We start from the raw sequence: 230,686 nt of genomic DNA, 5'->3' as shown, positions 1-230,686 counted from the left end.
TTCATCAAACGCTTCATGGAGACGATTGTCTTGCCGAACATCACCAGCGAGGCAGATCGGGTAAGGGCAGTGGATGAACTTCCGCAAAGTGCAGCGGGCAAAACCATTATGACAACTGAGCCGAAGTTTGTACCGAACAACGCGGTGCAGATCAAGGTTGCGGAAGGGCTGGAAGTGAATGTCCGGCTGGTCGACTGTGTAGGATACGCTGTGGAGGGTGCAAAAGGGTATGAGGATGAGAACGGCCCTCGCATGATCTCCACTCCTTGGTTTGAGGAACCGATTCCTTTCCAGGAAGCGGCGGAAATTGGCACGCGTAAGGTGATTCAGGAGCATTCCACGCTGGGTGTAGTTGTGACTACAGACGGCACGATTGCTGAAATCCCGCGGAACTCTTATATTGATTCCGAAGAGCGGGTCATTGCGGAGCTGAAGGAAGTAGGCAAGCCGTTTGTGCTTGTGATCAACTCCACCCGGCCGCGCAGTGAAGAGGCACAGCAGCTGCGCAGTGAGCTGGCCCTTAAATATGATATTCCCGTTATGACGCTTAGTGCCGCGAATATGACGGAAGACGATGTGACCGGTGTGCTGCGTGAAGTGCTGTATGAATTCCCGGTCCATGAGGTGAATGTGAACCTGCCTAGCTGGGTGATGGTGCTGGGAGAAAACCACTGGCTGCGCAGCAGCTATGAGAATTCCGTCCGCGATACCGTGAAAGACATCCGCCGCCTGCGTGATGTTGACCGGCTGGTCTCCCAGTTTACGGAATATGATTTCATCGATAAAGCAGGGCTTAGCGGAATGAACATGGGCCAAGGTGTGGCCGAGATTGACCTGTATGCGCCGGAAGAACTGTATGATCAGGTTCTGATGGAAGTGGTAGGGGTTGAAATCCGCGGAAAAGATCATCTGCTGCAGCTGATGCAGGACTTCTCCCATGCCAAACGCGAGTATGACCGCTTCTCCGAAGCACTGGAAATGGTCAAAACAACCGGCTACGGGATAGCCGCCCCTTCACTCGCGGAAATGGCTCTAGATGAGCCAGAGCTGATCCGCCAGGGCTCGCGTTTCGGGGTTCGCCTGAAGGCGACAGCACCTTCGATTCATATGATCCGCGTGGATGTGGAATCGGAGTTCTCGCCGATCATCGGCACGGAGAAACAGAGCGAAGAGCTGGTGCGCTATCTGATGCAGGACTTTGAGAATGACCCGATCAAGATTTGGGAGTCGGATATTTTTGGCCGCTCGCTGCATTCGATTGTGCGCGAAGGGATTCAGGGCAAAATTGCCATGATGCCGGATAATGCCCGCTACAAGCTGCAGGAAACACTTGGACGGATCATCAACGAGGGTTCAGGCGGCCTGATCGCCATCATTTTGTAAGGCATATTTCATAACAAAAAGAGAGCAGGAATTTCCGGCTCTCTTTTTGTTGTGCCGGAGTGGGGGCAGATGACATCCGATGAATTCCCCTCCGTACTCTTTTTACACGGAAATGCTTCTCTACTTTATGGTTAATAGGAATTTCTGCCATTAATAGTCTCTCATTTTCGGCCTAATTAAGGGTTTAGTAGATACTTTCTGCTCCTTTTTTGAGGAACGCCTTGAAATTATGGATGGGCTGTATTACTATAAGTTTGTTGCGCTTCTAGGAAGAAGGGCGCCAGTATCTAGCAATAAACGGGATTATCACGTATATTTTGCGTTGAAACGGAAACAGTGTATGATACCGGAAATTTACCCAGGGAGGTGAGAAGACATGAATAAATCAGATTTGATCAACGTAGTAACAGAAGCAACTGAACTTCCCAAGAAAGATGCTACTAAAGCGGTAGATGCCGTTTTCGAAGCGATCACAGGTGCTCTGCAAAGCGGCGATAAAGTACAACTGGTTGGATTCGGAAACTTTGAAGTGCGCGAACGTTCCGCACGTAAAGGCCGCAACCCGCAAACTGGTGAAGAAATCGAAATTCCTTCAAGCAAAGTACCGGCATTCAAACCCGGTAAGGCGCTTAAAGACGGAATCAAATAGAGATTTCTACATATCGATCCTATAGTCTTCCGAGTTACAACTATGCCGCCCTCCAAGGCGGCATTTGTTTTTGCAATCTTTATCCGCAATTGCTTAGAGAAAGCGTATACTCACACAAAATTAAGCGAACGCTTCCGAAGCCAGTTTTGTACGAAGAGATTTCTAGGAAGTAAATGCTCACAAAACTTAAGCGAATGCTTCCGAAGCTAGTTTTGTACGAAGAAATTTCAAGGAAGCAGATGCTCACAAAACTTTTAGGAGGATCAAAGATGACCGAGAAGAATAATGGCGTTAGCCCTGCACCGTCAGGCAGCGAGTACATCGTGGTGAAGGCCAAAGAGAACGGCGTTCAGGTAATCGGGCTTACCAGAGGACTGGATACGCGCTTTCACCACACGGAGAAGCTGGACAAAGGCGAGGTGCTGATCGCTCAATTCACCGATCATACCTCAGCTATGAAAATCCGCGGCAAGGCGGAAATATGGAGCAAACACGGACAACTGGAGAGCGAAAGCTGAAAAGCAGGCATAGCCTGCTTTTTTTCAAAATATAACTAAGTATAGGCAAGTCTGCAGGATCGTATAAACGCACGGCAAGGCGGAAATTATGGATAAGGGGGCAGGTCATGAACCGGGGCTGGCTAATCGGAACTGTATTGCTCGTGACCACGGCTTCTGCCGTAATTCTGCCGAAGCTGGCGGAGCTCGAACCTTCCTTGCAAAGGCAGCAGGGAGTAGTGGAAACCTTCAGCGGTGCGAATACGATTCTCGATAATGATAATCTTGTAGATATACTGAACGGGATCCCCTTTACCCTGTCCATCGATAGCGTTGACTTTGAACAGAGTGTCTTATCACTGGATCTGAAGGTAACCGGCAATAACCACGAGCCCCAAGAACTGTATCAGAATATGGCTCAGGCGATCTCCTTTGCTTTCCAAGACACGGAGAATGTCGATCAGCTGCTCCTGCGCATCGTTGCCGAGGACAAATGGCTGGACACCCGCCGTCTATTGCTTGCCGGGGATATCAGACGCATGGAGTGGTCGCTTCAACTGCAGCAGAAGCTGGAGGCGTCCGGGAATGATCCGCTGCCAGATGCGCTCAAGAAAGGCTTCCGTATTCGTGAAAGCGAGCTGTGGAAAAGGCAGTTCATTTATCCCTAATGTGGGTAAATGAAACTAGAACGCCCCAGAGTGCGTGACAAAAAAACATGTGATATAATAGACAAGATTGTGAACAAAGATATTGTCATAACGTCAATGGCTTCGGAGGCTGAAATGAAACCGTACCGCATACCACAACTTGCTAAACCCTACACCGACTACGATATGATTCAGCGGCATACGGAATTACCGCCGTTTTCCGATGGGCGTGGTCATTTGTTATATATTTTTCTGAATCACGGCACCCCGGACGGTGCGCAAAACGGTGAGCTGTATACTCTGGTAACAGCACTTGTGCAGCTAGGCCTTGATACGCATGAGAACATCGATATATCCCTTGAAGAACCAGGGGGAGACCAGATGCGTTCCCGTCAGCTCAAGGTGCTGGCCGGCGATTACTTCAGCAGCTGGTTTTACCATTTGCTTGCGAAACGTGAACAGATCGAGATGGTGGGCATCTTAAGTACGGCCATTGCCGACTTTAACGTGATGAAAGCCCATCTTTACGGCAAAATGAAGGGGATGCTGCTCTCCGCTGAACAATACCTGCGGCACACGGTACAGCTCAATATGCGGCTGTTCCTTTCTTTTACACCGATGATTGAGGAGTCGCTCACACAGTTGTGGGAGAAGCTGCTGGCTGAATTCAGCCACTGCGAGACCTTATGTCTGGAACTGCGGCGGTCTGGTAATCCGGCAAGTGCCCGGGAAGGCTATTGTTACTGGAAGGTGATGGAATTAGCCACAGAAGAAGAGCGGCAGCTGCTGGATGAGCAGAATCTCGATCTGAAGGATTGGAAGAAGCTCAAGCTGAAATATAAATGCGATTCCCTGCTGACCGACAAGCTGCATGGGTCGCTCCAGTCCATACAGGGACTGCTGAAAGACATTAAGGACGAGCACCTGATCAGCGAGCTTAGCTCCGCGCTTGACCACTTTCTCCTGCAGACGAAAATTTCCGGACAAGCGGCCGTGGAGGGGTAGAGAATGACTATAGAGAAAACATCAGCTTTGGGTGACCAGGGCGTCAAACCGAAGGAACAATTTGTACACTCCGTATTTGAGAGCATTGCCGGAAAATATGACCTGATGAATGATATTCTAAGCTTCCGCCGCCATAAAGCGTGGCGAAAGTTCACGATGCGCAAGATGGGCATGAAGCGCGGTGATTCCGCTGTAGACTTGTGCTGCGGCACCTGTGACTGGAGTATTGCCTTGGCTGATGCCAGCCAGACCGGAAGTGTTATCGGGCTTGATTTCAGTGCAGGCATGCTGGAGGTAGGCCGCCGCAAGGTGGAAGAGCGCAAACTGCAGGACCGCATTTCACTGGTCCAGGGCAATGCGATGGACCTGCCTTTCGGTGACAACAGCTTTGATTATGCGACGATAGGCTTCGGACTTCGCAATGTGCCTGATCTCGTTCAAGTGTTGAACGAAATGAAGCGTGTAGTGAAGCCGGGAGGAATGGTTGTCTGCCTCGAGCTTTCCAAGCCGATGAAACAGCCGTTCAAAGGCATTTATTATTTTTATTTTCAGCGTGTACTTCCGCTCCTTGGGAAACTGTTTGCCAAAAGATACGAGCAATATAAATGGCTTCCCGAATCATTGGCCCTATTTCCGGACAGAGAGCAGCTTGCGGTGATTTTCCGTGAAACCGGTCTTGAGCAAGTGGAATCCTATCCCTTGACCGGCGGCATCGCAGCATTACATATTGGGCTCAAGGAGAACTGTAATGTTTAAAAAAGTCGGCGTTTTTCTGCAAATGATCAAGTTTGAACATACTGTTTTTGCATTACCCTTCGCATTTATGGGCGCATTGCTCGGTTCAGTTGTCATGTTCGGCACACTCCCTTCCTGGGCCCAGATCGGCTGGGTTGTTATCGCCATGTTTGGCGCCCGCAGCGCGGCCATGGGCCTGAACCGGCTGATTGACCGGATCAGTGACGCCAAGAATCCGCGGACCGCAGGAAGAGCGATTCCCGCAGGGTTGCTGAAGGTTGGAGAAGTAATAATCTTTATTGCGATCTCATTCTTTTTACTATTCTGGGCTGCTTTCAAGCTTAATCCCTTGTCGGCGAAATTGCTGCCGATCGCTGTTTTTCTCCTTGTTTTTTATTCCTTCACGAAGCGATTCACCTGGGCCTGCCATCTGATACTCGGGCTAACCATCGCCTTGGCTCCGCTTGGGGGCTGGGTTGCCGTCACAGGCACTGTGGACTGGACAGCCATGATCTTTTATTTCACAATTGTGTTTTGGACTGCGGGTTTTGATATTATCTATTCCTGCCAGGATGTTGAATTTGATACGAAGGAAGGCCTTTACTCCATTCCAGTCCGCTTTGGTGTTCCGCGGGCGCTGGACATTGCGAAGGTATTTCACTTTCTTACGGGCATCGGATTCGTTTCGCTCCTATTTATCACCGATTTAAGCTGGTGGTATGTAGCAGGGATGCTGATTGCTTACATCATTCTTTTTTATGAGCATCACATTGTGTCTCCGAGTGACTTAAGCCGCTTGCAGACTGCGTTCTTTACCATGAACGGGGTGCTAAGCATCGTGGTGTTCTCATTTACTTTGATTGACCTGGTGGTGCAGTTTTACAAATGACAGAGCAGAAGCCTAAAAATTTCGTTGTAGGAATTACCGGAGCGAGCGGAGGTATTTACGGCGTTCGTCTGACGGAAACCCTGCTTTCATTGGGGTATACGGTCCATCTCGTTGTGAGCAATGCGGGCTGGCGTGTTTTTAAAGAGGAGCTTGGCTTTGCCGCCTCCGACCGGGAAGGCTTTCTGAACGAAAAGTTCAGCGGCTATCCCGGTTCTCTGCTTTATCATAAAGTACAGGACATCGGGGCATCGATCGCCAGCGGCTCCTTCCGCACGGAAGGGATGATTATTATGCCTTGCTCCATGGGTACACTGTCTGCTGTGGCGCATGGCAGCTCCGATAATTTGATGACAAGGGCTGCCGATGTCATGCTGAAGGAAGGGCGCCCCTTGGTCCTCGTCCCCCGGGAGACACCGCTGCATGCCATTCACCTGGAAAATATGCTGAAGCTGTCCCGGCTGGGCGTCAAGCTGATCCCGGCAATGCCGGCCTTTTATTTTGGCCCGGTCAGCATGGATGATCTGATTAACTTTATGGTGGGCAAGGTGCTGGACAGCTTTAACATTGAGCACACTTTATTTCGCAGATGGGGGGAATGAGGGATGGTCAATTCGCAGCATACCGTTATCGGTAAAATCAGCTATACCAACTCATGGCCGGTATTTCACAATTTCCACCCCTCTTCGTTAAGTTATCCTGCAGAGATGGTGAGTGAAGTGCCTGCCATTCTTAATCAGGGCATGGCTGAGGGCACCATCCACGTAGGTGCATTGTCTTCCTTTGCCTATGCAGCAGCCAGTGACCGTCTGCTGCTGCTTCCGGATCTATCCGTCAGTTCGGAGGGACCGGTCAAATCAATTCTGCTGTTCTCTCGGATGCCTGTTCAGCAGCTTGGAAACGCCAGGATTGCCGTAACTAATACCTCCGCAACATCGGTGAATCTGCTGAAGATTCTGATGGAGAAGGCCGTTCATGGCAAACCGGAATATATCAGTGCAGAGCCTGATCTGGATCACATGATGGATCAGGCGGATGCCTGTCTCTTAATCGGCGACAATGCGATCAAAGCCTCGTGGCAGAATCAGGGCTACATCGTTACTGATCTGGGTGAACTGTGGAATGAGTGGACTGGACTCAGCATGACCTTTGCCGTCTGGGCGGTAAACCGGGAGGCAGCGAACAGTAAGCCTAAAGCGATTGCCGAGATTGCCGAGGCCTTTGCGGAAAGTAAAAGACGCGGAATCCGCGAACTCGCGCCAGTTATTCGGGAGGCGTGTATGGCTATCGGCGGAACGGCTGCTTACTGGGAAGGATATTTCCGTAATCTATGTTATGACTTTGGGGAAAGGCAGCAGGAAGGTCTGAACCTCTATTTCCGCTACGCCTATGAAATGGGCCTGCTGCCGCAGGAAGTGAAGATGGAGCTTTGGAGCCACAATCTGCTGACACGGGTGAAAGAATGAAACGAATGCAAATATTCGGTTTGCTGAACAAGGATATGGATCTGATCGAAAAAGAGCTGTACCGCAGCGTTCAAGGCGATGATGGTCTGCTGACAGAGACTTCCCTGCATCTGCTGAAGGCGGGCGGCAAACGTCTGCGTCCAGTATTTGTGCTGATGGGCGGCAAATTTGGCCAATATGATCTGGAGAAGCTGAAGCGTGTAGCTATCCCGCTTGAGCTCATACATAGTGCTTCGCTCGTTCACGATGATGTGATCGACGATGCAGAGCTGCGGCGTGGAGAGCTTACTGTCAAAGCGAAGTGGGGCGACAAGATCGCCATGTACACCGGGGACTATATTTATGCAAAAGCGCTCGTTATGACTTCGGAGCTGAAAAATCCCCGCATCCACCAAATCCTCTCCAAGGCGATGGTGGAAATGTCCATCGGAGAAATGGAGCAGATCCGTGATTTCTTCAACAGCGAGCAGAGTGTGCGCCATTATTTGCGGCGGATCCGCCGCAAGACAGCATTGCTCATCGCGATCAGCTGTCAGCTAGGCGCGCTGGCAGCTGACGCGGAGCCGGAGACAGCCCGGCTGCTCTATAATTACGGATACAACGTCGGTATGGCGTTTCAGATCCGTGATGATCTGCTCGATCTTTCCGGAACGGAGAAGCAAATCGGCAAACCTCCGGGCAGCGATATGCGCCAGGGGAACATTACACTTCCAGTGATCTACAGTCTTGAGGACGCCCGGCTTCGCGATTCGCTGCTGGAGGAACTGAAGCTTATCCGTGAAGGGCAGCGCAGTGTGGGCCGGGCCATTGATCTGATCCTGTCAGGAGAAGGTATTGCCCGCGCAGAAGAGCTGGCTTCACGCTATATAGCCAAAGCACTGGCGGCGCTGGATGAGCTTCCGAACAACAAAACAAAGCGCAATCTGCGGGATATTGCATTTTTTGTAACAGGCAGAGCCTATTAGACTTCGCTCCTCTTTGAAATATAAGCGTTCACAGATGACCGGGTTTCTGATAATATCAGAAAATATACCACTTGAATTCGCAGCGATGTACTAACCTATTCATAAAAATGGAGAGTGACTCTATGGAAAAAACGTATCTGATGATCAAGCCGGACGGAGTACAACGCGGATTGATCGGGCGTATTGTCGCCCGCCTGGAGGACAAAGGATTTAAGCTGATTGCCGCGAAGCTGATTACTGTCACAGAAGCACAGGCCAAGAAGCACTACGCAGAACACGAAGGTAAAGATTTCTTTCCTGAACTTGTGGGCTTTATCACCTCCGGTCCTGTGTTTGCCATGGTGTGGGAAGGCGATGATGTAGTGGCGCTGTCCCGTCTGCTGATAGGGAAGACCAAGGTAGGCGAAGCGTTGCCGGGTACAATCCGCGGCGATTTTGCCAGCCATACACCGCTTAACCTTATTCATGGATCGGATTCACCGGAAAGCGCTGAACGTGAAATTGCCAATTTCTTTGCTCCGAATGAACTGGCTCACTACAACAAAGACATCCAGGCATGGATGTAACAACAGGCGGGAGGCAGGAGAAGTCATATGGCAGAACGTGAACAGATTGAAGCAGCAGATCCGGATTACACCGGGTTTATCCATAACGTCAAGCAAAGTACCGGAATCGATCTCGCCCAGTACAAGGAAGCACAGATGAAACGGCGTTTAACTACGCTGCGGATGAAGAACGGCTATCATTCATTTCAAGATTTTTATGCCGCAATGATGAAGGACAAGGCTTTATTTTATGAATTTCTGGACCGGATGACGATTAATGTCTCGGAGTTCTGGCGCAATCCGAACCGCTGGGAAGTCCTGCGGGATGTCATTCTGCCTGATTTGCAGCGCTCGGGACGCCGGTTGAAGCTATGGAGTGCCGCCTGCTCCACCGGGGAAGAGCCATATACGCTGGCGATGATTTTATCCGACAAAAATCTTCTTTCCCAGACCGGTATTCTGGCTACTGACATCGATGATGGCGCTCTGGCCAAAGCAAAGCAGGGCCTTTACTTGGAACGATCCTTAAAGGACGTGCCAAAAGATGTAGCCGCCCGTTATTTCGCGCCGGAGGGACCGGTGTTCAAGGTCAGCGAGTCACTCAAAAAAAGTATTGATTTCCGCAAGCAGAACCTGCTGCTTGATAAGTTTGACGAAGGGTTTGACCTGATCATTTGCCGGAATGTGATGATCTATTTCACAGAAGAGGCTAAGAATAAGCTCTATCATAAGTTCTCGGACAGTCTGCGCCCGGGCGGATATTTGTTCGTGGGCAGTACGGAGCAAATCTTTACACCTGCGCAGTATGGCTTTGAATCGACGGAAACGTTCTTCTACCGGAAGAAATAGTGCTGCACCGCCCGATCTGGTAAACGTATACTTTCGCTTCTTTTCAGAGATACTGAATAGTAGATACCCGTACGCTATGTGAAAGGTCGTAAATCCAGATGGACAAAAGCAAGGTCATTGCCGCGTACAGACGCGGCTTCCTTACCGTCCGCGAATGCGGGCAGATTCTCGGCATTGAGGAGCTGCAGCTGCAAAGCCTGCTGCAGCTTGAGGAGAGCAAGACGACATTGCCTCCGTCAAACCGGAGGATCGGGGGCTGATCAGAGGCTCTTGACCCCGGACGCTCAGCAGCGCCGCTTTTACTCGGAAGAGTATGGCGGCGCTGTTCTTTTATGGATGAGGGGCACCTGATTAGAGGCCATCCCTTTCTTGTCAAAGCGGATTCCCTATACTATAATGAGCAAAGACATTTAAGATTTTAGCGGTTTACAGTTTAAAAGTGTGAAGGGGGAACGCAGCATGAGTTTACGCTATTTAACAGCGGGGGAAACGCACGGCCCCCAGCTTACAGCAATTATTGAGGGACTGCCCAGCAATTTGACACTTAATTTTGAAGAGCTCAATTTTCAATTGCAGCGGCGCCAGAAGGGCTACGGCCGTGGCCGCCGGATGCAAATCGAGAAAGATACCGCACAGATTGTCGGCGGTGTACGCCATGGCTCTACGACAGGAGCTCCTGTAGCGCTGGTAGTAGAGAACAAGGACTGGACACACTGGAAGAACATTATGAATATCGAACCGATTCCCGGCAGCGACGAAGAGAAGCGGCGGGTGAACCGGCCGCGTCCAGGGCATGCGGATTTGAACGGCGGACTGAAATATAATCTTACCGACCTGCGGAATGTGCTGGAACGCTCCAGCGCCCGTGAAACGGCAGCAAGAGTAGCCGTAGGCGCTGTGGCCCGGCAGCTGCTGGCCGCTTTCGGAGTGAAGATTGCCGGACAGGTTATCCGGATCGGCGAAATTGAAGCACCGGCCAACAATCTTCCGGTTGATGAACTGATCGAGCTGACCGAAGCCTCCTCTGTGAGAGTTGTTGATAAAGAGACCGAACAGAAGATGGAGGCTTACATAGACAAGATCAAGGAGGAAGGCGACTCCATCGGTGGAATCGTGGAATGCGTCGTTGAAGGATTGCCTACCGGTCTTGGAAGCTATGTGCAATACGACCGTAAGCTGGATGCAGCTATCGCCGGAGCGGTAATGTCGATCAATGCCTTCAAGGGTGTTGAGATCGGTATTGGTTTCGGGGCAGGCGAACTGCGCGGCTCACAGGTCCATGATGAAATTATGTATGAAGCCTCACGAGGTTACTACCGGGCAAGCAACCGGCTGGGCGGCTTTGAGGGTGGCATGACGAACGGAATGCCGGTTGTTGTCCGCGGAGTGATGAAGCCGATACCTACACTTTACAAACCGCTGCAAAGCGTTGATATTGATACCAAAGAGCCTTTCACCGCGCAGGTGGAGCGTTCGGATGCCTGCGCTGTTCCGGCAGCTTGTGTTGTGCTGGAGAATGTCGTGGCTTGGGAGATTGCGAAGGCATTCCTGGATAAATTCGGCGGCGATTCTCTGGAAGAAATCAGAGCCAACTATAATAATTACTTATCCCAACTGGAGAGCTACTGATTATGCGCAGTATTACTGTAGAATTGGGAGAACGTTCTTATCCGATCCATATCGGCAGCGGTTTACTTCAGGGTATCGGTGAACGCTGCCAGGAAGCCGGATTTCCACTGCGCAGTCCGCTGCTGGTTGTCAGTGACAGTGAAGTTGCCCCACATTTTCTGGCCACTGTGGAAAGCTCCTTGCAGGCTCAGGGGTATACGGTCGTAAGCCATATTATCCCTGCCGGGGAGGCTTCCAAATCTCTGGCTGTATATGAAGAGGTTATCACAACGGCCATTCAGGCCGGTCTGGACCGCAGCTCAGCGGTACTGGCACTCGGTGGCGGGGTGGTCGGTGATCTGGCGGGTTTTGTGGCCGCTTCTTATATGCGCGGTATCGGTTTCCTGCAGATTCCGACAACCATCCTTGCCCATGACAGCAGTGTCGGCGGGAAGGTGGCTGTTAATCATCCGCTAGCCAAAAATATGATCGGCGCCTTCTATCAGCCGTCTATGGTGCTGTACGATCTGGACACGCTCCGCACACTTCCGCCGCGCCAGATTTCTTCAGGGCTGGCCGAGGTTGTAAAACACGGCCTGATTCTGGACAGGGATTTTGCCTACTGGTGCCGTGATCATGCGGCAGAGCTGCTTGAGTTGAACGTAGAAGCGCTTGGTTATGCGCTGGAGCGGGGCTGTGCGATCAAAGCCGCCGTAATCGGCAATGATGAGCGTGAGCATGGGCAGCGGGCCATACTGAACCTCGGGCATACCATTGGGCATGCGATCGAGGCAGTGGGGGGCTACGGTGTATTCCTGCACGGGGAAGCGATTGCCATCGGAATGGCGGGATCGGCGCTTTTAGCGGCCAAACTGGGCAAAGATAAGTCCATTTATGAAGACACGGTATCTATGCTGTCGGCGCTCGCCTTGCCGGTAAGACTGCCGGCGCAATATGGTGAGGATGAACTGATGGCGGCGATGATGCATGATAAGAAATTCAAAGAAGGAAAAATGACCTTTATCGTGCCAGATGCCATTGGTTCGGTCAGTATTGTCAATGATGTGCAGCAATCATCTGTTCGTGAGGTTATAGCACAGCTTAAGAAGGAGGAAAGCCCATGGTAAACCGGGGGATACGCGGTGCAACAACCGTAACGAAAAACGAGGAAAACGAGATCCTGCGTGAAACGGTTGTACTGTTGCGGGAAATCGTCGAACGCAATGACGTGATTGCAGAGGATATTTGCAGCGTATGGATTACGATGACTGCTGATCTGGATGCTACCTTCCCGGCAAGGGCGATCCGTGAGATTGAAGGCTGGGAGATGGTACCGCTCATGTGTTCCGTCGAGATCCCGGTCAAGGGCAGCCTGCCACAGTGCATCCGCCTCATGGTGCAGGTCAACACCGATAAATCGCAGCGGGATATCCGCCATGTGTATCTGAACGAAGCCCAGAAGCTTCGCCCGGATCTATCACAGAGCAAGTAATAATTTGCAGATGCGGGGTTGTCAATGACCTCCATCATCATGTATAGTGGAGTTAGCCGAGTGAAGCAGAGTTTAGTTTAGATGAGATGAGTATAGCTGAGTTGAGTGCAGGGTTTAGTTCGTATAGGCAATCCATTTATTTTGTGATTCCCTTCTGGGATTATTTTGGTGTAGAGTTTCACAGCGCTACCCGTCTATTCCCACATAGGAGATATCCGTATATATGGATCATAATGCCGGTCCTGAGCGCTTTTTCACATACTTACACTTATACAAACCTCTACTTCGGTAGAGGTTTTTCTGTATTTCGGACATAATATCAGATCCCAAGGAGGTATTTCATATGACGCACCCAAGAGTCGAAGAAGTAGTGGCGTTGTCCCGGGAGTATAACTTAATTCCGGTCGTAAAGCGGCTGCTTGCCGACATGGAAACGCCGATCCGGCTGTTCCAGCGTTTTGCCGAACAGGATCGTGCTTTTTTGCTGGAAAGTGTAGAGGGCGGTATTCAATGGGCCCGATATTCCTTTATCGGCAGTGATCCGTTCCTCATGATCTCCGGCAAAAAAGGCGTCATTCACGTCGAAGTCGGCGGAGAGAAAAAACGGCTCTTGGGCAAGCCGGTCGAGGAGCTTAAAGCGCTGCTCCGCTCTTACCGCAGCCCGAAGCTGGAAGAAATGCCTCCCTTTACAGGCGGAGCCATCGGATTCTTCGGTTATGATCTGCTGCAGTATTACGAGAAACTGTCGGCACATGCCGTAGATGATCTGAATATGGACGACATCCGCTTTATGTTCTGCGACCGGATCATTGTCTTTGATCATGTGAAGCAGCAAATCCTGCTTGTCGGCAATCTGCACATCAAGGACGGAGATACGGACTCGGACATCCGCGCAGGCTATGAAGCGCTTAGCCGCAAGCTGGAGGTTATGGCCGAAGAGCTGCAGAAGGAAGGACCGAAGGAAAACGTCAACCGGCGCAGCATACCGCAGGATATCGAGCTGGGCCAGATCCACTCCAACCTGACGAAGGAGCAATATATCGGCAATGTGGAGCAGGCCAAGGAGTACATCCGGGCCGGGGATATTTTTCAGGTGGTGCTGTCACAGCGGCTGCACATAGAAACGGAAGTATCGCCACTCCATGTGTACCGGATGCTGCGCACATTGAACCCTTCGCCGTACATGTATTATCTGAAGATGGATGAAGAGATCATTGTCGGCACTTCTCCCGAAGCGCTGGTGAAGGTGGACGGTGACCGGGTCAAGACCCGCCCGATTGCCGGAACCCGTCCTAGGGGCGAGAATGAAGTACAGGACCGGGAGCTGGCTGAGGAACTGCTGCATGATGAGAAGGAACGGGCAGAACATCTGATGCTGGTCGATCTGGGGCGCAATGATTTGGGCCGGGTCTCAAAGTTCGGCACCGTCAAATGCGATTCCTTCATGGAAATTGAAAAATACTCCCATGTGATGCACATGGTTTCGAACGTATCTGGAACACTTGACGAGAACAAGGATTTCTTCGACGCCTTCCTGTCCTGCCTTCCTGCCGGCACCGTTTCCGGAGCACCGAAGCTGCGGGCTATGGAAATTATCTCGGAGCTGGAACGCGAAGCAAGAGGAGCGTATGCCGGAGCCATCGGTTATCTCGGGTTTTCCGGAAATATGGATTCCTGCATTACGATCCGCACCATTATCTTCCGCAAGGGCCGGGCTTATGTGCAGGCCGGGGCGGGCATTGTCTGGGACTCTGTTCCGGAGAAGGAATATGAGGAGACCCTCAACAAGGCAAAAGGGATGCTGAAGGCGATCCGCATGGCGGAAGCGATGTTCCCGGCTGAAGTGAAAGAAAAACAGGTAATCAACCAGGATTACATGTACGAATATACCCCTTAATCAGGGAATAGCAGAGATGAGCAGAGCAGAGAATGCTCCATAAAACTTAGCGAATGCTTACGAAGCGAGTTTTATTACGAAGATGAGCAGAGCAGAGAATGCTCCATAAAACTTTTAGCGTATGCTTCCGGTGTCAGTTTTGTTCGATGCGGGTTCAGGTTGCATATGCTCACAAAACTTTTAGGAGGAAAAGAACTATGGAAGCAAGTCAATTGATGCAATCAGGAATTGCCGGACTGATCGAGGGAAGGGATCTAACCCGCACACAGGCGCGTGAGCTTATGGGAACAATAATGGAGGGATCGGCATCACCGGCACAAATTGGCGCTTTGCTGACCGCATTACGGATCAAAGGGGAAACGGTGGAGGAAATTACCGGTTTCGCCGAAGCCATGCGCGGTTTCGGCACTCCTGTGCTTACGGAGCGCACCCGGCTGCTGGATACCTGCGGAACCGGCGGTTCCGGAATCCATAAATTCAACATTTCTACGGCCTCGGCGATCATATCCGCAGCCGCTTCGGTCCGGGTCGCCAAGCACGGCAACCGTTCTGCTTCCGGCAGAGCGGGCAGCGCCGATGTGCTGGAAGCGCTGGGCGTCAACATTCATCTGAATGCGGAGCAGGCCCGCCAGTGTCTGGACAGTATCGGCATCTGCTTCCTGTTCGCACAAATCTATCATCCATCCATGAAGCATGCCGCCGCACCCCGGCGTGAGCTAGGCGTCCGGACCGTATTTAACATGCTTGGACCGCTGACCAATCCAGCGGGAGCTGACCGGCAGCTGATGGGCATTTATGACCGCAGCAAGACGGAAACAGTCGCGAATGTACTGAAGGAGCTCGGCTCCAAGCGCGCGATGATTGTAAGCAGTCTGGATGGTCTCGATGAAATCAGCATTTCCGCACCTACACAGGTATCCGAGCTGAAAGACGGGGCTGTGTTTACCTATGAAGTGACTCCAGAGGAACTGGGCCTCAGCAGACATCCGCTGGAAGATGTGCTTGGCGGAGATGCAGCTGAAAATGCAGCGATTATCACCGCCGTGTTGGCCGGAGAAATTAATCCTTACCGCGATATTGTATTGGCCAATGCAGGTGCCTGTATCTATGTGGCCGGATTGGCGGATACATTGAGAGATGGCGTAGAGAAAGCAAGAGAAGTAGTAGATTCAGGCGCGGCACTGCTCAAGCTGGAGCAGCTGAAAGTCATGACGAAGGAGCTTGATTATGTATCTTGAACGGATTGTTGCCACCAAAATCAAAGAGGTAGAGGCGCTGGCCGCGACTTTTTCGCTGGCTCAGGCTGAGCTTGAAATTTCCGGGCTCCCGTCCACAAAAGGATTCCGTGATGCGCTCACGAAGCGGCGGAACAGAGAGATGGGGCTGATTGCGGAAGTGAAGAAGGCTTCCCCGTCCAAAGGTCTGATCCGGGCGGATTTTGATCCGGTTTCCATAGCACAAGGCTATGAGGCGGGAGGTGCCGACTGCTTGTCCGTTCTTACGGACAGCGAGTATTTTCAGGGCAGCGGTTTATACCTGCAGCAGGTTAGAAAGGCGGTAAGTCTTCCACTGCTGCGCAAGGATTTTATTATCGACGAGAAACAGATTTATGAGGCGCGTCTGCTGGGAGCGGATGCCATCCTGCTGATCGCGGCTATTCTGGACCCGAACCGGCTTGCTAACTTCACAGAGTTGGCTTCCTCACTGGGAATGGATGTACTCATTGAGATTCATGACCGCAATGAACTGGAAATGCTACTGGAGACCGGCAAAGCGGCACATCCGAATGTGCTGCTGGGAATCAACAACCGCAACCTGCATACCTTTGACACCTCGCTTGCGACTACGGCAGAGCTGGCCACGCTTGCACCTAAGCGAGTACCGGTAATCAGCGAGAGTGGGATTGCAGGGCCCCGTGATATAGACTATCTCAGCACAACCGGCGCCCTTGGCGTGTTGGTTGGAGAATATTTAATGCGTCAGCAGAACGTGGAGCAGGCGGTGAATGAGCTGCTGGGTCCGGTGCAGGCAGGGAAAGGCCGTGCCGTGCATGAGTGAGACAATGGTAAAAATCTGTGGACTTCAGGACGTTGAAGTGCTAAAATCTATGAAGCGATTACCACTGGATTATATCGGTTTTGTCTTTGCTCCCAGCCGCCGCAGAATAACCCCGGAGCAGGCAGCGGTGCTTACCGCACAGCTTGCGGACTGGCAGGCAGACAAGGCTCCGGAAGCCGCAGGTGTGTTTGTGAACCCGGAACTGGCAGAGCTTCGGGAAATCATGACGGCAGTTCCACTGGGTGTGATACAGCTGCATGGGCAGGAAAGTGCGGAATTCTGCCGTGAGGTTAAGCTGGCGTTTCCGCAGGTACAGGTCTGGAAAGCTCTTTCTGTCGTCAGCCGTGACACAGAACATGCTTCGGATAGCCATAGTAGCCTGGAAAGCTATGCAGGTGTGGTGGATGCGTTGCTGCTGGATACTTATGATCCGCAGGGCGGCGGTTCGGGCCGGACATTTGATTGGGAACGTATTCCTCACTTCCAGCAGGCGGCAGCGGCGTATGGGCTGCCTTTATTTATCGCCGGGGGGCTGGAGCCGGGCAATGTCAGTGAATTGCTGGCGGGCTACGCCCCGGATGGCGTGGATGTTTCCAGTGGAGTGGAGAGCGGCGGAATTAAGGATATCGTTAAAATGACAGCTTTTGTGGAAAGGGTGAAGCAATCATGATACAAGTACCGGACATCAATGGGCGTTTTGGTTCTTTTGGAGGCCGCTTCGTTCCTGAAACTTTAATGAATGCACTGATTGAGCTGGAGGAAGCCTACCGCAAGTATTCGGGGGAACCGGCTTTTCAGGAAGAAATAGATTATTTGCTGAAGCAGTATTCCGGACGGGAGACTCCGCTGTATTATGCGGAACGTTTCAGCAAGCATATCGGTGAGGCTAAGATCTATCTAAAGCGTGAAGACCTGAATCACACTGGAGCACATAAGATCAACAATGCGATCGGTCAGGGAATATTGGCCAAGATGATGGGCAAAACGAAGGTTATTGCCGAGACAGGTGCAGGCCAGCATGGCGTAGCTACGGCTACGGTGGCAGCGCTCCTTGGGATGGAATGCAAGGTGTTTATGGGGGAGGAGGATACACGCCGCCAAGCGCTTAACGTTTTCCGTATGAAGCTGCTGGGGGCAGAGGTTATACCGGTGACTTCCGGATCACGGACACTCAAGGATGCAGGGAATGAAGCGCTGCGCTACTGGGTCAGCAATGTTGAAGATACCTTTTATATCTTAGGCTCTGCGGTTGGGCCGCATCCTTATCCGATGATGGTCCGCAACTTCCAGCGGATTATCGGCGATGAGACCCGCCGCCAGATTCTGGAGGCCGAAGGCAGGCTGCCGGATCTGCTGGTTGCTGCCGTAGGCGGAGGAAGCAATGCGATCGGCATGTTCTATCCATTTATGGAGGATGAGAATGTCGGCATGATCGGAGTAGAGGCTGCAGGCAAGGGGATCGATACCCCTTTTCATGCTGCGACAATGAGCAAGGGAACCCATGGAGTATTTCAAGGCTCCCTGAGCTATCTGCTGCAGGATGAACATGGACAGGTTACAGAGGCGCATTCCATCTCTGCCGGATTGGATTATCCGGGAGTTGGCCCTGAGCATTCCTACCTCAAAGATATAGAGCGTGCCCGATACGTGCCGATTACGGATGAGGAAGCGCTTGAGGCTTTGAAGCTGCTGTGTATGACTGAAGGCATTATTCCAGCTCTGGAGTCGGCCCACGCCTTGGCGCATGTTGCTAAGATCGGACCCACGCTCACCAAGGATGATATTGTAGTCATCTGTTTGTCCGGGCGCGGCGACAAAGACGTGGAATCTATAATGGCCTATACGGAAGGAGCGGGTAAGCAATGACAACGGACACGACAAACCGGATGGATTTGACCTTCCGGCAGCTTAAAGAGGCCGGACGGACGGCCTTGATTCCTTTTCTAACGGTTGGCGATCCCGATCTGGAGACCACGCTTGATATCATTGCCGAACTGGAGGCGGCGGGTGCAGATATTCTGGAGCTGGGTGTTCCTTACTCCGACCCGCTCGCGGATGGTCCGGTGATCCAGCGGGCATCTGCTAGAGCGCTGCGAGGCAGCATTAACCTTCGAACCTGTATGGAAACGGCACTGAAGGCCCGACACGCGGGAAGCGAGCTTCCGTTCATTTTATTCACCTATTATAATCCGGTTATGCAGATGGGCCTGGACACCTTTTTTGCAGAGCTTGAGACCCACGAAATCAGCGGCCTGATCATTCCCGATCTGCCTGTGGAGGAGTCCGGGGAGATGCGCCTGCGCAGCCGTGAGGCCGGTGTGAATCTGATACCGCTTGTCGCACCGACCTCCAGTGAGCGGATTGCCAAAATTGTCTCCGGTGCCAGCGGTTTTGTCTATTGTGTCTCCTCCCTTGGTGTGACGGGCGAAAGATCGTCGTTTCATACCGGAGTGGATGACTTTATTGAATCCGTACGCCGGGCAACAGACTTGCCGGTAGCTGTTGGATTTGGCATCTCGACGGGCGAGCAGGTGGCACGGTTTGCCCGCATTTGCGACGGTGTGGTCGTAGGCAGTGCCATTGTCCGCAAGGTGGAGGATGTGATTCCGCTGCTGGACAATCCGGATACCCGCAGCCAAGGACTGTTGCAAATTCGTGAATTTGTGGCACAATTAAGACCATAACGGTCTGCTGACAGACCTGAGAGCAGCTATCTTACCCATGGAGAGCGAGGAACATAAATGAATCCGAAACCAAATATTATCAACCTCCCTGTCTACAAGCCAGGCAAACCTATTGATGAGGTTAAGAAAGAACTGGGCTTAAGTGAGGTCATTAAACTGGCGTCCAATGAGAACCCCTATGGTCCTTCGCCGAGCGCAAAAGCTGCTATTATTGCCGATCTGGACAATCTTTTTCTGTATCCTGATGGCGCGGCCGCTGATTTGACAAGCGCACTGGCAAGCCACCTTGGCGTGGAGAACGACAATATCATATTCGGCTGCGGCTCCGATGAAATCATCGCCTTGATTACACGTGCCTTTTTCCTGCCGGGTGACGAGACAATTATGGCGGATCAGACCTTCTCCGTATACAAGAGCAATGCCGATATAGAAGGTGCTGTTTCGATAGAAGTGCCTTTGGCAAATGGTACACATGATCTTGACGCGATGCTGGCTGCAGTGACGGAACGGACAAAGGTGATCTGGATCTGCAATCCCAATAATCCAACCGGTACGATTGTGCCTGAAGAGGCGCTGGTCACTTTCCTGAACGCGGTTCCTGCGAATGTAATGGTGGTGCTCGATGAAGCATACTCCGAATACGTAACAGACCTTTCCTATTCGGACGGAATTGAGCTGCTCGCTAAGTATCCGAATCTGGTGGTGCTGCGCACCTTCTCCAAGATTTATGGGTTGGCTGCGCTCCGCATCGGCTATGGTGTTGCAAGTCCGCAGATTATCAAGCTGATTAATCAGGTTCGGGAACCTTTCAACACTTCCCGTCTAGCCCAGGCTGGCGCCTTGGCTGCACTGGCTGACCAGGATTATGTGCAGGAATGCCGCCGTCTCAACAGCGCGGGCATCATTCAGCTTCAGGGAGAATTCAAACGCCTGAGCCTGGACTTTTTCCCGGCACACGGTAATTTCATTATGGTAGATGTACGCAAGCCTGCAACCGAAGTATTCGACGCCTTGCTGCGCCAAGGCATCATTGTAAGAGCTGGTCACAGGCTTTACCCGACTTATATCCGTGTTACTGTCGGGTCCACAGAGCAGAACAAGGCTTTTATCGCCGCTTTGGAGCGGGTGCTTAAAGATCAGAAGGTACAGGTGTAGCCTGTAACAGACAAGACGATACCTATAGAAGGCAGGTAGTACAAAGAACATGACGACAAAAATAGCCATTTTCGGTGTCGGTCTGATCGGAGGCTCACTGGCCCTTTGCTTCAAAGGCAAGGAGGGCCTGACCGTCGTAGGCCATGCCCACCGTCCTGAATCCGCAATTAAATATGTCAGCAGAGGTGTTGTCGATCAGGCGACACTTTCTGTTGAAGAAGCGGCGCTGGACGCCGATTTTATTTTTCTATGCGTACCTGTAGGCATGCTGGAGGATTATTTGCAGCAGTTAAGCAAGCTTCCGCTGAAACCCGGCTGCATCATTACGGATGTCGGCAGCACTAAGGCCAGCATTGCCGCCTGCGCGGTTTCACTCGACTTTCCCGATGTGCATTTCATAGGCGGGCATCCCATGGCCGGTTCCGAGCGCTCCGGTGTGGAAGCAGCCTCCTCACTGCTGTTTGAGAATGCTTATTATGTGCTGACACCTCCGCCGGGAGTGCCGGATGATGCGTATCATGCACTTGAAGCCTTGCTATTACATACCAAAGCGCAGATCGTCCGGCTCGATCCGGAACGCCACGATGAAATCGTCGGTGCGATCAGCCATCTGCCGCATATTATTGCCGTCGCGCTTGTGAATCAGATTCATGCCTATGATAATACGGATTCCCTGTACAGCACTTTGGCTGCAGGCGGATTCCGCGACATCACACGGATTGCTTCCAGTGATCCGATCATCTGGCGCGATATTCTGCTTAACAACCGTACGGTGATGCTGCGCTTGCTGAAGGATTGGAATCAGGAGGTATCTTCATTTATCGAATTGCTGGAGACGGCGGACGGAGAAGGCATTGAGGAGGCTTTCAGCGAAGCTAACGGCTTCCGCAGCCAGCTGCCGGAGCGCCGTAAAGGAATGATTACGCCATTGTTCGATCTCCATATTGATGTTCCCGATCATCCGGGTATTATCGGGCGAATCGCTACGGAGCTGGGGGATCAGGGTATCAACCTTAGCAATGTGCAGATTATTGAGAGCCGTGAAGACGTTCCCGGCATTATGCGGCTGTCTTTCCGTCAGGAGAATGACATGGAGCGGGCTAAGATTCTGCTGCAGCACAATGATTATACGGTATATGTGTAGAAGCCGGGGCGAATGCCCCGGCTTTTTTAAAAATATGGAATTTATATGCTTCACGCTATAAATTATCCTTCTATTTCTTGCTGAAACGGATATCGTCCTTTTAAGGACAGCGAAGCCGTTTCCACTTGGTTGTAAGTAATAAGTTATCGGACTCCCCGCAAAATACCTGAGTAAACTTCGAAGTCAAAGCCTTTTTTGGTTGGGGGTTACGGCGCACCTCAGCCTGAAAATGGACAAAAAAAGACCGCTTACAAAGTAAGCGGCTACAATTCACAATGAATTGGAATTGTGCAGTGTTTGGATAGGAGTGGAGAGAAACCATACTGTACTTTTATTATATGTATCCGTTTACATTTTGTCAACACTTTCTTTAAACTTTATTTTCCAAATCGCAGATCCGGCCATCCGGAACAGAAAAGAAAGAGCGTTTCGACTGACTTTTTGGGTGCGCAGATGGCAGGTTTAGGAATGAAGCAGGATTCGACTAAATATCCGTAATGTAAAATAATGTATTGTTGCCTCGAGTCTATTAATGTCATCCTGTTAGAATCTATGCTATACTGGGTTAAGTATGTTTATAGATTCCTTTCCGTAATCATCAAAAAAGAGCCGTGCGGGATGTAAGGAAACCTGTAAAGATGCGTATTTATTTCTGTATTTACATGTGGCATGCCTTATTTACCGGGTATTTGAATATACATAGGAAGTATTTCATAAAACGGTACAAATTTAGTGTAAAAGCGCAACTTTTTAAGCCCCGACCGGTATAAGTAGTTACAGACCGGCCGGGATTAAACGTGCAAGGGCGAGGAGGGCCGAACTCACCATGACGGATTCCCAGTTGATCCAGCTTATTAAGCAAGGAAACACAGAATTATACTCGGAACTGATGCGAAGATACCAACGTAAAATATTGGCTTTTGTCTATCATATGCTTAAGAATTCCCATATGGAGCTGATTGCCGAAGATCTCTGCTCGGAGACCTTTTATAAGGCGTTCCGCAGCTTGCATTCCTTCCGTGAAGTGGATGCTTCATTCTCGACATGGCTGTATACAATCGCCCGTAATACGGTGCTGAGTGAGCTTCGCAAGAATCGTGCAGGCAATGTATCTCTTGAAGAAAGCGGCTATACTCCTGTAGCTCCGCCAGAGGTAGCGCCGGAGCAAGCGGCACTTCGTAAAGAACGGATGATGCTGGTACGTGAAGCGATCAATAATCTACCGGAGAAGCAGCGTTCTGCACTCATTCTGCGTGAATATGATCAAATGGATTATCAGGAAATCGCCATTATTTTGGATCAGAGTGTCAGCTCCGTGAAATCATTATTGTTCCGTGCCAGGAGCAGTGTGAAGCTCCAGCTCGAGTCCTATTTCTATGAGCCTGAACTTGAAGAGCAGGCTGAGAGGGTGTAAGGCCAATGAACTGCAGGGAAGCGCAAGATTTCATTCCGCTATTGTGGGACGCTCCCCCCACCGACCCCAAGCGGATTGAACTTGAGAGGCATATTGCAAGTTGCCCGTACTGCGCCTCCGAGTGGGCATTGTGGCAGGAGAGCAGCGAGCTTATGCTTGAGACGAAGGTAGAAGTCAGCGAAGAACGTGCGGAAGCTATAAACCTCAGGGTTATGGAGCGGATTTATCTCGAGAGTCCCTGGCTGATGCCCGGGGACGGGAAATCTGCCGGAAATTCTACAGTTTTCCGCCGCCGGATAAGCCTTTGGATTGCCTGCTTTCTGGCAGTATTTCTATCGAGCTTCCTATATTTCACTATGTTTAAAACACCCCATAACACAACCACAGCGCAAAGCGGGATTGTGGATACGGGTGTGGCCGGCCTTTCACTAGGATGGTCGCCGGCTTATCCTGTTCTGGAATCAGAAGGCGGCATTATCGAGCCGCTTGTAGTGAGCATGGGGCCAACCCATCCACAATATTGGATGATGCTGTCCATGCTGGGGGTAGGCTTATCGATATTTTTGCTCATCCGGTTGAACCGTTACCGCAGACAATGAGGAGCTCCCTTTACTACCAAGTAAAGCGGGCTTTTTTTGTTGTGTTGTTTCCGTGCAGGAAAAGCGAAAAGGCATAATAATCTTTCAAAAAGAAGACATTTGTTTTCATTCATGATACATTATTAAGCAAACATAAAGGAAGGGAAGGGTGATGGCAATGCTTATCGGCTTAGTACGCCATGGGCTGACCGATTGGAATGCGGAAGGAAAGATACAGGGGCAAAGTGACATTCCGCTTAACGATGAGGGCCGGAGGCAGGCTGAGATGCTGGGAGACAGGCTTCTGCAGGAACCTTACCGCTGGGACTACTGCATTACCAGCAGTCTTTCCCGCGCAGCGGAGACAGGGAAGATCGTAGCTGCCAAGCTGGACATTCCCCTGCTTGAACCCGATCACCGGATCCGTGAGCGTGCCTATGGACAGGTGGAAGGCATGACTGCCATGCAGCGGGAGGAGAAGTGGGGCAAAGAGTGGAACCTGCTGTCACTGGGTCAAGAAACGGATGAACAGCTGCAGGTACGCGGTCTGGCTTTCCTGGAGGATCTATCGGCCCGTTATCCGCAGAGCAATGTGCTGGTTATTTCCCACGGCGGCTTTCTGGCTCAGCTGTACACCGCGCTTTATAAGGACAAGTACACAGAACGTCTTGGCAATCTGTCGCTGACCATCCTGGAGAAAAAGGAACTGGAATGGAGTCCGCTGTTATACAATTGTACACGTCATATCTTGCAAAATCAGCGTTAACCCGAAGCCTCGGGTTATTTTTTTTGCGTAATAAGGAATAAAAAGGGCTGTATTTCCCATAATGGTAGTAAAACGGTGAGGCGATAAAAGATGAATCTGGCGGATATGCTCACTTACGCAGACATTGGTCAGCTTACCGCCATTGCGGGGCGCTACCAGTGCGATTGCAAACGAAATTCTAAACATGATTTGATTCAGAGTATACTGATCACGCTGGGAAGCCGCGATTTCATGGAGACACATATCCGGAATTGCACCCCGGAGGAACTGCGGTTTCTCAACACGCTGTTGTTCGACGAACGCAGCAAATTCAGTCTTGAAGATTTGCTGGCTGCCGCGAGGCAGGCCTGCTTTGATGCACCTGCCGGCAAAACCGGCGGTTACCGTGAGATGGTCAGCCGGTTCAAAAGCGGCGGATGGCTCTTCAGCGGCGCCTCTCAGCAGAGCAGATACCTCTTTCAGGTGCCGGAGGATCTGAAGAACCGTTTCCGCGAGAGGATGGGACAGCATATCAAGGAACATGTGGTCCGGAGCAGCGAACCAGCGGTATACCGCGGGGAAGGTGATCTGCTGGCGGGCGATCTGCTGCTGTTCCTGCGTTATGTGATGGACAATGAGCTGGAGCTGAACCAGGAGGGTGCCCTCTATAAACGTTATCAGCAGGGCGTAATGAACGTGATCCAAGTTCCTGAGCCGCTGCTGGGCAAGGGGGGCTGGAGATTCGGTTACGGCAGAGCATGCGAGCATTATCCGCCAAGAATGGCGCTTCTGTATGATTATGCGAGGCACCGCCGCTATATTTCGGAAGAAGGTTACCGTTTGAAGCTGACTTTGGCAGGTGAGACGCTGCTTGCGGAAGGAAAATCGGAAAGACTGATGCAGTTATTCACCTTTTGGTTAAAACTCTATAAAGGTGCTGTTCCTAATCTTCCATCGCTCGTATACTGGATTAGCGTAAGTGCGGAAGAGTGGGTGAGCGTTTCTTCCTTGGTGGAGGGGTTGGGCTGGCTGATCAAACCGTTTTACTATGATGATGCCGCATCGATCCTGGAACAGCGTATTTTGCGGATGATGCTGCATCTTGGAATGATCCGGCTTGGGGAGACACCTGAAGGCCCGGTAGTCCAAATGACGCCATGGGGGACGGAAGCCGCCACTCCGAAGCGACTGCCGAAGTAAGGGGGAGGAAAATGCGGATTGCTTATGGGAATTACATACCGCAGCTCGATGAATCTGTTTACGTGGCAGAAGGGGCTAAGCTGGTAGGGAATGTGAGTGTAGGACAGCATTCAAGTATTTGGTTCAATGCGGTGCTTCGGGGCGATCTTGCTCCAGTCATTATTGGAAAAAGCTGCAACATTCAGGATGGGGTTGTAGGCCATGTGGCGGAAAATCTGCCGCTGATATTGGGGGATGACATATCGGTAGGGCACTCCGCAATCATTCATGGTTGCAGGATAGGCAGAGGCACATTAATCGGAATGGGTGCGATTATATTGAACGGAGCAGAGATTGGTGAATATGCTTTAATAGGAGCCGGATCTCTTGTAACCGAAAACAAAGTGATCCCGCCGTACACCCTTTCCTTGGGTACCCCCGCCAAAGTGGTCCGTGAATTGACCGAGCAGGACTTACTGAGAATGTCACGCACCAGCGAGAGTTATGTGAACAAGGCGAAGGAATATGGAAACTTCTAAACAGCGGAGGTGTATCGAATGGACAAAATGAAGGCTACCTATGAAGTGATGCTAGGGCTTGCGGCAGAAATGGTGTGGGATGAAGCGCTGCGAAAGCGTCGTACCGACATCTTGTACCGGGAGATTGACACAGCGCTGGCGGCCGGAGATAAAGCGGCTTTCCGGTATCTGACTGAAGAACTGAAAAGTTTGGCATAAGAGATGCGCTTGGCGCATTTCTTTTTTTGTTGTCCTGTAAAAGAGGGATTTAGCGGTATCTTCGAGAAAGCAAGGAGAAATGTTTGTCAAAAATGTTTGAACAATTCAGGTGAGGGGAATGAACAGTAATGAAATTTAGTGATTTTGACAAAAGCAGCTGGGAGGCAAACTGCAAATACTTCGATACCTGCCTGATTCCATTTACCGGCCTGAAGGGTACGGAGAGTCCGCCGGAGGCGGCAGAGGCACTTGAACGGCTGCGTGATTTGCTGGACTGTATTGAACAACCCTTTCAAGGGCGCATTGTAACCTACCCGGCAATTCAGTACAGCTCAGGTGATAATATTCAATACCTAAATGAGATTTGCCGAAAAGTCAAATCCAGTCACTTCCAATACATCATTGTAGCTTCATCCGATTTGGAGCTGTTGTCCAGCGAAATTGTTGAAAGCGATTTAGTCCTTTCCCTGACTGGATTTGACGCGTCCCGGATAATATCCTTTAAGAGTCAGATAGGGAGGAAAATCGAGCAGATGTGGCAAGAAGATAAATGAGCTAAATGTGACAGAAAATCAACAATTTATAAAAAAGCACCCCAATATGCCTGTCACAATTTAGACAATATTCTTGACGGGTTTTGGACCCTACGCTATGATTAGGTTGAACTTATATGTCGTGTGACTTATATCATTGTAAACGGATTATTTACAGGAAAAACCTCTGGATAACACTGCAGGTGCCTTCTCCAATTTCTGAATAGGGGGTTACACACAGTATGAGCAGCCATGAAGAAGAGCAGGAGCCGCATCCGCAAGGACCGCCCAGCCTAAAAGAGATGTCACGCAGACAGTTTCTAACCTATACCCTTGGCGGAGCTACCGCTTTTATGGGGGCCGGGGCAGTCCTGCCGATGATCCGTTTTGCCGTAGACCCGATATTACATAAAAAAGGCGAGGGTGAATTCATCAAAATTGCGGAAACCTCTAAAATTACCGATGAACCGCAGGAGTTTACGTTTGAGCTGAAACAGCAGGACGGATGGTATGCCAGTACAGCTACGCTGACGGCCTGGATCCGTAAAAATGAGAGCGGAGAAATTTATGCGCTTTCACCGATCTGTAAGCATCTGGGATGTACGGTCAGATGGAACAATAACAAGTCCTATCCGGATGAATACCATTGCCCATGTCATGGAGCGAGGTATACTAAAGTAGGCAAGAATCTAGAGGTCGCCCCGAAGCCGCTTGACCAGTACAAGACCAAGATTGATGGAGGCTGGGTCTATCTTGGCGATATCGTCCCCAACACCGAAGCTAAGAAGGAGGCGTAAATCTGATGTTTAAAAATGTCTACAACTGGATTGATGAACGTCTGGATATTACGCCGATTTGGAGAGATGTCGCCGATCATGAGGTACCTGAGCATGTCAATCCGGCACATCACTTTTCGGCATTTGTCTATTGCTTTGGCGGACTTACTTTCTTTATTACAGTCATTCAGATCTTATCGGGCATGTTTCTGACAATGTATTATGTTCCAGATATTATAAATGCCTATGCCAGTGTGGAATATTTGCAGACTAAGGTGGCCTTCGGGCAGATCGTCCGCGGTATGCATCACTGGGGCGCAAGTCTCGTCATCGTGATGATGTTCCTTCATACAATGCGCGTATTTTTCACCGGTTCCTACAAGGCACCGCGCGAAATGAACTGGATCGTCGGTATGCTTATCTTTTTCGTGATGCTGGGGCTTGGACTGACCGGATATTTGCTGCCTTGGGACAACAAAGCTTATTTTGCAACCAAGGTTACACTGGAAATTGCTAATTCTGTACCCGTTATGGGGCCTGTGCTGAAGGAATTGATGCAGGGCGGCACTATTGTCGGCGCAGAAACTTTAACCCGCTTTTTTGCACTGCATGTATTTTTCCTCCCGGCGGTCCTGCTTATTCTGCTCGTCGGACACTTTATTATGATCCGCAGACAGGGTATCTCCGGTCCGCTGTAAGTCAATTGACAGAAAGGGGGAACTGCAGATGGCACACAAAGACAAGGACAACACCAAAGAAAAGGTCGTATTTGTCGGTGATTCCCGTGTCCGCAAGGGTAACGGTTTCATTACACCGCCGGACTATACGGCATATCCGGGCAAATCGGAAGCGTTTATTCCCAACTTTCTATTGAAAGAATGGATGGTCGGTGTTGTTGTGCTAGTGGGCATCCTGGTGCTGACCATTTCAGAGCCGGCGCCGCTAGGCTTCCCTGCGAATGCCAGTGCAACCGTAATTCCGATACCAGACTGGTATTTCCTGTTCCTGTATCAATATTTGAAGCTGCCTTATGCCTCCGGCGACTATATTGTGCTTGGCACACTTGGCGTTACAGGTGTAGCCTTTGGGGCCCTCCTGCTGGCCCCCTTTCTGGATACGGGCCGGGAACGGCGGTTCTACCGCCGGCCGATCGCTTCCTCTCTAATGTTCCTCTCCCTCGCAGCGATCATTTATTTGACGAATACAGCCTGGACGGAATATAAGCATGAAATGGCATTAACGGATCAAATTCCTGAGGATGTGCAGCGTGAGGAAAAGGCGGCCGAGAACAGAGCCAAAGGTTTGCCGACCACAAGTGTTGTTGAAACGGAGGAAGTAGCCATCGTGGACAAGAGTGATCCGGCGATGGCGCTCTATAAGCAAGCTACCTGTGTCTCTTGTCATGCTGTCGATATGAAAGGCGGAGGTAGTGTGCCTGCGCTTCGTGGTGTTGGCGATACCCATGACAAAGATGCGATTCTCACGATCATTAAAGAGGGACAGGGGCAAATGCCTCCGATGTATGAAACGGCGGTGGCCGCAGGTCTGACAGAGCAGGATATTGACACTCTTGCCGGCTGGCTTGCCAAACAAAAAAGCGAACAGTAAAATAATGATAAGCGCAAACCTGATCGTGCATGCGGTCAGGTTTTTGGTTGTGTAAATGCAGAGGCTGCCATGATCTAGGAGGTAATGTGTCGATATGCCGTTTCATTGGTTCGAGAAGTTGTTTAAACACCGGGGAGTCATATGGCTGCTCTTTATTGTGAATTTCTTCGGTACGATTTACGGTTACATGTGGTACGGCAATCAACTGGAATATACAGCAGCCAATTATCCTGCCTGGCTGCTTCCGTTTGTTCCGGATAGTCCGACTGCGAGCCTGTTCTTTACGGCCGCTTTATTGCTCCTGCTGTATCCGCCAAAGAGTCTGAAAGGGACTCTGCTGCGTGAACTGATCGAAGCACTGGCGGTTCTCACCTCCGTGAAGTACGGTATCTGGGCGGTAAGCATTATTTTTGCCGGGGGATATCAGGGGGACGCTGTGGGCTGGAAGGACTGGATGCTGGTCGCATCGCATACCGGGATGGCGGTTGAAGCGCTGATCTATGCCCGGTTCTTCGCTTTCCGCAGAATGCTGCCATTGGCGCTGCTCTGGACCCTTGCCAACGACATGGTGGATTATTCGATTGGGATTTATCCGTGGCTGCCTTCTGTGCTGGAGGATGATGTAATAGGGGTGCAGTACTTCACTATTGGATTAACCTTGCTCAGCGCCTCCGCAGCCTGGATTTTCAGCAGAAGAACCAGGCCGCTGGAGAGCTTCAGCAATAGGCGCTGACAGGCTGTTCTATCTCTTGTCCTCCTGCCATACATTTAGGGTAGGAGGGATGTCTCATGCCGCGCAGGAGATATTATGTGCTGACAGGGTTAGTGTTGTGCTGGCTGCTTGCCGGAGGGAATAGTGGAAAGGTTATGGCAGATTCTAGTGCTGCCGCTGCAGGTTCCGGCCTTGGAAATTCGCTTAGTACCGGGCGTTCAGTAAGCGGAGAATCTCCGGCGCTTACCGGCAGGACTGGAGCACAGCGGCTGGAGCAGGCGGCAGAGGCTTTGTACAGCTATGTTCTGGAAGGGGATGTCGCCAAGGCAAGGCAGGAGAGCGAGGAGATTTCACAGATTGTTGTATCCTCATCCTTTGAAGGCCTGACCTCAGTGGAGGGAATAAATGCACTGTCGACAGTGGTTATGGATCTTAAGACTACAATGGCGGCTGCGCAAATCAATCCCCAGAAGTGGGAAGCTGCCGCTGCCAAGCTCAGGCTCGCTGCCAACAGCCTGAATCATCCAAAGCAACCGATGTGGCTGCAGTACTACAAGCTGATCCGCGAGGATCTGAACGATATGGAGCAAAGTGCTGTTGCCAATAATCTTAAGGATTGGAAAACGGCAGTAACAAGACTGCAAAGCAGATATGACAATATCCGTCCTGCAGTGGTCATCTCCCGCCAGCCGGAGGTGGTGAATGCCTTTGATTCCTGGTTATCTTACGCGGCGGGTATTCCATCCTCCTCTCAGCCGATCGAACGCACACGGCTGCTGGAGATCGTTTCTTACGGACAGGACGCAGTGCGGGTGATGTTTGGCAAAGAGAGGGATGAGCCGGCTTTATCTCTGCCGCTGTCTCCGCCGGAGTACGGAGGGTGGGGGCTGCTTGCCGGGGCATTCATTCTGGCAGCGCTGGCCTATACCGGATACCGCAAGTATCGCGGCGAGAATGAGGAGTGGAAGCCGGTATAGATCCGGCCATGAGGCAGGCGGCAGACCCCGTATGGTTAATAGTTCTGCCACGATACATTTTCTGCTGATTATAAGATGTAGCTAAAATAAAAGGCTCCCCCATCCATCGTGTGATGATGGCAGGGAAAGCCTTTTTTTGTCCACCCTATTAATGATGAATCACGCTGATTCATGGATTTAGGTTTGCCGGAAGCCTTCCCCCTGCACATCATGCACATCGCTGATGATCACAAACGCCGTGGGGTCGATGGATTTCACCAGCTGGCTGAGGCGGCGGATCTCCTGGCGGGAGACGACACAGTACACCATGTGCTTCGCCTGCTTGGAGTAAGCGCCGATAGCAGGGATAAGCGTTACGCCCCTGTCCATCTCTGCTGTGATAAGATCGGCAATTTGCGGGGCGTCATCGCTGATAATGGTGAAGGCTTTGGCGGCATACGCACCCTCCTGTATAAAATCAATGACCCGCGAAGAAATAAAGACGGCGACCAGGGTATACAATATTTTTTCCCGGGGTATGTAGAGCAGGGAGGCGCCAATGATGATAATGTCGACAGCCAGAATGATCTGTCCCATGCTCCAGCCGAACTTGCGGGCAAGAATTCTGGCTACGATATCGACACCGCCGGTGGTCCCGCCGTAACGGAAGACGATCCCAAGTCCCGCGCCAAGCGTCACCCCTGCATATAATGAAGCAAGAATGAAATCATGCTCGGTGTTGAACGGGATAAGCCAGCCGCCAGCAATCAGCCGTTCAAATACCCAGAGGAAAAAGGTCAACAAACCGATTCCTATACCTGTATAAAAAATCTGGTTTGAGCCGAGCACTTTCCAGCCGAGCAGGAACAGCGGAAGGTTAAGCAGTAATGTAGTCAGGAATATGGGAAGGTCAAAGGCGTAATTCAGCAGGATGGTAATCCCGGTTACCCCGCCTTCCATCAGTTGGTTGGGCACTATAAAATAGAGGAGCCCAAATGCATAGATTGCGGCACCGAGCATAATGGGAGCTACTGTTTTCCCGATCGCGAACAATTTGGATGATTTCATATAATCCCTCGCCTAAGCCTCTTAATGGGCAGTTTGTACTAACATTGCTTTCATGGGGTGAAGCTGTAAATTTAAAAAAGATTTGTCTTCAAAACGTCTTTACGATAACATAGGGGCAAACAGAAGGCAAGAACTCTCAGGGGGGCGAAGAAACAAATTATGGATAAAAGTCTTGGTGATTTGCAGCGTGAAGTCGACGCGTACATCTCACAATTTAAAGAAGGTTACTTCAGCCCGCTGTCTATGCTGGCCCGAATGTCCGAGGAAGTGGGTGAGTTGGCCCGTGAAGTAAACCATCAGTTCGGTGAGAAGCCGAAAAAATCCGACGAAGCGGAAAATTCCATTGAATTGGAGCTGGGCGATATTCTGTTCATTACGATCTGCTTCGCCAATTCGCTGGGCATCGATCTGACCGAAGCCCACAATAAAGTCATGCATAAGTTCAATACCCGCGATGCCGGGCGATGGACACTGAAAAACACCGATTAGGCTTCTATAACATATGCTGTACCAAACGAACGGGATTTAGCCGTTAGGATGGTGAGGATATGAATCATAACGATTTTGTAAAAGCGGCCTACCGCTCTATTCTGCGCAGCGATTTCGCCGAAGCGATACACTTCTTTGAGGCAGCTATAGCGGCCAGTCCGGATGATGCCGAGGTGAGATACCGCTGTTCCATTACCTATGCCCGCAGCGGGATGCTGGAGAAGGCGCTGGAGCATGCACTGGCAGCGCTCAAGCTTGATAACGGCAAGCCTGAATACCGGCTGCATCTTCAGCATCTGCAGGCGCTACAGCTTGTCCAGGAGGCTAAAAGGCTGCTTGAAGATGAATCAGCGGGGACGAATAATCCGTATCATCCGATCACGCTGCTGAAAGAAGCGATTACGCTGGATCCACTATACGGGGATGCATATGTATGGCTCGCCATTGCGCACAGCCGGATGAACGAGCACTTGCAGGCCATCGCCGCGATGAAAGAGGTCATTTCCCTGCATCCGGATGATTCCGGTCTGCGGCAGCTCATGAAGGACCTTCAGAAATCATTGCAAAAATATATCCAATAAACATGGAACCAGTGAAAGCGAGGAGGAAATAAGGGTGAGCGACAAGATCAGAGTAATTGTCTCCGGAGCAGGAGGCAGAATGGGCAAAGAGGTAATAAAGCTGGTGCTGCAGGATGATGAACTGGAATTGGCTGCGGCTGTAGATCGATCGGCAGGCAGTATCGATGCCGGTCGTCTCGCGGGACTGGAAGAATGCGGAGTTAATGTTACATCGGACTTTGAGGCCGCCCTTGCACATAGCAACGGGGATGTGTTAGTTGATTTTACGACTCCTCAATCAGCCTTTGCTAATACGACACTCGCAATCAAATATGGGGTACGTCCGGTGATTGGTACTACCGGATTTACTCCCGAACAAATTAAGGAACTGGACAAGCAATGCCAGGATCAGGGAATCGGCGGGCTGATCGCACCTAACTTCTCCATCGGGGCCATCCTGCTTATGAAGTTTGCCGCCCAAGCTGCCAAGTATTTTCCACATCTCGAAATTATCGAGTATCATGGAGATCAGAAGCTGGATGCTCCATCGGGCACGGCAATCAAGACAGCAGAAATGATTTCTGAAGCGCGTGAGGAGCTGCGTCAAGGCAATCCTCAAGAAGAAGAAATTATTGAGGGCTCGCGCGGCGGCTACTACAACGGCTTCCGCATTCATAGCGTTCGCCTCCCCGGTGTGTTTGCCCAGGAGGAAGTAGTCTTCGGCGGTTTTGGGCAATCGCTTAAAATACGTCATGATTCCTACGAACGGGCTGGATACATGCCTGGAGTCAAGCTGGGTATCCAGAAAGTGATGGAGTACACAGGAATGATCTATGGTTTTGAGCACTTTATAGAATAGACAGGAGAGAAGAACACATGTTGAAGATTGCATTTATCGCACATGACCGGAAAAAAGATGAGATGGTGAATTTTGTAACCGCTTATGAGCATGTATTTACTGGACTTGAGATGTACTCTACAGGGACGACCGGCCAGCGGATTATGGACGCAACCAACCTTCAGATCCACCGCTACATGTCCGGTCCGCTGGGCGGAGACCAGCAGATCGGTTCGCTGGTGGCGCAGGATGAGCTGGATCTGATTATTTTCCTGCGTGATCCTTTGATGGCACAACCTCATGAGCCTGACATTACTGCCCTTCTGCGTTTATGTGACGTGTATGGCATTCCGGTAGCAACAAATATTGCTACTGCGGAAATTCTGGTCAAGGCGATTGACCGGGGCGATTTCGGCTGGCGGGAGCTGGTACATAAGTACAAGCCGGGTGTGGACGAATAATGAAGCTGGATATCCTAGTATTCGGCGCTCATGCCGATGATGCCGAGATCGGCATGGCTGGAACCATCGCCAAACATACTGCTGCCGGCCTGAAAGTGGGCCTATGCGATTTGACCGCAGCGGAAATGTCCTCGAACGGAACCGTGGAACGGCGCAAGCTGGAAGCTCAGCAGGCCGCTGATCTGCTCGGTGCCTCACTCCGCACGAATCTGGGGCTCCCTGACCGGGGACTCTATTTGACAGAGGAGCATCTCTCAGCGGTGACCTCAGAAATTCGCAAATTCGCACCGGACATCGTATTTGCACCTTATTGGGAAGACCGCCATCCTGACCATATTGCTTGCAGCAAGCTGGTGGAAGAGGCTGTGTTTAATGCCAAGCTGCGCAAATATATGCCGGACAAGCCTGCGGTAGCGGCACCGCTGCTTTATTTTTACTTCATTAACGATCTCGGACGGTGTGATCTTATCGTAGATGTAACTGCACAATACAGCATTAAAGAGCAGGCGCTATCCAGCTACCGTTCGCAATTCGAGAAAGCACCGGGTGAGGATGTAGTTTCGACCCCGCTTAATGAAGGCTATATCGAACGTGTTCGTTCGCGGGATATGCTGCTCGGACAGCGCAGGTTTATTCCTTATGCGGAGGGCTTCGCCAGTAAAGTGCCGCATGCCGTTGAAATGTTCACCGCCGGAGGCCGTTAAACACACAAAGCTTTATTTCAGCCCGATGAACAACTATAATTAACTCATGTCATTACTAAAAGTACTAACATAACATAAGTTTATCGAAGGGGCGGAGCTATGGACCGGCTAAAAATAGGCATCACTTGTTATCCGTCTCTTGGCGGCTCGGGTGTAGTGGCAACTGAACTGGGCAAGCTGTTGGCCGAGAAAGGCCATGAAGTCCATTTTATTACACACAGTATCCCGTTCCGGCTTGGTACGTTTCAGAAAAATATATTTTACCACGAGGTAGAAGTTAACGATTATTATGTCTTCCGTTATCCCCCCTACGATCTGGCGCTGGCTACTAAGATGGCTCAGGTCGCCAAGATGCAGGGGCTGGATTTATTACATGTCCATTATGCGGTGCCGCATGCGGTCTGCGCGTTCCTTGCCAAGCAGATGTTAGGCAATGACATCAAAGTGGTAACGACACTGCATGGTACCGATATTACTGTACTTGGCCAGGATGAATCGCTTAAGGATTTGATCCGTCTCGCCATCAATGAGAGTGATGCGGTGACGGCGGTGTCGCTGGATCTGATCAACGAGACACGGCGTGTGCTGGATATTACCCGCGATATTGACCTGACTTATAACTTTGTCGATAAACGCGTGTATTATCCGCGTGACGTGTCCGATCTGCGGGGGGATTTTGCTTCACCGAATGAGAAAATCCTGATGCATATCAGCAATTTCCGTCCAGTCAAACGTGTCGGTGATGTGGTTGATATCTTTGCCAAGGTGAGCCGTGAATTGCCCGCCAAGCTGCTGCTGGTGGGTGAAGGGCCCGATCTGCCGAAGATTCAGGCAAAGATCAATGAGATGGGTCTGGAAGACAAGGTTCGCTTTCTCGGTAAGCAGGATGATATTGCCCAGGTCATTTCCTTGGCCGACCTCCTGCTGCTGCCTTCCGAGAAGGAAAGCTTTGGTCTTGTAGCCCTGGAAGCGATGGCATGCGGTGTGCCGACAATCGGCTCGCAGGCTGGCGGCATTCCCGAATTGATTCAGCATGGCAAAACCGGGTTCCTGGCTCCGATTGGTGATACGGCCGCCATGGCTAAATATGCCGTTCAGCTGCTCTCGAATGAGGACATGATAGAGCAATTCAGAAGAGCTTGTCTGGAGCGGTCCTGCAACGATTTCAGCAGAGACATGATTACGAATCAATATGAGGATATTTATTACCGTGTGCTTGGGCGCAAGGTGCTCGGACTGGATAAAGTCCGGGGGTAAGGGGTGCTTCATGGAATGGAAAATGGCACCATCCGGCATGGCAGAGGCGGCAGGCAAAGTGATTGCCACCCTGCTTGCAGACGGCCGTGAGGCTTATTTTGTCGGCGGCTGCATCCGTGATGAGCTGCTTGGCAGACCTGTGCATGATATGGATCTTACGACTTCGGCACTGCCGGAAGAAGTAATGGCCATGTTCACACGTTGTGTCCCGACCGGGCTTGCACACGGCACGGTTACTGTATTGCAGGATGGATATAGCTTTGAAGTAACAACGTACCGGACGGAGAGCGGCTATGCCGATCACCGCCGCCCGGAGCACGTCTTTTTTGTAAGCGATGTGCAGGAGGATCTGCGGCGGCGCGATTTTACGATCAATGCCATCTGCTGCGGCCTGGATGGGCAGCTGGTCGATCCTTTTGGCGGAGCTGCTGACCTGGAGCATCGCCTGATCCGCTGTGTGGGCACGGCGGAGGAACGCTTTGACGAGGACGCGCTGCGCATGCTGCGCTGCGTGCGGTTCGCGTCTGTGCTGGACTTCGCCATCGCCAAGAATACGTGGCGGGGGCTGCTGCGCCAGCGTGACAAGCTGGCGCATATTGCCGTGGAGCGTCTCCGCGCGGAGCTGGAGCGCATGATAGAGGGGCCGCATCCCGCGCGCGGCCTCGGTCTTCTCGCGCGTAGCGGCCTGCTGCCGCGCGGCAAAGCCCCGTTCCCCTGGACCGGCAGTGACATGGCGGCAGCCGCCGCCCTGCTAGCCGGGATCGGGGAACTGCCCGGCGCCCTCCTGCGGTGGGCGCTCCTGCTGCATGCCCTGAAGACGCCGGCCGCTGAGGCCGACGACCTGATGCGGGCATGGACGTTCCCGGGGGCGACGCGCAGCGCCGTCACCTCGGTGCTGCGTGTCCGCGAAGCCTGGACCGCAGCGCTTGCAGAGGTGCCGCCGGAATCTCCGGGCGGCACCGAGGCGCTTCGGCGGCGCTGGATCGCCGCCGTGCTGGCCTTGGGCACGTCAGCCGCCGAAGGGTGGCTGACGCTGCTGGAGGCGGTGCCGGAGGCCGCCTCCTATCAGCAGCGTCTTGGCCTGGCCAAATCCGGGCCCGGAGCAGCTGTGCAGCTGGATGTGGCCATGTCAGGGTTAGGCAGCCGCTTGGTCAAGCAGGATGATCAATCAGAGCCTAAGACGGATAACGCCGCTGTGCAGCCATCTGGAGCGCCGGCGCTCTCCACGGGTCTCCTGCGGTCCTGGAGCGCATCAATGCCGCTGCAGACCTTGGCAGAGCTTGCGGTGACAGGCAATGAGCTGGCCGAAGCTTTGCAGAAACGTCCCGGCCCCTGGCTGGGAGAGCTGCTGCATGCGCTGCTGCAGGCTGTAGCGGCTGGAGATATTGCCAACGATAAACAATCATTGCTTCAGGAAGCAAAAAGGATGGATAACGATGAATAGCGATGAAACGCCGGGGCTTTCCGGGCTGAACAGAGATACTTTTGTTTCGGGCTGGAACCGAAGTGTACAGCGGCTGGAAACGGTGGTGTCTACGCAGGAGGAAGCCAAGAGGCTCGCCGAAAACGGCGCTCCGGAAGGAACGGCTATTATCGCCGAGGAACAGACCGGCGGCCGCGGGCGGATGGGCAGAAAGTGGCATTCGCCGCGCGGCAAGGGCATTTGGATGAGTGTGGTGCTGCGCCCTAATCTTCCGCTGTCACTGACGCCGCAGCTGACGCTGCTGGCTGGCGTGGCCGTCTGCCGCGCCATTCGCGAGATCAGCGGCGTGCAGGCCGGCATCAAATGGCCAAATGATCTGCTGGCAGGCGGACGCAAAATTTGCGGAATCCTGCTGGAATCTTCGCTCCGGGAAGGCGGGCTTCATTATTGCATCGCCGGAATCGGCATTGCAGTGAACTTGACGGAGGACGACTATCCGGATGATCTGCATGGTGTCGGCACTTCGCTGCTGATCGAAGGGGGAGGCATTCCCGTTGACCGCCAGCAACTCACGGAAGCGGTGCTGGCCGAGCTGGAGTTTTTGTACACCCTTTACATAGAACGGGGCTTTAAGCCTGTTCGTGAGCTTTGGGAATCCATGTCGGTCACCTTGGGGCGCCAGGTGTACTTTAATACACCCGAGGGACGCAGCGAAGGCACTGCGGTCGGTTTGGATGACGGCGGCGGGCTGCTGCTGAGGGATGCTGCCGGGAATATTACCTGCATATTGTCAGGTGAAATAGAAATGATCCAGTGACAAGGGTTCCATGCCTTGTCACATTTTTTTGGTGTAATTAACTGCGGATTTTGTTATAATATGCTCAGAGACGGTATCGCAGGGTCGAGCTGTACTCATTCAAGCAAGCTATACAACAGCAATTTGCTTTTCGGATTCACCTTCATAACTGTATTTCCACGGTTACGTTGGATTCTGCTCTGAGCCGTAAGGACCGAGACAGAAGGGACGATCGCGAGTGACTCTTTTTTGCCCTTCGGACCTTTTTAGCGGACCATGCTAAAAGGTTTTTTTGTTTGCGCGTTTACGCGTATTTTAACTACGAAAAGGGGAATGGGAGCACATGGCAGACAAACATGCACTGAATATTGTGAAAATGAAAAAAATGAAAACGGACGGTGTGCCGCTGAGCATGCTGACCGCTTATGATTATCCTTCGGCCCTGCTGGCCGAAGAAGCGGGGATCGATCTGATTCTGGTCGGTGATTCGCTCGGGAATGTTGTACTGGGTTATGATACAACCCTTCCGGTAACGATTGACGATATGGTCTATCACACACGTTCCGTGGCGCGCGGTGCGCAGAATACGTTCATTGTGGCGGATATGCCGTTTATGACGTATCACGGCAGCATTGACGAGACGCTGCGCGGTGTGCGCAGACTGATGCAGGAAGGCCGGGCGCAAGCCGTTAAAATGGAAGGCGGGCTGGAAATCTGCGGGGCCGTATCTGCCGTTGTAGCGGCTGGTGTTCCGGTGCTCGGCCACATCGGTCTGACGCCGCAGTCGGTCAACATGATCGGCGGCTACCGGATTCAAGGCAAGGACGCGAAGGATGCGCAGCGGCTGATGGATGAGGCCAAAGGGCTTGAAGCTGCCGGGGCTTTCGGCATTGTGCTGGAACTGGTTACAGAAGAAGTAGCGGAGGCGATTTCTAAAGCGGTCAGCATTCCGACCATCGGGATCGGCGCAGGCCGTTACTGCGACGGACAAGTTTTGGTCTTCCACGATCTGCTGCAATATGCTTCACCTTACCGGGAGAAGCGCTTCGTCAAGACCTACGCTGATGTGGGCAGCCTGATCCGTGAGGGAATCGGCAGCTACGTACAGGAAGTGAAGAACCGTTCCTTCCCGGCGGAGAATCATGTATTTAATGCGGATGAAACTGTATTGGAATCTTTATACGGCGCTGCCGGAAAAGGAGCGAAATAAGATGAGAGTCGTTAGAACGATTGAACAGCTGCGTGAAGCGCTTGAATATATGCGTCAGGGCGGGCATACTCCCATCGGCTTTGTGCCGACCATGGGATACCTGCATGAGGGACATGCAAGCCTGCTGCGCCGGGCAGGGGAAATGAGCAGTACGGTAGTGATGAGCATTTTTGTTAATCCGCTGCAATTTGGGCCCAATGAGGACTTTTCCTCTTACCCGCGTGACGAGCAGCGTGATTTGGAACTTGCGGAGCGTGAAGGAGCCGACATCGTATTTATTCCCGGTGTGGAAGAGATGTACCCGCAGCCGATCCGCACCCAGGTATCGGTCTCTTCGCTGACCACGCAGCTGTGCGGGGCATCCCGCCCGGGGCATTTTGATGGAGTCACCACAGTCGTAAGCAAGCTGTTCAATATGGTACAGCCCGATTACGCCTTTTTCGGACTCAAGGATGCCCAGCAAGTGGCGGTTCTGCGCCGGATGGTAGCTGACCTGAATATGAATGTTGAAATCGTGGCCTGCCCGATCATCCGTGAAGGCGACGGACTCGCGCTTAGCTCACGCAATGTGTATTTAAGTGCAGAGGAACGCAGCCAGGCTCTGGTATTGTCCCGTTCGCTGCGTGAAGTTCGCCAAGCCATGGAAGAAGGTAAGGTCCGGACGGTTGAAGATGCCCGGAAACTGCTGGTGTCAGTCATTTCAGCTTCTCCGCTTGCCGTCATTGATTATGCGGAAATATTGACCTTCCCGGGCCTGGAGACGCTAGATGGTGCTTCATTGCTGAGTGATGCTGACGGCGAAATCATTATTGCACTTGCCGTGAAGTTTGGCAGAACCCGTCTGATTGACAATAATGTATTTAATCCCAAGGAGGTTGCGACCCTTGTTTAGACATATGATGAAATCCAAAATACACCGGGCAACGGTTACCGAAGCCAATTTGAATTATGTGGGCAGTATCACCATCGACGAGAACCTGATGGAAGCAGCAGATTTGCTCGAGAACGAAAAGGTACAGATTGTCGACAACAATAACGGCTCCCGGCTGGAAACCTACGTCATTCCGGGACCACGCGGCAGCGGCGTCATTTGTCTGAACGGAGCGGCGGCCCGGCTTGTTCAGCCGGGGGATACTGTCATCATCATCTCCTACGCGATGCTGTCCGCCGAAGAACTGGCAGGGCATAAACCAACTGTAGTTTTTGTCGATGGCGAGAACAAGCCGGTGAAGCTGGCCGATCATGAGATTCATGCTACGATTGCTTAATCACCGGACCTAAGCCATGTAATCAATGGCAGGGATGAAGAGCCCCCCACTTGCGAAAAATGAAGGCAGGCAAGCTTAGGCTGATTTCATTTTCAGTAAGGGGGGGATGTCCCATGTTTCAACAATTATTTGCTGAGATGAATAAGATGCTTCAGGAGATCGCCACGGATTACCCTACTTCGGAGGGTACCCGCCGGGATGATCTTTTATGCAAGTACAATATGCTTCACCGGCTTAGTGATGAGGTTATGGACGAGTGGCTCGCCTTTGCCGAGAAGCTGAGTCATTTCCGGGAACACGCGGAATTTCCGCCACAGCCGGACGAAGAGATACCGCAGCAGGAAGCGCCAGAGCTTGCCATGGATTCTTTTGTCAGAGGGCAGGGCTACTACAAGCTGTTGATGTACCGGAAGTGTATTGATCAATTTAAGGAAGTTATTGCGCAGCACCCCGACAGTCTGGCGGCCCGCCTGTATTTGGCCATGGCCTATCTGCAGGAGGGCGACGGGGAGACCGCATGGGGGCATCTGGATCATATGCTTGCGCTGATTCGCGAGAACAAGCTGAAGGCGATGATCTACAATGCGCTGGGGTGCATCAGAGCTTCCCAGGAACGCTTCAATGAGGCAAGGGAGCTGTTCAGCCTTTCTTTGCTTCATGACCCGGCACTCCCGGAACCGAATGTCAATCTGGAGGTCTGCCGCAGGCGGGGAGGAAAGCTGCAATTCGGAAATCAGCTTGTTTCGCTTTTGTAATCATAGCCCACTCATTTAAGCGATGCATCCACTTCAACAAGCGGTGTGCATCGCCTTTTTTCGTAACTTCTGTTATGCTGATAAAGAGTCTCAAGTGAAAGGGAATAGAACTTATAATGAAATTTGCCGTGCTTGATTTTGAAACTACGGGAACCCAATCTGTGGGTGAGATCATCCAGGTTGGCCTTGCCATTATAGAAGAAGACCGGTCCATCTCCCGGGTGTATGGTTCTTACGTCAAGCCCGGAACACCGATTCCTCCTTTTATTACGGGCTTGACCGGCATCACCGATGAAGATGTGAAGGATGCGCCAGAGCTGGATGAGATGATGATGGAGCTCGTCCCGCTGCTTGACGATGTAGTGCTTGTTGGACATAATGTTGCTTTTGATTTCCATTTTTTGCAGAATGCTTTAGACCGCTGCGGCTATTTGCCGTTTCAGGGACGGATTCTGGATACGATCGATTTCCTTAAAATATGCTTTCCGTCCCTTACGACCTATCAGCTGGGTGCGGTAAGTAACCATTTTGGCATCACGCATGACCGTCCGCACCAGGCGGATAGTGACGCAGAAGCTACAGCGATTGTGTTGCTTAAATGTCTGGAAGAGCTGTATAGTTTGCCTCTGCTGACCATTCAGCGGCTTAACGAGCTGTTTGCCGATGAAGACAGTGACTTGGCCTGGTATTTTGACGGCCTGCTGCGGGAGCGCGAGATGGAGACCTTCCAGCCGGAAGGAGAGCTGAATTTTCACCGTCAGCTTGCACTGGCTGTAGGCGACTGGACTGAGCTGGCGCCTCCAAGAGAAGAAGGTGTTGGCAATCCTGTGGAGAATGTATCCTTTGAGGATTATATGGCAGAGGTAACCAAACGGCTTAAGGATACGCTTCCGCAATATGAGAGCCGGGAAGCCCAGGAGATCATGATTGGCGAAGTGAATACGGCCCTTCAGGAGGACAAGCATCTGCTGATCGAGGCGGGCACGGGTACCGGCAAATCGCTCGGTTATCTGCTGCCGGCCATTTATCAGAGCGTTCGTACCGGACAGAAGGTTATGGTCAGCACCCATACTATCAACCTTCAGGATCAGCTGCGCGAACGCGATATCCCGCTTCTGACCAGTGTTGTGCCTTTCCCGTTTAAGGCTGCGATATTCAAGGGGAGAGGGCACTATTTGTGTCTGCGCAAGTTTGAACATAAAATAAATAAAAAGGACTTCGTAAGTCCCCGGGAAGAAGCGCTTACGGCAGCGCAAATGATCGTATGGCTGACCCAGACGGAATCGGGTGACGATGAGGAGCTGAATTTGAGCGGTCGCGGCGGGGATTTCTGGGAGACGGTAGCCAGTGATACCGATTCCTGTCTGGGCCGTTCCTGTCCGTGGTTCCGCAAATGCTACTACCACCGGGCCAAACATGAAGCAGGGATTGCCGATGTGGTCATTACCAATCACTCTAAGCTATTCGCAGACGTCAAGGCCGGGCACCAGCTGCTTCCGGCTTATGAGCATCTTGTCATTGACGAGGCCCATCATTTGGAGGATGTGGCCGGCAAGCATCTGGGTATGCAAATGAAGTATTTCACGGTAGCTCATACGCTTACAAGGCTGTATAAAGACAGCCGCAGCGGCCAGCTGCCGGCACTGCGCCAGACTCTGCAGTCCTCGGGCAGTGAGCAGGCTTCGGAGTGGAGCGGCGTAATCGATAAAATCTATCCCGATCTGCTTACCGTAAAGGAAACTTGGGATACACTGAGCGACAAGCTGTTCGGTCTATTGCCCGAACGAAGCGATGCAGCGGCAGGTGAAGCCGGCCAGCTGGTCACACGCCTGCTTCCCGGCAGCAAGCCCAAAGATTGGGAAGAGCTGGCGGCGCTGGAGAATACGCTGCACTTAGCCCTGAGCGACATCATCCGCAGAGGTGACAAAATGCTCAGCGAGATGCGCGATACGGAGAGTCAGTCGTCTTCAGACAGCCTGGTGACCGATATCGGAGGCTTGTTCAAGGATTTGGCATCCATCCGGGAACAAATCCGTTTCTTTATGGGTCTCAGTGACGATAATATCGTGTACTGGATGGAAGGGAGCGGCAACTACCGGGGCAAGTCGCTTCAGCTATACGCCGTGCCTGTCGATGTAAGCAGCCAGCTCAAGGATCTGTTCTTCGACAAGAAGAAGAGCATAGTGCTGACCTCGGCCACGTTATCGGTCGACAAGTCCTTTCAGTTCATGATTGACAACCTTGGTCTTTCTGAAGCCTCAGAGCAAGGGCGACTCATGACAGCGCTGCTGCCTTCACCGTTCAAGTACCGTGAACAGGCGCTACTTGTCATCCCGCGCGATTTCCCCAGTGTTAAGGGCAGCGTAGGCGATGCGCGTTTTGTAGACAAGCTGGTGCATTCGCTGGCTGAAGCGGCGGCGGCGACCAAGGGGCGGATGCTGGTGCTGTTCACCTCCTACAAAATGCTGCGCCAGGTTTATGATCCGCTGAAAGAGGCCTTGGCTTCCCAGGACATTACGGTTCTGGGCCAGGGTGTGGAAGGAGGCAGCCGCAGCAAGCTGATCCGGCGTTTTCAGGACAGCTCTGCATCGGTATTGCTTGGAACAAGCAGTTTCTGGGAAGGAGTCGACATCCCTGGCGAGGCGCTGACCTGTCTTGCGATTGTAAGGCTGCCGTTTCAGCCGCCGAATCATCCGCTGGCCGAGGCAAAGGCGGAGCTTCTGCAGGCCCAGAAGAAGAATCCTTTTATGAAAATGTCTGTTCCACAAGCAGTGATCCGGTTCAAACAGGGTTTTGGACGATTGGTCCGCACTGCGCAGGACCGGGGAATTGTTATTGTATATGATACCAGGGTCATCGAAGCTTATTACGGGAAGTACTTCCTGTATTCACTCCCTGGTCCGAAGATGGAGCACATGCTTACCGATCAGATGGTTCCGCGGATTGCGGAATGGCTTGAAGAGGGCGGCGTTTCCTAATCTGTCATTGTTTATGAATTTTTCCATCTCTTTGTACCATAGGCTGTGTCCCGTTCGCGGAGCGGGCACTGCACGTGGTTGTCATATGATATCGCGTCAGTGCAATTCTAAATTAGGAGGAGAAAACATGAAATCGGATAAAATATCGGAGGCCGTCGTACGCAGACTCCCAGTGTACCTGCGTTTCCTGAACGATCTCCAAAAGCGTGAAATCTCAACCGTTTCTTCTCAGGAACTCGGGCAGAAGCTGGACCTTAATCCGGCACAGATTCGTAAGGATCTGGCCTATTTTGGTGATTTCGGCAGAAAAGGCATTGGATATGACGTGTCTTATCTCATCGAAAAGATCCGTCACATTCTGAAACTGGATCAACAAATCAACGTGGCCCTGGTGGGTGCCGGTAACCTCGGTCATGCCTTGTCCAATTACAATGCTTATCTGAAGGATACTATGAAAATCACCGCTGTATTTGATTCTTACGCTCCCAAGATTGGACAAAAGATCAACTCTCTTACGGTACAGCCGATGGAAGAGCTGGGTCAGACCATCCGCGATCAGGGAATCCGGATCGGGATCATCACTGTACCGGACAGCGAAGCACAGAATGTGGCTGATATTCTGGTAGAATCGGGCATCGAGGCGATCCTGAATTTTGCACCGGTCATTCTGAAGACACCTGCAACCATCCGGATTCATGCTGCCGACTTTACGACTGACCTGCAAAGTCTGGCGTATTATTTACATGATGGAAAGGAAGGAATTACAGATGAGCAGCAATAAGATGGTAATTGCAAACGGACGTTTTCTGGTTCCCGGAAGCGAGAAGCCTGTCTTGAGCGGTTATATGACTATAGAAAATGATTTGATCACATACATAGGGGAAGAGAAGCCCGTTATTGAAGAAGGCACAGTGACGCTCGACGGCAGCCGGCTGCTGTTCATGCCGGGTCTGGTCAACACCCATGGCCATGCTGCGATGTCGCTGCTGCGCGGCTACGGGGATGATATGGTCCTTCAAGCCTGGCTGCAGGAGAAAATGTGGCCGATGGAGGAGAAGTTTACCGGAGATGATGTCTACTGGGGCACTTCCTTATCCGTTCTGGAGATGCTGAAAGGCGGCACAACCACCTTTTTGGATATGTATGATCATATGGACCGGGTGGCCGAGGTGGTCGAACATTCCGGTATCCGTGCGGTGCTGATGCGAGGTGTTATTGGTCTATGTCCTGAAGAGGTGCAGAACCAGAAGCTTGCGGAAGCTGTTGCGTTCGCCCGCAACTGGCACGGCAAGGCTGACGGCAGAATTACATCCATGATTTCACCGCATGCCCCGTATACTTGTCCTCCGGACTTTTTCATGCGGTTCGTGCAGGCGGCACATGACCTGGACCTGCCGATGCATACGCATATGTCGGAAACGCTGCGTGAAGTGGAGCAGAATGCCGCTGATTACGGCCTGCGTCCTGTAGCGCACCTGGAGAAGCTGGGGATGTTCACCCGCCCGTCCTTAATCGCCCATGGTGTCCACCTGAACGATGAGGAGATCGAAATCCTCGCCCGCCACAAGGTGGGTGTATCCCACAACCCGGGAAGTAACCTGAAGCTGGCCAGCGGGGTTGCACGGGTGCCTGAGCTGCTGAGAGCCGGAGTCAAAGTTTCGCTGGGTACGGACGGGGCGGCAAGCAACAATAATCTCGATATGTTCGAGGAAATGCGGCTTGCAGCACTGATCCATAAGGGAGTCAGCGGCGATCCTACCGCAGTTCCGGCACCGGAAGCGCTGCTGATGGCCACGCAATACGGGGCGGAATCGGTCTTCCTGAACCAGGTCGGACGTCTTGCAGCGGGGATGAAGGCTGATTTTATTGCAATTGATATCGACCAGCCTCATTTACTGCCGCATAGCGACTTGCTCTCCCACGCTGTGTATTCGGCCAGCGCCAAGGATGTAGAGCATGTCTGGGTGAACGGCAAGCAGGTTGTGAAGCATGGTCAGTGCCTGACGCTGGACGAGGAAAAAATCCGCCGCAAGGCGCAAGAAACTTTTGAAGGGCTGCTGAAGCGTTAATACGACTGCCGCCGCAGTTGAATTTATAACGTTTCATATATTAAGGAAAGGAAGCTGCATTTTGAGGAAAAGGAAAAAATGGCTTCTGCTGGGGATCGCTCTGTTTCTGCTCATTCTGTTCGGTCTAAGCCAATTTTATGCCTATATCATGAAGGACCAATGGAATGAACGCAGCGCGGCCAAAGAAGTTGCCAAGACCCGGGCGGGACTTACTGAGATATCCAAGGCGCAGAAATCGGTATGGGACGAAAATTCGGTGTACTGGGTGCTGACGGGGAAAAATAAAGCCGGTACGGATCTGATGGTGTGGGTACGGTTCACCGTGGACGGCAAGCCGGCCGGCGGCGATAACGGAGTTTATGCGGAAGAGCTGGCCAAAGGAACCTCGGAGAAGCAAATCCGCTCCATTATAGCCTCCCAGCTGCCCGGCATCGATATTAAACGGCTGCTTCCGGGTGTATATAATGGAGAATATGCCTGGCAGCTTTTTTACAAGCAGGAAGGACGTTATTATTACAAGTTCTTTCGTTTTGCGGATGGTACAGCAATCGGTGATGGATATACTTTGCCGAGTAAGTAGAGGCAGGCTTGCAATAACAAAAAAAGCGGACAAAGCGGACAGCGCTGGTCCGCTTTTTTTGCTTTAAGGCGGTTTTTTATAAAGGATAACTCTGACATTTTGTAAAATTTATATTATCATTGGAATGAAACAGTGATTCTGAGGATTAAATTACATGTTCCTTGAACAGGTGGAGAGATACGTTTGAAAACGATGATGAGGCTTTACCAGGAAGGCAGAACGGACTACCAATCTACCTTTTTTGATTTGATAAACGGGGATACGGAGACCAAACAAACGAAAGGGCTTGCCTACCTTTTTTCAAGGTATCCAAAGTTGATCCGGTTGCTGCTAAGAGAGTTAAACCGCCGGAACCCCGGGGACACTCCGGCTTTCAAAGAAGATTATGATTTTGTTCAGGTGGACGCAGAAATGCTTGCGGCAGGAGTACATAAAATAAGGCGCGATATTACGTTGTCCTTGTTCCAGGGAAACCGCAAAAAACTGGTTATTGTGATCGAAGCAAAGAGCGCAGGGCTGTATGCAAAAGCTCAGGAAGTGTGCAGCCAGCTTGCCGCCTATTTGGATCCGAACAATTTTCCCCATGATGCGGGTGTGCCAGTCTATGGCGTCACCTTAACTAAATACAAGCTGATATATGATACTGGTTATCAATTTTTAAGTCTGCAATGGACAGATATCGTCGAACTGATCAATGAGATGATTAGAAGTGAGAAAAAATCGGGCGAAGATACCATCATTGCCAAGCAATATATTGATTTTATTCATGGGGTGGCGAAGGGCATGAAGTATTATGAGGTAGAGGTATTATCCGTTTCGGCTGGTAAAACGCATGAGCTGACTTATAAACATTGTATTCACGCTTGTCCGAACAGTGCAAAAGGGTATATTTACAAAACACCATTGTTTATCACTTTTCGTTCCGGCGGGGGCGGAGAAATGCATTGCCTGTACAAAATTGATGATATCGTGGTTCTTGATCCATTCACTCCATCGCTGGATGCGGTTCTTGAGGGGATTCAGCATGAGCTGGCTGCCAGAATCAAGACTTACATAACGGAGAGAATTCAGGGGGGCTATGGATTTAATCATCCAGGAGAAATGTACCGATTCTATGATCTTAGCCGGACTGACCTTATTCTGCTGCAGCATCGTCCCAAACCGGAGAAGAACGCCATGGGTGCAAGATATTACACACTGGCTGAACTCTTGAAAGGCGAGAAAATTGTAAAAAATGTAACAAGCAGTAGATAATAATTAGTTGATGATGGGGGAAGGGCATGGATTCTTTAACGTTAACGGTGTATGTGGTTTCTCTAGCAGTTGGCTTGGCAGCTGTGAAATATGGGAGAAAGAACAAAAGGAGAAAGCTGGTGGTTCTTGGCTTTATTATCCTTTCCTTTGAAATAGTCTTGCCAGTCCTTTCATTTGCCGCCGGATTTATGGATGCTGTGGGTGTTTATTGATGATAAGGAGTACATAAAGAAGTATATACAAATAACAATATCGATGTCAGGAGAAATTAATACATCAGTAGAATAGAAAAGGGCCTGAATGGATTAATCATTCAGGCCCTTTTTGCCGATAAAGGAGCAAAAATAGATGGGAATGCCCAGAAATTAGTATCAAAAATTTTAAATATATTCACACTTTCGTGCGAAATCGTATATACACCTGTGATATACTTCTATTTGTATTAAGACATGCTTAAGAGCATGTCAGTCTCGGATGAGCGCTAGACACGCTATTTATTGCAATTCATATATTTAGGTTTGGTCAACTTGAGAGGAGGACGTTTCTTGAAATTGCATCTTGTGCCTGTACTGCTAACGTCTCTGTTGTCTGCTGCACTGCTCTTTGGCAGCTTTTATGCTTATCGTCAATTTGCGGTCCATGAGCCGCTTGATAAGATAGTATCGGCTTATGAAGGTGTTAATCATTCACATATTACTATTAACCGCAATGAGGTAACCTTGAAACTGGATTTGAAACCTGGTACGAAATTGCGCGAGCTGGTGCAATATGTGAACACTGAAGGCAAGTCCGCTATTAATGGACGGGCGCTTAAGCTGGATGTTGATCAGCACTCCAGTGAACTGCTGGACGAATATTGGGATAAAGCCATGTTCTCAGTCGCAGAAGCAATGGAAAGCAAAAAGTATACACTAATACCTGCTAAACTAGATGGATTGAAAGAGCAATTCCAGGAATACAAGAATGTAACAGCGACAACTGAAATTGATGACAACAACGTCTATGTGAGCCTGAGCAACGGTGAAGAGAGCAAGTTCATCATTTTACCGCGTGCAGCGGCAACGATGGGAGTGTGGAACAATGCCTAAGTGGTGGAAAGAGATTGTAGCCGGATTTGTTCCGGTCCTGCTGATATTTATGGCTTTTGTGGGCATTAACATTATTCCTGTAATCATTGCAGCCGGTATGGTTTGTGCACTCCTGGTGATCGCCCATTTGCGAGGCGGGTTGACAGTGAATGCGGGCGGGGACAAGAAACGTAAGAAGAATGGCCCTTCCAAACTAACCTTTGAAGAAATCGGCGGTCAGGATAACGCGAAGCAGGAGTTGCGGGAAGCGCTTGATTTCCTGATCCGGCATGAAGAAATCAGCAAGTTCGGGATTCGTCCGCTTAAAGGGATCTTGCTTACAGGCCCTCCGGGAACCGGTAAAACGCTGATGGCCAAGGCTGCGGCGCATTATACCAATTCTGTGTTCGTTGCCGCTTCAGGCAGTGAATTCGTGGAAATGTACGTCGGTGTCGGTGCCGGACGTGTCCGTGACTTGTTCAAGGATGCCCGGACCCGTGCAGTGAAAGAGAATAAACAAAGCGCCATTATCTTTATTGATGAAATTGATGTTATCGGCGGCAAACGCGAGGGCGGCCAGCAGCGTGAATACGATCAGACGCTTAATCAGCTGCTGACCGAGATGGACGGGATCTATAACAATGATACACCGCGCATTCTGCTTGTTGCGGCAACAAACCGCAAGGAAATGCTGGATTCAGCGCTGCTGCGTCCCGGCCGCTTTGACCGTCATATCCAGGTGGATATGCCTGACAAGAAGGGCCGCAAATCAATCCTCGATCTGCATGCCAAGAATAAGCCGCTGCATGCTGAGGTGAATTTAGACAAGATCGCCGAGGAAGCCTACGGTTTCTCCGGTGCACAGCTGGAGAGCGTCATGAACGAAGCGGCGATTTATATGATGCGCGAGAATCTGACCGAAGTCGAGCAGCGCCATCTGGCGATGGCGATCGACAAGGTGATGATGGGCGAGAAGACTGACCGTGAAACCAATCATGAAGAGAAACAGCGGGTGGCCATCCATGAGCTTGGACATGCTATTATGGCGGAGCTGCTGCGTCCGGGCAGCGTCAGCCAAGTTACCTTGACTCCGCGTGGACAAGCACTTGGTTATGTACGTCACAACCCGCAAACCGAGCAGTATTTGTATACCAAGGATTATCTGGAGAATCAGATTATGATCGCGCTTGGCGGAGCAGCTTCCGAGGAGATGTATTATGGGGGCCGCAGCACAGGTTCACGCGGCGATTTCGATCAGGCACTTAATATTGTCGAGACCATGATGAAGTCGGGACTCACGTCACTTGGGATCGCCAACTTGGAAATGGTAACTACAGAAGAGCTGATGAAGGAAAATAGCAAGATTCTGGATGAGCTCATGGTTCGTACCCGTGACCTGCTCCAGAAGCAAAGAAATGTATTTGATTACTCTCTTGACATTTTAATGAAGGAAGAAGTCCTCTCCGGAGAGCAATTTCGTTGTCAATTTCGTGACAGTGTCCTTTTACCGGCATAATTCTTTATGCCGGTTATTTTTTTTTACTTTTCAGACATGCTAAGATATTATTATATGTCGGGCTACATATTTTTTACGACAGACAAGGTACAATACAAAAGTATAGATACCTGAAAGGATGGAGACTTTTTTATGAATTTTAAAAAAATAGGTGTCATCGGCGGTGGCACAATGGGACAAGGGATTGCTGAAATGCTGGCAGCCAAGGGTCTTGATGTAATGCTGGTGGAGAAAAACACAGAAAGACTGGAATACTCCTACGAAATGATCGAGACAAGTCTTGATAAGCAATTGGAGAAATGGGCGATTACCCAAGCAGAAAAGAAACTGATTCTTAGCCGCATCCAAAAAGTGACACATTTCGCCGAGCTCAGCTCGTGTGATATGGTCATCGAAACAATTACGGAAGATCTGGAAGCTAAGCAAAAAGTATTTAATCAGCTCGACCAAGTGTGTCCGAGCCACATTATTCTTGCCAGCAACACGTCAACGCTCAGCTTGACGGAGCTTGCCAGCTCTACAATGTACCCGGAACGCGTAATCGGCATGCATTTTATACATCCGGTAGGTAAGGTGGATCTTGTGGAGATTGTACGTGGACTGAAGACATCTGACAGTACCTTTGAAGATACCAAAGCTTTTGTTGACGAAGTCGTTGAGAAAAAAGGCGTAATGATTTATGAATCCCCAGGATTTGTTACTTCGCGCCTCATTTGCTTGTTCATTAACGAAGCTATGCATGTTCTGCAGGAAGGTGTCGCTTCCCCAGAGGATATTGACGACGCAATGCGCATCGGTTATCAGTTCCAGTATGGACCGCTTGAAATGGCTGACCGTTTCGGTCTGGATTCGATTCTTGCCGCACTGGATAACATGTTCCGTGAGTATGGGGAACTGAAATACCGTCCATCGACTATTCTTAAGAAGATGGTGCGTGCGGGACAACTGGGCATGAAATCGGGCGAAGGCTTCTTCAAGTATGACAAGGATGGTGACCGTGTATGAACGTATTAGTAATTAACTCAGGAAGTTCTTCTTTGAAATATCAGCTGTATAATATGACAGATGAATCTGTATTGGCCAAAGGGCTGGTAGAACGCATCGGGATGGATTCTTCCATTCTGAACCATAAGCCAACAGGCAAACCGGAAGTCACTGAAGTCAGTGAAATTCTGGAACACAATACCGCCATCCGCAAGGTTCTGGCTTGCCTGACAGACAGCGAGCATGGCGTAATCAGTTCGATCGAAGAAATTAATGCCGTAGGCCACCGTGTAGTTCACGGGGGAGAATTCTTCAAGGAATCCTCATTGGTTGATGGCGATGCCAAGTCGAAGATCCGTCAATTGTTCGACCTTGCTCCACTGCACAACCCGGCTGCTGTGATGGGGATTACGGCTACAGAAAAGAATATGCCCGGCGTTCCGCAGGTTGTTGTGTTTGATACAGCCTTCCACCAAACGATGCCTGAGAAGGCTTATATGTACGCTATCCCAAGAGTGCTTTACAACAAATACAAAGTCCGCCGCTACGGGGCACACGGCACCTCGCATGATTTTGTCAGCAAAGCTGCAGCGGAATATCTTGACCGTCCGCTCGAGGATCTGAAGATTATTACTTGTCACATCGGTAATGGTGCCAGTGTTACTGCGGTTAAAGGCGGAGTCTCTATTGATACTTCCATGGGGATGACACCACTGGAAGGTCTGATGATGGGAACACGCAGCGGTGATCTTGACCCGGCAATCGTTCCTTATGTGATGAACAAGGAAGAGCTGTCCGTAGGCGAAGTGAATTCCATGCTCAACAAACATAGTGGATTGCTGGCTATTTCTGGCATCAGCAGTGACATGCGTGATATTATTGATGGTGCAGAAAAAGGCGAGCCTAACTCTACGCTTGCTTTTGAAATGTATGAATACCGTCTGCGCAAATACATCGGTTCTTACGCAGCAGCAATGAACGGTGTGGATGTTATCGTGTTCACTGCCGGCGTGGGTGAGAATGCATCCCTGTTGCGCGAAAAAGTGCTGAATCAGCTTACGTTCCTCGGAATCGAACTGGATACAGAAGCCAATAAGGTTCGTTCCGGTGATCCGCGCCGCATCTCTACAGTTGATTCCAAGGTGCAGGTGCTTATAGTACCGACGAACGAAGAGCTTGTTATTGCACGCGATACCTATCGTATTGTGCAAGGGGTTAACGGCTAAACTAGAGGAGAGATCGTAGGCATGGCAAAAAAGAGTGTAATTAAACGCGTTAATGAACATGTCGGAGAGAGTGTTGTTATCGGCTGTTGGGTAAACAACAAGCGCTCCAGCGGCAAAATTCAATTCCTGCAGCTCCGGGATGGTACAGGCTATATCCAGGGTGTTGTAGTAAAATCCGAAGTGCCTGAGCAGGTCTGGGATGATGCCAAAAGCCTTACCCAGGAAAGTTCCTTGTATGTGACCGGCATTATCCGCGAAGAGCCGCGCGCTCAATCGGGATATGAGATGACCGTAACGGGCATCGAGGTTCTGCATCTTACAGAGAACTACCCGATCACACCGAAGGAGCATGGCATCGATTTCCTGATGGATCATCGTCATCTCTGGCTCCGCTCCGCGAAGCAGCGGGCCGTATTGGTGATCCGTGCAGAGATTATCCGCGCTATTCAGCAGTTCTTTAATCAGAACGGGTTCACAAAGGTGGATCCGCCGATCCTGACACCGACATCGGCTGAGGGCACCACCAACCTGTTCCACACGAAATATTTTGATGAGGATGCCTATTTGACGCAGAGTGGCCAGCTTTACATGGAAGCTGCAGCAATGGCGCTGGGCCGCGTGTATTCCTTCGGTCCTACCTTCCGTGCTGAGAAATCAAAGACCCGCCGCCACTTGATCGAGTTCTGGATGATCGAGCCGGAGATGGCTTTCACGGATCACGAAGAAAGTCTGAAAGTTCAGGAAGAATTCATCAGCTTTATCGTACAATCGGTACTGACCAACTGTCGTGCTGAGCTGGAAGCGGTAGGCCGCGATGTCTCCAAGCTGGAGAATATCAAAGCGCCGTTCCCGCGTATTACTTATGATGATGCGATTAAGTTCCTGAACGATAATGGTCATGAAATTGCCTGGGGCGACGATTTTGGTGCGCCGCATGAAACTGCAATTGCTGAAGCCAATGACAAACCTGTCTTTATTACGCATTATCCGGCTTCGTTCAAGGCTTTCTACATGAAGCCGCATCCTGAGCGTCCTGAAGTTGTACTCTGTGCGGATATGATTGCTCCGGAAGGTTACGGGGAGATTATCGGCGGATCGCAGCGGATCGACGATCCGGCATTGCTGGAGGAACGTTTCAAAGAACATAATCTTTCGATGGATAGCTATAAATGGTACATGGATCTGCGCACCTACGGTTCAGTGCCGCACTCCGGCTTCGGTCTTGGACTCGAACGCACAGTGGCCTGGATTTGTGGTCTAGATCATGTGCGAGAAACGATACCGTTCCCTCGTACGCTGTACCGTCTCTACCCGTAAGGGCATAAAGGGGGCTGGTGCATGGACGGCAAAGGATGGAGTACATGGGGCGAAGGAATGGCTGCTGGTCTTCAGAACGGAATGGCCATCATTCCTTATGCACTCTTGAAGCATTACCGGAAGCTGAATCTCAGCGGCAGTGAGGCGATGCTGCTGATTCACCTTCTGTCGTTCCGGCAGGTAGAGGGGATCGACTTTCCTTCGCTGGAGGAACTGCAAGCTGTAACAGGCCGAAGTATCGCTGTCATAGCGGGAGAACTGCAGAAGCTCATGAAGGAAGGGTTTATCAGCATCGACGAAGATAATGATGAGCTGAGAGATATCCATTATGAGCGCTACAACTTCTCTGGAATGTATACAAAGCTTGGTGCTTATCTGGCTGAAGCTGCGAAAGAGGCTTCAGAGGATAAGAACGCTGGCACGGCTCCTTCACGGGAGGCAGCCCGCTTTACTACCGGTTTTCCCGTTCTGGACGGGGGATACGGCAGAACGGCTGTCGCTGTACCCGGCAAGGCCGCTGAGGAGAGCCGCAGTCTGTTCAGTATCTTCGAGAAGGAATTCGGCCGTCCACTCTCTCCGATGGAATGTGAAACAATCTCCGGCTGGGTGGATCAGGACCGGTACCCGGAAGAGCTGATTCTGCTTGCCTTAAAGGAATCGGTATTCGCCGGGAAGGTTCATTTCCGCTATATTGACCGCATCTTGCTGGAATGGGCCCGCAACCGGGTGAAAAACGCCGAGGATGTTAAGAACTATACACAGAAGTTCCGCAGTGGTGGAAGATAGCGGCACAAACGGAAGAACCCTGTTGCTGGGAGTAAAGCAGCAGGGTTCTTTTTTGTTGTTTGCAACAATCGAAGCGTGGATAAGTTTCGAAGAAGCTGAATAATAAGAAGCCCGCGCCATTTCCTTGAGGAAGTAGCGCGGGCTTCTGTGCAATCCTGAGTTGCACAGGCTGGAGTTTAGGACAGTTCCTTCTCCAGCGCAACACCCATCTCGCGTGAGCGTTCTGCGCAGCGGTTAACTGCGGCTATGACCGATTCGAAGAAATCGGCCTTTTCGAGCACCTCAATGGCTGCTTGCGTTGAGCCGTTTGGGGAAGTGACCTTCTTGCGCAGTGCTGCCGGTTCCTCACCCGTCTGCTGCACCATGCGCGCAGCGCCGAGGACAGTCTGCACGGTCAGCTCAGTGCTTTGCTGCGGTGGAAGTCCGCCGCGGATGCCGGCAGCGATCATCGCTTCCATCATGTAATAGATATAAGCCGGACCGCTGCCGGAAATTCCGGTTAAGGTTTCCATCCGTTCTTCCTCAATCACAGCCGTAATGCCAACGGATTCAAAGATGTTGAGCGCCGTACGGCGTCCTTCTTCATTAACTTCTTTGGAATACACAATTCCCGTCGCTCCAAGGCCAATGGAACTGGAAGTGTTGGGCATCGTACGCACAACAGGCTGAGGGGCGCCCAACAGGCCATGAATCGTGCGGACGGTCAAACCGGCAATTACGGAGATCACCAGCTGATCCGGTGAGAGCACAGGTCCTAATACGCGCAGCGCTTCGGCAGCGTCCTTGGGCTTCATTGCCAGGACAATGACTGGAGCTGTCCGCAGATGTTCCATTTTTTGTTCCGGATCATTGCAGCCAAGCACGCCGTAACGGCTGCGCAGCTCAGCCAAACGCTCGTTGCTGCTGCGGTTCAGCATAACGATATTGTTGGAATCAATGACATTGCGGGCAATCATGCCCCGTACAATTGCTTCTGACATTGAGCCTGCGCCATAAAAAACAATTTTATGATTGATTAGTGGAATTGCGGGTTGCTGACACATGGCTAAAAGTCCCCCTTGTTCTTTGTACTAACTCCGGATTTGGCCGGAGCCATATATTTTATATTTGCATGAAGTGAGCGCGGGCAGGCCCATCGGGCCGCGGGCGTGCAGCTTCTGGGTGCTAATTCCGATTTCGGCGCCGAATCCAAATTCAAAGCCGTCTGTGAAACGGGTCGAAGCATTATGGTATACAGCTGCTGCGTCCACTTCCTGCAGGAAGCGGGCTGCATGTTCAGTTTCTTCGGTTACAATACACTCGGAATGTTTGGTGCTGAACTCGGCGATATGCCGCAGCGCTTCATCCAGTCCGCTGACTATCCGGACGTTAAGAATATAATCATTGTATTCTGTCGCATAATCCTCCGCAGTAACCGGCAGTGCCCAAGGTACAAGGGCAACCGTTTCCGGACAACCGCGCAATTCTACAGAAGCAGTACGGAAGGATTCCGCGAGGGAAGGTAAATATTGTACGGCATAGTCGCGATGAACGAGCAGCGTCTCCATGGAATTGCATACGGACGGGCGCTGGGCTTTGGCGTTCAGGCTGATTTGCTCTGCCATATCAGGACGGGCGCTTGCGTCGAGATAAGTATGGCATATACCCGCACCTGTTTCAATTACCGGAACAGTAGCGTTGAGCACAACATTCTGGATCAATGAACTTCCGCCGCGCGGGATAATGACATCCAGCAGCCCGTTAAGTTTGAGCATCTCATCGACGGAGGAACGGTTCGGGTCCTCGATTAGCTGCAGTGCACCAGGCGGCACCGCGGTTTGGGCCAAGGCGGTATGCAGCACTTCAACGATTTTGCGGTTCGAGGACAGGGCGGAAGAGCCGCCCCGCAAAACTACGGCATTGCCTGTCTTAAGGCAGAGACCGGCCGCATCCACGGTAACATTGGGACGGGCTTCGTATATAATCCCGATCACGCCGAGAGGTACGCGGATTTTCTCAATGGAGAGACCGTTCGGACGGTTGATGGTTTCCAGCGTGTCGCCGATAGGATCGGGCAGCACGGCGATTTGCTGCAGACCTTCTGCGATGCTGTTGATCCGTCCGACATCAAGGGCCAGCCGGTCAAGCATGGACTCTGGAGTGCCGGCCAGCCGGCCGCGTTCCAGATCTTCGCCGTTAGCGGCAATTATGGCTTGAGCTTCGCGGCGGAGGGCCTCCGCCATTACAAGCAGCGCTTCATTTTTTTGACCGGTAGTCAGGCTTGCCAGTACACCGGTAGTTTCTTTGGCCAATGTGGCTTTATTCACGACTTCACTCATATCCGTTCCTCCTAAAGTTTTATTAGCCAAGCGTTCAGAAACGTCTTTTATTAAGTCTGAATCAACATATTGTTGACTTACTTAGGATCAATCATCAACCCGGACGTTACCGTAAAGTAATCCATTCATCACGGTGGATGACCTCAAGCCTGTGTACTTCGCCCAGCTTCGGCACAATCTCACGGCTGGGGAGCCCTTGAATGCTGCGGAGCTGGGCGTCATCATAATTCACAATGCCCCGTCCCAGCAGCTTGGCGTCTGGACCGAGTACTTCTACAACGTCGCCGGAGTGGAAGCTTCCTTCGATCCGCTTGACCCCTACGGGAAGCAGACTGTGGCCCCCGTGGAGCAGTGCTTCAACGGCTCCGTCGTCCACATAGAGGGAACCAAGTGGCGTGGACATGAAGCCGAGCCACTGTTTTTTGACGGGCAGAGAAGAGAGCGTGGTGGCAAAATACGTACCTTTGCCTTCGCCTGTTGCTGCCAGCTCCAGATCGCCGGGTTCGGTGGCTCTGCCGATAAATACCGGCACTCCGCCGCGGGTTGCAATCTTGGCGGCATCAATTTTTGAGCGCATGCCGCCTGTCCCTACACTTGAACCTGCACCGCCCGCGATAGCATAAATCTCCGGCGTAATTTCCTCCACTTGCCGGTAACGAACGGCATCAGGATGCTTGCGCGGGTCTCCACTGTATAATCCGTCCATATCCGTGAGGACGAGCAGACGCGTTGCCTTCAACAGGTTGGCAACCAGAGCGGAGAGAGTGTCGTTGTCGCCGAATTTCAGCTCGTCGACAGACACGGTGTCGTTCTCATTAAATACCGGTACGGCACCCTGGCGGAGCAGCTCTTCCACCGTCATTACGGCGTTGTTCATCGCCCGCCTGCTGCAGAAATCGGTGCGGGTCAGCAGGATCTGTGCAGTTGGTATTCCATGCTGCGCGAAGGCTTCCTGGTACGCCTGCATCAGCAGGACCTGTCCAACCGCCGCCGCTGCCTGCTTCTCGTGCAGAAGCTTCGGACGGGACAGGTAGCCGATGCCGCGGAATCCGGCCGCTACAGCGCCGGAGGTTACTAGCAGGACCTCGCAGCCACCCTGCCGGAGTGCGGCAATCTCGGCAGCAAAGAAGGCCACAGCGGAGCGGTTCAACCCGCCCTCAGGACCGGTAAGTGAGCTGCTGCCGATTTTGACTACGATTCGTGTCGTCATTTGTTCTTCACTTCCTTCACAAAATAATATAGATAACCCAGAAAACGACAAAAAGCCCCCATCCTAAGACTTAGCAAAGGACGAAAGCATTGATTACTTCCGCGGTACCACCTTCATTGATGAGGGTTCATCCGACTTCATTCTCATAACGGGAGTTTCCGTCCTGCAGGGGCAGGCCGCTCGGGGGTAGGATTCAGAAATGACAACCGCGGTAAATTCTCTCAGCCTGCCGGAATTTACTCTCTGCTCGCGGATAGAGACATTTTCTTACTGGTCCCGTCTGCACGTTTCACTATTTGACATTTAGAATACCACGGTAAAGTGCAGTTTGCAAAGGGAGAACGAACTAATATTTTTCGGGAATAGCTGGAGTTCCAAATATTATGTCCCGTATGACGGATGATCAGAACCGTCTGATAACCCAGCATAATTTGCGCAAATCGCGGGTGGCTCGTATTGAGCTGACTTGAAGATAGGATCTTATTCATACTTGAATACAAAAAATACCCTTTCGTTTCCTTTGCCGGAGCCGAAAGGGCATTTCTAATTAAAAGGGACACAAAATCATTTCGTTCTGTACTACTCATCCGCCAGACCGGCAACGGTTGCTTTGAAAGTGCCAATGAAGGCTTCTGCGGCTTTGGACAAATAGCGGCCCCTGCGGTACGCGATCACCAGGGTGCGGCTTGGCACAGGTTCGGCCAGCGGCAGATAGACGGGCACAAATTCGCTGCGCGGGGCACGGGCGATAAAGTGTGGCACGAGTGTAACGCCCATTCCGGTAGCTACGAGGGATTGAACCGTCTCCATATTGTTGCTTTCAAACACAATGCGCGGCTCAAATCCGGCTTCGCGGCATAGCTCCACCGTCATTTTGCGGAACCCCTGGCCTTCTTTAAGCACGATGAACGGCTCATCCTTTAATTCTTCGAGAGAGGTGCGTGTACCCTTTGTGCTTCGGGAAGCCAAAGGATGCTCCGGCGGTACGGCCAGATCAATCCGTTCTTCACCAAGCACCTCGTAAGCAAGAGTGGGGATTTCCAGCGGGAGCGAAAGCAGGCTGAGATCAGTCTGGCCGCTTGCAGTCAGTTTCTCAAGATTCATTGAAGAATCCTCAAGCAGTGTAATTTCCACATCGGCATATTTCCGCTTGAACACAGGGAGTACATGGGGCAGCAGATGTGCTCCGGTGATCGGCATGCTGCCTACCACCACGCTTCCCGTACGAAGCTGGGAAATATCAGACATTTCCTGGCGCAGCAGCTCCACGGCGTCGATAATCGCTCCTGCCTGCTCCACAAACTTGTGCCCGGCATGGGTAAGCTCTACCGAGCTAGTATTGCGCTGAAACAGCATGACCCCAAGCTCTTTCTCCAGCTTGGACAACTGCTGGCTGAGCGAGGGCTGGGCGATATGCAGTTTATCCGCAGCACGGGAGAAGTTCCGTTCCGCCGCGATTTGCAGTGCATACTGTAATTGTCTTAGTTCCATTAGTAAGCTCCTTGAATGAACATGATTGCTTATAAGTATAACCTATAGTAAGTCTGCTTAATATAGGTTGGGTGACCTGGCTAGAAGAAGGTGTATTCTACAATACTCCGCGAAAGTACATGCTGTGCTATTTACTTGTCCGGTCAAATCATTAGCTTATAGGCCTAACCTATCAGGATCATAGAATTAACTGAGTATCCTTACTCTATGGATAAACATGCACAAGCCACTGTAGCTAACGTCATGCTGCGTGACGAAAGAGATATACAAACTGAGCTGGAGCAAAGCAAGAACACCGTACAGAATCTTTTCAGCGGAGGTAGAATCCGGGCGGCTGCTTTTGAAGAGTTTGCACGGTTGGCTGTCCGTGATATCAATAACTCTAAAACAGAATTGATCTACCCACCAGAAGGCGGGATTTTGGCTCAGGACAAGACTAACCAATTACGCCAGGTGCGTTTAACATCAGCCGGTCTTGGAATCTCTACGGATGGCTGGCAGACCCTGAAAGCAGCAGTAACAGCAGACGGCGTGATGGGAGAACGTATTGTCGGACAGATCGGTAATTTCGATTCTCTGAGTATTGGCAGTGGGAATGAAATCATTCTACTGAACCATACAGGCCTTGCAGCCGGTAATGCCAACTTTAATGATTCACCATTTCGAGTAGACATGGAGGGAAACGTAGTAGCACGAAAGATTACTCTTACAGGCACGATTGGTAATAATCTGTATATGGGTTTGATTGGGGAAGAGAATGACAGACGGATCGAGTTCGTGAATTCCAGTGGTTATCAGGCATACATTTCATATGTGTCATCAGATAATAGCCATCTGTTAAAAATACGCGCTGGTAATGATATCCGTATTGACAGTGGTCTTTACCTGTCTCTTACAGGAATGGTCATAACCCTGAACGGTGATAGTTATATAGGATCGAACTTACCCGGAAATCGAATCGTAACAGCTTCAGAACTCGATGCCACATGGACGGCATTAGCAGGAAAAGCGAATGCAAGTCACTCCCATAGCGTAACATTGCCTGATCACATTCACGGAAATCCAGCAAATGCGAATAGCGGTGGTGGAACGTTTACGGGCTCATTATTTTTCTTTCATGTCGTGGGCCTCTTGGATATAATTAGGATAATCAATAATCTACAGAATCATTTAAGAGAACGGCAAGTGAGATCCTGCGCCTTAATGCCGAGAACGAAAAGTTGAAAGCTGAGATTGCAGAGTTAAAAGCTCAACTTGGTGAATAACATCAATAAACCGTAGTACTACAGTATATAAACAACTATATCCTTATAACTAAGAAGGTCTCTCCTATGGAGGGGCCTTTATTTTGTATTGTGGGAAATTGTCGTGCGTGATTGCAATTTAAAGATTTGGGGATATAGTGATTTGTAGTAAATCCGTAGCAGGGAAGCATCGAATCACATATAAGCTTAATAGTAGAAAGCCTTCGATAACTCGTGGGCTTATTTTTATGTCCAAAATTGAACGGAGGAACTAAAAATGAGTGAAAGTAGTATGTTTTTCTTTGAAGGGCAGCATGAAGTGATGATCCTCACGAAGGCTGACATTAATATTGAATTCAAAGGCGACTTCCTGATCCGTGCGAAAGATGTGGCTACTGTGCTTGAGTATCAAGGAGAGACCGCGACAAACAATGTGCTGAAGTTTTGTAAAGAAGTACACATTCATACCGTTAGAAATTCTAACATCCTGAATCAAGATGTTAGAAAACTGCATAACACAGGAGAAAAATTCATATCAAATCTTTCGCTTAACCGCGTTCTTGGACAGTCTGCCCAGCCCAAAGCAATGCCGTTGCAAGATTGGTTGTACAAAGACATTCTTCCACCGATTCAGAAACATGGAATCTACGCCACGGACAATGTAATCGACAACATATTGAATAACCCGGACTTCGGCATTGAACTGCTAACCAAACTCAAAGAAGAACGGGCCGCGCGAATACAAGCCGAACGTACAAATGCCATTCTGATGCATGTCAACAAAACTTATACTGCCACGGAGATTGCAAAGGAAATCGGATTTAAGTCCGCCAATGCCCTTAATAGAGATTTAGAAGACCGAGGTATCCAGTTCAAGCAGAATGACACATGGCTGATTAAAATATACGAAAAGCAAAACGGCATTGCGTAACCATTCATAACTGGATGGTTATTATTTTTGCCTGAAAGACCAGCTATAAGAAGTCAATAGGAAATATTAACTTTCGAGGTCTTTCTTCTCAATAAAGCTTACCGTATTTCCGTCGGGATCAAGGAACCAAAAAGAATAGGCGCCCCACGGTCTGCATTTAGGTGGAGAGGTAATGCCGATGTCGGGGATTCCTTTCATTAGACGGTCATATTCAGCCAAGACATCGTGGACATAAAACATAAGAGACATATTTTTGTCATTGACCACGTTCACATTGCCCGGATTGTAAACAGCAAGTTGAGCGCTGTCGAATCCATAATGCTGTCCGTCTACAACCGGAGACTCCTTGAGTACAATTTCATAAAAAGAAGCGAGGCGCGGCGCATTGTCGGTCAGGATGCATACCCCACAAAGTTTCATGTTAATTCCTCCTTCATTCTTTTGGGCGGCGTGGCTTCATACGGCCTGTTTTCTCTGAGAATCGTAAAAATAATGTTGCACATTTTACGAGAAACCGCGCCAACAGCGGTCAAATGATGCAGCGCTATACGCTATCCAGCTCATTCGCATCTAACCGTAAGGACAGAGGCGCAATTCTTTCGTTCGAGGCTATACCCCAAGGAGGAGTTACTGCGCCCTCTGTCTGTTACGCTCATAATCCCACATCCTTTGCAGGATAACAAGTTTTTCATACGGTGCTCTTGTCCAAAACACCGTAAATCTATTATACGAGGAGGCGAATGTCATTGGTGGTTGTAAAGAAGATGAACTTATCGAATCCATAATTTCGGTTCTAAGCTTTTTCCCAGGAAGACAGCAAGAAATCCTACAACAGGTTGATCATGCAGTCGGTGAAATGTTGGCCGCGATACAACCTAAAGAAGAACCGGAACCAAAAGAAAAGTTGAAAGAATCAACTTAGTGAGAAGCAAACCTGCACAGTGCCGATTTAAGGCGTTTTTATTTTGCCCCAGGAGATCATACGAGGATAGGTTTTTGACTAACATGAATTGTAATGAAGGTGAAACCCTATCAACTAATTGCAATGTCATACACAGTTAGAAGGAGTGAATTTTACAAATGAAAAAAATTGATAAAACTGATTGAGCAATTACCTATAATTAGGGTTTAAAATTAATTAAACGAATTACATCATATAAAAATGGAAATAATCATAATAGAAAAAATATGAAGGATGATATTATGATTTATATCTATAATGATTATGGTGGGACACATACAACAGCTTTGGCAGCAGCTTATCATTTAAAACAAATTACTCAGTCTGAGCGGAAATTAACTACTGAGGAAATATTGGATGTTAAATTTTTCAATAAGTTGACGAAAAATGATTTTGGTAAGATTATTTTTCACGGAATTGATGAACATGGAGACTCCGTTTATACAATCGGTAGGAAGTCATCGAAACTTGTAGTCCCAGCATTAAGAGACTTAAGCTTATTAATTGAAAGTAAACATCATTTTGAAGAAAAAATAATATTCTCTAATACTTCACCCACGGTGCCTATCCCGATGTCAATCGGAGGGTTCTTCTCAAGAGGATTAAAAATTGATTTTATTGGTGTTCCTTTATTAGTAATGGGTGCTAAGCAATGTTGTGATAATATTTTTCGATTGGTTGAAAATACGAAACAAATAGGGAAGTCCGCCAATGAGGAACAAGTTATTATTTTAGCAAATGAAAGCTATAAGTAATAATTTCCCAAAGTTCATAAGGACCATACTGCGCAGCAAAGGCACGTCTCAATAGGCGTGTCTTTTATTTTGCCCTCGGACGCTGACCGGGGGTTTTATGTTGAGGAAGGGAGCAGGGGGAATGCTCAATCATAGTAAAAATATCGTTACTACAGTCTACACGGCGGCCATAGGATCGAGCAACCGGGAGATTGTCGCAGGTGCAACCAGCGCAGGGGCCGGGCTATTGGCAATGGCTGCGGGCTGGTTGGGAGGGGATGTAAAGCCATTAGAATTTCTTGTTGTGCTCATGCTAGCTGATTACGTCAGTGGGGTTGCAGGAGCGTTTAAGACTAAGATAGTCAGCAGCGATATTATGTTTTGGGGCGGTGTGCGTAAAATCACCGTCCTTTTTGTTGTTGGTTTGGCTGCCTTGATTGACGATTGGGTTCAACCTGGAGCGCGATGGTGATGCTGACGGAATGGCAGACTGGTCAGAGGTGGTGCGAGAGGCCAAAGCACTCGGATTTGAGTGGGGACTTTGTCTCAATTAAGGATCTGGGTGTGCAAACGGTCGGGGTGATCTTTGGGGAGCAGCTGGCACCGGAAAAGTATGATCAAATTACGGCTGCGGTAAATGCAGTGTTAGGTATCCTGGTAGTGTTGGGCATTGTGAGCAACCCGGAAGTTGGCAAGGGTTACACGGATAAAGAGTAAATTCTTAAGTGTTTGGGAGACTTACGGAAGCTCTGCGTGTACCAAGCTTCCGTAAGTTTTTTTATTTAATTCGAGGCTGTGGTATACACGTCACCATCAGATGAACCTGTAATATCACCGATATTTACTATTTCGATAACATATGTTCCAGGCAAAACGTTTTTCCATGAATTTTGAGCAGGGTCCCCGTATTTGTCACCAGTATTATAATTAACGTCATAAGATCCAGCTGAATTTCCACTAACCGTTTTAAGAGTATATCTAAATTTTACATTCTCTTTCCCACTGGTAGGGTGTTGGTCTATGCTTATAGTGACTGTTGAACTTTTATCGAGTTTAAAAGATTTACTGTTAGCAGTCTTTCCTTTTGCTAAAGTAGTATTCCAACTTGATGATGTGGCAGCTGTCGCAAAGGATGGAAGGGAAAGTTGATACTGTGAATCGTAATTGGATTGCTGATTCTCAATTACTGACTCGGCCGATGCAGCAGGCGCTAAACTGGATAATAAGATTCCGGCAGAAAGAAGAGCTGATAATGACTTTTTCACCTTAAATACCTCCCTATAATTATAAAATATGTTTCATATTAACTTATTATAGAAATAAATAGAAAATCCTTGGACCAAAGTCTTTTTAATATGAATAATTTGTGTCGGATATTATATGAAGACTATTGCTAAGTGATGAAATACTAATCGGTAAATATATTACCCACTGGCTTAGGCTGGTGGACTTTTTTCTTTATGCCTGCCGGTGCTATACGGACGTTAGGAGAAAAAATTCAGTAGCTCCAAGTATCGAATCTTGAGTATTTTTATGAAATATTATATATAGCAAAACCTGACGCATTGTGACACAATAGAGAAAATGCTGAAAGGAGTTGTCTGCTATGGAACAAACAAACAATACTCTGGTTCTTGATCTATGGGATGTTCATAACATCCGAGTGAACGTCGAAGATAACAGGATGTCATTTGTTGAGGCAGTAGAAACAGCGGCACGTACTCAGGGCGTTCAAGTGTTAGATGTTAAGGATGTTGTTTTACCTGTGAAACACTTGTATTTAAAAGAAAACATCGTAGAGGCAATTAACAAAATGAAGCATTAGTGATGGTCGCTCAACGGAGTGGCTTTTTTTATGCGTAAAAATACGACGTGATACCTTTTGCCCACTGGCTTCGGCTGGTGGGCATTTTTTATTTTTTGGTTGTTAATTTGTCTGGTGAATGCCCCACATATGTAAAAAGAGATCACTTTATACAAAATGAAAATAATAATTCTGAATGGAACATATGGCCGGGAGGAATTTATGGTATTAATGTAGTATTTCTATAAAAATAGAAAAATTTGAGAGTTGTGTTTGAATGACAGCGGAGATTGGTGTACTTAACAAACAAGCTATTGCACTTGCAGCAGATAGTGCAGTAACGATAAGGGGGGCACATGGGCAAAAGATCTATAACCATGCTAACAAATTGTTTATGCTTTGTTGTTTCAGTAGCGCCTTTTATCTAAAGGCGCTATTTTATTTAAGATTGGTGATATAGAGTACATATCCACGATAAAAATCCACATATTTCCTCAATAACCCTTAAGTGTATTGTAAATTTCTGTCGATAAACAGACTGTTTGTTCGCCTTTATTTAGTGTAGGCTTGATGCATACATATTAAAGGAGTTGAAAGGTTTGAAGAAAAAGATTGCCGGTTTTTTGGTGATATGTACATTGTTGGTTATTCTTATTCCAGGAGTAACCAAAGCAGCAGAACAGCCCGTCGGGTTATTGGATGGAGTAACAATGTTAACTGGTACCAGTATTACAAATGTGCTTGGGTCAACATCAATGGCAACAGATAATGATGTTTCAACAGTCTTTAGTCTACCTTATGAAAGGTCTGGTCCTGTACAGGATACGATTTTTTATAATTTTCCAAAAGCCGTGACTATTAATGCATATAAAATGCATATTACTAATTATGATAATGGACCTGTTTTCTTGGCATATTGGAACAGTGCTGGTACATTGGTGTCACATATTCCATTAAGTCCAAATGCTGGAACAGAGCAAATATATTATTTGCCTGAAGCTATAACTGATGTAACGAGAATATCAGTTTACCAGACTAGCACAATTACATATAAAATTGCTGAGATGAACGTTTATAATATTTTACCAGAACCAACATCTGCACCCACTGCAGAGCCTACACCGGAAATTACTGCTACTCCAGAACCAACTGTAGAACCAACACCAACTGTATTGCCATCACCAACACCGGAAACTCCGGTGGGTAATCGTGCCATTCTGGTTGTAACGATGAATACTGGACTGGAAAAAGAATTTGATTTGAGCATGCAAGAAGTGAATGCTTTCATTGCATGGTACGAAAATAAGCAAGCCGGTTCAGGAACAGCATCTTATGCCATTGATAAGCACAACAATAACAAGGGCCCGTTTACAAGCCGCAAAGATTATGTGATCTTCGATAAGATTCTTACGTTCAGTGTAGATGAATATTCTGCTGAATAGTATTTACACATTGTTTCTAGTAACGACAAAAGAGTTGTAACGGAGGTATCGTGCCCTGCCTGTATTGGTGGGGTATTTTCTTTGAGTTAGGGAAAATTTTCCTTATCGTCACATACATAATGTTCCAGATGAGTTATATTTACATTTAGTTTGTATTTAAAATATTGAGGTGTAGGCAAAGCATGATTAATAAGTTGCTTAAGTATTATAAAGAGAACGTAAGTGTTGATGTATTAGTTGATTCTCATATGAAGAATGTGAGTGCTATCGTTAACTTTGCTTTTTGGAATTCATTTGTAGGCATAATCATATCAGTTATTACTGGTTTATATTTTATAGCGGTCACTATAGGATTGGTTCTCATTTTAAATAACATTAATCAACTGATTCATAACTGAATAAATAGGAGGAGAATAATTATGGCTGATTTAGGTTTAAAGGATAAAGTAGCGATAATAACGGGGGGAACTCGTGGACTCGGTCGTGCAATGGCGCAAAGATTGGCAGAAGAGAAGGCGAAAGTCGTTATAACGGGTACAAATGAAGAGTTAGCAAAACAGACTGCAAATGAAATAGCAAAGACTTATAGTATTGAGACTTTAGGATTAAAGCATGATGTATCTAGTGAGGAATCAACAAAAGAGGTAGTTAAAGCCGTGATAAAGACATTTAATAAAATAGATATTTTAGTTAATAATGCGGGTGTAATACGTGATGCTGGATTGTTAATGATGAAAAAGGAGGATTGGGATTTAGTATTGGGAATAAACCTGACAGGAGCATTTAACTGTATTAAATATGTTTCAAAACGTATGTTAAAGAACAAGTCGGGTAGAATCGTAAATATCGCTAGTGTAGTGGGACTTATGGGGAATGCTGGACAGGCAAACTATTCTGCTTCAAAAGCTGGTATGATAGGTCTTACAAAAACTGCTGCGAAAGAATTGGCTGAGAGGGGTATAACTGTAAATGCTATTGCCCCAGGATATATTTCTACTGATATGACTCATACACTTTCTGATGAAGTATCTAAAGAAATGTTGTCGAGGATTCCAGTCAAATCATATGGAACTCCTGATGATGTGGCTGACTGTGTCTTGTTTCTGGTTTCCGATAGGTCTAGATATATTACCGGTCAGGTTATAAATGTTGATGGTGGAATGTTGATGTAAGATTATTTTTTACGGATTGTATTTAAACTGGACAGTGAAAACTTCTACAGCTCTAAGAAGCCCGGCGAACGACCTAAAGCCACATCTGCCGCAAGGAGGGCAAAGACCAGGCCGAAGAACGAAAGAAGTGAAGGAGCGTTTCATAGCAACGGCCACTCAGGGAGAGATCCCGAATAACTGAAGTCAAACCCAGATGGTCGGAGCGTAGCATAAAGCCGATGACGAAAATGACAAACCACTCGAACGTAGCCTGTCTGGAAAAGCAGGAACGGAAGGGAAGTAACAGTTCATTTAATATTTTGAGTATAGGTATGGTCAATCGCTCGGAAATGAGGTACACATTTGTTCGTAACCCATTCAGTGGTCCTTCCTTTTAGTGTGAGAACTTAAGGATAACAGACCATCGCCGATTGGGTTATTTTTCTATGTTACGATTTTTCGACAAGAACTTTTGACTGTCCAGATCATAAGATAAAAGCATTTTTATTGGAGACTTTTATGATATAGAAAATTTGATGAGTTTACTTACGGAGGCCTTATATACGCTTAATGAGTAACAACGGAAAAGTTTAAAGGAATTATCAGTCTTCATGGGAGTGAACGTTATGGCGGCATTGTTGAGGGGGATTCACCAGAGACAATTAAGATTGCCGGTAGTTGATTTATGCGTGAACGATTTGAATTTAGAACATACATAAAATAACCCGCCGGGCTTAATGGTCGGCGGGCTTATAGCATTTATCCGGTAAAATTACCTGCGCCAGCTACTCCGCTAAAGTTTCTAGCTTGGATGTTATTTAATACATCTGTGGCAGCTGCGTTAGTGAAGATTTCAGCAGTATATTGAATTTGGCCTGTGGCTACATCTACTGCTGGCGGGTTATCAACTGCTGTAAAACCAAAAGCCTCATTTTCTCTACTGATGGCAACTCCAAATGTTGTTGTGAAAATAATAATGCCATTTCTTCGGACATTAATGGTGTTGGTGTTAAAGAGAGGATTGTTTTCGGTTTTTGCGTACCCAGCTAAAAGGACACGCACGTTACTTTGGTTCTCTACTGGAATACCTGCAGTTTGAATGCCGATATCTCCAAAAACAAAAGGTGTAGCTGCCAAAGGGATTGTTACTGGTGTTGCATCCGAACTCGCCGAGTTTGAAATTCTTAGATCTACAAATTGAATTGTCATAAGTATCACTCCTCCATTATGTTGTATGAAAGAAATGGGAGATGCTCTTGGACAATGAGGATTAATCTATATAATTGTATGATTGCCTTAAGAGTGTATGTTAAACAGGTCGTCCGAAAGCATCGGCAAAAGTAAAAGCCCAACCCTTAACTGGTTGATGGGCTTTTTTTGTTCATAGACGAAAACCCATATATTTCCTTAGTAACCCTTGAGTGTAATGTAAATAAATGTATAATAATAGACTGTTTGTTCGCCTTTTTTTAGTGTAGGCTTGATGTATACATATTATAAGGAGATGATTTTTTGAAGAGTTGGAAAAATACAGTATCAAAATTAGTTCTGGCTTTAATTGTTATGGTGTCGTTTTTTTCATTTCAATCAAGCACATATGCAGCAACTACCACTACCCAAATTACCCAAGTAGGACAACCATTACCTGCTCCTGACCCAGGTTGGAAGCGATATGAAGAAACTGCTTCTGGATTTGTTTTTGAAGGGCCGGCCTGGTTAGTGCCAACTTCAGGCAATTACTCAGGGAGTGAAAAATTCACAATGAATGCTTCACTACATTCAGTGAAATTTAGCTTCTTTGGTACTAGCCTAAGACTGACCAGTTATAGAGGAGGCGATAGACATTCGTTAGTAACAGTAAATATAGATGGAATAAATTATACATACTCAGCTAAAGGTGCGGCTCAGATAACAACACTTCTTTTTGAAAAAAATAACTTGGAAAACAAAGTACATACAGTAGTTGTAAGTGCTGTGAATTCTTCATCGTCAAACCTCTTTGAATTCGATGCTTTAGACATTAACGAAACTGGATATTTAGTGAGTTCACAAGTAATATCTCCTACAAATTTAACGGCAAACCCGGGAGATTCAAAAGTGAATTTGAGTTGGGAGGCGAGTTCTAATGCAACCAGTTATAATGTTAAACGAAGCACAACTGCCGGAGGACCATATGAAACAATAGTTACTAATGTAACTGGCACAGTTTATACTGACGCTACTGTAATTAATGCTACTACTTATTATTATGTGGTTACGGCATTAAACGCAAATGGACAAAGTAATTACTCTAATGAAGTATCTGCGAAACCTCAAGGTTTAGTAGTACCTGATCCAGAACCATCTGGTGATCGTGCTGTCCTTACCATCACTCTAACAACTGGTATCGAGAAGGAATTCGACCTCTCAATAGTAGAAGTGAATGCCTTTCTAAAATGGTATGATACTAAAGATGCCGGTTCAGGCCCAGCCAAGTTCGCGATTGATAAACATAGTAATAACAAAGGTCCATTTGCTAAGCGTACTGAATATGTGATCTTCGATAAGATATTAACCTTTGAAGTAAGCGAATATTCTACCAAGAAGTAGCATTTACACATTGTTCCAGTAGCGATAAGATAGTTGTAATGGAGTGTACCCTGCCAAGTTTTGGTGGGGTATTTTACATAAGGAGTGATTGTTTGGGGACTACCTATAAAGTGCTGGAGAGCGGTATAGAATTCTTCACGGTGGCCTTAACACAATCAAAGGTATCGGTCTGGTATCGGGAAGACCCGGACCCGATAGGTCACCTAATGGATTATGGCGGGTGGGTGGAGGGGTATTCCCCAGAGACAATCAAGATTGCCAGCAGTTGGTTTATGTGTGAACGATTTGAATTTAGAGCATATATAAAATAACCCGCCGGGCTTAAACCTGACGGGTTTGTTTTTATTTATTCTGCTGCTGTGTACTCACTTACTTCATAGGTAAGTATTTTATCAAATACTACATAGTCTTTACGCTTTTTAAAGGGGCCTTTGTTGTTGCTATGTTTATCAATTGCATGCATCCCAGGGCCTCTACCTGCATCACGGGCATCGTACCAGGTTAAGAATGTATCTACTTCAGCAATTGGTAGGTCGTATTCTTTTTCTGTTCCATTCACCAGAGTGATGGTAAGGATAGCCCGATCTCCTATTGGCTGCTCTGGAGTTGCTGTGGGCTTAGGAGTTGTTGTTGGTTTTGGAGTCACGATTGGCGTAGGTGTCGCTGTTGGAACTGGCGTGCTCGTAGCTGTAGCTGTTGGTTCAGTTGTTGCGGTTGCCGTAGGAGTTGGGCTAGGCGTCACCGTTGCTGTTGGAGCAGGTGTAGCTGTTGGTGTTGCAGATGGCGTAGGCTCCACAGTAGGAGTTGGTGTAGCAGAGTATACCTCGGCAGTATAAATCAAAGCCTGTCCACTTCCTTCAACCCTTATCTTAGCTACGTTTTCAATAGGTTTATTTAATATTATCATGTTCCCTTTCCTTGTATTTCCTCCTGTATAACCATAACCCACTAGCAACTTCCAATCCGAAGATCCTTGAAGTTGGTAATATAGATATGCACAGGCCCCATAGCTGTCTAATTGAGCATCGAGAATATAACTTGAAATGGTAAATACTGGTCTACAAATAACATAACATATATATAGGTGAGCTAAAAAATGGCGAGCTCGTAGCGGGTTCCCGCGACGGATTCCCGAAAATCCGGGAGTCCGTTTCGGCTGGTACCCATCCAGCCATCATCAGGCGGTCCAGCAAATCACCCTATAGGATAGGTGTGTTCGCAAGGAAATATCTGATCAAACGTGTTGTTTGTCAATTCCTAAAGCATCTTTCAATCCGCTTTGTAAAACTTGGGAGAAGTTCAAGCCAGCAGCATCCCGAAATGGTGGCATGAAGACTTCTACATAGACGATCCTATCCCCTGAGTCTTCCAGGGTGATTTGTTCCGGCTCTGAGGGATTGGGAAGAGGTGTACCGGATTCCTCCAACTCTTGGGCGAGGAAAGCCAACAATTCCTTTGCCAGTGCCAGACCTTCTGTCAATTCAATTGCCGTTACTGCCGTTCCCGGAAAGTCAGGGAAGTACATACTTAAATTCGTTTCTGTCTGCGCGGCAACAACCGGATAAACGTAATCTGTCTTCACAAGTTCACGCTCCTTTTACATTTTTAGGGGAGGGGATAGAGGAAACCCGGGGCTAAAACTCAACCCTGGAAGTCCGCTCCATATTCTTTAAAGTACCTTTGGTAACCACATCTCGGCTGCTATGTAGGCTGATGTCTACATACAGGGTAGGGTCCTCCTTGTGTATCCAGCGTTGATGGCTGGAATTACTTAAGCCCTTATGTAACAAGGGATATACCAACTCACCTCATCACAGCTTATAGACGCAGCCTATCAGTTCTATAGAAATCATATCTTGGAATTATAAACGGGGCGATGTTATATTTAGATCATTCAAGAGAGACTCCACACTCTCTTCCATTGAACGATTCTACTATATGAGGTGAAGACATGAGCAAGAAGACAATGTTTGAGAAAATTTGGGACAATCACGTAATCCATCAAGAGGAAGGTAAGCCTAGCATTATTTATATTGATCTGCATCTGGTGCACGAAGTTACCTCTCCACAGGCCTTCGAAGGTCTCCGTCTCAGCGGACGCCAAGTCCGCCGTCCCGGCCTTACTTTTGCTACCATGGATCATAACGTTCCTACGAAAGATCGTTACAACATTACAGATCCGATCTCCAAACAGCAGATTGACACGCTGTCGCAGAATTGCCGTGATTTTGGAGTCAGATTGTTCGACCTGAATGATATCGATCAAGGTGTCGTACATGTTATGGGCCCGGAAATCGGCCTGACACATCCCGGCAAAACCATTGTCTGCGGCGACAGCCACACTTCCACGCACGGAGCATTCGGCGCACTGGCTTTCGGTATTGGCACAAGTGAAGTTGAGCATGTTCTGGCTACCCAGTGCTTGCAGCAATCCAAAGCCAAAACGATGGAAGTCCGCTTCATCGGCAAACGTAATCCTGGAGTGACTGCCAAGGATATGATTCTCGGTGTCATTGCCAAATATGGCACTGATTTTGCAACAGGCTATGTTATTGAATACACGGGCGAATCCATCCGTGAGCTGTCGATGGAGGAACGCATGACCGTCTGCAATATGTCGATCGAAGGCGGGGCAAGAGCGGGTCTGATTGCTCCCGATGAAACTACCTTCAACTACCTGCGTGATCGCCAATATGTCCCTCAGGGTGCCGCTTATGATGCTGCCGTTGAAACTTGGAAAGGTCTTGTAAGCGATGAAGGTGCAGAATATGACACTATTGTTGAGTTTGATGTGGAATCTTTGATTCCGCAAGTGACCTGGGGAACTAGCCCGGGCATGGGCACAGACATCAATTCCAGTGTGCCGAACCCGGCTGATTTCTCGACTGAAAATGAACGTAAAGCCGCTGAAAAAGCGCTTGAATATATGGATCTGGCACCAGGTACACCTATTTCGGAAATTCCGATTGATTATGTCTTTATCGGTTCCTGCACGAATGGCCGGATTGAGGATTTGCGTGCTGCTGCCGAGGTAGCCAAAGGTCACAAGGTATCCGACAAGGTTACGGCAATTGTTGTTCCGGGCTCCGGACGCGTGAAGCTGCAGGCGGAGAAGGAAGGACTTGATGTAGTGTTTACGGAAGCTGGTTTTGAATGGCGCGAAGCAGGCTGCAGCATGTGCCTTGCGATGAACCCGGATGTACTTCAGCCTGGACAACGCTGTGCATCGACCTCGAACCGCAACTTTGAAGGACGCCAGGGACGCGGCGGACGTACACATCTCGTATCCCCGGCAATGGCCGCGGCGGCTGCAATCAAGGGGCGTTTCACCGACGTCCGCGACTGGAACTACAAGACGGAAGCCGTCAATTCATAGAAATCGTAGAGAGAGCGGGAGGATACAACAATGGAAGCTTTTAAGAAATTAACAGGAATCGTTGCCCCGGTTGACCGGGTAAATGTAGATACGGATGCTATTATTCCGAAGCAGTTTTTGAAACGGATTGAACGGACTGGATTTGGACAATTTCTTTTTTACGAATGGCGTTTTGACGAAGCGGGCAATGACAATGCCGCTTTTGAGATGAACAAACCGCGCTATAAAGGCGCATCTGTGTTGATTTCGCGGGCCAACTTCGGCTGCGGCTCCTCCCGGGAGCATGCGCCGTGGGCGATTATGGACTATGGCTTCAAAGTAGTGATTGCCCCATCTTACGCCGATATTTTTTATAACAACTGCTTCAAGAACGGGATTCTTCCGATCAAGCTGTCGGAATCGCAGGTCGATGAGCTGTTCAGCCGTACGGCAGCCCATGAAGGCTACAACCTGTCGGTTGACCTTGAGAACAACACGCTCAGCGATGAATACGGACTGTTGATCAGTTTTGAGCTGGATGAGCACCGCCGCCAGTTCCTGCTGCAGGGGCTCGATGATATCGGGCTGACACTTCAGCATGCGGATGAAATCGCCGCCTATGAGGAGCGCCACGCGGCAAAGCTGTTTTCGTAAGCGATGTAAGGCGAACGTTGGGTCATAGGGAAAACGGAGCTTTTTTCCTGAAGAATACGTAATCTTTACAAATTTTACACAAAACTTCTATTTCCGGGTGTCGGAAATAGAAGTTTTTTTGCTATAATCGATATATTCATTGCCGCAGAAGGCAACTTTTGGAGATTTCTGTCGTCTTAATCTTATCTATGTATCTATCATTTACCAGAAGGAGAGGAAAAGAAAGGATGAGAAGAGCCGGACAACGGGTGTTATTATTGCTGCTGCTGCCACTGTTACTGCTATCATTCGCCGGCCATGAAGCTGCCGCCGCCGGAAGCGGGACAGGCAAGATTATTATGGATAATCAGGAGCTGACAATGCCCAAAGGCGCCAAAATTGAATATGTCGATGGAAGCGTTATGATTCCTATTCGGGTAGTTGTGGAGAATCTGGGGTTCAAAGTCGACTGGGAGCCGAAGTCGCGTAAAGTAACCGTTCAACAGGATGGCAGAAGCGTTCTGCTGGCCGTAGGAAGCAAAACGGCTGAAGCCGATGGAACTACACTAGCTCTAAATGCGGCACCCAAGCAGAATAATGGAACTGTACTAGTGCCTATCCGATTTGTAAGTGAGCAATTTGGTCTTATAGTGGGCTGGGACAACAGCGACAAAACTGTCTATTTAAGCGGCGGTTCTACAAGCGGTACGGATATTTCTGCAACTCCAGCGCCGTCCGCCAGTTCAACACCGGTGCCCGCATTGAGTCCAAGTCCGACCCCTGTCCCGAATGAAACTGGATCAGAGGGAGAGATCGTGACAGGAACCGCAGGCCCAACACCAACGCCGATCCCCGGCAGCGGCGGTACGATAGTTACGTCGCCTCAGATCATGGGAGCAGTGTTCAGCGAAAATCGTTTGATCGTTTCCGCCACGGGTGGAGCCAAGCCTACTGTTACCAAGATGAGCGGTCCTGACCGGATTGTGGTTGATTTCCCCAATACCTCGTTTGCAGCGGATTTCGTTGGCAGTCTGCCTGGCACAGCCCCTAACGGCAGTCCGCAAGGTAAGCTGGATGTTACCGGTTACCCATTGATTTCGGAAGTCCGTTATGCGCTGTTCAGTTCTAATCCCTCTACCGTAAGGTTCGTTATTCAAACGATCGGAACACAGCCATATCAGGTAAGTACTGACGACAGCACCGGACTGGTTACAATTGATTTAAATGTAGTGGCTAATGGAGGCAGTACTACCGTAGGACCGGGAATCACAGGAAAACCGGTTGTCGTTCTCGACGCGGGACACGGCGGTAAACAATCTGGAGCCGTAAGCCTGACAGGGAAGCTGGAGAAAAATTTCAATCTCTCAGTTGTGAATAAGGTTGGAGCACTGCTTCTGCAGGAAGGTCTGGTCGACGTGGTGTTTACGCGTACGGATGACAGCACACTCGGTCTGCAGGATCGGGTCGTAATTGCTGAAGCAAATAAAGCGAACCTGTTTATTTCAGTGCATGGAAACTCGCTGGAGCTCACTTATCCCAACAGGGAAAAGATCAATGGCAGTGAGACTTACTATTCCCGTACTGAAAGTCTGCCGCTCGCCCAGGTTCTCCACAAGCATCTGGTCGCGGGAACAGGCTTCAAGGACAACGGAATCAGGAGCAAAAGTCTGCATGTTACAAGAGAAACTACAATGCCGGCAGTGCTGCTGGAGGTAGGTTATCTTACCAATCAGGGGAATGAGGCGGGCATGTATGATGGCCAGTTTCAAGACAGGCTGGCTAGGGAAATCGTAGCCGGAATTAAGGAATATTTGGGATTATAGATATTGAATCTTGTTAATAGGGCTCTGAATTACTAGCTTTTTAATGGGATTTATTCGCAACTTTTAGCGGATACCAGCGTCTAATCAATGTCGAGGGTTGTCAATGGCGAGATCATCATGAACGCCGTTCTCTGGCGGAATACTAGATTCTTAGAGGTGAAGAATGAAGAAATTTGCTTTTACGCTGTTGCTGCTGCTCTTTGTACTGGTATTGCCGGAGCATGGACATGCTGCTGCCGGGAATAAGATCTATCTGGATGGCCAGGAGCTGACAGCAGGGCAGGATGCGCCGGTCGAAAATGTAAAGAACTCAGTTATGGTGCCGCTAAGAATGATCGCCGAAAACCTTGGCTATAAGGTGGATTGGGATCAGAAGAGCAAGACAGTTACAATTGAACAGCAGGGCAAGACGATCAAGCTGATCGTGGATCAAACGGCGGCTTCCGTTGATGACAAAACCGTGATTCTCACGGCGGCGCCAGTAGCGCGCGCAGGTACTACACTCGTACCGATCCGGTTTGTCAGCGAGCAGTTTGGCCTTACTGTCACCTGGGATAACGCCCAGAAGACTGTAAACATTATTACCCCGGAAACTGGCGGTAATAACACCGGTTCAGAGGGAAGTTCTGGTGACGGTGGATCAACCGTCGTTGTTCCTCCGGCAGAGTCGACAAGCGGCCTGACAATGGTTAATGGCATCAGCTTCAGCCAGAACCGTCTGACCATTGCAATGGATGGAAGCTCCGCGCCGAATATAACGAAGATGACAGGGCCGGACCGGATTGTAGTCGACCTGCCAAATGCCACGTTCTCGGATGTGTTCGGAAGTGGACAAGAACTTGACCCCAACCTGAATGGCAAACTTGCTGTAACGGATTACCCGGATGTATCAGGTGTACGTTATTCTTTGTACAGTACAAGCCCTTATACCGTCCGCTTTGTAATTGATTTGAACACTTCCAAGAACTATAGTCTTGAAGTATCAGGTGATGCCTCTAAGCTGGTTGTGGTTGATCTGAATGCGCAAAGCACGGAAGATACGACGACACAGCCCGGCAATAACGGCCGGAAGCTGGTGGTGCTGGATGCCGGCCATGGCGCCAAGGATTCCGGAGCTGTAGGGGTTACCGGTAAATATGAAAAGAATTTTAATTTGGCCGTTGTTCTTAAAGCAGCAGAGCTGCTGAAACAGGAGAATAAAATCGATGTGGTGCTTACTCGCAGCGATGATACGTTCCTGGAATTAAAAGACCGTGCGGGTATGGCCAATAAACTTAAGGCTGATCTGTTTATTTCCGTCCATGCGAACAGCAGTGGTTCATCGGCTGCAAGTGGAACAGAAACTTATTATCAGCGGGAAGCGAGCAAGGAACTGGCGAAAGTGATGCATAAGTATCTTGTCAAGGCGACCGGGCTTAGCGACCGTGGTGTAAGATATGGCAATTTCCACGTCATTCGTGAGACGACAATGCCTGCTGTACTACTGGAAGTAGGTTACTTAAGCAATAAAGGCGATGAATCGCTGTTGTTCTCGGAAACATTGCAGAACAATGTGGCAGCATCCATGGTCAGCGGTATCAAGGAATATCTGGGAATGTAACAGCAGACTTAGCGGCAGATGAGAGCTGCGAAGCCAGCTTTCGGCCTGATCTGCAGGCGAAAGAGGCTTTGCAGTTCTGTCTGCCCGTATTCATCTAGAGGGGGTAAATGTTGATGAACAAAAAACTGACATATGCAGGGGTTGCAGCACTTCTTCTACTGGTGATATCAGGCTGCGGAGACAAGCCGGCTGCAGCACCGGCTGATGAAGCGGGACAAAATTCCCCTACAGTCGTTAGCGGAGCCGAAGGAAATAACGGAAATGGAGACAGCAAGAGTGACAGCAACAGCAATGCAGGAGGGCTCAACACACCCGCCACTGCCGAGCCGGTCAGCACCGATGCTCCTGTTGCAACGGACAAGCCTGTTGAAGTTGACAAACAAAGCCAGAGCATTTCCACGTACTACACGGATTCGCAGCAGATGGAGCTTGTGAAGGCTGCGGCAAAGATAAGCTTCGCGAACGATACGGAGAAATATACTGAAGCATTCAAAACGCTGCAAAACAGCGATAAGGCGGATATGATCCCGTTATGGAGTGGTATTGAGCTTAAATCACTTAAATTTACGGATGGACAGGTTGTGATGGACATCCATAAACCGGCTGAGGCTCAACTGGGCGCTGGCGGTGAATCCATGGCCATCAGTGCACTGGCCCAACTCTTCTTCCAGTTCGAAGAAGTGAAAAGCGTTGAGCTTCTGGTTGATGGTGAACAAGTGGAAAGTCTAATGGGGCATGTGGATTTAGAGCATCCAATAACCCGGGAGAACAGCGCTTTATAAACGTTTCACAGGAAATTTGGAAATGTTTGCCGAATTACTAGTATACCATTTACATGAAGCATAGAGAGGGGAATAACCTATTGTCCGGTCATAAAAGATCCAATCACTCTATTAAAGCTTATTCCACCAAAGCGGCATCTGCTGTTCTGGCCGGCGCTATGGTGCTTGGCAGTGCGGGGGCTGCGTTCGCTGAGAGCGCAGCTACTGCTGCCCCTAAAGCTACGACTGCGCCTGCAGCAACAGCAACACCAAAAGCTACGGCAACGCCTGCAGCAACAGCTACACCAAAAGCTACGGCAACGCCTGCAGCAACAGCAACACCGAAAGCTACGGCAACGCCTGCAGCAACAGCAACACCGAAAGCTACGGCAACGCCTGCAGCAACAGCAACACCAAAAGCTACGGCAACGCCTGCAGCAACAGCAATACCAAAAGCTACGGCAACGCCTGCAGCAACAGCTACGCCAAAAGCTACGGCAACGCCTGCAGCAACAGCTACACCAAAAGCTACAGCAACACCTGCAGCAACAGCTACGCCAGCAGCTACAACTGCACCTACAGCTACGCCACCTGCAGCTGCACCAGGATTGTTCAGCGATGTAAAAACAGGCTTCTGGGCAGAAAAACATATCTATAAGCTGGCAGCGCAAGGTCTTGTTGTCGGAAATAACGGATTATTCCGTGCGGGTGACTCTGTTACCCAGCAGGAAGCTGTGCTGATCGCACTTCGCTTCATGAAGCTTGAGGATAAAGTAAATGCCGGCACTGACGTAGTGCTTCCGACTAATTTCCAGGTGTCCAATTATTTCAAGCCGTTTGTTGTGCTGGCTTTCCAGCAGGGCCTTCTGGACAAGACGGTTGAAATGTCGGCGGATAATCTAAAGACATCCTGGGGTGACCGCAAGGCATCACGTGAATGGATTGCCGAATTGCTGGTCCGTGCTCTTGGCAAAAACTCCGAAGCGGCCGCAGTATCAGGCAAGCCGACTAGCTTCGCTGATGATGCCAAGGTTTCGGCGAATAAGCGGGGTTACGTGAACACTGCCGTGGAATTGGGACTGGCCAATGGTCTTGACGGCAACCGCTTTGATCCACAAGGAGCGGTAACCCGTGCACAAGTGGCAACTTTCTTCAGCCGCGCAGAAGCATTTAACACTATAGGGTATGACAACACAGTCAAAGGGAGCATCAGTGCCTTGAAGGACGGGAAAATGACCGTTTACAGCAACGGTTCACCGTCTGTCTTCAATTTGACTCCCGTAACTGCATACTACACTAGTACGGCGGACACAAGAATCAGTCTGAATGATGTTCAGCCGTATACCAAAGTAACCGTTATTGGTGCAACCTATAATGCAGCTTATGTTGAGGTGACAGATCCTGCCCAGCAGGTGGTAAGTGTCGAAGGGAACTTTGCCAAGATCACTCCAAGTACGATTTGGCTTGATTCTGCTACGGGATATGACCAGTACAGCTATGATACCGATACTTCTTTTGTAGATGTAAATGGAAGCACGATTAGTTCCGGAGCAATTACCGCAAACAGTAAAGTTACCTTGCTGCGTGAAACTTTCACAGGAACTAATAAGGTGGTAAAGGTTCAGGTGACCTCGGGCGTTGTGAACAAAACGACTACAGGGACAATTCAAAGTGTGGATCAGGCAGCAAAAAGCATCACGTTCAAAAATGCTTCCGGAATTGCGGAAACGTTCAAGTGGGAAGACGGGGTTACGCTGTTCAGTTCGCAAAACGCAGTTCTGCTGCCAGCCGACCTGAAGACCGGAGCCGCTGTGAAATATACGATAAATAGCAATGTCATCCGTTCGGTGGAAGTGACTTCGGGCACGGAGCGAACGGTAGAGGGATCGATTTATGAGCTTACAAGCTCAAGCATTATTTATAAAAAGTCTGACGGTGCGCGCGAAGTGAAGCTGTTGGCTACATCGCCGGCGCCGACAATTGTGATACCTAACGTTGCTAACCCGGTAATCGGTGATCTGCTTGCCGATGCGACCAGTGGAGACAATGTTCAGATTACCCTCAACAGCTCTGATCAGGTGACAAAGATTGAAGTGCTGAACCGCCAGCTGGATGAATTTATCGGTGCGACTGTAATTGCTTTTAATAGCAAGACAAAGCTGCTGACAGTTATGGACGGAAAAAGTAAAGCACATCTGGTACAGATTGATGACAAGACAAAACTTGCTTTTGACGAGGGCATTACCACATCATTGACTACTATGGGGATATATCTCTACGAAGGGCGCAGGGTGGATGTAAAAGCTGTCGGCCAGCGGGCCCTTTCGGTAGAAACCAGCACCAAATATACAGGAACCCTGTCCGAGATTAATACAACAACCAGAACGATTGTTCTAAAGCTCGCAGGGGGGCAAACTCTTACCCTGGGTTATCCACAGGTAATAGATATTCTTGGACGTACATCTTCTGCCATCACAGATATACCTCTTAACTCATCGGTAACCGCAGTGCTTACGAGCAATCAGGATGTCATCTCAGTGCTTAAAGTGAACTCATCAGTACAAGTTGAAATCACTACCCTTAATGCACCAATGAATAAGCTGGGTGTGAAATGGTCCGGAGGAACGCTTGAACTGAATACTTTGACTTTAGCAATGACCAATGAAGCAGGGCAAACCCTGAAAATTGGCGACTTGAAGGTCGGTGATTATGTGAATCTGACCGTAAGCGGCAGCACTCCAGTATCACTTCAGTACATCAAGCAGAATACTGGTGTTGTGTCGTCAGTAGATGCAGCTGCGGGTTCGTTCGTACTTAAGGATTATGCAGGCACCTCCCAGACGTTTGCAGTCAGCGGTGGCGTAAAAATTATCCGTGACGGTGTCACTACGACAGGTCTTGGCAGTCTTACTACAGCTGACCGGGTGGATGTCCGCAAAGATGCTGACGGATCAGCGATCGTCACTGTACTGAAGCAGCTTAGCCGCTCGGTTTCGCGCTACGACAGCCTAAATAACCAGATCGTAACCAAACGATCTTCTCTGAGCGATACGAATTATCAGTTCGCGATCACTTCGAGTGTATATATTCACCAGGGTGACACGACTTTATCCGTGCAATCTCTCAAAGAAAATGATAATATTATATTGTATTTCAAAAACGATGTCTTAGTTGAAGTCGTGAAACAATAGTGGCAATGGTGATTTTCCGTGAGAAACACCGTCTTGATCCAGGAGATTGTCTGGATCAAGACGTTTTTTTTGAAATATAAGCGGTTATACTTGTTTATATTTCTATACATCAGAGAAGATACGCTCGTCTGGTTTGTTGAGTGTAAATACTCCGTGGAGGGGACGCCGGTGAAAGTTGCAGAGGTCCGCCACATTCTGGATACGATTCGAGACATGTTTCCTGATGCGCATTGCGAACTGAATCACAGCAACGCTTTTGAGCTAACCATTGCGGTGCTGCTGTCAGCCCAATGTACGGACGCAACAGTGAACAAAGTGACCGAGGACCTGTTCCAAAAGTACAAAACCCCTCTTGACTATATTTCCGTGCCGCTGGAGGAATTGGAGAGGGATATCCGGCGTATCGGCTTGTATCGCAATAAGGCTAAGCATATTCAAAGCCTTTGTTCTATTCTCATAGAGCAATATGGCGGAGAAGTGCCACAGGCTCATGACTTGCTGGTAACATTGCCCGGGGTCGGCCGCAAGACCGCGAATGTCGTTGTGTCCAACGCTTTTGGCGTACCTGCGATTGCTGTGGATACCCATGTGGAACGGGTATCCAAGCGGCTCGCACTTGCGGGCTGGAAGGATTCCGTACTGGAAGTGGAGAAGAAGCTGATGAAGGCGGTGCCGCGTGAGGAATGGACACTTACACATCATCGACTGATCTTTTTTGGCCGCTATCACTGCAAAGCCCAGAATCCAAGTTGTCAGGTTTGCCCGCTCTTGGATGTATGCCGTGAGGGCAAGAAACGTATGAAAACAGCTGTAATCAGGAAAGATAATGATGTTTTAAAGGCAAGTAAAAAGTTAGAGATGAAGAAGAGGATGGGATAGAGATGAAATGCATTTCTGTATATACCAATAATTTTGAAGCTTTTTCCGATATTTTTGACCGAGTAGTGGAAAGTCCGTTGGAAGAAAATGAAGAGCAGGAAGTAGAAGGCATCACGATCAGCCATTCTGGCGATGTGCCTGAGCATTACCTGGAACGGATGTCCCAGAAGCCTGAAGTGGTTGTTATGAGAGACAAATCCCGTGGTCTGACCATTCTGCAGCACGGTAAAGTATTCGAAATTCTGCTTCCGGTACTGGAAACAGCGTAATAGGATTTACACACAAAGAGTCGGCCTTGGGGCCGGCTCTTTGTTCGTAGTGCGTTATTGAGAACGCGGGCATCTTTATGGAATGGTCTTAAGAGGAGAACTTCCTTAAACGCAAGGAGTATGCAATATAGACCATGGTGGAAGGTACGAATGCCATGACGCACAACACTAAGACTACGAGAGATGAGTACTCCAGAAGTGAACTGTTCCATACCTTTGTAGACAGGGACCTTAAAGCAATGCTTCCTAAGGTCAGCAACAGTGTTATGAAAGCTGATGTTTTGCTGCTTCGGGCAACCTTGGTATATTTGTCATATATAGTCGCTCGGTCAGTATGGATGGGAACAGTTCCCGGTTCTGCCGAGAAGATATGGAAGTCTCCGGCGGAGCAGACATAAGTCCAGCCGCTGTCCGCAAAAATATTATGGTACTCTGCCTCCTCTTCCTTTGGCAATTCACGTATATCCAGACAGTAAATCTGCTTATGCGGCGTTCCCCTGCGGATTACGTAACCAATTAAAGAGAAATGATCCAGGAACCAGCCTTTTTCTGATAGTGTGCTTAATTTGTCCATATCTGCTTCCTCGCTAATAGCGAGACCTTTCCATATCACATAACGTGTTTGTTTATCCTTCTTCATCAGATGATCCCTCCTTCGCAGTTTGTATTGCGGCATTCCCGTGTGCAGCCATTCTAAGTCTCCGTTCGATTTCAGCTGTAATAAGTAGCTCCCCACTCTGAGTAATCTGATAAGTCTTCCGCCGGTCATCGTCGTCCTCATTCAATAGGATGTAGCCTGATTTCTGCATTTTCTTGATTAAGGTGTAAAGTGTTGCGGGCCCGATTTTGACTTCTCCGGTCGTCAGTTCTTCGATATATTTCATGATCGCATAGCCGTGTTTCGGAGAGAGTAAGGCAAGCAGGATGTAGTAAGCCGAATCAGTCAACTGTTCGGTCTGCAGGGAATTTGCTCTGGACATTGGCGCACCTCCATTTTCTAAATTAATAGGTATATCTGATTTGGATATATCCATTATTGATATATCCGATATGGATATAATAATTCCATAATATTGCATTGTCAAGTCATGGATGCATAATTTTCCGTCAACTGAATTTTGTAAAGGTTTATAGGGGATTTTGTAATTCGTGAATATTTGATTTGTGGCAAACTGGTGATAAAATGTAATTATTCTAGTTATGTCATTTATTTTTACGTTAAGATATATTTATTTTAGATATCGCTTTATGAAGGGTACGTACATAGACTTCAAACAAAGTCGATTTTTTCTAGGATGCAGCGGAGGTGGAGATAGTGGCAGCAGAACAAACCAAGAATAAAACAGTGAATTTGACGGATTCGCCGCTTACTCTGCTGGGAGCACTGATGGAACGGTGGGGGGAGACGGAAACGCAGCGGGTACTCTCCGATTTGGAGAGTAAAGAGTGTGCCCGTGAGCTGACACTCGCCTTTTGCGGACATTTTTCGGCAGGGAAGTCGAGTATGATTAACAGGTTATGCGGCAGCAATGTACTGCCTTCCGGGCCCGTTCCGACCAGTGCCAATGTCGTGTCTATCCGTAGCGGAGCACCACTCGTACTGCTCTATCCCAAGGTGGAAGGACAAAATGAGACAAATTCCCCATGGGAGACCACACCGGAGAAATTGCAGGAATATTGCCGCAAGGGCGGTGATTATTCAGCGATTGAAGTCTGGGGGGATGTGCCTTTGCTTGGAGCACATGGTGTTCTGATGGACACCCCGGGGGTTGATTCCACGGATGACGGGCATCAAGCCGCGACGCGTTCCGCACTGCACTTGGCCGATGTGGTGTTTTATGTGATGGATTACAATCATGTGCAGTCGGAGAATAACCTGGCTTTTGCCAAAAACCTCAGTGATTGGGGCAAACCGCTGTATCTTATTATCAATCAGATTGACAAGCACCGTGAACAGGAAATTGCCATTGAAGCCTACCGGCAGCAATTGGAAAGCGCTTTCCACGAATGGGGAATTCAATCCGCAGGTATTTTGTTCACTTCACTTAAGGACATGGAGCATCCGCTAAATCAATGGGACGGTCTGCTTATACTGATTCGCCAGCTGCTGGATCATCGGGAGGAGCTGCTTGGCTACAGCTTGTCCCGCTCGGTACATCATGTGGCCGATGCGGTTGTGACAGAATACCGCGAGCAGCAGCAGGAGGAGCGCGAAACGCTGCTGGAAACATCAGGTGGTGCGGATAAGTACTCCGTGGAAAGAGCGCTTCAGGCTTGTAACGAAGAGCGTAAGGAGCTTGCAGAGCTGCCTGATCAGTCAATCCTAACGCTGCGCAATGCACTCGATGCGCTGCTGGGCAACAGCAATCTGATGCCTGCCGATGTAAGGGAAGCTGCGGGTGCTTATGCTGAAAGCCTGGCTCCCGGCTTCCGGCAAGGCCTGCTGTTTACGGCTGCGAAACGGGAGAAGGTGCAAGCAGAACGGCTAAAAGCCTGGCACGGACTGCAAACGCGGGAAATCACCGCCCAACTGGAATGGCATATTCTTCAGTTGGTCCGGGAATGGGCCGAAGGCCTTGGCGTGTGGGAGGAGGGGGCCGAGAATCTGCTCAAGCAAAGTTTTCCGGCGGTGAGCCAGGAGTGGCTGGCGGCTTCGGTGAAGCCGGGAACCGGGGCCTCGGGCGAGGCGTTGCTTAATTTCACCCGCGCGCTTGCGGCTGAAATTAAAGCCCAGTTCCGCCGGGCGGCCCTGTCTCTTGGCGATGAGCTGCTGGCGAAGCTGCCGCCGCTGCTGGAAGAGCGGCGCGCCGAGGTCTCGCGCCGCGAAGAAGCCCTGCAGCGGCAGGCGCGCGCGCTCGCCGCGCTGGGTGCCCTTGACCGCGCGGCGGATGCCCGCGCGGCAGAGCTCGCGGCGCTGCTGCTGCCGCGCCGGACCCTCACCCCCGGCACTCTGCCGGAGGTGAGGGTTGCCCCGCGGGCAGGCGCCAGCAGCGCCGCACCGCGGGAGGGCCGGCCGCTGCCGGGCACAGCGGCCGGAAGGCCTGCCGCCGCAGCCTGGGCGGCAGGGCCGGTTTCGCCGGCGGGCGGACGCCGCCGGCTCACGAAGGCCGCAGCGGCGCTGAGCGCTGCGGCAGAGCTGCTGCGCGGCGAACCGGCCATGGCCTCGGCGGCGCGCAGCCTTGCGGCACGGGCGGAGAGCATCGCCGCCGGCCGCTTTACGATGGCGCTGTTCGGAGCGTTCAGCGCCGGTAAATCCTCCTTCGCCAATGCGCTGCTGGGCGAAGAAGTGCTGCCTGTGTCTCCTCACCCCGCCACAGCAGCGGTGAACCGCATCCTGTCACCGGAAGGGGAGTTCCGCCATGCCAGCGCGGTGGTGACGATGAAGACCGCGGAGGATTTCTGGGAGGACATCCTCCATTCCTTCAGCGTACTGCAGCTTGCCCCGCCGCAGCGGCAAAGCTGGACCGCTGAGGTGGCAGGGCTGAAGGTCAGCGGACTGCATCCTTCCGCCCTGCCGCATGCCGGATTCCTGCGGGCGGCGGCTGCGGGATGGTCAGAAGCGGAGGGACTGCTGGGAACGGTGCGGACTGTTGATCTGCAGGAATACCGTGGACTGGTCGCCGAGGAGACCCGGGCCTGTTTTGTGCAGGGGATTGACCTGTATTATGACTGTCCCTTGACCGCGAGCGGCATTGTGCTCGTGGATACCCCTGGCGCGGATTCCCTGCATGCCCGTCATACCGGTGTAACCTTCGGTTACATGAAGAATGCGGACGCGATATGTTTTGTGACCTATTATAATCATGCCTTTTCCAAAGCGGACCGTGGTCTGCTGGCCCAACTGGGAAGAATTAAAGACAGCTTTGCGCTGGATAAAATGTTCTTTATCATCAACGCTTCTGATTTGGCCGCAGACGAAGCGGAGCTGGAAGAGGTGAAGGGGCATGTCGCGCAGAACCTGCGTGCCGGCGGCCTTACCTCGCCGCGGATATATACCTTGTCCAGCCTGCTGGCGCTGCAAGGCAAAACAGACCACAACCGGGAGGCTTATGAAAGCTCCCGTTTCCAGACCTTTGAAGAGGCGCTTGCGGAATTCGCGGGCGGAGAACTGCCGCGGTTGTCGCTTGCAGCCGCGCAAGAGAACATTGCCTCCGTGCGCATGCGGGCGGAAGAATGGCAGAAGCTGGCCGAGATGGAGGCAGGAAGGCGTGAAGCCGGACTGCTGGAGCTCCAGGAACGCCGCCGCACCGCAGAAGCACGGCTCACGGCGCTTTCCGCCGAGGAACGTCCGCTGCGCGACCTGCGCCGGGAAGGTGAAGAACTGCTCTATCATGTGCGGCAGCGGATCGGATTTGCTTTCGGCCGTTTCTTCCAGGAATCCTTCCATCCTTCCGTGCTGCGTGAGGATAGCGGAAATCTGAAAGATATCTTTACAGCCTGTGGCAGAGAGCTGGAACGCACCCTTGAGCGCGAGCTGGAACAGGAATTGTGGGCGACTACCTTGCGCCTGGAAGCGGCAGGTCAAAAACTCGTGCGGACGGCAGCTTCATCGGCCGCGTCGGAACTGTCGATTTCGGCTCAGGAGCTTCAGCTCATGGACAATGCCGAAGAAAACTGGCCTTCCCCGGATAAGCTGGAGTGCCGGTTATCCCCTCTGGATTGGGCAGCATTATGGGGCCGCTTCAAATCGCCGCGTCATTTCTTTGAGGGGCCGGGGCGTAACGAAGTCAGAGCATCAGCGGACCCTTGGCTGAAGGAAGCAGTTGCCGGAGCCGCCGGAACGCAGGAAGATTTATTATTGGATTTTTATACGGGTGTAGCGGAGCAGGCGTTGAAACGTTCGGCAGAAACACTCCGAGCAGCTCTGGCTGAGCGGGAGGAAGTGATGTCCGGTCTCTTGAAAGGGGGTGATTCTGCGGAACATTGGGGCCAACTTGGCCATCAATTAAATGTTCTGGAGAGAAGTTTCGACGATATCGTAGACGGCGATCTGTGAAGATTGTAGGAAAATGTCGAAGAAGGCTTGCAATCTGGTCGTTGATGGAAGAAAATAAAGAAGCCTGAAAATTTACAATGAAAACTGCGACATTTACAGAAAAAGAGAGTCAGCAGTCAAATTAGCCGAAAGAGGTTGGAGTCGACAATGTGGGGAGCTCCTTTTTCAGCTCAAAGCCGTAAGCTGCTGCTCTTGGGCAGCGGGGAATTGGGTAAGGAAGTCATTATCGAAGCTCAGCGCCTTGGCGTAGAGACCGTAGCTGTGGATCGTTATCAAGATGCCCCGGCGATGGGTGTAGCCCATCGCTCCTATGTAATTGATATGCTGGACGCGGACGCGCTTAAGGCGCTCATCCGTTCCGAGAAGCCTGACTTGATTGTGCCCGAGATTGAGGCTATTGCCACACATGCGCTGCTGGAGCTGGAGGCGGAAGGATTCTTCGTAGTCCCGACTGCACGTGCAGCCCGGCTGACCATGGACCGGGAGGGTATCCGGCGTTTAGCGGCTGAAGAGCTTGGCCTGCCGACTGCGGCATACCGCTTCGCGGACAGTCTGGACGAATTGCGCCAGGCAGTGGAGGAGCTTGGCACACCCTGTGTGATCAAGCCGATTATGAGCTCTTCCGGCAAAGGACAGAGCGTCTGCAAGAAACCAGGTGATGTGGAGGACTGCTGGAATACGGCTCTGGAAGGAGCACGGGCCAAAGGGACACGGGTCATCGTGGAGGCTTTCGTTACGTTTGAAAGTGAGATTACCTTGCTTACGGTCCGATCGGTAAGCGGAACTGTATTCTGTCCGCCGATCGGCCATATCCAGAAGGACGGCGACTATGTAGAGTCCTGGCAGCCGCATCAGATGAGTGAGCGCACGCTGGCAGAAGCTCAGAATATCGCCAAAGCGGTAACTGATCAGCTTGGAGGCCTTGGTATTTTTGGAGTGGAGCTGTTTCTTACAGAGCAGGGAGTATTGTTCAGTGAAGTATCGCCCAGACCGCATGATACCGGCATGGTTACAATGATTACGCAGGATTTATCGGAATTCGCTCTGCATGTCAGAGCCATTCTTGGATTTCCGCTGGACTCGGTTGCGCTTGTAACACCGGGCGCTTCAGCTACCCTGAAAGCAGAAAAAACCGGACAGGCTTTTGCCATATCCGGAATCGGCGAAGCGCTGGCGTTTCCCCGTACGCAGGTTAGGGTATTCGGCAAACCTGAAATCCGTCCTGGACGGCGGATGGCAGTAGCCCTCAGTGCAGCGGAAGATGTAGAAATCGCGCGGACTACCGCCAAACAGGCGGCGTCTATGCTAAAAGTGGAGGTATATGAGAATGAACAGTAGTACTCAGGAGCAAGTACTGCAAATTCGCAAATGCGGCATGAATGATCTGGAGAGAGTGACAGCCCTTCTGCGGGAATTCGGCTATCCGACAACACTTAGCGTGATGAAAGAGAGAATGGAAGGCATGGAGAATGATCCGTTCCATTGCACACTGGTCGCTGAACTGGACAATGAAGTTGTGGGAATGATTGGACTTCGGCAGGTGAAATCCTATTACAAACATGCGGACTGTATTACGGAAATCAACGCGCTGATTGTATCAGAGGAGCTTAGAGGCAACGGCCTCGGCAAAAGATTGGTAGCTGCAGCGGAAGAATGGGCCCGCGGGCAGGGTTGCTGCCAGCTGTTCCTTAGAAGCGGCAACCGTGTGGAACGTGCGCCTGCGCATGCTTTTTACCGTCATATGGGTTTCGAGCAGACTACCGGCTACCGCTTCAACAAAGCATTGCTGTAAATCTAATACGTACAATCATCCCCATCCCGGCAACCGGGATGGTTTTTTTTGCAGTTTCCTCAGTAACCCCCGTTTTATCGAGGCTGTTTAGAAATTCAATCTTATGCCGTCTATTCTTCGTAGAGGTAAACCCGACCGTTCTGCGCAGGAGAATATCATTCCCTCAATTTGCTTATGTATACCCGTCCATTGCCACTGTATAATGAATTTGCTGAACCGGGGGAATAGCCATTCAGTTTCTTTTGCCCCTTACTTAAGTTAAACATAGATAGAGTTGATCGAATCAGCTAGAATAGTTTTATAATTACCTAAACATAAATTATAAGAGGGATGAAGCATGTATAAATTGATTCTTGCCGAAGACGAAGAGGACGTAAGAGAAGGGATTGTCGCACAGATCGACTGGGGCAGCTATGGTTTTGAGGTTGTAGATCAGGCGGAGAATGGCCGTGAGGCTGCGGAATCAATCGACCGCCTGCTGCCGGATGTGGTCGTGACCGACATCCAGATGCCATTCATGAACGGACTGCAGCTGTCCGAGTGGATCCGCAGCCGTCATCCCAATACAAAGATCATAATTCTCACCGGCTACGATGAATTTGAGTATGCCCAGAAAGCGATTAAACTGCAAATTGACGAGTATATTCTGAAACCGTTTTCTTCTCAGGAATTGATCGACACACTGCTCAAGGTTAGAAAAACCATAGAGGCGGAAATCGCTGAGAAAGAAAATGTATTTGTGCTGAGCGAGCATTACCGGAAGAGTCTGCCTGTGCTTCGTGAACAATTCCTCTCCTCGCTTGTTTCCCGCAGGCTGCGGCCGGCGGAAATCGCCGAGAAAAGTGCTGAATACGGCATCAACCTCTCTGGTGAGAGCTTTCAGTCTTCGGTAATCAGCATAGATTATATCCGCTCGGAGAAGGGGGCAGGAGTTCCCCAGAGTCTGCCCGTATCCCTGCGTGACACCGGCGACCGCAATTTGCAGCTGTTCGCGGTGCTTAATATCGCTGAGGAAATTTGTCTGAAGCACGGTTTCGGGAAAGTATTTATACACCGGGATGATGTCGTGCTGCTCTCGGTCAGCATGGAGAAGGATGAGGCGGAGATTACCGGCAAAACCTTCGAGATCTTGGAGGAAATCCGGCAAAATGTACAGCGGTTTCTAAAGCTGACAGTGACCTCAGGAGCCGGAACAGTATGCCATACTGCCTCCATGCTGTTCAATTCATTCGGGGATGCGCTGCAAGCGCTTGATTACCGCCTCATTCTCGGCAACAACAAAGTGATCTGGATCGAAGATGTGGAGTCAAGATCCAATCAAATGCTGGCTTATGACGAGCTGACCCAACAATCGCTGATCCGCACGATCAAGCTGGGCACGGTACAGGAGCTGAAGGAGGTTGTCGACGAATTGTTCGGGGGACTGGACACCGCACAGGTTTCGACGCAGGACTATCAGGTGTTTCTGCTGGAGATCATCACCTCGATTCTACGGGTGGCCAAGGAGTCAGGCAGTGAGACCACGGATTACATCGGATCAGGGCTGTCTTCGCTGACGGAAATCCATAAATTCAACAATATGGGCGAAGCTAAGCAGTGGATTATCAATGTGTGCAGCCGGCTGATGGATTCCATCGCTTCGGAGCGGCAGTCGAGCTACAAACAGCTGATTGACCAAGCCAAGGAATATATCCGGGGTCATTATGAGGAGTCCGACATCTCGATCGGCAAAGTCTGCCAGCATTTGCATATCAGTACGGGATATTTCAGCAGCATTTTCAAGAAAGAGATGAAGATGACCTTTGTCAGCTATCTGCTGCAGATCCGTCTGGAAGCTGCCAAGGAACTGCTGCGCTCAACAGAGCTGAAGGCTTTTGAAATTGCCGAAAAAATCGGCTTTGCCGACCCGAATTATTTCAGCTTCTGCTTCCGCAAGAAATATGGACAATCTCCCAAAGAGTATAAGAACAGCTCCCGGGGAGGATAGCCATGAACAGGCCGAAGGCTTATTTTTTTCCGCTGCGCCCGCAGCAAGACGGACGCGGCAAAACAAGGATATCCTCCAAACTGCGGAGTATTCAGCTTATCATTACGGTGTCGTTCACAGCGGTTACTGTGCTGGTTGCGGTGATCGTCAGCTTCATGCTGTACAACAAGTTTGCGAAGACAGCCGAGGAGAATGCCAATCTGAATATGCAGCAGATAATAGAGCAGGTGAATTATAATCTGGAGCTGTATGTCAAAGGAATGAGCAATATTTTTGAGACGGCAGAGGAACAGGTCACAACCAATGCCTCTATTGACTCCCCGCTGCTGTACGAACGGATGGATACGCTGATGAACAGCAGAGAAGATTTGGTGTCGGTCGCCGTGTTTACGCTGCAGGGGAAATATGTGGTGGGGACCCCGGGCCAGAACATGCGCCTGAATACACAGCTGGAGAGTCAGAGCTGGTTCACCACTGCCAAAAAAAGCTCGGAGATTTCCTATTCCGCACCGCATATCCAAAATTTATTCAAGGGGCGGTATACCTGGGTTGTCTCCATCAGCAAAATGATTCAATACAGAGAAAACGGAGAACTGAAAACCGGCATCCTGCTGATCGACTTCAACTTCCGGACGATTGATGAGCTGAGCCGGCAGGTCAAGCTTGGCAAAAGAGGATACGCTTACATTTTGGACTCGCTGGGCAACATTGTTTATCACCCGCAGCAGCAGCTCATTTATGCCGGCCTAAAGTATGAGAATGTGGAACCGGTGCTGGAGTATGCTTACCGCAGCTATCTGGATGAATCGACAGGAGAGAAACGTTTTATTACCGTACGCACGCTGGCCGAAACCGGCTGGAAAATCGTCGGTGTCGCTTATTACGATGAAATTGTGACTACGAAACGGGATCTGAATCATTTTCTGGTCTGGTTTCTGGCTGCTGTTATTCTTGGCGTCATTGCTGTCTCCGTCTTCCTGTCCTGGCTCATTGCCAGTCCCATCCGCAAGCTGGAGCGGACCGTCAAGCAGGTAGGTGAGGGTGACCTGAATACTCCGATCAATGTCAGCGGCGCTTATGAGGTTGAACAGCTGTCACGGCGCTTTAACCTGATGCTCCAGCGGATCCGCCAGCTGATGGACCAGATTATTTATGAGCAGGAGACCAAACGCAAAGGTGAGCTTGAAGTACTGCAGTCGCAGATCAACCCGCACTTTTTGTACAACACGCTGAACTCTGTCATCCGGCTTGCCGAACGGGGCAAAAACGAGGAAGTGGTCACGATGATCCAATCGTTGTCGAAGTTTTTCCGGATCAGCCTGAGCAAGGGTAATAATATTATTACCGTGCAGGAAGAGCTGGACCATATCCGCCATTATCTTGTCATCCAGAGCTTCCGCTTCAAGAATAAATTCCGCTTTGAAATCAAGGCGCAGGATGAAGTGCTCCAGTACCAGACGATTAAGCTGATTCTGCAGCCGATTGTAGAAAATGCGCTGTATCACGGGATTGAAATGCTGCCGGACGAAGGTTTGATCTCCATTAGTGCGGAGCTTCAGCATGGCTTAATTGTTATCACAATCAGCGATAACGGGCTAGGAATGCCGAGAGAAATGCTGAATATGATCTTGAGCGGCGGGACCAAAAGCGGCAGCGGCTCTGGTGTAGGCGTGCGGAATGTGAATGAGCGGATCAGACTTTATTACGGACGCGAATTCGGTCTTGCATTCGAAAGCGAGCTTGAGGAAGGCACAACGGTCACTATTACATTCCCGGCAATCCAAACCGCGGAGGGTCCGGAGCCGCAGAAGGAGGATGAATCATCTCCATGAGAAGCAAACGATTGTGGCTGATCCTGCTGCTTTGTCCGGTGCTGTGGCTGACGGTCACTTCCTGCTTCAATACGTCTCCCGCCGCTTATATCAGCACCAATAAAACGCATAATATCGATATGATTGTCAAGATGAACAAAGGGGATTACTGGAACACGGTTAAGCTCGGTGCTGAAGCCGCCGCCAAGGAATTCAATGTCAAGCTGACGTTCAAGGCACCTGATTCGGAGAGTGAGATTGATAAGCAGATTACCATGGTTGAGGATTCTATTAATCAAAAGGCAGAGGCGATTATTTTGGCAGCCAGCAGTTATATGGGGTTGGCCCAGGTAGTGGATCAGGCCGCCTATTACAAAATCCCTGTCATTTCCGTCGATGCCGAGGTTGGTTCGGCCAGAGTCAAAGCCTACGTGGGTTCAAATGGCTATGAAGCCGGACAGAAATCAGCGGAAAGACTGATACAACTGTTGAACGGATATGGTGAGATTGGAATCATCAATTTCACCAACTCCTCTCAGAACGTGCAGCCGGAATCCAGCGGACCGATTGATTATGGAGCCCGGGACGCGGAAGAAAGGGAAAAGGGTTTCCTGAACTATGCAGCCCGTTATCCGAATGTTCAGGTCGTGCAGATTTCCTATACCTCCTCGAATACAGACCATGCGGAATCATTAACCCGGGACATGCTGCAGAACCATCCCGATTTGCGCGGAATCGCCACATTGAATGAAACGGCGTCGCAGGGCGCGGGCAAAGTGCTGCAGAATCTGAAGCAGCATAAGGTTAAAATGGTGGCCTTCGACAGCTCTCCCTCGATGATGGAAATGCTTCAGGACGGAACCGTCCAGGCAACTGTGATCCAGAATCCGTTCAGCAACGGTTATTTGGCCGTGAAATATGCAGCCCAAGCCCTGGAAGGCATCGACATTCCGGAGCGTGTGGATACTGGCACCAAGCTGATTGACCTGGAAAACATGCTATGGCCCGAGAATCAAAAGCTGCTGTTTCCTTTTGTCCGGTAGCATAGGGAACTCATTAGAATTTTTATTGAATACAGTAGGATTTTATATTCGCAACTGTGCCTTTTTCAGGCATAATGATGTACCTGGGACAGATCCGGCATAAGAAAGATTTACCTTCGGGAGGTCAATTAGTGATGAAAAAAATGTCTTCCGTTTTATTCGCCGCCGTGTTGCTGGGTGCTGTTATGTCCGGCTGCGGAGGCAGCCCTGCGAATACCGGCGGCAGCGCTGAGGCGGCAATCCCTGGTGGTACCGGCTCAGCTCCAAAAATTGGTGTAGCCATTTATAAATTCAGTGATACGTTTATGGCCGGTGTCCGCAAATCGGTTGTGGCGGCAGCCAAAGGCATCGCAGCTGTGGACATTGTAGACAGCAAAAACTCCCAGCTTACGCAAAATGACAAGGTTGACGTTTTCATTACCAAGGGATATAAAGGCATGCTGATTAATCCGGTTGACCGCACTGCTGCAGGAGTTATCATTGACAAAGCAAAAACCGCCGACATTCCGGTCGTCTTCCTGAACCGTGAACCGTTTCCGGAAGATATGAAGAAATGGGATAAGGTGTATTATGTAGGCGCCAAAGCAGAAGAATCGGGCACCATGTCCGGCCAGATTATCGCGGAATACTGGAAGTCCCATCCCGAAGCTGATAAGAACGGCGACGGAGTGCTTCAATATGTCATGCTGAAGGGCGAGCCGGGACACCAGGATGCCGAGCTGCGGACCAATTATTCCATCCAGGCGATTGAAGATGAAGGTATCAAGGTCGAGAAACTGGCGGAAGACAGCGGAATGTTCGACCGGGTGAAGGGCCAGGAGAAAATGGCGGGCTTTCTGAAGACCTGCGGAGACCGGATAGAAGCTGTGCTTGCCAACAACGATGATATGGCCCTCGGTGCAATTAAAGCTTTAAAAGCTGACGGATATTTTTCCGGCGGGAAATACATGCCGGTAGTCGGTGTAGATGCGACAGCTCCGGCCGTTAAAGCACTCAAAGAGGGGACCATGCTGGGCACTGTGCTAAATGATTCCAACATCCAAGGCAAAGCAGCAATCAAACTTGCGGCTGTTCTCTCTAGAGGCGAAGCGCCAACCAAACAAAATATTGGTTTCGACATTACCGATAACCAGTATGTATGGATCCCCTACAAGAAGATTACCAGAGACAATGTCGCCGACGTCGAATAATTAGGAAAGCGTCAGAGCTTACTACCACACACCCTTTCTCCCTTGACCACATATCCTATAGGCAAAAGCCCTTGTAAAGGAGAGCGACGGGATGCTGAGGATTAAGCTGAATGAGCTGGCGAAAGGAACGGATAACAGCCTGGTGCAGACGGAAGTGTGGAGATGGGACGGGATTGGCTGGAATGAATGTATTCCTCAGCAGGAAGAGGATTTCATCCGTGCGGATGATGATCTGTTCGTAACGATTCCTGCAGAAGCGGGTTTGTATCGGGTAGATTACTCCAAAAAGCCTGTAGAGGCGCTTTATTTCCTGCCTGAGCTGGATGACAGCGAGCTGCGGGCAGATTTGCTGCATCCCGCTCCTTTTAAGCTTAAAGAGGGGACTCGTTGGGGGTATATCGACAATGTAGGACGGACGGGTATTGAGCCGAGGTATGAATATGCCGAGGATTTTCAGGAGAACGGCCTGGCGATTGTGCAGCGCAACGACAAGAGCGGCCTGATTGACAGCTCCGGGCGGGAGAAAGTGAGACCGGCCTATTCCTTTATTGCCCCTTTTTCAGAAGGCCGTGCTGTGGTTTCCGATGCCAAAGGTTATACGTTGATTGACGAAAGAGGCAAGCAGGTTACAGCAGCGCGTTATGATTACTTAAATTCGCTGCATGAAGGGCGTGCGATGTTCTCCAAACAAAGTACGACGGGTACTTCCCGCTACGGATATCTGGATGCCCAGGGAAAAGAAGTACTGCCTGCGGTTTACGAGGACGCCAGTGATTTCATGAACGGAACGGCACTGGTCAAGCTGGGCGATAGGGAGTTTGCGCTGATTGACCCGCAAGGCACCGTGCTGCATACGTATAAATATCCATTTGTAGGTTATCCGGGGGATGGCCTGCTGGCATACCAGGCTACCGAGAACGGTAAATACGGGTATCTGCGGATAGACGGAAGCATCGCGATAGAGCCGCAGTATACAGCCGCCCTGCCATTTTCTGCGGGGAGAGCGGTGATCAATACGGCAGAGAATTATGGCAATGCCTACGGCCTGATTGACAAGCAGGGGAAGCTCGTAGTTCCAGCCCAGTATTATGAAGTTCAACAGCTGGGTGAAGACCGGGTGGCATTGGGTACACCAGTGTATCCAGACCAGCCTTACCGCGGTTCACGTTATGCTATCGCTGATGCGGTAACCGGCAGAATCCTCAGCACCCACCCCTTGCTGGGTGTGAACAATTATCAGAATGGACTCGCCTCAGTGTTTGACGCCACCGATACCTATTTCATCGACAAAAGCGGAAAAAAAGCAGCTCAGCCGCCCGTGATTGCCGGTTCAGGCACACTTTCCTTCAGCGGAAGTCTGATCAGGGCTGACGTGGATCAGCGGACAGCCTATTACGACCGGCGGGGCAATCAGGTATGGAGGCAAAATGGAGTCATAACCCTCCGGCCGCCTTATTCAGTGCTGGAGAAGAAATACAAACCGAATAGAGACTATTTGGTGTATTATCCGGTTATCGAAGGGATTGCAAACTCCGAGGTATCCAGAGAAGTAAATGACAAGCTGCGCAGCCTTTCCCTTGCCGAAGGAGCGGGGACCGGTGAAGGGACGCAGGATTACAGCTATACCGGGGATTTTGCCGTCTCCTTCTTCCGCAAAAATCTGCTTGTACTGGAACTGAGCGGCTACAAGTACCCTTTTGGCGCTGCCCATGGCATGCCTACCCGGATTTATGTTCATATCAATTTGCGCAACGGCAAATTTTATGCTCTTCGTGACCTGTTCAAGCCGGGCAGCAAATATGTGGCGAAGCTCAGCGCAATTGTCGGCAAACAGATTGCGAACGATCCCCAGTACTCATACGTTTTTCCGGACACCTACAAGGGAATTACGGCGGATCAGCCCTTTTTTGTTGATGAAGAAGCGCTGTATCTGTATTTCGCTCCATACGAGATCGCCCCATATGCTGCGGGTTTCCCGACATTCCGTATTCCTTATGCAGAAATCATGGGTCTGATCTCGACCGAAGGCGAGTTCTGGCAGTCTTTCCATTAACCTTCCAGCAACGAAGATAACGTCTTAACCTGTACAGAATGTACAGCGAAGTCAATAGGAGGCTGCTGTCCTGATTAGGATGGCGGCTTTTTTGTTGTATGGGAGTTGAAATGTACAAGCCGTCTGCTTGCCTATCTTGCAATCTATTAATGTAAAAATTTAGAAGCGCACAGCTGAGAGATTTATGCTACAATGACTGAGGAACAGATTACAACTTTGTAATATTTGGAGCCCATTACTTCGGCCGACTGCAACATAACAAATACATCATGAACAAGGAGATGGCAGAATGAAGAGCAAAACTTTAAGAGCAATGATAGGTGGAAGTGTGGCGGCAGTGATGGCGCTTAGCATTTCTCTTCCAATACAGGCAAATGCAGAGGCGGGTAATACTGCGACTGGAGCACCAACTAATTTCGCACAATTCATGCAATATTTTAATCAATATAGCCTTAAGGGATTTCCTTTTTCCAATACAACAGTGACAGTTTACAAGTCTCAACCGGTTGTTGTTCCGACAAACACACCTGCACCGGTTGCAACAGCTAAACCAACAGCGACACCCGCAGCAACAGCCGCACCAACGGCGACACCAGTAGCAACGCCTGTAGCGACAGCTAAACCAACGGCAACGCCAGTAGCGACAGCGGCACCAACGGTAACACCGGTTGCGACGCCAAAACCAACAGCGACACCAGCAGCAGTAGTCAGCACTCAAGAGTCCTATATCCAGCAAATCGTTACGCTTGTGAATAAGGAACGTGCGACAGCAGGGCTGTCCCCGGTCAGCGCTTTGGAAAGTCTGAACAAGGTGGCCGCAGCTAAAGCAACCGATATGCGTACGAACAACTACTTTTCGCATACATCCCCGACGTACGGATCGCCTTTTGATATGATGGCCACTTTTGGCGTCACTTATCGGGCTGCCGGGGAGAACATTGCAATGGGCCAGAGAACTCCGCAAGAAGTAATGACGGCCTGGATGAACAGTGAGGGACACCGTGCCAATATTCTGAGTGCGAACTTTAACTACATCGGCGTAGGTTTCGACAACAATTACTGGGTTCAGGAATTCATCGGAAAATAAACCAAATGAAAAGTACAAAACCCGTTCTCCCGGCATTGCCGGGGGGACGTTTTTTTTTGAGAAAAATATGCTTTCGATTGATATAATAGACTATTAAGGACAAAAACCGCCAAATTTCGCTTGAACGATGGATATTTGCAAATTAAGTATAGAAGAATTATGTTTATCTACATAGTTAAGAAGTTTGTAAAATGTGGAACACTGGTGATAAGAACTGCATACGGAGGGATGGCTTTGAACGATTCAAAATGGACCTGGCGCACTGTGAGCCTGATTTCCATAGCAGCAACGTTAGTTTTGATCGTTGGGTTTGGATATGCGGTGAACGATATTATTTACCCGAAGGGTGAAGTTCTTTCAACCTCTTTGCCGCAGGAAACACCGGTTCCCACGGCGGCAAGCAGCGATGAAGTGAAAATATTGGCACTTGGCGACTCTTTGGCCAAAGGCACTGGTGACAACACCGGAAACGGTTTTGTTAAGCGTACACTGGACGGTCTGTCGGCTGGCGGAGGCAAGGCGGAGCTGCTTGGCAATATGGGCATTAACGGGCTGACAACCACAGGTCTGCAAAGCAGGCTCAAAGAAGAAGGCGTTCGGTATGCCTTGCGGCAGGCCAACGTCGTGCTGCTCTCGATCGGGGGCAATGATTTGTTCAGGGGCTCGGATATAATGGGAACGGGCAGTGCAGAACAGGGAACAACATCAACGGAGACAGGGAGTTCTGCGGACATTGCTTCAATGCCTGGAGTAGAACCTTCTGAAACAGGGACTGTGAGCGGGAAGACCGGCTCATCCGGGACAAGCGTTCCTTCGGCCACTGAAGATGAGGTGACGCCGGAATCGCTGCTGGCCGCGCTGCCAGATGCTTCGAAACGGCTTGGCGGGATTCTGGAGAGCATCGCCGAGATCAATCCGCAGGCGCAAATTTATTATGTCGGATTATATAATCCATTTGGAGATATCGAGGATCTGCTGGTGCCCGGCAATCAGGCGGTTACAGCCTGGAATAACGCGGCAATGGATATCATTAACACACACAGCAATATGACACTCGTCCCAACCTTTGATTTGTTCAATCGCCATCTGGATAAGTATCTTTCAAACGATCATTTTCACCCGAACGGCGACGGCTATCAGCGGATGAGCGAACGAATCATACAGGCTGTGCGCTAAGGATTTACTTCACCGCAAGTCAGAAATGATCGTAGCAAGGAGTTGTGAGAACATGGATAAAGATATAAGCGGAGAAGCCGGGACAGTTATTCTGTCAGTGGAAGGCGTCCGCAAAAAAATCGGCCGGAAATGGATCATTGATGATGTTACCTTCGACGTGAAGCAAGGGGAAATCTTCGGTTTCCTTGGACCCAACGGGGCCGGCAAAACAACTACAATCCGTATGCTTGTGGACCTGATTCGCCCAAGTGAAGGCAAGATAACCGTCTGCGGCTATAACGTTAACCGTGAACCGGAAAAAGCGCTGCAATATGTTGGCTCGATCGTAGAGAATCCGGAAGTGTATACCTATCTGACAGGCTGGGAGAATCTGCAGCATTTCGCCCGCATGCAGCCAGGCGTGGACAAGGCGCGTATTGCTGAGGTAGTGGACATTGTCCGGCTGGACCAGCGCATTCATGACAAGGTAAGCACCTATTCGCTGGGGATGAGGCAGCGGCTTGGAATTGCCCAGGCGCTGCTGGGCCGTCCCCGGCTGCTGATTCTGGATGAGCCGACAAACGGTCTGGACCCTAAAGGGATCAAAGAATTGCGCGAATTTATCCGCGAGCTTGCTGCGGAAGGCCTCGCGGTATTTGTATCGAGCCATTTGCTGAGCGAAATTCAGCTGCTGTGCGACCGGGTTGCGATTATCAGCAAAGGCCGCGTGCTGGCGGTTGGCGGGGTAAATGAACTGGTTGCGCGCAATTCCCCGTATGTGCTATGGGATCTGGAGCCTTTGAATAGGGCCAGAACGATACTGGCCGGACGTCCTGACATCAAGCTTCTCGAACTGGATGAGGTTACGCTTGACGACTCCGTCATTGCCGGAATGGGCGCGAATTCCCTCATCACGGTCATGGATGAAGACCTGATTCCGGAGATTGTTGCCGTGCTGGTCACAGCGGAAGTGGAAGTTAGCGCCGTGCATAAAATAAACCCCACACTGGAACAGCTATTCTTGAAGCTAACGGAAGGTGAAACTATTGATTAATTTGCTTCCGCTCATCCGTAATGAGTGCCTGAAGATTATAAAAAAGAAACGGTTTTATGTTATACTGCTGATTCTGGCCGTACTTGTGCCTATGTTTACCTATGCACAGATGCGTATAGCCGAGCGCAGCCGGGACAAGTTTAATTCGGACTGGAGACTGGAGATACAGCAGCAAATTACCGATAATCAAAATTCACTGGGCAGCGACCGGATTCCCGAGGAATGGAAGTCCTACCGGCGGATATTCGTCCAGCAGCTGCAGTATTATCTGGACCATGACGTCAATCCGAATGAGCCCAGCGGGGTTACCTTTACCCGCGAGTTCCTGGACAACTCGGTCTCCTTGTTCATTCCGCTGCTGATTATGGCAGTAGCCTCAGATCTTGTATCCGGGGAAAGGACGACCGGTACGATCAAGATGCTGCTGACCCGGCCGGTCAAACGCTGGAAGGTGCTGTTCAGCAAGCTGGCGGCGCTGCTGATGTTCGTCTCCTTGATTGTACTGTCGGTGTTTGCAATCAGCTATCTGATTTCGGGGCTTGTTTTTGGATACAAGGGCTTTAATCTTCCTGTATTTACCGGGTTCCAAATCAGCGGAGATGCGGTGGATATGTCGGCTGTCCATTCCGTTCCGCAATGGAAATACCTGCTGATGCAGGGCGGGTTAATCTGGTTCGTGAGCGTAGTCGTTGCCCTGCTGGCGTTTATGGTATCGGTGCTGGTGCGCAGCACAGCGGCAAGCATCGTGGTGATGATGGCAGGACTGATCGCCGGAACGATTCTGACCAATATGGCTTCGGCCTGGACGACAGCTAAATATTTATTTATGGTTAATCTGGGATTAACCGGGTATTTGGCCGGAACACCGGCACCTATTGAGGGGATGACACTGCCTTTTTCCATGGCTGTTCTGGCCGTTTGGGGGATTTCTGCAGTAATCATTTCATTCGCCGTCTTTACGAAACGGGATATTTTGAATTAGAATGTACAAAGTGAACCAAAACGTTTGTTTGCATTTCATAGATAGAGAGAAAAGAAGGAGGAGCATGAATGCTCGAACAGATCGATATGTTTGCAAAAGTCTCTAAGAACGCCGAAACAGGCCGGACTGGATACGATGCTGACGACATTCAAGTGCTCGAAGGTCTGGTTGCGGTCCGCAAACGGCCCGGCATGTATATCGGCAGTACGAGTTCCTCGGGACTGCACCATCTCGTATGGGAAATAGTGGATAACGCCGTAGATGAGCATTTAGCCAAGTTTTGCTCGAAGATTGATATTACACTGCGCAAGGACGGTTCGGTTACCGTCATTGATAACGGCCGGGGAATCCCGACCGGGATGCATAAGACCGGAGTGCCTACACCGCAGGTTGTTTTCACGATCCTGCATGCCGGTGGTAAATTTGGCGGCTCCGGGTACAAGAAATCGGGCGGATTGCATGGCGTAGGGGCTTCAGTTACCAATGCGCTGTCCGAGTGGCTGGAAGTCGAAATTTATCGTGACGGCAAAATCCACCGCCAGCGCTTCGAATATTGGGTAGACGCAAAGGGGAAAGAGCATGTCGGTGAGCCTGTTACCGGTCTTGAGGTGCTGGGAAATACGAATAAGACCGGTTCGAAGATTACCTTCAAGCCGGATATTCGCGTCTTCCCGAATGGCATTGCCCTGAACTATGATACCCTTGCGGAACGGGTGCAAGAGATCGCCTTCTTGAACTCCGGGCTGCGGATTAATCTAAGTGACGAGCGCAGCGGCCGCCAGGATGAATTTTTCTATGAAGGCGGAGCAAGCCAATTCGTGCAGTTTCTCAATGAGGGCAAGGATGTGCTGCATGACGTCATCCATTTCAGTTCGGAGAAGGATGATATTGAAGTTGAGGTGGCATTGCAGTATAACGCAGGTTATACGGAGACGCTGGCCTCCTTCGTCAATTCGATTCCTACGCGCAGCGGGGGAACACACGAGACCGGCTTCAAGACAGCTTATACCCGTGTGCTGAATGATTATGCCCGCCGGACACAGCTGCTCAAGGAGAAGGACAAGAACCTGGAGGGCAATGATCTGCGCGAAGGCATGATGGCGGTAATCAGCGTCAAGATGTCCGAGGTAGAATTCGTCGGCCAGACGAAGGATCAGCTCGGAAGCGCTTCTGCCCGCAGTGCCGTCGACTTTATCGTGTCCGAGAACATGGCCCGTTTCCTTGAGGAGAATCCGCAGGTGGCGCAAAGCCTGCTGAAGAAATCCATCCAGGCCTCCAGAGCCCGTGAAGCGGCGCGCAAGGCCCGCGATGAAATCCGCAGCGGCAAGAAACGCAGTGAAAGCTCCAACCTGGGCGGCAAGCTCTCGCCTGCGCAGTCCAAGGACGTTACGCGTACAGAGCTGTTTATCGTCGAAGGCGATTCCGCCGGAGGATCAGCCAAGCAGGGGCGTGACTCCAAGATTCAGGCTATTCTGCCGCTTAAGGGCAAGCCGATGAATCCGGAGAAGGCCAAACTGCTGGACATTCTTAAGAATGATGAGTACAAGGCGATTATTTCCGCAATCGGTGCGGGAATCGGTCCGGATTTTGCCGTAGAAGACAGCAATTATTCCAAAATTATCATTATGACCGATGCTGATACGGACGGTGCGCATATTCAAGTGCTGCTGCTGACCTTTTTCTACCGGTACATGAAGCCGTTGATTGACGCCGGCAAGGTGTTTATCGCCCAGCCGCCGCTGTATAAGCTGACCCGCAAATCAGGTAAGCTGGAGACGGTACGTTACTCCTGGAGCGACGAAGAACTGCAGAATTACCTCAAGGAATTCGGCAAAAACTTCGAGCTGCAACGGTACAAAGGACTCGGCGAGATGAATCCCGACCAGCTGTGGGAGACGACGATGAACCCGGAATCACGCACGCTGCTTCAGGTGCAGATTGAGGACGCCGCAAAGGCGGAGCGCCGCGTATCCACGCTGATGGGTGACAAGGTCGATCCCCGCAAACGCTGGATTGTCGAAAACGTCGACTTTACCGAATTTGTAGAGTAGTGTGCAAGTGACGATTATCCCGATTGTTAAAAAGAGCTTGGTGATCTGAGGAACGAAGGGGAAGTTTGGAACTGCAGAAGCGTCAGCGTTCGCCTTTATTCTCGAATTTCAACCGTAAAGCGGGTCAAATTGAAGAAATTCGGGAATAACAGCGATCGGAAGTCCAAACATTCCCCGCAGTGACAAGGGATCAGCACACTTTTTTTAGGCGGGCAGTTTGAGGAACAGAAGGTGAGCCAAGTGAGCAGTTTATCAGAACAATTTTTACCGGCTTTTCTGGAAGAGGTCGTCGGTGACCGCTTTGGCCGGTATTCCAAATATATCATTCAGGACCGGGCGATTCCGGACGTCCGTGACGGGCTGAAGCCTGTACAGCGCCGGATTCTATACGCCATGTACGACTCCGGGAATACCCCGGACAAGCCGTACCGTAAATCCGCCAAAACCGTCGGGGATGTCATGGGTAATTATCATCCCCACGGGGATTCGTCGATTTATGACGGTATGGTGCGGATGGCACAGCCTTGGAAGATGGGCCATGTGCTTGTGGACGGACACGGCAACTGGGGCTCGATGGATGATGATCCGGCAGCAGCGATGCGGTACACGGAAGCCCGCCTGTCGCCGATTGCCATGGAGATGATGCGCGACATCGAGAAGCGCACCGTGCTGTTCAAAGATAACTTTGACAACACAGCCAAGGAGCCAGTGGTGGTTCCTTCACGTTATCCGAACCTGCTGGTCAACGGAACGAGCGGCATTTCGGCCGGATTCGCTACGGAGATTCCGCCGCATAATTTGCGTGAGGTCATTGATGCCTGTATCGCGGTGATGCAAAAGCCGGATATCGAGCTTGAGGACATCATGACATTTATCAAAGGTCCGGATTTCCCGACAGGCGGGACGATTATGGGCGGCGAAGGAATTATGGACGCCTACCGTACCGGCAAAGGCCGCATTTACCTGCGCTCCAAGACAGAGATTGAGAATCTGCGCGGCGGCAAACAGCAGATCGTTATTACGGAAGTGCCGTTCCAGATTGTGAAATCACGATTGGTCACCTCCATGGAGAATATCCGTCTGGAGAAGAAGATCGAAGGCATCGCCGAAGTCCGCGACGAAAGCGGACGGGAAGGGCTGCGCATTGTGGTGGAACTGAAGAAGGAAGCTGACGCCCAGGGCGTGTTGGCTTATCTGCTGAAGAAAACCGACCTGCAGGTCACTTACAACTTCAATATGGTGGCTATTGTCAACAAGGCTCCGCAGCAGCTTGGCCTTAAGGCTATCCTGCAAGCCTATATCGCCCATCAGCGTGATGTGGTTACCCACCGCACCCAGTTCGACCTGGAAAGAGCGGAGGACCGCGCCCACGTTCTGGAAGGGCTTGTAAAGGCATTGAACATACTGGACGAGGTCATCGCTGCGATCAAGGCATCAAAGAACCGCCAGGATGCCCAGAACAATCTGGTATGGATGTTCGGCTTCAGCGAACGCCAGGCCGATTCCATTCTTACTTTGCAGCTGTACCGTCTGACCAATCTGGAGATTCATTCGCTCCAGAAGGAATTGGACGAAATGCAGGCGCGGATTGCCACATTGCGCGGCATCTTGGACAGCGACAAAAAACTGATCGCCGTCATCCGCAAGGAACTGCTGGAGATCCGTGATAAATACGGGATAGACCGCCGCTCGCTTATTCAGGGCGAGGTTGAAGAGCTGAAGGTCAGCCTTGAAGTACTGGTTAACGCCGAGGATGTGCTTGTAGCACTTTCGGCCGATGGTTACATCAAACGGACCGGAATGCCTTCGTTCACGCGTTCGGGCGGTGAACGTCAAGCCTCCGGTGTCAAGGAAGGCGACCATATCGTCAAGCTGCTGGATCTCAATACAAGGGATAGCCTGCTGGTATTTACCCGCAAGGGGCAATATTTCCTGCTTCCGGTTCACCAGATACCGGAATTCAAATGGAAAGAGCCCGGCACGGCAATCGTGAACGTCATCAGCCTGGCGAAAGGCGATGGCATTGTCAGCGTGCTGCCGGTGGGCAATCTGGAGGAGCCTCAGGCGAGTCTGGTCTTCGTCACGCGTAAGGGCCAGGTCAAACGTACGGAGCTTAAGGAGTACTCTACGAGCCGTTCCGGAGCCGTGGCTGCCTGCAAGGTGGCAGATGGCGACGAGATCATTACAGTGGCGCTGAGCAGCGGAGACAAGGACATCGTGCTTGTGACCCGCGAAGGGATGAGCATCCGGTTCCGCGAGAACGAAGTCAATCCGATGGGCCGTGTGGCCAGCGGAGTCCGCGGCATTCAGCTTCGCGAAGGCGATGAAGTGGTTTCCTGCTTCTGGGTAAGCGAAGACGAAGGCGAAATACTGGTTGTCTCCGACCTTGGATATGCGAAACGGTCGCTATTAGTGGATTATCCGTCGCAGAGCCGCGGCGGCAAAGGGATGCCGACCTTCGAGTTCAAGGAAGGCAAACGGGTCAAACCGAACGGCAGCAGGCTGGCAGGGGCATTCCATTGCAAGGAACCGCTGGAGTTAGTCGCCTTCACCCGTGATGGCTTGCATCATCAGTTCTCTTCTGAGGCTGCTCCGCTGGGCGATCGCCGTTCTACAGGCAAACAGCTTGTTCCGGTTGAGAAGAAGGATGAGATCATTACTCTTTTGCCGGCGATTAAGTAATTTGTATTCACTGCAATAGGGACAAAAGGCGTTTGACGGCTCCTCACGGGCTGGCCACAACGCCTTTTTGTATAGGTAAAGTAACGGATAACAAGGGTTTTGGTTATTTATTTTTTCGTTTTGCAGGAAATGGAATTTCTTTCTCGAAAATGTAGATATACCGGATTGAAATCCGCAGGGAAAGGAAGGAGTAACTGTGCATTCCTCAGAATTCAGTAAGATTTGGCATAAAATATTGAAGGACTATAAGCTACATATGGATAGCAAGCTTGCGCCTACACTGACAGATGCCCAACTCACCGTGCTTGAATTGCTTCAGGAACGTGACGCAATGAAGCCTTCTGATCTGGCCCCCCATCTCGCGACCAGCCCGGCGGCGGTGACGATGCTGCTTGACCGGATGGAGAAGCATAATTTGATTGTGCGTGAACGCGATGCAGCGGACCGGCGGATTGTCTGGGTGAGCATCACGGAGAACGGACAGAAAGAGACCGAGCGCGGACTCCAGATCCGCAGTGATTTTTTTGCCGAAGCGCTTGATCCGATTTCTTCACATAATCAGCAGCTGCTGCTTTATCTGATGGGCAAGATGGCGGTTGCTCCAACGCCGGAAGGCTCTACACCCTGAACCTAAACTTTGATCTTATTAATACTTATATAAGCTCAAAAAACAGGCCATCCGTTAACGGATGGCCTGTTTTTGCAAATGCCGGGACCACAGATTCCAGGGAAAAGTCTGCGGCGGCAGCGAGATAAGCTCGATTTCTTCTTTGGTAACCGGATGCGGAAAGCCAACCAGCGCGGACCAGAGGGCAATTTGCTGCCCCGGTCTGTTCACCGCCGAACCGTATTTCTGATCCCCGAACAAGGGACAGCCGATTCCGGCAAGCTGCACTCGGATCTGATGCGAACGTCCGGTAAGCAGGTCTATCTTCAGCAGAGTATACCCCTCCGCGCTGCCCAGCACCGTATAATCCAGAATAGCCTCTTTGCCGCCCGGTGTTCCTTTGCGGACAATGGTAACTGTATTGCTCTTGGCATCCTTGAGCAAGGTATTGATCAGACGGCCCTGGGAGGCCGGAGGCTGGCCGTGCACCACGGTCAGGTAGACTTTATGGAAGCTGTGGGTACGGACGCTTTCGGACAGCCGTGAAGCGGCTTTGGATGTCTTGGCGAAGATCATCGCACCTCCGACTGGACGATCCAGCCGGTGAACGAGCCCCATGTACACATTACCAGGCTTGTTAAAGCGTTCCTTCACATCTTCCTTAAGCAGGCTCAACAAGTCTGCATCGCCAGTAGCATCCTCCTGTACGGGGATATTTACGGGCTTCACGATGCCGAGAAGGTGGTTGTCCTCGTACAGAACTTCAAAGCGGGAATTTCCCTCCCCGGGCACTCCGGCTGTACCGGAATTGTGTGCAGTCATGGCTTACGCCTCCCAGCGGCCCAAAATTCCGCAAGGCAGGTTCATCCCGGAGGAGGTAATCGGCAGTCCGATTTCGCCGGAGGTCAGCTTGCCGCCGTACCGTTTGCCCATCGTCATCGAGAGCATATTGCGTAGAACAGTCGGAGAAATGCCTGTCGTATAGGAGTTAATGAGCATGAACAAAGGTCTGTCGCTCATGATTTGCATGCAGCTCTCCAGGAACGGGTACAGACTCGCTTCAAGCTTCCACATTTCACCGCCGGGTCCTCGGCCATAGGAAGGCGGGTCCATAATGATTGCATCGTATTTGCTGCCGCGGCGCTGTTCGCGCTGTACAAATTTGAAGACGTCATCGGTAATATAGCGGACCGGACGTTCGGCAAGGCCGGACAGGGCCACATTTTCCTTCGCCCATTGGACCATGCCTTTGGCCGCATCCACATGGACTACTGAAGCTCCGGCGCTCGCTGCAGCCACTGTAGCCCCACCGGTGTAAGCGAACAGGTTGAGCACAGAGATCGGACGGTTCGCCTCAGCGATCTTGTCCATCATCCAGCGCCAGTTGGCCGCTTGCTCAGGGAACAGGCCAGTATGCTTGAAGTTTGTCGGACGCAGGTGGAATTTCAGCTTGCCGTAGCTGATTTTCCAGTCGTCCGGAATGGTTTTCTTCATTTCCCATTGTCCGCCGCCTGCCGAGCTGCGGTGATAATGTCCGTGCACATCCCGCCACTTCGCCGTCTCGTTCGCGAGCGGCCAAATGATTTGCGGGTCCGGGCGGCGCAGAATAATATCGCCCCAGCGTTCCAGCTTTTCTCCGCCTCCGGTATCAATAACTTCGTAGTCTTTCCAATCGCCTGCTATATACATATTTAATCCATCCTTCAAAAAATTCATTTAGCCTTTATTGTACAACATTTAGCAAGGGCCCTACAAACAAAAAGGTAACAAAGCTGCGACTCTTCTCATTTTGCCCATTTGGGGATGTGCGTATAATATTTCCAAATATATCAGCGAGTTAGGCCGACAAATGACAAGAAACTATCTGCTTCTCGGAGGAGTGCTGACGGCCGTTATTGTAGCGTTTCTGGCAGTGATTGTGTATGATCAGGTTAAGTATGTTTATCGGAAGTTGAACAAGCACAGAAGGGGGCAGCAGCTTCATGTACAATCTGTCGGAGCTGTATTATCCGATTACGGCGAATCCGAAAGGGGCAGGGGAGATTCTGCCCTGCAAGGCGCTGCGTCCTTATATCCGCTGTTTCTGGGGAGAGCCAGAGAAACAGCTTAATGATCCCTCGGCCCCCTCCCTTGGGGGAGAAATTATTATTCCGGACAGCTGCATGGACATCATTTGGGAGTGGGATGAGCAGACGGGAGAGTCGGGCGGGATTTTTTGCGGGATTAACGATACGCCTTTTGAAGCCGGACAAGCTCACGGCGATACGGGAAAACTCCGCTTCGCCATCCGCTTCCACTTCTGGGCCGTGCACTTGTTCGCCGATGACCATCTCAGGGAGGTCCTGAACATTCATACCGGAGTGGACCAATATTTCGGTTCCTTCCGCAGCGAACTGGGAGACAAGCTGCCGGGGACCCGTACTGTAGCAGAACGGATTGCCTTGGTGGAAGCTTATCTGCTGCGTCAGCTGGAGAAGACCCGGCACAGCAATGACGGCATGCTGAATGCTGTGTATGCCATCGTGAGGTCCAAAGGCGTCATATCCGCCGCTGCACTGGAAGGGAATTCGGGGTTTAGCAGCCGGCAGCTGGAAAGGCTTTTTCGTGAATATATCGGAATTTCGCCCAAAAAAACAGCCGATCTTGTGCGCTTTCAGAATGTATGGCTGGATCTATACCGTACACCCTCACAGAATAGAAATATTCAGGATGTTGTATATAGCTACGGCTACAGCCATCAGTCCCATCTGAATAATAATTTCAAGAAATTTGCCGGCAAAACGCCGCTTGAGGCTCTGGCCTATGCACGGAATTAACATGTCGTTTTTTTGCAATACAGCGGGGACGGTCACCAGGTATACTGTTGTCAGATGGCCAATGCGCCGCTAACCAAATGATGAGAATGAGAGGGATATACTATGATTTCTGCTTTTGAAGGCATCAATTTGTACAGCAAGGATACTGCAGCCTTGGCGGCATTTTATGCAGAGGTGCTGGGGATTCCCGTACCGTTTGAAGGCTATGGCAACTCTGACGGGGCGAAGATTGGCTTTGAGAAGAGTCAGCCGGGCATCATTATCTGGGATGAGAATAAATGGGATAAGCTGACGACAGGAGCAGTCAATCTGGTGTTCTCCTGCAGCAATCTGGATGAGACCTATGAAACGCTCAAGGCAAGAGGATTGGATTGCCAACCGCCGGTTACAATGGAATACGGGGGTAAGGAAATGAATTTCCGCGATCCTGACGGCAATAGCATTACCTTGCTTGAAGGAGCATATTAAGTTATAGCAAGCCTCGAGAATACAGAATCGACGATGAACGCGAACATCAACCGGACTCCCGGTCAGTGTTCGTGTTTTTATATATTGACAATGATAATCATTATCAAATAGAATGAGGTTAGTAAAAGTTGGTTTAAATTTAATGTTTACCTTGGGGAGGAACAGATTCATGGCTAAGGTGCTCGTGGCATATGCCAGCTTGACCGGCAATACGGAAGAGATTGCTGAGCTGATTGTGGAAGGAATACGCCAGGCAGGCGGAGAGGCCGTTCTGAAATCGGTCACCGACTGCAATGCGGATGAGATAAAAGCTTATGAGGGCGTGCTGCTTGGTGCCTATACCTGGGGTGACGGTGAGTTGCCTGATGAATTTTTAGATTTTTATGAGGAGATGGATGATCTGGATCTGACGGCTTATAAGGCAGCTGCCTTCGGAAGCGGGGACACCGGATATGAAATCTATTGCGGGGCCGTGAATCAGATTGAGGAGAAACTCAAGGAACGCGGCGCAGAGATAGTTCAGGAAAGCTTGAAGATTGAATACGGTCCGAACGCTGCCGAGAAAGAGGCCTGCCGGAATTTCGGTCGTCAATTTATCGAAACCTGCGCGGCGGTTTCTTAAGAATGGGCGGCGCGGCAGGATATCAGGTGGCGGGAAGAAGGGAAGTGCCGGACGCAGGCTACAGCCGGCTTAACGATTTCCGCATGGAGCATATCATGCTGGGCGGAGCCGAGGATCCTACCGGAGGGGCTGCGGCCACAGGGCTTCCGCGCTGGAGGCAGCAAGTCCAGTATGCAGTAGGACACACTCTTAACGATTTCTACAGTCTGCAGCCAGAGGTGCGCAGGGAGACGCCTATCCAATTTCTGCTGGAGCGGCGCTGGCCGCCCAAAGGAACAGCTTTTCCTTCGCTAATGCACTATTGGGATATCAAAACGGCGGTGGCTGACGAGCTGATGCGCATTGTCTCCGGGAATCATACCCGCGAGGTGCCGGTGATGCTCTATGAGCAGTGGCATGTTCCGGTACCGGAGCTGGAGATCGACCTGGCGATGATTTTTCAACTGGCCTGGAATTCCGCAATAAATGGACGCTGCTTGAATATCCAGAAATTTATGGTGAACGGAAATGAAGATGTGATCACCGGATTTCTGCACATGGCTAATGTGTTCTGCCATAAGGCTTATGGAGAACCAGCTGAAACCATTGAAATATATACTTTGCTTGACGGCCGCCGGCATATCTTTGACGGAGCAGGTGTACCGCTTGGCGAATCACTTGATTATGTGCGATTGTTGTCTGTATTCCTGGAGGGCGAAGCCATGGCCTATCCTGCATTAAAATACGGAGAGCGCAGGAACGAGAAAAGTGAGGAATCCTTCGGAAGATACGGATTAATGTAATCCGTAACCAAGTGGACTATCCATTCCTTCCCGGAACGCGATAGGCTTGCCAAGCAGGGGACATGAAGATATGGTTAAGGGCAGGAGGTGTTCCAGCCCATGCCGGAAACAATTAAAACCTATAACACCGCAGTGGAAGCGACGCTTGAAGTGATCGGAGGCAAGTGGAAGCCGGTGATTCTATTCTTTCTTACGTTTGGCAAGAAACGCAATGGGGAACTGATGGGCCTGATGCCAGCTATTACGCAGAAGGTGCTAACGCAGCAGCTGCGGGAATTGGAAGAGGACGGAGTCATAAAACGGACTTCTTATAATGTGGTTCCACCGAGAGTAGAGTATGAGCTGACGGAATATGGCTGGAGTCTAAAAGCAATTCTTCACCTTCTGTGCAAATGGGGCGATACGCACATTGAACGGGTGTACGGTGATCGGGCCATTGTATTGTCTGAACGTGAGCGGAATGATAAAACGGCCGGCCTCTGAAACAGGGACCGGTCGTTTTTCTTAAGAAAAGCTATCATACATACAGGGAGTATTGCTTAAGGGATAACCTTCGCTTTTCGGAGCCCGTCAAAAATATTCATGAACATACTCTCCGTTTCTACGAACTCATGGAAGCCCAAGCGGCGTGCTTTGGTACCGTCTGCAAAAAAATCGTAATCCCAGGAGAAGACAAAGTCCCCGAATGCCCAGGATGATACGCTCTGATAGCTGTTTTTTTCCAAGCCGTACTTCTCTACCATGTTATTCCACAGTGTCTCCTTATCCTCCATGACTACAGACAGCGACATCTGAAGAGGCGGAGCCGTTTCAAGATTAAAATACGCGGCGATTTTAGGCCACATCTCACTCCAGCGGAACAGGTCGCCGTTCGTAATATTAAAAGCCTGATTAGCACAGCGCGTATCGGTTGCCGCCCATATGGTCGCTTTCGCCAGCAGCCCTGCGTCAGTCATTTCGAGCAAGCTATGATAGGCCCCAGGTTTACCGGGAAAACGCAAAGGCAACCCAAGCTCCTTCGACATGGAGGCATATATGGCAATAACGAGGGCAAGATTCATAGGATTGCCAAGTGCGAATCCGCCGACGACGGAAGGTCGCAGTGCTGACCAGGTCCATCTTTTCCCTTGCTGCCGCTTTTCAAGAAAGTTCTGCTGATCAATATTGAATTCCGGCGGCATATGATTGGGATCGGTTTCCCTGGCAGGCGTTTTAAAGGGTCCTAGGTGAGCGCCATATACTTTATAGCCCTGCATAAGACTGATATGCTGCAGAGCATGGGCCGCCGGTTCAATAACATCTACTACGTTAACCAGCATGGCGAGGTTTGGGGGGACAAGCTCCGCCCAGGTGGGCTTATCCTGATAGGCTGCGTAAAAAATATGTGTCACTTCCGAAAGGCTGCCTAACTTTTGGCGGACGTCCAAAGGGTCGAGCAAATCGGCGGAAATGTAGCGGATGCGCGTAGTATTCTCTCCACCCCGGCGTGACACGCCGATAATGTCCCATTCGGGCAGCGTAATGAGATGTTCGATCAGATTGCGTCCAATCACGCCGCCTGCGCCGACAACGAGGGCTGTTTTTTGCGGTGTATGTTCTTCTTTTGAATTCATATTCATTGTCCTCTCTCTCTCTCTGTGTATTGGATTTGGATACACCCCAAGTATGGATCGCGGGAAGAGGGATGAATAGTACGCACTTTGAAGTCATATAGGAACCTGCAGGTAACATAAGGAGCTGGACTCACCGGCAATCAAGAAAGCCCCTTGCTGCTGGCGAAGGGTGCCAAGCGACAAGGGGCTGCTGTATGTTGTACTATTGTGCTGCAATAGAGAGGCAGGGAATTCAGCCGGTATAGCGGTAGTAATCCTGCTTGTTAAGAATTACGAATCCGCAGCTCTCGTATAACTTAAGCGCGTTGGGATTGTCCAGTGAAACCTCCAGATTCACACTGTTATAATTGCGCCGCTCCCGCTCGATGGTCTGCAGCAGTGCACTGCGTCCGATACCGAGTCCGCGCAGCTTCTGGTCGACCGTAAATCCGAAAATCCAGGTTTCGTTATCCTCCGTGGACAGCCGCATCTTACCGGCAGGCTGTCCGTTCATTTCAATGATGATATGCTCCTCCAGCCCTTCATGTTTATACATTTCAAAAACTTCGGCCGCATCCTCTTCCGACATGTTAAAGCCGCCGCTGTCCAGCTTAATGAGGATGGATTCCTCGTCCTCGCGAGCGGGCCGCAGCACCACGGTACCGGCAGCAGAACTGGCTTCTCCGGAGCCTTGCGGCAAAGTGCTTCCATCCCATTTCATCTGGTATTCGGCATGATTGAAGACCAGTGGCAATGTCTGCAGGAATGCTGAACCCGAAGCTGAATTGGCGGGCGTATTCAGCAGCAGTGTGGTAACCTTTTTCTGCTTAATAATGCTCTGGGCCCGCATCCAAAGGGAGGTGAAGATTCCGCGGCGGCGGTAGCCCGGGCGGACCATGCCGCATATTTCCATTTCGCTGGAGAAGCTGTATAGTCCGATGAAACCGACCAGCAGTTCCTCTTCGTAGGTTACCAGCCATTCCGTCCCGCCGGCCGCTGAAGGCAGCCGCAGCATATCCCAATTCAATTTGAGGGAGATTCCCTCGTATTGCTCGCAGCGCTGCTGCAATTCTTCTATATCTTTTAAAGTGTCAGCTGTAGTCAAACCGTTTCCTCCTAAGGTTGTGAGCGCTCAGCGATGAAGCTTTAGCTCCCATAGATTCATAGTATTTAAGGAAACGGGCATGGTCTTAAGACCGGTTTCCGTCTCCGCTGAGTACATCCGAGTACTCTTCATGTTTTTTGAATTGATGCGCAGCATAAGAGCACACGGGGACAATCTTCAAATTCTCTTCACGGGCCTTGTCCACAACCGCGCGTACAAGTTTTTCACCGGCACCTTGACCGCGCAGATCCTCAGAGACGTAGGTATGGTCAATGACCAGTGTTCCTGTAGCCTCTTCCAGTCTGTATGTAATCTCGGCAAGGTCCTTACCGTCGCCTGCAATATAGAAACGTCCTTCGCCTTGTTCAATCAGTTCCATATTCTTCACTCCTGCCTAAATGTAATGCCTTTATTTTACTACCCTGATTTGGAAAAAGCGAGAACTGTACACAATGACTGCCTGTTTTCATGGAAGAACTTAACACCAGCTGGAAGGGGATGCGGAATGACTTGCACTTACGCTGCTACATGCCCTAAGATTAAGACACTAACGCTGTAACGAATAGAAGTTGCATCAGGAGGAAAGCCCATGGAATACGAGATAGAGGTTCAGTTTGAGCCTGTTTATGAGTTAGTAAACAGCATACATACGTTTATCTGCAAGAAATCCAATAAAAAAATTGATCTGGGTACCCCGTGGGCTGCCGAAGTGGCAGGCAAGCTTAGTCCAGGGCTTCTTAGTGCACTGGAGGAAACAGATCTCGGGAATGACTGGAAGCTGCTGAACCTGCTGATCTATTTATGTCCGGCCAAACAAAATGTGGAGAGTGCGCTGAACTGGCTGGAAAGTCTGTCGGTCGGTGAAATATACGAAACCCTTGCCGGGCATGTCAGTGTGTTTCCTGTCCAGATGGAGCAGTTCCGCAGCCGGATGACCTACCTGTTAACCGAATGGAACCGGCAATACTTCAGCACCAGTGATCCCGCCATTCTCGCTAAGCTGCAGGAGCATACGAAGGAACGGAACAGGGAACTCAAGACAAACAATACTTCCGATTTTGTCAACAAGACAACCAATGGTTTCTATTTCTTGCCGGGGGACGGACTGCGCAGGCTGGTGCTAATCCCGCAGTTTCATTTTCAGCCTGTCAACATTATTTACAACTTCGGCACTTTGACCATTTGTCATTATGCGGCGAGAATTATGGTCACAGATGAGGAAATATCTCCATTTATGTACAGGGCTCTACGCAGTCTGGGTGAAAAAAGCCGGCTGAAGATTCTTCAATCGGTCGGCGGAGAACGCAAAACGTTCACAGAAATCGTAAAGCAAGCGGGCATCTCCAAAGGGATCGTACATGATCATATTTTCAGTCTCCGGTGTGCCGGTCTGCTTCATGCCTACATCGAAGGGGAGAATGTCACCGCATACAGCCTTCGTCTGGAGGGGATTCACCGGATGAATGAGCAGCTTTTTAAATATTTGAATTGAACCCGGTACACCCTATAATCCTTTACAAAGCTAAGGTATTCTCTGCTGAAGAGAAGCTTTGGCTTTTTTTGTAATGGAAAAAACGCCAGTGAATTCTGTTTGTGGAGAATTATTTTTAAGTTCTCTCTTTACAGAACAGAATTTACTTTCTATAATGTGAACTATCGGTCATTAATCATACTTAGTAGGTAGGAATTATCAGTCTTTATAAAATGGAGAGAAAAGAGATGATTTTGTGAGAAAAAGTACGATTTTATTGTCCACCTTACTGATAGCAGGTTCACTGCTGCTCTCGGCCTGCTCGGACAACGGCAGTGCGAACAACTCTGAAGTTGTGGACACCCCGGCTACGGCCTCTGCAGATACTGGCGGAACCGAAGCGGCAGCTTCACCGGCACCCGTGCCGGCTGGCGCACTCAGCGAGCCTTTCACGGCAACTGACTTGTCGAAGCTGCCCGCAGTTGCCCAGAACCGTACGGATACGATAATCGTCGGACTCACCGACCCCAGCGGCGCGTTTACACCTTATTTCCAGGAAAGTGGTTATGACGGCAACGTTTCTTCTCTGCTTTATGCTTCACTGGTAACGGTAGATGACAAAGGTGTTCCTACTCCGGAGCTTGCCGAAAGCTGGGATGTGTCGGAGGATCAGCTTACATACACCTTCCATTTGCACAAAGACCTGAAATTCAGCGACGGCTCACCGCTCACTGCGGATGATGTGGCTTTTACCTGGACGATTCAATATGACAAGACTTATGACGGGGGGTCCTCGCTGCCTTCGCTCAATGTGCAGGGCGGCAAAGCTTACAAAGAAGGTACTGCCAAAAGCATCGAAGGCATTAAGGTTATTGACCCGCAGACGATCTCGGTAACGCTGGAGCAGCCAAATGCTACGGCACTTGTGGTACTTGGCTCCAATGTGCTGTCGAAAGCCTATTATGGCAAGGACTACAAATTCGGCGAGCTGGAGTACATTAAGAAGCTGCATGAGAAACCGCTTGGCGACGGTCCTTACAAGCTGGAGAAATTCATCCCCGGGCAAGAAGTTCGGCTGGTGGCTAATGAGAACTACTTCAAAGGCAAACCAAAGACCGAACATTTCATTTACAAAACCTCTGAGGGCGACGTTTGGCAGTTCCTGGAGACAGGAGAAGTCGACTATGCTTCCTTCAGTGCCACAGAAGAAAATATCGAAAAGCTGAAGGGACTCGGGTATGTGAATATCATTCCTTATACACCGAGCACTTACGGCTACATGCAGGTTAACCTGAAGCATGAGCAGCTCAAGGATAAGCTGGTGAGACAGGCGATAGTCTACGGCCTTGATCGTCAGAGTATTTACGTGGACGCTGCCCAGGGTGCAGGCTCCATTGCCAATATTCCGGCATCGCCGATCTCCTGGTCATATACGGAAGAGGGCATCAATCCTTACAAATATGATCCGGAAAAAGCCAAACAGCTGCTGGATGAGGCCGGTTGGACTGTAGGTGCGAACGGTATCCGCGAAAAAGACGGCAAGCCGCTCAGCATTCACTATCTGGGCTCCAAGAGTAAAAACACCGACATCTTTATTGCTGTAGCCAAAGAGAACTTTGAAGCGCTGGGCATTGAGTTCCAACCGGAAATTTTCGCAGATTTTAACTCGCTGGTTTCGAAGGTGGAAGGCGGGGATTATGATCTCGTATCCTTCTCCACACCTATGCTGACCGATCCGGCTGACGGATTCATGCAATTCTTCGACGGTGAAATTAACGATTACGAAAATCCGAAATTCCTGGAGCTGTACAATAAAGCACTGGCCACTACCGATATCGAACAGCGTAAAGCAGTCTACAAAGAGCTCTACCAGCTGTTAAATGATGAACTTCCGATCATTTTCACCAGCTACAAAAAGACAGTGTACGCCTATAACGGCCGCATCCAGAATCTTACGGTCAGCCCATTCATCGGGCTTGCCGGCAGCCTGCCGGACTGGACTCTGCAATAATTAACTGTTCGTCCCCTGCCGGGTATGCAACGGCAGGGGACGAATCCATAAGGAGCCAATCATGAGTACTTATTTGACAAAAAGACTGCTGTATATATTCATCATTCTGTTTGCGGCATCACTGCTCATTTTTTGCCTTTATGCTACTACGCCGGGGGACTTTATCACCGGGAATATCAAGCTGACTGCAGAACGCAAGGCGGAGCTGCGGGAGATCTACGGCCTGAACAAACCGGTGCTTGAACGATATGGCATATGGATGAAAAATGCACTGCACGGGGATTTCGGATATTCGCTCGCCCAGCAGAAGCCGGTGCTTCAGCTGTTCAACGACTATATCTGGAATTCTTTTTTGCTGGCGGCGGTATCAACCTTTCTGACCTGGGTTATCGCGGTCATTATCGGAGTGATTTCTGCCTATAAGCAATACTCCTGGTTTGATACGCTGGTGATGATTGCTATATTCGCGGCGATGTCGCTTCCGTCTTTTTTTATCGGCCTATTCCTGATTAAAATATTGGCGGTTGACTTCAAATGGCTGCCGCCTGGCGGAATGACGACCACAGGCAGCAATGCTGCAGGTATGGCATATCTCAAAGATGTTGTGCGTCATATGACGCTGCCGGTTATAGTGATGACCTTGCTTGGGCTGGGCTCACTAACCCGGTATTTCCGCAGCAATATGATAGATGTGCTGAAACAGGATTATATCCGCACAGCCCGCGCCAAGGGCTTAAAGGAGCGGAAGGTGCTGTTCACCCATGCGCTGAGAAATGCGCTGCTGCCAGCCATTACGCTCGTTGGCTTCGAGCTTCCGGCGCTGTTCGGCGGGTCAATTATTATCGAGCAGATCTTCAACTGGCCGGGCATCGGCCAACTGTATATGAAGTCCTTCGGGCTGAGGGATTATCCTCTGCTGATGGGCTTTACGATGCTGCTTGCCATTCTGACCGTGATCGGAACGCTGCTCTCGGATATTTTGTACCGGGTTGCCGATCCGCGTGTCCGGTTATAGAGGGGGGATGACATTGTGGCAGCTAACAGCACTTTAAACGAGCTTCACAGGCCTGCAGCCAAGGTCCAGAAATCCTCACTGTTCCGGCAATCAATACGGAGACTGCTTCATAACAAGCTGGCGGTATCCGGTTTTGTAGTCGTTGTATTTATGTTTGTTCTTTGTTTTATCGGTCCTTTGTTCTCGCCGTATACAGATAACAAAATCAATATGGCCATGATGAATAAAGCGCCGAATCTCAAACATTGGCTGGGAACGGATGCGCTGGGCCGCGATATACTGACGCGGGTGATGCAGGCCGGACGCATCTCGCTTACAGTCGGACTTGCTTCGATGGTATTGTCCGTATTTCTCGGCGCCCTTCTGGGGGCGATAGCCGGTTATTACCGCGGAATTGCTGATCAGATCATTATGCGTATTGCGGATCTGCTGATGACGATTCCCAGTCTGCCGCTGCTGTTCATCTTCGGTGCGCTGCTGTCGGAATGGAAGATTCCGACGGACTACCGGATGTATATTGTTATGCTTATGCTGAGTATCGTGAACTGGCCGGGTCTGGCACGGATGGTGAGAGGCCAAATGCTCAGCCTGCGGGAACGCGAATTCATGCAGGCTGCGGTAGTGCTGGGGCTTAGCGACCGCCGAAAGCTGTTCAACCATCTGCTTCCGAACATTGTTCCACTGCTGATCGTGATGGCGACGCTTAACATCGGCGGAGCGATCCTCAGCGAATCCGTACTCAGCTTTTTCGGCTTGGGGGTTATGCCGCCGACGCCGACATGGGGGAACATGATTGATGCTGCGAATAATATGATCGATTTCCAGAATCGCCCTTGGCTGTGGATTCCGCCGGGTCTGTCGATATTCGCCACGGTCATTGCCATTAATATATTCGGTGACGGCCTCAGAGACGTGCTTGATCCTAAACAGAAGAGGTAGGTGTCCAACATCCGATGAAGGATTTAATGACGATAGACGGTCTCAGCACCAAGTTCTTCACAGAAGAAGGGAATGTAACAGCCGTTGATAATGTAAGCTTCCAGGTACGCGAAGGGGAAACGGTCTGCATTGTCGGGGAATCCGGCTGCGGCAAAAGCGTAACCGCCATGTCGATTATGGGACTGGTGGAGAAGCCCGGAGGGCGGGTTGCCGGAGGAAGTATAGATTTTCAGGGAGAAGATTTATTGCAGCTAGATCAAAATACATTGCGGGCGATCCGCGGCAACGAGATTGCCATGATCTTTCAGGAACCGATGTCATCGCTCAATCCGGTAATGAAGATCGGGGAGCAGATTATGGAGCCGCTGACCGTTCATTTGAAAATGAAGAAAAAAGAAGCCCGGCTGCGGGCGATTGAGCTGATCCAGCAAGTGGGGATCTCCCGGCCTGAGCAGATTGCCGACAGTTACCCGCATGAGCTGAGCGGGGGAATGCTGCAGCGGATCATGATCGCCATCGCTATTTCCTGCAATCCGAAGCTGCTGATAGCCGATGAGCCGACTACGGCGCTGGATGTTACGATCCAGGCGCAAATTCTGGATATGCTGCGCGGGTTCAAGGAAAGCTCCAAAATGTCGATCCTGCTAATCACCCATGACCTTGGGGTCGTGGCAGAGATGGCTGACTATGTGATTGTGATGTATTCCGGCAAAATCGTCGAGGAGGGCGAGGTTGTCGAACTGTTTAAGAATCCCAAACATCCTTACACACGAGGTCTGCTGAAGTCAAAACCTGTGATGGGCCAGCGGCAAGAGGAGCTGTATTCAATCCCGGGGCAGGTGCCTAATCCGCTTACGCTGACTCCGTCTTGTTATTTCCATGACCGCTGTGAGCACTGCATGCCGGTCTGCCGCAGCCGCCAGCCGCAGCTCCAGGAGACGGGCAGCGGGCAAAAAGTATCCTGCTGGCTGTATGAGGAGGCGGAAGTCCATGTCTGAGGCACTGCTTGAAGTTAATCATTTGAAGAAGTATTTTCCGGTCACGCAAGGTCTGCTGAGCCGTACGGTAGGACATGTTAAAGCTGTGGATGATATCAGCATCCGGCTTCAGCCGGGCGAGACCTTCGGGCTTGTCGGGGAATCCGGCAGCGGCAAAAGTACGGTAGGCCGGACTATTCTGCGGCTGACCGAAAAAACAGCCGGAGAGGTTAAGTTTAAGGGTGTGGACATTCACAGCCTTTCACCCGCTGAGATGCGCCAGCTGCGGCCCCGGATGCAGCTGATTTTTCAGGACCCCTACAGCGCACTTAATCCCAGAGTCCGGGTTGGTGACGCCATCGGCGAAGCTCTGCTGGATCACGGATTATGCTCCAGAGCGGAGGTCCGGGGGCTGGTGCTGGATGCGCTTGAAGCCTGCGGCTTGTCCTCCTATCATATCGACCGCTTCCCGCATGAGTTCTCCGGCGGCCAGCGCCAGCGGATTGGAATAGCGCGGGCGTTGATCCTGAATCCTGACCTCATCATAGCCGATGAGCCGGTCTCGGCACTGGATGTGTCCATTCAGGCCCAGATCATCAATTTGTTCAGCAAGCTGCAGCAGAGTAAGGGACTGGCCTATTTGTTTATTTCCCACGATCTCAGCGTAGTGGAGCATTTATGCTCCCGGATCGGTGTGATGTATCTGGGCTCCATGGTGGAGACAGCGGCTAGGGACGAATTGTTCCGCCATCCGCTGCATCCGTATACCAAGGCGCTGCTTTCGGCGGTTCCCGTTCCGATTCCAAAGCTGAAGCGGGAGCGGATCGTGCTGCAAGGCGATATTCCGAGCCCGGCAAACCCGCCTTCCGGCTGCAAATTCCATACCCGCTGTCCGTTTGCCGTGGAGGTCTGCAAATCGCAGATTCCGGTGTTCCGCGATGCCGGCGGAGGCCATTATGTGGCGTGTCATTTGGCATAACTTCTTATAAATATGTATTATAATTGAATATTTACCGATTTTGACTTGGTGTACTGGCAGTGCTATACTGTTTCCACAGCAGGTAAATATGGTTAATAATAGACTGATTAGACCTATACATCTAATTGGTCTTGTTTTTTTAATACTTAAGTCAGTTGTTCGTAGTAACTCATTGCAGCCCAAGCTGACAAAACTAAGCATATGCATTCGAAGCCAGTTTTGTTCGTAGTAATTCATTGCAGCCCAAGCTGACAAAACTTTTAGGAGGAAATATCATGAATACCACAGTACGTTTGACTGAAAGATCCGGCTCGACCTCTTCACAGCGGAGCAAAGGCTTTGTACCGGTTGTCGTCTACGGTGCAGGTTCAGATAGCCAATCCTTTACAGCGGATGTGAAGACATTGAACGAAATTCTCGGCAAGAACCCGCGGGCGATTCTCAAGGTGGAACTGCCGGATTCCGGCTCCAAGAATGTGGTGATCCAGGAAGTGCAGCGCCAGCCGCTTTCACGCAAGCTGCTGCATGTGGACCTGCATCAGATTGATATGAAGGCTGAGCTGGACACCAAGGTTGCTTTCCACTTTACCGGTGATCCTGTCGGCGTCAAGAGCGGCGGCAGTCAGCAGGTGGAGCTCTATGAGCTGGATATCCGCACCTTGCCGGACAAGCTGACTGCTACCTTTGAAGTAGATATCAGCGGCCTTGATATTGGCGATCAATTGCTGGTCTCCGATCTGCCGAAGCATGAAGGCTGGGAAGTATTGACACCAGAGGATACACTGATCGTACGAATTTCGCCTCCTGTCGCTGCTGAAGAGCCGACGGATACGGATACTGCCGAACCGGCAGCAGCCGTGGCTTCCGAAGAGGGCAAGACGGAAGAATAAGCTACTTAGCGGACTTGAAGATTTAGTTTAAATAGGAGCAGACATTTCCTTAACAAGGAGCTGTCTGCTCCTTTTGTGTGCAATGATTTGGCTGATGTGACTTGGTATGGGGCCGGGAAATTTGCTGTTTCATAATTTACAACGTAACAGTGTTATGTTACGATCGTTTCAAGGAGTGATCAAGATGGAAGAAGATTTGATCTCCAAGAAGGATCTGCTGGAGCTGACCGGCATTTCTTACGGGCAGTTGTACCGCTGGAAACGGAAACAGCTGATTCCCGAGGAGTGGTTTATCCGCAAATCTACGTTTACCGGGCAGGAAACCTTTTTTCCGAAAGACAGAATTCTGGGTCGGATCCATAATATTATCCACATGAAGGATGATCTTTCACTGGATGAGCTGGCAGACAGGTTAGGTGATACTTCAACTCTCTACAAGCTGTCGTTGACGGCGAAGCAAATGTTAGAACGTAACATTGTTTCGAACTTGACCCTGGACAGATTCGGTGGGTTGGACGGAGGCGGAGTTCAGGAATATGCCTTTGAGCAGATTGTACATCTATTTGCCGTTGACCTCTTGCTTAGCCAAGGCGAGGTGAATCTGGAGGAAGCCGACAGGCTGTTCTATACACTGACGGTGAATACGCAGAGGTTCGAGGGGAAGAGCTGGGAGCTGTTTTTTGTCCGCAAAATGGGCGTTAGCATGTTCCTGCTCGCTGCATCTCCAGCCGATCTGGTTTTTGATGAGGGTGTAAGGCTTGTTAGCAGACTCGCTTTCACGGATTTGCTGGAACAGCTGAAGGGCAAAGTGAATTAAGGAGGAATGGTTAATGCTTATTGATAAACAACTGCCGGATTTGCAGATGGCCGGAGTGAGCGGCGCCGCAGGCGGGACCTATAACAACGTTAATTTGGACGGAGTAAGCCGGGTGAACGGGCCGGTTCTGGCGCGGAATTTCAAGGGCAACGGGGTTATACAGATGAACGGGAATCTTTCAGCAGAAGAAATGGACGTGAATGGAAAGCTCAAAATCAACGGCAGCTTGGAGTCCGTGAGAATGCAGCTGGACGGAATGGTCACGATAGATGGTCCCCTGCGCGGCGAGAACTGTATCCTGAACGGGATGATCCGTGTAACAGGAAGCTGCGAGCTGGAGCGTTTTGAGGGTGAGGGGAGTTTTACAGTAATCGGCTTGCTTAGTGCGGGATATATGGATTTCACTCTTGAGGGGCAAAGCAAGGCGGATGAGATCGGTGTGGAGAGCCTGATTGTCCGGCAGAGGGATTCACATCTTGTGAGCAAACTGCTGGGCGGGTTAATTCCCCGGTTTAGAACTGAGCTGCTTGCCAAGGTCATTGAAGGTGACTATCTTGAACTGGAAAATACGACAGCGGATATTGTGCGGGGCGACAAGGTCATAATCGGAATAGGCTGCAGGATCGGGCGGCTGGAATACCGCTCGGAACTGAAAGTGCATCCTGGTTCAAGTGTGGGAAAGGTGGAGAAGTACGGTGAGTAATGCTGCTGAGCGCAATAATCTGAAAATTCTTGGAACTTCATCGTCTATGGGCGGATGCTTTCTCGATGTGAAGGTGACCGGTGAAGGCAAGTTTGCCGGAGATGTGGATTGCCTGAGCTTTTCTTTGACCGGGAACAGCGGGATTTCTGGTAGTCTGCGGACGGAGAAGTTGAAGCTCACCGGTGAAATTGAAGTGAAAGAGCGGCTTACGGCAGGAGCCCTGCACGGACAAGGGGAGATAAAGTGTGGCAGCTTAAGCGCTGAACGATTCAAGTTGAGCGGCGATCTGGAGGTGTCTGGAGATTGCGAAGCGGAGAAGCTGCAAATGACCGGTGCGCTTAGGGTAGGCAGGCTGCTGAATGCAGACAATCTGGAGCTTGTGCTGTTTGGACCCAGCCGATCGTCAGAAGTCGGGGGAGGCAGCATTACCATCAAGCGCAGCAAGGCGGGGGCTCTGCTGAAGCAGGTTCAGCCGAAGGAGATTCTGTTCACAGCACGGGTGATTGAAGGAGACCAGGTAGACATTCAAAATACCTGTGCAGAAGTGGTGCGGGGGGAAAACGTCATCATTGGTGCAGATTGCGAAATCGGGATCGTGGAATACCGCGGCAAGCTGGAAATTCACAAGAGTGCCACCGTGAAGCAGCAGGTGAAGGTTACGAAGTAAGCCGCCGGATACACCGCCTGTTGCATGAGAAGCCAGAAGCCGGATGCCGCAGGCTGAAGAACAGAGTATGCTGCCACTTGTTCTGTCAGTCTGGACATTCCGCAGCAGGCTTTGCGGCAGCCCCGGCACTAAGCTTGCCGGGATACCTGAAAGCGAAGGACGGTCTTCAGCTTCTCCGGCGCTGTTCTGCGGGCATCTGAAATATAGATTTCCCTGTGGGTGTGGGCAACCCGCTGCAAGTCATGTTCGGAACAATATTGTTCCATCCGCGCGAAGCTCTGCGGCTCCTCATCGTAAGAGCCCAGATGAAGCATTTGCACACTTAGGCCGTCTTCGGAGCTTCCGAAGGCGGCTTTATGCAGAAGTGGATGCGGTTTGGTAGTCTTCAGCTTCTCCAGGATGTCACCCGCAAGATCGGCTGTCACAAAATCAGGCTGCCTGATCATCAAGGTATAGAGCAGGTCGTCTTTGTCTAGGACAGCTTTCTTGCGGCCCTCAGGGTTCAGATCCCAAATGCCTTCCAGCGGGAAAACGGTATAATCGTAGTAGCTCTCAGGTGCTGGTCCTTTTTTGGGAAGCATCTTTACCGCGTAAGCCAGAGAGTACAGTACACCTACAGCATCGGCAAAGGTCTCACTGTTCGGATTGCCCTCTCCCTGCAGCATAAAGTAAGGAAATGCAGGCACTGTAAGAATTGCTGGTTCGACGGCGGGCAGATACAGGGCCTTGTCCTGCTTTTTCCATTCGTATTTCATAGGAATCACCTCATCAATAGATTGTGTTAATCTAAGAATAGCATGTGTAACTAGACATAAGAGTGTCATCTTCGACCGGAGTAGATTAGAAAAGTAGAAGGATGTAGAATAAAGAGTAATGTAATATACTGGCATGAATTAGGAGGAGCTTCAATGATTGGTCAAGCTGAATTGGTAATTGACGCGAAAGCACTGCTTGGGGAAGGCGCCCATTGGGACGGACAGGAAAGTAAACTTCATTGGGTTGATATCGAGGGCAGACGGCTGAGAATTTATGAACCTATGGGACAAGGCGAGGAGATCTATTCCTTCGATAGCATGGTCAGTGCGGCAGTGCCGGCCGCAGACGGCGGCTGGATACTTGCGCTGCAGGACGGAATCTATAGCTTCAAGAAGAACGGGCAGCCGCAGCTTATCGCTGCAGTGGAGCCTGAGCTGCCCCGCAACCGGCTGAACGATGCCAAATGCGACAGTGCAGGCCGGCTATGGTTCGGCACCATGAGTATGGATTCAACACCGGGGGCGGGCAATCTGTATGTCATGGAGCCTCATGGGGAGGTGCGCCATGTCTTGCCGGACATCGGCATCTCAAATGGACTGGCCTGGGATGACAGCCGCAGCTTGATGTATTACATTGATACGCCGACCCGGGGCGTGGATGTTATGGATTATGATCTGCAGAGCGGGACAGTCAGCGGACGCAGGACCGCTTTTACTTTGCCGGAAGGTGCAGGCGGTCCTGATGGGATGACGATTGACCGTGAGGGCATGCTCTGGGTGGCCCAGTGGGGCGGGAGCTGTGTCTCGCGCTGGAATCCGCACACCGGGAAACAGATCGGCAAGGTTGAAGTGCCGGCCAAGAATGTAACCTCCTGCACTTTCGGCGGCAAGGCGCTGGACGAGCTGTACATCACTACAGCGAGAAGCGGGATGAGCGAAGAAGAATTGCAGCACTGGCCGCTGGCTGGAGGACTGTTTAAGTTCAAAGCCGGGGTGCAGGGAGTGCCGGCCAATGTTTTTGCAGGCAAAGTGCGGTAGTATGGGTTACCTGTTGTTTTAATAAAAATATAGTTATCTTAGTGCTTAGTCTCGTTTATTGATTGATATGAAGAACTACATGCTACACGTATGGGTGCTTAATTTATAATCGCTAATAGGATGTAGAGAACGTAGCCCAAGCGAAAGCTCGGGAGCGTTCTCTTTTTTGTCTAACTGAATAAATCTTGAAGAAAACAATTGATCGTTCTTTATTCAAAACGAGGGCTCTTCATACGCAATTTTGAATAGTACACGATACCCAGAGAAATTTTATAATCACTCTAAAGTTGCATTACTTAATCCCATCGTCATCGCTAGCACACCACACCCAAGTCCCTTCAACAGGACACTCAACATGGGCAATTCTGTCATAGAGGCTTCCGTCATAACTACCACGTGGATTACGTGGTTCATTCATCGTACCACAAGATACTGGAAAGATTCCTTCATTCCATTTTCCAATTTCTCTATTGGCGCTATCTAAAAAATGATAGACTAACGTTGCTGAATATATTCCTTCAGGTTCAGCTCCTAGTGAAGTTACTTTAAAACTACTTTCACATGTGCCATCTTCCCAAATAGTAATTTCATGACCATCTAGCCGTGCTAAATCTAAATTTTGGTCATCGTCATGCAATATATGTGGGTCGGGTTCTAGAGGCGCTGTCTTCCCAATTAATGTCAAGCCCGTTATTTCTCTAAAAATACCCGATATAGATTGTGAATTTTGATATGTCTTTGTTTTTTTTGGTACTTGCGTCATTGTTAACCTCCTAAGTTGTAGTTTTGGTGATACAGTAATATTATTTTCAAGGAGATGTTAGTTTATTCGACTGATTTCTTAAGGGACAAAGTCCTAAAGCTAGCTTTTAAAAAACAAGTACAATTAGCGTCCTAAAACTGGCACTCAAGTATCCTACAGCATAGGAAATGGCCAAGGCAACTCAGGACGAACAAAGGCAATCTCTGATTACAATTGGTGCTAAAACCACAGCTACTAAAGCTTCTAAGACCTAAGTGGTGTTTTTAAGTGGATTCCAAACAACGGCAGCCATGAACGAAATATCGTTCTAGACTGCCGTTGCTCTATTGAATTAAGGTGTTCCGTTATCTCAATAACTCGGTTTGTAAATCCTATCCGTGTCAGTATCGATTACAAAATCCACCTCTACCTCTCCTTTAAGAGGTAACTGTTCGAAATTGTAGAGCTTGTAAAAGACTTCGGGTAAATCGCTTAAATCAGTAACTTGCTCTTTTACTTTTAGATATTTTTGTTTTAACTCCTGCTTAGTACACTTGGCACCCGAAATGTAAGATCTGTGAAAATAACCGTCAATTTCAACTAACAATGCAATCACGACCGGTTGCTAACCAATCCATATAGCTAAGAATATTTACATAATAACTTATCCCGTCTCCAGTAGGTTAAACTTTTTTTCCTAATAGTTGAGCAAAGACTATCAGACGTACGTGAGCCGTTACTCATCAGCCCCTATGTTAACTGATGCTCCCCGTAGTCTTGCTTGACCGTCAATGTCCAAGGTTTTGACGATGAAACTGTAAGATTTACCCGCATCGATTGCGGCGGAGGCAGCTCTAAGGTGAAAATCATGTGAGGCTTGCTTCACAAATCCAGGATCGGCAAATACAGAATGGCTATCATTTCCGGTACGGGTCTTATAGGTGGTGAAACCGATATACTCCTGGTTTTTCCAAATCCAACTTGCTTTCGATACGTCTCCGGGAGCGAAATAAAGATTGTAGTCTACTACATTTCCCGAGTTTTTCTTCTGTTCGTTATAGATGAAGACATTCGATGAATTCGCAAAGATGATATTATTGGTGATCATATTATTTTTGGTATCGTACTGTAGCAAAATTTCACCACTGCCATCATTTAGCGAATTATTGTGATATAGGGTATTGTTGATGATCTTGCAATTTACTGTTGAACCTCGTTCCATATCGTATCCGCCCAGCGCTATTCCCGTATACCGGTTACTGTAGACTATGTTGCTCCGCACGGTAACCTCGCTTGTGGATTTCCCTGCATGTTCACTGGCAATTTCAATGCCAATATCGTTGTTGTAACTGTAATTTCGTTCAATAACGCTGTCTTTTCCCCCATCGATGTAAATACCGCCAGCTGCATTGCTATGGTTAGGAAGTGATGTACCGTAAGAAGGGTTATAGTTGGATGTGATGTTATATACTCTATTGCCACTGACTAATCCGTTTCTCACTTGATCGTAGGACGGATGCGGCGCCGTTCCTTCGAAGCCGATGAGGTCGATACCGATATTGTCATTATCATGAATGAGATTGTTCGTCACGGCAAAAGTATCGACATTTCCGTTGATAACAAGGGACTCGCTTGAACCCAGTACCAGCTTATATAGCTCATTACCTTCTATCGTTACATGATGAATGGAGGCGGGAGCCTCAGTGCCATACACAGCGATACCGTGAGCATCCCGGCCAAGCAGGTCAATGCCGGATGGTGTTGCAGTATTTTTGATATCATGTACTTTGTTATTCAGTATCTTAATATAGCTACCAGAACCGTGGACAAATATACCTATTGGCAATTGCTCTGTTTTTGCTGTGCTGAAATTACGGATCTCAAACCCCTTAATCGTAATATAGCTGGCATTTTCAATCTCAATCAGGCCTTGTTGTCCTGTGACAGAAAGTCCGCTGCCATCAAGGATTGCTCTTTCCTGCGGGAAATTAGCGAACGTGATCGAACCCTCCCGGGCTGAGCCTGAACGGCTTATTTTAAGCTTTTGCTTATAGACGCCTCCTCTTACATACACCGTGCTGCCCGGTTTTGCGGAGTCTGCTGCATGCTGGAGCGTTCTCCAGGGAGATTTTTTGGTGCCCTCGTTGTCATCGCTGCCTTTGGAGTCAACAAAATAAGTAGGAACAGCTGCGGAAGTAGAAGTGGCACGCAATTGCAACAGCATAATCATTACGGTTGCAACTACCAAACTCAGTATGAAAAATTTACGCTTTGTTTGCATTGAGCTGGATCTGCCTTCCCTGAATGGTTTTCTTGTAATTATACTATAGTCATCCGTAAGTGGCTCTTATGCGCTATCTAGTAATGTTTGAGTAAATGTGCCCCGTTAGCGTAACGTCAGCTCGGAAGAATGAAATCCACCTATTACTAATAATGCAACTCTCATGGCGACGTCCTCTTTATGAGTAGTTACGTTCCCGGTAGCCCATTGAATGGCACCTTCATGGATGACTTGTGCAAAAATAGGCACATAAATATTTTTCTCGTCAGCTGTATAGATGTCTTCCAGACTTTTCGACAAATATTCCTTCAACCCATTTACTATTTTTTCTTTCAATTGTGGTACGACTAAGCCTACATAGCTGCTGCGGCATTGGATGTCAGGTGGTCGATAAAAATCGCATACTGCTAATACGAGTTGATGGATGCTGTCTTGATCGAATTTCACTACGCCTGCAGTGTGTTTTACAATGGCAGCTGATGCGGAATCTCCCATAACGTAGTCCAATAATTCGTATTTGTCAGTAAAGTGCGCATAGAATGTAGCCCGGTTGACTTGTGCTCCTTTTGTTATATCCGCTATTGTTATTTTTTCAAAATCCTTTTTGGAAACCAAATGAAAAAATGCGTTAATCAAAGACTGTTTCGTTTGTGTCATTCGCACATTCATTACTTTTGCCGCCATTTGCTTCACCCCTAACCCGACATATTAACAAGCTTGTCGCTATAGCAACATTTGTGCATCAATTGTTGGTTGTTGCATTAAATCATAGGTTGTATATTATCCATTAAAGCAACACCTGTTACTTTAATATAGCACAGAAAAGGAGCTTACGAAAAATGAAAACTATTGCAATAGTGGGTGCAGGTCCTGGATTAGGTTTGTCGCTAGCCAAAAAATTCGGAGAGAACGGATTTAGGGTGGCTGCCATTTCGCGTAATCCAGAGAAATTATCAATGATCATAAGCGAACTTAAAGAATTAAATATCGAAGCACAGTCTTATGTAGCGGATGTCACGAACTTGGCTGCTTTAAAACTAACCATTCAAGCGGTTAAAAAGGATTTTGGTTCTATCGATGTGCTAGAGTTTAGCCCTTATGCAGGGTGGGATAAATTCACAAATGTGCTGGAAACAACGCCAGAGAGTGTATTAGAACAAGTAAACAGCTATGTGTTGCCTGCCGTTCTTTTGGTCAATGAGGTATTACCGGATATGATAAACAACCATTCGGGCGCCATTCTATTTACAACAGGCTTATCTGCTATGTTCCCGTTGCCTTTTGTCGGGAATGGTGGAATCGTTATGTCGGGTATTCGTAATTACGCTACAAACTTGCACAATGAGTTGAAAGAAAAAGGTATATTTGTCGGACATCTTTCCATCGGAACCTTAATACAAGCCGGTACAGCAGGCGATCCGGATGTCATTGCAGATACTTGGTATGACCTATACGAGAAAAAGGACCGCTTTGAAGAAATATTCCCGCCAGGGTTTGATCCGACGAAAATTCCTAATCCATAACTATTAATTCATTCATTTTTTGTAAAAAAGGCTGGCTCTGTTCAAATCAAGTTCGGTGGAGGTAAGGTGAATAATGCTCTCTTCCGCTGCCGACAGAACGGCGGTGAAACATACCGGCAAAAGCCATGCCGTTTGATCCAAGTGAAGGATGAGCGGAGTTGCAAACAGCAAAAAACCGGCAAGTTTGTTTCCCCAGGTATGCAGGATGGCAAATGAATGATATTTATACGCCGCAATGACCAGGTTGGCCATGCGAATGAGCACGGTGGCAGCGATCCATGGCAGATATTCTAATATTTCATCCCCATTCTTGAAAATGATCGACACCATAACTACAGCAAAAAAGCCGAGGTCGGCAATGGAGTCCAGCTTCGCGCCAAAGGTACTTTCACTTTTGGTCTTACGGGCAATATACCCGTCCAACACATCGCTAAGCCCGCAAGCCAGATAGACTGCCGTAAAGAGCAGGGCATTGCCGTAAGTAAAAAACAAGGCGGGCAGGAGCACGATGCGGCTGATTGAGAGGATATTTGCGGTATTTTTTAACAACGGCATAACCTCCTATAAAAAATGTGTCCCCTTCATTTGGTTGATGCGATAATCATCCCAGTTACCGTCTTCATGTGCAATTCATAACTTCACAATAGAACGTTAAACAGGCCACCGGTTCCCGGCGGTCTGTTTCTTTTGGCATCACCCTGTGAAAATGGTCCATTCCCCTGCGAAAATGGTCCGAAACTGTGCTACAGCTCTCACGGAAAGGCGATCTGTCCTCTCTCCCGGCGGTGTGCTTAGGTCTGCTAGGATGAAAACGTAAACAAAAATCTGGATATAGGAGATTCCGATATGGGGGTACCTTCCGAAGAGCTGCTTCGCGGAGTGGAGCCGGTCCGTCCATCCCGCAGGAAGCTGCAGAACAAACACAAGCTGTTTCTCATGGCGCTTCCGTTTCTTGTTGTGACCTTTATTTTTTACTATTTGCCGATCAGCGGATGGATCTACGCGTTCTATGATTTCATCCCCGGCATTCCGCTGTCGGACACGCCGTATGTCGGGCTGAAATGGTTCCGGACTATGGTTTCGAATCCGACGCAGACCGCCGAAGTGCTGCGCGTGCTGAAGAACACGGTGGTGATGAGCTCCCTGGGGCTGATAACCTCTGTTTTTCCGGTCATTTTTGCGATACTGCTCACCGAAATTAAGTCGGGCTGGTACCGCAAGTTCGTACAGACACTGACCACGATTCCGAATTTCATCAGCTGGATTCTCGTCTATGCGCTGGCGTTCTCGCTGTTTTCCGTGGATAGCGGGGTGGTGAGCGGCATACTCGTGCAGTTGGGCATAGTCGATGAGGGATACAATTTCCTTGCTTCCAGCTCGAATATCTGGGTCACGATGATTGCCTGGTACTGGTGGAAATCGCTCGGGTGGGGGGCAATCCTGTATTTGGCGGCGATTGCAGGCATTGACCAGGAGCTGTATGAAGCGGCAGAGGTGGACGGAGCCAGCCGGTTCCGCAAAATCTGGCATATTACCGTGCCCGGTCTTATCCCTACCTTCTTTGTACTGCTGCTGCTCTCGATCGGGAACTTTGTGAATAACGGGATGGAACAGTATTTTGCCTTCCAGAACGCAATGAACAAGGATGCCATCGAAGTGCTGGACCTGTATGTGTACAATATCGCCTTTGCCAACAACTTCCCGTTCGCCACGGCGGTCAGCATGCTGAAATCGGTCGTCAGCGTCATTCTGCTGTTCGCGGCCAATACGCTGTCGAGAGTGGTGCGTGACGAATCTATCATTTAAGGGGGTGACTCCACTTGCGAAAAAAGCTAAAGCCCGGCGATGCCCTGTTCCAGGGAATTAACTATCTGCTCTTTGGATTGTTCACCCTGAGCTGCATTTATCCGTTCTATTATCTGTTCATCAACACGATCAGCTCCAATGATCTCAGTGCGGCAGGCTATATCAAATATTATCCGCGTGAGATCCATTTCGACAACTACTTCAAGGTGCTGCGGATCAGCGGGCTCAGCCATGCAGCGCTGGTGTCGGTCTACCGTACAGTAGTCGGCACAATGCTGACCGTAGGCGCTTCGGCTTTCCTGGGGTATCTGTTCACCAAAAAGGAGATGTGGGGCCGGCAAATCTGGTACCGCAGCGTTGTGGTTACGATGTACTTCAGCGCCGGGCTGATTCCCTGGTACATTACGATGCACAACCTGCATCTGACCAACAATTATCTGGCTTATATTCTGCCGACGATCATTACGCCATTCAATATTATTCTGGTCAAAACCTTTGTGGAGGCGATCCCGCCTTCACTGGAGGAATCCGCAAGCATGGATGGAGCAGGTTATCTGCGGGTGTTCTGGAGTATTATTGTCCCGCTGACAACGCCGATTCTGGCTACGATTACGATATTTTCGGCGGTAAGCCAGTGGAACTCCTTCATTGATACCGCATTTCTGATGACGGATACGAAATATTACACTCTGCAGTTTCTGCTCTGGCGTTACTTAAATGAGTCCAGTTCGCTGGCAGCGCTGATCCGCAATTCACCGGATATGGCAGCCAGCGTCCAGAACATGCAGACCCCGACCTCGGTCCGGATGACAGTAACGATGATTGTGGTACTGCCGATTCTAATTGTGTATCCGTTTTTCCAGCGTTTTTTTGTCAAAGGCATTATGATCGGCGCAGTCAAGGGCTGACACAAGGCAGCAACTGCAAGGAACAGGAATGGAGTCCGGCTCTGCCTGTGGCGGAGCTTGCACTTATGCAAATGTACACAAAACTTAAAGTGTATGCTTACGAAACGGGTTTTGTTCGATGCAGATTCAAGAGGAGCAGATTCTCACAAAACTATTAGGGGGTAACAAGCTATGAAGTTCAGAAGGTTATCGCTGCTTCTGCTGAGCGCCATCATGGTGTTCGTTCTGGCAGCCTGCGGCGGCGGAAACGGGAATTCAGGCAATGGGGGCAAAGCGGAGAGTACAGATAAACCGGTCACCGAGGCTACGAATGCGGCAAAAGAAACCGCAGCACCGGATGACGGCGTACTTGATCATTCCAAACCGCTGAAGCTGACGGTATTCTCAACAACCGCCAACTATGCGGGTCCGCAGACCGGCTGGTTCGCTAAGGTCATCAAGGATAAATTCAACATCGAGCTGGATATCGTCGCCTCCAACCTGACCGGCGGGGACACTAAAATCTCGGCGATGATGGCTTCCGGCGATCTTGGAGATATCATCGTCTTCGGGGATGATAAAAACCACTATCCCAATGCGATCAAAGGAAAGCTGCTGCTGGACTGGACGCAGGATGGGCTGCTTGATAAATACGGCACCGATATCATGAAGCAATTCCCGAAAGCTGTGGAGAAGGCTAAAGTTGCCTTTGGCGGGGGCAGCGCAGTCTATGGCATCGGAAACAGTGTTGCTACCAATCCTTCCGGCCCTTCCGAAGGCAAGGATATGACTTGGGGACCGGATTTACGGTGGGATCTGTACCAGCAAATCGGGGCACCGGAGATTAAAACCATTGAGGATTACCTGCTGGTCCTGAAAAAGATGCAGGAGCTTGAGCCGAAGAATGAGCAAGGCAAAAAAACCTATGCCTTCTCGCTCTGGTCCGACTGGGACGGCAACTACAAAATGACGCTGGCAAAGCAATTCGCCAACATGCTGGGCTATGATGAAATCCCCGATACTGCAGTCTACGTCAAAGCTGATGAAGAGAAATATTATGATTTCCTCTCCGAGGACAGCTGGTACATGAAGTCGCTCAAGCTGTATTACGAAGCCAACCAAATGGGGCTGCTCGATCCTGACTCCCTGACCCAGAAATTTGATGATGTGGTGGCGAAATACAAGGATGGCCGTATGCTGTTCTCCTGGTTCCCGTGGCTGGGTGCCGCCAACTACAATACCGCGGAAAGAACGGCGGAAGGCAAAGGTTTTGCACTGGTGCCGTTTAAGGATGAACTGATGTATTCAACAGGCTTCAATGTGTACGGCGGCAACGGTATTATTTCCATCGGAGCAAAAGCCAAGGAGCCTGCGCGGATTATGGAGTTCCTCAATTGGATGTATACGCCGGAAGGCGCGATGCTCTCGGCAGGCAGCGGAACAGCTGTACCTAACGGTCCTAAGGGCTTGACCTGGGATATTGACAACAATGGCCAGCCAGTAGTCACCGATTTCGGTTGGAAGGCTTACACTGACCAGCAGAACACCCAAGTACCTGAAGAATTTGGCGGTGGTGACTATTATTACGGGTCGAATCAGATGAACTTCTCGTTTGTTGTTCCGGCGATGGAGAATCCCGAGACAAGCGAGCCGTATGACCACAATTTGTGGAAGACAACACTGGAACGCAATCCATCGAAGCTTGACAGTGACTGGAGAGCAAAGATGGGCGTACTGACGGCTAAGGAATACTTTGAGAAAAACAATCTGCTCGCCGTTGCTCCGCAGGGCTTCACCGGCAAAGAGCCGCTGATCATGGATAAAACGCTGGAGCAGAAAAATAAACAGATCGGTACAGTCATTCAGCAGATTTCCTGGAAAATGGTTTTTGCCAAAAATCAGGCTGAATTTGACAAGCTGAACAAGGAAATGCATGACAAGGTCAACGGTCTCGGCTATGCCGACGTTATTGAATTTTCGGTCAAAAAAGCGGAAGAACTGTTCGAAGCCCGCAAAAGTGTAAAGTAAGCAGGGGCAGAGCATAAGGATAAGGCAGGGCGGCGCGGTGAGCTGTTCTGCCTTATTATTTTCAGTTCAGGTTAAATCTGGTATTCTAATTCTATTACATAAAACGCTTACAAAAAGAAGAGAGGATACGGAAAATGAGCAGAACGAAGCCAGGGAGCCATACGCCGGCAGTCAAATCTTTGCGGACTACCTTGGTGATTTATTTGCTGATCGGTACGCTGCTGCCGCTCCTGATCGTCGGAATTGTATCCTACACTTCGATTTTTTCGATTCTTTCGGGGAAAATCGGCAGCGGGATCAGCGCAAGCCTGCGCCAGGAGGCGCTCAGCCTGGAGAATGCCATCGACAATCTTGATTTTGCCTCCAAGCAGTTTGCGCTTGACGGCCAGATTGTGGAGGAAATGTCTTCTTTTCTGCTGGAGAAGCAGATTTACCGCAAATCGCAGATTATGAGTTCGATCAACCAGAAGATTAATCTGGTCAACTTCACCAATCCTTACATAGGGTTAACTGCCTATATCATGCCGGGCAGCGATGACCCGGTGCTGTTTACCAACATGAGCGCGCGGAGGAACTTTGATATCAGCACGCTGCCTTCCTTTATGCGTTATAACGGAGCTGATTATTACGGGCCGCATGGCACGATGTATGCTGTAGGCGATAACGTGGTTTTCTCCGAGCAGCGGATTGTCAGAGTGAGCGGCCAGCATCAGCTGTATATCTATCTGGAGACGAACTACAGTCTGCTGCGCAAAATTTTCAAGCAGGAAGCCTATGGAATGAAGGTAAACCATCTGCTGGTCAACCAGAGCGGCACACTTACCCATGTCATCGACGGCAAGCTGCCCGGAAAGATCGTCAAAGCAGCCGGGAAATCTTCGGGGCTTCCGCATGAGGAGCTGGACGGCTACCATCTGTTCCGATACGAGAGTCCGCAGGGCTGGAAGCTGGTGGCTGTCGTGAAAAAATCGGTATTTAACAGCGAAATTTACTCCTGGTTCTACAAAATGATTCTGCTCGCCCTCTCCACACTGCTCTTTGCCGGATTTCTGGCCTGGTTGATCTGGAAGCGGATTTATGGCCCTCTGCGCAAAGTCAACGTGGAAATTATCCGTATGGCCGAAAATGTTACCGCCCCTGTTGCCTTCACGAATGTGGAGGAGTTCGACTTTGTACTTAGCAACTTTCAGCAGATGAAGGATCAGGTTAATGAGCTGCTGCTGGCCGTAGCCCGCAATGAGAAGCAGAAAAGCCAGTTCGAGATTGAGAAGCTGCTCAGCCAGATCAACCCGCATTTCCTGCACAATACGCTGAACACGGTGCAGTGGCTAGCCCGGCTGAACGGGCAGAAGGAAATTGACAAGCTGGTCACACTGCTGGTGAAGGTGCTGCATTACAATCTCGGCAAACAGAGCATTATTGTTACGATCGGTGAAGAAATCGAAGCTATCCGCAATTACATGGAGCTTCAGCGTATCCGTTATGATTATGAATTTGAGTTCAACGTGCAGGCGGAGGAAGATGTGCTGTCCGCTGCGGTCCCGCGTTTTCTGCTTCAGCCGCTGGTCGAAAATTCGATTTATCATGGGCTCAGCGATAACGGGAAGGTCGAGGTTATAATTACTGCGCATGATATAGATGAAATTCTGCTGTGTGTGAAGGATAACGGAACGGGAATGGACCCTGACAAGATTGAAGAGCTGCTCTCGGATGACGGTGCCAGAAAGCGGGGACTCGGCATCGGCTTCTCCTACGTCATGCGGATGCTGAGGATGTATTACGGAGAGCAGATGACGCTGCAAATTGCCAGCAACCCGGGGGAAGGCACATGTGTATCCATTATCATACCTAAGAAAAGCAAGGAGGACTTCGATGATTAAGGCTGTTGTGGTCGATGACGAGCGGCTTGTGCGCAAAGGCTTCATCTCGCTGATTGACTGGTCGTCCTTTGGAGTTGTGATTGTCGGCGAGGCCGGGGACGGCAACGCCGCGCTGGCCCTGCTCCGCGAGCAGGAGACCGATTTGCTGTTTGTCGATCTCACGATGCCGGGGATGTCCGGGTTTGATCTCATCCGGCAGGTGCGGCAGCGGTTCCCAGGTATCCGCTGTGTAGTGCTGACCTGCCATCATGAATTTGATTATGTGCAGGAGGCGCTGCGCCTGGGTGCGGTTGATTACATCGTGAAGACACTGCTGGAGGTGGAGAATGCGGATGAGACGATCCGCCGTTTGGTTGAACGGATCAAATGGGAGGACAGCACCCGGGAGTCGCTTAGCCGCGGAGAGGGCAGGATTATCGCTGCGGACAAGGCGCTGCTCTACATGCCGCTGGACCCCCGGGCGAGCGAGGAAGAGCTGTTTCAGCTCTCGGTGGTGAAGAACCATCCGCTGATCACTTTTCAGGACATGTGGATCACGCCGCTGCACCAGCGGTTTGCGGAGGAAGATGGCAGCCGTGAGCTGAAGCAAGTGCTTGGGGGCCGCTGGCAGACGGCGCTGGTGAGCGGACTGCGGGATCAAAGCCTGCAGGAAGTGGAGAAAATCCTTGGGCTGACAGCGCAACATGCGTTGTTCTATTCCGGCGGAGCCGAGGAACCGGCCAGACTGAACTATGCCGAGCTTAAAGTAATGGCATCGGAAGCAACGATGTTCAGTGATGAGGAAGATGTTCTACAAGGAGCACTGAATCTCAGATGGACGATAGACCGGGGCGGATGGGAGACTTTTATGGCCGGAGTAATGATACAGCAGCCTTCACCGCAGCGGGTTTCCGACTTTGGGTATGCACTGCTCGGGAATTGGGGGACTCTGCTGCTGAAGCCCGAGGAGACGGCGCAGCTGCAAGCGGCGGCAGGGAATAATCTGAACTGGTGCCAATGGAAACACTGGCTGCGGCAGTTCTCCGATCATGCGCAGCGGCGGATGATTGAGCTGGGCCTGAGCAAAGAGGTGATGCTCTGCCTCATCCGGGCTGTCCGTTATATGCGAAGCCATGCCGGGGACAAAATCAATCAAAGCGATGTTGCAGCCGCTGTCAATATGAGCCGCGGCTATTTCAGCCAATGCTTCGCCCGCTTTGCCGGGAAGAGCTTTGGGGAGAGTCTGCGGGAGATGCGTCTGAATCTGGCCAAATCGCTGCTGCTGGAAAGTAATGAACCCATTTGCGAGATTGCCTGCAAATCAGGCTTTGAGGATGACCGTTATTTCAGCAGGCTGTTCCGGGATCGGGTCGGTAAGCTGCCGAGTGAATACCGTGCGGAGGGGATGAGGACTTGACGAAGAGGCTTACTGTTTACATCTCCGCCTTGCTGCTGCTTTGTCTGCCGGCATGCCAAGGCAGCAGGGTGCCGTCGGATTCCGCAGGAAGCGAACCGGGCGGCGGTGCCGCTGAAACTGCTGCTTATGGCAGATATGAAGACCCGGTTGTAATGCGCGTAGGGTTCAAAGTGCCTGATTCCCGGCTGAACACTGGCGACAGCAATGACAATAACCCGATTTCCCGGTATCTGGAGAGCCTCACGAACATCAGGGTTATCCACTCCTGGGAGGCAAAAGGCGAGGAGCCGTTTAATCAAAAAGTGCAGCTGGCCATCGACAGCAATGATTTGCCCGATGCCGTGGTGGTGGACAGGGATCAATTAAAAAAATTGATCGACAGCGATATGATTGCGGATCTGACCGGAACATACGAGCAATACGGTTCAGAGCTGATCAAGGATATGTATGATTCGACCAAAGGCGAGGCGCTTGGCGATGCCTCCCGCAACGGCAAGCTGTACGGGCTGCCGAATGTGGCGATCAATGCGGATTCTCTGTCTCTGCTCTGGATCCGCCAGGATTGGCTCGATAAGCTGGAGCTTCCGGCTCCGCGGACCTTTGAGGATATTGAAGCCATCGCGAAGGCGTTTGTTGAACGGGACCCTGACGGCAATGGTAAACGGGATACGCTGGGGCTTAGCGCCTACAAAAATATCGTGTACGGAACCAAGCCGCATGTGAATGGCCTGGACTCCGTGTTCAGCGCTTTTCACGCTTTTCCTACCAACTGGATCAGAACGGGCAGCGGCGAGATTGTTTACGGGTCAGTTGTACCGGAAACCAAAGAAGCGTTAGCCAAGCTGGCCGACTGGTACAAACGCGGCCTAATTGACCCTGAATTTGCGCTGTACAAAGAAACGCAGGAGCCGATTATCTCCGGCAATGCGGGGATGTTCTTCGGCCCGTGGTGGATGCCCTACTATCCGCTGTCAGAGGCAGTGGCGCTTGATACAAAGGCGGAATGGCGGGCCTATGCCGCGCCGCTGGACAGCGCAGGCAAATTCGTCGCGCATATGGCGCCGGTAACTGACCGCTATCTGGTCGTCCGCAAAGGGTATGAGCATCCCGAAGCCGTTATGAAGTTGCTCAACGTCTTCACCCGGCTGGAGAGAAGACGGGACCCCAACACGGAGGAAGTCAAGAAACTGGATGACTTCTCGGCACAGACCGGCATTCAGCCGCGTGCGTATTACCCGTTTGATCTGCTGATTGATTATTCCGGCGCTATTGAGAAACATTATGCGGACATTCAGCAGGCGCTGCACGGCAAGATCGACCCGGATCTGCTAGACCCGGATACCAGGGTTATCTATGAGCGGTGGCTCGCCGAGGAGGAGCAGCCGAAGAAGAATCTGGAGGGCTGGAAAGCAGCCAATTCTTACAAATACGGGGCAGCTGTATTGTCCACGACGGCGATTGAGGGCGTGCGCAGCGTTTTTTATGGCAGCACAACCCATATGCAGAGTGTATGGCCGGCGCTGCAGAAGCTGGAGAGCGAGACCTTCCTGAACATTATCGTCGGTGATACGCCGGTGAGCAGCTTTGATACTTTTGTGGCGGAATGGAAAAGGCAGGGCGGGGATCAGATCACCCAGGAAGTCAACGTGATCGTGAAAAGCAGAGAGGCGGAGCAAATGAGTGATATGGCGGAATAGCGAGCTTTGGCGGTCATGGAAAGGAAGGTTGGGGGGAGCGGATAGGGAGTAAAGGATGGAATAAGGCGCCGTTCTGGTGTTGACTGAGAGTTAAAGTGACGTAAACGTGGACGACGTATCTAAGAAGATTACGGTGGGAATTGGGTTTCGAGTGAGTAGCCTCAAGCAGTTCCAGTGTTGTATAAACAAGCTTCGGACCCCAGCGTCCTTATTTAAGATAGATCATGTGTTTTTTTGGACTTTCGGACTCCAGTGACGTTATATGCTGATCTTGATGCGGATTCTGGCTGTGATCGAAGGAATAGCTGCACCTGAGTCCGCTTGTGGTATTAATCATCTTGTTTTTCCACAATAGCTGCATCTGAGTCCGTAAGGATAGAAAACATTGTAGAAAGTAGGCAACTATGAGTACAGTGCTACTTCACAGGTTGATTAGCAGCTGTGAGTACAGTGCTACGTTCCAGGTTGATTAGCAGCTGTGAGTACAGTGCTACGTTCCAGGTTGATTAGCAGCTGTGAGTACAGTGCTACGTTCCAGGTTGATTAGCAGCTGTGAGTACAGTACTACGTTCCAGGTTGATTAACAGCTGTGAGTACAGTGCTACTTCACAGATTGATAAGCCGCTGTCAGTACTCTCATCAGCTTGTAAATGCTCGTATTCCGGTGAAAAAATGCTTCCGCTGCCCGTAGCACCCGAACAGACAGAAGGCCGGAGTTCCCATCAGGGAAATCCGGCCTTCTGTGTTGTCCAAACCATTTCGTCTAACCCAAAAGAATATTCCCCCGCTTCTCCTTACGGAGCGGCGGTTATATCGCCGGAAACAACGGCTCCGGCACGGCCGCTCGTTGACAGGTAGCTAAGCCAAGCCCCGGCCAAGGCCAGCACAGCAAGGACAGCGGCTAGCCAGGGAATTGAGGATAGGCCGAATGAATTGATGGCGACCCCGCCGAGATAAGCACCTGCTGCATTGCCCAGATTAAGTGCGGAATGGCTTGAGGTCGTGGCCAGCAGCGGCGCTTTATGCGCCAGATTCATGATCCGCAGCTGGATGCCGGGCATAATGCCGAACGCCGCGATTCCCCAAAGGAAGATATTAATAATTGTAAGCAGCGGATTGTGCAGCGTCAGCGTGAACATAGAGATTATCAGTGCGAGCACACCGAAGTTAACCATCAGTGACGGCATGAGTTTCCAGTCAGCCAGCTTGCCGCCGGCAATATTTCCGATGGTGACGCCAACTCCGAACAGTACGAGAATCCAGGTGACATGATGTTCGGCAAAGCCGGTAATGTTCTCCAGCATTGGCGTGATGTAAGTGAAGAGCGAGAACAGGCTGCCGCAGCCCAGCGCTCCGGTGAGCAGAATCAGCAGCACCTTCGGATTCACCAGACCGCGCACCTGTTCGCGGAGATTGGCAGTCTGCTCCTGGACAATCTCGGGAATAAACCGGATAATACCGAACAATGAGACGATGCCCAGCACGGTAATGGCCCCGAAGGAGGCCCGCCAGCCGAGCTGCTGGCCGATAAAGGTGCCGAACGGCACTCCGATAATATTGGCGACGGTCAAGCCCGCAAGCACGACTGATACGGCCCCGGCCCGTTTCTCCGGCCTTACCAATCTGGCGGCAATAATTGTGCCTACCCCCAGGAAGGTCCCGTGCGCGAAGGCGGTAAGAATGCGGGCGATAATCAGCAGCGTGTAGGTAGGCGCAATCACCGACACAGCATTGCCGAATATAAAAATGCACATCAGAATGACGAGCAGCTGCTTCTGCGGCAACCGGTGCGTAAAGATAGTCAGAATAGGTGCACCGATGGCTACGCCAAGCGCATAGCTGGTAATAAGCTGTCCGGCTTGCGGAATGGTTACCCCGAGGTCATGCGCAACATTGGGCAGAAGCCCCATGATGATAAACTCGGTCATGCCAATCGCAAATGCGCCAAGGGTAAGACAGAGAAGTGACAGCGGAAACCGTTCCTTTGGCTGCGATGGTGATGTGTGGCCCTTGGCCGGATTTATCTTCATAAGGCTTGTCCGTCCCCGGACAGTGGCGGCTCATCCCAGCCTTTGCACACGTCCACCCAGTCCGTACTTTTAGAGTACAAGGCGAGTTCATCACAGGTCAGCTCAATCGCAGAATTGGTGCTGCCGCAGGCCGGAAACAGCGTATCGAAGCGCTGCATGGAAATATCCAGATAAACTTTTAGCTCCCGGGCGAGGCCGAATGGACAAACCCCTCCGATCTCATGACCCGTCTGCTCCAGAACTTCATCGGGACTGAGCATTCTCGCCTTGAAACCGAAGACTTCTCTGAATTTCTTGTTGTCGACCTTGGCGTCTCCTGCAGCAACGACCAGAATGGCATCGTCATTTACCCCGCGGAAGGACAAGGTTTTGGCTATACGGGCAGGAATTACCCCAATCGTCGCCGCCGCCATCTCTACGGTAGCGCTGGAAGTGGCGAACTCCAGTACATCCTGCTCTCTGTTAAAAGTACGGAAATGTTCTTTTACACTTACAATCGACATGAGCCTTGCTTCCTTTCTGAAAGTTCATTATTTTTTCATATTGGTTTACATTTTAACTTGTTTTTTATGAATGGGCAAAACATTCCTAATCTAGCATCCAAGCATTTTTGGCTCAAGGGCATTAAATAATACAAAAACAGGATAGAGGTGAGGACAGATGAGGTTTGAGGAGATCAAGGGGGCTTATGATTGCATTGTATGTCTGGGAAGTTCTTGCGAACCGGCGGCGCATTTGCGCAGAAGGGGGTTAAGGACTTTTTCATCGCCTCTGGACTGGGTGGTTTCGTTATCCCATACAGATGTGAACCTACTGCTCAGCCGACGATTCCCGGAATACATGGAGCTGCCGAATGAGGTGCCGGACGAAGGGGACGATGTCTTCGTGGAGAATGAAGTTGTAATGCCGGTCCGATCGTATTTTATAAAAGATTACTATTATTATGTGATTTCCGTTCATGATTTTCCTATTCTTGAGGAGCAGGAGTGGGGCTCCGTGTATCCGGGCTTTAAGGATAAAATCGACATGCGCAGCCAGCGTTTGCTGGATCAGCTGATTGTCAGCCGGAAGGTGTTGTTCATCCGCTGGGGAAGTACTTATGAAGAGTCACTGCAGCTTCAAAAAGTGCTGGGCTCGTTAACTTTGGGAACCTTCCATATTCTGATCGTAAACGGAGTGGACGGACTGGAGTCTGTGACCGATAACGAATGGGGACTACCGGGCATCAGTTCACTGAGCATTCCGAACCGGACCGGGGATAATGAGACTTGGGACTATATTCTGGAGGGGGTTAGCCTGGAATAAAGGCTGCCGTGAGCGAAATAAGGAGTTCTGAGGATAGCACAGCGTGGCGACTGCTTCCTCCTTTTGCCGTTAATCGGACAAGCCCAGTCCTTTGCCCTGGACCATCCAATCCTCCCCCTCCCCGAATCACAACTCTCCGGAATTTATGCTGATCTTTTGGAGCAGAGTAACCAATAGATCTGCTTCCTCCTCTGTTAAATTGGCCGAAAGCTTGCGGTTAAGTTCATCCATTATAGCTTGAAATACCGGTGCGAACTCAAGTGTCTTAGCGGTCGGATACAGGAGCGAAGAGCGCCGGTCTTTCGGATCGGTTCTCCGTTCGATATAACCCAAATGCTCAAGATGTTTGACGGACCGGGCGGTTGTTGCTTTATCGAACTTCATCTCATTTGTCATTTGATCCTGGGTAATTCCAGGCTGGCCAAGGATCAGCTTAAGAAAGTTGTGCTGCCCGCCGCTGCCGATCCCATAAGGAGCCAACTCCCGGGCTAAATATTTCTGGTTTTGACGCTGAAGGTTGGAAATCAACTTGCCAATCGGTTCTTTTTTCAAAAATGACACCTCTTTAGGTTAAATGCTGTTGCAACCCTTTATCTGTTCAAAATATTACAACAAAGTCGTTGCGTGCGCAACTAATTTGCGGTACACTGGGGAATGTCGGATAGTTGCGCGTGCAACTATCTCTAAAAACTGATTCAAGAGGGTGTTAGTTATGAGTTCCATTGCCGCAACCTATCAGGATGATGCCGCCATCCAGAAGAAACGCTGGATTATCCTGATCGTCTTAAATCTTTTTACCTTTATGTCAACGCTCGACGGAAGTATTGTCAATATTGCTTTGCCCGTGCTGGTGAAGCAGCTGAACCTGCCGGTAGCTCAGGTCGAATGGGTAACGACAGGGTATCTGATGGCTATTTGCGCAGTCATCCTGCTTTTCGGGAAGCTTGGAGATATGCTCGGCAAGATTCGGATTTTCAAAATCGGCACGATCGTCTTTATCGTCGGCTCGCTGCTCTGCGGTCTGAGCACAAGTCTGCCTTTCCTTATAATATCGCGTGTGGTTCAGGCGATCGGGGCCTCCATGACCATGGCGAACAGCCAGGGGATCGTGACGGATATTTTCCCGCCTACAGAGCGGGGCAAAGCGCTGGGGCTTATCGGCACCTTCGTATCGCTGGGGAGTATCGCCGGACCGAGTCTGGGCGGGATTATTGTTTCAACACTGGGCTGGGAATATATTTTCTGGGTAAACCTTCCGATTGGCCTGATTGCTGTTGTGCTTGGATGGAAGGTTCTGCCTAAGGATCTGGTACGGGTAAAATCGAAAATCGACATTCCCGGAAGCATGCTGTTCGCGGTGTTTATACTAACGCTGTTTGCCGGACTGCTGCTCGGGCAGCAGCTTGGGTATGGGGATGCCCGCATCCTCACGGCGCTGATCATCGCAGTTGCTGCATTTATTGCTTTTATTACCGTAGAATTGCGCCGCGCAGAGCCGCTGCTGCAGCTTTCGCTGTTCAAGAACCCCTTATTCTCACTCAGCATTTTGTGCGCATTTCTTGTGTTCGTGGCCAACTTTTGCTTCAACATCATTGCCCCGTTCTATGCGCAGAACATGCTGAATCTGTCGCCTTTTTATGCCGGATTTCTGCTTATGCTGTTTCCGATCTGCATGGTGGTGGTTTCACCGGTCAGCGGAGCCTTGTCCGATAAGATCGGTTCCGAGCTCCTGACCTTTGCCGGACTAATCGTGATGGTTATCGCCCAGTTTGGGCTGGCCCGGCTGCATGACGGAAGCTCTGTGCTATTGGTCGGATTGTGGATCGCGATGCTCGGTGTCGGCAGCGGCTTGTTCCAATCGCCCAACAATTCACTCATCATGTCCAAGGTGCCGCGGACACAACTTGGTTCCGCAGGCAGTGTCAACTCGCTGGTCCGCAATGTGGGCATGGTTGTCGGGATCACCATCGCCACCTCCATCCTGTTTAATGTCATGAGCAGCAAGGCAGGGCATCGGGTAACCGATTTGGTTCCGGGCCGTCCGGATATTTTTCTCTCGGGGATGCATGTTGTATTTATGACTTCCTCGGCAATTTGTCTGGTCTCGGCACTGCTTACCGGCTGGCGGCTGATCACGGCAAGAAGAGACAAGAGAACAGCAGCTTAACTTGAACAAATTTATTGAAATAGGTGTCACAAAATAATCCGCCCGATTGTCTACAGTATTGTAAACACATTGAGGAGGAAATTATGATGAGTTTGAGATTTAATTACAGAGCAGTAAACGCGCCCGCTTTCCGGGCAATGATGTCCCTGGAGCAGCATACCGCAGGCCGGGGCAGCGATAAGCTCCTGACTGAACTGGTCAAAATACGGGTATCCCAGCTGAACGGCTGCGCCTTCTGCCTGGATATGCACGCCAAGGATTTGCTGAAGCTGGGGGATTATCAGGATAAACTGCTGCTGGTCACGGTATGGCGCGAGGCGCCGATCTTTACGGATAAAGAGAGAGCTTTGCTTGAGCTTGCCGAAGCTGTCACACATATCAGTGAAGCCGGCGTGCCCCACGATGTATATGAGAAGGTCCGGGAGCATTTCAGCGAAGAAGAATTTGTTGATTGGATTATGGCGATCAATACGATCAATTGCTGGAACCGGTTAGCGATTTCTACAGGAATGTATCCGGGAGCTAGCCTCTAAATCGCTGAGGATAAATTCAGGAGGAGGAGGAGTGCCATTGAAGCCACAAAGCAACGAGGCCGACACAAGGTTAACTGCATCTCAAGCACCGGGGATGGAGGAACTGTTTCTCAGTTACAAGGCTTACGCCTTCTCCATCGCTTACCGGATGCTCGGAACAGCGGTTGATGCGGAGGATGCGGTGCAGGATTGCTTCGCCGAGCTGCAGCGGCGTGACCGGACCGGCATTCACAATATGAAGGCCTATGTGGCAAAAGGCATTACCAACCGCTGCCTGAATATGCTGAACTCGGCGCGCAGCCGCAGAGAGACCTACATCGGCGAGTGGCTGCCTGAGCCGGTAAGCGAACCTTATGACGGACCTGAGGCAGCAGCGGAACGTAAGGATACGCTGTCGTATGCGTTTCTGGTGCTACTTGAGCGGCTGTCGCCCACTGAACGGGCGGTATTTGTACTGCGCGAGGCCTTTCAGTACGATTATGGGGATATCGCAGAGATGCTGGGCAAAGCGGAAGCCAATTGCCGGCAAATCTTTAGCCGGGCCAAGCGCACCCTGCAGGCCGAACCTTCTGCAACCATGGCTGAGCCCGGGACGGGAACGGCGAGATCAGGCCTGCTGCGGCGCTTTACCGAGGCTTTTACCGCTTATGATGTCAGTGCGATGCTGGAACTGCTGTCCGATCATCCCGTGCTTGTTGCCGACGGCGGCGGCCAGGATGTCCATACGATCCTTAGGCCGATGGTTGGCCGCAAGGGAGTGCTGGCACTCTTGACTTCGCGCCGGGTGCTGAACCGGCTGCGGGAATTGGAGCCGTCTGTAGAAACGGTCAACGGCGAAGACCAACTGGTATTCAGGCAGGGTGGTGAGGTTAAAGCCGTGCTATGTCTGGTACTGGACCGTGCAGGGGAGCAGATTCAGAGCTTCTATCTGGTTGTAGGACCGGAAAAGCTGGGTCATGTATTCTAAGCCGCGGGCTGTTCTATCACCCGATTAGTTTATAAAAAGAGCGCCGCCCACCTAATGAGGTGAGGCGGCGCTTTTGTGCAAATATAAGAATTTATATGCTTCACACTATAAATTATCCTTCTATTTCTCGCTGAAACGGATACCGTCCTTTTGAGGACGGCGGATGCCGTTTCCACTTGGAATATTAGTTCTTGAAGCTGTGGATTGGAGCGGGAATACGTCCGCCCCGGTTCACGAACCCGGCGCAGTTAAAAGGATTCACGGCCATCACCGGGGCGTAGCCGAGCAGACCGCCAAATTCAACCATCTCGCCGACTTCCTTGCCGATAACCGGGATTAGGCGGACGGCGGTTGTCTTGTTATTGACCATGCCGATTGCGGCTTCATCAGCGATAATGCCGGAGAGGGTTTCTTTGCTGGTGCTGCCCGGAATGGCAATCATGTCGAGGCCGACGGAGCAGACACAAGTCATCGCTTCGAGCTTCTCCAGCGTCAGCGCACCGCGCTGAACAGCCTGGATCATGCCATGGTCTTCACTGACCGGGATAAACGCGCCGCTAAGTCCGCCGACATAAGAGGAGGCCATGACGCCGCCTTTTTTGACATTATCGTTCAGGATGGCGAGTGCTGCCGTGGTGCCGGGTGCTCCGGCTTCTTCGAGGCCCATGACCTGGAAAATCTCGGCGATGGAGTCACCGACCAAAGGGGTGGGTGCCAGCGACAGATCAATGATGCCGAACGGCACATCCAGCCGTTTGGAGGCTTCCTGTGCAACAAGCTGTCCTACACGGGTCACCTTGAAGGCGGTTCGTTTGATTGTCTCGCACAGCGTTTCAAAGTCCTGGCCCTTTACCTCTTCCAGTGCGCGCTTGATTACACCAGGGCCGCTGACCCCAACGTTAATCACACATTCCCGCTCGCCCACGCCGTGAAATGCTCCGGCCATGAAGGGGTTGTCCTCAACGGCGTTGCAGAAGACAACCAGCTTGGCGCAGCCGATGGAATCACGGTCCTTGGTGCGTTCCGCCGTCTGGAGGATGATGTCGCCCATTAGCTTCACGGCATCCATATTGATCCCGCTGCGCGAGGAGCCTACATTCACAGAGGAACAGACTCTTTCCGTCACAGCCAGCGCTTCAGGGATGCTGTCGATCAGAATCCGGTCCCCTTTGGTGCAGCCTTTCTGCACAAGCGCCGAGAAGCCGCCAATAAAGTTGACGCCCACCTCTTTGGCCGCCTTGTCCAGAATTTCGGCAACCGGCACATACGTATCCGTATGCACGGAACCGGCTGCAATGGAGATCGGGGTGACAGAGATCCGTTTATTGACAATCGGTACGCCGAATTGCCGTTCCAGATCCTCACCGGTCTTCACTAGCTTCTCGGCGGACCGGGTGATTTTGTCGTATACATTCTGGTTAAACACCCGCAAATCTGTATGGGCACAGTCCATCAGGCTGATCCCCATCGTAATGGTGCGGACATCCAGATTCATTTCGCGGATCATTTTATTCGTTTCCTGCACTTCCACAAGTGAAATCATCCCTATCTCTTCCTTTCGCTGCTAGCTAGATGCGGTGCATAATATTGAAAATGTCCTCGTGCTGGAGCTTGATTTCAACGCCGATTTCTTCGCCTACCTGCTGCAGGTCCTCCACAATCTCTTCAAAGGACTTGCTTGGCGCGGAAATATCCACAATCATCATCATGTTGAAATAGTCCTGCACAATCGTCTGCGAAATGTCGAGAATGTTCAGATTGTGGCCTGCAAGGTAGGTACAGACTTTGGCGATAATCCCTACTTTGTCTTTTCCCAGTACAGTTATAATCCCCTTCAATGAAAAAGCCTCCTATTTATCTATTCTCTGTTCATCCGCCGCATTAACGGAATGAACCGTTGCAATTATTATTGCAAATGATGTTGCAGTCATCAACCAAAGGTTTTTTGTCAGTCTGATCATAAATTTGATCTTATGCCCTAATTTCATTAGAATACAGTTGACAGAGTTAAAAATATATGATCAACAGATAGATTGACATGATCGCCTGAAGGAGTAACTATGACAACGAGAAAATACAAAGAGCTGGTTGAGCAGCGTACCAGGCAAACCCTGCAAAAGTGGTCGGAACAGCCGGACGTCGAGGAAAAGGAAATCTACCGCTTTTTACATAATTTGAAGGGCACGGCCGGAACGGTAGGCCTTCACCTGGTGGAGGAGTATGCCGGCAGCACATTGCTTTATTTCTCAGATGAATCTTATAAAAATTGGACAGAGGCCGAGTGGGGGGATTATTTGTATCCTTTGCTGGGGCTTTTTGATGAGCAATTGATGAACGGAGCAATACCTGTCCCGGGTTTGCAAGCGGCAATGTTGTCTGACGGGAAGAAGCAATACGAAATTCTGCTCATTGATGATGATGTAGAGCTGGTGGCCTTTTTAAGGGAATCGCTGGAGAAGCAGTCCTATTTTGTGAGTATTGCATTATCCGCCGAACGGGGACTCAAAATTTTTTATGAAACCAAGCCGGACATGATCCTGCTGGATATCCTGCTGCCCGATCAGAGCGGGATTGATGTTCTGAAACAAATCATCGGCAAGGCGAAGAAAGAGCGTATTCCGATTATTATCGTCAGCGGTGAACATTCCAAGGATGTGCAGATGTATGCCTATTCGCTGGGTGTGATGGATTATATCCCGAAGCCTGTAGATATTGATTTGTTCCTGGTACTCATTAAGAACCGCTTTGAGCTGAAGCTTGAATGGCAAAAATCCATAATCGTGGATGAGCTGACCGGGGCTTTTAACCGCAAATATTTTAATCAAACGATGAAGCAGCTGATCTCCGATTTCAGGCGGACCGAGCGGACGTTTTCGCTTGCGCTTATGGATCTGGATTACTTTAAACATGTGAATGACAGCTACGGCCATCTGGTCGGAGATGAGGTACTCCAGACTTTTTCCGAGCTGGTGCTGAAATCAATCCGGGTGGAGGATACATTCTGCCGCTATGGCGGTGAAGAGTTTGCCCTGTTCATGCCCAATACCGATGCCGCATCGGCCATGCTTGTCATCGAAAGGATTCAGCAGCAGTTCTCCTTGAAAGAGTTTTGGGCCAAAAATGAACGATTTAATGTTTCCTTCTCCGCCGGGATCACAGAGGTAACGGAATCTCACCTCAATGCCGATAAACTTATTGACGAAGCGGATCAGGCGCTGTATGCCAGCAAACATGCCGGCAGAAACCAGACCACATTGTATGACGAGCATTTGCCGGCAGGCAAGCTGGAGTCGGTTCTGAATGTCATTATCGTTGACGATGATCCGCTGATCCGCAGAATAGTGACCCATCAGTTCCAAGCTTGGGAGCCGGAGAGCATTGCCAAAGTGAAAGTAAGCAGCTATTCTAACGGCCCGCAGTTTCTCCAAACGGATTGGTATGCTCCCGAAGAGAAATTTATCATCCTGCTTGATGGCATTATGCCGGAGCTGGATGGGGTGGAGGTGCTTGAGCGGATCCGCGGGAGTTATCCGGAAGTGAATATTCTCGTGATCATGCTGACCGGGCGGAACGACCAGCGGGATATCATACATGCCCTGCAAATGGGTGCCGATGATTATGTTATCAAGCCGTTTCACTTGCCGGAGCTGCTCACAAGAATTGAACGGCTGGCCCACAGATTTTTGTTCTGAAACATTTAGCGCTGAAACGCTGATAATGGTTTAGGGTACATTGAAAGGTGAGAGAGAAAGATGCAAAAAGTACTTGTAGTAGATGATGAGGACGTTCTTCGCATGCTGATTGAAGATACGCTGGAGGACCTCGAAGATGTGGAGATTCGTACCGCTGAAAATGGGGTTGAGGCGCTTGCCAAGCTATCGGATGATTCCTACGATCTGGTGATATTGGACTATATGATGCCGGAAATGACCGGCATAGAAGTTTTGTCTGAATTGGACGAGGACTTGAAGAACTCCACGCCGATAATGATGCTGACCGCCAAGGCGCAGGAAATGGACCGGAGCAGAGCCAGGGAGGCGGGGGCGCGTTATTTCATGCCTAAGCCATTCAGTCCGACAGAGCTCCTGCAGATCGTGGAGGGTATTCTTGGTGAAAAGAAAAAAATTCGTTAATTTGAGCATCAAAGATAAATATTTCCGCATTATTTCAGGCTTATTTGTTCTCATCGCACTGACTGGCCTGCTCTTGTTCTTCTATATATCTTCTCAGCAGAACAAGTTGAGCCATGACCGTGAAGTGCTGCAGAACAAGGCGGAGACGATCAATGAACTGGCAACAACACTGAATGATGTTTTTTTTCGGGTCAGAGGCTACACGGCGCTGAAAAATGATAATGAGCTGAAGCTCGCCTATGAAGCACTGCAGAAGCTGGGGGAAGTCCTTAATACGTATTCCCTGCTGAAGCTGTCCCCGGAAGAATTGCAGTTCAAGGACCAATTGACGGCATACAGTCAAAATTATCAAAAAGTTACGCTGCCTAAGGCGATCGCTCTGGTCGAGCAAGATAATTATGTTGCGCTGCGGGCGCTGGCACAGGATGGCAACACCCAGGCGGTAAATGAATTTCTTTCATACACGAAGCAATACAAAGCGCGCTCAGATGCACAATTGAATGAAATGGCTGCCGATTCCATTAAGCAAGCTAATGCGTTTACGATTGCGTCGTTCGTATTAAGCAGCTTCCTGCTGCTTCTATTCACCCTGATGATCTGGAGGATTCTGAAGGTTCTCATTGATCCGATCGTGAAGCTGGAAGAGGCAACTATTTCCCTTGCGGAAGGCCGGTCTGTATTGCTAAGCAAGCTTCAGAGGCAGGATGAAATCGGCCGGCTCTATGAAGCATTCCTGAATATGGCGAGAAGCATACAGGACAAAGAGGAAGAGCTGACGATGCAGAACGAAGAACTGCATGCGCAGCAGGATGAGCTTCAGGATCAGCAGTTTAAGCTGGAACGGTCTTTAAGCGAGATCGAGAGCATGATGAAGGCGCTGGATCAGTCCTCCGCAGTCGCCATTCTTTCGAACAAAGGCGTATTCACCTATGCTAATGAGAATCTGAGCGAGTATACGGGGTATAAGAACCCGGAGATCATCGGTTACACCTTCAGGCTGTTCGAGCTTTATAATATTTCAGGTGATCAGGCGCAGCAAATTCTCCGCAAGCTGACCACGGGCGGGGTATGGAGCGACGAGATTCAGATTCGGGCCAAGGACGGTTCGGTGATCTGGCTGCATTTGACAGTGATGCCTTATCTGAATGATGAAGGCCATGTCTACCAGTACATTCTCATTGCCAACAATATTTCTTCCATGAAAAGTGTGCAGCAGGAGCTGGCGGATACCCTGAAGAAGACGGAACAAACCAAGATTCTGCTGGAGCGGAGCAATCAGCTTAACCATGACATTACCTATACTCTGGACAAGCAGGAGTTCGCCGAAAAGTTTATCCGGTTTATGAATGAGCAGTATGCGTTCGACTCGAGCTTTTTCCTGATGGTCAAAGACAAAATTGCCGTCGTTAAAGGCGTACCTCTGGAGAATGTGGAACGTTATCTTGATAGTGATAATAATGATATGCTCTTCCGTATGCAAACGGAGAAATCCTATATTACTAAACGTCCGGCATCCTTACGGGAGCAGGGCATTTCTCCAGAAGGCATTTATTCGTATGATTACTACACAACGGTTGTCAATGCTGATGATGAGGTGCTGGCTGTATTCTGCGGTACCCGGATCGGACATTCCTTTGGCGAAGAAGAAACCGACGAGATTCAAGGCATGATGAACCGGGTGGCGCTGGCCATTGAGCGGCTGTTCATGTATGAAGAAATCGAAGATGGCCGGATGCTGAACAGGGACATTGTCAATAACGTCAATGAAGGAATTCAGTTTGTCCAAATGGACGGAACGATGCTGCAGATGAATAAAGCCCTTGGCCAGCTGTTCGGGTACGATGAATGGACTGAAGGGGAAGTAATCCTTAAGGAACGCTGGGCAGAACATTTCATCCACAGGGCCAATGAGCAGGATGATCTGCGGCTGTTCTACCAAACGGCGATGTCCGAAACGTTCTTCGATTCCAGCACGATCAAGTACTCTATAGGCACGGAAGCGATGAAACATGTGGAGGTGTATGCCATTCCGGTATACCGCCGCGAGATCCGCTTCGGTACGTTGTTTGTACACCGGAACATTACCCGGGAATATGAGCTGGATCTGATGAAATCCGAACTGGTCAGCACAGTCAGCCATGAGCTGCGGACACCGTTATCCAGTGTGCTCGGCTTCACAGAGCTGCTGTTATCCAGAACAATGAAGCCTGAGAAGCAGCTGAAATATCTGGAGACCATTCATAGGGAGGCGCACCGGCTGACCGATCTGATCAATGATTTTCTGGATCTGCAGCGAATGGAATCAGGCACCCAGCAGTACAATGCCGAGCCTGTCAATCTGAGCTCGCTTGTCCTCGGCGTCATTGACCAGTACAAACTGAGTGGCACCCACCATATTCTGCTGGAGGATGCAGCGCGGAATGCAGAGGTGGAAGTGGATAAGGATAAGATTGTCCAGGTACTGACCAACCTGCTTAGCAATGCGATCAAGTTCTCACCGAACAGCAATGAGATCAAGGTGCTGCTGCACAATGAACCCGAGCGGATTATTGTGGAGATCCAGGATCACGGGCTGGGGATTCCTAAGAATCAGATTGGCCATTTGTTCCAGAAATTCAGACGGGTAGACAACAGCGCGTCCAAACGGATCGGCGGAACAGGTCTAGGCCTGGCCATCTGCAAGGAAATCATTGAGAAGCAGAAGGGTGCGATCGGCATTGATTCGGTGGAAGGCGAAGGCACCACTGTATGGTTCAGTCTTCCGGTTCTGAATCATAGCGGCAGCCGGCATGAAGATGAGCCTTATAAATGGAATTCGGAGAAGGAAACGAAGCCGAACGTAATGATTGTAGAGGATGATTACAGTCTTTCCCTGCTGCTGTCGGAGGAACTGAAGGGCAAAGGCTTCCGGGTGACACATCATTATCATCCGCAGCAGGCGTTTGATCAGGCATTGAAGACACCTTTTGTGGCGATTGTCGTGGATCTGATGCTGGGGGATGAGCTGGATGGCTGGGACCTGATCCGCATGCTGAAGGATGATGAGCGGACAGCGAACGTTCCGATAGTTATTTCCTCGGCGCTGGACAAAACAGATAAAAGTCTGATGAACAATGTTCAGAAGTATTTGACCAAACCTTATCCCCCGGGTGATCTGTCGGTTACCCTGCAGGAAATCATAGCGATTGAACAGGGAACCGGAGAAGTGCTGTTTCCGGACAGCGGGCATGATGGGGAGTAGGAGAATTATTTTGGAGCAGCACTTATCGAAATGATTATTTATAAAAGGATTAGAGGAACAGGCCATGCACAAACGGTCTGTTTTTTTCTTGAAAAAAAGCTTGCCTTAAAGTGGACTCTAAGGCTTATAGTGGGAGGGAATGCGGACAACCATACAGGGATGAAAGGGAGGAATTGCGATGAAGTACAGTTATTTGGGAAAATCGGGTTTAAAGGTCAGCCAGTTATGTCTCGGCACGATGAATTTTGGTCCGGAGACCGAGGAGAAGGACGCCTTCAGGATCATGGATGCCGCATTGGATGCGGGCATTAACTTTTTTGATACTGCGAATGTCTATGGCGGCCAGGAACGGCGCGGCTGGACTGAAGAGATTATCGGACGCTGGTTTCAGCAGGGAGGCGGACGGCGCGAAAAGGTGGTGCTGGCGACCAAGGTTTACAATGACATGCTTGATGAGCAGGACGGTCCCAATTCAGGTTCGGGTTTATCCGCTTATAAGATCAGACGACATTTCGAGGGCTCGCTGAAACGTCTGCAGACCGATCATATTGAGCTGTATCAAATGCATCATATCGACCGCAATGTTTCCTGGGATGAGTTATGGGGTGCTTTTGAAATCCTGGTCTCCCAGGGCAAGGCGGATTATATCGGTTCCAGCAACTTTGCCGGCTGGCATATCGCACATGCTCAGGCGCAGGCGAAAGCGCGCCACTTCCTGGGCCTTGTCTCCGAGCAGCATCTGTACAATCTGCTCGAACGGACGCCGGAGCTTGAGGTGCTGCCGGCATCGCAGGAACTGGGACTTGGCGTTATCCCGTGGAGTCCGCTTGCGGGCGGTCTGCTCGGCCGCAACGCGCTGGCCAAGACCGGCGTGCGCAGCGCCCGCTCCGCCAAGCTGGAGCAGCACCGCAGCCAGCTGGAGCAGTTCTCTGCCCTCTGCAAGGAGCTTGGCGAGCATGAGGACCAGGTAGCTTTGGCATGGGTGCTGGCGAATCCAGCCGTGACTGCGCCCATCATCGGACCGAGAACTATTGAACAGTTCGAGGATTCGCTGCGCGTGTCTGAAATCGTTCTGGATGAAGTCACGCTGAAGAAGCTGGATGAAATATTCCCGGGACCGGGACGTCCGGCTCCGGAGGCCTACGCCTGGTAAATCATTCAGCAAGACTCTGATAGAGTGGGGATATGTCCGAACACCGGGCATATCCTCTTTTTGGTTTCTTTAGTGGGAAACCGAGGAGACCACGGCAAACTCGCCTTCTTCAGTGATTTCAGCATAAGCTACAGCCTGCGGGCCCGAATATCCCAGTTTGCGCAGCTCGCCGTCCAACCAGGCCTCGTCATGGCCAAGTTCGCTTAGCGTTCGCCGCTGAATGATCCCGTCCTCAATAATACTCTGGGGCAGCGTGGTTTCCTGTATGGATACAGCCAGGTCCTCGCGGGTGGCTGCTTCAAATTGCGGCTTTTTCATAATACTCAAAGAACCATTCGTCTCATAGATGGCATAAGCGACCTCACTGACAGAGAAAGTATCCTTAGCCCGCAGCATCATCCGCAGCTGGTCGAAGTCAAGGTTATTCTTGCGCAGCTTGACCAGATCGATCTCTCCGTCACGGATCAGAATTTCCGGTTCGCCCTCAAGCGGTTTGCGGAGCGCGCGGATTCGCTGGGTAACCTTCTCGAACGTCAGGGATAATACGGTCCAAACAGCCAGTGTAAAGATCAGCATCAGCACGGAATTTTCTGGTGTATATATGGTATCTCCGACCAAATCGCCCAGAATCACCGCAGAGATAAAGTCAAAAGGTGTCAAGGCGGAGATTTCCTTCTTGCCCAGCAATCTCGTCATTGCCCATAACCCGATAAAACCCGCGATCAGCTTGATGAATATCGCTCCGTATTCCATTTGGCACCCACCCTCAAATAAACGATTTATAATCTAAGAGTGTTTAACCATTACGCTTTTGAATGTAACATTTCTCCTTATCTGTACTCCCAAAGGTGAATCCGGGTGGTGCTCTGTGATAAGCTGTCTTTAAGAACCCGTTAATGGAGTGAGCCTAACAGACGTGAAAGGGGCACAGAGATGCTTTTTTACCTGATTTCAATATTGGTGTTACTGGCGGACCAGGCTGCTAAATGGATGGTGCGGTTAAACATGCAGCTGGGGGAGACCATTCCGTTCTGGAACCCTTACGTGCAATTTACTTATTATGAGAACAGTGGTGCGGCCTTCAGTTCTTTTCAGGGTTTTGGGAAGTATTTCTCGATTGTTGCGGCAGTATTTGTAGTTGCGATTTTTTATTACCGGCGTAAAGGAGTGCTGCGAGGGCCCTTGCTTGAAGCCGCCAGCGGATTTTTGGTGGGCGGTGCTATCGGCAATGCAATAGACCGCGTAATTTTCCATCAGGTTACGGATTTTCTTGTATTTGGGGAAGACGGCGGCATCATGAATTTGGCCGATCTGGCAATCAATGCCGGCGGCATCCTGATCGTGATCCATCTGATTATCGATCAGGTGAAGAGCAGCACGGCCAAGAGAAGACGGGTGAAAGGCAGCGGCACCGGACAGGCGTGACTGTTCTTATCCCCGGTTTTAAGTATAGGGTTGTCCTATTAGTCATTATTATGACTATGGACAACCCTATTTCTTTGGGGTTTACTTATCATTTGCTGCAATACATCGAACCTTTATTCCAGCGGAACGGCGTTTGATTCAAGTTCCCCGATGGCCCATTCGCAGAAGGCTACAGAAGATTCCATATCCATAACCCGCTTGCGCAGCAGCAAATACCGCCCGAACGTCGTTGCCGTAAGCTCGCGGGTTTCCCCGCGCTCCTGGCACAGGGCTTCATTGGCTTTAATCATGAGGTTATACCGGTCCAGCTCACTCCTGCAGAATTCCGCACGCCTTACCAGCAGCGCCTTAGCCTCCTCCGGCCTTGCGAGCCACAGGCTGTACAGCTTGAAATGCAGTTCGTCCCGCAACACGGGGGGATCAGCCGGCGTCTCAACCCACTCCCGCAATTGTTCAAGTCCTGCTTCCGTGATCGTATATATTTTTTTATCCGGCTTATCTGTCTGCTCGATCCGCTCGTAGGAGATGTATCCCTTCTGCTCCATACTCACCAGCAGAGGATAAATTTGACTATGGCCCGCCCGCCATAGCGGCTTAATGCTTTGCGTTAACTCGTATCCGGACAGCGAGTTGGCAGTCAGCAGGGCAAGGAGCCCGTAAGACAGAGTATTCATTACTATGAGTTCCTCCAATCCAAATTAATCCGTTTTCATTAGGAGTATTACTAATATGTCATCATTGACATATTGTAGATTCGATTATAACATTATTTAAGTTAACTTACATATGTAAAAGTAGACATATAAATAGTGATGAGGAGGAACTGCCATGGAAGAGAACCATGAACGACGAGGCAAAGTTCCTTTTTGGCCGATTATGATTGCCATATTCTTCGGGAACTTTGTCTCAGTCTTAAGCACCACAACGATTAACATTGCTGTTCCTCTACTAATGAATCATTTCCATACCGGCTTGCACACGATGCAGTGGATGGTTACCGGCTTTATGCTGGCAACAGGTGTAACGGCACCTTTGGCCGGTTATCTTGGCGGCAGATTCAGTTATAAGAGGCTATATTTGTTCGCTTTATCGGGCTTTACACTGTTCTCCCTGTTATGCGCCGTATCGGGTAACCCGCTGATGCTGATCATTTTCCGGATGCTTCAAGGCTCATGCAGCGGACTGATTATGGCCTGCACAATGACGATTATCTTTCAGGTCATTCCGATCGAGCGCCGGCCGTTCGCCGTCAGCCTGTGGTCGCTGTCCGCAATGGTTGCGCCGGCCATCGGGCCGACCTTCAGCGGCTGGCTGCTGCAGTATGCCAGCTGGCACTGGCTGTTCCTGATTAATATCCCGGTGGGACTTGTGGCTATTATATTAACCCAACTGTTGATCCCTTACTACCGGATGAATGTACCGAAGTCATTCGATGTTCCCGGGCTGATTACGGTGGTGACGGGCAGCCTGGCGCTTCTGACTGCTTTTAGCCAAGGCAGCAGCTGGGGCTGGGGTTCCTGGAGAACTCTATTGTTAATCGCTGCCGGGATCGTTCTGCTCCTCTTGTTTGTCCTGCATGAATTGCGGACGGAAGTGCCGCTGCTGAATCTGCGCGTATTTCAGAACCGGCGGTTCACGGCTATGCTGTGCATCTATAGTCTGGTAACGGTTGCGATGTATGCCGGCACATACTTAACGCCGCTTTTCTTGCAGACTGTGCAAGGCGCCACGACGCTCAAAACGGGGCTGATTCTGCTGCCTTCATCCATCCTGCTGGCATTGTTAAGCCCGGTTGTGGGCAAGCTGTATCCCAAGTTCGGGCCGGTGAAGCTGATTTCAGCTGGAATTGCCTTTATCTTTGCCGGTTTGTTTATGCTGAGCAGGCTGCATGTGGATGTTTCGCACAACTTTATTTTGTGGGCAATGGTCGTGCGCAATCTGGGGATCGGTCTGGCCAATGTCCCAAGCAGCACGGCATCCATGGAGGAAATTCCGGTGGAATGGTCAGGTCATGCAACTTCGATCAACAACTGGGTGCGCAATGTGTTAAGCTCATTAGCCATTGCCGTATTTACCTCACTCTTGTCGAGCAGATCCGTGATCCACTCCAAAGAGCTCTTTGAGTCCGGTGCAGCGGGTTCCGATTCGATCACCCTGCTTTCATTTACAATGGGGGTAAATGATGTATTTGTCGTTGCTGCCATCATCGTGCTGTTTGGTTTTCCGCTCATGCTTCTGCTGCGCCGCAAAGGGGGGACAACGCCTCTGCAAATGCAGACCCATGTCCGTAAGATCGCGAATCAGTAATCAAAAGCTGAATATGAAGTATCATTTTATCTAATGCAAGTTATCATTAATTGTAATGAAGCTGCTTAAATCGGGGTCATTTACTCTGATTTAAGCAGCTTTTACGTGTTTTATGGACGATATTACTAATAAAACCAAATTTTATGATAAAGAGAGCTCGTTGATCGTTTCATCTAATTATGATAGCCTGATCACATGAGGTTAAGAGGGAACTAGATTTCATGTTAAGGAGAGGTCGATATTGGTGCAACTACAAGTTACGAACAGTCCATTTAACGAGAACCAGGTTGAGCTTCTGAACCGCCTTCTGCCGACATTAACAGAGACGCAGCAGATATGGCTTGGCGGATATTTGTCCGCGTTGTCTTTGCAGGGAAATGCGGCAGCGGTTTCAACTGGTACATCGCTGCAAGCAGAGGGGATTGCGGCAGCCGTCTCCCCGGCGGCACAGCCGCAAATCTCCCGCGAAGTGACGGTGCTGTTCGGCTCCCAGACCGGCAATTGCCAGCGTCTGGCGTCCAGTCTGTCCCGCAAGCTGGAGGAGCAGGGCTTCCAGGTTACCGTATCGGCAATGAACGGCTTCAAGCCGAATGGTCTGAAGAAGGTCGAGAATCTGCTGCTGCTGGTCAGCACGCACGGAGAAGGCGAACCGCCGGATAATGCCCGGGCCTTCCATGAATTTATCTATAGTAAGAGAGCGCCCCAACTGGATCATCTGAGTTATTCCGTACTGGCGCTCGGCGACACCTCCTATGAGTTCTTTTGCCAGACCGGCAAGGATTTCGATCAGCGTCTCGAAGAGCTGGGCGGACGGCGTCTGAGCCCGCGTGTCGATTGTGATCTCGATTACGATGAGCCGGTAGCTGAATGGTTCCAGCAGGTCATCAGCTCACTGAGCGGTCCGCAGAATGCCCCGGCAATTGCCGGGGAAGCGGTACAGGCAGCTGAACAGGCAGAGCCGCCGGATTCAGCCTACTCACGCAACCATCCTTTCCATGCTGAAGTGCTGGAGAATCTTAATCTGAACGGACGCGGCTCTGACCGCGAGACCCGCCATCTGGAGCTGTCGCTTGCCGGCTCCAATCTGAGCTTCGAGCCGGGCGACTCGCTGGGAGTGTACCCGGAGAATCATCCTCAGCTGGTGGCGGATATTATTGCCGCTATGGGCTGGAATAGCGATGAATCTGTTCCTCTTAATAAGAAGGGGGAGGAAGGCACTCTGCGTGAAGCACTGCTGCGTCATTATGAAATTACAGTCCTGACGAAGCCGCTGCTGGAACAGGCGGCACAATTAACTGCATCGGCAGGGCTTCAAGCACTGCTTGCTCCGGATCATCAGCAGGAGCTGAAGGCATATATCCAGGGACGTGATCTGCTGGATCTGGTCCAGGATTTCGCACCATGGGAAGTGCCTGCACGCAGCTTTGTAACCATTCTGCGCAAGCTGCCCGCAAGACTGTATTCGATCGCTAGCAGCTATAACGCGAACCCCGATGAGGTTCATTTCACGGTTCGCGCGGTGCGGTACGAATCACATGGCCGTGACCGTTACGGCGTCTGCTCGGTCCATTGCGCTGAACGGGTACAGCCGGGCGATACCCTCCCGATCTATATTCAGAACAACCCGAATTTCAAACTTCCGGCCAATTCCGAGGTTCCCGTGATTATGATCGGGCCGGGTACCGGGGTAGCGCCATTCCGTTCCTTCCTGGAAGAGCGGGAAGAGCAGGGCGCAAGCGGCAGAACTTGGCTGTTCTACGGCGACCGGCATTTCGTGACCGATTTCCTCTATCAGACAGATTGGCAAAGAATGCTTAAGGACGGCGTGCTGAACAAGCTGGACGTTGCGTTCTCCCGGGATACGGAAGAGAAAGTATATGTGCAGCACCGCATTTTGGAACAGAGCCGTGAGCTGTATGCCTGGCTGCAGGAAGGTGCGCATGTGTATGTATGCGGTGACGAGAAGCATATGGCCCATGATGTTCATTCCGCACTGGTCACTGTGATCCAGCGGGAGAGCGGCTTAAGCCCGGAAGAGGCAGTAGCTTACCTGGAGCACATGCAGCAGGAACAGCGTTATCAGCGCGATGTGTATTAAGGGAGGAGAGGTTCAGCTATGGCGAATAATGAATCAGCGGTGAAGCCGATCGGCGGCCCGCCTAGTGATGTGGAACATATAAAGATCGAGAGCAACTACCTGCGGGGCGCACTTGTGGAGACACTGCGCAACCCGGTAACCGGAGGACTGCCAGAGGATGACAACCGGCTGCTCAAATTTCACGGCAGCTACATGCAGGATGACCGGGATTTGCGCAGTGAGCGTGAGCGCTCCAAGCTGGAGCCGGCCTATCAGTTCATGCTGCGCGTGGTGGCTCCGGGCGGAGTCGCTACTGCGGCACAGTGGCTGGTCATGGATGAGCTGGCCCATAAATACGGCAACGGCACACTCCGTTTGACGACACGACAAGCGTTTCAAATGCACGGTGTACTGAAATGGAACCTGAAAAAGACGATCAAGACCATTAACGATACGCTCATGACCACACTCGCAGCCTGCGGGGATGTCAACCGCAACGTGATGAGCGCCCCGAATCCGTATCAGTCCGAAACGCATGCTGAAGTGTACGAATGGGCCCGGAAGATCAGCGATCATCTGTCTCCGCGTACACCGGCGTACCATGAAATCTGGCTGGACGGCGAGAAGGTTGTAGACAGCAAGGAAGGCGTAGAAGTGGAACCGATCTACGGTCCGGTCTATCTGCCGCGCAAATTCAAAATCGGTCTGGCAGTGCCGCCCTCCAATGACGTCGATGTCTTCTCCCAGGATCTTGGCTTCATCGCGGTATTGGAGGAAGGCAAGCTGTTAGGATTTAATGTTTCGGTTGGCGGCGGGATGGGCATGACGCACGGCGATACGAGCACCTATCCACAGCTTGGGCGGGTGATCGGCTTCTGCCGGCCGGAGCAGATGATTGATGTGGCGGAGAAGACGGTCACGATTCAGCGTGACTATGGCAACCGCTCCGTCCGCAAGAATGCCCGTTTCAAATATACCCTCGACCGCCATGGCCTGGAATGGTTTACAGGCGAGCTGCAGCACCGGCTGGGCTGGCAGCTGGAGGCTGCCCGTGCGTTCCATTTCGACCATAACGGCGACCGTTACGGCTGGGTGAAGGGCATCAACGGTAAATGGAATTTGACGTTGTATATCCAAAGCGGACGGATTCAGGATCAGGAAGGGTATCCGCTGATGACCGGACTGCGGGAGATCGCTAAGATACACACCGGGGATTTCCGTCTGACGCCGAATCAGAATCTGATTATTGGCAATGTGAGCAGTACGAAGAAACGTAAGGTGGACGAACTTGCCCGGCAATACGGTTTGACCGACGGAGCGCAGCACACCGCTCTGCGGCGCAGCGCTATGTCCTGTGTAGCTTTGCCAACCTGTGGTCTTGCCATGGCCGAAGCGGAACGGTATCTTCCCCTCCTGCTTGATAAGCTGGAGCTGATCATTGATGAAGCGGGCCTGCGCAACGAAGAGATTATCATCCGCATGACCGGCTGCCCGAATGGCTGTGCCAGACCGGCACTGGGGGAAATCGCCTTTATCGGCAAAGCTCCGGGCAGATATAATATGTATCTGGGTGCGGGCTTTACCGGAGACAGGCTGAACAAGTTGTACAAGGAAAATATCGACGAGAATGAAATTCTTGAAACGCTGGGGCCTATTCTTCAACGCTTTGCCAAAGAACGCGCGGCGGGCGAACATTTCGGAGATTTTGTTATCCGCAGCGGCTATGTGAAGGCCGTCACCTCGGGGCTAAATTTCCATGACTGACTAACAAAGGAACCTGCTCTCCAATGCAACACGGAGGATGGGTTCCCTTGTTTTGTGGGGGAAATGAGGATTGAACCTGAAATTTTCTACAGCGATTCGCGTTTATTTACATAATCGAAGAATGAATTTGGATTTTCGGCGGTTTTCTTACATAATATAAAGAGTACCCATAACATATCCAAGAGCCATTATAGTGAGTAATGCGTTCTGTACAGAAGAGGCGAATGTGATGATCATCATGAAATCGATGGAAGAGATCGAAAAAATGCGTGCAGCCGGCAAGATTCTTGCTGAATGCCACCGGCAAATCGCCGGAATGCTGAAACCCGGAATTACGACCTGGGAAATTGACCAGTTTGCTGAGAAGTTCATTCTTTCCCAAGGGGCAACACCTGAGCAAAAAGGGTATCATGGATATCCTTACGCAACCTGCGCATCCGTGAACGATGTAATCTGCCATGGCTTTCCCAAACATGAGCCGCTTAAAGACGGTGACATTGTAACGATTGATATGGTCGTGAACCTGAACGGCTGGCTGGCCGATTCTGCGTGGTCCTACGGGATAGGCAACATCAGTGATCAGGCAGCGAAGCTGCTGGAAACGACCAAAGAGTCACTGTTCAAGGGCATAGAGCAGGCAGTTGCAGGCAACCGGATCGGCGATGTCGCCCATGCGATTCAGGTGTATGCCGAGTCGAACGGGTTCTCAGTTGTCCGTGATTTTATCGGGCACGGCATCGGCTCCGAAATGCATGAAGCCCCTGAGGTGCCTCACTACGGACCTGCAGGCAAAGGACCGCGTCTCAAGGAAGGCATGGTCTTCACCATTGAGCCGATGCTCAATACCGGAAGCTACCGGACAAAGGTAGATGCGGACGGGTGGACAGCCCGGACGATTGACGGCGGCTTGTCGGCGCAATACGAGCACACCCTGGCGATAACTCCGCAGGGAACGATTATTTTGACGGAGCTGTAATCTTAAGTGTTTGAATCGTAATTTGGTTGGAAGTACTGCAGGTAAACCCGGTCAGCCGCTCATGCATGTCATGGCGCTGGCCGGGTTTATTTTTTTTGGTTATTTGTCTTAATGTGTCGGAATTCACGGTTTTATGGGGAGGGAATGAATATAATGGTAACTCAAGGCTGAAGGGGAATAGAGGATCAGAAATGGCAACAGACAAACATTGCAAGAATCAGCATGGCGCACCCAGCCCTCAGCAGTGTATGGAGCACTATGGCTGTATTTATGAGAATAACCATTTAATTACCTTGATGGTTGACCCGGCTGACGGAAGCATCGTTGATGCGAACAAGGCAGCCTGCGATTTCTATGGCTACCGCCTCCGTGATTTCAGAAAACTTCATATCTCGGATTTGAATGCAGAGGGTGAGGCGGGGGAGCGGGACTTCGTGGATAAGGCCATGCCCGGCGGAGAATATCTGGGAAACCAGGTGTTTATGGACAGGCATCAGTTGGCCGGAGGCCAGATCATAGTGGTGGAGATTCATACAGGGATCATGACGATGTTAGGAAAGACATGTGTCTACACCGTTATTCATGACGTCAGCGAGCGGGTCCGCTCCGAACAACGACTCCGGGAAAGCGAAGAACGCTACAGGGATCTGGTTGATCTCTGTCCTGAAGCCATTCTGGTTTACAGCGGGGGAACGATTCTGTTTGCCAATCAGCAAACTGAGAAGATGTTCGGCAGGAAGAAGAAGGAACTGATTGGTAAGGGTATTGATGATTTTTTTTACGAGGAGCCGCTTAGCAGCACGGAGTATAAAAAACTAAAAACCAAAGGTTCCATGAAGGACCGGTTTCGGATCGAGCAGCGTTTTATCCGGCATGACAAACATATTTTTGATCTGGAGATCTCGGGCGTACCGATTGTATATGAAGAAGAAGTAGCTCTGCAATTGGTATTAAGGGATATTACGGAGAACAAAAAGGAACTTGAACGGGCGGTCAAGCTTCAAGAGCACCGTCATGCCGTTGCTTTTCCTCTGGAGAACAGGGCGGTGCTGGACAAGATATACATTCCCGCCACAACACTCAGCGGAGACTTCTTCATCTTTCACAAAATTGATGATGAACAGGTCATCGGAATCATCGGTGACGTCACCGGCAAAGGCATTTCGGCCGCATTAAGCATCTCCGCGCTGCGTGTGCTGTTCCTGGACAGTCTGCTCACTTCAAAGGAGCCGGTTCAGGTTCTGAAGGATTTGAATCTGAAAGCGGGACAGTATCTGGGAGAGGATTATATTGCCGGCTGCTGCTTTCATCTCGATTTCGGCGCCAGTGTGCTTAAGGCAGCAGGGGCCGGGATCAACGAATTCATCTATGTGCCGAAAGCGCAGGCCGGTCAGCAAATAACAGTCAAAGGAGCTCCGCTGGGCATGTTCAGCGACAGTGAATTTGAGCAGCAGGCTGTTGCATTTGGATCGGGTGACCGTTTCTGCTTCTATAGCGACGGTATGGAGCTTTTGTTTGAAGAAGCGGAGTTAGGCCGTGATTACGAATATTTGCACGAAAAGGTTGCGGGCGTTTGTCTGCAGGACGACTGCACCTGGCTGAGCCTGAATATCCAGTGAGACAAGGGGTGAATTATGAACGCTGTACATAAGGAAGTGCTGCTTCACGGACTGGAGCACACACAGGGAATTATTGACGGAATTATCGAAGAGCTTGATTTGGAAGCCTATGCTTTTGATATCCGTCTGATTCTGGTTGAGGCTATTACGAATGCGTATTATCACGGGAATCTCAGCGATTGCACGAAGCCGATCTATATCCGGTATTTGCTGAGAGATGAGCTGCTTAAGCTTCAGGTCGAAGACTCTGGAGAAGGCGGCCGGGATCTCGTTATTCCGCAGGATATCAGTAGTGACGAGCTGCTGGATGACGGAGGAAGAGGGCTGTACTTGATTAGCTGCTTCTCGGATAGTGTGGAGATGATCCGAAATACGATGTACATCAGCAAGAATGTATGTCCTAGTTGACAGGTTCTCTTCTGAGGACTGTTTTCTGTGAATGGAAAAGGGGAGAATTCGGTGAAGTTAAGTTTAAAGGTTAGAATCAGCATTCTATTGTTCCTCATCATTAGCGTGCCGTTGTTTGTTTCCGGTATCATCTCTTACAAACTGGCGGCAAATGCACTGCAAACGACAATTGAAGAGGAATTAAGAACAACAACAAGTTCAGCCGCCAAGTCTGTTGAGAGCGAGCTTGAAGCGGTAGGCAATTATCTTGAAATCGCCAGCAAAAACAGCACACTGGCTGATTTTGCCGCAAGTCCAGCCTCGGAGGGAGAAAGAAAGACGTCTTTCAGTTATCTTTCCGGTATTCAACAAGACAACGCCAAGCTGCTTGAATCGCTGATCGTTGCTGATGTGAACGGCAAGGCGCTGCTTTCCAGCAGTTCTGAAGCTCCGGAGCTGGATGTGCAGGACCGGGAGTATTTTCAGCAGGCGCTTCAGGGGAAAGAGGCGATAAGCGATGTCCTCACCTCCAGGGAAACCAATCAGCATATCGTTGCGATTGCCCATCCGCTGCGTCAGAATAATGTTATTAAGGGCGTATTGATCGGGACAATCGTCTTTGACAGCATTTCCGCGCCCGTAGCCGAAGTGAAAATTGGCGAGAGCGGGTACGGGTATATGATCGACCGTACAGGCCTTGTGGTTTATCATCCTGATAAAGGCAAGATTCTCACAGAAAATCTGGACGGCAACAGCAATAAGGAATTAAATGCGCTTGTACAGATTATGAAAAGCGGAAAAGCTTCCCATGGCTTTTATACCTATGAAGGCGTCTATAAATATGTGTCCTTTCAGCCTGTAGGAAACTGGGTTGTGGCGACCACTGCGAATTACGGGGAATACATGGCGTCTGCAACAGAGATCCGAAATACGACACTGATCGTTGTTATTGCCTTCATTCTGGTAGCTCTTCTTGCAGGGTATTTCTTTACCACCCGGAGTATCATAAGTCCAATCAAGAAGCTGGAAAAGGCCATGGCTCAGGCCGGTGATGGCGATTTGACAGTACATACGGCCATCACATCAGGGGATGAGCTGCAGTCGCTAAGCGATTCCTTTAATGCAATGATTGACAAGCAGGAAGCCATTATTGAGAAAGTAAGGGCGGGCTCGGAGGTTCTAACCTCCATGTCGGAAGAAATGGCGGCTTCTTCAGAGGAGATCAGTGCGTCGATTGAAGAAATCAGCTCCAGCACTCAGGAAATTGCCGCCGGTGCGGAGAATAACAACCATTCGGTAGTGAATGCCTCCCAGGTTCTGGTGCAGCTTTCCAGTCTGGTGCAGCTGGCTCAGAGCAAGGCGGCAGCGACCTCCCTGAATGCGGACAGCACCAACCGGGCAGCACAGGATGGCAGAATCAAGGTCATTAATACGGTTGAAGCGATGGATACGATCAACAGCAGCACCAAGGAGACAGAAGAGCAGCTGCAGACTGTGAGCGAGTTGTCCAGCAAAGTTTCCACTATTATCGGAACCATTAATGCCATCGCCAAGCAGACTAATTTATTGGCACTGAATGCCGCCATCGAAGCTGCAAAAGCGGGAGAACACGGGCGCGGCTTCAACGTGGTGGCCGGAGAGGTGCGGAAGCTGTCGGATGAAACGCACAGGCAGGCAAACGAAATCTCATCACTGGTACATGATATGGTCTCCCGGATTGCGCAAGCTGTGAACTCGATGCGGGGCGCCTCGGAAGCCGTGGAGGGCGGAGTGAGGATCGTTAATGAAACCGATCATGCATTTATCCATATCATTGAATCGGTGGAGATGATTAACGATAGTGTGCGGGAAATCCTGGAGATTACCAAAGACGAGGTTGCCACCTCGGATCAGATCATCAAGCTCATTGACTCTATGGGCACGATCTCGGAATTGGCGGCAATGAACAGCGAAAGTGTATCCAGCGCAACCGAGGAACAAGCGGCGACAGTCAACAATTTCGTCTCTTCTGCCCAGGAGGTCAGCGCCATGGCCAATGAGCTGGAATTCCTCGTTGAGAAATTTATAATTAGGGGGAAATGACATGAGCGAGATTATTATTGAAATGCCGGAGATGTTTTCCGTAGAAGAAGCAAGCAAGTTTAGAGAAGATATCCGCAGTTATATCAGCAGGGGGTATTCAAGTTTTCTGCTTGATTTCGGCGGCTGCCGGTTTATCGACAGCACCGGGCTTGGTGTGATTGTCAGCTCTTATAAGAAATGCGTGGAGAATGGCGGCACGATCAGACTGCAATCCTTGAATTCAAATGTGTTGAAGATTTTTGAACTAACAAGGCTGACCAATGTGTTTGAGATATTATAAGCAAAAATACAACCAAGGCCTCCCACCGCTTTCTGCGGGGGAGGCCTTGGTTGTATTCGCGAATTAATCAGTTATATTCCGGGTGTAATATTCAATGATATCCTTGCGGCGGATAATACCGAGGAAGACTCCGGCGCCATCGACGACAGGCACAAAGTTCTGGTCTGCGGCGAGTGTAAGCATATCCTCCATCTGGGCGTGAATTTCCACGCTTTCATTATGCACATGTCTCTGGATCTCGCTTACGGTAACCTCACGCATATTCTCAAAGCCGAGGTCCGCTGTGTTCTTCAGCTTCCATAGCAAGTCGCCCTCTGATAAGGTACCAACATATTTGCCTTCATCGTCAATGATGGGTATCGCAGAATAATAATGCTGTTCCAGCTGCTCCATAGCTTCCAGCATGGATATGGAGGAAGCAATAAAAGCGACCTGATCTTTGGGCAGCAAAAAAGAGGATATTTCCATAGGTTCGACTCCTTTACAGTGGAATAAATGCGTAGCGGTAGTTTAATTAAACCATAGTTTAGTATGTAAGCGCATTAATAAAAAAGATTTTTAACTTCCCTCGAACCTGTAACAACCGTCTCAGCTTGTTTTTCCATTTCAAGAAATGTGATTTCCCGCCCACAAAAAAGAATATAAAACCCTGCGAAAAACGAGCGGGATTCTATATTCTCTGTTTTAGATATCAACATGCATTGTTCTTACTTGCCTGCTTCGCCATTCTCGTGGCTGATCTGCCATTCGATGCCGAATTTATCTTTCAGGCTGCCGTAACATTTGCTCCAGAAGGTCTCCTGCAGCTCCATGACTACCGTTCCGCCTTCTTTCAACTGATGGAACCAGGATTTGAGCTGCTCTTCATCGCGGGATACGAGAGCGAGGCTGATATTGTTCCCCACCGTAAAAGGCATGCCCGGAAACACATCAGAGAACATTACATTGCTGCCGTCAATGTTCAATCTGGAGTGCATGACCAAGGATTTGGCTTCTTCAGGAAGCGGATACTCGGGGTTTGGCGGTGAATCTCCAAAGGTCATGATCTGTGGAGCCTCTGTACCAAACACCGCAGCATAATACTCTACAGCTTCACGGCAGTTCCCATTGAAATTCAAATACACATCAACAGACACATGCTTCACTCCTCTAATGTTAAATTAAGCCAAGCGCATATTTCCATATTGTATCATGGCCTTGTCCATAGAAAAATATTCTTTCGGGTCTATATTACAAGCTGCAATGAACAAATACAATGAATACCTCGAAAATTATGTCAATTCAGGTAATATTGCGCATGGAGAGTTGACCTTCAGAATGAAATGTTTCCGCTATCCGGCTGCGCTGCTCCGTTCAGGATTCCGTCAACCCATAAATAACAGCGTTGCAATTGTTCCTCTGAAATAAGGTCGGAGCGGTGCTCGAACATGATTTTTACGTCACTGTTCTCCGCGCGGATAATCCGCAAATAATCCTCGATTGGTGCCCAGCCGTCTTGCGGGCTTAATTCGGGAAGAACCGGATAGTGGCTGTTTTGCACACTGTCATTCACCTGAACATTGGAGAGGTGGATCAGACCTGCATAGCGGGTAAACTTTCTGAGGATGGCTCTGGCATCAAAATACGGGTCGAGCTTGTCCTGCAAAAATAACCTCGCAGTATCCAGGCAGAGCTTAATCCGGGGGTACCGGATCAATAATTGCTCGAAAAAATCGTTGTCGTAAATATATCTGTTTAATGAATCAAATTCCAATACGGGGACAAATTGATACTGAAGGCTCTGTGCATTCAGCCATTCAAAGAGTTGCTCGCTGCGCATTATCAGCTCTTCCAGCGTGATTTCAGATTCATAGATAAACTCCCGGGAATCTCCAAACCGCCATCCTGTCCAATTCACACGTTCGTCCAGAATCACAGGTTTCGGATAATGAAAAAGAATATATTCCGGCTGAAGGGCTGTCAGAACATCCAGCTCTTCCCGGACATGCTGATAGGCATCCTCACGCACCTGCCCGTCTGTGGAGAGGAAAAGGGGATCGCGTAGCCTGGTGGCGTCAGCCCGGAACGGAAAATGTACGCCAACCTGAAATCCTTTGCTGCGGGATTCTTCGATTAAATGCTGCATATCTTCTGCGGTGGTGAATGAACAAGCCTCTATTCCATAGAATCCGTTTCTAAAGTCTTTATGGAATTTCTCGTAATCAAACCCTCCATATTGTCCAATCATAAACTGCTGCAGTCTAACCGCCTCGCTTTTAAGTCATTTTTTGGTATTAGCTTCGCTGGACAACTTCCAATTTCCTGCCTGGGCCGTAGTATTTCGGATAGACAATTAACCGGCCCGTTCAATATACTAGGGGAAAGAAATGGTTTCAAAAGGTTTTAGCAAAGGAGAATAGAAGTGACTAACAAGCGGATTGCCGGCCTTCGGCTCTTGAACCAGCACATCAGCAGTCCCGCGTTCCAGCAGCCGGAACAGGTCGTAAGGGCACTAGGTGCGCTGCAGGCACAGGACTATATGCAGGCGGTCTGGGCTATCGGCTTGCGCACAGCATCGGCGGGATTGGCCGATGTGGAGCGGGCCATTACGGAACGGAAAATTCTTCTGACCTGGTCACTTCGCGGGACCATTCATTGTGTACCGCCTGAAGATGTGAAGTGGATGCTTCAGCTATGCGCTCCACGGCTGCTGCGGGCGACAAAACGCAGGCTGGAACAATTGGAGCTGGACGACAAGACTTTGGAGCGCTGCAGAAGGATCCTCTATCATGCCTTAAAAGGAGGACGGTGTATTACGCGCCCTGATCTGCTTCGGCTGCTGGAGGATGAGGGGATCAGCACTGCCAGCCAACGGGGCTACCATATCCTGTGGCACTGCGCGTATAACGCATTAATTTGTTTTGGGCCTCTGCACGGCAAGCAGCAAACCTTCGTCCTGCTGGATGAATGGGTAACCGGGTCCAGGGAGCTGTCCTTCGATGAATCACTTGCTGAGCTTGCCCTGCGGTATTTTACGACCCATGGGCCTGCAACCGTACATGATTTCGCCTGGTGGACAGGCATGACGGTTACGGATGCCAGAGCAGGACTGGACGCGGTGAGCAACGAGCTTATAAGCGAAGTTATAGAATCCGGTGAGTACTGGATGCCGAATACACCGGTTGACGGAGCAGAGACCGGTAAATCTTCCGGTGTCTATCTGCTTCCGGGTTTCGATGAGTATATTCTGGGCTACAAGGACCGCAGTGCGGTCCTTGAGCCGGAGACCGCTCCGCTAATTGTTCCCGGCAACAACGGTGTATTTATGCCGACGATTGTATGGGATGGACAGGTCATCGGGATATGGAAACGCACACTCAAGAAAAAAGGTGCCGAGCTGATGTTATCCCCCTTTAGATCCTTGGACGGCGTCCTCAAAGAACAGTTGGAAGAGGCTGCCGGACGCTATGCTGCTTTTCTGGGACTCCCGCTCACCAAGCTTGATATGAAAGAAATATAAGCCGAAAACCGCTGGATTGCCCGTAAGGCCAACGTTGTAAATCATTTTGGACACTGCTCTTATTATATGAATGTGCTCTATAAATCATGGAAAACAACGATTCAGGATAATGCGTTCGTTGATCCCATGGAGTATGCCGCCGAAGGCGGATGTTTCCTAAGGGTTCCTCTGGCCAAGATTGGCCGGCGGGACCTTTTTTAAAATATAAGAATTAGTATGCTTCACGCTATAAATTATCCTTCTATTTCTCGCTGAAACGGATACCGTCCTTTTGAGGACGGCGAAGCCGTTTCCACTTGTGAAAAAAGCTGAAAAGTATGACTAGAAGTTGAAAGAACCGATCACGCTAGCAGGAATAAATTGGAGGGCTATCGAATAGATAGCGAGTGTGTGCCAGCAAAATTCGACTTTTGAAATCCGTGCATAAGAGGGGTTAGAGACAATGAAAACAGGGCGGAAAACAATTTTTTTGGTCGTTACGTTTGGGTTGATTTTTCTTCTGCCTTTACTGGGCAGTTTGGCTCAGTGGAAGGGGCTGCCCGCAGGTTATGGTGAGTTTCCCGCACAAAAGGTGGAGAACGATCCGGGGTTCAGCCTGATCTATTTCTCCCTGGCCTGTATTGTGGCTTTACTCATTACCCTGGTGCTGTTATTTCCCCGCTGGTTTGGGTTCAAGAAGACTCAGCGGATGCCTGAACCGCAGGCTCCAGCCACCGGATTTCCCGTCTGGTTCTGGTGGAGTCTGCCGTTGCTTGCACTCAGCTGGTTTCTGATGTGGGCACGGCTCAAGCTGCCGTTTTCGTTGGAATCCTACACGTTTGTTCCATTGTGGTGGTCATTTATTTTGATTTTGGACGGATTGGTTTATAAAAGAACTAACGGAGTTTCGATTATTTCCCGCAAGCCTCAACTGATGCAGCTGCTGGCTGTGGTGTCCTGCTTCAGCTGGTTCGCTTTTGAATATCTTAATTTTTTTGTGATCGAAAACTGGTATTATCCCAATAAAGAGGTCTTCTCGAACTTTGGCAATGTGTTCTGGTTTTCTTTGTCCTATACTACCGTGCTTCCGGCAATTGTTGAATGGTACATGCTGCTCAAGACTTTCAGGGCGCTTAGGGAGCGCTACAAAAACGGGCCGAAATTTACGGTCTCCAGAACTTTTCTGATTATTTATTATGTCCTTGGACTGATTTTGGCCTTTGGTATGGGGTATTACCCCTATTTGCTGTTCTGGGTGCTTTGGGTGGCTCTTGTCCCGATGCTGTCTGCCGCTATGGCGCTTGCCGGCTTCTGGACCCCGTTTACATCCATCAAGAACGGAGATTGGTCCAAGGTTATTCTGATAGCACTGGCCACTTTGTGCAACGGATTCTTCTGGGAGTTCTGGAACTTTGGCAGCGAGTGGTTCCACGATTCAATGCCCGTAAATCCGAATTATTGGAAATATTCTGTGCCTTATCTGGATAAGTTCCATATTTTTTCCGAAATGCCGATTTTGGGCTACTACGGGTATCTATTTTTTGGCCTGAACTGTTGGATTATGTGGCTGATCGCCGCCTATGTGTTTAAATTTGATGCCGATTTTGAAGTAACGGGAGACAAGAGCTAAAGGTGGAGTGGGCATGATTGCATTTGAAAACTATCAGCTTCTGGAAACTATTTCCGACAACGTTATCAAATCGGTCTACAGGTGCGCAGATGCTGCATCAGGTATTACGGTCATTCTGAAAGTGCTGAAGTCGGAGTTTGCCGGTCCGGAAGCTGTGATGCGGTTCAAACAGGAATTCAGGCTGCTTCAAGAGCTGAGTGAAACGGCTCCGGGGGTTATTCGGCCTTACAAGCTGGTAGAGCAGAACGGGTGCTACATCATGGTGCTGGAGGATGCCGGTGGACGGTCGCTTAAGAGGATTATGGCTGAAGATTCACCGGATCAGCACACGCTTTTGCAGCTGGCGATTCAGGTAATTGATATTCTGGGAGCGATACATGAACAGAATGTAATCCATAAGGACATCAAACCCTCGAATATCATTTGGAACAGGGAACGGAATCTCGTACAGATCATTGATTTCGATCTTGCCGTGAAGCTGTCCAAGGAGCGGCCGGAGTTTCAGAACAGCGGTGTACTCGAAGGGAGCCTGCATTATATTTCCCCGGAACAGACGGGAAGAATGAGCCGGAATATTGATTACCGGAGTGATTATTATTCGTTTGGTGTTGTGCTCTACGAGATGATGACCGGCATAAAGCCGCATGACTCGGAGGAAATGCTGGAGCAGATTTATTCCATTATCGCCAAGGAAGCCGTTCCCCCCTATAAAGCAGCCGGCGGCAAGGTCTCACCTGTCCTGTCCGCTATCATCATGAAACTCATGGAGAAATCCGCTGAAGATAGATACCGCAGTGCCTACGGAATTAAAGCGGATCTGAAAAAATGTCTAGCAGGAACCGAGGCGTTTGTGATCGGCAGCGAGGATCGGCTGAATCTATTCCGCATCCCGCAAAAGCTGTACGGCAGGGAAGCGGAAGTAGCCTGTCTTTCCGATGCATTCCGGCGTTGTGTCCGGGGCAACCCGCAGATTATGTTCGTAACGGGAGACGCCGGAGTGGGCAAAACTGCGCTGGTTCACGAGCTGCATCAATACATTAGCCAGGAGAAGGGCCTGTTCGCCGAAGGCAAGTTCGACCAGTACAACAGGCATATCCCTTACAGTGCATTGATTCAGGCGTTCCGAAAGTTGATCAGCCAGCTGCTGGACAGCCCGGATGAGGATTACAAACAATATATCGGAGGCGCTCTGAGCAAGGCGCTGGACGGAAATGGCAGCCTGATTGCGGGCTTGATCCCGGAGCTCAGCCTGTTCATCGGCGATCAGCCGGAGTTGGAGCCCCCGCCGCTTAATCCCGCAGAGGAGACCAACCGGTTCTTCCTCACATTTGCCAAGTTCATCGAAGGAATTACAAGGAACGAGAGACCGCTGGTCCTGTTCCTGGATGACCTGCAATGGGCGGACTTCTCGAGCCTTCAGCTTGTGGAGAGGTTGGTGCTGGATAACCAGCTGCGGAAAGTTTTTGTTGTCTGTTCTTACAGGCACGACGAAATACCTGCTGGTCATCCGCTGTTTACCTCTAAGATGAAAATGGAGAAAAGCAGGGAAGTAGATGAAATTAAGCTGGGAGCTTTGTCCTTGAGTCATGTGCAAAGTCTGATTGCCGATACACTCTATACGGGTACAGACAACGTCAGACAGCTTGCAGAGGTTATTTATAAGCGTACCAAGGGCAACTCTTTTTTTATCAGCGAAATTTTGAAGGATCTTAATAAAACCGGGTATTTGTATTTTGATGAGCGGCAAGGTGAGTGGACCTGGCAGCTTCAGCAGATTGTAAACCTCCCGATCAATGACAATATCGTCGAATTTCTAATGATGAAGCTGATCACCTTGCCGGAAGATCTGCGCAGAATTTTGATGCTTGGTGCTGCCATTGGCAATGTGTTTGATTATGGCATGCTGACATTGATTGCGGAAGAGCCGCGGGAAGTCCTTGCCGGCTGTATCGCTGCGGCGGTGGAAGGAGAGTTCATTCACCCTGCCGACTACCGTTATGGCCTATTCTCAGGTCTGCTCGCCGATGCGGGGGAAGATCTGCTGCAATTGGCCGATATCCCGTTCAGATTCTCCCATGACCGGATTCAGCAGGCGTTCTACCAAATGCTGAACGAGGACAAGAGCAAAGCGCTGCATCTGAAGATCGGGCGGCTAATGCTGGATAAGCTGACGCCTGAGGAAGCGGAGGATAAAATCGTCGATATCGCCGCACATCTGAACAAAGGGCTGGAGCTGATTGGCGATAAGCAGGAAATCAGCAGGGTAATACTGCTTAATCTGAAGGCAGCCTGCAAAGCAAAAGCCGGGTTTGGCTATGAATCGGCTTATGTGCTGCTGGAAACGGCAAAAAAGCTGCTGCCGGAGGATGCCTGGACCGAAGATCGGCTTCTGACTGCGGAAATCTATGAGCTCTATGCGGAATGCGGATACCTCACCCATCATACTGAAGCGGCAGACAGAGCCTGTTCAATTCTAATCCAGCATACGGAAGACAGAATGGCCCTTGCGCAAATTTACGAGATGCAGGCTAATCACTATATGTATCTGGGCTTGATGAAGGAATCAATTCAATCGGGCAGACAAGGCCTGGCTGTACTGGGAATGAACATACCGGAGAAGGTTGGTATGGGCTCCGTGCTTAAGGAGCTTGTGAAGATCAAGACTGCACTTCGCGGGAGACCGGCCGAGGATATTTTTGCGGCGGCTGAGATGAAGGAGCCGGAAATGAAGCTGATCATGAGACTGCTGATTAACTTCATTCCACCAGCCTTTATTTCCGGGGAGACCTCACTTTTTGGCTTAGTTGTACTGAAGAAGGTTGGGCTCACGCTGACTTACGGCAATGCTCCGGAATCGGCACTTGCTTTTGTCGGATATGCCATGCTGTTATCCGGATTTGGGGACAGCAAGGGAGCTTTTGACTACGGAAGACTGGGCATACGAATGAATGACAAGTTCAATGACCAGCAGTGGAAGGGCGCGACATATGTACTATATACCCTGTTCTCTCACGCCTGGACGGAGCCTTGGGACACGCTGCAGGACTGGTTCAGCACATCCATAGAAGCCAGCCTGCGGACAGGGGATTTATTGTATTTGGCCCACTCCTCCTTCTACGTAAATCTCTGGAATCCGTCAATGGATATTGCCGCGAACCTGCAGGAAAGCAGCCGGACCCTTGCGATGATCGAGAATACGAAGTATAAGGAGTCCCTTGCGACAGCGCAGCTGGCCCGGCAGTATCTTCTGAATCTGGCCGGTGAGCTTGCGGACAAGCATTCTTTTGACGGGGATGAGTTCAGTGAAGAAGTCTATTTGCGGGAGCTTACGGAGGCCAAGTATTTTTCCGGAATCGCCATCTATTATATTTATAAAATGAAGCTATTGTTCACCTACGAGAGCTACCGGGAGGCTATGGGTTATATAGATAAAGCCTACCCGATTATCGGCACACTTGCCGGCTCGGCTTTTATGGAGGAGTTCGCCCTCTACACGTTCCTTAACCTGGCTTACAGTTACAAGGATCTGAATTTTCTGGATAAAAAGAAGGCCCGGAGCAGAATGCGCAAGGAGTTCCGCCGGGTCCGCAAGTGGGCCAGGCATGCACCGCATACCTTCCGCCAGCATGAATATCTGATGAAGGCCGAATGGGCACGGATCTCCCGGCAGGACGAGAAAGCGGGGCATTACTACGACCTGGCGATTGAGACCAGTGAACAGGGCAGCTTCGTGAGATATAAGGCGCTGACCAATGAGCTGGCGGCCCGTTTTTACTACAACAAGGGTTTCAAAGAGTTCGCGGCCTATCTGCTCAGACAATCGGAATATTATTATTCCGTCTGGGGGGCGAAGGAGAAGATCAGGTTTATTAACGAACGCTACCCGGATATCGTCAAGAAAATCAACACCAAGGAATTTATGCACGGGCGCACGGTCTCGGATTATACCGAAAGCATTGATCTGAATTCGATGATCTTGGCCTCTCAGGCCATTTCTAAGGAAATTGAGCTGAATAATCTGCTGGAAGCGCTCATGCAGATTGTCATCAAAAATGCCGGGGCCCAGCGGGGTTTTATCCTGATGACCTCCAAGACCGGTCTGCTGGTGGAAGGGGAGTATCAGCCGGAGGAAGATAAAATCACGGTAGCCGTGCAGGATCATAAGAGGTATGACAATCTGCCGGATTCGATAGTAAGGCTGGTGGAGGAGAGCAGGGAAACGGTCATTTACAATGATGCCTATTCCGAGACCCCGTTCGTTAATGATCCTTATATCGTCAAACACTGTCCTAAGTCGCTCGTCTGCATGCCGCTGATCAACCAGAACAAGACCATCGCGATTATTTACCTGGAGAATAACCTGGTGACAGGCCTATTTACGAAGGAACGGATGAAGATTATCAATCTTCTGTCCAGAGAAATGGTCTTCTCGCTGGAGAATGCCAGCCTTTACTCCGAACTGGAGCGCTCCGAAGAGAAATACCGTGAGCTGGTGGGCAATCTGCAGGACGGAATCTTTATTACGCAGGACAAAAAATGCAAATACGCAAATGAAGCGCTGGCACAAATGCTGGGCTACCACACGGAGGAGATGCTGGAGCAGCATTTTGAGAACTTCGTGAGTCCAGCTGAACGGGAAAAGGTTCTGCATTATTACTCCAGACGGGTTGAGGGCAAGCAGGCTCCATTTGAGTATGAGACCAAATTGATGCATAAGGACAAAAGTCGTGAAATTATTGTCATTCATAAGGCGACTCTTATTACCTATATGAACAAACCGGCTGTTCAAGGCACCGTAAAGGATATTACCGAGCGCAAAAAGGCAGAGGAGGAGCTGAGACGGCATAAGGATCATTTGGAGGAACTGGTTGTGGAGCGGACTAAGGAGCTGGAGCTGAACAACGAGGAACTGAATAAATATATCCAGCTGATCGAAGAGATATCGATAACCGACGAGCTGACAGGTCTATATAACCGGAGGTATTTCAACAAATTATTCCTCGATGAAGTGGAGAAAGCGGCAAAGGATAAAAATTATCTGACTTATCTGATGCTGGATATTGATTATTTTAAAAAATTCAATGATACGTATGGTCATTATGAAGGAGACAGCGTACTCCGGCAGGTAGGAAGTCTGCTGCAGCAATTGGCTGAACATGCCGACGGCTTCGCGTTCCGGCTGGGCGGAGAGGAATTTGGCATTGTGGTGCCCGGATTCACTCCGTGGCAATCCCGCGAGTATGCTGAAAACATCAGAAGAAGCATCGCCGATCTGCGGATCGAACATTCGCTGAGTCCAGAGCACGGAATCATAACGGTATCCATAGGTGTTGCCGCAGTTCGCGTCGACAACCTTCGCGAAGAGGATATTTACAAGCTCGGCGACGATGCGCTGTATCAATCCAAAGCAGAGGGCAGAAACTGCGTGACGCTGTTTGAATAGCCAATTCTCTTTCAGAACCTCCAGAGCCGTAAGGTTGCGGAGGTTTTGCTGTCTGCTCTGAACCCGCAAAATAACTAGCCTAACATGTCTATCCATTCTGCGGTGAGGCTGCTTCCCCATGCTTCCGTTAGCGCTTAGGTTCAGGTATTATTGTGGTAGTGACACTGCTGAATCTGCTTGGGGCTGCATGGCACAAAACTATAACTAAACTACAGGAGCATCTTAATATGTCAAAATACGTCGAAATTGGTTATCCAATTTATGAAGGAATGCCTGTTTTCCCAGGATTGCCAGAAGTGAAATTAGAGCCTAAAGAGCGCTTGGACAAAGGGGATGACTGGAACGGAAGTGTGTTAAGTATTTATCTTCATGCCGGTACCCATGTCGATGCCCCGTGGCATCACATGAATAACGGTAAGGGAATAGATGCTATTCCGATTGAAGACTTCATTTACCGAAAGCCGCTGTTAATTGATTGCCCGCTTGGCCCGAACGGCTTTATCACCGTCGAAAAGCTAGAACAATATGAAGAACTGAATGAAGCGGATCTTCTGATTTTCAACACGAGTCATTGGAAACACCGGGATACTGATTTCGGGAAATACGCCAATAATTTCCCCGCTGTCTCTCCTGAAGCCGCTGAATACATCCGGACGAAGTTGCCAAACTGCAAAGCGGTGGCTATTGATACCTTGAGCATTGAGAATATGAGTGAAGCCAAAAGAAACGGTTATTTTGTCCACCATGCCTTCTTAGATCATGAAAAGTATAAAGAGAAGACAATACTCATTTATGAAGACGTCAATCCAGCGCCGCTGGTTGGCAAAAAGTTAATTTCTGCCTTTACAGCTCCGCTTCGCATTAAAAACCATGATGCATCTATCGTTAACATCATCGTTGAAATTGAAGAATAAAGCCTGACAAGGAATGTGCGGACGATCCGTCCGGGGAAGAAATTGCGGCATACATAGAGAAGATGAGCGTAAAGGCGCTCGGATATGAAGAAGAAGTGATTTACGCAGTTTGTCTTTTATAACTACAACAAACCGCCCGTGGACAATCCACGGGCGGTTTGTTGTTTAACTCTTAGTACTCATTGAACATTGTGGCAATTTCATCGTACTGTACAGTTTGCGTCAGTGCCAGCGACAGCAGAATTCTCGCTTTCTGCGGCACCAGGCTGTTGCAGGGAATCGAATTGGCAGAAAGGTCAATGTAAGAATCCTTCAGCGTAATTCCACTGGAGATCCGCGAGCAGCGGACGACCGGAATGTTGTTGTTCTTAAGTTTCCCGACTTTATCAATCCATGGTTTGCTGTATATTCCTCCGCCCGCTCCTGCAATTACAATTCCTTTGGAGATCGTAGCCAGGTAATCTAGAATGCCCGGATCGGCATCGACGTGGAAATAAGCGACAGACACTTCAGGCAATCCACTCAGAGCCGATACGTCGAACTGTGCTGCAGTGGTATGCCTTTTAAGGGATCTTGTATAGAAGAAAGCCTGACTGTCGCGCATGTAGCCCAGGCAGCCGAAATCCCGCTCGTCAAAGGCGTTGGCTTTAAAGGTATTCACCTTCTGCACATCTCTGCCGCTGTAAATCCCCTCTGCAAAAACAACCATAACTCCTTGACCGGAAGCGTCCGGATTCGCTGCCAACGCTACCGATTGGAACAGGTTCAGTGGGCCATCTGCGCTGATCGCAGTTGCAGGCCGCATTGATCCGGTAATAATCACCGGCTTGTCGGTTTTGATAACCAGGTTCAGGAAATAAGAGGTTTCATCAAGAGTGTCGGTTCCGTGCGTAATGACGAATCCGTGAATATCCTCACGGAGGGCAAGGGTGTTGATCAATGTAGCCAACGTCAGCCAGTGGTCGCTGGTAATGTCGGCACTGCAAAGGTTGCTGACCTGTACTCCGGCGCAATTTGCGATCCGCTCCAGATGGGGAACACTGTCCAGCAGGTCTTGTATCGGCAGGGCGCCGGGTTCATAATTCAATGTTTTGTGGGCTTCTCCACTTCCGGCAATGGTGCCGCCGGTAGCCAGAATGACCACATTTTTAAGCACGGGATTATAGTAAGGGGAAGCGTCAAAATTCACTTCAGGGATTGGAATAATCATCTTTTCGTTTCCTTTCAGGTCAATCTATTATGTGAGAAAGCTAATGTTATGCCATTAACAAGTCAATAGAATTGTATCAAACCTTTCCTATAATAAATAGCCATGTGCAGTATTTTATGATGAAAATAATGTGCTGGACCGTGATGTGAGGATATTCAAGAAACAAAGGAGAATTTTCTATTCCGGGTGGATAGCTCAAATGATAACATCAGGATGAAAGAACAGCAGCAGCCAAATATAGGGAGGGGTTTTTTAGAATGAAAAAGTCTTTGAGAGCGATACCATTATTGCTTGTAGCCATGATGCTTGCAGTGCTGGTATCCGCTTGCGGTAACGGTGCAGGCGGTAAGGTGGATGTAGGCATCGTGCTGCCGACTAAGGATGAGCCGAGATGGGTGCAGGATGAGCAAAGATTCAAGGATGCGCTGAAAGACACCAAATATACCTCGGAGATCCTGTTCAGCCAAGGTTCTTCTGCTAAAGAAAAAGAAAACGTAGAAGCCTTGATTGCAAAAGACATTAAAGTCCTGATCATTTGTCCGCAAGACGGTGATGCCGCCGCTGCAGCAGCTGAGGCCGCTCAAAAAGCAGGCATCAAGGTTATCGCCTATGACCGCTTGATTAACAACACGGATGCCGTTAACTACTATGTAACTTTTGACAGCATCGCAGTAGGTAAAGCACAAGCCCAATACCTGGTGGATCATGCCAAAGGCAAAGGCCAGCCATTGTATTTGTACGCGGGTGCAGCTTCGGATAACAACGCATTTCTGTTCTTCGAAGGCGCTTGGTCTGTGCTTCAGCCGAAGATTTCTGACGGCACATTCACCATCGCCAACTCCAGTGAAGCTGTTGCTCTGAAGGATAAAGCAGAGCTGACCCGTGAGGAACGCAGTAAAATCATCAGCCAGGTGACCACAAACTGGGATGCCAACGAAGCTAAGAACAAAGCACAAACTCACTTGACCGCTGCAAGCGCTGATCAAAAGGGCGATGTGGCCATCCTTGCTCCAAATGACGGCACAGCCCGTTCCATTGCTGACGTATTCGCTTCGGATTCCGCAGTGACCAGCTTCATCATTTCCGGCCAGGATGCTGAGAAGGCTTCCATCCAATACGTCATTGACGGCAAACAATCAATGACCGTGTTCAAGGATGTCCGCAACCTCGTTAAAGATGCAATCAACATGGGGGTTTCCATTCTCGACGGCAAAACGCCTGAAACAACCGGCTCCTACGATAACGGCAAGATTGAAGTACAAGCGAAGCAAACCGATGTTCAAGTCGTTGACAAGGACAATGTCAAAGCAGCACTCATTGATTCCAAATATTACGAAGCCAGCGAGTTCACGGGACTGTAAACGCACCTGAACATAGTTTAGACGGAGTAGTGATAGATACATCTATCACTATTCCTCTATTCTAAGACTTGTTTTGTGAAGGAGCACAAGCTAATTATGAATCCATATATTTTAGAAATGAACAATATTTCCAAGGAATTCACCGGCGTAAAGGCGCTCTCGAATGTCAATTTCAAAGTTAGCAAAGGCGAGATTCACTGTCTGGTCGGCGAGAACGGTGCCGGCAAGTCCACACTCATGAAGGTGCTTAGCGGGGTGTATCCGCATGGAACATATTCAGGGGATATTGTCTTTGAAGGCAACGTGCAGAGCTTTGGCAGAATTAGCGACAGCGTCAGAACCGGGATCGCAATTATTTATCAGGAGTTAGCCCTGTTTCCGGATCTGACCGTATATGAGAATATTTTTGCCGGGAACGAAGTGAAGAAAGGCGCAATCGTTGATTGGAATCAGACGATTGTCAAAGCGAAGGAAATGCTGAAGAAAGTGAATCTTAACGTCAATCCTGAAGTGCTGATTAAGGATTTGGGTGTCGGCAAGCAGCAGCTGGTTGAAATCGCCAAGGCGCTCAGCAAGGATGTGAAGCTGCTTATTCTCGATGAACCAACAGCCGCACTTAATGAAGATGACAGTGAGAACTTGCTGGAACTGCTGAGAGAACTGAAGAAACAAGGAATTACCAGCATCATGATCTCCCATAAATTGAAGGAAGTTATTGCTATAGCGGATCATGTCACCGTACTTCGCGATGGACGGACGATATGCACGCTTGATGCTGCCAAGAATGAAATATCAGAAAGTGTAATTATCAAGAACATGGTCGGCCGTGACATCGATGATATCTACCCTAAACGGAATACTGAGCATTTCGGAAATGATGTGCTGGAGGTCAAGAACTGGACGGCATTTGACCCCAAGCTGGGCCGGGATGTGGTCAAGGATGTGAACATCCACGTGAAAAAGGGCGAGATTGTCGGCATCGCCGGTCTGATGGGCTCAGGCCGGACGGAATTGGCACAAAGCATCTTCGGCAATCCGAAATCCTATAAAATACATGGCGACTTATATATGAACGGCGCCAAAAAAGTATTTAAGAACACCAAAGACGCAATCAATGCGGGAATCGCCTATGTGACGGAAGACCGGAAAGGCGACGGCTTATTTTTGATTCAGGATATCAAGCAAAATATTTCAGTCTCTAATCTTGAGGCCATTTCTTCGCAGGGAATGATCAACACCAATGAAGAAGTGAAGATTTCGAACGAATACAAAAAATCCATGAATATCAAAGCCCCGTCTGTTGAACAGCTGGTCGGTAATTTAAGCGGCGGCAACCAGCAGAAAGTTTCCCTTGGCAAATGGCTGTTTGTAGGACCGACCCTGCTCATTCTGGACGAACCTACACGCGGCATTGACGTCGGAGCGAAATTTGAAATTTATACGATTATGAACAAGCTGATCAGCGAGGGTATGAGCATCATCATGATTTCCTCGGAGCTGCCTGAAGTGCTTGGAATGAGTGACCGCGTGTATGTCATGGCCGAGGGCAAAATCAAAGGCGAGCTGTCCGCAAAGGACGCAGATCAAGAAAAAATAATGAAACTTGCTACGCAATAGGAGGAAGACCCGTGAAATTATTTAACGAAGCGAAATCATTGATCAAGGTTAATATCCGGGATTATGGGATGTACATTGCTTTATTCGTCATTATGCTGACTTTTTCGATCATGACGGATGGACTGTTTATGTCTTCGCGGAATATAAGCAACTTGATTGATGCCACTGGCTACATTGCTGTTCTGGCTGTCGGAATGACACTGGTCATTGTGATCCGGCATATCGATTTATCCGTCGGTTTTGCAGCCGGGTTCCTGGGGGCAATTGCCGCCATCTTCTTAACGCAGGCAGGAGTTCCGGTCTATTTCACCATTCCGCTTATTTTGATCATGGGGATTATTGTTGGACTCTTTAACGGTTTCCTGGTTGCACAGATGGGTATTCCTTCTTTTGTGGCTTCTCTGGCAGCGATGCTGATTTTCAGAGGTGCACTGCTCCGTGTCACGGAGAAGACAGGAACCATCATCGTGAAGGATGAGCATTTCAACGCGATCGGCAATGGTTTTATCCCGGCCATCGCCAAGGTTGGCAATTTGAATCTGCTGTCGCTGATTATCGGCGCACTCATTATCGTCCTGTTCATTTATTTTGAATTCTCCAAACGGAACAATAAGCTCAAATACAACTTCGAAGTATTGTCAAACGGCATGTTTACCGTCAAGCTGGTCTTCGTGTCCGCCATCATTGCTTACATTACTTGGATTCTCGCAGGTTACAACGGCTTCTCGTGGACAGTAGTCATCGTGATGATCGTCGTTGTCATCTATCACATTCTGACGACCTCCACTGTAATCGGGCGTCATATCTACGCAGTCGGAAGCAACCCGGAAGCCGCGAATCTAAGCGGGATCAGCGTTAAGAAAATTACGTATATTGTATTTTGCTCCATGGGACTCTTGTCTGCACTGTCGGGGATTCTGTTCACTTCCCGCCTGCAGTCGGCGACTACCACAGCAGGAACGCTGTTTGAACTGGATGCCATTGCGGCTGCTTATGTTGGCGGCGTATCCGCTGCCGGCGGGGTAGGTAAGGTTACCGGTTCCATTATCGGTGCGGTCGTTATGGCTTCACTTTCCAGCGGCATGAACCTGCTAGGCGTTGGTATTTCCTATCAGTACATGATCCGTGGCGGCGTGCTGGCCGCAGCTGTAATCTTTGATGTAATGACACGCAAGCAAAGAGCATAGTTCTTCAAGACAGAACTCACTGGTTAAAAAAGCGGCGGAGTGCTAAGAGGCACTCCGCCGCTTTTTTTACTAAAATATAAGAATTTATATGTTTCACACGATAACTTATCCTTCTATTTCTCGCTGAAACGGTACCGTCCTTAAAAAGGACGGCAAAGCCGTTTCCACTTGATAAATGATTACTCCAAGCTTCCCATAATATAGTATAATGTCTGATAAATCTGTGATCGCTCACTGAAGAAAGGCATGAGAGATTCGCACCATTATAAGGTAGACATAGAGGAGGTAAAGCATACGAATCCTTATTTTACATTGCAGCAGGTGTCGGAGGGTGTCTGGGCCGCTATCGTTATTCCCGGAAGTGGAGCTTTGGGGAACGCGTCGATTATAGATCTGGGTGATGTAACAGTAGTTGTAGACACCTTCAGTCTTCCGCAGGCAGCCGAGTTCCTACGTTCTGAGGCAGAGCTGCTTACGGGTAAGCCAGTGAAATACATAGTCAATACCCATTATCATGGAGATCATCATTATGGCAATCAGGTGTTTGCCGGCAGCATCATTATCTCCACAGTGCTTACACGTGAGGTGCTGAATCAAGGTGGGGCTCCAGATCTGAATACTTGGCAGAGCGGCCTGCGAAATCAAATCGAAATGCTGGAACAAGGGAAAAAGGCTGCAGCAGATCCCCGGCTCAGCGAAGCGCTTGGTTATGAAATTGCCGACAAGGCTGTGCTGCTGGCGGCAACGCCTATGATCCATAGAGTGACAGCATCCGTTACTTTCTCGCAGCAACTGATTATTCACGGCTCGGCCCGTTCGATTACTCTGCTCACCTATGGCGGCGGGCATACGGAAAGCGATGCGATGGTGTATATCGAAGACGCCAAGGTGTTGATTGCCGGTGATCTTATCTTAAGCCACTCCCACCCGGCGATGTTGAGCGGCTTTCCGGTTGCCTGGATTGAAATTCTGGAACGGATTGAGCGCGAGATTGATGTCAATCTGGTTATTCCCGGGCATGGCGGGGTCACCGGCAGGGAAAGTATTGCAGAGATGATAAGTTACCTTACTGATATCCAGGCTTACACGGAGAACGCTGCCCAGAGTGGAGAATCCGCAGATCGCTGGCTGGAGAAGGGGATACCGGCACCGTATGATCATTGGATGATGTCCCATGTATATGAATGGAATTTCCGCTGGCTTTTTAATTTACTACTCAAAGAAGAGAGAGGATAACATGTTACAACTTGAAAGCAAGGATTATTTCAAAGGCTTGCCGCTGCTCGATCATGTGAATATTAACACAATGTTTGCACGGGCAGTGCTTGAGCACCTTGTTCCCGGCAGCGTTTATGTAGATGCTGTGCACAATCCCCGTGCCTTCTATGTGGTGCATTCCTATGGCATGTCCTTATTGTTTGGAGAGGCCGGCAACGAGGCATTTACACGGGGGCTTCATGATTATATGACTAATCAAGCAGGGGGGAGACAGAGTGCGGAGTGGCTGCAAAGTGATCCGGCAGCAGAGTGGACCCCTATCCTTGATTCTATTTTATCTATTCATAACAGCTCTCTGATAAACAGCGGAATTTCATCCATGGAGAATCATTCCCGGGCCATTGAGCGGAATACAAGAGTGAACTTCTGCTTCAACCGAGAAGCTTACATGGATGCCAAGGCGCAGCTTCCGCGACCTGACGGCATTATCATGCGTACGACCAAAGAACAGTTCCTGGCTCAGAGCGGAGCGGTCGTTCCCCGGTTTTTTTGGCGGGATGAGGAGCATTTTGCTGCCGAAGGGATAGGCTATACTTTAGTTTCAGACGGAGAAGCTGCTGCTACCTCTTTTGCGTCTTGCCGCACTGCGGGTCAGCTGGAGATCGGAATCGAAACGGCGGAGAATCATCGCGGAAAAGGCTGCGCACTTGCTGTATGCTCAGCACTGATCGATTATTGTCTGGAGCATAATCTGGAGCCGGTATGGGCTTGTCGTTTGGAAAATCAAGGTTCATATTATTTGGCGCAAAAGCTTGGTTTTAGGCCGACGGTTACTCTGCCATATTACCGGCTGGCTGTGTAATCCTATAAGGGCAGGCGTATAAGCGGCAATCATTTCCTAAAGAGACACATTGTAGTGTCTCTTTTTGTTGAACGCATTTTGAATAATCGGCCGTAGCGATTGACCGGATGCTGGAAGAGCGGTTATTGATGCTTTCAGCACATTGTCCAAGCCCGGAGCAGGATAGAGTCCATGGATACCCGGGCGTGTATCCTTTATAATCTCCAATAATGAGAATGGTTATCATTAGGAGGAAGTGTAATGAGTAAAGAACTTGAACGGAGTTATCCGCACCGCGGTTGTGAGGAGCATGTCCTCTACGCAGGTGAGCGGAGGCTGGAGTACCGGATCCTTGTCTCGCATCCTTCCGGGGAAGCGCCGCCGGAGGGCTACCCGGTCATCTACGCACTTGACGGGAATGCCGTATTTCATACGCTGGCAGAGTCCGCGCGCTTGCAGACACGCAAGCCGCATGGCTATGATCCTGTTGTGATTGTAGCCATCGGCTATCCCTCCAGTGAACCCTTTGACATGACCCGTCGTTGCTATGATTTCACGATGCCTGCGGAGTTAGAATCACTGCCGAAGCGGCCAGACGGCAGTGAATGGCCTGAACATGGAGGCGCGGACAGCTTCCTCGATTTGCTGCAGAACGAGATCATGCCTATGATCTCCGGACTGTTTCCTGTGGATAGCCAGCGCCAGTCACTGTTCGGACATTCGCTGGGCGGCCTGCTCGTCCTGCATGCCCTGTTCACACGGCCGCAACTGTTCACCCATTACGCAGCAGGCAGCCCTTCGGTCTGGTGGGGCGATTATTCCCTGCTGCTTGAGCAGAAGCGGTTCTCCGTCATGTACCCTGGGCTGAAACTCCAGCGGAAACTGCTGATCACCATTGGCGCAGAAGAGCTGGATCACATGGTCGAGGATGCCGAGAAGCTGCCGGTTCTGCTCGCCCCGCTTGCTGCAGAAGGTTTGCAGGTCAGCCTGGCCAAATTCCCGCAAGAGGGCCATGTCACGGTACTGCCCGCAGCTCTCAGCCGTCTGCTGAGATTCGCTCTGGAATCGCAAGAAGAAGCCCAATAAGTGCAAAGTCTGAATAGATCCAAACTATACCTATCTCTTGTGGATCACCCGTCCCTATAATAGAGAATACGTATAAATTTGGAGGCGGATTAGAATGACATTGCGACCTGATATCCAGGCGATTGTTGATACACTTCAGGACCTGGGAGTGATTGAACAGAACAGTCAAGTCAACGAGGAAATGAAAGGAACAACCGACGGTCTCGTTTACATTCTCACTGTTAATAAGGAAGCGAAATATGTGCTGAAGGTAGACAGGCCGCAGAGCATTTCCTGCGCCGAACTGCTGCTGGCAACGTATCCCGGGAGTTCACTGCTGCCAAAACTGCTGTATACCGATCCGTACGGGAACTTCATTCTGTATACCTATACTGCGGGTACAACTCATTATAAACGCGGTGCCAAGATAGATTGGCTGACAGGCATTGTAACCGGTCTTCTGAACCATTATGAAACCTCATCTGCACCACAATGGGGCCGCCTGGAAATGCCGCGGGATTCATGGGCTGAGTTCAATAGAATCAGTTTAGAAGAGGCACGCTCCAATGTGGGGGACATATTGCCTGCGGAGGATTATGATAAAATACAAGCCTTGTCCGGCAGAATCTCCGGCGCGGAGGACAAGTATCTTCTGCATGGCGATACAGGTGTTCATAATTTTGTATTTCAGGATCACAGCCTGGTGGGCGTCATTGACCCTTCGCCGATGGTTGGACCACTCATCTATGACTTCACTTATGCTTTCTGTTCCTCACCGGATGACTTGAATAGGGTCACCTTGTTTAAGGCGTTTGACCAGCTCAAGCAGGAGGCAATAAGACATTCCAGATTGATAGAAGAGGTAGTCTTCCAGCTGTATTGCCGGATTGGCATCTGTGCCAGAGTCCATCCGCATGACTTGAAGGACTATTTGACCGCTTGGGAGCACTGGAGAACACATCTGGTGTAACAACAAATCCTATTAAAATATGGTAAACTTATCACATTAACCATAGGGGTGAGAGATGAATGTCTGATGATCATGATGAGCTTATGGAACAGAGGCGCAAGCGGCTGAAACTCATTCAATTCAGTAAAGAGGATCAAACGCTTATCGAGTCAGAGAAACCTAAGGAAACCTTCGCCGATGTAGGCGGTCTGGAAGAAGTGAAGAAGAAGATCCGGATGAACTTTATTCTGCCGCTGAAGCAGCCGGAGCTGTTCAAAGCTTACGGCAAAGAAGCGGGCGGCAGCCTGCTGCTGTTCGGGCCTCCGGGCTGCGGCAAAACCTTTCTGGCAAGGGCGGTAGCCGGTGAGATTGAAGCGAATTTTATGCATATCGAGCTGCAGGCCATCCTGGCGATGTATGTGGGCCAAAGTGAGAACAACCTGCATAATATTTTTGAGAAAGCCAGAGAGAACAAACCATGCGTCATCTTCATCGACGAATTGGACGCGATGGGCGGCAGCCGCCATCAGATGCGCCAGCATCATGACCGGATGCTGGTGAATCAGCTGTTGCTGGAGCTGGATGGTCTGCAAGCCGAGAATGAGAATGTGTTTGTCATCGGTGCCACCAATACACCCTGGTATCTCGATTCCGCACTGCGGCGTCCAGGCCGCTTCAACCACCTGGTGTTTGTCCCGCCGCCGGAGGAGTCCGAACGTGAGACTATTCTGGGCCTGAAGATGGCCGGAAAACCTGCTCAAGCCTTGAATCTGCCCAAGATTGCAGCAGATACAAAGTTCTTCTCGGGTGCCGATCTGGAGCAGGTGGTGAGCGATGCCATAGAATCTGCGATGGAGCGCACCTTTGAGACCGGAGAGATCCAGCCGATTACAAATGATGATCTGAAGAAAGCAGCGAAGTCCCGGAAGGCCACGACACTGGAATGGTTCTCAACCGCGAAGAATTATGCGACCTTCAGCGATGTCAACCGGGACTACCAGATCGTATTGGACTATGCCAAGAAACACGGAATTAAATAGCGGGATGAGTGACGGAGGCGCTGACAGTGGAGAATCAATTTAAGCAAAATACCCTTCAAGCGGTACATCAGCTCATCGAGTGGAAACGTTACAAGGAAGCTCTGACAGAAGCAGAGCAGGCGCTGCGGGAAGAGCCGGAGGATCCGGATGTTTTTGCACTGATTGCCCATATTTATAATCTCATGGATAATTATGAAAAGGCGCTGTATTGGGCGAACGAGGCACTGATCCGGGAACCGGAGCAGACGTTGGCCTGGTATGTACGCGTCAGTGTCTACTACGAAACGGACAACGAGAAAGCGCTGAATGAGAATCTGCAGGAAGCGATGCGGATTGATCCTTATGAAGCTCATTATTTTTTTCTGAAGGCTAATCTTCTAAACAAGAAGCAGAAATACAAAGAGTCGAGGGAGCTTTTGCGGCTTGCATTGGAACTAAGACCGGAGAGTCCGCTATATTTGGCTACATTAAGCTATACAGAGGCACTGCTGGGCAATATGAAAGAGTCAGCCGAACTTGACCGTCAAGCGGTTCAATATGGAGCCGAAATGCCATATGTGATGTTATATTTGGGATGGGCGGCGGGCGACCGCGGGGATTACAAGCTTAAAGAAACATACATGAAAAATGCGGTACGCCTAAGCCCTGACGATAAGCAGATTCAGAGCGAATTTCTGGAGGCGCTCCAGCAGCAGCACAAGCTGTTACGGATTTTTTTATGGCCTACCCGGCTGGTGCGCAGAATGAAGCGGTGGCAGATCATTATGGCCTGGTTCATTATATGGATTTTGTTCAGGCCGTTCGTGCTGCTGTTTATCCTATTGTATGTACTGACGCACTGGGTAACCAAAGCCATTGTACATGTGCAAGTGTTTGGCTGGAGACGAAGGGGCATGTGATAGTCTTGAGCCGGAATGTAAAAAGACACCAGCGTTTCGTTGGTGTCTTTTTACATTTACCGTGCTGAACCCTCCTGACCTCAGATCCGTTTCGCATCTACGAAGCAATGCATGTGCAGCGGAGACAACACCTTCAGCCCTTCCCCCATTTCGAAATCATTATCCCGGGCCAACTGCCGGCCTTTCTCTGCAAAGTAGAGCCGGTACAGGGCCAGTAATTCATCACTGAACTGGCTGCGGTGCTGGGCCATTGCAGCAAATTTCTGCTCGAAAGTTCCGGTGATATCAATGACCGTATTCGGCTCTGACGAGAAATAAAACCCGATGGCCTGCGGCTGCCACGGTTTGGTTGAGGTGCCTTTGGGATAACGGGCAAGTCCTGCTAAGAGAAAGGCCTGTGCCGTTGCCTTGCCAACAACGATATGATCGTGATGTGCTTCATAGGCCAGCCACGGATCGGGGCAGAAGAGGGCGTCAGGTTGTACGGTTCGAATGATTTCGGCAATTTCTCCGGCCAATGAAGGCACATGATCCAGTGTGCCATCACCATGCTGCAGCTGATGAAACTCCGTAGCGCCCAGCATTCTCCCCGCTGCCTCCAGCTCAACTCTTCGGATCTTGGCAATCTCTTCATGCGACAGCTGTTCATCTTCTGCCCCCAGGTCACCATTCGTTACGGTCAGGTAGTGGATTTCGCAGCCTTTTTCCGCGAAGCTGGCAATAATGCCGCCCATTCCGACTTCATTGTCGTCCGGATGGGGTTGTACACATAATATTTTGCGGCATCCCGTGAGTTCAGGAGGGGCCATAAGGGTATGCAATGCAGATGAATCCATATCCATTCACTCCTTATTCATAATGTACGAGCTTCAGACGATTATAAGGCTCGGGAAATTTCCAAATCGGACAATATACGATCTCTTTGCTTGTCGCTAATATTATAGAACAGGATAGGGATAATGGCAGCGACAAAACAAAGCGCCGGCAGGATGAACATCACAAAGCTGAGCCCATGCTGTAGACCCGGGGTTACCGGCTGGTTCTCAACATAGTTCAAGAACCCAAGGCTTGTACCGATGATGATTCTGGAGACAGCTCCGCTAAATTTAGTGATGAATGTATTCGTTGAAAAAACAATACCCTCCCCCCGGAAGCCCAGCTTCCATTCGGAATAGTCAATCGTATCCAGCAGCATGGATGTGCTCACAATAATGGTCATCCCTGAAAAAAAGAAGCTGATCCCGAAGAAGACAAGTGCAAACATCCTATTCTCGTCCCCAAACAGATAGGGAATAACACAGGATAAGCTGCCCAGAAGGCAAGAGGCGATAAACACCTTTTTCTTGGAAAACAACCTCAGCAATTTCGGAGTGGCTACCATTCCCAGCAGCATCCCCACAACGAGACTGATCCCCACCTGAGTGACATACACCGCATCCCCCCAGACATAAATCACATAATACAATTGAATGCTCTGCCTGATGCCGTTAATCAAATTGATAATCAGCAGTGAGGCGAGCAGGGCCAGCAAAGGCTTATTTTTGTAAATCGTCTGCAGATTTGTCTTAAAGGAAATCTTGTCGGGCGAAGGGGTTACTCTTTCTTTGGAGGTTAATCCAGTGAGAAAAATAGAGACCGCCGCAATAGCGGCTACGAGGATTGCGGAATAGAGGTAAGCATCCGTGTTTCTTTCGCCGCCGAAGGCGAGCAGCAGCTGGATGCCACCAATGGTAACGGCTACGGCTCCGAGGGTACCGCCAATTTTCCCTAAGGTAACTACCAGCGTCCGTTCATCGGGGTCTTTGGAGATTACAGAGGATAATGCCCAGAGCGGCGTATCACATACGGTATACAACATACCCCATAACAGATAGGAGATAGAGGCGATTACTAACGTCAGTGTAGGGGAACCTCCGAAATCCCAGAAACACAGAACCGTAGTAGCCGCGATAAGGAACGGGGCGAACAGCAGATAGGGTCTGAATTTCCCCCATTTTGTGCGGGTCTTGTCTGTAATCATCCCCATTACCGGATCAAGACAGGCATCGACTATGCTGGCTACCACCAGAATTAGACTGGCCGTGGTAGCAGGTATACCCAATAAATCGGTGTAAAAGAACAAAATGTACATCGACATAAAGCTGTATAGAATATTCTGGCCCAGCAATCCCCCGGAGAAAAAAATCTTTTCTTTGAAGGGTACCTTCGTTCCCATGAGACCTCCCTCATTTCCGCTGAAGTTAAAGATGATTGCAGTGTAACTGGTTGGATATGTATATTGTAATAATGTTTGCGCAAATAACGATTCCGGATATTTCGTAATTGAAGCAAAGCGTATGGATTTTTAGATTTTTTTTTGGCAATGCAAAAATAAACTATTCAGAAATCGACGAAATTTGTCGAAATATATCTATGCTGTCCGGGAGGCGTGCTGGGGAGATTGCGTAATTGCACAGCTAAACACCGGACACACACAAAGATCGTATCCAGGGGGAGTACTCATGAAGTGGTTCAGTAACATGAAAACAGCAAAGAAAATCATCTCAGCTTTTCTGCTAGTCGCTGTGATTTTGGCGGGATTCGGTGTCTATTCGATATCGACGCTGCGGGGGATGAACAAAAACACAAATGAAATGTACAACAACAATTTGATTTCCGTAAGAGATTTATCCGCAGCACAGATCAGTTTTATGAATATGCGTTTATATTTGCGGAATATGAGCACAGAGAGCGGAGCTGAAGCAAAGGCTAAGATCAAGACCGAGATTGCTGCAGCCCGTGAGAGTATCGAACAAAAGATCGATACTTTCCGTGCGGTAGCCAATACCACGAAGGAGCAGGAACTGCTGCGGACGTTCGATATCGAATACCCATCCTATTTAACGCTTTATGAGCAGGGCATGTCCATCGCAGAGAATAAGGATATTACGGCATTTAACGAATTTAATAAAACAGTTCTGAGCCTGCAATCAGAGAAGGTTGCAGTGACATTGACGGAGCTGGTTGCTTTCAATGCAAGCTTGGCAGAAGCCACCAACCATCGTTCGGAACAAACCTATAACACCTCCTGGTTGTTACTATAGCCGTGGTAGTCGCTGCGGTCATAATCAGCATCCTTATTGGAACTTTCATTGCACGCTCGATCTCTAGACCTCTACGGCAGATGCTTAGTCTCGCTTCCGCGGTGGCTGACGGAGATTTGACGCAACAAGCGGAGGTTACCTCCAAGGATGAAGTGGGTCAATTGGCGTCTGCGCTCAACCGGATGGTGACCAACTTAAAGGATTTGATCAATGGTATCGTGATGAATTCGCAAAGTGTTGCCGCTTCCTCCGAGGAGATATCTGCAAGCACACAGGAAATTTCCAGCACCAGCACCAGCCAGTCGGCTGCGGCAGCCAACATCACTGAACTCTTCAGAGAACTGTCGCTTGCCATTAACTCTGTGGCTGTAAGTGCAGAAGAAGCAGCAGAGCTCTCTAATGATACGGTCAGAACTGCCCGTGAAGGCGGATATGTGGTCGAGACATCCCTTCAGGGAATGCAGGCTGTGAATCACAAGATGACTCAGCTGGAGGATGACTCCAGCAAGATTGGCGATATTATTGAGGTCATTGACGATATCGCCGAGCAAACGAACCTGCTTGCGCTGAATGCAGCCATTGAAGCAGCCCGTGCCGGAGAGCAGGGCCGCGGCTTTGCCGTTGTAGCCGATGAGGTCCGCAAGCTGGCGGAACGAAGCAGCGAGGCGACAAAGGAAATTACGAAGATTATTAAAGCGATGCAGGAAAATACGAAGCAGAGTGTCCGGGCCGTGTCCGAAAGTGTGGAGCAATCTTCGATGACCAGCCAGGCTTTTGAGCAAATTATCGCGATGGTGAATAACTCCGCGCTTAAAGTGAATGAAATTGCTGCGGCGTGCGAGGAAGAGTCTGCACAGGCTGCTGAGGTTATGAGTTCGGTAGAAGCGATCTCGGCTTCGAGTGAGGAGTCCGCCGCTGCTTCTGAAGAGACTGCAGCTACCTGCCAGTCTTTGGCTCAGCTCTCTGAAGAATTGGCCATTTCCGCTGCCGCATTCAAAACCCACTAATTTTACAGACTGAAGGTGACAACATGTCCGCGCTGCAGAAGGAACAATATATTGAACTCGCCGTGGGTGCCGAGACCTGTGCGATCCGCATCGAAGAGATTCATGAAATCATCAAGATGCTGAGCATTACGGATATACCGTTCACCAGGAATGAAGTTAAGGGCGTGGTGAACCTCCGGGGCAAAGTAGTCTGTGTCATGAGCCTGCGCAATCTGCTTGGTATGTCGGATGAGCCCTATACAAGAGAAACCCGGATTATCGTAGTCCGTTGCCGGGATGAATTCGTAGGCTTGATCGTAGATAAAGTGAACAAAGTGACTACCTACGGAGAAATTCATCCGCCTACTGGAGGGCATAGCCGAAGTAGAGAAGGTGTTTTTCATGGCATTGGACAACAGGGAGACCAGCTTATTGGGATCTTGAAGCTCGAGGAAATATTGGGCGGATAGAAAGGAGAATATAAATAATGATGGAGCTGTCTGCCTACCGAGATATTTTCATAGAAGAGCTGAACGACCAGTTGGAGCGGATGGACCAGTCCCTGTTGACCCTTGAACAATCTCCTTCTTCCGAGCTGATCCAAGTTCTGTTCCGGGCCGCGCATACAATCAAGGGCTCTTCTTCAACGATGGCCTTCCGGGAAATGAGTGATTTGACCCATGAAGTGGAGTATGCGCTGGAATGGGTACGTGAGAAAAAACCGGAAATCACCGCAATTCTGATTGATACACTCTTTAGCGCACTGGACGCCATGAAGAAGCTGCGCAGCCAATATATCAGCGGGGAAGCTTATGATGACTGCAGTTCTGTGGTTTCGGAGATTAAAGCGCTGATTAACAAACCTGCAGAGCAAGAGCCGGTCCGCCCGCCTGTATTAAGTGCCGCTGAGAATCTTAAAGTAGAGGAAGCCACTGCCGCCGGGGAACTGATCCTAATGATCGGAGTTTCGCTGAAAGAGGATTGCCAGATGAAGGCAGCACGCCATTTCATCCTGTTGCAGCGGATCGAAGATATCTGCGGATCGGTTATTACCGCCTCACTTTCACCAGGTGAAGTTGTAGATAAAGATGAAGACAGCCGTTACGGCAGATTCGCTGTAGTGGTTGCAACATCGAAAGAGCCGCAGCTGATCCAGTCACAGCTGGAGGGGGATTCAGATGTGCAAACTCTGGCGATTACTCCATTCGAATCGGGAGAAGCTGCCGGCGGAGAGATAGCTACTACAGAAGTGCCGGCAAATATGCCACAGTCCGGGCCTCCGGCTGAAGAACGGGTCAAAGGTAATCAACCGACGGTCCGGGTCAGTGTGGAACGGCTCGATCATCTGATGAATCTGGTCGGTGAATTGCTGATAGACCAGACCTCACTAGCGGATCTGAAGACGACTGGCATCCGCAATGACCCTGCTAAAGCGCTGCAGAGCATCAGTGGCGTATCCGATCATATGGGCAGTGTCATCAAGGAATTGCAGGAAGGCGTGATGAAGACACGCATGCTGCCTATAGACCAGCTCTTCAGCCGGTTCCCGCGTATGGTCAGAGACCTGGCGCAAAAGCTCGGCAAGGATATAGAGCTGGTGGTACAGGGCGGCGAGACCGAACTGGACAGGATGATTATCGAGGAATTGAGCGATCCCTTGATCCACTTAATCCGCAACAGTGCAGACCACGGAATCGAAAGCCACGAAGTGCGTGCGTCAAAAGGCAAACCGGCGAAGGGGCGAATTACCCTGTCCTCCTTCCACGAAGAGAATAATGTAGTGATTTCCCTGGCAGACGACGGTCAGGGCATTGATGCCGGGAATATCAAGGCTTCCGCGCTTCGCAAAGGCATCATTACAGAGGATCAGGCCGCACATTTGACGCCGCTTCAAGCGCTTCATCTCATTTTTGAGCCTGGATTCTCGACGGCTTCCGAGGTGAGCGATGTATCCGGACGTGGTGTGGGAATGGATATTGTCCGCAGCCAAATCGGAAGGTTGAACGGAATCATTGATATTGATACAGAGCCGGGTAAAGGGACGACATTCACGATCAGGCTTCCGCTCACCTTGGCGATCATCAAGGGATTGCTGGTCAAGGTGTCAGGCCGGGTATTGATTCTCCCCATGTACAACATTGCTGAAATTGTACGTATTCACCCGGAAGAGATTCAGACGATCCAAGGGGAGCAGGCGATTATCAACCATGGACGGATTGTACCGTTCTCCTGGCTGCGGGACAAGCTGCATTATCCGCGTGTTGAGCGCAGTTCCAAAACGATCTCGATTGTCATTGTCAGATCAGTCGACAAAATTTCTGCCTTTGCAGTGGATGAAATCTTGGGCAATCAGGAAGTGGTCATCAAAACGCTCGGAACCATGCTCGGGACCTTGAACCATCTATCCGGGGCGACCATTCTGGGGAACGGACGGGTGGCTATCATCTTGGATGCTTCCTATCTCGTAAGCCATTAATTTATGATGAGAGAGTGCTTCATCAGCCGGGAGAATGGCTGATGGAGCACTCTTTTTCAATAGAGCCCTGTATAGAACTTTACAGGATGGAGAAAAATATGGAAGAAGACTTAAGGGAAAGGAGTGGTGATGTGGATATTACACTGGGATCTGATGAAGTTATCAACCGGATCAAGCAGCTTCAATCCAACGGAACAATCAACAAAAAGCAGGTAAAACAGCAGGATCCGGAGCTGATGCGGAGCGCATTGTATTATTTTCCAAGCTGGGAGCATGCCCTGAAAAACGCAGAGCTGGTATAGAACAATACGACAAAGAGCCGAAGATGCGACTACTGCGCACCTGCGGCTCTTTAACTTTGTGAGGAAATCCACTTCTCATTTATTCCGTTGAACCCTTCATTTTTGGTAAGAATTTTTGTTGTTCGATTGCTTTTTGGTTTAACTGCAGTTCATCTCTGAACGAATTGATTTTCAACTGCAGTTTGCGCAGGATCTCCAACTGCATCTCATTAACCCGGTCTTCAATGCAAAATGCGGAGCAGGAGAGAATACCGTCGGCATAAGACTTCGTTTCATCGGTAACGGTATTAAGCTTCTCTTTATAGATTCTCTTTACAGGTCCAAGCTCGGGTTTGATCTCGTAATAACGGTTGGTCTCAAGCAGCAATCGCCAAGGGCTCACCTTAAAATCAAATTCATCCTTTTCTATCTCTGCAGATACTTTAACTATTTTAATCTGATTGTTCATGATGATAGTGATCCTCCTGCAAACCCATATTTTTAATGGGGATAAATTCTCGATGATGGACTAAGAGATTATATCATGCAAAAGGATCATTTCCTACTGAAATTTATTAAAAGAATAGTTCATTGGAACTATGTGTAAATATCTTTTGCAGGAGGATGTCATGAAAAAGTTAATTGTTGTCAACGGCCCCAATGGTTTCGGGAAATCAGCCGTATGCAGAAGTCTGAAAGGGGTGCTAAATCATTCCATATGTCTGGACGGCGATTGGTGCTGGATGATGAATCCCTGGATCGTAAACGATGAAAACAGAGCCATGGTGGAGAATAACATTACATATCAGCTAAGAAACTTCTTGACGAACTCTACATTTGAACATGTCATTTTCAGTTGGGTACTTCATCGCGAAGAGATCTTGCAAGGTCTTCTGAAACGGCTAGATGATCTGGAATTTGATACACAAACGATTACCTTGATCTCTTCGGAGACTGCACTAAGGCAGCGAATGGAGCAAGACCATAGACCGGAAGAGCAAATTCTTAGCAGTATCGAACGATTATGCTTATACTGGAACATGAGGACTACTAAAATAGATACAAGCAGCCACGGTGTGGACGAAGTTGTTGAACAAATGAAATTAATCATCAGTCAATAAGGAGGGCTTTATGCATATGCATAATCTTCAAGCCGTTTTCATAGACCGTGACGGGACGATGGGGGGAACCGGACATTTTATTCATCCCCGCGATTTTGAACTGTTCCCGTTCGCGTTGGGCGCGATACATCTGCTTAAAGAGAAGGGGATCAAGGTCTTTGCGCTAACTAATCAGCATAGAATTGCTCTTGGCCAAGCCAGTGAGGCGGAATTTACCAGCCAGTTTGTGTCCTTCGGGATGGACGCCTCCTACATTTGTCCTCATTCCTCCGGGAGTGACTGTGAATGCCAGAAACCCAAACCAGGGCTGCTTCTTAGAGCAGCCGAGGAACATGGTTTGGATTTGAGACAATGTGCGGTTATTGGTGATGTTGGAACAACGGATATGCTGGCAGCAGCCGCAGTGGGCGCAATCAAAGTGCTTGTCCGTACGGGCTGGGGCGAAAATTCGCTTATGGCTTACCGCAAGGATTGGTATGAGGCGGCGGAGCCGGACTTTATTGCAGCAGATTTGCTGGAAGCCGCACAATGGCTGATTGCATTGAAAGTTGGCTAAGACAGGGCAGCCAGCGGATGTGTTTAATTTTTTCATAATAAGGCTTGAGCTTACGCTCCTGGAACTTCGCTTCTATGCGGCTATACAGATTGTTGCCCATAGCAAATAATCCTCCTTTAATAGAAATAACGGCTATACATACCAGATCATAACCTTGTACGAGATGATTGGAGAGCAGCAGGATCATTTTAAAGTGCAATATTGTTTTTAGAGAGATGAAACCGCAGAATAAGTGGTTGTCGAAGAGAACGGTAAACAGCGGCGTCCGGTCGAGGCTCAGTATGTTAAGGATGACTTTATAGCAAACCAAATAGAAGTTAAGCAGCAAACGTCCGCATCCCTCCAACATAAATATCCGCCTCCTCATCCACAGCTGCAACTTTTTGGAAAACCATGAGTCTTATAATTATCTGAGAACTAGAAAATAAAGTAAAGTGAAGAAAGGATATGGATAGATTATGAGAAAAATATGGCTGTTTGCTCCTATGTTGCTATTGCTGTTTCTGTTCCCGGCAATATCGTCAGCGGCTACCCATGCTTCGTTTATTTATTACGTGGCGAATGGCGGCAAGGGTACTGTTCCGGCACTGGTTAAGAGCGGCACTGCGTTTGTCCCGGCAAGTCTGCTGGAAGAGGCGGGTCTGCGGGTTGCCTGGGATAAGGCAGATCTACGGGCCAAATACGTTGGATGGGAAAAAACAGTGGTTGTCACGGTTGGCAGCAAGACTGCTGTGCTTGATGGGAAAACAGTTCAATTAGGAGGAGCGCCGTTCCGGTATAAAGAGCAATTATATCTTCCTGCACGCTTTGTGGTGCAGGCGCTGGAAGGGCAGACAGTAAGCTGGGATGCGGCTCATGCTGTCTATACCGCCAAAGGGCTTGGGACCTTTGCAAGCATCAACGCAACATTTGAAGGTATCACGTATTCTGTTGTTAAAGAGTCCGGCAAGCTGTATGCCGCAAAGGCGCCGGGAAAACCGCAGCTGATTGCTAAACTCGGCTCCAAGCTGTACGACATGGTCGATTTCAAGTTCCAGAAGACACCCGGTGGTTTAATCCACTTAACACTCTCGGATATTTACGGTGAACCTCATATTAACAATACATGGTACACCCTGGTGATAAAGAACGGAGTGGTGATCCGGCAGGCGAGCGTCGGCTATTACAACCGGTTCGGAAATAACGTAGCCATGTATGACAATAATCTGGTGCTTACGGATGGCAAGATCCTCCGGGTAATTGAGGACGGAACAGGGAAGGTGAAGGAGACCCTGGACCTGGTGAAACTCGGCGGTGAAGACGATAATTATCTGGTGGAAGGAATTGATGATGATTTCCTGTTGATCCGTCCGAATCAGAAGGGAATTCTAATGTTTATTGACCGCAAGACAGGCGGAAAGACGTTGTTGTACAAGGAGCTGTTGAATCAGGAACAGCAGCAATATGCGGAAACGAACGACGTGCCTTACTACGGAGACGAATTGAAGTTTATCAAACGTGAAAGCAATACTTTGCAGTTTAAGCTGGGCAGAGAAGATAAAATATACAACTATCGAATGAATGAATATTAAGGAGTGGCAGATTTGAACAAATGCTTTTTTGCGGTCATTTTACTGTCTTCGCTGCTCTTTGTGAACGGTTGCACTACCTCAAAGCATGTCTGATCCGATTCATTATAGAAAGGCAAGGTGTAAGTATGTGCAGTCCCGCTGACTATTTATATCATTATTATGAGAAGTCCAGAGGCCCGTTTGCCAATTTATCCGATTTGAGCGAAGCGCAGGCAGACGAAGTTCTGGAATCAATCCGCAAACAAAACGAGGTGATGGCCTCCCGCCGAGATCAGGGGTATTTAGTTCGCAGACGGGAGTTAGAGGGATTAGCCAGAGAACTGTTCCTTTTAAAAGGCGGGAAGCCTGTAAGAAAAGCCCCGCATTATATGGTAGTTGGCCCATGCGACTGGCTTAGTGACTGGTATAAGGAAAGTGCTTTTGTACAAATACCTATTTCACAGTTTAAACTGGACACCCTCTCGTTCTCCTATGGCGATTTGTTTCCCACCTTTAGCCCGCGGGTGAATGACGGCAAGGAATATCGCAGGCAGATTTACACCTACCAAGAAATCTTAGAGCTCATTCAGAAATATGGCTTGCCTCAGGAATGGAACAGAGATGGCTCATATGGGCCGGAGAGATATATTGAAGTGCAGGTCTGGGATGATGGACCACTGGGGAGAACAGTTGAAGCTTAAAAAAAGGAATCATAGCGGAATTGTGTAGATAAATATGGCGTAAGTCACAGAAATGGATTACAATAAATCCATTATTGCCCTTTGCATGGCGATGAACACTAGATTGTATAACAGAGGAGACGAGTAATGGTAAAAAACACTGCAAAAGGGCATCCGATTTTATTTTCACTCATGCTGGGGGTTCTGCTGACTGTATTGATTTCAGTCGCATCCGCAGCCGGAACCATCATGGAACTGGACGATACGGGGCTGATGATTGCCCAAGCTGTAGCATTTTTGGTCATGGCTGTTATTGTAACGCTGTATATGACAAAAGGAGAGCGCACCTTAGCCCAATTCGGCTTCAGAAGCACTGGCGTGTCCAAGGCAAAAGAAGCTCTCTATTATGTACCGCTGCTTATTATCGCACTTGTACAACCTATTATGAGCGGCATCAACTTTGAGCTTTCTGCGGTCGACATTCTGGTTATTGTAATTTTCACCATGCTGGTGGGCTTTACGGAAGAATCCGTTTTCCGGGGAATCATCAGGGATAAACTGAAATTCAAGGGGCCGGTGTTTTACATCGTGTTCTCCTCCGTCTTTTTTGGCGTCCTACATATGGCTAATGCATTAAACGGAAGTAATATAATACATATTCTTTTGCAGGTCATTAATGCGCTGCTGCTCGGTTTCATATTTGCACTGCTTATTGAAACTACAAACCACATTATTCCATTGATCGTGTTTCATTTTGCCTATGATGCGCTTGCATTGATCAGCAATGAGAATCTGGACCAGGAAGTTCTGCTGGTTTCCATCTTGAATATCTTGTACCTGATCTATGGAATCTATCTGGCTTACAACCTGGTGCGCAGAAACAAGGTCAACCAACCAGTCGGCAAAACGGTCGGGAACCACAGGTAGGTCAGGCTGCATTGAGCAACCCCTGATTCTGCAAAAAGTGGTTTGAGTGCTGCGACTAATGAATTGCTTCACCACTTATCAAAGGCGCCTTCAGCTTAATGCTGAAGGTGCCTTTTGACGTTAAGAGCCAGCGGTAAGAGCCAGCGGTAAGAGCCAGCGGATTCTAGACGCTGGCTTCGGCAGACGCACCGATCCTGCGGAAATCCGAGGGAGAGAACCCGGTCTCTTTTTTGAAGATGCGGTTGAAGGAGCGGTAGTTCTCGAACCCGATTGCTTCGGCGATTTCGAAGGTTTTCTGATCGGAGGTCAAGAGCAGCAGTTTGGCCCTTTCTATTCGTAATCGGGTCAAATACTGGATAAAACTCTCGCCTACGGTTTTCTTGAACATACTGCTAAAATAAGGGACGCTGTAATTGATCGAGGCGGCCAGCTCTTCCAGCTTATAGGGATAAGCCAAATCCTCGTGCATCCGCCGGATAATTCTCGACATCGAGGCATCGAGCTTTGTGCCCTCACCCTGCAGTTGCTGCAGCTTGCGGAAGGAACTGCAGATGGCGTCATGAACAGAATGGAAGGTCTGGCATTCCTCCAGCTTCTTCCGGCAGGAAGCTTCCAGGTCGGCTGCCCCCTCCGCGTCAACAATAAATTGGCTGAGCTCCAAAAAAACTCTCAGGTATAGGGATTTAATCTGCTCGGGTTCCCAGTGTTGCTCCGCAGCCTGGTGGTAAAAGGCACTGCGCTGCTGGTCCAGCGCGGATAAGCTCAAGTGGGACTCCAGCAGAGCAGTCTTCAGCACCTTGATCCAAAAGCGGCTATTAGGCTCCGGGATGCGCTGGAATTTCAGAGATTGCTGCCACACTTCACCAGTTAAGGTCTGATTGGCTTGGTAGAAGAAGGGATAAGCAGCGGAAGCCAGCTTTTTGAGCGTGCCGGCATCACTGCCCGTCCCTGCTTCGAAGACATATTCCAGTGCTATGGCTCCTATCTTCAAATTAGAGGCAAAGCTCTCCAGGATCTGCTCCATTAGCCCGGATGCTTCCAGCCGGCGCTCGTCCGTATAGATTGCAAAGAAACGCCCTTGGTCCAGCGTGACTACCTTGCCCACACCTTGGTTGTCCAGCAGCTCTTTCAGAACGTTGACGCCGGCGAACTGCCAGAGCTTAAGTTCTTCAAGCTGGTCCATGGAGAAACGCAGGGAGCTTCTGTCCAGCTCCAGCACCAAGGCTCTAAATCGGCCCCGGCCAACCGGAATGCCAGCCTGCTCAAGGCTCTGCAGCCAGCTCGATTCGTTGGCGGGATTGCGGAGCATCTCCAGAAACAAACCCTGCTCGATCTCAATTTCACTTGAGCGGACCCTCTGCTCCAGCAGCATTTGTTTTTCCCGTGTCTCTTCAAGCGAAACGGCCTTGCGGGTCAGCTCCTCCAGAGTGCGGGTCAGCAGCTCCGGATCGGAGAGACAATCATCCTTGATCAGGTAGGAATCCGCCTTCAGATGAATGGCCTGCTGGGCATAATGGAAATCCTGATGGCAGGTCAGAATAACAATCTGCGGCCGGGGCAGGCCGCTGCTCTCAATTTCCCGCAGCATATCGAGCCCGTTCATCCCCGGCATCGTAATGTCTGTAACTATCAGCTGGGGTTTATTTTGCAGAAATAGCTCCAGGCCTTCCTGGCCGTCTTCTGCCTCCCCGCTAAAGGTAAACAGGTCGCTGCGCTGCTCGATCATGTGCCGGAAGACCGTTCTGGCCGGGTATTCATCTTCAACAAGGATGACTTTGTAGTTATTCATGCTGTTCCTCCTTTACTCTTACCGAGTCCTGTTCAAGTATGAAAGTGATCGCCATGCCTTCCCCGGGTTTGCTGGCAAGCATAATCTGGGTGTCCCGGCCGAACATCAGCCGCATCCTCATCCAGACATTCTGCAGCCCGATATTGTCGCTGATTTCTTCACGGGGAAGATGAAGCTTCAGCTTCTCCAGCTCTTGATCCTCCATACCGATGCCGTCATCCCTGATCTCGATCATGATTGCGGATGATTCGGGAATAGAGAACACTTTAATAGTAATATGGCCTTCGCTTACCTTGGCGGGAAGAATACCGTGAAAGACAGAATTTTCGATCAGCGGCTGCAGGCTCAGCTTAGGAATCTGCAGCCGCTGCAGCGGTTCTTCAATCTCTAGCGCAAGTAAGATCCGGCATTTATAACGCATATTGAGCAGGCCTACGTAATCCTCAAGATAGTCAAGCTCTTGCTGCAGCATAACGGTCTGCTCGTAATTCTCCATCGAATAGCGGAGTAGTGCGACCAAACGGCCCATCAGCGAATTTATCCCGTCATAGTCCTTCATGATCGCAAACATCCGGATGGTGTTCAGCGTGTTATACATGAAGTGGGGGTTAATCTGAGATTGCAGCGCCCTGATTTCCAGTCTGCGCTTCAAATCCTCCGATTCATGCAGATCCGCCAGCAGATCCTGAATGCGGACAGCCATCGTATTCAGCATCCGGCCGAGATCCCCGATTTCATTGTTGGCAAAATGCGTGACCCGCGCATCGAAACGCCCTTTCTTGATGGCGTCGACCTGTCGCCGTACGGCCTGCAAGGGACGGTACAGATGATAACCGAAGCCGACAACAGAAAGTGCGCCAAGCCCAACGAGCAGGATCAGGAAATACATCACGGTTCTGCGGATAATCACTGTGCTCTCTCCAAGCTGCTTGGATGGAATCTCCGAAATGACAATCCATTTATCATAGGTTGACGTCTGCTTGACGGAAATAATTGAAGAGTCCATGCGGAATTGACCTGGCTGCTGGAGATTCTTCCAATGGCTTAATATGCTGTGGATGCGTTCTTCCTCTGCATTTCCACCCAGCTTGCTGGTAGTAGCGATGGATTTGCCGTCGTCGGTTACCAGGGCAATAGAGCCTGTGGAGCCTAGCTGGATATTCTGGATCTGGCGCAGATATTCGCCATTTTTCATCGAAATCAGCAGAATGCCTTGCAAATCCTCGTATTGGTAAAACGGGATACGGGAGATATAATAAGTCGAACTATTCAATATATCGAGCTCAGGCAATGAATGCTTATCCAAGAAAAGCCCCGGCTTACCGGACTCCAGATAATGCTCAATCAGAGGTTTGTAAGGTGATGCTGCCATCGGCGAAGGGGCTTCGGTGGAAGACAGGATCTCGCCGGTCACAGCGGAATACACCTGCAGGCCCTCAACATTGCCGATAATCGCCGAAGCGGTACTGAGTACGGAGATCAGATCTTTTTTACGGACAACCTCTTCAAAATATTGATCGGAAGGCGAGACCAGTGCTCCTTGAATCGAGGACATCCGCGAATACTGTTCGCTGAGCTCCCGGAATCTGGACATGGTTAGCTCGATCCGGTCCACAACTTGATTTACGAGCTGGGCATTCAGCCGGTTCACCTGCTCCTCAACCGTCCTGCTGGAGACGCTTACAGAAATATACGACAATACAATCAGCGGAATGATGGAGATGGCAAGCATGACCAGAATCATTTTGATATAGAAGCTTCGCGTCAAAAATGAAAAAAAGGGTGATAACATGTCTTCACTTCCGTCTCCTGGGATGTCTAAATAAATTATAGTACGAGGCTGCGGTGAAGGATACCCTGATTTGCGCAAATCTGAAAAACGGATACACTTTGGCTCGAAATCGGCATGTTCACATGTAAGCGGATTCTCTATAATCCAAATTGTAAGCAGCGACTCACTGGAATACATCAAACAAAACGGGGGATGACAATGAAATTCAAACACAAGCTTGTACCTGTTCTGGCATCTACGGTATTAATGGCTTCCGCGCTGGCCGGTTGCGGCGGCAATAACAATGCGGCAGAGAATAACGGGGGAGAGGCTTCGGGGCAGCCGGCAGGAACAGCACAGACTGCGGGCAGCACCAAGGCGGCTAAGATCAAGGCGATGACGATTCTGTTCGGCAATCCGCCGGTCACGGATAATAATAAAGCGCTTGAGGATCTGGAAAAACGCGGAAATGTCGATCTGGATATCACCTTTGTTCCTTCCGAAGCGTACGCGGATAAACTGTCCGTTGCAGTATCTGCCGGAGACTCTTACGACCTGCTGTTAATGGACGGCGGGAAGGATGACAAATTCAGCAATCTGGTCAAGATGGGGGCCTTCCATGATTTGACGCCTTATCTGGAAAAGACCGGGAATATCAATCTGATTGACGAAGCGGTCTGGAAAAATGTAAGAGTAGACGGCAAGGTATACGGCGTTCCGCGTCCCCGTGGCCTCTATGGCGGAGGCGAGGCCAGCATGCTGATCCGCAAGGACTGGCTGGACAAATACAACCTTGAAGTTCCGAAAACTTTAGATGAGCTGACAGACGCAATGAAAGTGTTCAAGGAAAAAGATCCGGCAGGCGGCGGAAAAACGATTCCGTTCTCGATCTTTGGTGTAGATGGCATCAACGCCCCGGGACCTTTTGCCGGAGTCTTGCCGATCCAGTTTGCACTTGGCATTCCGTTCACCTGGAAGGTGGACAACGGCACTCCGGTCCGGGATTTCCAGACTCCTGAATACAAGACTTATCTGGAGTGGCTGAAGGAGTCCTGGAGCCAGGGACTAATCGACAAAGATGCTCCGGTGCTCAAAAATCAGCAGCAGGCACGCGGTAAATTTCTCGCTGGCGTAGCCGGTGTGTTCGCGGGTAACGTAAGTGATCTCGGAGAAGCCAATCTGTCCAAGCTGAAACAGGTGGACCCGAACGCGGAAATTGCCATTATAGACGTGCTTGAAGGTCCTGCCGGAGATAAAGGCGTTGCTGTAATGACCGGATATTACGGACTATGGGCGATTCCAAGCTCCGTTCCGGAAGATAAAATTCAGCAGATTGTGGATTTCCTTGATTTTACTGCTTCTGAAGAAAACGTAGCCTTCTACAAAGGTGGGGTAACCGGTATTCATTCTAACGGTTTGAAGGACGGGATTGTTACCCAGACGGAAGAACAGCTGAAGCAGGCGGATCTGGACAAGCCAAATAGTTTTATATTGGAAAACCGGATAGATCCATATGTGTATGCTACGTCCAAGGAAGCGGACATTCTCGCCATACAGAAGGCATCGCTGGATACCATCAGTAAGTTTGGCATCGAAAATCCGTTCCTGGCTTACAATTCCGAAACCGCAAGCAAAAATCCGGACAGCTACAAGAAAATGAATGCTGTCATGACGAAATATGTGCTGGGTGAAGGCACCTGGGATGATGTGCAGAAGGAAATTGACGCTTGGACCAAGGGAACAGGTGCGCAAATCACCAAGGACCTGATGGATCAATATAAAGCTGATAATCAATAGTTGAAAATACAAATAGACATGAACGGGACTGCGCCTCAAGGTCCCGTTCATGAATAATGGATGGGAGGGCAAAAAATGCAGAGATCGCTGCGTGGCTCAAGGTTTAAGCAGCTGTGGCCCTTTTACGTGCTGGCTGCACCGGGAATACTTTATTTTCTGACGTTTCATTATGTGCCAATGTCGGGACTAGTACTGGCCTTTAAGGACTACAGTCCATTCAAAGGAATCATGGACAGTCCTTGGGTAGGGCTGGCTAATTTCAGACAATTTTTCGGAACTCCGAATTTTTATATTCTGCTCAAAAACACACTGGTTATCAGCTTGCTGAATATTGTGATTTATTTTCCTTTTACGATACTGCTCGCTATTATGCTGAACGAACTGCGGATGCAGCTGTTCAAACGGGTGTCGCAAACCATTGTATATCTACCCCACTTTTTGTCCTGGGTGGTCATTTACGGAATTACCATCTCATTTTTTGGGCCATCCGGAGTGATCAATCACTATCTGGAACAGTGGTTCAACACCGATGCGATGTTCCTTACCAGCAATGAATGGTTCAGGCCGCTCGTCATCTTCCAGTCCATTTGGAAGGATGCAGGCTGGGGAACTATCATTTTCCTGGCGGCTTTAGCGGGAATTAATCCCGAATTATATGAGGCGGCCAAGGTCGACGGGGCGAACCGTTTTCAGAACATTTGGAATATTACGCTGCCAGGGATCAAAAGTACGATTGTCGTGCTGCTGCTGCTGCGGCTAGGCTCCTCGCTGGATTCAAACTTTATGCAGATATTCCTGATGTCCAATGGTCTTAACCTGGATGTCTCCAATGTATTCGACCTGTTTGTCTACCATGTCGGACTGGAGCAGTTCAATTACAGCTATGCGATCACGGTAGGCATGTTCAAATCAATTGTCAGTCTGATTCTGGTGGTGGGGGCCAATTACGCGGCCAGGCTGCTGGGTGAAGAAGGCATTTTCTAGACGGGAGTGGAGACAAGATGAAAGCACGGATAACCTGGTTTGACGGAATTATTGCAGCGATCATTATTCTGATCAGTCTTACAGTCATTTTGCCTTTTCTATACATCATTGCGGTGTCCTTCAGTCCGCCAGCAGATTCGATGGCCGGCAATTTCTTTCTCTGGCCGAAGCACTGGACGCTTGATGCCTATAAATACCTGCTGAATGCCGATACTTTTCTGACCTCAATCAAAAATTCGGTCATTATCACAGTGATCGGCACCAGCCTAAGCCTGGTTGTCTCGATCATGCTGGCTTATACGTTGTCCAAAAAAGGAATACCGGGGCGGCGTCTGATTCTGCTGCTGATCTTCTTCACGATGATTTTCCATGGCGGCATGATCCCGAACTATCTGGTGGTCAAGAATCTCGGACTGATCGACAGCTATGCGGCTGTTATCCTTCCGGCGGTATCCAGCGCCTACAACGTGATGGTGATCCGCTCGTTCTTCCAGAGCCTGCCGCCAAGTCTGGATGAAGCGGCAAGAATCGACGGGGCGGGAGAATTCCGCATCCTGTTCTCGGTAGTAATACCGCTCTCGAAGCCGATCATTGCCACGTTTGCACTGTTCTTTATGGTTCAGTACTGGAATGAGTTCTTCTCGGCAGTCATTTATCTGAACGATACGACACGCTGGCCGATCCAGCCGCTGCTGCGGCAGATGGTGGCGATCAGCGCCTCGAATATATCCGCCGAAGCGGCACTAGATGCACAGCTTGCCGCAAATTTGGGGCCAAATGTACAGAATGCGGCGATCCTGCTGGCGATGCTGCCTATCGTTATCGTATATCCGTTCCTGCAGAAATATTTTGCCAAGGGAGCCATGCTCGGCTCGGTCAAAGAATAAGGCGTTATTCGCCGCTTTGTTAAGAAGGGGAGAGCTATGAAGCAAAAAGGATACAAGGAATTACGCAAGGATCCCGAATATACGGAACCGCTGCCGACAGATGTAGAGTTTATCGGCACTATGCTGAATCTGGAGCTGCCCGGCATGGAGGCTGTCCGCTGTTTCATGGAACAGGGCGATATAGTCGGAGCAAGGGATGCCTTCCTGCACCGGATTGAAGAGGCTGAGCTCACCCGGTATTACTTCGGCGTTGGCGAGGTGCCGCAACTGATGAAGGAGGCGCGGAGCCGGTATGGAGATTTCCCGGAAGCGCTGCAGGATATCGCGGAAGCAGAACGGATCGCGGAAGGCGATATTCCGCTGTTCAAGGAGAAACGGGCAGTTTTTCCTGGCGGCGCATATGACTGGAACAGCTGGCTGTATGACAGCTCGCAATATCAGCTTCACCTGACGCGCTTCGCCTATCTGAAGCGGCTGTCCCGGGGATACTGCTTGACCGGCAACGAGAAATTCGCCGAATGCTTCAGCATCATGATGGAGGATTTCATTGATGACAACCCGGTGCCGCGCGGAGGTATCTTTCGGGGCGAGCACTGCACCTGGGACCCGTTGTCGGTAGGGGTCCGGCTGTTCATGCTGCCGGAAGCGTTCATTGTTTTCTACCGTTCAAAGGCGTTCACCCCGGAGATCAAAATGAAGCTGATCAAATCCTTCTATCAGCATGGGGAGTATGTCCGCAAATACCATGCCCAGAGCGGCAACCATGTGTGCATGCAGCTGCGCGGTCTAATTCAGGTTTCTCTGCTATTGCCGGAGCTGAAGCCGGCGCAGCAATGGCTGGAATACGCGCGGCGTGAGCTTCCGGGCCACATCCGGGACAACGTCTATGAGGACGGGGCACAATTCGAAGGCAGCTCCAACTATCACCAGGTAGTCATGCGCGACTTATATGAACTGGTGCCGCTGTTTCAAAAGCTGAATATCGAGGCTTTGGAGTACAGTGAAATCTTGGAGAAAATGCTGGAAGTGCAGAGTCATCTGATGACGCCTGATATGCAGCTCGCCAGATTTGGAGATACCGACGCACAGGCGGAAAACGAGCTGCGCAACACGATGAGCCTGGGTGCCTATTTGTTTGGAAGAGGGGATTTTAAATTCCTGGGGCATCCCCAGCTGCCGTTTGCCTTGCTCTGGCGGCTGGGACCGGAAGCGGCCGAGCGTTATGAGGCCATCCCAGCCGGACCGGCGCCCGAGCCCTTCGCCTGCTTCCCCGTTGGCGGATACCTCTTCTCCCGGCAGAGCTGGGAGAAGGAGGCTATGTATATGGCGATGCGGGCAGGGGTGGGCATTGGGGGACATGCCCATTCCGATGCGCTTAGCCTGATTCTTTATGCCGGAGGACGGGAACTGCTGGCCGATTCCGGCATGGGACTGTTCGAATGGAATAAGGAACGCAAATATGCTGTATCGACAAGAGCGCATAACACGGTCGTCGTTGACGGGCAGGATCAGCATGTGCGCGGCCTGCATTGGAATACACCGCAAACCGCAGCCTGTAAAATATGGGATGCGCGTCATGGCAAGGATTATGATTATTGGTTCGCGAGCCATTATGGCTATACCCGCTATGACGATCCCGTTATCCATTCCCGTAAGGTAGTTTTTGTGAAGAACCGTTACTGGCTGATAGTGGATCTGTTTGAGGCGCAAGAGCAGCATACCTACGAGCAATATTTTCACCTGCCAATAGGCGATGCGGTAGTCCAGTGGGACCGCCGGCAGTTGCATACGAACCATAATGACAGCAATGTGCTGCTTCTATTCCCGGAACAGGAGCAGGCTGAGGATCAGCTTGCACTGGAGAGCGGTCTTGATTTCAGGCAGGGTCAATATTACGTGAATCCGGTAGCGAAGCGGTCCATGTCCACTGCGGGAAGAGCGGTTTATGAAACGCTCGTTGTTCCCTATGGGGCGGTCCAGCCGCAGATCCGGATCAGTAGAATGCCGGTCACGCTGGAGGGCCGGGAGTTGTCTGCGCTGGAAGCTACGGCGCTGCGGATATCCGGGGATAATTGGAGTGATGAGATTTGCCTGTATCACAACTCTGTAGACGTGAACTCCTATCTGGACCACACCGGGAATATTGTTTCCCAGGAGCTTCTGCCAGGCAAATCCGTGCTGGCCGGACTTGAATTCGCCGGGGGCAGACATTCGGATGATGTGATCGTGAATCATAGCGTTCAGCAGAACTAAACAGGCAGACATAATAGTTTCAGGAAGACTCTGGCAAACGCCGGAGTCTTTTTGTCTTTATTTGGGTAATACATACAGTTACATAAACAACAGAAGGCGATGCTTCCAGCACTGAACATGTTCGAAGCAGAAGCACTCTATTAACCTTTAAAGGACTGGGGAGACTTCATGGATAAAGAAGCCAAAAAAATATTGTTAAGTACCTTCTGGACCTCCGGCGGCTGGAAGAGCAGTCCGTCTCCTTACAGTGGAGCGGATTTTGAATATGCCAAAGAGAAGGGTCTTATGTTCGATCCGGTGAACATCACACATGATGCGGTGATTAAGAGGTTATGTGAGCTGCACCAGAAGATCATCAGCAAAGAGTGGGCGGCCACAGCATTCTTGCACAGCTTGTCAACCCGAAAGGTCCATCTGCGGAGCGCGTTGTCGAGCTGGGCGTTAACCTCGGAGCTGGCTGTGCACACCTATGGGGAGCTTCTTGCACAACCGCCCATGTTCAGTTCTTGCGGTCACTGCAATAACGCACAGCTGATCTCAGACAAGGCCTATGTGAATCAGGACTGGAATGTGCTGAATTTTGAACGGATCAAATGGGGATGAGTCCGCCTGAACTGGCTTCTCTATTGTTGGCTTGATCTGGAGATGCTTGCCCTGGAGGAGAACCTGCATGTCAGCCGGGAGGATCTGGACATCCTCACCGCAATGACGGAGGCAGTTATGGACTGCGGCGCGAAGGATGCCGCCCGGCAGCTGGAGAAACGCTGGAAGGATGTTTTCCCTTCCAGTAAACAGGAACGCGATGTCATGATGGAGGTTTGGGGATACGCCGGCATCCTGCTGCCATCGAACGAGCCGCGCCCGGGACGGGGCGGCAACGGAGATTTTATCTCGGTAGCCAATTGGCGGGGTGAGGATGGTTATTCCCAGGAGGCGCTTAAGTATTTTTTTGGTGCGTTTTTGTAAGGGCAGAACGTTCAGAATGAAATGTCTTATAACCAAATTCCGGAGTCTGAAAGTTAAAGCTTGATCACGGGGCAAGCAGTGCAGGTGCGATGATTTCACGGAACACATCAACAGGAGGTTTCTTTTTCCGCCGCTGATCTTCGGTCAGAACCACAACCGTCGAAAGCTCCGGCATAATATAAACAAACTGTCCCCCATACCCGCGGGCATAGAAGTATGCCTGGGAAGCTGCAGATGACTCCTGAGCAGCCGAGGTGTAGACATCAGTCCACCAATGCCAGCCATATCCGCCGCGGTAGGGGGCTTCTACATGAAGTGCGGTTTCCGTAGAGCGGTTGACCCGTTCAGGGGAAATGAGCTTTGTGTTCTCCCACATGCCCTCCTGCAAATAGAGCTGTCCCAGCTTCAGCAGGTCGGAAGGCCGCAGCTTCAGCCCGAACCCGCCCGTATGAACGCCTTGAGGATCAACCTCCCACTCATAAGCTTTAATGCCCAAAGGGCCAAACAAATAATGCTCGGCAAACTTGGCCGTGGACATGCCAGCCGCTTGCCTCAGGATGGCAGACAACAGCTGGGAAACGCCGGAGTTGTATACCATTCGGGCTCCGGGTGTGTCCGACATCGGCTGCTCCAGCACAAACCGGACCCAATCCGGAGAACGGGTCATCCGTGGGAATGAGTTCTGCCCGCCAAATTCAGTCCAGTTGAAACCGGCAGACATCGTGAGCAGATGCTCCAGTTTGATTTCTGTTTTACGGTGATCCGGGTCAAGGCTAAGCTGCGGATAAAATAACGTCAGCGGCGCATCCGGCTGCGGCAGCAGCCCCTTGTCCATGGCGATGCAGATTAGTGCGGAGAGCACACTTTTGGTACAGGAATTAATTTTGGCCAGTTCAGTGGCTGTATTAGGCGTTCTATAGTGTTCAAGTACAAGCCTGTTGTCCCGGCTGATCAGACAGCTTCGCAAATCGAGCGTTGTTAGCGCTGCGGAAATTGAAGATAGATTCATTGGGTTTATCCTTTCATTATCATATCGGGAGAGTTCATGGGTTAAACCCGGCATTTGCGTGATAGTTTGCCTTTCAACCAATAATATTAACATACAAATGGAGAATTTTATGATTCAATTCAAATGGGGCTGCTAAGGGAGGAATGGCTGTCCCATCCAGTATTCAAGTGAAATCAGGAACAGCTCACAATATAACAGAATGGTTGCGGGGGAGAACAATGTCAATCTATTTGGTCAGACACGGTAAAGATGATGAGGGATTCCGCGGTGGGTGGAGCCAGCGTGGGCTTATTGCAGAAGGAATTGAACAGTCGAAAAAGCTGGGGCAGTATCTTAAAGCGCACAACAATCATTACAACATTCAGCGGGTGGTTAGCAGTGATTTAAGCCGTGCGGTTGAAACCGCAACCGAGATTGCCAGTGAACTCCGCTTACCCTTCGAAAGCAGCAACAACTGGAGAGAAATGAACAATGGCCTCATCGCCGGGATGGCTCATGAACTTGTAGAGGAGCAGTATCCGGGTCTCTATTTCTCGACTTTGCGGATGGATGAGGAATTCCCGGGCGGGGAGAGTCCGATTGATTTTTTCACCCGTATACAGGCAACCTTTAGAAAGTTATGCGAGGAGGAGCAGCTCCTCAACAAGGGGGAGGGGAACATTTTAATTGTAACCCATGGCGGAGTTATTAATATTATTTATCATATTTTAAATGGGGTAGAATGGTCGAATAAAGGGAAAGCTTACCCTAGTACATATACCAGTCTCCATCACATCCAATATGATGCCGGAAAATGGGAGATTGCAATGGAAACGCTGAGAGTCTAATCAAAGGATGTAAATATCACATGAACACAAAAACTCCTGCAGCTAAGTATGCGGGAGTTTCTTCGCGTGCGATTGTTTTCTTAATCCAGTGATTGACAATAGAGGGGGTACTCACTATAATCATTATAGACCGACGGTCGGTCGATGAAATGGAGGATTACAATTATGCGGATTTCCAAGGAACCTGAAGAACGCAGAAACGAAATTTTAGATACGGCAGAGCTTCTTTTTTTCACCCAGGGGTATAGCAGAACTACAATTAACGATATTTTGCAGAGGATCGGAATCGCCAAGGGAACCTTCTATTATTACTTCAAATCGAAGGAGGAGGTAATGGATGCGGTGGTCATGCGGTTCATTGATGCCGGGGTCGCAGCTGCGAAAGAGATTGCCTCCGATCACAGGCTTTCTGTTCACGAGAAGCTGCTGAGGATCATTATGGCACAGAAGCCGGACTCGGAAGGGAAGGAGCAACTGATTGAGCAGTTCCATCAGGCGGAGAATGCCCAGCTTCATCAAAAGAGCTTGACGGAAACCATTCTCCGGCTGACACCTGTATTGACAGAAGTCATTGAGCAGGGCATCGAGGAGCAGTTATTCCATACCGCTTATCCCAGGGAAACGGTTGAGTTTCTGCTGGTGGCTTCGCAGTTTCTGCTGGATGAAGGCATCTTCCAGTGGCAGCCGGAGGAAATTCTCCGCAAGATCGAGGCTTTCATTCATATTATGGAAACCTCTCTGGGTGCCAAGCAGGGCAGCTTCGCCTATGTCACACAAATGTTCGGGCAGCCGCCCGTAGCTGATGGAAAGGATGAGAGGGCGGGGATAAAGGATGGGGAAACAGAACAATAAATCCTTCAGCAAGTTTCTGGTGTTATGGACAGGAGAATGGATATCCAGTATGGGCAGTGGGCTGACCGCTTTTGCTCTGGGTGTTTATGTGTACCAGATGACAGGGACTGCAGCCAGTGTAGCGCTGGTAACGCTCTGCGCTTTTCTGCCTTCCATTCTGCTCAGTCCAATCGGCGGCGTGCTGGCTGACCGCTTTGACCGGCGGCTGATGATGATCACGGGTGATCTATGCTCCGCATTTGGACTTGTCTTCCTACTGTTTCTCATGCTGCTGGGCGATCCGCCCGTTTGGCAAATTTGTCTCGGAGTGGCCTTCAGCTCCATATTCGTATCCTTGCTCGAACCGGCTTACAAGGCGACCATTACCGATTTATTGACCGAGGAGCAGTTTGCCAAGGCCAGCGGGCTGGTGCAGCTTGCAGCCTCCTCCAAATATCTTCTCTCTCCGCTGATTGCCGGGGTGTTGCTTGGCTACATGGATATAAAGGCTGTGCTGATTATAGATATCTCTACTTTTGTGGTGACCGTGCTTGCGGTGCTGGCTGTGAAAAAGAACCTGCAGGCTGAGTTTCCAGCGAAAACACGGCAGTCCTTTGCAAGAGAGCTGAAGGAGGGTTGGGATACGCTCGTTTCCGTGAAAGGTGTTCTACAGCTTACGGTCATTTTATCGCTGGTTACATTCTTTATGGGGTTTCTCCAGACCTTGTTTACACCGCTCTTACTGCCGTTTACAGATACGCAAACCCTGGGCACAGTGGAATCCGTAAGTGCGATTGGCATGCTGATCGGCAGTCTGTTCATCGGGATGTTCAGCATTAAGGGCCAATATGCCAAGGTGCTGGCTGTAAGTCTGGGATTCGCCGGAGTATTTTTTGCACTGGTTGGTCTGACTACAAATCTATATTTTATCGCTGCAGCCGGATTATTGTTCTTCGCGGCACTACCCTTCATTAATACCTGTGCTGACGTGCTGATCCGAAAAAATATCGCCGCCGAAGCACAAGGCCGTGCTTGGGGGATCATTGGCATTCTTTCACAGCTCGGGTATGTGACCGCTTATGCTGTTGCCGGAGTGCTGGCAGATCATGTCTTTAATCCGCTGCTGCGCAGCGGGGGAAGTCTTGATTCCTCAGTGGGCAAGGTGCTGGGTACAGGAGAAGGCCGGGGTATCGGACTCCTGTTCATCGTCAGCGGTTTGCTGATAGTAATTGTGGCGGTGATTGTTCCAAGAATCAAATCTATTCGTGCTCTTGAACAACAACATTAATGAGTTTCTATATCGGAGAAGGAGGCAAGACAGCCAGATGCTGCTGCAAATCGTAAAAAGAGATGTTCTACGCAATAAAATCATCACCGGCGGATTGTTCATTTTTATTATGCTGTCTTCGCTGCTGGTTGCTTCTGCCTCGCACATCATTATGGAACTGACCGGCTCGCTGAATCAGCTCCTGGCTGCATCCAAGGCTCCTCATTTTGTGCAAATGCATTCCGGGACCCTAGATGATTCCGCCCTTAAACGTTTTGTTTCGGAAAATCCGCTTGTACAGGATCAGCAGACGGTGGAGATGCTTACGGTCGACGGCTCAAATGTATACTTGGGCAATCCGAAAAAGTCGGAAGCCGCCAGCGTCATGGATATCGGTTTTGTGAAGCAGAATCAGAATTTCGATCTGCTGCTGAATCTGGATAATCAGGTGATCACGGTTTCACGCGGCGAAATCGCCGTTCCTATCTACTATAAGGGACAGAAGCAGCTGCATATCGGGGATAAGGTCAATGTTACCTCCGGGTCCTTTACCAGAGAGTTCGTGATCGTTGATTTTGTCCGGGATGTTCAAATGAATCCGGCGATTGTCAGCTCCAAACGTTTTGTCGTAAATGAGGCGGATTACACAGCGCTGCGGGGGAACGTTGGCGAAGTGGAATATCTGATTGAATTTCAGCTCAAGGATAGCAGCAAGCTTACTGAGTTCCGTAATAGCTATCAATCTGCCGGCCTGCCGGATAAAGGACCGACCATTGATTACCCTTTATTTAAGACGCTAAATGCTCTAACCGACGGAATTATAGCCCTTGTCATTATACTGGTAAGCCTCCTGCTTATGGTGATTGCTATCCTGTGCCTCAGATTTACGATGATCGCTTCCATGGAGGAGGATTACAGGGAGATCGGAGTCATGAAAGCAATCGGGCTGCCGCGGCAGGATATCAGAAGAATCTATATGGCCAAATACATCATACTGGCCGCTTTGGCTTCATGCTGCGGATATGGATTGTCACTTTTTACTGCACAGTTGTTTACAGCCAACATTAGCCTGTACCTGGGCGCGGCTCCGAAGGGTCTGCTTCAGTATATTGTTCCTTTACTCGCTGTCAGTCTGAGCTTCGGGGTTGTTGTGCTCTTTTGCAGGCTGATCCTTAGAAGGTTCAACCGGATCACAGCCATTGAAGCCTTGCGGTCAGGTACTGCCGGGGTGGGGAGAACACACACGTCATCGTTTACACTCAGCAACCGTAAATGGCTGCCTGTGAATGGTTTTTTAGGGTTAAAAGACGTGTACAGCCGCTTCAGCATGTTCGGAGTGTTGCTGCTGGTTGTGGTGATCTGTCTGTTTATGATCATCATGCCGGTGAATTTGTTGAATACGCTGCGCTCCCCGCACTTTATATCCTATATGGGCGTAGGACAGAGCACCATCCGGATTGATCTTCAGCAGTCAGGCGATACCGCCCGGCGGTTTGAACAAATGCTCACAACACTTAAGAAGGATCCGGACATCCAAAAACTATCGCCGCTGATTACCTCCCGGTTTAAGGTACTGGGAAGTGATGACGTCTGGGAGAATATCAATGTGGAAACAGGAGATTTCTCCATCTTTCCTTTGTCGTACATAGAAGGGGGCGCCCCGGAAGGCGGAAGTGCAATCGCTCTGTCTGATCTGAACGCTAAGGAGCTGAATAAACGGGTCGGGGATACGCTTCTTCTCAAGGCTGGAGGAAAAGAACGGCAGCTGACGGTAAGCGGAATCTATCAGGATATCACCAATGGAGGGCGGACGGCCAAAGCGCAGCTGCCTTATGATCCAAAGACTGTAATGTGGTACGTGGTAGCGGTGGATGTACAGCCTGAAATTCCGGTCGCCGGGAAAATAGAAGAGTTGGCCGGGGCATTCTATCCGGCTAAAATCACATATCTGGACAGCTATTTAGCTCAGACTCTGGGGAATACGGTTAAGCAGCTGCGGATGGTCACTATACTCGCGATCACCATTTCCATCTCGATAGCGGTACTGATTACGTCCTTGTTTCTAAAAATGCTGCTGGCGAAGGATTCCACGCAAATTACAATCTTGCGAAGCATCGGGTTCACGGTCGCAGATATCCGCCGGCAATATCTGTCCAGAACGCTGCTGATCGCCGGTCTTGGCAGCCTGCTTGGGATCTTGACGGCCGGGACGATCGGTCAAAGTCTGGTGCATGTTCTCGGATCATTCCTGGGTGCTTCCCGAATCCAGCTTGAGGTTGATCCGGTGCTGGCCTATCTGATTCTTCCGGCTGGCCTCATGCTGGCCGTGGCGGTTACTACTATAGGTAGTACAGAATCCATTCACAAGTCCGGGTTCACGAATAAGATAGCCGATTGAGGGGGCGACAACTGATGCATATATTAGAAACTAAGGGATTAAACAAAACCTTTTCAAACGGGCAAGGAACGCAGCAGCCTGTATTAAAAGAGATCAACCTGCAGATTCCACAGGGTGAGTTCACAGCAGTGATGGGACCTTCAGGCTCCGGCAAATCAACATTGTTGTATACATTAAGCGGTATGGATACAATGACTGCGGGCAGTGTCCTTTTTAAGGGGCAGGAGATCAGCGCCCTTTCCGAAACCGAACTGGCGGCGTTGCGCCTGCATAGTATGGGCTTCATTTTTCAGCAGATGCATCTGTTAAAAAATCTGAATATCCGCGACAATATCATCCTGTCCGCTTACCGGGCCAAAAAGACCAGCCGCAGAGCCATCAATGCAAGAGCTGCCGATCTTATGAAAAGGACAGGCATTTCCGCATTGGCTGACCGGGGAATAACAGAGGTGTCCGGCGGACAATCACAGAGAGTGGCGATCTGCAGGGCGCTAATCAATCAGCCGGATATTCTGTTTGGCGATGAGCCTACAGGAGCACTGAACTCCAAGGCTGCCGGTGAGATCATGGAAATCCTGGGGGAGATTAACCGTTCGGGAACAACAATTCTTCTGGTTACCCATGATGCTAAGGTCGCTGCTGGTGCAGAGCGGGTGCTCTACATGCTGGATGGCCGAATGGCTTCGGAGCATTGGCTGGGCAAATATCATAAAGAAAAAGGTGATCTTAAGCAGAGGGAAGAGAAGTTGTCCTCATGGCTGCGGACCCTGGAGTTCTGAGCGATAGGCTAAGGAATGAAATTTGCATCACCCTCTCAGCCGGGATTCATTGTGCAACTCCGGCGAAAGGGTGATACTATTTACTTAGATCAAATGTCATAGGATATCCACAGAATTTTATAAAATTTTCCAGTATAATGTAAGCGATATCATTATGGAATCGGCCTGCATCTCCAGGATCATCCGTGCCATATGACAGCAGTCCGATTACTCTGTTTAAGGGAGTCGATTTAATGCTGATCTTTAAGAAGATTTCGTTTAACAACTGGTTATTTACTGTTTTGGCTCTGCAGTATGCTCTCATGCATCTTTTCAAGCTCCACATTCCAAATTCGGTTAAGTTGTCTGAGATCATTATTTTTATCGTTTACACTGTTTCGGAGATTATATTGTTCATCTACCGGGGCAGACGGGCAGCCGTTGGAGCTGTTTCCGGAATGATCCCGCTTTTTTTTGCGGTGCTTTGGACTGTCGCCTTCTTTTCTCATTTTCAAAGCGAGATTTATGTGGCAGAACTTACGGTGATTAACTCGGTAGGAATGTTCACCGCCTTTTTTATTTTGCTGTTTGAATACATATTTCTGATCAGGGATTAATATTTTCGGCTTCAGATCACCAGCCGTCTTGGAATCTCAAGGCGGTTTTTGCGTATTTACGCACAATAGTCCAGAATTCAAAGGAATACTTAGGTCTGGGCGGTTCATTGCAAGAGATCAGGGTTTTCCAGGAATTGCGACAGAATACATAATATTATGAAGGTTTAATTTTTAGGTGTAATGCGTTAAGATATAGACATCACCAAATGGTAACCACAAAGAACAGCAGCAAGCGGTTACAGGTGATGGACTCATTCCTAAATTTAGAAATGAATGTAGGAAAGGAGAGGCCCCGATGTACTACCGTTAGCGATGCATGCCGGAATCGGCTGCTGCTGGAGAAGGTGTAAGTGACGACATCTTTTCGCAGACCGTGGGTATGCGGGAATCCAGAGGTAACCATGAACAAGGAACAGCTATTCAAGCAGGATTCATCTTGCGGAAGAAGGAGCGTGATTCCATTGAAAAAGGTTAGCGATGCGTACTAAACACGATGGCTCACAGTAGGGAAAACGTCCGTGAAAACGTTTTTCGTGACATCGAGTACGCGGGAACTCATCCCATATGCAGGACATGGAGCAACACTCCAAAAGGGAGCGCACGGGGACTACCGAAATATGAATAACAATCACCATGTCAGGGATATGGATTGTTGCTGGAGGAAATGATTGAATTGAAGAACGGATTGAACACATAAATCCCCGTTTACCTTAGGCTGAAGGTAAGCGGGGATTTATGCGTTCCTACGGCAAATCGGGGACGACTGTCATGTCTTGTCGAAATATGAAAAAGACACAGAATTGTGAAAAGATTCACGTGACTATTATAAAATTTTAATATATAATAAATTTATAAAAAGAATTTAGGGGGATTTGAGATGAAACTATTTAAAAGTTTGCTAGTAGCAGGAGTATCGGTTGCATTGTTGTCGGGTTGTGGTGCGAATAATGAAAAGGCGGCAAATGAGGCAGCAACTGCTTCTCCAGCAGCAGCTCAGACAGATGCTACATCGGCAGCTTCTATTGTTAATGAAGCGGCTGCATTTACTAAGGCTGTAAGTGCAGAAGGAACCTGGATTGTTGCTATTCTGAATGATGTGACTGTTGATCAAGACGTTGTTGTAGCCGGTGAGTTCCATGATAAAGGTGTTGCTGAGAACGCAATTTACCGCAAGCTTGCTCTTTATGCACAAGATGCGGATCACAAAGTAACTGCAAATTACACACTTACCGCACCTAAGGTTACCGTACAAAGTGAGAACTTTAGAGTACAAGGCGGAACCATCAAAGGTGATGTATATGTAGAAGCAAAAGGTTTTAACCTGCACGAATCCTCTACAATTGATGGTAATCTCTACTTTGCCAGCGAAGATGTGAAAGCATCCGCAGCAGTGGATGGTAAAGTAACTGGAGCAACAGAAGTTAAGTAATTACTGCAATCATACTTTTTCGAAAAACCTGCAGACAGTGCCACGATTGGTATTATCCCCTTCAAGTAGACACTCGTAAAAAACCTCCTGTGTTAACATGAGGAAATGGTATTATCCCCTTCAAGTAGACACTCGTAAAAAACCTCCTGTGTTAACATGAGGAAATGAGTGAACTTGGAGGGGGTTTTTGTATGGCGAAAAAGGGACAAGTATTTCAATCGTACTCAGAGGAATTCAAGGTAGAGGCTATTCAAACCTATCTTAAAGGAGTAGAGAGCTACAAGGTAGTCGCAGAAAGGTTGGGGATTGCGAATTGTACCCAGCTTAAAGTATGGGTAAAGAAATATCGGATTGGAGAGCCATTTGATACACGTAAGGGTACAACAAATCCTTTGAAAGGACGTCCTCGTACTACATTTGCCAGTATCGAAGAAGAACGAGATTACTTGAAGGCACAGGTGGATTACTTAAAAAAGCGGTATCCAAATCTGTTAACGGAGCGAAGTTCGGGCTACAAGACAAATACGCCGTAATCGAAGAGCTACGTGACCAGCATGGCGTTACCCGCCTATTAGCTATTGCAGGTGTATCTCGAGCAAACTACTACAAGTGGCGAGGTACACAGGCTCAGCGGATTGAAGCCCATGCGCAGGAGCACGCAATTAAAGAGCATATGGTGGCCGTTCACTTAGCCCATCCCTATTTTGGATATCCTCGAATGCGAACAGCCCTGTGGGAGGCCGGCTATCTCGTCAACCACAAGAAGGTGTGGCGGCTCATGAAAGAACTGTCGATCCAGTCGGTCATTCGAAAGAAAAGGAATCGCTCGAGCTATGCTCCTTCCGTGGTCTATCCTAACCGATTAAAGCGCCAGTTTCATGCGACAGCTCCTCAACAGAAGCTGGTAACCGACATTACGTATATCTCAGACGGCACGCGCTTTTATTATCTGTCCGCCATTCAGGACCTGTTTAACAATGAAAATGTGGCCTGGCAGATCTCAGAGCGAAACGACGTAAAACTCGTCCTGGATACAGTTGAACAGTGGACACGAAAAAGAGACGTGTCTGAAGCCGTACTCCATTCGGACCAAGGCTTCCAATACACGTCTCAGGCGTACAACACACGATTAGAGGCATTCAGCGTCAAGGGCAGCCACTCTCGCAAAGCAACCTGCCTGGATAACGCCTGCATCGAATCCTTCTTTTCGCATCTGAAGACAGAAAAGTTGTACCTTCACCAGTTTAAGTCAGAAGCAGAGATTCATCAAGCCGTCGAGGAGTATATCTACTTTTATAATTACCAACGTTTCCAGGCGAAACTCAAACAGCGCGCGCCGATCGAGTATCGGCACGCGCTGGCTGCTTAGCTTTTTTTCATCTGTCTTCTTGACAGGGGTATGACCAGTTTTTTTAAAATATAGAATTTATATGCTTCACACTATAAATTATCCTTCCGTTTCCACTTGTGACAATCCAGTCAATTCTGATAAACCCTATATGGTACAATATGGATGGACTGCGATCCTTACACATAGGAGGTTTAGTGTGAAAAAAAGAACGATTGTATTAATTCTGCTACTAATAATCATTTTAGGTTTAGTGGGCTATAGAAGATATTTCTATCAATTTAAGGTTCTTGGGAAAGCCACCCTATTTAGTGGTCCCATTGAGTCACCTGAAGGTGAGTATAATGCACGCGCGTATTATATCCCATATGGTGGTGCTGCAGGCGGTGTAATGTATCTTGTCGAAGTCGAGCAAACCAAGACAGGCGTGAAGAAAATCATATATTCCAGCGAGCACAAAGACAAATTTTCAATGGACTGGCAAGCTTCGGATATCCTCTCGATCACAAATGAAAGTCCAGAATATAAAGAATATCGGAATATTGAACTGAAGGTGAATACCGAGATCTATGAGGAGTCAGGATCTGCTTGCCGAAGCCTCCTGCTTAAGGACCAATATGAAACCTGCTATCAAGACGTGAAGGAGTAGACCCGTTATGTTGAAGAAGATAGGATTAACCCTACTGGTCACTCCTTTGGTTATTATAGTGTTATTCGTTTCCCTGTTCCTGATCATTCCATTGGTTAACAATGTGAACTTGTCCAAGTTCGAGAAACAATTCAGCAAACATCAGCTCCCGCCTGAAACCACGATTGTAGAAAAGGAGTCTATACTTGGCAAACTGAATGGAAACGGCAACGGGTTGGACTTTTTGGCTGCAATTCTAGTGGATTCTTCATTATCTGTTGACGAGCTGACAAGCTATTACACCAAGGAAACCTTCAAAAATGCCAAGCGGAGCGGAGAATACCCGGTCATCACTGAAGTACTGCCTGTTACAGGAGCTTCTGTGGATTCGGTACATTTGGAACACGGCTCTATGACCTTTGATACATTAAAAGACATCGCAGATTACTCCGGTTATTACTTTATCATTTTGTACGATGGAGGATATGAGGCCTCGTTTGATATTCGGGGACATTAATTTACGTGAATGGGGAGGTTGAATAGGTAGTGCTTGTGTCCAAAAAAATAATGATGGTATTGATCTTGTCAGTAGTCACACTTGGCGGATGCTCCAGCTCACCCTCTACAGCGTTAGAAGAGCAGGGTTCCTCCACAGCCGCGCCTGCGGTTCAACAGTCCTATGATTTGTCCACACTCCATATGGACTTGCCGGCAAACTGGGGATTGGATACGTCCGATCCGAAGGTTTATGTAATTAAAGATGAGCAAGGTGAGGCCAGGGGCGAAGTATCGGCTAGTGAATTTGTAGAGAACTTTGATTTTAATAAAATGGTAATGCCCAATCACAGTTCGCTGACTTCTGAGGAGGAGCTTGATATTCCCATGGGAACAAGCAGATTACTTACTTTGGATGCCGACAACGGTTCTGCAGCGTCCGGGCTTACAGGGACTCATGATACCTATTATGCGGTGATCCCGCATAAAGAAGAAATTATATATCTATTGAATTTTTCCAACAATGATAAAGCTGCGGAAACCAAACAGGAATTTATCGGGATCTTGACAAGCCTCCGAATAAAGGACACCAGGATCAAGAGTATCAGGCTGGAATGTGCGGATTTATGCAAAGAAGGGACGGACAAGTCTGGACCATTTACTGAAAAAAATTACACCGATGAAGATGAACTTGAAGTCTTTGCAAATGCCTTGAACAAGGCAGTGAAAATGAATGGTGAACTGAATTATGTTACATATTTTCTAATGCATATTTCTTACCTTGACGGCACGCAAAAAAAGTATGTACTAAACATTTCGAATAGCGAACAAGAGGGGTTAACGGGTCTGCTGGTAGATACTGAAGACAGTGGACAGGGCTATGAGATCCCAGAGAGAAATCATAATGAGTTAAGGGCACTGATTTTTTGAGCTGGGCAATGGCGGTACGGACAAAGGACCGGCACACGAAGCTTCTGTTGACGCTTCAGCATCGTGCCAGCGGTGTACAGACTCCCATACACGGAAAATCATGGCAGGAATAAAGGGTATACAGAAAAACCCGGGCAATTATCGCGACATTGGCGAGAAATTGTTCGGGTTTTTGAGTGGGATATATAAACTCGGCTTCGAAAATATGTGCATTTTGCACTCATTTATGTTATGGTATTTATGTGCAAAACGCACATAAATTAATTGAAGGGAAGAATGCGAATGATTAAAGCCGCAATTGTTAAGCAAGCGGGAATCCCTCCCGTATTAGGTCAATTTCCTGCACCAGTTGAATCCGCTGATAAAGTTATTGTTAACGTTTCGACCGCTGCTTTAAGTAAACTTAGCAAGTTCCGTTCGTTAGGCATGCACTATTCATCAGAAACAAACTTTCCAATTGTAGCTGGTGCAGATGGTGTCGGCACATTGGCAGACGGATCTCGTGTTTACTTTGCGCTCCCTGCCGCACCCTATGGGAGTTTAGCTGAACAAACCATTGTAGAAAAAAATATGATTATACATTTACCCAAAGAGATTGATGAAGTAACCGCCGCTGCAATCACAAACCCGGCTATGTCTTCGTGGGCTGCTTTGGTCTATCGAGCACAATTCCAATCTGGTCAAACGGTTCTGATTAACGGTGCGACTAGTGAATCCGGTAGTTTGGCCATTCAAATTGCTAAATATTTAGGCGCAAAAAAAATTATTGCAACCGGACGAAACCACTCAAAGTTACAGTCCTTAGGAGCAAATGAATTCGTTGCATTTGACATGAATACTGACAACGGTAAGCAAGCTTTTGAGAAAGCCCTGGAGCCAGCTTTTGCGGCTGGTGTAGATGTTGTACTAGATTATCTCTGGGGTGACAGTGCCTTCGCCATTCTCTCTGCTGCTGCAAAAGCTGGTGGGAGCCGCCCAACGCGATTTGTTAGTATAGGAACTGCGTCCGGGCAAGAATACATCAACATGCCCTCTTCATTACTTCGTGCATCTACGATCGAACTGGTCGGCAGTGGCGGCAGAAGTGTTTCACAATTAAATATGCTGTCATCAGCACAAAGTGTTTTGGATCTTGCTTCAAAAGGAAAGATCCATATCGCTACAACAACATTTTCTTTAGAAGATATCGAAATAGCTTGGAATGCACCATTGACACCTCGTCCCGTTATAATGATAAAATAAGGAACATGGAAGATAAACTTTTTAGTACACTGATTGAATTGACTACAATGCTTAATCAGTCAGACCGCCATAAGAAAATGATTGCCCATGCTGGCGTTAATATGGAAGCAGCAGCTTTTCGTGTTTTCATCGGCATTGGGCGTCTTCAGTCAACTAGTGTCGGCGATTTGGCTGCCATGATGGGCAAAAATTACTCCAGTGTTAGCCGTCAAATTGATAAATTGGAAATAGCCGGATTGGTCCATACGTATCCGGCAAGGAATGATTCTAGAATTCGTGTTTCTGAATTAACAAATCACGGAAAGGAGATTTTTTCTCAAATTAACTCCACTCGAAATGGCATCTTACAAGAAGCCTTGACGGACTGGACCGTAGACGAAAAGCAGCGTTTATTGGACGACTTAAGACGCTTAATTGATTCCTTAAATAAATTCAACTAATCAATGTTCAGACACTTTCTTATTGGCATGGGTGTTCGCGCTTCCATGATACCAAACAAGCAAGGTGTTTTTTTTGTCAAGCAAAAAAAAGGGCATAGTGAATCAATCACTTTGCACCTTTTAGAATAGGCTAACCTTATTGTGATGGGGGAAGTGCGTATTGCTGTTGAATGGCGGTATCCCTGCTGCGTGTAAGTGTTTTACCCCATTTAATAGACGGGATTTCTATAAATTGATATGACAATGCAGCGATGGAAATACTGGCCGCGGCTGTTAGCAAGAGGATGAAGCCAATAGGGATGATTCCGTACAATAATTTAATGGAAGCTACCAGGATGATGAAATGATATAAATACAGGCTGTACGAGATCCGCCCCAGATAGCTGACGACTTTATTTCTCAGGATTGTTGAGAATCTCCCGCTGGATAAGGCAATGATTATTAATGAGCCGCACCCGAGCATGTTGATATAGGAAACCAAACCTGTGATTAAGGGGTTGCTCCCTGGTGCATGCAGCGAATACAACGCATAGGCAAAGGTGAAAAGAATGATTTTCGGGAGTGAGCCGGTTCTTTTATATTGTTTGATGAAAAAAGCTCTGTGTTTCGCCAGCAATGCGCCGACCACAAACAGCAGCATATAGCCAACCGTATCTCCATATCCGCCTAAATAAAACCCGATGATACCGGCCAATAGGTAAGCTGCGACGTTTTTTTGCCATGAATACCTGATCACTCCATACATCATCAAGGGGAACAGAATGGATATGCGCATTTCATGAACCAGCGA

The 230,686-nt window shown here is 49.6% G+C and carries 214 protein-coding genes and 1 pseudogene (2 of these 215 running past the window's edge); 174 read left to right on the top strand and 41 right to left on the bottom strand.

Annotated elements, in window-relative coordinates:
- The 36 genes from spoIVA to MHI45_RS06470 form a co-directional block, all read left to right on the top strand.
- Positions 1–1,383: the 3' portion of a stage IV sporulation protein A gene (gene spoIVA / locus MHI45_RS06645; protein ID WP_038594524.1), read on the top strand. Its footprint begins 96 nt before the window's first position; 1,383 of the gene's 1,479 nt are visible here — the last part of the coding sequence; its start codon lies off the left edge, out of view; its stop codon occupies positions 1,381–1,383.
- 376 nt (positions 1,384–1,759) lie between these two features.
- Positions 1,760–2,032, top strand: a complete 273-nt coding sequence (locus MHI45_RS06640; protein ID WP_019909963.1) for an HU family DNA-binding protein — start codon at positions 1,760–1,762, stop codon at positions 2,030–2,032.
- A 269-nt stretch (positions 2,033–2,301) separates the two neighbouring features.
- A complete protein-coding gene (gene mtrB / locus MHI45_RS06635) occupies positions 2,302–2,550 on the top strand; it encodes a trp RNA-binding attenuation protein MtrB (RefSeq protein WP_038594522.1) in 249 nt (82 codons plus the stop codon).
- Between the two features lie 107 nt (positions 2,551–2,657).
- On the top strand, positions 2,658–3,197 hold the full coding sequence (locus tag MHI45_RS06630; RefSeq protein WP_076109861.1) for a hypothetical protein: 540 nt from the start codon (positions 2,658–2,660) through the stop codon (positions 3,195–3,197).
- A gap of 114 nt (positions 3,198–3,311) precedes the next feature.
- Entirely contained in the window at positions 3,312–4,181 is an 870-nt protein-coding gene (locus tag MHI45_RS06625; RefSeq protein WP_076109860.1) for a heptaprenyl diphosphate synthase component 1, read from the top strand.
- 3 nt (positions 4,182–4,184) lie between these two features.
- Positions 4,185–4,937 (top strand): demethylmenaquinone methyltransferase, encoded by a 753-nt coding sequence (locus tag MHI45_RS06620; protein WP_038594516.1) that lies wholly within the window; start codon positions 4,185–4,187, stop codon positions 4,935–4,937.
- Entirely contained in the window at positions 4,930–5,805 is an 876-nt protein-coding gene (locus tag MHI45_RS06615) for a UbiA-like polyprenyltransferase (protein ID WP_038594514.1), read from the top strand. The genes MHI45_RS06620 and MHI45_RS06615 overlap by 8 nt, the downstream gene beginning before the upstream one ends.
- On the top strand, positions 5,802–6,404 hold the full coding sequence (locus MHI45_RS06610) for a UbiX family flavin prenyltransferase (RefSeq protein WP_038594512.1): 603 nt from the start codon (positions 5,802–5,804) through the stop codon (positions 6,402–6,404). Before MHI45_RS06615 ends, MHI45_RS06610 begins: the two co-directional genes overlap by 4 nt.
- A 3-nt stretch (positions 6,405–6,407) precedes the next feature.
- A complete protein-coding gene (locus MHI45_RS06605) occupies positions 6,408–7,268 on the top strand; it encodes a menaquinone biosynthetic enzyme MqnA/MqnD family protein (RefSeq protein WP_038594509.1) in 861 nt (286 codons plus the stop codon).
- Positions 7,265–8,233, top strand: a complete 969-nt coding sequence (locus tag MHI45_RS06600) for a polyprenyl synthetase family protein (RefSeq protein ID WP_076109859.1) — start codon at positions 7,265–7,267, stop codon at positions 8,231–8,233. The genes MHI45_RS06605 and MHI45_RS06600 overlap by 4 nt, the downstream gene beginning before the upstream one ends.
- A 122-nt stretch (positions 8,234–8,355) precedes the next feature.
- Complete coding sequence (ndk, locus tag MHI45_RS06595; protein ID WP_076109858.1) at positions 8,356–8,799, top strand: nucleoside-diphosphate kinase; 444 nt, start codon at positions 8,356–8,358, stop codon at positions 8,797–8,799.
- A 27-nt stretch (positions 8,800–8,826) separates the two neighbouring features.
- Positions 8,827–9,627: a CheR family methyltransferase gene (locus tag MHI45_RS06590; protein WP_038594503.1), complete on the top strand. Its 801-nt coding sequence runs from the start codon at positions 8,827–8,829 to the stop codon at positions 9,625–9,627.
- A 98-nt stretch (positions 9,628–9,725) separates the two neighbouring features.
- Positions 9,726–9,887, top strand: coding sequence for a hypothetical protein (locus tag MHI45_RS06585; RefSeq protein ID WP_179091700.1), 162 nt, complete (start codon positions 9,726–9,728; stop codon positions 9,885–9,887).
- A 199-nt stretch (positions 9,888–10,086) separates the two neighbouring features.
- Positions 10,087–11,256, top strand: a complete 1,170-nt coding sequence (gene aroC / locus MHI45_RS06580) for a chorismate synthase (RefSeq protein ID WP_076109857.1) — start codon at positions 10,087–10,089, stop codon at positions 11,254–11,256.
- A gap of 2 nt (positions 11,257–11,258) precedes the next feature.
- On the top strand, positions 11,259–12,362 hold the full coding sequence (gene aroB, locus MHI45_RS06575) for a 3-dehydroquinate synthase (RefSeq protein WP_076109856.1): 1,104 nt from the start codon (positions 11,259–11,261) through the stop codon (positions 12,360–12,362).
- Positions 12,356–12,727, top strand: a complete 372-nt coding sequence (gene aroH / locus MHI45_RS06570; RefSeq protein WP_076109855.1) for a chorismate mutase — start codon at positions 12,356–12,358, stop codon at positions 12,725–12,727. The genes aroB and aroH overlap by 7 nt, the downstream gene beginning before the upstream one ends.
- A gap of 343 nt (positions 12,728–13,070) precedes the next feature.
- The gene (gene trpE / locus MHI45_RS06565; RefSeq protein ID WP_076109854.1) at positions 13,071–14,624 is read left to right on the top strand and encodes an anthranilate synthase component I; all 1,554 of its coding nucleotides are present in this window, start codon (positions 13,071–13,073) and stop codon (positions 14,622–14,624) included.
- A gap of 197 nt (positions 14,625–14,821) precedes the next feature.
- Complete coding sequence (gene trpD / locus MHI45_RS06560; protein ID WP_076109853.1) at positions 14,822–15,862, top strand: anthranilate phosphoribosyltransferase; 1,041 nt, start codon at positions 14,822–14,824, stop codon at positions 15,860–15,862.
- Positions 15,852–16,682, top strand: a complete 831-nt coding sequence (gene trpC / locus MHI45_RS06555) for an indole-3-glycerol phosphate synthase TrpC (protein WP_076109852.1) — start codon at positions 15,852–15,854, stop codon at positions 16,680–16,682. Before trpD ends, trpC begins: the two co-directional genes overlap by 11 nt.
- On the top strand, positions 16,675–17,352 hold the full coding sequence (locus MHI45_RS06550; protein WP_076109851.1) for a phosphoribosylanthranilate isomerase: 678 nt from the start codon (positions 16,675–16,677) through the stop codon (positions 17,350–17,352). Before trpC ends, MHI45_RS06550 begins: the two co-directional genes overlap by 8 nt.
- Complete coding sequence (gene trpB / locus MHI45_RS06545; RefSeq protein WP_076109850.1) at positions 17,349–18,548, top strand: tryptophan synthase subunit beta; 1,200 nt, start codon at positions 17,349–17,351, stop codon at positions 18,546–18,548. Before MHI45_RS06550 ends, trpB begins: the two co-directional genes overlap by 4 nt.
- Positions 18,545–19,366, top strand: coding sequence for a tryptophan synthase subunit alpha (gene trpA, locus MHI45_RS06540; protein WP_076109849.1), 822 nt, complete (start codon positions 18,545–18,547; stop codon positions 19,364–19,366). The genes trpB and trpA overlap by 4 nt, the downstream gene beginning before the upstream one ends.
- Positions 19,367–19,423: 57 nt before the next feature.
- Positions 19,424–20,521, top strand: coding sequence for a histidinol-phosphate transaminase (gene hisC / locus MHI45_RS06535; protein WP_076109848.1), 1,098 nt, complete (start codon positions 19,424–19,426; stop codon positions 20,519–20,521).
- A 49-nt stretch (positions 20,522–20,570) separates the two neighbouring features.
- Positions 20,571–21,665 carry a prephenate dehydrogenase gene (locus tag MHI45_RS06530; RefSeq protein ID WP_076109847.1) on the top strand — a complete coding sequence of 365 codons (1,095 nt, stop codon included), beginning with the start codon at positions 20,571–20,573 and terminating at the stop codon, positions 21,663–21,665.
- Between the two features lie 826 nt (positions 21,666–22,491).
- Positions 22,492–23,079: an RNA polymerase sigma factor gene (locus MHI45_RS06525; protein ID WP_038594474.1), complete on the top strand. Its 588-nt coding sequence runs from the start codon at positions 22,492–22,494 to the stop codon at positions 23,077–23,079.
- A gap of 5 nt (positions 23,080–23,084) precedes the next feature.
- Positions 23,085–23,678, top strand: a complete 594-nt coding sequence (locus MHI45_RS06520; protein ID WP_076109846.1) for an anti-sigma factor family protein — start codon at positions 23,085–23,087, stop codon at positions 23,676–23,678.
- Between the two features lie 157 nt (positions 23,679–23,835).
- The gene (locus MHI45_RS06515; RefSeq protein ID WP_076109888.1) at positions 23,836–24,423 is read left to right on the top strand and encodes a histidine phosphatase family protein; all 588 of its coding nucleotides are present in this window, start codon (positions 23,836–23,838) and stop codon (positions 24,421–24,423) included.
- 90 nt (positions 24,424–24,513) lie between these two features.
- The gene (locus MHI45_RS06510; RefSeq protein WP_076109845.1) at positions 24,514–25,602 is read left to right on the top strand and encodes a hypothetical protein; all 1,089 of its coding nucleotides are present in this window, start codon (positions 24,514–24,516) and stop codon (positions 25,600–25,602) included.
- Between the two features lie 11 nt (positions 25,603–25,613).
- Positions 25,614–26,120 (top strand): gamma carbonic anhydrase family protein, encoded by a 507-nt coding sequence (locus MHI45_RS06505; protein WP_076109844.1) that lies wholly within the window; start codon positions 25,614–25,616, stop codon positions 26,118–26,120.
- Positions 26,121–26,138: 18 nt separating this feature from the next.
- Complete coding sequence (locus tag MHI45_RS06500) at positions 26,139–26,318, top strand: IDEAL domain-containing protein (RefSeq protein WP_038594463.1); 180 nt, start codon at positions 26,139–26,141, stop codon at positions 26,316–26,318.
- Positions 26,319–26,446: 128 nt separating this feature from the next.
- Positions 26,447–26,872, top strand: a complete 426-nt coding sequence (locus MHI45_RS06495; RefSeq protein ID WP_076109843.1) for a DUF2487 family protein — start codon at positions 26,447–26,449, stop codon at positions 26,870–26,872.
- Between the two features lie 221 nt (positions 26,873–27,093).
- Positions 27,094–27,648 carry a QcrA and Rieske domain-containing protein gene (locus MHI45_RS06490; protein ID WP_076109842.1) on the top strand — a complete coding sequence of 185 codons (555 nt, stop codon included), beginning with the start codon at positions 27,094–27,096 and terminating at the stop codon, positions 27,646–27,648.
- A 5-nt stretch (positions 27,649–27,653) separates the two neighbouring features.
- Entirely contained in the window at positions 27,654–28,325 is a 672-nt protein-coding gene (qcrB, locus tag MHI45_RS06485; RefSeq protein WP_038594453.1) for a menaquinol-cytochrome c reductase cytochrome b subunit, read from the top strand.
- A gap of 28 nt (positions 28,326–28,353) precedes the next feature.
- Positions 28,354–29,235 (top strand): menaquinol-cytochrome c reductase cytochrome b/c subunit, encoded by an 882-nt coding sequence (locus MHI45_RS06480; protein WP_076109841.1) that lies wholly within the window; start codon positions 28,354–28,356, stop codon positions 29,233–29,235.
- 94 nt (positions 29,236–29,329) lie between these two features.
- Entirely contained in the window at positions 29,330–29,968 is a 639-nt protein-coding gene (locus MHI45_RS06475; RefSeq protein WP_076109840.1) for a DUF1405 domain-containing protein, read from the top strand.
- Between the two features lie 56 nt (positions 29,969–30,024).
- Positions 30,025–30,924: a sporulation protein YpjB gene (locus tag MHI45_RS06470; protein ID WP_083675532.1), complete on the top strand. Its 900-nt coding sequence runs from the start codon at positions 30,025–30,027 to the stop codon at positions 30,922–30,924.
- 177 nt (positions 30,925–31,101) lie between these two features.
- Here the strand turns inward: MHI45_RS06470 and MHI45_RS06465 are convergent, their stop codons facing one another.
- On the bottom strand, positions 31,102–31,971 hold the full coding sequence (locus MHI45_RS06465; protein ID WP_076109839.1) for a YitT family protein: 870 nt from the start codon (positions 31,969–31,971) through the stop codon (positions 31,102–31,104).
- A gap of 159 nt (positions 31,972–32,130) precedes the next feature.
- On the opposite strand from MHI45_RS06465, the gene MHI45_RS06460 reads away from it, so the two are divergent.
- The 24 genes from MHI45_RS06460 to MHI45_RS06345 all read left to right on the top strand — a co-directional run bounded on the left by MHI45_RS06460 (position 32,131) and on the right by MHI45_RS06345 (position 55,509).
- Complete coding sequence (locus MHI45_RS06460) at positions 32,131–32,460, top strand: nucleotide pyrophosphohydrolase (protein ID WP_038594447.1); 330 nt, start codon at positions 32,131–32,133, stop codon at positions 32,458–32,460.
- Positions 32,461–32,519: 59 nt separating this feature from the next.
- Positions 32,520–33,041 (top strand): tetratricopeptide repeat protein, encoded by a 522-nt coding sequence (locus MHI45_RS06455; protein ID WP_076109838.1) that lies wholly within the window; start codon positions 32,520–32,522, stop codon positions 33,039–33,041.
- A 34-nt stretch (positions 33,042–33,075) separates the two neighbouring features.
- On the top strand, positions 33,076–33,879 hold the full coding sequence (dapB, locus tag MHI45_RS06450) for a 4-hydroxy-tetrahydrodipicolinate reductase (protein ID WP_076109837.1): 804 nt from the start codon (positions 33,076–33,078) through the stop codon (positions 33,877–33,879).
- Positions 33,880–33,896: 17 nt separating this feature from the next.
- The gene (gene mgsA / locus MHI45_RS06445) at positions 33,897–34,319 is read left to right on the top strand and encodes a methylglyoxal synthase (RefSeq protein ID WP_076109836.1); all 423 of its coding nucleotides are present in this window, start codon (positions 33,897–33,899) and stop codon (positions 34,317–34,319) included.
- On the top strand, positions 34,319–35,023 hold the full coding sequence (gene bshB1 / locus MHI45_RS06440; RefSeq protein WP_076109835.1) for a bacillithiol biosynthesis deacetylase BshB1: 705 nt from the start codon (positions 34,319–34,321) through the stop codon (positions 35,021–35,023). The genes mgsA and bshB1 overlap by 1 nt, the downstream gene beginning before the upstream one ends.
- Before the next feature lie 99 nt (positions 35,024–35,122).
- Positions 35,123–36,280 (top strand): N-acetyl-alpha-D-glucosaminyl L-malate synthase BshA, encoded by a 1,158-nt coding sequence (gene bshA, locus MHI45_RS06435; RefSeq protein WP_076109834.1) that lies wholly within the window; start codon positions 35,123–35,125, stop codon positions 36,278–36,280.
- Between the two features lie 10 nt (positions 36,281–36,290).
- Entirely contained in the window at positions 36,291–37,724 is a 1,434-nt protein-coding gene (locus MHI45_RS06430) for a CCA tRNA nucleotidyltransferase (RefSeq protein ID WP_076109833.1), read from the top strand.
- Positions 37,717–38,520: a biotin--[acetyl-CoA-carboxylase] ligase gene (locus tag MHI45_RS06425; protein ID WP_076109832.1), complete on the top strand. Its 804-nt coding sequence runs from the start codon at positions 37,717–37,719 to the stop codon at positions 38,518–38,520. The genes MHI45_RS06430 and MHI45_RS06425 overlap by 8 nt, the downstream gene beginning before the upstream one ends.
- A gap of 322 nt (positions 38,521–38,842) precedes the next feature.
- Complete coding sequence (gene panB / locus MHI45_RS06420; RefSeq protein WP_076109831.1) at positions 38,843–39,709, top strand: 3-methyl-2-oxobutanoate hydroxymethyltransferase; 867 nt, start codon at positions 38,843–38,845, stop codon at positions 39,707–39,709.
- Position 39,710: 1 nt separating this feature from the next.
- Positions 39,711–40,601 carry a pantoate--beta-alanine ligase gene (gene panC, locus MHI45_RS06415; protein WP_076109830.1) on the top strand — a complete coding sequence of 297 codons (891 nt, stop codon included), beginning with the start codon at positions 39,711–39,713 and terminating at the stop codon, positions 40,599–40,601.
- Complete coding sequence (gene panD / locus MHI45_RS06410; RefSeq protein WP_038594422.1) at positions 40,594–40,977, top strand: aspartate 1-decarboxylase; 384 nt, start codon at positions 40,594–40,596, stop codon at positions 40,975–40,977. The genes panC and panD overlap by 8 nt, the downstream gene beginning before the upstream one ends.
- A 113-nt stretch (positions 40,978–41,090) precedes the next feature.
- On the top strand, positions 41,091–41,732 hold the full coding sequence (locus MHI45_RS06405) for a hypothetical protein (RefSeq protein WP_076109829.1): 642 nt from the start codon (positions 41,091–41,093) through the stop codon (positions 41,730–41,732).
- Positions 41,733–41,848: 116 nt separating this feature from the next.
- The gene (dinG, locus tag MHI45_RS06400) at positions 41,849–44,710 is read left to right on the top strand and encodes an ATP-dependent DNA helicase DinG (protein ID WP_076109828.1); all 2,862 of its coding nucleotides are present in this window, start codon (positions 41,849–41,851) and stop codon (positions 44,708–44,710) included.
- Positions 44,711–44,795: 85 nt separating this feature from the next.
- Positions 44,796–45,491 (top strand): redox-sensing transcriptional repressor Rex, encoded by a 696-nt coding sequence (locus MHI45_RS06395; RefSeq protein ID WP_256718060.1) that lies wholly within the window; start codon positions 44,796–44,798, stop codon positions 45,489–45,491.
- On the top strand, positions 45,478–46,779 hold the full coding sequence (locus MHI45_RS06390) for an amidohydrolase (protein ID WP_076109826.1): 1,302 nt from the start codon (positions 45,478–45,480) through the stop codon (positions 46,777–46,779). Before MHI45_RS06395 ends, MHI45_RS06390 begins: the two co-directional genes overlap by 14 nt.
- Before the next feature lie 61 nt (positions 46,780–46,840).
- The gene (locus MHI45_RS06385) at positions 46,841–47,359 is read left to right on the top strand and encodes a cell wall elongation regulator TseB-like domain-containing protein (protein WP_076109825.1); all 519 of its coding nucleotides are present in this window, start codon (positions 46,841–46,843) and stop codon (positions 47,357–47,359) included.
- A gap of 183 nt (positions 47,360–47,542) precedes the next feature.
- On the top strand, positions 47,543–48,613 hold the full coding sequence (locus MHI45_RS06380; RefSeq protein WP_083675530.1) for a hypothetical protein: 1,071 nt from the start codon (positions 47,543–47,545) through the stop codon (positions 48,611–48,613).
- Positions 48,614–48,639: 26 nt separating this feature from the next.
- Positions 48,640–48,825 (top strand): hypothetical protein, encoded by a 186-nt coding sequence (locus MHI45_RS06375; RefSeq protein ID WP_076109824.1) that lies wholly within the window; start codon positions 48,640–48,642, stop codon positions 48,823–48,825.
- A 333-nt stretch (positions 48,826–49,158) separates the two neighbouring features.
- Positions 49,159–49,701: a hypothetical protein gene (locus MHI45_RS06370; protein WP_076109823.1), complete on the top strand. Its 543-nt coding sequence runs from the start codon at positions 49,159–49,161 to the stop codon at positions 49,699–49,701.
- A complete protein-coding gene (locus tag MHI45_RS06365; RefSeq protein ID WP_038594398.1) occupies positions 49,694–51,196 on the top strand; it encodes an AAA family ATPase in 1,503 nt (500 codons plus the stop codon). The genes MHI45_RS06370 and MHI45_RS06365 overlap by 8 nt, the downstream gene beginning before the upstream one ends.
- A gap of 132 nt (positions 51,197–51,328) precedes the next feature.
- A complete protein-coding gene (locus MHI45_RS06360) occupies positions 51,329–52,201 on the top strand; it encodes a 3-hydroxyacyl-CoA dehydrogenase family protein (RefSeq protein WP_038594395.1) in 873 nt (290 codons plus the stop codon).
- Entirely contained in the window at positions 52,198–53,406 is a 1,209-nt protein-coding gene (locus tag MHI45_RS06355) for an acetate/propionate family kinase (protein ID WP_038594392.1), read from the top strand. The genes MHI45_RS06360 and MHI45_RS06355 overlap by 4 nt, the downstream gene beginning before the upstream one ends.
- 21 nt (positions 53,407–53,427) lie before the next feature.
- Complete coding sequence (asnS, locus tag MHI45_RS06350; RefSeq protein WP_341118923.1) at positions 53,428–54,723, top strand: asparagine--tRNA ligase; 1,296 nt, start codon at positions 53,428–53,430, stop codon at positions 54,721–54,723.
- Between the two features lie 21 nt (positions 54,724–54,744).
- Positions 54,745–55,509, top strand: a complete 765-nt coding sequence (locus MHI45_RS06345) for a DnaD domain-containing protein (protein WP_038594388.1) — start codon at positions 54,745–54,747, stop codon at positions 55,507–55,509.
- A gap of 176 nt (positions 55,510–55,685) precedes the next feature.
- Here MHI45_RS06345 and proC read toward each other — a convergent pair whose 3' ends face one another.
- From proC to MHI45_RS06325, 4 genes are all read right to left on the bottom strand, one after another.
- On the bottom strand, positions 55,686–56,552 hold the full coding sequence (gene proC / locus MHI45_RS06340; protein ID WP_076109822.1) for a pyrroline-5-carboxylate reductase: 867 nt from the start codon (positions 56,550–56,552) through the stop codon (positions 55,686–55,688).
- 27 nt (positions 56,553–56,579) lie between these two features.
- Entirely contained in the window at positions 56,580–57,827 is a 1,248-nt protein-coding gene (locus MHI45_RS06335) for a glutamate-5-semialdehyde dehydrogenase (protein ID WP_076109821.1), read from the bottom strand.
- A gap of 106 nt (positions 57,828–57,933) precedes the next feature.
- Positions 57,934–59,037 carry a glutamate 5-kinase gene (gene proB, locus MHI45_RS06330; protein WP_144024275.1) on the bottom strand — a complete coding sequence of 368 codons (1,104 nt, stop codon included), beginning with the start codon at positions 59,035–59,037 and terminating at the stop codon, positions 57,934–57,936.
- A gap of 579 nt (positions 59,038–59,616) precedes the next feature.
- Positions 59,617–60,528, bottom strand: a complete 912-nt coding sequence (locus MHI45_RS06325) for a LysR family transcriptional regulator (protein ID WP_076109819.1) — start codon at positions 60,526–60,528, stop codon at positions 59,617–59,619.
- A 207-nt stretch (positions 60,529–60,735) separates the two neighbouring features.
- Here MHI45_RS06325 and MHI45_RS06320 point away from each other — a divergent pair, with 207 nt between their 5' ends.
- Both MHI45_RS06320 and MHI45_RS06315 read left to right on the top strand, forming a co-directional pair.
- Positions 60,736–61,752: a hypothetical protein gene (locus tag MHI45_RS06320; protein WP_076109818.1), complete on the top strand. Its 1,017-nt coding sequence runs from the start codon at positions 60,736–60,738 to the stop codon at positions 61,750–61,752.
- A 297-nt stretch (positions 61,753–62,049) separates the two neighbouring features.
- Complete coding sequence (locus MHI45_RS06315; protein WP_076109817.1) at positions 62,050–62,703, top strand: BRO family protein; 654 nt, start codon at positions 62,050–62,052, stop codon at positions 62,701–62,703.
- A 66-nt stretch (positions 62,704–62,769) separates the two neighbouring features.
- On the opposite strand, the gene MHI45_RS06310 is transcribed toward MHI45_RS06315, so the two are convergent.
- Positions 62,770–63,123, bottom strand: a complete 354-nt coding sequence (locus MHI45_RS06310; protein ID WP_076109816.1) for a VOC family protein — start codon at positions 63,121–63,123, stop codon at positions 62,770–62,772.
- Between the two features lie 783 nt (positions 63,124–63,906).
- Here MHI45_RS06310 and MHI45_RS06305 point away from each other — a divergent pair.
- The 3 genes from MHI45_RS06305 (at position 63,907) to MHI45_RS06295 (ending at position 65,115) form a co-directional block, all read left to right on the top strand.
- Complete coding sequence (locus MHI45_RS06305) at positions 63,907–64,419, top strand: DUF3189 family protein (protein ID WP_076109815.1); 513 nt, start codon at positions 63,907–63,909, stop codon at positions 64,417–64,419.
- A gap of 121 nt (positions 64,420–64,540) precedes the next feature.
- Positions 64,541–64,870: a phage holin family protein gene (locus MHI45_RS06300; RefSeq protein WP_076109814.1), complete on the top strand. Its 330-nt coding sequence runs from the start codon at positions 64,541–64,543 to the stop codon at positions 64,868–64,870.
- On the top strand, positions 64,870–65,115 hold the full coding sequence (locus MHI45_RS06295) for a phage holin family protein (protein ID WP_256718059.1): 246 nt from the start codon (positions 64,870–64,872) through the stop codon (positions 65,113–65,115). Before MHI45_RS06300 ends, MHI45_RS06295 begins: the two co-directional genes overlap by 1 nt.
- Before the next feature lie 65 nt (positions 65,116–65,180).
- Here MHI45_RS06295 and MHI45_RS06290 read toward each other — a convergent pair whose 3' ends face one another.
- Positions 65,181–65,663 carry a hypothetical protein gene (locus MHI45_RS06290; protein WP_076109813.1) on the bottom strand — a complete coding sequence of 161 codons (483 nt, stop codon included), beginning with the start codon at positions 65,661–65,663 and terminating at the stop codon, positions 65,181–65,183.
- Between the two features lie 341 nt (positions 65,664–66,004).
- Between MHI45_RS06290 and MHI45_RS06285 the strand changes: the two genes are divergently transcribed.
- The 3 genes from MHI45_RS06285 (at position 66,005) to fabG (ending at position 68,816) form a co-directional block, all read left to right on the top strand.
- Positions 66,005–66,223 (top strand): hypothetical protein, encoded by a 219-nt coding sequence (locus MHI45_RS06285; protein WP_076109812.1) that lies wholly within the window; start codon positions 66,005–66,007, stop codon positions 66,221–66,223.
- 578 nt (positions 66,224–66,801) lie between these two features.
- A complete protein-coding gene (locus MHI45_RS06280; RefSeq protein WP_256718058.1) occupies positions 66,802–67,644 on the top strand; it encodes a hypothetical protein in 843 nt (280 codons plus the stop codon).
- 419 nt (positions 67,645–68,063) lie between these two features.
- The gene (gene fabG, locus MHI45_RS06275) at positions 68,064–68,816 is read left to right on the top strand and encodes a 3-oxoacyl-[acyl-carrier-protein] reductase (RefSeq protein ID WP_076109809.1); all 753 of its coding nucleotides are present in this window, start codon (positions 68,064–68,066) and stop codon (positions 68,814–68,816) included.
- 738 nt (positions 68,817–69,554) lie between these two features.
- On the opposite strand, the gene MHI45_RS06270 is transcribed toward fabG, so the two are convergent.
- Positions 69,555–70,004 carry a hypothetical protein gene (locus MHI45_RS06270; RefSeq protein ID WP_076109808.1) on the bottom strand — a complete coding sequence of 150 codons (450 nt, stop codon included), beginning with the start codon at positions 70,002–70,004 and terminating at the stop codon, positions 69,555–69,557.
- A 303-nt stretch (positions 70,005–70,307) separates the two neighbouring features.
- Between MHI45_RS06270 and MHI45_RS06265 the strand changes: the two genes are divergently transcribed.
- Complete coding sequence (locus MHI45_RS06265) at positions 70,308–71,384, top strand: hypothetical protein (RefSeq protein ID WP_083675528.1); 1,077 nt, start codon at positions 70,308–70,310, stop codon at positions 71,382–71,384.
- Between the two features lie 346 nt (positions 71,385–71,730).
- Here the strand turns inward: MHI45_RS06265 and MHI45_RS06260 are convergent, their stop codons facing one another.
- On the bottom strand, positions 71,731–72,291 hold the full coding sequence (locus tag MHI45_RS06260; RefSeq protein ID WP_179091699.1) for a hypothetical protein: 561 nt from the start codon (positions 72,289–72,291) through the stop codon (positions 71,731–71,733).
- Positions 72,292–72,618: 327 nt separating this feature from the next.
- On the bottom strand, positions 72,619–72,966 hold the full coding sequence (locus tag MHI45_RS06255; protein WP_179091698.1) for a type II toxin-antitoxin system HicB family antitoxin: 348 nt from the start codon (positions 72,964–72,966) through the stop codon (positions 72,619–72,621).
- A gap of 369 nt (positions 72,967–73,335) precedes the next feature.
- Here MHI45_RS06255 and leuC point away from each other — a divergent pair, with 369 nt between their 5' ends.
- The 8 genes from leuC to MHI45_RS06215 all read left to right on the top strand — a co-directional run bounded on the left by leuC (position 73,336) and on the right by MHI45_RS06215 (position 83,895).
- Positions 73,336–74,760, top strand: coding sequence for a 3-isopropylmalate dehydratase large subunit (gene leuC, locus MHI45_RS06250; protein WP_038594356.1), 1,425 nt, complete (start codon positions 73,336–73,338; stop codon positions 74,758–74,760).
- A gap of 30 nt (positions 74,761–74,790) precedes the next feature.
- Positions 74,791–75,393 (top strand): 3-isopropylmalate dehydratase small subunit, encoded by a 603-nt coding sequence (gene leuD / locus MHI45_RS06245; protein ID WP_076109804.1) that lies wholly within the window; start codon positions 74,791–74,793, stop codon positions 75,391–75,393.
- Between the two features lie 227 nt (positions 75,394–75,620).
- Positions 75,621–77,195, top strand: coding sequence for an N-acetylmuramoyl-L-alanine amidase family protein (locus MHI45_RS06240; protein ID WP_076109803.1), 1,575 nt, complete (start codon positions 75,621–75,623; stop codon positions 77,193–77,195).
- 163 nt (positions 77,196–77,358) lie between these two features.
- Positions 77,359–78,795 (top strand): N-acetylmuramoyl-L-alanine amidase family protein, encoded by a 1,437-nt coding sequence (locus MHI45_RS06235; RefSeq protein WP_076109802.1) that lies wholly within the window; start codon positions 77,359–77,361, stop codon positions 78,793–78,795.
- 113 nt (positions 78,796–78,908) lie between these two features.
- Entirely contained in the window at positions 78,909–79,577 is a 669-nt protein-coding gene (locus MHI45_RS06230) for a GerMN domain-containing protein (protein ID WP_076109801.1), read from the top strand.
- 80 nt (positions 79,578–79,657) lie between these two features.
- The gene (locus MHI45_RS06225; protein ID WP_076109800.1) at positions 79,658–82,747 is read left to right on the top strand and encodes an S-layer homology domain-containing protein; all 3,090 of its coding nucleotides are present in this window, start codon (positions 79,658–79,660) and stop codon (positions 82,745–82,747) included.
- Between the two features lie 168 nt (positions 82,748–82,915).
- The gene (gene nth, locus MHI45_RS06220; RefSeq protein WP_038600229.1) at positions 82,916–83,626 is read left to right on the top strand and encodes an endonuclease III; all 711 of its coding nucleotides are present in this window, start codon (positions 82,916–82,918) and stop codon (positions 83,624–83,626) included.
- A 2-nt stretch (positions 83,627–83,628) separates the two neighbouring features.
- Positions 83,629–83,895, top strand: coding sequence for a hypothetical protein (locus tag MHI45_RS06215; RefSeq protein WP_038594340.1), 267 nt, complete (start codon positions 83,629–83,631; stop codon positions 83,893–83,895).
- 88 nt (positions 83,896–83,983) lie between these two features.
- Here MHI45_RS06215 and MHI45_RS06210 read toward each other — a convergent pair whose 3' ends face one another.
- Together MHI45_RS06210 and MHI45_RS06205 are read right to left on the bottom strand one after the other, a co-directional pair.
- Positions 83,984–84,535 (bottom strand): DUF2812 domain-containing protein, encoded by a 552-nt coding sequence (locus MHI45_RS06210; RefSeq protein ID WP_076109799.1) that lies wholly within the window; start codon positions 84,533–84,535, stop codon positions 83,984–83,986.
- A complete protein-coding gene (locus MHI45_RS06205) occupies positions 84,522–84,875 on the bottom strand; it encodes a PadR family transcriptional regulator (RefSeq protein WP_076109798.1) in 354 nt (117 codons plus the stop codon). Before MHI45_RS06205 ends, MHI45_RS06210 begins: the two co-directional genes overlap by 14 nt.
- Positions 84,876–85,210: 335 nt before the next feature.
- Here MHI45_RS06205 and MHI45_RS06200 point away from each other — a divergent pair, with 335 nt between their 5' ends.
- The 15 genes from MHI45_RS06200 to MHI45_RS06130 all read left to right on the top strand — a co-directional run bounded on the left by MHI45_RS06200 (position 85,211) and on the right by MHI45_RS06130 (position 108,406).
- Positions 85,211–88,891, top strand: coding sequence for a dynamin family protein (locus tag MHI45_RS06200; protein WP_341159856.1), 3,681 nt, complete (start codon positions 85,211–85,213; stop codon positions 88,889–88,891).
- Positions 88,892–89,038: 147 nt separating this feature from the next.
- Positions 89,039–90,229: a formate-dependent phosphoribosylglycinamide formyltransferase gene (gene purT, locus MHI45_RS06195; protein WP_076109796.1), complete on the top strand. Its 1,191-nt coding sequence runs from the start codon at positions 89,039–89,041 to the stop codon at positions 90,227–90,229.
- A complete protein-coding gene (locus MHI45_RS06190) occupies positions 90,219–90,683 on the top strand; it encodes a GNAT family N-acetyltransferase (protein ID WP_144024272.1) in 465 nt (154 codons plus the stop codon). Before purT ends, MHI45_RS06190 begins: the two co-directional genes overlap by 11 nt.
- 337 nt (positions 90,684–91,020) lie before the next feature.
- On the top strand, positions 91,021–92,670 hold the full coding sequence (locus MHI45_RS06185) for a response regulator (protein ID WP_076109795.1): 1,650 nt from the start codon (positions 91,021–91,023) through the stop codon (positions 92,668–92,670).
- 2 nt (positions 92,671–92,672) lie between these two features.
- Positions 92,673–94,502, top strand: a complete 1,830-nt coding sequence (locus MHI45_RS06180) for a sensor histidine kinase (RefSeq protein ID WP_083675525.1) — start codon at positions 92,673–92,675, stop codon at positions 94,500–94,502.
- On the top strand, positions 94,499–95,524 hold the full coding sequence (locus MHI45_RS06175; RefSeq protein WP_076109794.1) for a substrate-binding domain-containing protein: 1,026 nt from the start codon (positions 94,499–94,501) through the stop codon (positions 95,522–95,524). The genes MHI45_RS06180 and MHI45_RS06175 overlap by 4 nt, the downstream gene beginning before the upstream one ends.
- Before the next feature lie 131 nt (positions 95,525–95,655).
- Positions 95,656–96,714 carry a galactose ABC transporter substrate-binding protein gene (locus MHI45_RS06170; RefSeq protein WP_076109793.1) on the top strand — a complete coding sequence of 353 codons (1,059 nt, stop codon included), beginning with the start codon at positions 95,656–95,658 and terminating at the stop codon, positions 96,712–96,714.
- A 91-nt stretch (positions 96,715–96,805) separates the two neighbouring features.
- Positions 96,806–98,767: a WG repeat-containing protein gene (locus MHI45_RS06165; RefSeq protein WP_076109792.1), complete on the top strand. Its 1,962-nt coding sequence runs from the start codon at positions 96,806–96,808 to the stop codon at positions 98,765–98,767.
- Between the two features lie 289 nt (positions 98,768–99,056).
- The gene (locus tag MHI45_RS06160) at positions 99,057–99,854 is read left to right on the top strand and encodes a CAP domain-containing protein (RefSeq protein WP_076109791.1); all 798 of its coding nucleotides are present in this window, start codon (positions 99,057–99,059) and stop codon (positions 99,852–99,854) included.
- A 234-nt stretch (positions 99,855–100,088) separates the two neighbouring features.
- Positions 100,089–101,030, top strand: a complete 942-nt coding sequence (locus tag MHI45_RS06155; RefSeq protein ID WP_083675524.1) for a GDSL-type esterase/lipase family protein — start codon at positions 100,089–100,091, stop codon at positions 101,028–101,030.
- 52 nt (positions 101,031–101,082) lie between these two features.
- A complete protein-coding gene (locus MHI45_RS06150) occupies positions 101,083–102,063 on the top strand; it encodes an ABC transporter ATP-binding protein (protein ID WP_083675523.1) in 981 nt (326 codons plus the stop codon).
- Positions 102,056–103,045 carry an ABC transporter permease subunit gene (locus MHI45_RS06145; protein WP_076109789.1) on the top strand — a complete coding sequence of 330 codons (990 nt, stop codon included), beginning with the start codon at positions 102,056–102,058 and terminating at the stop codon, positions 103,043–103,045. The genes MHI45_RS06150 and MHI45_RS06145 overlap by 8 nt, the downstream gene beginning before the upstream one ends.
- A gap of 68 nt (positions 103,046–103,113) precedes the next feature.
- On the top strand, positions 103,114–105,096 hold the full coding sequence (gene parE / locus MHI45_RS06140; RefSeq protein WP_038594314.1) for a DNA topoisomerase IV subunit B: 1,983 nt from the start codon (positions 103,114–103,116) through the stop codon (positions 105,094–105,096).
- A 240-nt stretch (positions 105,097–105,336) separates the two neighbouring features.
- Positions 105,337–107,778, top strand: a complete 2,442-nt coding sequence (gene gyrA / locus MHI45_RS06135; RefSeq protein ID WP_076109788.1) for a DNA gyrase subunit A — start codon at positions 105,337–105,339, stop codon at positions 107,776–107,778.
- A gap of 196 nt (positions 107,779–107,974) precedes the next feature.
- Entirely contained in the window at positions 107,975–108,406 is a 432-nt protein-coding gene (locus MHI45_RS06130) for a MarR family winged helix-turn-helix transcriptional regulator (protein WP_038594308.1), read from the top strand.
- A gap of 54 nt (positions 108,407–108,460) precedes the next feature.
- Here MHI45_RS06130 and MHI45_RS06125 read toward each other — a convergent pair whose 3' ends face one another.
- Both MHI45_RS06125 and MHI45_RS06120 read right to left on the bottom strand, forming a co-directional pair.
- Positions 108,461–109,207 (bottom strand): RluA family pseudouridine synthase, encoded by a 747-nt coding sequence (locus tag MHI45_RS06125; protein ID WP_076109787.1) that lies wholly within the window; start codon positions 109,205–109,207, stop codon positions 108,461–108,463.
- 3 nt (positions 109,208–109,210) lie between these two features.
- Positions 109,211–110,074 carry a class I SAM-dependent methyltransferase gene (locus MHI45_RS06120; RefSeq protein WP_076109786.1) on the bottom strand — a complete coding sequence of 288 codons (864 nt, stop codon included), beginning with the start codon at positions 110,072–110,074 and terminating at the stop codon, positions 109,211–109,213.
- 293 nt (positions 110,075–110,367) lie between these two features.
- On the opposite strand from MHI45_RS06120, the gene MHI45_RS06115 reads away from it, so the two are divergent.
- The 5 genes from MHI45_RS06115 to MHI45_RS06095 all read left to right on the top strand — a co-directional run bounded on the left by MHI45_RS06115 (position 110,368) and on the right by MHI45_RS06095 (position 113,556).
- Positions 110,368–111,201 (top strand): AraC family transcriptional regulator, encoded by an 834-nt coding sequence (locus tag MHI45_RS06115; RefSeq protein ID WP_076109785.1) that lies wholly within the window; start codon positions 110,368–110,370, stop codon positions 111,199–111,201.
- Between the two features lie 102 nt (positions 111,202–111,303).
- Positions 111,304–111,669, top strand: coding sequence for a VOC family protein (locus tag MHI45_RS06110; protein ID WP_076109784.1), 366 nt, complete (start codon positions 111,304–111,306; stop codon positions 111,667–111,669).
- A 169-nt stretch (positions 111,670–111,838) separates the two neighbouring features.
- Positions 111,839–112,291 carry a flavodoxin gene (locus MHI45_RS06105; protein ID WP_038594296.1) on the top strand — a complete coding sequence of 151 codons (453 nt, stop codon included), beginning with the start codon at positions 111,839–111,841 and terminating at the stop codon, positions 112,289–112,291.
- A gap of 26 nt (positions 112,292–112,317) precedes the next feature.
- On the top strand, positions 112,318–113,073 hold the full coding sequence (locus tag MHI45_RS06100; protein ID WP_144024271.1) for a hypothetical protein: 756 nt from the start codon (positions 112,318–112,320) through the stop codon (positions 113,071–113,073).
- Between the two features lie 99 nt (positions 113,074–113,172).
- The gene (locus MHI45_RS06095) at positions 113,173–113,556 is read left to right on the top strand and encodes a winged helix-turn-helix transcriptional regulator (protein WP_038594293.1); all 384 of its coding nucleotides are present in this window, start codon (positions 113,173–113,175) and stop codon (positions 113,554–113,556) included.
- Between the two features lie 56 nt (positions 113,557–113,612).
- On the opposite strand, the gene MHI45_RS06090 is transcribed toward MHI45_RS06095, so the two are convergent.
- The 3 genes from MHI45_RS06090 to MHI45_RS06080 all read right to left on the bottom strand — a co-directional run bounded on the left by MHI45_RS06090 (position 113,613) and on the right by MHI45_RS06080 (position 116,149).
- On the bottom strand, positions 113,613–114,686 hold the full coding sequence (locus MHI45_RS06090) for an SDR family oxidoreductase (RefSeq protein WP_439823159.1): 1,074 nt from the start codon (positions 114,684–114,686) through the stop codon (positions 113,613–113,615).
- 232 nt (positions 114,687–114,918) lie between these two features.
- Entirely contained in the window at positions 114,919–115,770 is an 852-nt protein-coding gene (locus MHI45_RS06085) for a GNAT family N-acetyltransferase (protein WP_076109781.1), read from the bottom strand.
- An 85-nt stretch (positions 115,771–115,855) separates the two neighbouring features.
- Positions 115,856–116,149: a GNAT family N-acetyltransferase gene (locus MHI45_RS06080; RefSeq protein WP_076109780.1), complete on the bottom strand. Its 294-nt coding sequence runs from the start codon at positions 116,147–116,149 to the stop codon at positions 115,856–115,858.
- A 210-nt stretch (positions 116,150–116,359) separates the two neighbouring features.
- Here MHI45_RS06080 and MHI45_RS06075 point away from each other — a divergent pair, with 210 nt between their 5' ends.
- The 10 genes from MHI45_RS06075 to MHI45_RS06030 all read left to right on the top strand — a co-directional run bounded on the left by MHI45_RS06075 (position 116,360) and on the right by MHI45_RS06030 (position 126,239).
- Complete coding sequence (locus MHI45_RS06075) at positions 116,360–117,262, top strand: ArsR/SmtB family transcription factor (RefSeq protein ID WP_076109779.1); 903 nt, start codon at positions 116,360–116,362, stop codon at positions 117,260–117,262.
- A gap of 235 nt (positions 117,263–117,497) precedes the next feature.
- On the top strand, positions 117,498–119,252 hold the full coding sequence (locus MHI45_RS06070) for an ABC transporter substrate-binding protein (RefSeq protein ID WP_076109778.1): 1,755 nt from the start codon (positions 117,498–117,500) through the stop codon (positions 119,250–119,252).
- Positions 119,253–119,313: 61 nt separating this feature from the next.
- Positions 119,314–120,267, top strand: a complete 954-nt coding sequence (locus MHI45_RS06065; protein ID WP_038594276.1) for an ABC transporter permease — start codon at positions 119,314–119,316, stop codon at positions 120,265–120,267.
- A 78-nt stretch (positions 120,268–120,345) separates the two neighbouring features.
- Positions 120,346–121,206 (top strand): oligopeptide ABC transporter permease, encoded by an 861-nt coding sequence (gene opp4C, locus MHI45_RS06060; protein WP_379144776.1) that lies wholly within the window; start codon positions 120,346–120,348, stop codon positions 121,204–121,206.
- 14 nt (positions 121,207–121,220) lie between these two features.
- Positions 121,221–122,204 carry an ABC transporter ATP-binding protein gene (locus MHI45_RS06055; protein WP_038594270.1) on the top strand — a complete coding sequence of 328 codons (984 nt, stop codon included), beginning with the start codon at positions 121,221–121,223 and terminating at the stop codon, positions 122,202–122,204.
- On the top strand, positions 122,197–123,162 hold the full coding sequence (locus MHI45_RS06050) for an ABC transporter ATP-binding protein (RefSeq protein WP_038594267.1): 966 nt from the start codon (positions 122,197–122,199) through the stop codon (positions 123,160–123,162). Before MHI45_RS06055 ends, MHI45_RS06050 begins: the two co-directional genes overlap by 8 nt.
- A 275-nt stretch (positions 123,163–123,437) precedes the next feature.
- Positions 123,438–124,052 carry a 50S ribosomal protein L25 gene (locus tag MHI45_RS06045; RefSeq protein ID WP_341118922.1) on the top strand — a complete coding sequence of 205 codons (615 nt, stop codon included), beginning with the start codon at positions 123,438–123,440 and terminating at the stop codon, positions 124,050–124,052.
- Positions 124,053–124,236: 184 nt separating this feature from the next.
- On the top strand, positions 124,237–124,869 hold the full coding sequence (locus MHI45_RS06040; RefSeq protein WP_341118921.1) for a YhbD family protein: 633 nt from the start codon (positions 124,237–124,239) through the stop codon (positions 124,867–124,869).
- 13 nt (positions 124,870–124,882) lie between these two features.
- The gene (locus MHI45_RS06035; RefSeq protein ID WP_076109774.1) at positions 124,883–125,572 is read left to right on the top strand and encodes a hypothetical protein; all 690 of its coding nucleotides are present in this window, start codon (positions 124,883–124,885) and stop codon (positions 125,570–125,572) included.
- A complete protein-coding gene (locus tag MHI45_RS06030) occupies positions 125,565–126,239 on the top strand; it encodes a hypothetical protein (RefSeq protein ID WP_083675522.1) in 675 nt (224 codons plus the stop codon). Before MHI45_RS06035 ends, MHI45_RS06030 begins: the two co-directional genes overlap by 8 nt.
- A 128-nt stretch (positions 126,240–126,367) precedes the next feature.
- On the opposite strand, the gene MHI45_RS06025 is transcribed toward MHI45_RS06030, so the two are convergent.
- Positions 126,368–126,994, bottom strand: coding sequence for a GyrI-like domain-containing protein (locus MHI45_RS06025; RefSeq protein ID WP_076109773.1), 627 nt, complete (start codon positions 126,992–126,994; stop codon positions 126,368–126,370).
- A gap of 153 nt (positions 126,995–127,147) precedes the next feature.
- Here MHI45_RS06025 and MHI45_RS06020 point away from each other — a divergent pair, with 153 nt between their 5' ends.
- On the top strand, positions 127,148–128,032 hold the full coding sequence (locus tag MHI45_RS06020; RefSeq protein WP_076109772.1) for an SMP-30/gluconolactonase/LRE family protein: 885 nt from the start codon (positions 127,148–127,150) through the stop codon (positions 128,030–128,032).
- Positions 128,033–128,324: 292 nt separating this feature from the next.
- On the opposite strand, the gene MHI45_RS06015 is transcribed toward MHI45_RS06020, so the two are convergent.
- From MHI45_RS06015 to MHI45_RS06005, 3 genes are all read right to left on the bottom strand, one after another.
- Positions 128,325–128,795: a hypothetical protein gene (locus MHI45_RS06015; RefSeq protein ID WP_076109771.1), complete on the bottom strand. Its 471-nt coding sequence runs from the start codon at positions 128,793–128,795 to the stop codon at positions 128,325–128,327.
- Between the two features lie 715 nt (positions 128,796–129,510).
- Positions 129,511–131,055 (bottom strand): right-handed parallel beta-helix repeat-containing protein, encoded by a 1,545-nt coding sequence (locus tag MHI45_RS06010; RefSeq protein ID WP_076109770.1) that lies wholly within the window; start codon positions 131,053–131,055, stop codon positions 129,511–129,513.
- Positions 131,056–131,160: 105 nt separating this feature from the next.
- A complete protein-coding gene (locus MHI45_RS06005; RefSeq protein ID WP_076109769.1) occupies positions 131,161–131,739 on the bottom strand; it encodes a TetR/AcrR family transcriptional regulator in 579 nt (192 codons plus the stop codon).
- A 155-nt stretch (positions 131,740–131,894) separates the two neighbouring features.
- Here MHI45_RS06005 and MHI45_RS06000 point away from each other — a divergent pair, with 155 nt between their 5' ends.
- Positions 131,895–132,578, top strand: a complete 684-nt coding sequence (locus MHI45_RS06000; protein WP_076109768.1) for an SDR family NAD(P)-dependent oxidoreductase — start codon at positions 131,895–131,897, stop codon at positions 132,576–132,578.
- A gap of 12 nt (positions 132,579–132,590) precedes the next feature.
- Here the strand turns inward: MHI45_RS06000 and MHI45_RS05995 are convergent, their stop codons facing one another.
- The gene (locus MHI45_RS05995) at positions 132,591–133,127 is read right to left on the bottom strand and encodes a CDP-alcohol phosphatidyltransferase family protein (RefSeq protein WP_218642519.1); all 537 of its coding nucleotides are present in this window, start codon (positions 133,125–133,127) and stop codon (positions 132,591–132,593) included.
- A gap of 297 nt (positions 133,128–133,424) precedes the next feature.
- On the opposite strand from MHI45_RS05995, the gene MHI45_RS05990 reads away from it, so the two are divergent.
- From MHI45_RS05990 to MHI45_RS05965, 6 genes are all read left to right on the top strand, one after another.
- A complete protein-coding gene (locus MHI45_RS05990) occupies positions 133,425–134,384 on the top strand; it encodes an ABC transporter permease (protein ID WP_076109766.1) in 960 nt (319 codons plus the stop codon).
- A gap of 14 nt (positions 134,385–134,398) precedes the next feature.
- Positions 134,399–135,292 carry a carbohydrate ABC transporter permease gene (locus MHI45_RS05985; RefSeq protein WP_038594234.1) on the top strand — a complete coding sequence of 298 codons (894 nt, stop codon included), beginning with the start codon at positions 134,399–134,401 and terminating at the stop codon, positions 135,290–135,292.
- A 171-nt stretch (positions 135,293–135,463) separates the two neighbouring features.
- Entirely contained in the window at positions 135,464–137,299 is a 1,836-nt protein-coding gene (locus MHI45_RS05980) for an extracellular solute-binding protein (protein ID WP_076109765.1), read from the top strand.
- Positions 137,300–137,433: 134 nt separating this feature from the next.
- Positions 137,434–139,179 carry a sensor histidine kinase gene (locus MHI45_RS05975; RefSeq protein ID WP_076109764.1) on the top strand — a complete coding sequence of 582 codons (1,746 nt, stop codon included), beginning with the start codon at positions 137,434–137,436 and terminating at the stop codon, positions 139,177–139,179.
- A complete protein-coding gene (locus tag MHI45_RS05970; protein WP_076109763.1) occupies positions 139,172–140,575 on the top strand; it encodes a response regulator transcription factor in 1,404 nt (467 codons plus the stop codon). The genes MHI45_RS05975 and MHI45_RS05970 overlap by 8 nt, the downstream gene beginning before the upstream one ends.
- Entirely contained in the window at positions 140,572–142,272 is a 1,701-nt protein-coding gene (locus MHI45_RS05965; RefSeq protein WP_083675521.1) for an extracellular solute-binding protein, read from the top strand. Before MHI45_RS05970 ends, MHI45_RS05965 begins: the two co-directional genes overlap by 4 nt.
- Before the next feature lie 794 nt (positions 142,273–143,066).
- Here MHI45_RS05965 and MHI45_RS05960 read toward each other — a convergent pair.
- Positions 143,067–144,302 (bottom strand): MFS transporter, encoded by a 1,236-nt coding sequence (locus MHI45_RS05960; protein WP_076109761.1) that lies wholly within the window; start codon positions 144,300–144,302, stop codon positions 143,067–143,069.
- Positions 144,299–144,805, bottom strand: a complete 507-nt coding sequence (locus MHI45_RS05955) for a YbaK/EbsC family protein (RefSeq protein ID WP_076109760.1) — start codon at positions 144,803–144,805, stop codon at positions 144,299–144,301. Before MHI45_RS05955 ends, MHI45_RS05960 begins: the two co-directional genes overlap by 4 nt.
- A 157-nt stretch (positions 144,806–144,962) precedes the next feature.
- On the opposite strand from MHI45_RS05955, the gene MHI45_RS05950 reads away from it, so the two are divergent.
- A complete protein-coding gene (locus MHI45_RS05950) occupies positions 144,963–145,607 on the top strand; it encodes a DUF1796 family putative cysteine peptidase (RefSeq protein ID WP_076109759.1) in 645 nt (214 codons plus the stop codon).
- Between the two features lie 126 nt (positions 145,608–145,733).
- Here the strand turns inward: MHI45_RS05950 and MHI45_RS05945 are convergent, their stop codons facing one another.
- On the bottom strand, positions 145,734–146,159 hold the full coding sequence (locus MHI45_RS05945; protein WP_076109758.1) for a MarR family winged helix-turn-helix transcriptional regulator: 426 nt from the start codon (positions 146,157–146,159) through the stop codon (positions 145,734–145,736).
- 160 nt (positions 146,160–146,319) lie between these two features.
- Here MHI45_RS05945 and MHI45_RS05940 point away from each other — a divergent pair, with 160 nt between their 5' ends.
- From MHI45_RS05940 to MHI45_RS05930, 3 genes are all read left to right on the top strand, one after another.
- Entirely contained in the window at positions 146,320–147,774 is a 1,455-nt protein-coding gene (locus tag MHI45_RS05940; protein WP_076109757.1) for an MFS transporter, read from the top strand.
- 86 nt (positions 147,775–147,860) lie between these two features.
- Positions 147,861–148,307, top strand: coding sequence for a carboxymuconolactone decarboxylase family protein (locus MHI45_RS05935; protein WP_076109756.1), 447 nt, complete (start codon positions 147,861–147,863; stop codon positions 148,305–148,307).
- Positions 148,308–148,401: 94 nt separating this feature from the next.
- Positions 148,402–149,274 (top strand): sigma-70 family RNA polymerase sigma factor, encoded by an 873-nt coding sequence (locus tag MHI45_RS05930; RefSeq protein WP_076109878.1) that lies wholly within the window; start codon positions 148,402–148,404, stop codon positions 149,272–149,274.
- 184 nt (positions 149,275–149,458) lie between these two features.
- Here MHI45_RS05930 and MHI45_RS05925 read toward each other — a convergent pair whose 3' ends face one another.
- Both MHI45_RS05925 and MHI45_RS05920 read right to left on the bottom strand, forming a co-directional pair.
- Positions 149,459–150,814 (bottom strand): PFL family protein, encoded by a 1,356-nt coding sequence (locus MHI45_RS05925; protein ID WP_256718062.1) that lies wholly within the window; start codon positions 150,812–150,814, stop codon positions 149,459–149,461.
- 28 nt (positions 150,815–150,842) lie between these two features.
- On the bottom strand, positions 150,843–151,112 hold the full coding sequence (locus MHI45_RS05920) for an ACT domain-containing protein (protein ID WP_019910116.1): 270 nt from the start codon (positions 151,110–151,112) through the stop codon (positions 150,843–150,845).
- A 222-nt stretch (positions 151,113–151,334) separates the two neighbouring features.
- Here MHI45_RS05920 and MHI45_RS05915 point away from each other — a divergent pair, with 222 nt between their 5' ends.
- The 4 genes from MHI45_RS05915 (at position 151,335) to MHI45_RS05900 (ending at position 157,801) form a co-directional block, all read left to right on the top strand.
- On the top strand, positions 151,335–152,966 hold the full coding sequence (locus MHI45_RS05915) for a GGDEF domain-containing response regulator (protein WP_076109755.1): 1,632 nt from the start codon (positions 151,335–151,337) through the stop codon (positions 152,964–152,966).
- Between the two features lie 60 nt (positions 152,967–153,026).
- Positions 153,027–153,407 (top strand): response regulator, encoded by a 381-nt coding sequence (locus tag MHI45_RS05910; protein ID WP_076109754.1) that lies wholly within the window; start codon positions 153,027–153,029, stop codon positions 153,405–153,407.
- Positions 153,385–156,648, top strand: a complete 3,264-nt coding sequence (locus tag MHI45_RS05905; protein ID WP_076109753.1) for an ATP-binding protein — start codon at positions 153,385–153,387, stop codon at positions 156,646–156,648. The genes MHI45_RS05910 and MHI45_RS05905 overlap by 23 nt, the downstream gene beginning before the upstream one ends.
- A gap of 178 nt (positions 156,649–156,826) precedes the next feature.
- The gene (locus MHI45_RS05900; protein ID WP_076109752.1) at positions 156,827–157,801 is read left to right on the top strand and encodes an aldo/keto reductase; all 975 of its coding nucleotides are present in this window, start codon (positions 156,827–156,829) and stop codon (positions 157,799–157,801) included.
- Between the two features lie 69 nt (positions 157,802–157,870).
- On the opposite strand, the gene MHI45_RS05895 is transcribed toward MHI45_RS05900, so the two are convergent.
- Positions 157,871–158,554: a DUF421 domain-containing protein gene (locus MHI45_RS05895; RefSeq protein ID WP_076109751.1), complete on the bottom strand. Its 684-nt coding sequence runs from the start codon at positions 158,552–158,554 to the stop codon at positions 157,871–157,873.
- 180 nt (positions 158,555–158,734) lie between these two features.
- Between MHI45_RS05895 and lspA the strand changes: the two genes are divergently transcribed.
- Entirely contained in the window at positions 158,735–159,226 is a 492-nt protein-coding gene (gene lspA / locus MHI45_RS05890; RefSeq protein WP_076109750.1) for a signal peptidase II, read from the top strand.
- 113 nt (positions 159,227–159,339) lie between these two features.
- Here lspA and MHI45_RS05885 read toward each other — a convergent pair whose 3' ends face one another.
- Positions 159,340–159,900: a PadR family transcriptional regulator gene (locus MHI45_RS05885; protein ID WP_076109749.1), complete on the bottom strand. Its 561-nt coding sequence runs from the start codon at positions 159,898–159,900 to the stop codon at positions 159,340–159,342.
- Positions 159,901–160,054: 154 nt separating this feature from the next.
- On the opposite strand from MHI45_RS05885, the gene MHI45_RS05880 reads away from it, so the two are divergent.
- The 8 genes from MHI45_RS05880 (at position 160,055) to MHI45_RS05845 (ending at position 170,718) form a co-directional block, all read left to right on the top strand.
- On the top strand, positions 160,055–161,533 hold the full coding sequence (locus MHI45_RS05880) for an MDR family MFS transporter (protein WP_076109748.1): 1,479 nt from the start codon (positions 160,055–160,057) through the stop codon (positions 161,531–161,533).
- Between the two features lie 244 nt (positions 161,534–161,777).
- Complete coding sequence (locus MHI45_RS05875) at positions 161,778–163,631, top strand: assimilatory sulfite reductase (NADPH) flavoprotein subunit (RefSeq protein ID WP_076109877.1); 1,854 nt, start codon at positions 161,778–161,780, stop codon at positions 163,629–163,631.
- An 18-nt stretch (positions 163,632–163,649) separates the two neighbouring features.
- Positions 163,650–165,374 carry an assimilatory sulfite reductase (NADPH) hemoprotein subunit gene (gene cysI, locus MHI45_RS05870; protein WP_076109747.1) on the top strand — a complete coding sequence of 575 codons (1,725 nt, stop codon included), beginning with the start codon at positions 163,650–163,652 and terminating at the stop codon, positions 165,372–165,374.
- Positions 165,375–165,603: 229 nt separating this feature from the next.
- The gene (gene map / locus MHI45_RS05865; RefSeq protein ID WP_038594183.1) at positions 165,604–166,350 is read left to right on the top strand and encodes a type I methionyl aminopeptidase; all 747 of its coding nucleotides are present in this window, start codon (positions 165,604–165,606) and stop codon (positions 166,348–166,350) included.
- A 191-nt stretch (positions 166,351–166,541) separates the two neighbouring features.
- The gene (locus MHI45_RS05860; RefSeq protein WP_076109746.1) at positions 166,542–167,969 is read left to right on the top strand and encodes a SpoIIE family protein phosphatase; all 1,428 of its coding nucleotides are present in this window, start codon (positions 166,542–166,544) and stop codon (positions 167,967–167,969) included.
- A 15-nt stretch (positions 167,970–167,984) separates the two neighbouring features.
- Positions 167,985–168,377 (top strand): ATP-binding protein, encoded by a 393-nt coding sequence (locus tag MHI45_RS05855; RefSeq protein ID WP_076109745.1) that lies wholly within the window; start codon positions 167,985–167,987, stop codon positions 168,375–168,377.
- Between the two features lie 51 nt (positions 168,378–168,428).
- Positions 168,429–170,438, top strand: coding sequence for a methyl-accepting chemotaxis protein (locus tag MHI45_RS05850; protein ID WP_076109744.1), 2,010 nt, complete (start codon positions 168,429–168,431; stop codon positions 170,436–170,438).
- A gap of 1 nt (position 170,439) precedes the next feature.
- The gene (locus tag MHI45_RS05845) at positions 170,440–170,718 is read left to right on the top strand and encodes an STAS domain-containing protein (RefSeq protein ID WP_076109743.1); all 279 of its coding nucleotides are present in this window, start codon (positions 170,440–170,442) and stop codon (positions 170,716–170,718) included.
- A gap of 63 nt (positions 170,719–170,781) precedes the next feature.
- Here the strand turns inward: MHI45_RS05845 and MHI45_RS05840 are convergent, their stop codons facing one another.
- The 3 genes from MHI45_RS05840 to MHI45_RS05830 all read right to left on the bottom strand — a co-directional run bounded on the left by MHI45_RS05840 (position 170,782) and on the right by MHI45_RS05830 (position 172,945).
- Positions 170,782–171,186 (bottom strand): CBS domain-containing protein, encoded by a 405-nt coding sequence (locus MHI45_RS05840; RefSeq protein ID WP_038594172.1) that lies wholly within the window; start codon positions 171,184–171,186, stop codon positions 170,782–170,784.
- 239 nt (positions 171,187–171,425) lie between these two features.
- Complete coding sequence (locus tag MHI45_RS05835; RefSeq protein ID WP_076109742.1) at positions 171,426–171,854, bottom strand: VOC family protein; 429 nt, start codon at positions 171,852–171,854, stop codon at positions 171,426–171,428.
- 176 nt (positions 171,855–172,030) lie between these two features.
- Positions 172,031–172,945: a sugar phosphate isomerase/epimerase gene (locus tag MHI45_RS05830; RefSeq protein WP_256718055.1), complete on the bottom strand. Its 915-nt coding sequence runs from the start codon at positions 172,943–172,945 to the stop codon at positions 172,031–172,033.
- 174 nt (positions 172,946–173,119) lie between these two features.
- Between MHI45_RS05830 and MHI45_RS05825 the strand changes: the two genes are divergently transcribed.
- From MHI45_RS05825 to MHI45_RS05810, 4 genes are all read left to right on the top strand, one after another.
- Positions 173,120–174,217, top strand: coding sequence for a winged helix DNA-binding domain-containing protein (locus MHI45_RS05825; RefSeq protein ID WP_076109740.1), 1,098 nt, complete (start codon positions 173,120–173,122; stop codon positions 174,215–174,217).
- A 442-nt stretch (positions 174,218–174,659) separates the two neighbouring features.
- Positions 174,660–175,826: a small-conductance mechanosensitive channel gene (locus MHI45_RS05820; RefSeq protein ID WP_076109739.1), complete on the top strand. Its 1,167-nt coding sequence runs from the start codon at positions 174,660–174,662 to the stop codon at positions 175,824–175,826.
- Between the two features lie 13 nt (positions 175,827–175,839).
- Positions 175,840–181,269: a diguanylate cyclase gene (locus MHI45_RS05815; RefSeq protein ID WP_076109738.1), complete on the top strand. Its 5,430-nt coding sequence runs from the start codon at positions 175,840–175,842 to the stop codon at positions 181,267–181,269.
- 227 nt (positions 181,270–181,496) lie between these two features.
- Complete coding sequence (locus tag MHI45_RS05810) at positions 181,497–182,183, top strand: cyclase family protein (RefSeq protein ID WP_076109737.1); 687 nt, start codon at positions 181,497–181,499, stop codon at positions 182,181–182,183.
- 172 nt (positions 182,184–182,355) lie between these two features.
- On the opposite strand, the gene MHI45_RS05805 is transcribed toward MHI45_RS05810, so the two are convergent.
- Positions 182,356–183,393 (bottom strand): asparaginase, encoded by a 1,038-nt coding sequence (locus tag MHI45_RS05805; protein ID WP_052092185.1) that lies wholly within the window; start codon positions 183,391–183,393, stop codon positions 182,356–182,358.
- Between the two features lie 257 nt (positions 183,394–183,650).
- Here MHI45_RS05805 and MHI45_RS05800 point away from each other — a divergent pair, with 257 nt between their 5' ends.
- The 9 genes from MHI45_RS05800 (at position 183,651) to MHI45_RS05760 (ending at position 193,570) form a co-directional block, all read left to right on the top strand.
- Positions 183,651–184,754 (top strand): sugar ABC transporter substrate-binding protein, encoded by a 1,104-nt coding sequence (locus MHI45_RS05800; protein ID WP_038594151.1) that lies wholly within the window; start codon positions 183,651–183,653, stop codon positions 184,752–184,754.
- 96 nt (positions 184,755–184,850) lie between these two features.
- Complete coding sequence (locus tag MHI45_RS05795; RefSeq protein WP_076109736.1) at positions 184,851–186,371, top strand: sugar ABC transporter ATP-binding protein; 1,521 nt, start codon at positions 184,851–184,853, stop codon at positions 186,369–186,371.
- A gap of 11 nt (positions 186,372–186,382) precedes the next feature.
- Entirely contained in the window at positions 186,383–187,558 is a 1,176-nt protein-coding gene (locus MHI45_RS05790) for a sugar ABC transporter permease (RefSeq protein ID WP_038594145.1), read from the top strand.
- A 246-nt stretch (positions 187,559–187,804) separates the two neighbouring features.
- On the top strand, positions 187,805–188,794 hold the full coding sequence (locus MHI45_RS05785; RefSeq protein WP_083675766.1) for an MBL fold metallo-hydrolase: 990 nt from the start codon (positions 187,805–187,807) through the stop codon (positions 188,792–188,794).
- 1 nt (position 188,795) lies between these two features.
- A complete protein-coding gene (locus MHI45_RS05780) occupies positions 188,796–189,638 on the top strand; it encodes a GNAT family N-acetyltransferase (protein ID WP_076112391.1) in 843 nt (280 codons plus the stop codon).
- Positions 189,639–189,878: 240 nt separating this feature from the next.
- Positions 189,879–190,703, top strand: coding sequence for an alpha/beta hydrolase (locus MHI45_RS05775; RefSeq protein WP_076112392.1), 825 nt, complete (start codon positions 189,879–189,881; stop codon positions 190,701–190,703).
- A gap of 94 nt (positions 190,704–190,797) precedes the next feature.
- Entirely contained in the window at positions 190,798–191,652 is an 855-nt protein-coding gene (locus tag MHI45_RS05770; protein ID WP_076112393.1) for a phosphotransferase, read from the top strand.
- A gap of 59 nt (positions 191,653–191,711) precedes the next feature.
- Entirely contained in the window at positions 191,712–192,671 is a 960-nt protein-coding gene (locus MHI45_RS05765) for an ATP-binding protein (protein WP_076112394.1), read from the top strand.
- 26 nt (positions 192,672–192,697) lie between these two features.
- On the top strand, positions 192,698–193,570 hold the full coding sequence (locus tag MHI45_RS05760; RefSeq protein ID WP_083675768.1) for a tetratricopeptide repeat protein: 873 nt from the start codon (positions 192,698–192,700) through the stop codon (positions 193,568–193,570).
- An 80-nt stretch (positions 193,571–193,650) separates the two neighbouring features.
- Here MHI45_RS05760 and MHI45_RS05755 read toward each other — a convergent pair whose 3' ends face one another.
- Together MHI45_RS05755 and MHI45_RS05750 are read right to left on the bottom strand one after the other, a co-directional pair.
- Positions 193,651–194,406: a PIG-L deacetylase family protein gene (locus tag MHI45_RS05755; RefSeq protein ID WP_076112396.1), complete on the bottom strand. Its 756-nt coding sequence runs from the start codon at positions 194,404–194,406 to the stop codon at positions 193,651–193,653.
- Between the two features lie 41 nt (positions 194,407–194,447).
- Positions 194,448–195,785 carry an MFS transporter gene (locus tag MHI45_RS05750; protein ID WP_076112397.1) on the bottom strand — a complete coding sequence of 446 codons (1,338 nt, stop codon included), beginning with the start codon at positions 195,783–195,785 and terminating at the stop codon, positions 194,448–194,450.
- Positions 195,786–196,071: 286 nt separating this feature from the next.
- Between MHI45_RS05750 and MHI45_RS05745 the strand changes: the two genes are divergently transcribed.
- The 5 genes from MHI45_RS05745 (at position 196,072) to MHI45_RS05725 (ending at position 200,417) form a co-directional block, all read left to right on the top strand.
- A complete protein-coding gene (locus MHI45_RS05745) occupies positions 196,072–196,653 on the top strand; it encodes an MCP four helix bundle domain-containing protein (RefSeq protein WP_144024382.1) in 582 nt (193 codons plus the stop codon).
- Between the two features lie 80 nt (positions 196,654–196,733).
- Positions 196,734–197,660 (top strand): methyl-accepting chemotaxis protein, encoded by a 927-nt coding sequence (locus MHI45_RS05740; protein ID WP_256718183.1) that lies wholly within the window; start codon positions 196,734–196,736, stop codon positions 197,658–197,660.
- Positions 197,661–197,683: 23 nt separating this feature from the next.
- Entirely contained in the window at positions 197,684–198,109 is a 426-nt protein-coding gene (locus MHI45_RS05735; RefSeq protein WP_076112398.1) for a chemotaxis protein CheW, read from the top strand.
- Positions 198,110–198,126: 17 nt separating this feature from the next.
- Positions 198,127–200,115: a chemotaxis protein CheA gene (locus MHI45_RS05730; protein WP_076112399.1), complete on the top strand. Its 1,989-nt coding sequence runs from the start codon at positions 198,127–198,129 to the stop codon at positions 200,113–200,115.
- A gap of 98 nt (positions 200,116–200,213) precedes the next feature.
- Positions 200,214–200,417: a hypothetical protein gene (locus tag MHI45_RS05725; RefSeq protein ID WP_038594117.1), complete on the top strand. Its 204-nt coding sequence runs from the start codon at positions 200,214–200,216 to the stop codon at positions 200,415–200,417.
- A 79-nt stretch (positions 200,418–200,496) separates the two neighbouring features.
- Here the strand turns inward: MHI45_RS05725 and MHI45_RS05720 are convergent, their stop codons facing one another.
- Complete coding sequence (locus tag MHI45_RS05720) at positions 200,497–200,865, bottom strand: hypothetical protein (RefSeq protein WP_076112400.1); 369 nt, start codon at positions 200,863–200,865, stop codon at positions 200,497–200,499.
- A gap of 160 nt (positions 200,866–201,025) precedes the next feature.
- On the opposite strand from MHI45_RS05720, the gene MHI45_RS05715 reads away from it, so the two are divergent.
- Complete coding sequence (locus MHI45_RS05715; protein ID WP_076112401.1) at positions 201,026–201,517, top strand: AAA family ATPase; 492 nt, start codon at positions 201,026–201,028, stop codon at positions 201,515–201,517.
- Between the two features lie 16 nt (positions 201,518–201,533).
- Positions 201,534–202,073, top strand: coding sequence for an HAD-IIIA family hydrolase (locus MHI45_RS05710; RefSeq protein ID WP_076112485.1), 540 nt, complete (start codon positions 201,534–201,536; stop codon positions 202,071–202,073).
- Here the strand turns inward: MHI45_RS05710 and MHI45_RS05705 are convergent.
- A complete protein-coding gene (locus MHI45_RS05705; protein WP_076112402.1) occupies positions 202,015–202,422 on the bottom strand; it encodes a hypothetical protein in 408 nt (135 codons plus the stop codon). The two genes, MHI45_RS05710 and MHI45_RS05705, sit on opposite strands and share 59 nt — an antisense overlap.
- 109 nt (positions 202,423–202,531) lie before the next feature.
- Between MHI45_RS05705 and MHI45_RS05700 the strand changes: the two genes are divergently transcribed.
- The 3 genes from MHI45_RS05700 to MHI45_RS05690 all read left to right on the top strand — a co-directional run bounded on the left by MHI45_RS05700 (position 202,532) and on the right by MHI45_RS05690 (position 205,230).
- Positions 202,532–203,644 carry a copper amine oxidase N-terminal domain-containing protein gene (locus MHI45_RS05700; RefSeq protein ID WP_083675770.1) on the top strand — a complete coding sequence of 371 codons (1,113 nt, stop codon included), beginning with the start codon at positions 202,532–202,534 and terminating at the stop codon, positions 203,642–203,644.
- A gap of 125 nt (positions 203,645–203,769) precedes the next feature.
- Positions 203,770–204,324, top strand: coding sequence for a hypothetical protein (locus MHI45_RS05695; RefSeq protein WP_076112487.1), 555 nt, complete (start codon positions 203,770–203,772; stop codon positions 204,322–204,324).
- Between the two features lie 126 nt (positions 204,325–204,450).
- Positions 204,451–205,230, top strand: a complete 780-nt coding sequence (locus MHI45_RS05690) for a CPBP family intramembrane glutamic endopeptidase (protein ID WP_076112403.1) — start codon at positions 204,451–204,453, stop codon at positions 205,228–205,230.
- A gap of 163 nt (positions 205,231–205,393) precedes the next feature.
- Here MHI45_RS05690 and MHI45_RS05685 read toward each other — a convergent pair whose 3' ends face one another.
- Both MHI45_RS05685 and MHI45_RS05680 read right to left on the bottom strand, forming a co-directional pair.
- A complete protein-coding gene (locus tag MHI45_RS05685; RefSeq protein WP_076112404.1) occupies positions 205,394–207,019 on the bottom strand; it encodes a response regulator transcription factor in 1,626 nt (541 codons plus the stop codon).
- On the bottom strand, positions 207,012–208,811 hold the full coding sequence (locus MHI45_RS05680) for a cache domain-containing sensor histidine kinase (protein WP_076112405.1): 1,800 nt from the start codon (positions 208,809–208,811) through the stop codon (positions 207,012–207,014). The genes MHI45_RS05685 and MHI45_RS05680 overlap by 8 nt, the downstream gene beginning before the upstream one ends.
- Positions 208,812–209,009: 198 nt before the next feature.
- Between MHI45_RS05680 and MHI45_RS05675 the strand changes: the two genes are divergently transcribed.
- The 5 genes and pseudogenes from MHI45_RS05675 (at position 209,010) to MHI45_RS05655 (ending at position 215,677) form a co-directional block, all read left to right on the top strand.
- Positions 209,010–210,587, top strand: coding sequence for an extracellular solute-binding protein (locus MHI45_RS05675; RefSeq protein ID WP_076112406.1), 1,578 nt, complete (start codon positions 209,010–209,012; stop codon positions 210,585–210,587).
- 75 nt (positions 210,588–210,662) lie between these two features.
- The gene (locus MHI45_RS05670) at positions 210,663–211,571 is read left to right on the top strand and encodes an ABC transporter permease (protein WP_076112407.1); all 909 of its coding nucleotides are present in this window, start codon (positions 210,663–210,665) and stop codon (positions 211,569–211,571) included.
- 17 nt (positions 211,572–211,588) lie between these two features.
- A complete protein-coding gene (locus MHI45_RS05665; RefSeq protein WP_076112408.1) occupies positions 211,589–212,458 on the top strand; it encodes a carbohydrate ABC transporter permease in 870 nt (289 codons plus the stop codon).
- Positions 212,459–212,494: 36 nt separating this feature from the next.
- Positions 212,495–214,711, top strand: a complete 2,217-nt coding sequence (locus MHI45_RS05660; protein WP_076112409.1) for an alginate lyase family protein — start codon at positions 212,495–212,497, stop codon at positions 214,709–214,711.
- A 168-nt stretch (positions 214,712–214,879) separates the two neighbouring features.
- A pseudogene (locus MHI45_RS05655) lies at positions 214,880–215,677 on the top strand (hypothetical protein).
- A gap of 64 nt (positions 215,678–215,741) precedes the next feature.
- On the opposite strand, the gene MHI45_RS05650 reads toward MHI45_RS05655, so the two are convergent.
- On the bottom strand, positions 215,742–216,686 hold the full coding sequence (locus MHI45_RS05650; RefSeq protein ID WP_076112410.1) for a serine hydrolase domain-containing protein: 945 nt from the start codon (positions 216,684–216,686) through the stop codon (positions 215,742–215,744).
- A gap of 218 nt (positions 216,687–216,904) precedes the next feature.
- On the opposite strand from MHI45_RS05650, the gene MHI45_RS05645 reads away from it, so the two are divergent.
- The 14 genes from MHI45_RS05645 to MHI45_RS05585 all read left to right on the top strand — a co-directional run bounded on the left by MHI45_RS05645 (position 216,905) and on the right by MHI45_RS05585 (position 229,896).
- Positions 216,905–217,513, top strand: a complete 609-nt coding sequence (locus MHI45_RS05645; protein ID WP_076112411.1) for a histidine phosphatase family protein — start codon at positions 216,905–216,907, stop codon at positions 217,511–217,513.
- A 165-nt stretch (positions 217,514–217,678) separates the two neighbouring features.
- A complete protein-coding gene (locus tag MHI45_RS05640; protein ID WP_076112412.1) occupies positions 217,679–218,365 on the top strand; it encodes a TetR/AcrR family transcriptional regulator in 687 nt (228 codons plus the stop codon).
- Positions 218,346–219,632, top strand: a complete 1,287-nt coding sequence (locus tag MHI45_RS05635; RefSeq protein ID WP_076112413.1) for an MFS transporter — start codon at positions 218,346–218,348, stop codon at positions 219,630–219,632. The genes MHI45_RS05640 and MHI45_RS05635 overlap by 20 nt, the downstream gene beginning before the upstream one ends.
- 37 nt (positions 219,633–219,669) lie before the next feature.
- Positions 219,670–222,009: an ABC transporter permease gene (locus tag MHI45_RS05630; protein ID WP_076112414.1), complete on the top strand. Its 2,340-nt coding sequence runs from the start codon at positions 219,670–219,672 to the stop codon at positions 222,007–222,009.
- A gap of 11 nt (positions 222,010–222,020) precedes the next feature.
- Complete coding sequence (locus MHI45_RS05625) at positions 222,021–222,788, top strand: ABC transporter ATP-binding protein (protein ID WP_439823179.1); 768 nt, start codon at positions 222,021–222,023, stop codon at positions 222,786–222,788.
- A gap of 233 nt (positions 222,789–223,021) precedes the next feature.
- Positions 223,022–223,384, top strand: a complete 363-nt coding sequence (locus tag MHI45_RS05620) for a hypothetical protein (protein ID WP_076112416.1) — start codon at positions 223,022–223,024, stop codon at positions 223,382–223,384.
- 877 nt (positions 223,385–224,261) lie between these two features.
- Positions 224,262–224,813: a hypothetical protein gene (locus MHI45_RS05615; protein ID WP_038594079.1), complete on the top strand. Its 552-nt coding sequence runs from the start codon at positions 224,262–224,264 to the stop codon at positions 224,811–224,813.
- Between the two features lie 191 nt (positions 224,814–225,004).
- On the top strand, positions 225,005–225,346 hold the full coding sequence (locus MHI45_RS35100; protein ID WP_076112417.1) for a transposase: 342 nt from the start codon (positions 225,005–225,007) through the stop codon (positions 225,344–225,346).
- The gene (locus MHI45_RS05610; RefSeq protein ID WP_368665127.1) at positions 225,229–226,182 is read left to right on the top strand and encodes an IS3 family transposase; all 954 of its coding nucleotides are present in this window, start codon (positions 225,229–225,231) and stop codon (positions 226,180–226,182) included. The genes MHI45_RS35100 and MHI45_RS05610 overlap by 118 nt, the downstream gene beginning before the upstream one ends.
- A gap of 178 nt (positions 226,183–226,360) precedes the next feature.
- On the top strand, positions 226,361–226,810 hold the full coding sequence (locus tag MHI45_RS05605; protein ID WP_076112419.1) for a DUF5412 family protein: 450 nt from the start codon (positions 226,361–226,363) through the stop codon (positions 226,808–226,810).
- A 7-nt stretch (positions 226,811–226,817) separates the two neighbouring features.
- Positions 226,818–227,306, top strand: coding sequence for a hypothetical protein (locus MHI45_RS05600; RefSeq protein WP_341118918.1), 489 nt, complete (start codon positions 226,818–226,820; stop codon positions 227,304–227,306).
- A 29-nt stretch (positions 227,307–227,335) separates the two neighbouring features.
- Positions 227,336–228,214 (top strand): hypothetical protein, encoded by an 879-nt coding sequence (locus tag MHI45_RS05595; RefSeq protein WP_076112421.1) that lies wholly within the window; start codon positions 227,336–227,338, stop codon positions 228,212–228,214.
- A gap of 282 nt (positions 228,215–228,496) precedes the next feature.
- A complete protein-coding gene (locus MHI45_RS05590) occupies positions 228,497–229,456 on the top strand; it encodes a zinc-binding dehydrogenase (protein WP_256718180.1) in 960 nt (319 codons plus the stop codon).
- 5 nt (positions 229,457–229,461) lie between these two features.
- Positions 229,462–229,896, top strand: coding sequence for a MarR family winged helix-turn-helix transcriptional regulator (locus MHI45_RS05585; RefSeq protein WP_038594072.1), 435 nt, complete (start codon positions 229,462–229,464; stop codon positions 229,894–229,896).
- 136 nt (positions 229,897–230,032) lie between these two features.
- Here MHI45_RS05585 and MHI45_RS05580 read toward each other — a convergent pair whose 3' ends face one another.
- Positions 230,033–230,686: the 3' portion of an acyltransferase family protein gene (locus tag MHI45_RS05580; protein ID WP_076112422.1), read on the bottom strand. 504 nt of this gene lie beyond the right edge of the window; only the last 654 of its 1,158 coding nucleotides appear in the window; the start codon falls outside the window, past its right edge — the gene reads right to left on this strand; it ends in the stop codon at positions 230,033–230,035.

It is taken from the genome of Paenibacillus sp. FSL H3-0321, from assembly GCF_038002865.1.
In the GTDB taxonomy this organism is placed as follows: domain Bacteria; phylum Bacillota; class Bacilli; order Paenibacillales; family Paenibacillaceae; genus Paenibacillus_AQ.
The sequence above is the reverse complement of the archived record's forward strand: the minus strand, read 5'-3'. Positions and strand labels throughout refer to the sequence as shown.

Coding starts and splice junctions, on each gene's coding strand:
- MHI45_RS06640 (WP_019909963.1), top strand. CDS start 1,760: ATGAATAAATCAGATTTGATCAACGTAGTAACAGAAGCAACTGAACTT.
- mtrB (WP_038594522.1), top strand. CDS start 2,302: ATGACCGAGAAGAATAATGGCGTTAGCCCTGCACCGTCAGGCAGCGAG.
- MHI45_RS06630 (WP_076109861.1), top strand. CDS start 2,658: ATGAACCGGGGCTGGCTAATCGGAACTGTATTGCTCGTGACCACGGCT.
- MHI45_RS06625 (WP_076109860.1), top strand. CDS start 3,312: ATGAAACCGTACCGCATACCACAACTTGCTAAACCCTACACCGACTAC.
- MHI45_RS06620 (WP_038594516.1), top strand. CDS start 4,185: ATGACTATAGAGAAAACATCAGCTTTGGGTGACCAGGGCGTCAAACCG.
- MHI45_RS06615 (WP_038594514.1), top strand. CDS start 4,930: ATGTTTAAAAAAGTCGGCGTTTTTCTGCAAATGATCAAGTTTGAACAT.
- MHI45_RS06610 (WP_038594512.1), top strand. CDS start 5,802: ATGACAGAGCAGAAGCCTAAAAATTTCGTTGTAGGAATTACCGGAGCG.
- MHI45_RS06605 (WP_038594509.1), top strand. CDS start 6,408: ATGGTCAATTCGCAGCATACCGTTATCGGTAAAATCAGCTATACCAAC.
- MHI45_RS06600 (WP_076109859.1), top strand. CDS start 7,265: ATGAAACGAATGCAAATATTCGGTTTGCTGAACAAGGATATGGATCTG.
- ndk (WP_076109858.1), top strand. CDS start 8,356: ATGGAAAAAACGTATCTGATGATCAAGCCGGACGGAGTACAACGCGGA.
- MHI45_RS06590 (WP_038594503.1), top strand. CDS start 8,827: ATGGCAGAACGTGAACAGATTGAAGCAGCAGATCCGGATTACACCGGG.
- MHI45_RS06585 (WP_179091700.1), top strand. CDS start 9,726: ATGGACAAAAGCAAGGTCATTGCCGCGTACAGACGCGGCTTCCTTACC.
- aroC (WP_076109857.1), top strand. CDS start 10,087: ATGAGTTTACGCTATTTAACAGCGGGGGAAACGCACGGCCCCCAGCTT.
- aroB (WP_076109856.1), top strand. CDS start 11,259: ATGCGCAGTATTACTGTAGAATTGGGAGAACGTTCTTATCCGATCCAT.
- aroH (WP_076109855.1), top strand. CDS start 12,356: ATGGTAAACCGGGGGATACGCGGTGCAACAACCGTAACGAAAAACGAG.
- trpE (WP_076109854.1), top strand. CDS start 13,071: ATGACGCACCCAAGAGTCGAAGAAGTAGTGGCGTTGTCCCGGGAGTAT.
- trpD (WP_076109853.1), top strand. CDS start 14,822: ATGGAAGCAAGTCAATTGATGCAATCAGGAATTGCCGGACTGATCGAG.
- trpC (WP_076109852.1), top strand. CDS start 15,852: ATGTATCTTGAACGGATTGTTGCCACCAAAATCAAAGAGGTAGAGGCG.
- MHI45_RS06550 (WP_076109851.1), top strand. CDS start 16,675: ATGAGTGAGACAATGGTAAAAATCTGTGGACTTCAGGACGTTGAAGTG.
- trpB (WP_076109850.1), top strand. CDS start 17,349: ATGATACAAGTACCGGACATCAATGGGCGTTTTGGTTCTTTTGGAGGC.
- trpA (WP_076109849.1), top strand. CDS start 18,545: ATGACAACGGACACGACAAACCGGATGGATTTGACCTTCCGGCAGCTT.
- hisC (WP_076109848.1), top strand. CDS start 19,424: ATGAATCCGAAACCAAATATTATCAACCTCCCTGTCTACAAGCCAGGC.
- MHI45_RS06530 (WP_076109847.1), top strand. CDS start 20,571: ATGACGACAAAAATAGCCATTTTCGGTGTCGGTCTGATCGGAGGCTCA.
- MHI45_RS06525 (WP_038594474.1), top strand. CDS start 22,492: ATGACGGATTCCCAGTTGATCCAGCTTATTAAGCAAGGAAACACAGAA.
- MHI45_RS06520 (WP_076109846.1), top strand. CDS start 23,085: ATGAACTGCAGGGAAGCGCAAGATTTCATTCCGCTATTGTGGGACGCT.
- MHI45_RS06515 (WP_076109888.1), top strand. CDS start 23,836: ATGCTTATCGGCTTAGTACGCCATGGGCTGACCGATTGGAATGCGGAA.
- MHI45_RS06510 (WP_076109845.1), top strand. CDS start 24,514: ATGAATCTGGCGGATATGCTCACTTACGCAGACATTGGTCAGCTTACC.
- MHI45_RS06505 (WP_076109844.1), top strand. CDS start 25,614: ATGCGGATTGCTTATGGGAATTACATACCGCAGCTCGATGAATCTGTT.
- MHI45_RS06500 (WP_038594463.1), top strand. CDS start 26,139: ATGGACAAAATGAAGGCTACCTATGAAGTGATGCTAGGGCTTGCGGCA.
- MHI45_RS06495 (WP_076109843.1), top strand. CDS start 26,447: ATGAAATTTAGTGATTTTGACAAAAGCAGCTGGGAGGCAAACTGCAAA.
- MHI45_RS06490 (WP_076109842.1), top strand. CDS start 27,094: ATGAGCAGCCATGAAGAAGAGCAGGAGCCGCATCCGCAAGGACCGCCC.
- qcrB (WP_038594453.1), top strand. CDS start 27,654: ATGTTTAAAAATGTCTACAACTGGATTGATGAACGTCTGGATATTACG.
- MHI45_RS06480 (WP_076109841.1), top strand. CDS start 28,354: ATGGCACACAAAGACAAGGACAACACCAAAGAAAAGGTCGTATTTGTC.
- MHI45_RS06475 (WP_076109840.1), top strand. CDS start 29,330: ATGCCGTTTCATTGGTTCGAGAAGTTGTTTAAACACCGGGGAGTCATA.
- MHI45_RS06470 (WP_083675532.1), top strand. CDS start 30,025: ATGCCGCGCAGGAGATATTATGTGCTGACAGGGTTAGTGTTGTGCTGG.
- MHI45_RS06465 (WP_076109839.1), bottom strand. CDS start 31,971: ATGAAATCATCCAAATTGTTCGCGATCGGGAAAACAGTAGCTCCCATT.
- MHI45_RS06460 (WP_038594447.1), top strand. CDS start 32,131: ATGGATAAAAGTCTTGGTGATTTGCAGCGTGAAGTCGACGCGTACATC.
- MHI45_RS06455 (WP_076109838.1), top strand. CDS start 32,520: ATGAATCATAACGATTTTGTAAAAGCGGCCTACCGCTCTATTCTGCGC.
- mgsA (WP_076109836.1), top strand. CDS start 33,897: ATGTTGAAGATTGCATTTATCGCACATGACCGGAAAAAAGATGAGATG.
- bshB1 (WP_076109835.1), top strand. CDS start 34,319: ATGAAGCTGGATATCCTAGTATTCGGCGCTCATGCCGATGATGCCGAG.
- bshA (WP_076109834.1), top strand. CDS start 35,123: ATGGACCGGCTAAAAATAGGCATCACTTGTTATCCGTCTCTTGGCGGC.
- MHI45_RS06430 (WP_076109833.1), top strand. CDS start 36,291: ATGGAATGGAAAATGGCACCATCCGGCATGGCAGAGGCGGCAGGCAAA.
- MHI45_RS06425 (WP_076109832.1), top strand. CDS start 37,717: ATGAATAGCGATGAAACGCCGGGGCTTTCCGGGCTGAACAGAGATACT.
- panB (WP_076109831.1), top strand. CDS start 38,843: ATGGCAGACAAACATGCACTGAATATTGTGAAAATGAAAAAAATGAAA.
- panC (WP_076109830.1), top strand. CDS start 39,711: ATGAGAGTCGTTAGAACGATTGAACAGCTGCGTGAAGCGCTTGAATAT.
- MHI45_RS06405 (WP_076109829.1), top strand. CDS start 41,091: ATGTTTCAACAATTATTTGCTGAGATGAATAAGATGCTTCAGGAGATC.
- dinG (WP_076109828.1), top strand. CDS start 41,849: ATGAAATTTGCCGTGCTTGATTTTGAAACTACGGGAACCCAATCTGTG.
- MHI45_RS06395 (WP_256718060.1), top strand. CDS start 44,796: ATGATATCGCGTCAGTGCAATTCTAAATTAGGAGGAGAAAACATGAAA.
- MHI45_RS06390 (WP_076109826.1), top strand. CDS start 45,478: ATGAGCAGCAATAAGATGGTAATTGCAAACGGACGTTTTCTGGTTCCC.
- MHI45_RS06375 (WP_076109824.1), top strand. CDS start 48,640: ATGGATTCTTTAACGTTAACGGTGTATGTGGTTTCTCTAGCAGTTGGC.
- MHI45_RS06365 (WP_038594398.1), top strand. CDS start 49,694: ATGCCTAAGTGGTGGAAAGAGATTGTAGCCGGATTTGTTCCGGTCCTG.
- MHI45_RS06360 (WP_038594395.1), top strand. CDS start 51,329: ATGAATTTTAAAAAAATAGGTGTCATCGGCGGTGGCACAATGGGACAA.
- MHI45_RS06355 (WP_038594392.1), top strand. CDS start 52,198: ATGAACGTATTAGTAATTAACTCAGGAAGTTCTTCTTTGAAATATCAG.
- asnS (WP_341118923.1), top strand. CDS start 53,428: ATGGCAAAAAAGAGTGTAATTAAACGCGTTAATGAACATGTCGGAGAG.
- MHI45_RS06345 (WP_038594388.1), top strand. CDS start 54,745: ATGGACGGCAAAGGATGGAGTACATGGGGCGAAGGAATGGCTGCTGGT.
- proC (WP_076109822.1), bottom strand. CDS start 56,552: ATGTGTCAGCAACCCGCAATTCCACTAATCAATCATAAAATTGTTTTT.
- MHI45_RS06335 (WP_076109821.1), bottom strand. CDS start 57,827: ATGAGTGAAGTCGTGAATAAAGCCACATTGGCCAAAGAAACTACCGGT.
- proB (WP_144024275.1), bottom strand. CDS start 59,037: ATGACGACACGAATCGTAGTCAAAATCGGCAGCAGCTCACTTACCGGT.
- MHI45_RS06325 (WP_076109819.1), bottom strand. CDS start 60,528: ATGGAACTAAGACAATTACAGTATGCACTGCAAATCGCGGCGGAACGG.
- MHI45_RS06320 (WP_076109818.1), top strand. CDS start 60,736: ATGGATAAACATGCACAAGCCACTGTAGCTAACGTCATGCTGCGTGAC.
- MHI45_RS06315 (WP_076109817.1), top strand. CDS start 62,050: ATGAGTGAAAGTAGTATGTTTTTCTTTGAAGGGCAGCATGAAGTGATG.
- MHI45_RS06310 (WP_076109816.1), bottom strand. CDS start 63,123: ATGAAACTTTGTGGGGTATGCATCCTGACCGACAATGCGCCGCGCCTC.
- MHI45_RS06305 (WP_076109815.1), top strand. CDS start 63,907: ATGATTTATATCTATAATGATTATGGTGGGACACATACAACAGCTTTG.
- MHI45_RS06300 (WP_076109814.1), top strand. CDS start 64,541: ATGCTCAATCATAGTAAAAATATCGTTACTACAGTCTACACGGCGGCC.
- MHI45_RS06295 (WP_256718059.1), top strand. CDS start 64,870: ATGCTGACGGAATGGCAGACTGGTCAGAGGTGGTGCGAGAGGCCAAAG.
- MHI45_RS06285 (WP_076109812.1), top strand. CDS start 66,005: ATGGAACAAACAAACAATACTCTGGTTCTTGATCTATGGGATGTTCAT.
- fabG (WP_076109809.1), top strand. CDS start 68,064: ATGGCTGATTTAGGTTTAAAGGATAAAGTAGCGATAATAACGGGGGGA.
- MHI45_RS06270 (WP_076109808.1), bottom strand. CDS start 70,004: ATGACAATTCAATTTGTAGATCTAAGAATTTCAAACTCGGCGAGTTCG.
- MHI45_RS06260 (WP_179091699.1), bottom strand. CDS start 72,291: ATGATAATATTAAATAAACCTATTGAAAACGTAGCTAAGATAAGGGTT.
- leuC (WP_038594356.1), top strand. CDS start 73,336: ATGAGCAAGAAGACAATGTTTGAGAAAATTTGGGACAATCACGTAATC.
- leuD (WP_076109804.1), top strand. CDS start 74,791: ATGGAAGCTTTTAAGAAATTAACAGGAATCGTTGCCCCGGTTGACCGG.
- MHI45_RS06240 (WP_076109803.1), top strand. CDS start 75,621: ATGAGAAGAGCCGGACAACGGGTGTTATTATTGCTGCTGCTGCCACTG.
- MHI45_RS06235 (WP_076109802.1), top strand. CDS start 77,359: ATGAAGAAATTTGCTTTTACGCTGTTGCTGCTGCTCTTTGTACTGGTA.
- MHI45_RS06230 (WP_076109801.1), top strand. CDS start 78,909: ATGAACAAAAAACTGACATATGCAGGGGTTGCAGCACTTCTTCTACTG.
- MHI45_RS06215 (WP_038594340.1), top strand. CDS start 83,629: ATGAAATGCATTTCTGTATATACCAATAATTTTGAAGCTTTTTCCGAT.
- MHI45_RS06210 (WP_076109799.1), bottom strand. CDS start 84,535: ATGAAGAAGGATAAACAAACACGTTATGTGATATGGAAAGGTCTCGCT.
- MHI45_RS06205 (WP_076109798.1), bottom strand. CDS start 84,875: ATGTCCAGAGCAAATTCCCTGCAGACCGAACAGTTGACTGATTCGGCT.
- purT (WP_076109796.1), top strand. CDS start 89,039: ATGTGGGGAGCTCCTTTTTCAGCTCAAAGCCGTAAGCTGCTGCTCTTG.
- MHI45_RS06190 (WP_144024272.1), top strand. CDS start 90,219: ATGAACAGTAGTACTCAGGAGCAAGTACTGCAAATTCGCAAATGCGGC.
- MHI45_RS06185 (WP_076109795.1), top strand. CDS start 91,021: ATGTATAAATTGATTCTTGCCGAAGACGAAGAGGACGTAAGAGAAGGG.
- MHI45_RS06180 (WP_083675525.1), top strand. CDS start 92,673: ATGAACAGGCCGAAGGCTTATTTTTTTCCGCTGCGCCCGCAGCAAGAC.
- MHI45_RS06175 (WP_076109794.1), top strand. CDS start 94,499: ATGAGAAGCAAACGATTGTGGCTGATCCTGCTGCTTTGTCCGGTGCTG.
- MHI45_RS06165 (WP_076109792.1), top strand. CDS start 96,806: ATGCTGAGGATTAAGCTGAATGAGCTGGCGAAAGGAACGGATAACAGC.
- MHI45_RS06160 (WP_076109791.1), top strand. CDS start 99,057: ATGAAGAGCAAAACTTTAAGAGCAATGATAGGTGGAAGTGTGGCGGCA.
- MHI45_RS06150 (WP_083675523.1), top strand. CDS start 101,083: ATGGATAAAGATATAAGCGGAGAAGCCGGGACAGTTATTCTGTCAGTG.
- parE (WP_038594314.1), top strand. CDS start 103,114: ATGCTCGAACAGATCGATATGTTTGCAAAAGTCTCTAAGAACGCCGAA.
- MHI45_RS06125 (WP_076109787.1), bottom strand. CDS start 109,207: ATGACTGCACACAATTCCGGTACAGCCGGAGTGCCCGGGGAGGGAAAT.
- MHI45_RS06120 (WP_076109786.1), bottom strand. CDS start 110,074: ATGTATATAGCAGGCGATTGGAAAGACTACGAAGTTATTGATACCGGA.
- MHI45_RS06115 (WP_076109785.1), top strand. CDS start 110,368: ATGTACAATCTGTCGGAGCTGTATTATCCGATTACGGCGAATCCGAAA.
- MHI45_RS06110 (WP_076109784.1), top strand. CDS start 111,304: ATGATTTCTGCTTTTGAAGGCATCAATTTGTACAGCAAGGATACTGCA.
- MHI45_RS06105 (WP_038594296.1), top strand. CDS start 111,839: ATGGCTAAGGTGCTCGTGGCATATGCCAGCTTGACCGGCAATACGGAA.
- MHI45_RS06095 (WP_038594293.1), top strand. CDS start 113,173: ATGCCGGAAACAATTAAAACCTATAACACCGCAGTGGAAGCGACGCTT.
- MHI45_RS06090 (WP_439823159.1), bottom strand. CDS start 114,686: ATGAATTCAAAAGAAGAACATACACCGCAAAAAACAGCCCTCGTTGTC.
- MHI45_RS06080 (WP_076109780.1), bottom strand. CDS start 116,149: ATGGAACTGATTGAACAAGGCGAAGGACGTTTCTATATTGCAGGCGAC.
- MHI45_RS06075 (WP_076109779.1), top strand. CDS start 116,360: ATGGAATACGAGATAGAGGTTCAGTTTGAGCCTGTTTATGAGTTAGTA.
- MHI45_RS06065 (WP_038594276.1), top strand. CDS start 119,314: ATGAGTACTTATTTGACAAAAAGACTGCTGTATATATTCATCATTCTG.
- MHI45_RS06055 (WP_038594270.1), top strand. CDS start 121,221: ATGAAGGATTTAATGACGATAGACGGTCTCAGCACCAAGTTCTTCACA.
- MHI45_RS06050 (WP_038594267.1), top strand. CDS start 122,197: ATGTCTGAGGCACTGCTTGAAGTTAATCATTTGAAGAAGTATTTTCCG.
- MHI45_RS06045 (WP_341118922.1), top strand. CDS start 123,438: ATGAATACCACAGTACGTTTGACTGAAAGATCCGGCTCGACCTCTTCA.
- MHI45_RS06040 (WP_341118921.1), top strand. CDS start 124,237: ATGGAAGAAGATTTGATCTCCAAGAAGGATCTGCTGGAGCTGACCGGC.
- MHI45_RS06035 (WP_076109774.1), top strand. CDS start 124,883: ATGCTTATTGATAAACAACTGCCGGATTTGCAGATGGCCGGAGTGAGC.
- MHI45_RS06025 (WP_076109773.1), bottom strand. CDS start 126,994: ATGAAATACGAATGGAAAAAGCAGGACAAGGCCCTGTATCTGCCCGCC.
- MHI45_RS06020 (WP_076109772.1), top strand. CDS start 127,148: ATGATTGGTCAAGCTGAATTGGTAATTGACGCGAAAGCACTGCTTGGG.
- MHI45_RS06015 (WP_076109771.1), bottom strand. CDS start 128,795: ATGACGCAAGTACCAAAAAAAACAAAGACATATCAAAATTCACAATCT.
- MHI45_RS06010 (WP_076109770.1), bottom strand. CDS start 131,055: ATGCAAACAAAGCGTAAATTTTTCATACTGAGTTTGGTAGTTGCAACC.
- MHI45_RS06005 (WP_076109769.1), bottom strand. CDS start 131,739: ATGGCGGCAAAAGTAATGAATGTGCGAATGACACAAACGAAACAGTCT.
- MHI45_RS06000 (WP_076109768.1), top strand. CDS start 131,895: ATGAAAACTATTGCAATAGTGGGTGCAGGTCCTGGATTAGGTTTGTCG.
- MHI45_RS05990 (WP_076109766.1), top strand. CDS start 133,425: ATGGGGGTACCTTCCGAAGAGCTGCTTCGCGGAGTGGAGCCGGTCCGT.
- MHI45_RS05980 (WP_076109765.1), top strand. CDS start 135,464: ATGAAGTTCAGAAGGTTATCGCTGCTTCTGCTGAGCGCCATCATGGTG.
- MHI45_RS05975 (WP_076109764.1), top strand. CDS start 137,434: ATGAGCAGAACGAAGCCAGGGAGCCATACGCCGGCAGTCAAATCTTTG.
- MHI45_RS05970 (WP_076109763.1), top strand. CDS start 139,172: ATGATTAAGGCTGTTGTGGTCGATGACGAGCGGCTTGTGCGCAAAGGC.
- MHI45_RS05960 (WP_076109761.1), bottom strand. CDS start 144,302: ATGAAGATAAATCCGGCCAAGGGCCACACATCACCATCGCAGCCAAAG.
- MHI45_RS05955 (WP_076109760.1), bottom strand. CDS start 144,805: ATGTCGATTGTAAGTGTAAAAGAACATTTCCGTACTTTTAACAGAGAG.
- MHI45_RS05950 (WP_076109759.1), top strand. CDS start 144,963: ATGAGGTTTGAGGAGATCAAGGGGGCTTATGATTGCATTGTATGTCTG.
- MHI45_RS05940 (WP_076109757.1), top strand. CDS start 146,320: ATGAGTTCCATTGCCGCAACCTATCAGGATGATGCCGCCATCCAGAAG.
- MHI45_RS05935 (WP_076109756.1), top strand. CDS start 147,861: ATGAGTTTGAGATTTAATTACAGAGCAGTAAACGCGCCCGCTTTCCGG.
- MHI45_RS05930 (WP_076109878.1), top strand. CDS start 148,402: ATGGAGGAACTGTTTCTCAGTTACAAGGCTTACGCCTTCTCCATCGCT.
- MHI45_RS05915 (WP_076109755.1), top strand. CDS start 151,335: ATGACAACGAGAAAATACAAAGAGCTGGTTGAGCAGCGTACCAGGCAA.
- MHI45_RS05910 (WP_076109754.1), top strand. CDS start 153,027: ATGCAAAAAGTACTTGTAGTAGATGATGAGGACGTTCTTCGCATGCTG.
- MHI45_RS05900 (WP_076109752.1), top strand. CDS start 156,827: ATGAAGTACAGTTATTTGGGAAAATCGGGTTTAAAGGTCAGCCAGTTA.
- MHI45_RS05895 (WP_076109751.1), bottom strand. CDS start 158,554: ATGGAATACGGAGCGATATTCATCAAGCTGATCGCGGGTTTTATCGGG.
- lspA (WP_076109750.1), top strand. CDS start 158,735: ATGCTTTTTTACCTGATTTCAATATTGGTGTTACTGGCGGACCAGGCT.
- MHI45_RS05885 (WP_076109749.1), bottom strand. CDS start 159,900: ATGAATACTCTGTCTTACGGGCTCCTTGCCCTGCTGACTGCCAACTCG.
- MHI45_RS05880 (WP_076109748.1), top strand. CDS start 160,055: ATGGAAGAGAACCATGAACGACGAGGCAAAGTTCCTTTTTGGCCGATT.
- cysI (WP_076109747.1), top strand. CDS start 163,650: ATGGCGAATAATGAATCAGCGGTGAAGCCGATCGGCGGCCCGCCTAGT.
- map (WP_038594183.1), top strand. CDS start 165,604: ATGATCATCATGAAATCGATGGAAGAGATCGAAAAAATGCGTGCAGCC.
- MHI45_RS05860 (WP_076109746.1), top strand. CDS start 166,542: ATGGCAACAGACAAACATTGCAAGAATCAGCATGGCGCACCCAGCCCT.
- MHI45_RS05855 (WP_076109745.1), top strand. CDS start 167,985: ATGAACGCTGTACATAAGGAAGTGCTGCTTCACGGACTGGAGCACACA.
- MHI45_RS05845 (WP_076109743.1), top strand. CDS start 170,440: ATGAGCGAGATTATTATTGAAATGCCGGAGATGTTTTCCGTAGAAGAA.
- MHI45_RS05840 (WP_038594172.1), bottom strand. CDS start 171,186: ATGGAAATATCCTCTTTTTTGCTGCCCAAAGATCAGGTCGCTTTTATT.
- MHI45_RS05830 (WP_256718055.1), bottom strand. CDS start 172,945: ATGATTGGACAATATGGAGGGTTTGATTACGAGAAATTCCATAAAGAC.
- MHI45_RS05820 (WP_076109739.1), top strand. CDS start 174,660: ATGAAAACAGGGCGGAAAACAATTTTTTTGGTCGTTACGTTTGGGTTG.
- MHI45_RS05815 (WP_076109738.1), top strand. CDS start 175,840: ATGATTGCATTTGAAAACTATCAGCTTCTGGAAACTATTTCCGACAAC.
- MHI45_RS05810 (WP_076109737.1), top strand. CDS start 181,497: ATGTCAAAATACGTCGAAATTGGTTATCCAATTTATGAAGGAATGCCT.
- MHI45_RS05805 (WP_052092185.1), bottom strand. CDS start 183,393: ATGATTATTCCAATCCCTGAAGTGAATTTTGACGCTTCCCCTTACTAT.
- MHI45_RS05800 (WP_038594151.1), top strand. CDS start 183,651: ATGAAAAAGTCTTTGAGAGCGATACCATTATTGCTTGTAGCCATGATG.
- MHI45_RS05795 (WP_076109736.1), top strand. CDS start 184,851: ATGAATCCATATATTTTAGAAATGAACAATATTTCCAAGGAATTCACC.
- MHI45_RS05785 (WP_083675766.1), top strand. CDS start 187,805: ATGAGAGATTCGCACCATTATAAGGTAGACATAGAGGAGGTAAAGCAT.
- MHI45_RS05780 (WP_076112391.1), top strand. CDS start 188,796: ATGTTACAACTTGAAAGCAAGGATTATTTCAAAGGCTTGCCGCTGCTC.
- MHI45_RS05775 (WP_076112392.1), top strand. CDS start 189,879: ATGAGTAAAGAACTTGAACGGAGTTATCCGCACCGCGGTTGTGAGGAG.
- MHI45_RS05770 (WP_076112393.1), top strand. CDS start 190,798: ATGACATTGCGACCTGATATCCAGGCGATTGTTGATACACTTCAGGAC.
- MHI45_RS05765 (WP_076112394.1), top strand. CDS start 191,712: ATGTCTGATGATCATGATGAGCTTATGGAACAGAGGCGCAAGCGGCTG.
- MHI45_RS05755 (WP_076112396.1), bottom strand. CDS start 194,406: ATGGATTCATCTGCATTGCATACCCTTATGGCCCCTCCTGAACTCACG.
- MHI45_RS05750 (WP_076112397.1), bottom strand. CDS start 195,785: ATGGGAACGAAGGTACCCTTCAAAGAAAAGATTTTTTTCTCCGGGGGA.
- MHI45_RS05745 (WP_144024382.1), top strand. CDS start 196,072: ATGAAGTGGTTCAGTAACATGAAAACAGCAAAGAAAATCATCTCAGCT.
- MHI45_RS05740 (WP_256718183.1), top strand. CDS start 196,734: ATGCTTAGTCTCGCTTCCGCGGTGGCTGACGGAGATTTGACGCAACAA.
- MHI45_RS05735 (WP_076112398.1), top strand. CDS start 197,684: ATGTCCGCGCTGCAGAAGGAACAATATATTGAACTCGCCGTGGGTGCC.
- MHI45_RS05730 (WP_076112399.1), top strand. CDS start 198,127: ATGATGGAGCTGTCTGCCTACCGAGATATTTTCATAGAAGAGCTGAAC.
- MHI45_RS05725 (WP_038594117.1), top strand. CDS start 200,214: ATGGAAGAAGACTTAAGGGAAAGGAGTGGTGATGTGGATATTACACTG.
- MHI45_RS05720 (WP_076112400.1), bottom strand. CDS start 200,865: ATGAACAATCAGATTAAAATAGTTAAAGTATCTGCAGAGATAGAAAAG.
- MHI45_RS05715 (WP_076112401.1), top strand. CDS start 201,026: ATGAAAAAGTTAATTGTTGTCAACGGCCCCAATGGTTTCGGGAAATCA.
- MHI45_RS05710 (WP_076112485.1), top strand. CDS start 201,534: ATGCATAATCTTCAAGCCGTTTTCATAGACCGTGACGGGACGATGGGG.
- MHI45_RS05705 (WP_076112402.1), bottom strand. CDS start 202,422: ATGTTGGAGGGATGCGGACGTTTGCTGCTTAACTTCTATTTGGTTTGC.
- MHI45_RS05700 (WP_083675770.1), top strand. CDS start 202,532: ATGAGAAAAATATGGCTGTTTGCTCCTATGTTGCTATTGCTGTTTCTG.
- MHI45_RS05695 (WP_076112487.1), top strand. CDS start 203,770: ATGTGCAGTCCCGCTGACTATTTATATCATTATTATGAGAAGTCCAGA.
- MHI45_RS05690 (WP_076112403.1), top strand. CDS start 204,451: ATGGTAAAAAACACTGCAAAAGGGCATCCGATTTTATTTTCACTCATG.
- MHI45_RS05685 (WP_076112404.1), bottom strand. CDS start 207,019: ATGAATAACTACAAAGTCATCCTTGTTGAAGATGAATACCCGGCCAGA.
- MHI45_RS05680 (WP_076112405.1), bottom strand. CDS start 208,811: ATGTTATCACCCTTTTTTTCATTTTTGACGCGAAGCTTCTATATCAAA.
- MHI45_RS05675 (WP_076112406.1), top strand. CDS start 209,010: ATGAAATTCAAACACAAGCTTGTACCTGTTCTGGCATCTACGGTATTA.
- MHI45_RS05670 (WP_076112407.1), top strand. CDS start 210,663: ATGCAGAGATCGCTGCGTGGCTCAAGGTTTAAGCAGCTGTGGCCCTTT.
- MHI45_RS05665 (WP_076112408.1), top strand. CDS start 211,589: ATGAAAGCACGGATAACCTGGTTTGACGGAATTATTGCAGCGATCATT.
- MHI45_RS05660 (WP_076112409.1), top strand. CDS start 212,495: ATGAAGCAAAAAGGATACAAGGAATTACGCAAGGATCCCGAATATACG.
- MHI45_RS05650 (WP_076112410.1), bottom strand. CDS start 216,686: ATGAATCTATCTTCAATTTCCGCAGCGCTAACAACGCTCGATTTGCGA.
- MHI45_RS05645 (WP_076112411.1), top strand. CDS start 216,905: ATGTCAATCTATTTGGTCAGACACGGTAAAGATGATGAGGGATTCCGC.
- MHI45_RS05640 (WP_076112412.1), top strand. CDS start 217,679: ATGCGGATTTCCAAGGAACCTGAAGAACGCAGAAACGAAATTTTAGAT.
- MHI45_RS05635 (WP_076112413.1), top strand. CDS start 218,346: ATGGGGAAACAGAACAATAAATCCTTCAGCAAGTTTCTGGTGTTATGG.
- MHI45_RS05630 (WP_076112414.1), top strand. CDS start 219,670: ATGCTGCTGCAAATCGTAAAAAGAGATGTTCTACGCAATAAAATCATC.
- MHI45_RS05620 (WP_076112416.1), top strand. CDS start 223,022: ATGCTGATCTTTAAGAAGATTTCGTTTAACAACTGGTTATTTACTGTT.
- MHI45_RS05615 (WP_038594079.1), top strand. CDS start 224,262: ATGAAACTATTTAAAAGTTTGCTAGTAGCAGGAGTATCGGTTGCATTG.
- MHI45_RS35100 (WP_076112417.1), top strand. CDS start 225,005: ATGGCGAAAAAGGGACAAGTATTTCAATCGTACTCAGAGGAATTCAAG.
- MHI45_RS05600 (WP_341118918.1), top strand. CDS start 226,818: ATGTTGAAGAAGATAGGATTAACCCTACTGGTCACTCCTTTGGTTATT.
- MHI45_RS05590 (WP_256718180.1), top strand. CDS start 228,497: ATGATTAAAGCCGCAATTGTTAAGCAAGCGGGAATCCCTCCCGTATTA.
- MHI45_RS05585 (WP_038594072.1), top strand. CDS start 229,462: ATGGAAGATAAACTTTTTAGTACACTGATTGAATTGACTACAATGCTT.